The following is a 230,686-nucleotide window of genomic DNA, read 5'->3' as shown; positions in this document are numbered from 1 at the left end:
CCGGAGACCCAGGCCGCGCTGCTCGCGCTGTTCGCCGAGGGCATCCGCGACCGGCAGCTGCACCGCCGGATCCGCGAGGCCATCGTCGACCCGCAGAAGCGGCTGGTCCGCCAGGGCCGGGCGGCCGCCCAGGCGCGCGGCGAACTGGAGGCGGACACCGACGCCGAGGCCGCCCGCGAGGAGGTCGACATCATCTTCGACACCATCGCGGGCACCGTCGAGCACCGCGTCCTGGTCAGCGGCGAGCCGATCACCCCCGCGTGGACCCGCCGCTTCATCGAGCTGCTGCTGGGCCCGCTCACCACCGGCTGAGAACACGGCGCAGCCGCCCGTACGGAATCCGTACGGGCGGCTGATGTCCGGGGGCCCCGGACCCGGCTCCGGGGCCGTCAGAACATGGCGTTCTCCTGGTACGTGCCCCACTCCTGCCGCAGCGCGTTGCAGATCTCGCCCAGGGTCGCCTCGGCGCGCACCGCGTCCAGCATCGGCGGGATCATCGACTCGCCCGAGCGGGCCGCCGCCAGCATGGCGTCCAGCCCGGCCCGGACGGCCGCCTCGTCCCTGGCCGCCTTGCGCTCGGCCAGCACCCGGACCTGCTCGCGCTCGACCTCGTGGCTGACCCGCAGGATCTCCAGCTCCGGGGTGACGCTGCGCGGGTGGCAGTTGACGCCGACCACGCGCTTGTCGCCCTTCTCCACCGACTGCTGGTACTGGAAGGCCGCCTCGGCGATCTCGCCGGTGAACCAGCCCTCCTCGATGCCCCGCAGGATGCCGGAGGTGATCGGGCCGATCTCGTGGTCCTCGCGGCCCTTGTCCAGGATCCGCTGGAAGATCGCCTCGGCCTGCTCCTCGATCCGGTCGGTCAGCGCCTCGACGTACCAGGAACCGCCCAGCGGGTCGGCCACGTTGGCGACGCCGGTCTCCTCCATCAGCACCTGCTGGGTGCGCAGGGCGATCTCGGCGGCCTGCTCGGAGGGCAGCGCCAGGGTCTCGTCCAGGGCGTTGGTGTGCAGCGAGTTGGTGCCGCCGAGCACCGCGGCCAGCGCCTCGACGGCGGTGCGGACCACGTTGTTGTACGGCTGCTGCGCGGTGAGCGAGACGCCGGCGGTCTGGGTGTGGAAGCGCAGCCACTGCGCCTTGTCCGTCTTGGCGCCGAAGCGCTCGCGCATCCAGCGGGCCCAGATCCGGCGGGCGGCGCGGAACTTGGCGATCTCCTCGAAGAAGTCCAGGTGCGCGTCGAAGAAGAACGACAGGCCGGGCGCGAAGACGTCCACGTCCAGGCCGCGGGACAGGCCCAGCTCGACGTAGCCGAAGCCGTCCGCGAGGGTGTACGCCAGCTCCTGCGCGGCCGTCGCCCCGGCCTCGCGGATGTGGTAGCCGGAGACGGACAGCGGCTTGTACGCGGGGATGCCCTCGGCGCAGTAGGCCATCAGGTCGCCGATCAGGCGCAGGTGCGGCTCGGGTGCGAAGAGCCACTCCTTCTGCGCGATGTACTCCTTGAAGATGTCCGTCTGCAGGGTGCCGTTGAGCACCGCCGGGTCGACGCCCTGGCGCTCGGCGGCGACGAGGTACATGCAGAAGACCGGGACGGCCGGGCCGCTGATCGTCATCGAGGTGGTGACCCCGCCGAGCGGGATGTCCTTGAACAGGACCTCCATGTCGGCGGCCGAGTCGATGGCCACGCCGCAGTGCCCGACCTCGCCGAGCGACTTGGGGTCGTCCGAGTCGTAGCCCATCAGGGTGGGCATGTCGAAGGCGACCGAGAGGCCGCCGCCGCCCGCGTCCAGGATCATCCGGTAGCGCTCATTGGTCTGCTGCGCGTTGCCGAAGCCGGCGAACTGGCGGATGGTCCAGGTGCGGCCCCGGTAGCCGGTCGGGTGCAGGCCGCGGGTGTACGGGTACTCGCCCGGCCAGCCGATCCGCTCGAAGCCCTCGACGGCCTGCCCGGCGGGCGGGCCGTAGACCGGCTCGACCTCGTCGCCGGAGAGGGTGCTGAAGTCCGCGTCCCGCTTGCGGGCCTTGTCGTACCGCTGCTGCCAGCGCTGGCGTCCGCGCTCGATCTCCTCGGCGTCCATGACCCCGAACTCCGCTCCGTACGGCCGCCACGGCGACGGGGCGGCACAGCTATTAGGACGTCCTACTAATTTACTCGGACGTCCTAGTACTTGTCGATGGGAGTCGGCCCCGTGTCGCCCGCACCGAGGCGCGCGGCACCGGGCCGGAACGGATCGGAACGGATCGGAGCGGTCGGAACAGGCCAGAGCGGGCCGGAGCGGGCCGGCACCGGCCGGAGCGGGCCCGGGAACGCCGAGAGCGCCCCTCCCCCGCGATCGGGGAGGGGCGCTCTCGAAGGGTTCGGCTCAGACGCCGGCCGGCTGGCGGGCACCGGTGCCCGCCGTCAGCCTCTCGGCGGCCTCGCCGGCCACCTTGCGCTCGAAGACGAAGGAGAGGAACGGGATGCAGCCCGCCGCCAGGGTCAGCACCAGTCGGCCCAGCGGCCACTTCAGCTTCTGCCCGAGCAGGAAGGTCACCACGAAGTACCCGATGTACAGGTAGCCGTGCAGCATCGCGACGTAGGTGGTCACCTCCTCGGCCCGGCCGAAGCCGTACTTCGCGACCATGAAGCCGCAGAAGACCAGCAGCGCCACACCGGTCGCAATGGCCAGGCCCCGGTACCAGCCCAGCAGGGGGGTCGCCTTCATACTCTTCCTCGCCTCGCTCGGCAGTTTCCGCGGGTACGCCCGGATCCGCGCACCGCTCCCACGAGGGTAGCCGTCCTCACGGCCGCCGCTTCGCAGCCCCCTCGTCCGGCTCGGCGAAGTCGCCGGCCGCGACGCGCAGCGGCCTGAGCAGTTCGAAGACCTGGCGGCACTGGTCGGGGCCGTACTCCTCCAGCCCGAACTCCATCGCCATCAGCTCCCGGGTGGCCTCCTCGACCGCCTCCCGGCCGCGGTCGGTGATCGCGGCCAGCACGCCGCGGCCGTCCAGCGGGTTGGGGCGGCGGGCGACCAGGCCGGCCCGCTCCAGGCGGTCGACGGTGTTGGTCACGCTGGTCGGGTGGACCATCAGCCGCTCGCCGATCTTGGAGAGCGAGAGCTCGCCGGTCCGGCTGAAGGTCAGCAGGACCAGCGCCTCGTAGCGGGCGAAGGTCAGCCCGTACGGCTTGAGCACCGCGTCCACGCGGGACAGCAGGATCTGGTGGGCGCGCATGATCGAGGTGATCGCCGCCATCGAGGGGACTCCGCCCCAGCGGCGGGTCCACAGCTCGTCGGCGCGGGCGATCGGGTCGAAGTCGAGAGCGAGGGGCTTGGCCACCTCCTTACCGTACCGGCGCCCGCTACCGGCGCTACCAGCCGTCCTGATGGTGGACAAGTGCGACGCGTGGCGGGATCCCGCCATTGGGGCGGCCAGGTCCATACCAGGACATTGCACCGGTGTGAACGGGCGGCAACGGGGGTGCGGCGCACCGGGGTTGACCGCCGATCCCGCCAATGCCGTGTCGGCAGGCCTCGGTTCGGACGGTAACCCGCTGCAAGGCGGGGTGATTCGCCCGGTTCGTCCGTCCGTTCACATTGCTTCGTTCTGGCGGGACTTGGCCAATCCATGAGCAAGACCTGTCATTTGATTTGCTCGATTGTCATGCTTTCCGCCAACCCCGTTCGACAGCCACCACCCCCACCCACCGGTGGCGAAGCCCGGGGCCCTGCACGTCAGCGCCCGTCCCGCCCCGAAGGTGCCGAACCCGGCCCCCGGGACGAGGTGCGACCGCGCCCACACGCGGTTCTCCGGAAGGACTCGTCCGTGAAGCGAAAGCTCGCCGCAGTCGCCGTCATCTCCGCCACCGCCCTGCTCACGGGCGTCGTCCAGGCCAGCACCGCGGCCATCGCGGACCCGGCCCCGCACTCCCAGGCCGCCGACCTGATCGCCCTGGCCAACGGCCAGGCCGCCAAGGTGGCGCACGCCCTGGGCCTGGGCGGCCAGGAGAAGCTGGTCGCCAAGGACGCCCTGGTGGACGCCGACGGCACCCGCCACTTCCGTTACGAGCGCACCTTCGCCGGGCTCCCGGTCCTGGGCGGCGACCTCGTGGTGCACCAGAAGGCGGACGGCTCGACCACCTCCGTGGACAAGGCCACCGGCGCGACGATCGCCCTGCCGAGCCTCACCCCGCAGATCCCCGCCGACAAGGCCGCGGCCCAGGCCACCGGCGCCGTCCAGTCCACCGTCGGCGTCACCGCCGACAAGGACGAGGCCCCGCTGACGGCGGTGCACCAGACCGGCAAGGCCGAGCTCGTGGTCTGGGCCACCGACGGCAGCCCGCGCCTGGCGTACCGCACCACCGTCGAGGGCGAGCGCGCCGACGGCACCCCGAGCCGCCAGCTGCTGGTCACCGACGCGGCGAGCGGCCAGGTGCTCTCCACCCACGAGGAGGTGCAGACCGCCTCCGGCACCGGCAAGGGCGTCTTCGTCGGCACCGTCCCGCTGACCACCACCCAGAGCGGCTCCAGCTTCCAGCTGAAGGACGCCAGCCGCGGCGGCCAGGCCACCTACACCCTGAAGGGCCGCACCTCCGGCTCCGGCACCCTGGTCGCCAACTCGACCGACAGCTTCGGCAACGGCCTGTCCTCCAACGCGGAGTCCGCCGCCGTGGACGCCCAGTTCGGCGCCGCCGCCACCTGGGACTTCTACAAGAACACCTTCGGCCGCAGCGGCATCAAGAACAACGGCGTCGGCGCGGCGAGCCGGGTCCACTACGGGCGCAACTACGTCAACGCGTTCTGGGACGACAGCTGCTTCTGCATGACCTACGGCGACGGCACCAGCAACACCCACCCGCTGACCGAGCTGGACGTGGCCGGCCACGAGATGAGCCACGGCGTCACCTCGGCCACCGCCAACCTGAACTACTCGGGCGAGTCCGGCGGCCTCAACGAGGCCACCTCGGACATCTTCGGCACCATGGTCGAGTTCTACGCCAACCTGCCCGCCGACAAGCCGGACTACCTGATCGGCGAGCTGATCGACATCAACGGCGACGGCACGCCGCTGCGCTACATGGACCAGCCCTCCAAGGACGGCTCCTCGGCCGACTACTGGTCCCCCTCGGTCGGCAACCTGGACGTGCACTACTCCTCCGGCGTGGCCAACCACTTCTTCTACCTGCTCGCCGAGGGCAGCGGCGCCAAGACCATCAACGGCGTCAACTACAACAGCCCGACCTCCAACGGCTCGACCCTCGCCGGCATCGGCCGGGACAAGGCCGCGCAGGTCTGGTACAAGGCGCTGACCACCTACATGACCTCCAGCACCAACTACGCCGCCGCCCGCACGGCGACCCTGAAGGCCGCCACCGACCTGTACGGCGCGAACAGCGCCGAGTACAACGCGGTCGCCGCCACCTGGGCCGCCGTCAACGTCAACTGACGTACGGCGCAGCCTGACCGGACGCCCGGGGCCCGCGGAGGGCAGGCCCCGGGCGTCCGCCTGTCTCCGGGCGTCCGGCTGCCCGAGGGTGCCCGGGCGTTCGCCTGCCTCCGGCCCGTCAAGGCCGACCGGCTGGCGGAGTCCCGCCAGGGGGACGAACAGCCCATACCGGGCAACCGGCGGCAACCGAACCATCCGTACCGGGACTGGCGACTCCTGGCCAATCCCCGTACGCGGCCTGTCCATTGCTGCCAACAATTGTCATGCTTCTGACCAGGTCCCGTCCGACCTCCGTCACCCCCACCCATCAGGCGGAGCGTCAGGAACCGCACGGGAGCAGCACGTCCGCGCCCTACCGCCCCACGGCGTCAACCCCGACGCCCCGGTACGCGGCGCACCCGCACGCACCCGCGGGTCTCGTGGAAGGAACCCCCTGTCCATGAAACGAAAGCTGACTGTCGGAGCCGTACTCTCCGCCACCGCCCTGCTGGCCGGCGTCGTCCAGATCGCCGCCGCCCCCGCCCAGGCCGCCGCCCCCGCGCCCGGGCAGCAGCAGTCCGCGCTGCTCGCGTTCGCCGCCGGGCAGAGCACCCCGGTCGCGCAGGCCCTGGCCCTCGGCGGCCAGGAGCAGCTGGTGGCCAAGGACGTCGTGGTGGACCGGGACGGCACCCGTCACCTCCGGTACGAGCGGACCTACGCCGGCCTGCCGGTGATCGGCGGCGACCTGGTCGTCCACCAGAAGGCCGACGGCACGGTCGGCTCGGTCGACCGCGCCTTCGCCGGCCGGCTGTCCGTGCCCTCCCTCACCCCGGGCCTCGCCGCGGGCCAGGCCGCCGAGCGGGCCACCGCCGCGGTGCGCGCGACGGTCGGCATCGCCGCCGACGAGGACGAGGCGGCGCTCAGCCGGGTCGACGGCGCCGGTGCGGCCGAGCTGGTCGTCTGGGCGGCCGACGGCGCCCCGCGGCTGGCCCACCGCACGGTGGTCACCGGCGAGCGGGCGGACGGCACCCCGAGCCGCCAGGACGTCGTCACCGACGCGGCCACCGGCCAGGTGCTCTCCAGCCAGGAGCACGTGCAGACCGCGACCGGCACCGGCAAGGGCGTCAACGTCGGCACCGTCACGCTGACCACCACCCAGAGCGGTTCCAGCTACCAGCTGAAGGACGCCTCCCGGGGCAACCAGTCCACCACCGACCTCAAGGGCGGCACCTCGGGCAGCGGCACGCTGTTCACCAACACCACCAACTCCTGGGGCAACGGCCTGCCGTCCAACCGCGAGTCCGCCGGTGTGGACGCCCAGTACGGCGCCGCCGCCACCTGGGACTACTACAAGAACACCTTCGGCCGCAGCGGCATCAAGAACAACGGCGTCGGCGCCGCCAGCCGGGTCCACTACAGCACCAACTACGTGAACGCGTTCTGGGACGACTCCTGCTTCTGCATGACGTACGGCGACGGTTCCGGCAACACCCACCCGCTGACCGCCATCGACGTCTCCGGCCACGAGATGAGCCACGGCGTCACCTCCGCCACCGCCGGCCTGATCTACTCCGGCGAGTCCGGCGGCCTCAACGAGGCCACCTCGGACATCTTCGGCACCATGGTCGAGTGGTCGGCCAACCTGGCCGCCGACCCCGGTGACTACCTGATCGGCGAGAAGCTCAACATCAACGGCAACGGCACCCCGCTGCGCTACATGGACAAGCCCTCCAAGGACGGCGCCTCGGCCGACTACTGGTCCTCCACCGTCGGCAACAAGGACGTCCACTACTCCTCCGGCGTCGCCAACCACTTCTTCTACCTGCTCTCGGAGGGCAGCGGCGCCAAGGTCATCAACGGCGTCAGCTACAACAGCCCGACCTCCAACGGCTCGACGGTGACCGGCATCGGCCGGACCAAGGCGGCGGCCATCTGGTACCGCGCGCTGACCGTCTACATGACCTCCACCACCAACTACAAGGCCGCCCGCACCGCGACCCTCAAGGCTGCCGGCGACCTGTACGGCACCACCAGCACCGAGTACAAGACCGTGGCGGCGGCCTGGAGCGCCGTGAACGTCAACTAGCGACCCACCGGCGCCCCGGGCGGGAACGCGAGCCGCCCGGGGCGCACCCCGGACCATCCCCGGTAAGAAACGGCGACAGGCTGCCGCGGCCCTTTGGGAGAGGAGGCCGCGGCAGCCTGTCGACCGTCCACTTCGCGAGCCGCGGTCAGGCGGTGGCGGCCTTCAGCTCGCCGCGCTCCTCGCGGCCGAGCATCCGCTCCGCGACGAAGCCGCCGCCGGGCAGCACCGAGAGCACGAACAGCAGGACGCCGCGCTTGGCGTCCCACTTCTGCGACTGCCAGGCCTGGATCCAGAAGACCACGTACAGGATGAACAGGATCCCGTGGACCATGCCCATCACCGGGACGCCGTCGAAGGACGTGGTCCGCTTCAGCACCGAGCAGATCAGCAGCAGGACGAACGAGACCCCTTCGGGGCCGGAGACCAGGCGCAGGCGGTGGACGGCGCTGCTGTTCACGTGGGATACCTCGATACGGGGGTCGGCGGCGCGGGCACGCTTGTGAAGCGACTCACAAGCCTTTCCGGCCATTATCACCGAGCACACGTCCGACTCCCCGGCCGGGGGTGGGCTCCGTGCCCGATCTCACAGCACCCGCCTCCCTCCTCAGCCGGCCCCGCTCCCCGCCCGGAGCCTCCGTGTCACAGCTGTGTGCCGGAACACGGCCGAGCACGGCCGCCCGTCACCGGGACCCCCTATCCTGCTGCCCGCGCGCCCCACCGATCCGGGCGCCGGAAGCATCACGCCACGGGGGTAGTCAGCACATGTTCAAGCGTGACTGGGACCGCAGGACCTGCGCCAAGCGCGGCCACATCACCTACGCGCCGACCGAGCCCGAGCTGGCGTCCCGGCTGCACGCCGCCACCGCCGTCGGCGACGCCTGGCGCTGCCTGCGCTGCGGCGACTTCGCGCTCGGCGCCCCGCACGGCACCGGCCCCGCCGGGGACGCGCCGCTGGTGCCGCGCGGCAAGGCGCTGCGGGACCTCTTCATCCTGCGCTTCCTCGCCGTCGAGCGGGTGCTGCGCGGGCTGCTGATCATCGTGGTCGCCTGGGCCGTGTGGAAGTTCTCCAACAGCCAGGACGCGGTGCACCGGGTCTTCGACGAGAACCTGACGGTCTTCCGGCCGGTCACCGACCACTTCCACTGGGACCTCGAACACGCCCCGATCGTCGAGACGATCCGCAAGACCTTCGACTTCAAGAAGAGCACCCTGCTGATCGTCGCGGGCTCGCTGCTCGCCTACGCCGTGATCGAGATCGTCGAGGCGGTCGGCCTCTGGCTCAACAAGCGCTGGGCCGAGTACCTGACCGTGGTCGCCACCGCGGCCTTCCTGCCGCTGGAGGGCTACGAGCTGAGCCACCACGTCAGCGCGGTGAAGATCTGCACCCTGGTGCTGAACATCGCCGCGGTCCTGTGGATCATGCTCTCCAAGCGCCTGTTCGGGCTGCGCGGCGGCGTGGTGGCCTTCGAGGCGGAGCGCCACTCGGCCTCGCTGCTGGAGGTCGAGCAGGCGGCCGGCACGGTTCCGCACCCCGGACACGGCGCGCACGCCCGGCACTGACCGGCCTTTCGTCCCGGCACTGACCGGCGGTTTCGTCCCAGCCCGGTACCAGTCCGGCCCCGCACTCTCCCCGGGCCACGGCCGCAGCGGCTAGATTGCGGCCGTGGCACAGTTCAGACTCCAGGGATCGCGAGTGCTCGCCGTCGACTTGGGCGGGGACGCCGTCAAGGCCAGACACGGCGCCATGGTCGCCTACACCGGGCAGATGGCCTTCAAGAAGCTGACCGGCGGCGGGGACGGCCTGCGCGGCATGGTCGCCCGCCGGCTCACCGGCGAGAAGATGACCGTCATGGAGGTGAAGGGCCAGGGCACCTGCTACTTCGCCGACAAGGCCACCGAGATCAACCTCGTCCGGCTGAACGGCGAGGCGCTGTACGTCGAGGCGGACAACCTGCTCTGCACCGAGTCCGCCCTGCACACCGGCACCAGCTTCACCGGCCTCAACGGCATGTCCTCCGGCAACGGCCTGTTCACCACCAAGGTGGAGGGGCACGGCTGGGCCGCCCTCACCTCCAACGGACCCGCCATCATCCTGCGGGTCGACAAGAGCATGCCGCTGCGGGTGGACCCGGGCGCGTACGTCGCCCACACCGGCAACCTGCACCGCAGCCTCAAGTCGGGCGCCGGCTGGACGACGGTGATCGGCGAGGGCGGCGGCGAGGCCGTCCAGGTCGAGTTCACCGGCGAGGGCCTGGTGTACGTGCAGCCCTCCGAGAAGATCACCATCGGAGGTGACGTCTGATGGGCTTCACGAAGATCAACGGCAAGATGGTCGAGGCCCAGGTGGTGCCCGGTCAGCGGCTGTTCAGCCAGCGCGGCGCGATGCTCGCGTACAGCGGCGACGTCCGCTTCACGCCGAACATCACCGGCGGTCAGGGCGGCGTGATGTCGATGATCGGCCGCCGGGTGGCCAACGAGGACACCCCGCTGATGACCGTCGAGGGCCAGGGCCGGGTGATGTTCGGCCACGGCGGCCACCACGTCCACGTGATCGACCTCTTCGGCGACACCCTGTACGTCGAGGCGGACCGGCTGCTCGCCTTCGAGGGCACGCTGCGCCAGTCCACCATGTTCATGGGCTCGCAGGGCGGGGTGATGGGCATGGTCCGCGGCCAGGTCACCGGGCAGGGCCTGTTCACCACCAAGCTGGAGGGCAACGGCTCGGTCGCGGTGATGGCGCACGGCGGCGTCTTCGAGCTGCCGATCGTCCCCGGCCAGGACGTGCACGTCGACCCGCAGGCGTACGTGGCGCACCGCGGCGACGTCCGCAACAAGCTGTCCACCGCGCTCGGCTGGCGCGACATGATCGGCCGCGGCTCGGGCGAGGCGTTCCAGCTGGAGCTGTCCGGGCAGGGCGCGGTGTACGTCCAGGCGAGCGAGGAGAAGCTCTGATGTCCTACCCGCCGCAGCCCCCGTACGGGCAGTCGCCGCACGACCAGCAGACCCAGCCGGGCTTCGCCGTCCCGCAGCCGCCCCCGCCGGGCTACGGCCCGCAGCCGGGCTACCCGGCGCCGGGCGGCCCGCAGCAGGGCGGGTACCCGCAGCAGGGAGGCTACCCCCAGCAGGGCGGCTACCCGACGCCCCCGCCCCAGCAGCCCCAGCAGTCGTACGCCCAGGAGCAGTTCGGCGGCCCGGTCGCCCCGCTGCCGACCGCCCAGGGCGGCGCGGGCCCGGTGGTGCACGACGTGTACAGCCTGCCGGTCAACGACAACGTCAACCCGTACGCCTTCTCGGTTGAGCTGAACGGGTCCTACTTCCTGCAGAAGGGCAAGATGGTCGCCTACTACGGCGACATCACCTTCAAGGGCGTCGGTGCCGGGATGGTCGACCGGATGCTCGGGCAGCACTTCAACTCGCCGATGCACGCGTCGGACTGGGTGGTCGCCGAGGGCCGCGGCAAACTGCTGCTGGCCGACCGGGCGTTCGACCTCAATTCGTACGACCTGGAGGACGGCAACCTGACCGTCCGCTCCGGCAACCTGCTCGCCTTCGACCCGACGCTGCGGCTCAAGCAGTCGATCATCCCGGGCTTCCTGACCCTGATCGGCACCGGCCGGTTCGTCGCCGCCTCCAACGGGCCGGTGCACTTCGTGGAGCCGCCGATCCGGGTGGACCCGCAGGCGCTGGTCGGCTGGGCGGACTGCCCGGCGCCGTGCCACCACTACGACCACGACTACATGCACGGGCTGATCGGCGGCATCCGGCGGCTGACCGGCATCGGCGGCGCCTCCGGCGAGGAGCACCAGTTCGAGTTCATCGGCGCCGGGCAGGTGCTGCTGCAGTCCAGCGAGAAGCTGATGGCGGAGCGGTCGGTGGGCCAGGTCGGGGCCGAGGCGGGCGTCCCGGTCGGCGGCGTGCCGTCCCAGCCGGGCACGGGCGGCCACGGCGGCGGCAACCCCAACATCCCGGGGCTGGGTAACCTGGGCGACCTCGGCCGACGTTTCGGCCTGTAAAGTCGTACAAGATTGAACTAAATCGGCTATGCTAGGTCCCATGGATACGCACACGATCGACACTGCGGACAACCCTCCGTCGCAGCCCGAGGAGGAAACTCCCTGGCTGTCCGCCAGGGAGCAGCGGATGTGGCGCGCCCATCTGGAGGTCTCCAAGCTGCTGGAGTACCAGCTCAGCCGCGAACTCCAGCCCCACAGCCTGGCCATCAACGACTACGAGATCCTCGTCGTGCTCTCCGAGGCCCCGGACCGCCGGATGCGGATGACCGACCTCGCGACCGCCACGCTGCAGTCGAAGAGCCGGCTCTCCCACCAGATCACCCGGATGGAGAACGCCGGCCTCGTCCTCCGCCAGGAGTGCCCCGGCGACCGGCGCGGCCTCTACGCCCACCTCACCGAGCAGGGCTGGGAAACCATGCAGCGGGTCGCCCCGGACCACGTGCGCAGCGTCCGGGCCCACTTCATCGACCGCTTCACCCCCGAACAGCTCGACGCCATGTTCGAGGCCCTCGCCCCGATCGCCGACCACCTCCGCGGCCTCCGCGGCCGCCCGTAGGCACCACCCGCTCCCCCGGAGGGCGGGGCCGTGGACACCACCACGGCCCCGCCCTCCGCGGCACCGGCCCCACCGCCCCGAAGCGGCGACGGCGTGACAGAGCCGGGGTGGCTCAGGTCTGGGTGAGGCCGGCGACGAGTTCGTCGGCGGCGCCGTAGGGGTCGAGATCGCCGGCGGCGACGCGTTCGGCGAGCGCGGCCAGGTGGCGGTCCCCGCGGAGGTCGCCGATCCGGGCGCGCAGTTCGGCGAGGGCGATGGCCTCGATCTCCTCGGCCGCCCGGCGGCGGCGCCGCATCGCGAGTTCGCCGTGCTCCTCCAGCCAGGCACGGTGCTTCTCCAGCGCCTCGACCACCTCGTCGACGCCTTCGCCGCGGGCGGCGACGGTCTTCACGATCGGCGGGCGCCAGTCCCCCGCCTCGCGGGCCTCGCCGAGGCCCAGCATGTGGTTGAGCTCCCGCGCGGTGGCGTCGGCGCCGTCCCGGTCGGCCTTGTTGACCACGAAGAGGTCGCCGATCTCCAGGATCCCGGCCTTGGCGGCCTGGATGCCGTCGCCCATGCCGGGGGCCAGCAGCACCACGGTGGTGTCGGCCTGGGCGGCGACCTCGACCTCGGACTGCCCCACGCCGACGGTCTCGACCAGGATGACGTCGCAGCCGGCCGCGTCCAGGACCCGCAGGGCCTGCGGCGCCGCCCAGGAGAGTCCGCCGAGGTGGCCGCGGGTGGCCATCGAGCGGATGAACACCTCGGGGTCGGTGGCGTGGTCCTGCATCCGGACCCGGTCGCCCAGCAGCGCGCCGCCGGAGAACGGCGAGGACGGGTCGACGGCGAGCACCCCGACCCGCTTGCCGAGCCGCCGGTAGGCGGAGACCAGCGCCGAGGTGGAGGTGGACTTGCCGACGCCGGGCGAGCCGGTGAGGCCGACGGTGTAGGCCCGGCCGGTGTGCGGCGCGAGCGCGGCCATGACCTCCCGCAGCTGCGGGGCGGCGTTCTCGACCAGCGTGATCAGCCGGGCGACGGCCCGCGGCCTGCCCTCCCGGGCCTGTTCGACCAGTGTGGGGACATCGATCATCAGGAGCTCCTAGGGTGCGGACGCCGAAGGGGCTGCGGACCGCTTGTGGCGGTCCGCAGCCCCGAAGATCAGATCAGCTGATCAGGCCTTCGGGACGCGCACGATGAGCGCGTCACCCTGGCCACCGCCGCCGCACAGGGCGGCCGCGCCGACCCCGCCGCCACGGCGCTGCAGCTCCAGCGCCAGGGTCAGCACCACCCGGGCACCGGACATGCCGATCGGGTGGCCGAGCGCGATCGCCCCGCCGTTGACGTTGACGATGTCCGCGGAGACGCCCAGGTCCTTGGAGGACTGGTACGCGACGGCCGCGAACGCCTCGTTGATCTCGATCAGGTCGAGGTCGGCGACCTCCAGCCCCTCCTTGGCCAGCGCGTGCTTGATCGCGTTGGACGGCTGCGACTGCAGCGAGTTGTCCGGGCCGGCCACGTTGCCGTGCGCGCCGATCTCGGCGATCCAGGTCAGGCCCAGCTCCTCGGCCTTGGCCTTGCTCATCACGACCACCGCGGCGGCGCCGTCGGAGATCTGCGAGGCGGTCCCGGCGGTGATCGTGCCGTCCTTGGTGAAGGCCGGGCGCAGCTTGGCCAGGCTCTCGACGGTGGTGTCCGCGCGGATGCCCTCGTCCTGGCTGAACAGCACCGGCTCGCCCTTGCGCTGCGGGATGGCGACCGGGACGATCTCGGCCTCGAAGACGCCGTCGGCCTGCGCCTTGGCGGCCCGCTGGTGCGAGGCGGCGGCGATCTCGTCCTGGATCTCGCGCGGGATGCCGAGGCGGGCGTTGTGCTTCTCGGTGGACTCGCCCATCGGGATGTTCTCGTAGGCGTCGGTCAGGCCGTCGTGCGCCATGGCGTCGAGCATCTCGATCGCGCCGTACTTGAAGCCCGCGCGGGACTTCGGCAGCAGGTGCGGGGCGTTGGTCATCGACTCCTGGCCGCCGGCCACGACGACGTCGAACTCGCCGGCGCGGATCAGCTGGTCGGCCAGCGCGATGGCGTCCAGGCCGGAGAGGCAGACCTTGTTGATGGTCAGCGCCGGCACGTTCATCGGGATGCCGGCCTTGACGGCGGCCTGGCGGGCCGGGATCTGGCCGGCGCCGGCCTGCAGCACCTGGCCCATGATCACGTACTGGACCTGGTCCCCCGTGATGCCGGCCCGCTCCAGGGCGGCCTTGATGGCGACGCCGCCGAGCTCGGCACCGGAGAAGCCCTTGAGGGATCCGAGCAGGCGACCCATCGGGGTCCGTGCACCGGCAACGATCACAGAGGTGGTGTTGGTCATGGGACGGGCCCCTTCGCACGTCGTGGCCAGGTGAGGATGCGCTCAATGTACTGACCTGTTACCCGCCCGTCACCGGAGCGACGGTGTGATCGAGCGCACTGGCACCCTCCAGTCAACACCGTGCCGACGCGGTCCGGGTGAACCCCGCAGCGTGTGAGCAGGCTCGCACGTCCGGCACTGGCGTCCGCCGCGGGCCATGCGCTGCACTGGGTGCCACCCTTGTCCCCTACCCACCGGAGGTCCCCGTGCTGACCCGGATCGACCACATCGGCATCGCCTGCCGAGACCTCGACAAGACGGTCGAGTTCTACCGCGCCACCTACGGCTTCGAGGTCTTCCACTCCGAGGTCAACGAGGAGCAGGGCGTCCGCGAGGCCATGCTCAGGATCAACGGGACGGACGACGGCGGCGCCTCGTACCTCCAGCTGCTGGAGCCCACCCGGCCCGACTCCACCGTCGCGAAGTGGCTGGAGAAGAACGGCGAGGGCGTGCACCACATCGCCTTCGGGACCGCCGACGTGGACGGCGACGCCGAGGCGATCCGCGGCAAGGGCGTCCGGGTCCTCTACGACGAGCCGCGGATCGGCTCGATGGGATCGCGGATCACCTTCCTGCACCCGAAGGACTGCGGCGGGGTGCTGACCGAGCTGGTCACCTCCGCACAGAACGCCCACGAGGAGCACTGATCGTCCACCGGATCGCCCCCCGGGTGCCGCACGCTCCGGCGGCACCCGACGGCCCGTCGGTCATGACCCGTCAGTAACCTGGCCGGAAGAGCCGGAAAACCCCCATGCGGCCATTCCCCCGCGGTGCGGGCCCACTACAATGCCCAGGTGCGCGAAGACTCCGGGGGACGGAGGCGACGGGCACGGCCGAAGACTGGCCCGTCCGCCCTGCGGCGGTCGGCCCGTCGCAAGGGGAGTCCATTACGCGGGCACGGCTGAACAGTCGCTAGACGGATCTGTCACCATTCTCCACAAGGCAAGAGTTCGCCCAGGAGTCCACCCGGACGGGGGAACGCGGTACCCCGCGCTCCCACGCCCCGGATTCCGACGACCGCGGAGTGCGGCCCCGGCTTGGAAAGGGGCCGTCCACCTGCTGCGGATGCAAGGACCAGTCGGAGCCGACGCCCGGGACACCGGAGCCCGGAACCGGCCGGGTCGAGGACGCGACCAGGAGATGGATGGGACCGCGGAGTGCGGGGCAACGACCGCTACGAGGCTGACGATCACCTCTCCCAGTTCGAGGCCGAGATGGGTCGGACTCGGAAGGAGCGGGACAAGGCAGTCGAGCATGCCGAGGACCTCGCCTACCAGGTCGAGGTGCTCCGGGCGAAACTGCACGAGTCCCGTCGCATGCTCGCCCAGCCGCGCGCCTTCGACGCCGTGTCCGGCCAGGCGGAGCAGATGCTCCGCACCGCCGAGATGCAGGCCCAGCAGCTGCGCGCCGACGCCGAGCGCCAGCTGCGCGACTCCCAGGCCGCGACCCAGCGGATCATGGCCGAGGCCGCCGAGCGCACCGCCCGGCTGGAGGCCGAGCTCGCCGCGCGCCGCCGCCAGCTGGAGGACGAGCTCGCCGAGCTGCGCCGCAGCGCCGAGCAGCACGTCAACGGCTGGGCCGAGCAGACCAGGGCCGGCTCCGAGCAGGAGGCCCAGCGCCTCCTCCAGGAGGCCCGCGCCGAGTCCGAGCGGATGGTCGCCGCCGCCCGCGCGGAGGCCGTCGCCCTCGCCGACCAGGCCCGCGCCCAGACCGCCGCCGACGTGGACGCCGCCCGCGGCGAGGCCCACGCCGCCGCCGAGGCCGCCCTCCAGCGCGCCCAGACCGACGCCGAGCGGCTGCTGCGCGCCGCCTCCGAGCAGGCCCAGCAGGCCGGCGCCCAGCTCGCCGCCGACGTCGACGCCGCCCGCGGCGAGGCCCAGCAGCAGCTGGCCGCCGCCCACGCCGCCGCCGAGCGCCAGCTCCTCGCCGCCCGGGCCGAGATCGACCAGCTCAAGGCGCGGGCCGCCGACGAGCAGGCCCGGGCCGAGCAGCAGCTCACCGCCGCCAAGGCCGAGATAGAGCGGCTGCGCGCCGAGGTCATCGCCGAGGCGGAGCGCACCCGCGTCGAGGCCGCCGCGCTGCGCGCCCAGGCCGAGCAGGCCGCCGAACAGCTGCAGGCCGACGCCGAGGCCGCCGCCGTCCGCAAGGTCGCCGACGGCGAGGCCGCCAACGAGCAGCGCTCGCAGACCGCCCGGGCCGAGGTCGCCCGGATGGTGGCCCAGGCCACCAAGGAGGCCGACGCGATCCGCGCCGAGGCCGAGGCCGTACGGACCACCGCCGCCACCCGGCAGGCCGAGGCCGACGCCGCCAAGGCCGCCGCCGCCGAGGAGAGCGAGCGGCTGCGGGCCACCGCCGAGTCGGTCGCCGCCGAGCTGCGCGCCGACGCCGAGGCCGCGATCGCCGAGCTGCGCGCCCGGGCCGAGCGGGACGTCGCCGAACTGCGGGCGCAGGCCGACGCCGACGCCCGGCGCCTGCGCGGCGAGGCCGAGGAGGAGGGCCGGGCGGCCGCCGCCAAGGACGCCACCGTCCAGCTCGCCAAGGCCGCCAAGACCGCCGAGGAGGTGCTCGGCCGGGCCAACCAGGACGCCGAGACCGCCCGGAGCGAGGCCTCCGCCGAGGCCGAGCGGATCCGCACCGAGGCCGCCGCCGAGGCCCAGCGCCTGCGCGAGCAGGCCCAGGCCGCCGTCGAGCAGGCCCAGAACGCCGCCCTGGACGACGCCGCCGCGATCCGCGAGCGGATCGAGCAGATGCAGGACGAGGCGGCCCGGCTGCGCGCCGAGGCCGAGGAGCTGCGCGCCCAGGCCGCCGCCGAGGCCGAGCGGGTCCGCGGCGAGGCCCGCCGGCAGGCGGTGCTGCAGATCGAGGAGTCGGCGAAGAACGCCGAGGAGCTGCTCACCAAGGCGAAGGCCGACGCGGACGAGCTGCGCGCGGGTGCCGCGGGCGAGATCGAGCGGCTGCGCGAGCAGGCGCAGGAGCAGGCCGCCGAGACCCAGGGGCGGGCCGAGCAGACCCTGACCAGGGCGCGGGCCGAGGCCGGGAAGATCACCGCCGCCGCCGAGCAGCAGAGCCAGGACGCGCTCGCCGCCGCCAAGGCCGCGGCCGCCGAGAACCGCGCCGCCGCCGAGCGCGAGACCGCCGAACTCCGGCGCGAGGCAACCGAGTTCGACCAGCGGGTGCGGGCCGAGGCGGCCGCCGCCGCGGAGACCGTCAGCGCCGAGGCGCAGGCCGGGGCGAGCGCGGTGCGCGACGCCGCGGCGGCCGACGCCGAGCGGGTGCGCACCGAGGCCGACACCGAGGCCGCCCGGACCCGGGCCGAGGCCGAGGCCGCCGCGAACGCGCTGCGCGAGGAGAGCCGCCGCGAGCGCGAGGAGGCCTCGGACGGGCTGCGCCGCGAGCGCGAGGAGACCTCCGACCAGCTGGCCGCCGCCAGGACGGCGCGCCAGCAGGCCGAGCACACCGCCGCCGAGGTCCGCGAGGCCGCCGACGCCCACGCCGCGGAGGTGCGGGCCGAGGCCGAGCAGGCCGCCGGCGAGCTGCGCGCCCTCGCCCAGCGCGAGACCACCCAGCAGCGCGAGGCCGCCGACCAGTACGTCACCGAGGTCCGCACCGCCGCCGAGACGTACGCCGGCGACACCCGCGGGAACGCCGACGCCTACGCCGCCGAGGTGCGGGCCGAGGCCGAGCAGGCCGCCGGCGAACTGCGCGCCCTCGCCCAGCGCGAGACCACCCAGCAGCGCGAGAGCGCCGAGGCCTACGCCGACCGCGTCCGCGCCGAGGCCGAACAGCACGCCGCCGAGCTCACCGAGCGCACCGCCACCGAGACGACCGAGCAGCGCGAGGCCGCCGACCGGTACGCCACCGAGGTCCGCACCGCCGCCGAGACCTACGCCGCCGACGCCCGCGAGGTGGCCGACGGCTACACCGCCGAGCGCCGCGCGGCCGCCGACGAACTGCTGGAGCGGGCCGAGGCCACGGCCGAGCAGCGCCGGGCGGACGCCGCCAAGGACGCCAAGGCCACCCGCGAGAAGGCCGCCGCCGAGCTGGCCCTGGCCGACGAGCAGGCCTCGACCGTCCGGGCCGAGGCCGGCCGCGAGCTGTCCGAGGCCCGCGCCACCGCCGACGACATCCGGGCCGAGGCCGCGGCCGAGCTGGAGCAGGCCCGGGCCGACCGTGCGGAGCTGATCGCCGCCGCCAAGGCCGAGGGCGCCGAACTGGTCGCCGTCGCCGAGGAGGAGGCCGCCGACGTCCGCCAGTCGGTGGCCGGCATGTACGAGGCCGCCGCCGAGCAGATCGCCGCGCTCAAGGCCACCGCCGAGCAGGAGGCCGACGAGGTCCGGGAGGCCGCCGAGCAGGCCGCCACCGAGCTTCGCGTACTCGCCGAGCGCGAGACCGCCGAGCAGCGCGAACTCGCCGACCGGGAGACCGCCGACCTGCGGGCCGCGGCCGACGCGTACGACGCCGAGGTCCGCGAGCTCGCCGAGCGCGAGACCGCCGAGCAGCGCGAGCTCGCCGAGCGCGAGACCGCCGACCTGCGGGCCCGTACCGACGCGGAGACCGCGGCCCTGAGCGAGCAGACCGAGCTGGAGCTGGCCGCCGAGCGGGAGGCCGCCGAGGCCGAGCTGGGCCGGCAGCGCGCCGAGGCCCAGGCCTACGACAAGCAGCTGCGCGCCGACGCCGAGGCCGAGCTGCGCGCCGCCCAGGAGGCCGCCGAGCAGCTGCGCGCCGACGCCGGGGCGCAGGCCGCCCGTACGGTGGCCGAGGCCGAGGCCCAGGCCGCCCGCACGGTCGCCGACGCCGAGGAGCTGGCCGCCGGGCTGCGCGCCGAGGCCGAGGAGTACGCCCTCGCCACCCGCACCCTGGCCGACGACTACGACAGCGACACCCACGCCCGCGCCGACGCGTACGACGCGGAGACCAGGGAGGCCGCCGAGCAGTTCGACAAGGCCACCCGCGAGCACGCCAAGTCCGTGCTGGAGAAGGCCTTCGCGGACGCCGAGGCGCTCGGCGAGGACGCCCAGACCACCGCGCTGGCCACCACCGCCGCCGCCGAGGAGCAGGCGGACGCGATGGTCGCCGCCGCCCGCAAGGAGGCCGACCGGCTGGTCGCCGCCGGCGAGGCGGCCGGCCAGGGCGAGGTCGAGAAGGGCCGCTCCGACGCCGACGCGCTGCTCGCCGAGGCCCGCCGGGACGCGACCGCGATCCGCGAGCGCGCCGAGGAGCTGCGCGAGCGCACCGACGCCGAGGTGGAGGCGCTGCACGAGCGGGCCCGCAAGGAGAACGCGGCGGCCATGAAGTCGGCCGGCGAGCGGGTGGACGCGCTGGTGACGGCCGCCCAGGAGCAGCTGACCGAGGCCGAGGAGCAGGCGGTGGCGACCGTCGCCGAGGCCGAGGACCGCGCCGCCGCCCTGGTCGCGGCCGCCGAGGACCGCGCGTCCGAGCTCACCTCGGAAGCCTCCGCGGAGGCCAGCAAGGTCCGCCTGTCCGCGGTCCGCAAGGCCGAGGGCCTGCTCAAGGAGGCGGAGACCAAGCTCTCCACCTCCACCGACCGCGCCGAGGCGCTCATCGAGAAGGCGGAGGCGAAGCTGGCGTCGGCCGAGGCCGAGGCCGAGGAGCGGCTGGACGAGGCGGCGACCGAGGCGGAGAAGCGGCTGCGGGACGCCGACCGGGCCGCGGACGAGCAGGTCGAGCTGGCGAAGGCGGAGGCGGAGCGGCTGCTCGCCGAGGCGAAGGCCGAGGCCGAGCGGGTCACCGACGAGGGCCGGCGCGAGCTGGACGAGCTGGTGCGCCGCCGCAAGGACATCAACACCGAGATCTCCAGGGTCCAGGACGTGCTGTCCGCGCTGGAGGCGTTCGAGGCACCATCACCGGTCGCACAGGCCAACGGGGGAAGTAGTACCAAGAAGGACGGGGGCGCCAAGGCCGGTGCCGGAGTTGGCTCCCCCCGGTCGGGTGGCAATCGTTCCAAGAACGCACCACCCGATTGAGCGGACATTGTCCGCGGGACAACGGCATTTCGCCGTCGACACTCCGGTACCGTGTCAGGATTCCCTCAACCACCTCAGCGGTTTGACGACAGGAAGCCCAGAACCCCATGAGCGACAGTCACTCCCCTCACGGCTTCGACCTGGTGCGCCGTGGGTACGAGCGCGCCCAGGTCGACGAGCGGATCACCAAGCTGGTGGCCGACCGTGACAGTGCCTTGACCCGGATCAGCGCGCTGGAGAAGCGCATCGAGGAGCTCCACCTGGAGACGCAGACCGCCCAGGCGGCGGTCGTCGAGCAGGAGCCCTCGTACGCCGGTCTCGGAGCCCGCGTCGAGAAGATCCTGCGACTCGCCGAGGAGGAGGCCAAGGACCTGCGCGACGAGGCGCACCGCGCCGCCGAGCAGCACCGCGAGCTCGCCGAGGCCGCCGCCCAGCAGGTCCGCACCGAGGCCGAGAACTACGCCAAGGACCGCAAGGCCAAGGCGGAGGACGAGGGTCTGCGGATCGTCGACAAGGCGAAGAGCGACTCCGCCCAGCTGCGCGCCGAGGCCAACAAGGACGCCCAGAACAAGCGCGAGGAGGCGGACGCCCTCTTCGAGGAGACCCGCACCAAGGCCGCCCAGGCCGCGCTGGAGTTCGAGACCAACCTGGCCAAGCGCCGGGAGCAGTCCGAGCGCGACCTGGCCGCCCGTCAGGCCAAGGCCGAGAAGCGTCTGGCCGAGATCGAGCACCGGGCGGAGCAGCTGCGCCTGGAGGCCGAGAAGCTGCGCACCGACGCCGAGCGCCGCGCCCGCCAGACCGTCGAGACGGCCCAGCGCCAGTCCGAGGACATCGTGGCGGACGCCAACGCCAAGGCCGACCGCATCCGCAGCGAATCCGAGCGCGAGCTGGCGGCGCTCACCAACCGCCGCGACAGCATCAACGCCCAGCTGACCAACGTCCGCGAGATGCTGGCGACGCTGACCGGCGCGGCCGTGGCCGCCGCCTCGCTGCCGAACGACGACACCATGGGCGTGCCCGCCCAGCAGTCGCGCTGACGCCGCACCCCTGTCGTACCCCAGGCCCTCACCCCCACGGGTGAGGGCCTGTCGGTTGTCCCGCCGTCATCACCTCGGGCACTTCTGCCGCCGGACCGGACCTACCGGGGGTAGGCGCCGTCCGGCCGCTGGTGCCCGCTGCTGAGCTGGTTGCCGTCGTCGTCGGAGACCGTGCCGAACCAGGAGGTGCACCAGACCGACACCGAGTCGGGCCAGTACTGCACCTCGAAGGGGTGGCCGGACCCGTGGTCGCCGTAGGAGGTGACGATGAAGGTCTCCCCCGGGCGCAGCCAGTAGTCCTCGCCGAGCGGTTCCAGGGTGAGTTCGACCAGCACCTCGCTGCGGTTGGTCACGGGCATCCGGCCGGTCACCTCCAGCGCCGAGAAGTCCCAGGAGGCCGCGTCATCGCTCATCCGGCGGCCACCCGGCGCAGCAGGGAGCGGACGGCGGCGTCGAAGGCCCCGGGCGCCTCCAGGGGGCTCAGGTGGCCCACGCCGGGGAGGACGGTCAGCTCGGCGTCCGGGCGGGCCCGCAGCATCCGTTCGGCCTCCTCCGGGGCCACCAGGGCGTCCTGGGCGCCCGCCACGAGCGCGACCGGCACCCGCAGGCCGGCCAGTACGTCCAGCGTGTCCGGACGGGCCGCCATGGCCCGCTGGGCCCAGGCGACGGAGGCGGGCGGCGCGGCGGCGACCATCGCCTGCACCCGCTCCACGAGGTGCTGGGAGTCCGGCCCGAGCTGCCCGGCCGCCACCCGCTCGTCCAGCAGCAGCTGCACGCTGTCCCGCGCGGTGACGGCGGCGGCGATCCGCTCCCGGTTGGCCCGTACGGCGTCGGTGTCGGCGGTGGCGCGGGTGTTGGCCAGCAGCAGGCCGGACAGCCGTCCGGGGTGGCGGCGGGCGAGGGCCAGCGCCACGTAGCCGCCCATGGAGATCCCGCAGACCACCGCGCGCTCGATCCCGGCCGCGTCCAGCAGCAGAGCGAGGTCGTCCGCGACCGCGTCCAGCGAGGGCTCGTCAGTACCCAGCTCGGTCCCGCCGAACCCTCTCTGGTCGGGGGCGAGCACCCGGGCCCCGTCCCCGGTGAGTCCGGGCAGCGTGTCCAGCTGGGATGACCACATCGAGGCGTTCATCGGAAAGGCGTGCAGCAGCACGAGGGGTGTTCCGGTACCGCTCTCGCGGACCGCCACCGCGGATGGGAGCTCGCTCATGCGCCCACCGTATTCCGGCACGCCCACCGAGCCCACTCAGCGGGCCGCGATATCCCCTTTGTCCTAGCCTGACAAGGAGTAAGGGAGCGCGAATGATCGAGTTGCACGAGCTGACAAAACGTTACGGCAAGACGCTCGCGGTGGACCGGCTCAGCTTCACCGTCCCCCGCGGGGTGGTGACCGGCTTCCTCGGCCCGAACGGCGCCGGCAAGTCCACCACCATGCGCATGATCCTCGACCTCGACCGCCCCACCGGCGGCCGGGTCACCATCGACGGCAAGCGCTACGAGCAGCTCAGCGAGCCGCTCAAGTACATCGGTGCCCTGCTGGAGGCCAAGGCCGTCCACCCCGGCCGCACCGCCCGCGACCACCTGCTCTGGCTCGCCCAGAGCAACCGGATCCCGGAGCGCCGGGTGGACGAGGTGCTCGCCCTGGTCGGCCTCACCCCGGTGGGCCGCAAGCGGGCCCGCGGCTTCTCGCTCGGCATGGGCCAGCGCCTGGGCATCGCCTCCGCCCTGCTCGGCGACCCGGAGATCGTCATGTTCGACGAGCCGGTCAACGGCCTCGACCCGGAGGGCATCCTCTGGATCCGCAACCTGATGAAGCGGCTCGCCGGCGAGGGCCGGACCGTCTTCGTCTCCTCCCACCTGATGAGCGAGATGGCCGTCACCGCCGACCACCTGGTGGTCATCGGCCGGGGCCGGCTGCTCGCCGACATGCCGATGCCGGAGTTCATCCGGCGCAACTCCCGCTCCGCGGTACGGCTGCGCACCCCCGAGCCCGAGCGGCTGCTGGACGTGCTGGCCGGCGCCGGACTGCGGCACGAGGCGGGCCCGGACGGCTCCTACGAGGTGGTCGACGGCGACCTCGCCCGGCTCGGTGAACTGGCCGCGGCCAACGGCCTGGTGCTGCACGAACTCAGCCCGCAGCAGGCCTCGTTGGAGGAGGCGTTCATGCAGATGACGGCCGACTCGGTGGAGTACCACGCGGGCGACGGACCGGGCCGGGACGCGGCCGGAGCGCCCGGCACCTGGGGGGCCGGCTGGCAGGCGGACGGCGCCCGGCACACCGCCGCGGCCCGACAGGAGGAGAACTGAGATGGCGTCCTTCCCGGCGGTCCTGCGCTCCGAGTGGACGAAGATCCGCAGCGTCCGCTCGACGGTCTGGACGCTGGCGCTGGCCTTCGTCGTCACCGTCGGCATCGGCGCGCTGCTGTCCCTGCTCACCAACAACAACTTCACCGAGTTCCGCCGCAACGAGCAGTCCCCGTTCGACGCCACCGGCACGGCCTTCGCCGGCATCATGCTCGGCGAACTGGCCATCATCGTCTTCGGCGTGCTGGCGATCGGCAACGAGTACAGCAGCGGCATGATCCGGGTCACCCTGGCCGCCGTCCCGCAGCGCACCACCCTGCTCGGCGGCAAGGCGACGGTGCTCGGCGGGCTCGCCCTGGCCGTCTCGCTGGTGACGGCCTTCGTCACCTTCTTCGTCGGCCAGGCGCTGCTCGGCTCGCACTCCACCTCGCTCGGCGAACCGCACGTGCTGCGCGCGGTGTTCGGCGCCGCGCTCTACCTGACGATGCTCTGCCTGTTCTCGGCAGGCGTCACCACGATGCTGCACAACCAGACGCTCGCGCTCGGCGTGCTGGTGCCGTTCTTCTTCCTGCTCTCGCCGATCCTCTCGGCGGTGCCGAAGGTCAAGACCCTGGCCCACTACTTCCCCGACTACGCGGGCTCGCGGATGCTGCTGGTGTACGAGCAGCACGGCCAGCCGTACGGGCCGTGGGCCGGCTTCCTCATCTGCCTGGCCTGGACGGCCGCCGCCCTGGCCGGCGGGGCGCTGGTGCTCAAGAAGCGCGACGCCTGAGGAAGCCCCCGTGCCCGAACGCGCGCCCGGGGACCGGGCCGGGTTCAGTACCGCGGAGCGCCGCGCCCCCGCAGGATGTTGGAGGCCCGGCGCTCCCGCGCTCCCCAGCACGCGCGGTGCCAGTGCCGCCGGTCGTCCACGCCCGCGCCGTGCATCGGCCAGGCCACCACGTGGCCCACTCCCGGCGGGATCTCCTGGTCGCAGCCCGGGCAGCGGTAGAACCGGCCGGCCGTCCCGGCGACGGTCTGGACCACCCAGTCCTCGCCCTGGTAGTTCTCGGTGCGGCGCAGCGCCCCACCGAGCGGGGCGGCGGCCGGCTCGGCGCTCTCACGGGGGGCGGCGCTCTTGATCCGGTTGCGGCGCGGCGACACGGCGGACTGCCTCTCTTCCGGGGCTCTGGGCCGTTCCAGCCTACGGCCGGCGGACCCCCGCGACGGCCACTATCACGGCTCCGGCCGGCACTCCGCGGTTTTTGCCGAGATCCACCCGATCATCGGGGAAATTCGGGGTTCGACGTGCCGTTGGCACATGACATCCGATACCCACAAGGGGAAGAGGCGGGGCTCGCAGACCCTGCGCGCACCCGAGGAGGCCCCAAGGATGACCAAGACCAGCGCCCGTGCCGAGACCCGCCGACCCGTCGGGGTCCGGCCGCCCGCCCCCGGCCCGATGCTGACCACCGTCCCGCAGGTGACGGCCGTCCCGGGCGATCCGCTGCCGACGGCGCAGCGCGCGGGGGCGCTCCCGGCGGACACCGCGCCGGTGCGGGTCGGCCTGTTCCTGCTGTCCGCGCAGTTCCCCGGCCAGACCCACGGCGAGGCGCTGGAGCGCACCGTCCGGTCCACCGTCGAGGCGGAACGCGCGGGCCTGGACAGCGTCTGGCTCGCCGAGCACCACTTCGTCCCGTACGGGGTCTGCCCGGACGCCGCGACGCTCGCCGGGCTGCTGCTCGGCCGCACCCGCCGGATCGGCGTCGGCACCGCGGTCAGCGTGCTCTCCACCCGGCACCCGGTGGCGCTCGGCGAGCAGGCCGCGCTGCTGCACCTCACCTCCGGCGGACGCTTCACGCTCGGGGTCGGCCGCGGCGGGCCCTGGATCGACCTGGACGTGTTCGGCGACGGCCCGGGCGCCTTCGAGCACGGCTTCCCGGAGCGGCTGGACCTGCTGCTGCGCTGGCTGCGCGGCTCCCGGGTCGGCGCGGACGGCCCGCAGTTCGCCTTCCCCGAGGTGGCGGTGGTGCCGCGGGCCACCGAGCCCGTCCGGCGGCCCGCGCTGAGCAACTGGCTCGGCTTCGGCGAGCAGTCCGGCCCGGTGCGCTTCCCGCGCCAGCGGCAGGACGAGGAGGGCCTCGGCGAGGAACTCACCGCCGCCGGACGGCCGGTGGCCGGTCCGCCGGTGGTGGTCGCCTGCACCTCGCCGGGCGGGGTGAAGCTGGCCGCCGAGCGCGGGCTGCCGATGCTGCTCGGCATGCACTCCGGCGACGAGGACAAGCTGCGGATGCTGGAGCTCTACCGCACCGCCTGGCTGGCCGCCGGGCGCGGCGAGGAGCAGCTGCGCCGGGTGACCCGCCAACACGTGGCGGCCGGGGTGGCCCAGGTCGACGACCGCGCCGCGGCGGCCCGGTCCACCCTGCTGAACGCGATGCCCGGCTGGTTCGAGTACGGGCTCGGCGCCCACCGCACCGTGGACGGCCGCGAGCGCAAGATGCGCGACCCGCGCGAGTACACCGAACTCCTCTGCGACCTGCACGCGGTGGGCACCCCGCGACAGTGCGCCGACCGGCTGCTGGCCACCGCCGAACGGACCGGCATCCGCCGGTTCGCCCTGCTCGCCGAGGGCAGCGGCGACCACGAGGCGACCCTGCACAACATCGCCCGGCTCGGCTCCGAGGTCCTGCCGCAGCTGGGCTGACCGGGGCCCGCCGCCGACCGGACCGGGCCGCCGCCCCTCCCCCCGCACCGGGGGACGGGGGCGGCCGGCGCGGCGGCCGCACCGTACTGGTCGAGCGCCGGGCGCTCAGCAGTCCCGCAGTTCCTCGGACTGGTTGAGCAGCTGCTCCCGGACGGAGGTGAAGCGCGTGAACCGCGCGTCGTTGGCCTCCGACGGCAGGAACACCGCCACCCGGTGACAGTTCTGGAAAGCCAGCCGCACGCCGAAGTGACGCTGCAGGGCGCCCCGGATGGCATCGCTGGCGAGCGCCCGCAGCAGCTGGCCACGGGCCTGCTCGCTGGGCGGCGGTACCTGGTTGTCGGCGAAGTCGGTGCCGTCGACCTTCGCCTGGGCGACCAGCGAGCTGATCAGGTCCCAGGCGTACGGCAGGGAGACGCGGACGCAGTCGACGAATTCCCGCTCGTCGACCTCGCCCCGCTCGGCCTTTTCCAGCAGGGCCGGTGAGACGTCGAGCGACATGGATTCTCCTCTCGCGGTCCACCCGCGCGGCGCCCGGGTGGTCATGCGTAGTCCAAGCTCAGGTGAGGGTGGGCGAAATCGCGTGTGGTGTCCGGAACACCGTGGGACGGGGGTTGCCGGCACCTCGCAATCAGCGACGGCGGGCACGGGACGTGACGTCCCGAACACCGACAGCGCTCAGAACAGCGTGGCAGTCAACGGCGGAGCAGGCCGGTCATTCCTGCGGATTGCTTCGGAAATACGCCGTGGTACACCAGATTGGCCGGATCCTGTCGGATCGTTCATCTGAAGTCTCCATCCCCGTTGACAGCGATCCCGCAAGCATGCCGTCACACACCGTAGCGACCCGATGGGATGGGCGCCAGACCTCGACGGAACGGGAGCGGAAGCGCGGAACCTCCATGTTCGCGGGGTTCGCGCTTTCTTCACCCCGTCGTCGCGGAATCGCATCAACTGGCCCCGGTGGGCTAGCGTGGTCGACCGTGCGTCTCGTAATTGCCCGCTGCTCAGTCGACTATGCCGGTCGGCTCTCCGCCCATCTGCCCTCCGCCACCAGGCTCATCCTGGTCAAGGCCGACGGCAGCGTCAGCATCCACGCCGACGACCGCGCCTACAAGCCGCTCAACTGGATGTCCCCGCCGTGCGTCCTCAAGGAGGCCGACGGGGTCTGGACGGTGGAGAACAAGGCCGGCGAGAAGCTCATCATCACGCTGGAGGAGGTGCTGCACGACTCGTCCCACGAACTCGGGGTGGACCCGGGCCTGATCAAGGACGGCGTCGAGGCACACCTCCAGGAGCTGCTCGCGGACCGGATGGAGGTGCTCGGCAGCGGCTGGTCGCTGATCCGCCGCGAGTACCCGACCGCGATCGGCCCGGTCGACATCCTCTGCCGCGACGCCGACGGCGCCACGGTGGCCGTCGAGATCAAACGCCGCGGCGAGATCGACGGTGTCGAGCAGCTCACCCGCTACCTCGAACTCCTCAACCGGGACCCGCTGTTGGCCCCGGTGAAGGGCGTCTTCGCCGCGCAGGAGATCAAGCCCCAGGCCCGTGTGCTGGCCACCGACCGCGGCATCGGCTGCGTGGTGCTGGACTACGACGAGCTGCGCGGCATCGACGACGACAAGCTCAAGCTGTTCTGACTCAGGGCGTCGGCGACGCCGACTGGCTGGGCCCACCGGTGGTGGCGGTCGCCGTCGGCGACGGCGAGGTCGGTGAGCTGGTCGGAGGCGTCACCGGGGGCGTCGTGGGCTGGCTCGTCGGCGGCTTCGACGGCTGATGGGTCTGCGACGGCTGCCCCGGCGGCGGCACCGGCGGCTGCGGCTGACCCGGTGCGGTCGGCTGCGGTTGCGGCGGGGCCTGCGACTCCGTCGCCCCCGGCGAGGAGCTCGGCTTCTTCGACGGCGAGGCGCTCGGCGAGTGCGACGCGCTGCCGCTCGCCGAGGGCTCCGGGCTGCCGCTCGTCCCCGAGGGGCTGGCCGAGGCCGTCCCGGCCGGGCCGGGGGCCGGGCTGCCGGAGGGCTGCGGGAACGGCGGGTCCTGGGCGCCGCCGCCCTCGTCCAGCCGCCCGCTGTGCGAGTCCTTGGCGGGGTGCCCGTCCGGCCCGGTGAGGCTCATCGCCACCGCCGTACCGAGCGCCCCGATGGTCAGGACGGCCGTGGTGACCACGGCCACCCGGCGCCGCCGGCTGGACTTGAGCCGGGCCGGCACCCGGGCCGCGATCTTCCGGATGACCGGCGCGCGGCTCGGCGCCACGGGGCCGGCGGCCGGCAGCTGCCGCCCGTCGGCGCGCAGCAGGTCGAGCATCCGGCGGGCCGAGGCCACGCCGCGCGGCTCCCCGGCGGTCGCCCGCAGGGTGAGCGCGGTCTCCAGTTCGGCGACGGCCCGGGACGGCTGCTGCTCGCAGATCGCGTGCACGCCGGCCTCGTGGTGGAACCAGGCCTGGTCGCTCGCCGAGCCGGCCCGGCGGGCCGCCTCCTGGCCGAGCTGCAGCACCCGCTCCCAGGCTCCCCAGCGCAGCGCGAGCGCCAGGGCGGGCGCCGCCGCCCGGGCGAGCCGGATGACGGCGTCGTGGCGTCCGGCAGCCCGGTCGGCGAGCAGGACGCCGATCACCACCTCGGCCTCGGCGGCGATCTGTTCCAGCGTCACCGAGCTGTGCCCGACCCACCAGGCGAAGTGCTGGGCGGCGCCGTCCACGCAGCCCCGGGCCGGCCAGTGCGGGGCGAGCAGGTCGAACGCGCCGGCGGTCAGCCGGTGGTGCCCGCCGATGGACACCGTCAGCCCGGCGTCGGCGAGTTCGGCGAGGGCGGCCTCGCCCTGGCCGACGTCGATCAGCGCGGGCAGGTGCGGCGCGGTGGGGCACTCCCCGCCGAGGGCGACGGTGAGCCGCAGGACGGCCTGCGCGGGCTCGCTCAGCCCCTCGGCGAGCCGCACCGCGGGCGAGGCGGTCTCGGCGACCGAGGGCAGCGGGACGGTGCGGCGCAGCGCGTCCTCGCGGATCGCCGGGTCGGGGTCGTGGACGGGACCGTCGACCGCGCCGAAGACGTCCATCCGGTCGTCCTCGGCGGCGACCAGCGCGTCCACCGCGACGTCCCGCTGGCGCAGCAGGGCGGCGGCCTGGACGAAGCGCAGCGGCAGGCCCTCGGACTCGAACCAGAGGTCCACCGCCCAGGCCTTCTCGGCGACGTCCAGGGCCCGTCCGGCCAGCCGGGCGGTGAGGGCGAGGCAGGCGGCGCGGGAGAGCCCGGCGACGAGGTGGTCCCGCATCCGGGAGTCGGCCGCGAGCGGCGGGCTGTCCGGGGCGACCGAGACCAGGAAGGAGCAGCCGGGGGCGAGGGCGAGCAGCCGGTCCAGTTCGGCGCCGGAGAGCTCGGCGGCGTCGATCACCACGACCGCGCCGACCTCGGCGAGGTGGGCGGCCAGCTGTCCGGGGTCGGGCCGGTAGCCGGGGGCGTGGTGGGTGGCCGCGAAGAGGTCCTGGAGCAGGTCGGCGGCGGTACGGCGGTGGCCGCAGAGCTGGACGACGCCGCCGGGGGCGAGGTCGGCGGCGGCTTCGGCGACGGCCGACAGCAGCGCGCTGCGGCCGGAGCCGGCCTGGCCGACCAGGCGTATCGAGCGGCCCTCGGCGAGCAGGCCGAGCAGTTCGGCGATGTCGGCCTCGCGGTCGAGCAGCGGCAGGTCGGCGGGCCCGGCGCCCATGGCGAGCGGGCCGACCGCGCGCCCGACGCCGCCGACCGGGCCGCGGGCGGGCTCACTGCGTTCGATCCGGCGCGGGCGGGGCCGCCACTCCGGGGGGCAGGGCCGGGCCTCGGAACCGTCGGGGGCGCCGACGCCCACCAGCAGGCCGCCGGAGACCAGTTCGCCGCCGCGGGTGCGGACGGCCTCCTGCCTGAACTCCCCGGATGGCTGTGCCACGTTCTGCTCCGCATCGTGCTCGGCCGCCGGCGCCACGCGCCGACCGGCTGACGTCCCGGCCGCGGCCGTGGGCGGTCCCAGGGCCGGTCTTCTGACGGGCAGACTCTCGCACATCCGGGCCCGCCCGTGCAGGGCGGTCCGGGGCCGGGGGTCGTCGTGAGGCGCTGACCAGGCGTGATGCGGAAGGCGGGTGACAGCGGGCGGGCTGCGGAAGCGGACTAGAGGGCGAGTCCGTGCGCTTCGGCGCCGTCGACGGCGAGGATGCGGTGCAACTTGGTGGCCACCAGCAGTCGCTGGAGCTGGGCCGGGACGGAGCGCAGCACCAGGCGGCGGCCGATCCGGCCGGCCCGGCGGTGGGTGCCCATGATGACGCCGAGGCCGGTGGCGTCCCAGAACTCCAGCCGGGTGAGGTCGAGCACGAGGTCGCCGAGGCCGCCGTCCACGGCCTGGTGCAGCCGGGCCCGCGCGTCGGCGGCGGTGCGCACGTCGAGGCGGCCTTCGATGGCCAGCGCCGTGTGGTCGCCGGTGATGCGCATGCTCTCCTCCTTCGCCTGGACGGCCTGGTGCGGGGTGGGGCCGACCCGGCCGTACCGGGTGCGGGAGCGGGGGTGGGTGTCCGGGCGGGCCGCGGCCCCACGCCCGGACCCGGTCGGAATGCCGGGTTCCCTCATCTGACGGTGAACCCGCTCCGCAGGTTGCTGGTTCCCGCCGGATCTGAAGCAACTTCACTCGTCCGAGGGAATATACGCAGGAAGCTTCCACACCTACGCTCGATTACCGCCCAAATCACCCGTCTGCGGCATCCGGCGTGAGGAAACTCACCCGACCCGGTGGAGCGGGCCGTACGATGCTCCGATCGCACGGCCCGCCGGGCCGTTCAGCCCTGTCGGATCACTTGCCTTCGTACGGGTAGAAGCCGCGGCCGCTCTTGCGGCCCAGGTCTCCGGCGGTGACCATGCGGGCCATGATCTCGGGGGCGGCGAACTTCTCGTCCTGGGTCTCGGTGTAGATGTTCCGGGCGGCGTGCAGCAGGATGTCCACGCCGGTCAGGTCGGCGGTCTGCAGCGGGCCCATCGCGTGGCCGAAGCCCAGGCGGCAGGCGGTGTCGATGTCCTCGGCGGTGGCGACGCCCGACTCGTACAGCTTGGCGGCCTCGACGACCAGCGCGGTGATCAGGCGGGTGGTGATGAAGCCGGCCACGTCGCGGTTGACGACCACGACCTCCTTGCCGACGCCCTCGGCGTAGGCGCGGGCGGTGGCCAGTGCCTCGTCGCTGGTCTTGTAGCCGCGGACCAGCTCGACCAGCTTCATCATCGGGACGGGCGAGAAGAAGTGGACGCCGACGACCGACTCCGGGCGCTGGGTGGCGGCGGCGATCCGGGTGATCGGGATGGCGGAGGTGTTGGAGGCCAGCACGGCACCGTCCTTGGCGAGCTTGTCCAGCTCGCGGAAGACGGCCTCCTTGACCTCCAGCTGCTCGAAGACGGCCTCGACCACGATGTCGGCCTCGGCGACGGCGCCCAGGTCGGTGGTGGTGGTGATCCGGCCCAGGGCGGCCTCGGCGTCCTCGGCGCTCAGCTTGCCCTTGGAGACGAACTTCTCGTACGAGGCGCGGATGCCGGCGAGGCCGCGCTGCAGCGCTTCCTCGGTGACGTCCCGCAGCACCACCGGGTGACCGGCCTGCGCGGACACCTGGGCGATGCCGGCGCCCATCAGGCCGGCACCGATCACGGCGATCTGCTTGCTGGACGCATTGCTCATGGCTGGGTCTCCCGATGCCGTCGCCGCCTCGCGGGCGGGCCCTGAAGGCGGCTCAGGGCAGGGATCGCCGCCCTCCGAGCCGCATCGCTCAATTCGGGGACTCTAATGCCCGAATGCTCCGTGCAGTAGCAATCGGGAGTGTGATCTGCAACCGACCTGGTCAACCGCTCGAACAGCCGGTCAGACGGTCAGCGGGTTCACATGGTCCGCCGGTTCACATGGTCAGACGGTTCACATGGTCGGACGGTTCACATGGTCGGACGGTCAGATGGTCAGACCGAGGTCCTGCGCGAGGATCGCCGCCTGCACCCGGCTGCGCATCCGCAGCTTCGCCAGGATCCGGCTGACGTGCGTCTTGGTGGTGGCCTCGGCCATCTCCAGCCGGGCCGCGATCTCCCCGTTGGACAGCCCCGCCCCGACGCAGGCCAGCACCTCCCGTTCCCGGACGGTCAGCCCGGCCACCGCCTCCCTGGCCTCCGGCCCGACCGGCCGCCCCGGACGGGCGAAGCTGCCGATCAGCCGCCTGGTCACCGAGGGCGCCAGCATGCCGTCCCCGCGCGCCACCGTCCGGATGCCCTCGACCAGGGTGTCCGCCTCCAGGTCCTTGAGCAGGAACCCGGCCGCGCCGGCCCGCAGCGCGCCGTAGACGTACTCGTCCAGGTCGAAGGTGGTCAGCACGAGCACCTGGGCGGCCCCGGCGGCGACCACCTCGCGGGTCGCCGAGACGCCGTCCAGCCGGGGCATCTGCACGTCCATCAGCACCACGTCCGGCCGCAGCTCCAGCGCCAGCCGGACCGCCTCCTCGCCGTCGGCGGCCTGCCCGACCACCTCGAACTCCGGTTCGGCGCGCAGGATCATCACCAGCGCCGCCCGTACCGCCGCCTGGTCCTCCGCCACCAGCACCCGGATCGTCATGCCCGTCCCTCGCTCCCCTGCGCGCGCGGCAGCACCGCGCGCACGCTCCAGTACCCGTCCTTCGGCCCGGCCTCGAAGCTGCCGCCGAGCAGTCCGGCCCGTTCCGCCATGCCCACCAGTCCGGCCCGGGCGCCGGGCAGTCCGCGGCCCGGCTCGCCGCGGTACGGACTGTCGACCGCGATCCGCACGTCCTGCGGCCCGAACTCCAGCCGCAGCCGGACCAGTCCGGGCCCGGAGTGCTTGAGCGCGTTGGTCAGCGACTCCTGGACGATCCGGTACGCGGCCAGCCCGACCGGCACCGGTACCTCCCCGCGCTCGCCGTGCTCGGCCAGTTCGAAGTCCAGCCCGACGTCCTGGCCGGCCGCCCGGGCCTTGGCCAGCAGGGCGTCCACCGCGGCCAGGTCGGGCGCGGCGTACGACTCGTCGACCTCTCCCCCACCGCTGTCGCGGAGCAGTCCGATCATGCGACGCATTTCGGCCAATCCCTGGACGCTGTTCTCCCGGATCACCGCCAGCACCTCGACCAGCGGGTCGTCCGCCGGCATGCTCCGGCGCTTGGCCACCGACTGGGCGCCGGTGGCGTGGATCGCGATCGCCGACAGGTGGTTGGCCACCACGTCGTGCAACTCCCGTGCCATCCGGGCCCGTTCGGCGCCGACCGCCTCGCGCCGGTCCATCTCCGAGAGCAGCGCGGTCTGCTCGGCCCGCAGCCGCTCGGTCTCCGCCTCCTGCCGGTGCTTGCGCACCACGTCGCCGGTCCACACCGGCGCGAGGAAGACCAGCGCGCTGATCACCGCGATCAGCAGCCCGGCCGGGGTGCCGCCGGCGTACCAGGCCAGGCTGGAGAGCACCAGCACGGTCGACCCGCCGGTCAGGTGCAGCACCCGCGACATCCGGCGGCTGCCGTAGATCACCGCCGCGTACAGCAGATCGGTGTACATGATCAGCGTCGCCAGCAGGCTGCCGGTGAACAGGCTGGCCGCGAAGGCCAGACCGCCCACCGAGACCGCGAGCACCGGTCTGGTCCGCCGGCACAGCTCCAGCGCGGCCATCACCAGCATCGGCAGGACGACGGCCCACAGCGGGAGGCGGTCGGCGTTGTCGTACACCCGGAAGACGATCAGCACCGTCCCGCCGAGCAGCCCGCAGAGGGCGATCAGCTGGTCGAGCCGGCGCGGGGGGAGGGACGGAACGAGCACACCCCCATCTCACCATCCCCGGCGGGCCGCCCGGCTCCGGTCCGCGGAGGAGCCCGCTACATCGAAAGGTGCAGGCCCGGACGGCACCCCGCGACGACGACAGCGGCGCGCCCGCGCACGAGGCTGGAGGCACCGCCGAACGCCCTGGAGCAGAACGTGATCGTCACCCTCATCGTCGCGGCCGAGATCTCCTGGTGGATCGTGCTCGGCCTGGCCCTCTCCGCCCGCTACCTGCTGCGGTGGCGCCGCACCAGCACCGTGCTGCTGCTCGGCCTCCCGGCCGTCGACCTCGCCCTGTACGCCCTCACCGTGCTCGACCTGCGCGGCGGCGCCGAGGCGAGCTGGACGCACGCGCTGGCCGCGAGCTACGCCGGCTTCTCGGTCGGGTACGGCCCCTCGCTGGTCCGCTGGGCCGACCGGCACTTCCTGCACCGCTTCGCCGGCGGCCCCAAGCCGCTGCCCTCGCCGAAGTACGGCCCGGAGCGGACCAGGTACGAGTGGCAGGTCGCCGGCCGGACCGTCGTCTCGGCGGCGATCACGCTCACCCTGATCACCCTGCTCGTCCCGCTCTCCGCGGGCTCCGCCCACTACGGCACCTTCGCGCAGTGGTACTGGCGGCTGGGCATCGCCGCCGTGGTCAACGTGGTCGTGGCCGCCTGCTACTCGCGGTGGCCCAGGGAGGCCCCGGTGGGCGTGGTGGTGGTGGACGGCCGCGTGGTGGAGGAGGAGAAGACCCCGGCCCGGCAGGCCTAGCGCCAGTCCCCGCAGGCGCCCGAAGACGGGCCCTAGCGGTTCTCGCCCGGCACCCAGAGCACGTCACCGCGCTCCTTGTTGGCCACCCGGGCCAGGATGAACAGCAGGTCGGAGAGCCGGTTGAGGTACTTCGCGGTCAGCGGGTTGACCGTGTCGCCGTGCTCCGCGATCGCCGCCCAGGTGGAGCGCTCGGCCCGCCGCACCACGGTGCAGGCCAGGTGCAGGTGGGCGGCGCCGGCCGTGCCGCCGGGCAGGATGAAGCTGCGCAGCTTCTCCACCTGCTCCAGGTAGTGGTCGCAGTCCCCCTCCAGCCGGTCGACGTAGGACTGCAGCACCCGCAGCGGCGGGTACTTCGGGTCCTCGACCACCGGGGTGGACAGGTCGGCGCCGACGTCGAACAGGTCGTTCTGGACCCGGACCAGCACCGCCGCCACGTCCTCGGGCAGCTGCCCGACCGCGAGCGCCACCCCGATCGCCGCGTTCGCCTCGTTGGCGTCGGCGTACGCGATCAGCCGCGGGTCGGTCTTGGTGGTCCGGCTCATGTCGCCGAGCGCGGTGGTGCCGTCGTCGCCGGTACGGGTGTAGATGCGCGTCAGATTGACCATGCGGCCACCCTAGCCCGGCAGGTTAAGCCGCGTTAACCCCGCAAGCCGCTCCTACGCGACATTGACCCTCCCCCAGCCTCCGGCCGGGGGTACCCCCATCCGAGAGTCCCGTCGCTACGCGACATTGACTCTCTGCCCGGGCGGGGCCGCCTCCAGCCAGGCGAGGAAGCCGGTCAGCGCGTCCTCGCTCATCGCCAGCTCCAGCGGCGCCCCGTTGTGCAGGCAGCGCAGCACCACCGAGCCGGAGAGCAGCGCCAGCTCCTCCTGGCCCTCCGGGTAGCGCCGGCCGAGCACCTCGATCTCCCGCCTCGGCAGCACCTTGCGCGGGCGCGGGGCGTACGAGAAGACCCGGAACCACTCGATGGAGTCGCCGCTGTACCGGCCGATACCAAAAACCCACCCCTTGCCGTCGGTCGGGGGGACCGGGGCGGAGGTGGGTTTGCCGTTCTCGTCGAGGTCGGGCTGCGTCGAGGCGTCGGCGGGCATTTTGAGCCGGTAACTGCAGTCGAACGTGCCGCCGACCCGCTGGATCAAGCGGCGCCGGACGGCGAAGGCCATCAGGCCGATCACACCCAGCGCCACGACCGCCGCACACACCACAAGCGCGAGGACCATGCTCACCTACCTCCTCGCTACCCGCGTTCCCCGTAGCGGTCGTATCAAGCGACCGCGCTGACCTACCAACTACGACGACAGTCCCGGGGTCACGCTCGCGCGTCCCCGGGACCGTCGGTCGACCCCGCTAAGCCGGGGTCCGGCACACTCAGGCGTGGGCCTTGAGGCCGCGCGCCGCGAACAGACGGACCTCGGCGCGACGCTCGGCGTGCGCGTCCAGGTCCGACTTGGCCTGCTCCAGTGCGCGCTCGGCACGCGCGACGTCGATCTCGTCCGCCAGCTCGGCGATCTCCGCGAGCAGAGACAGCTTGTTGTCGGCGAAGGAGATGAAGCCGCCGTGCACCGCGGCGATGACAGTCCCGCCGTCCACCGTGCGGATGGTGACCGGACCGGTCTCCAGCACGCTCAGCACCGGGGTGTGGCCCGGCATGATGCCGGTGTCACCGGAGGCCGTACGGGCGACGACGATGGTGGCCGCACCGGACCACACCTTGCGGTCGGCTGCGACCAGCTCGACGTGCAGCTCAGCCAACGTGGGCTCCTAGGCTCATGCAACCCCCGATTACTCGGGAGTTTCGGTAAGAATAACGGCCCCGCGCCCCCGGCATGAAACCGGCGGCACGGATTTGACCGGAATCACAGCCGATGCGACGCGAGGGGTGGTCCCCAGGCTCGGGGGCCACCCCTCACGGTCATCAGCTGCTACCGGCCGCGATTACTTCTTCGCCAGCTCGGCGGCGTTCTTCTCGAGGTCCTCGATGCCACCGCACATGAAGAAGGCCTGCTCCGGGACGGAGTCGTACTTGCCGTCCGCGATCGAGTTGAAGGCCTCGATGGTCTCCGACAGCGGCACGGTCGAGCCCTCGACACCGGTGAACTGCTTCGCCACGTAGGTGTTCTGCGAGAGGAAGCGCTCGATGCGACGGGCACGGTGGACCGTGATCTTGTCCTCTTCGGACAGCTCGTCCATACCGAGGATGGCGATGATGTCCTGGAGGTCCTTGTACTTCTGCAGGATCCCCTTGATACGGACGGCCGTGTCGTAGTGGGTCTGCGCGATGTACCGCGGGTCGAGGATGCGGGACGTGGAGTCCAGCGGGTCGACGGCCGGGTAGATGCCCTTCTCCGAGATCGGGCGCGACAGAACGGTCGTCGCGTCCAGGTGGGCGAAGGTGGTGGCCGGCGCCGGGTCGGTCAGGTCGTCCGCGGGGACGTAGATCGCCTGCATCGAGGTGATCGAGTGACCGCGGGTCGAGGTGATGCGCTCCTGCAGGAGGCCCATCTCGTCGGCCAGGTTCGGCTGGTAGCCCACCGCGGAGGGCATGCGGCCGAGCAGGGTCGACACCTCGGAACCGGCCTGGGTGAACCGGAAGATGTTGTCGATGAAGAGGAGCACGTCCTGCTTCTCGACGTCACGGAAGTACTCCGCCATGGTCAGCGCGGAGAGCGCGACGCGCAGACGGGTGCCCGGCGGCTCGTCCATCTGGCCGAAGACCAGCGCGGTCTTGTCCAGAACGCCCGAGTCGACCATCTCGTCGATGAGGTCGTTGCCCTCACGGGTGCGCTCACCGACACCGGCGAACACCGACACACCACCGAAGTTCTCGGCGACGCGGTAGATCATCTCCTGGATCAGAACGGTCTTGCCGACACCGGCACCACCGAACAGACCGATCTTGCCACCCTGGACGTACGGGGTGAGCAGGTCGATGACCTTGATGCCGGTCTCGAACATCTCGGTCTTCGACTCGAGCTCGGAGAAGTTCGGGGCCTTGCGGTGGATCGGCCACTTGACCTCGACCTGGGCCTCGAACTCGGCCTTGTCGACGTTCAGCACCTCACCGAGGGCGTTGAAGACCTTGCCCTTGGTGATCTGGCCGACCGGCACGGAGATGGCCGCACCGGTGTCGGTCACCTGGGCGCCACGGACCAGACCGTCGGTCGGCTGCATCGAGATGCCGCGGATCAGGCCGTCGCCGAGGTGCTGGGCGACCTCGAGGGTCAGCACCTTCGTACCCGTGCCGTCGGGGTTGTCCACCTCGACGTGCAGGGCGTTGAACATGTTGGGGATCGCGTCGACGGGGAACTCCACGTCGACGACCGGGCCGATGACCCGCGCGACGCGGCCCGTCGCCGTGGTCGGCTCAACAGTGGTGGTCATTCTCATTCGCTCCCGCGGCTCGCGTCAGCGAGCGCGTTGGCGCCACCGACGATCTCGCTGATTTCCTGGGTGATCTCGGCCTGACGGGCCGAGTTGGCAAGCCGCGTGAGCGACTTGATGAGCTCGCCGGCGTTGTCCGTCGCGCTCTTCATCGCGCGGCGGCGGGCGGCGTGCTCGGAAGCGGCCGACTGCAGCAGCGCGTTGTAGATCCTGCTCTCGACGTACCGCGGCAGCAGCGCGTCCAGGACGCCCTCCGCCGACGGCTCGAAGTCGTACAGCGGGAAGATCTCCGACTTGGCCGGCGTCTGGTCGCTGAGCTGGACCTCGTCCAGCTTCAGCGGCAGCAGCCGGGCCGCCACCGCGTCCTGCGTCAGCATCGACACGAACTCGGTCGAGACCACGTGAAGTTCGTCCACGCCGCCGGTCTCGGCCGTGAAGGCCTCGATCAGCTCGGCCCCGACCGTCTTCGCGTCACCGTAGGTCGGCTTGTCCGAGAAGCCCGTCCACGAGTTCCCCACCGTCAGGTTGCGGAAGGTGTAGTACGACAGACCCTTCCGACCGACGATGTAGGTCACCACGTCCTTGCCCTCCTCGCGCAGCCGCTCGGTGAGCGTCAGCGAGGCCTTGATGGCGTTGGACGAGTAACCGCCGGCCAGGCCGCGGTCCGCCGTGATCAGCAGGACGGCCGCGCGCTTGGCGTTCGGGTTCTCGGTGGTGAGCGGGTGCTTGGCGTTGGACCGGGTGGCCACCGCCGTCACCGCCCGGGTGAGCTCATCGGCGTACGGAGCGGAGGCCGCCACCGCGCGCTGCGCCTTGCCGATGCGCGCCGCGGAGATCATCTCCATCGCCTTGGTGATCTTCTTCGTCGCGGTGACAGAGCGGATCCGGCGCTTGTAGACCCGAAGCTGTGCTCCCATGGGTCGTTACGTCCTTTCCCTCGCTACCGGACTCAGGCCTGCTCGGAGAGCAGCTTGCCGTCGGCGGTCTGGTACCCCTGCTTGAAGGCCTCGATCGCGCTGGTCAGCGCGTCGACGGTGCCGTCGGCCAGCAGACCGGTCTCGACGATGCCGGCGAGCAGGTCCTTGTGCTGCAGGCGGACGTAGTCGAGGAACTCGCGCTCGAAGCGGCGGATCTCGGCGACCGGGACGTCGTCCAGCTTGCCGGTGGTGCCGGCCCAGATGGAGACGACCTGCTCCTCGACCGGGAACGGCTGGTACTGGCCCTGCTTCAGCAGCTCGACCATGCGCGCACCGCGCTCCAGCTGGGCCTTGGAGGCCGCGTCCAGGTCGGAGCCGAAGCCGGCGAAGGCCTCCAGCTCACGGTACTGGGCGAGGTCCAGGCGCAGACGGCCGGCGACCGAGCGCATGGCCTTGATCTGGGCGGAGCCACCGACGCGGGAGACCGAGATACCGACGTTCACGGCCGGGCGGATGCCGGCGTTGAACAGGTCGGACTCCAGGAAGCACTGGCCGTCGGTGATGGAGATGACGTTGGTCGGGATGTACGCCGAGACGTCGTTGGCCTTGGTCTCGATGATCGGCAGACCGGTCATCGAGCCGCCGCCGAGCTCGTCGTTCAGCTTGGCGCAGCGCTCCAGCAGGCGGGAGTGCAGGTAGAAGACGTCACCCGGGTAGGCCTCGCGGCCCGGCGGGCGGCGCAGCAGCAGGGAGACGGAGCGGTAGGCCTCGGCCTGCTTCGACAGGTCGTCGAAGATGATCAGGACGTGCTTGCCGGCGTACATCCAGTGCTGGCCGATGGCCGAACCGGTGTACGGGGCGAGGTACTTGAAGCCGGCCGGGTCCGAGGCGGGAGCAGCCACGATGGTGGTGTACTCCAGCGCGCCGGCCTCCTCCAGGGCGCCGCGGACGGACGCGATGGTGGAGCCCTTCTGGCCCACGGCGACGTAGATGCAGCGGACCTGCTTCTCCGGGTCGCCCGAGCGCCAGTTGTCGCGCTGGTTGATGATCGTGTCGACGGCCACCGCGGTCTTGCCGGTCTGGCGGTCACCGATGATCAGCTGACGCTGGCCACGGCCGATCGGGGTCATGGCGTCGATCGCCTTGATGCCGGTCTGCAGCGGCTGCTTGACCGACTTGCGGGCCATGACGCCGGGGGCCTGCAGCTCCAGGGCACGACGGGACTCGGCGGTGATCTCGCCCAGGCCGTCGATCGGGTTGCCCAGCGGGTCCACGACGCGGCCGAGGTAGCCGTCGCCGACCGGAACCGAGAGGACCTCGCCGGTGCGGCGCACGGTCTGGCCCTCTTCGATGCCGCCGAACTCACCGAGGATGACGACACCGATCTCGCGGGTGTCGAGGTTCAGCGCGAGGCCGAGCGTGCCGTCCTCGAACTTCAGCAGCTCGTTCGCCATGACCGAGGGCAGGCCCTCGACATGCGCGATGCCGTCCGCCGCGTCAGTGACCGTGCCGACCTCTTCCACAGAAGCGGCGTCCGGCTGGTACGACTGGACAAAGTCGGCCAGCGCGTCCCGGATCTCCTCCGGACGGATCGTAAGCTCCGCCATCAGGCTTCCCTGCTCTCCTAGTTTGCGATCCTCGGCCCGCCATTGAGGGCCGCAAGTATTCGACTCTCGGCCGGGTCTTCCGAACCGGCCGTACGTTGTACCGGCTCCTTGGGGAACCGGTTTCCCGACCGAGGGTCGGATGTGCTGCTTCGGTGCTTGCTCAGCCTTCGAGCGACTGGCGAGCGCCCTCGAGGCGGCTCGACACGGTGCCGTTGATGATCTCGTCACCGATCTGCACCCGGACACCGCCGACGACCTCGGGGTCGACGTCGATGTTCAGGTGGACCTGGCGGCCGTACATCCGGTGCAGAGCGCCGGACAGGCGCTCCTTCTGGGTGTCCGACAGCGGCACGGCGGTGGTGACCAGGGCCACCACGCGGCCACGGCGAGCGGCGGCGAGCTTCGAGTAGGACGCGAGGCCCTGCTCCAGGCTACGGCCACGCGGCGCGTTGACGAGGGCGGTGACCAGCCGGACGGTGCCGGCGTTGGCGCGGCCGCCGAGCAGCTTCTTGATCAGCTCGGCCTTCGCGACGGCACCGGCCTTCGGCTCGGTCAGCGCGGCGCGCAGCTCGTGGGAGCCGCTCACCACCCGGCCGAAGCGGAAGACCTCGTCCTCGACGTCGTCCAGGACACCGGCCTTGTCCGCGGCGATGATCTCGGCGTAAGCGGCGAGCTCCTCGGTCGCGTCCACCAGGTCACGCGAGCCCGACCAGCGGGAGCGGACCAGACCGGAGACCAGGTCGACGGCCTCGCCGGAGACCTGGCCGGTCAGCAGCGAGGTGACCAGCTGGGCCTTGTCCTGGCCCGACCGGGACGGGTCGGTCAGGACGCGGCGCAGCGAGACCTCACGGTCCAGCACGGCGGTGACGGCGGTGAGCTCGTCGGCGAGCTTGGCCGCGTCCACCGTGGTGGAGTCGGTCAGGCTCTCGAGGTTCTGCCGACCGGCGGCGAGGGCCTCACGGCTGGCGCCGATCACTTGGCCGCGCCCTGAGCAACGGCGGCCTTGGCCTCCAGCTCGTCCAGGAAGCGGTCGATGACACCGCTCTGCCGGGTGTGGTCCTCGAGGGACTCACCCACGATGCGGGACGCCAGCTGGGTGGCCAGCGAGCCCACGTCCTGGCGCAGGGCGGCAGTCGCCTGCTTCTTGTCGGCCTCGATCTGGGCGTGACCGGCCGCGACGATGGCCTCGCGCTGACGCTGGCCCTCCTCGCGCATCTCGGCGAGCTGGGCGGCGCCCTGCTCGCGAGCCTGCTCGACAATGCGGGCGGCCTCGTGACGCGCCTCGGCAAGCTCGGCGCGGTACTGCTCAAGCACGGCCTGGGCCTCGGCCTGAGCGGCCTCAGCGCGCTCCATGCCGCCCTCGATGGCATCCCGGCGCTCCGACAGCACCTTCTCGATGCTGGGGAGGAGCTTCTTGCCGAGCAGACCGAAGACGATGAAGAAGCAGAGCAGGCCGATGATGACCTCGGGCCAAGCGGGGAGAAGAGGGTTCATCTTCTCCTCTTCCGCGAGGAAGACCACGGGGTTCATATCTGAACCTTTCGTCTGGTGGGACTACCGGTGTGCCGGAATTACTTGCCGGTGCCGAACACGAACGGCATGACGATGCCGATGAGCGCGAGCGCCTCGGTCAGCGCGAAGCCGATGAACATGTTCGAGCGGATCAGGCCGGCAGCCTCGGGCTGACGGGCCATGGCCTGAACGCCGTTGCCGAAGATGAGACCGACGCCGATGCCGGGGCCGATGGCGGCGAGGCCGTAACCGACGGAAGCGATGGAACCGACGACGCCCTCAGCGAGCATGCTCATTGCGATTGTCCTTTGCAGGGGTGGTGAACCGGTGGTGATTGGCCACCGGGCGATCACAGGGGGTGGTTCATGGGAGGCCAGGGCCTCAGGCTCAGTGCGCCTCTTCCAGGGCACCGGCGATGTAGCTGCTGGCCAGCATCACGAAGATGTAGGCCTGCAGGAACTGGACCAGCAGCTCGAAGGCGGTCAGGCCGACGGCGACGATGAACGAGGCCGAGCCGTAGAGCGCGCCCAGGGTCGGGCTGAGCAGGTACCAGGAGGCGATGGAGAACATCACGATCAGCAGGTGGCCGGCGAACATGTTCGCGAAGGCTCGGACCGCGAGCGTGAAGGGGCGCACGAAGATGTTCGAGAAGAACTCGATCGGCACCAGGATGAACATGACCCAGCCGGGGATGCCCGACGGCCAGCAGAGGTTCTTCAGACCGCCGACGAAGCCGTGCTTCTTGAAGGTCAGCGTCATGTAGGTGATCCACACGACCGCCGCGAGGCCGGCCGGGAACGCGATCGCCGCCGTCACGGGGAACTGGGCGAACGGGATGACCGACATGATGTTCAGCAGCCACACGAAGAAGAACATCGAGACCAGCATCGGGACGTACTTCTCGCCCTTTTTGCCGATCGTCTCCAGCACGATGGAGCGCTTGACGAAGTCGTAGCCGATCTCACCGACCAGCTGCAGCTTGCCGGGCACCAGGCGCGGCTTCGCGAAGGCGGCCCAGAAGAAGACGACCACCAGCAGCGCGACCACGATCGACAGCAGCATCGGCTTGTTGAACTCGACGCTGCCGATCGAGAAGATCGGCTTGAACTGGAACTCGTTCAGACCCGGAGCCGGGAAGCCACAACCAGCGTCCCCGAAGTGGCAACTGCCTGAGGCGAGGTACGACGTGAGTTCAGCACTCACCACGGACTCCTTCGTCGTGACGCATGGATACGGCACCCTCGGTGTGTCGGCGTGGCCTCGGGCCACGGAGCGGCACTGGAACTTGATGGGTTTCTCGCCGACCCCGCGCGACGGCGCGCTGCGCGACTGCGGGATCATCGAAGACTGCGCGGGTCCGGGGGGCGATCGGTCCGCTGTGCGGACAGACCTGGCCTCTTCCCGTACTCCGTTGTTGCGACGGACGATAGCAGGCCGTCAGTGCGGCATAAACACCGCCCCCCTCGAAGGGGGGACAGCCGGGCCTCGTCACTGTTGACGTCCCGAGTCGGAGGGCTTGTCGCCCTTCTTTTCCGAGGCGTCGGTGTCGACGTAGAAAGTCTTGGCCTTGAGTGCGCCGCGCACCTGGAAGCCCGTCCAGATCAGGGCGCAGCCCAGCAGGGTGAAGGCGAACGCCTGCCGGTTGAAGAGCTCGGTGTTCTTGAAGATCGCGAGCACGATGCCGACCAGCAGGATCTGCGTGGTGTACACCAGCAGCCCGGCGGCCATCAGGATGTGCGGGTTCGACCTGGTCAGCCGGTCGAGCGCGATCTGGCCGAAGCTGAAGAAGGCCATGACGAGCAGTGCGCCGAAGAGGGCGCCGAGCAGCCCCTTCCCACCGGCGACTGCGAAGGAGATCGCCATGGCGATGATCCCGGCGACCGCAGTGGGAATCGCGGCGCCTCGGAGGATCCGGGCGTCGGTGGACGGCATGTCGGCAGCTCCGGCGGCATGTCGATGTGGCGGGGGGACGGGCACAGCGGTGGCGGGTTGACACCGGACCGAGGCATCGCCGCCGGGCCGCCCGCGGGGACGGCGGGCCCGTCGAGGGAGACCGACAGGGACGGAAGTCATCCACCTGTCAGGTCTTTCGGCGTGTTCTCGGTACTCGTGAACGGTATCACAAACTATTTGATGAGAGCTTTACCATGAATGTGTGGCACCTGTCACACCATCGTCTCAACGATTCCGCCGTACGGGTGAGGGCGCCTGACGGGTCGTCAACCACCTTGTCGGCGCCGCCCGTCAGCGACGGCGGCCGGCCGGGCCGTGGTCGGCGGGCTCGGACGGGTTCCGCCCGGCTTCACCCAGGAGTTGCTTGTCCTTCGCCGACAGTTCGGCCATCGGACCTGAGGACTGACGGCGGTACCGCGGCGGGACGAAGGACTGCACCGCCCGCGGGGCGCGCGGCCGGAACCGCGGGATGAGCAGCACCACCAGGCCGAGCAGGCAGAGCCCGGCGAGCGTCAGGACCACGGCACGACCGGTGTTGGTCACCGAGAAGGCCACCGAGCCGAAGGCGATCAGCGCGGCCCAGAAGTACATGATCAGCACGGCCCGGCTGTGCGAGTGCCCGACCTGCAGCAGCCGGTGGTGCAGATGGCGCTTGTCCGCGGCGAACGGCGACTGGCCGGCCCAGGTGCGGCGCACCACGGCCAGCAGCAGGTCGGCCAGCGGCAGCGCGATGACCGTCAGCGGCAGCAGCAGCGGGATGTAGATGGGCACCAGGGTGTGCACGGTGGCGGTCTGCGAACCGGTCTCGTTGCTGATCAGGTCGGGGTCGACCCGGCCGGTGATGGAGATCGCGGCGACGGCCAGCATCAGGCCCAGCATCATCGAGCCGGAGTCCCCCATGAAGATCCGCGCCGGGTGCATGTTGTGCGCCAGGAAGCCCAGGCACATCCCGATCAGCAGCACGCTGAACAGCACGGCGGGGGCCGCGTCGGTGATCGCGTAGCCGTACCAGAGCCGGTAGCTGTACAGGAAGAAGGCGATCGCGGCGATGCAGACCATGCCGCCCGCCAGACCGTCCAGGCCGTCGATGAAGTTCACCGCGTTGACCATGACGACGACCAGGGTGACCGAGATGACCATGCCCTGGGTCGGGCTCACCGCGACCGCGCCGACACCGGGCACCGGGAGGGTGATCACCGTGACGCCCTGCCAGACCATCACACCGGCGGCGATCATCTGGCCGCCGAGTTTCACCAGCGCGTCCACGCCCCACTTGTCGTCGAGCACACCGAGCAGCCACATGATCCCGGCGCCGGACAGCAGCGCGCGGATGTCGGTGCCCTGGCTGAACACCTTGCTCAGGTTGGTGAGTTGCGAGGCGACCAGGATGCCCGCGCAGAGCCCGCCGAACATCGCGATGCCGCCGAGCCGCGGAGTGGGCTCGCGGTGCACGTCGCGGGCGCGCACCGGCGGCATGGCGCCGGCCGCGATGGCGAACTTCCGGACCGGGCCGGTCAGCAGGTAGGTGACGGCGGCGGTGCAGAACAGCACCAGCAGATACTCACGCACCACTGGCCTCCTGCATCACTGTCGAACGGGGAAGTACCGAAGGTACTCCCCTGCCTTCCCGGGGTTCGAGGTGCGTCGCCACGGCACACACCTTATTGAGTCGGACGCCCGGGACGTGCATCGCGGTTCGCCCTCCCGGGTAGGAGATCCGGATGCCCGTGGACGGACGGGTCTCAGGTCCGGTCCGCGAAGGCCCCCGCGAGCTCCCTGACCCGGGCCGCGGCCGGGGCCACGGCGCCGCCGGCGGCCACCCGCGCGACCAGCCCGGCGATCTCGGACAGCTCCGCCCCGCCCATCCCCTGGCTGGTCACGGTGCCCGTGCCGAGCCGGATCCCGGAGGCCTCGGCGGGCGGCGCCGGGTCGAAGGGCAGCGCGCACTTGCCGAGCAGCAGCCCGGCCGCCGCGCAGCGCCGTTCGGCCTCCGCGCCGGTCACCCCCAGCGGGCTCAGGTCGGCCGTCACCAGATGGGTGTCGGTACCACCCGTCAGGGGGCGCATTCCGGCCTCTGCGAGCCCCTCGGACAGTGCCCGCGCCCCGGACACGGTCTGCTCCGCGTACGCCCGGTACGCGGGCGTCGAGGCCTCCATGAGGGCCACCGCCTTGCCCGCCACCTCGTTCATCGCCGCGCCGCCCTGGGTGAACGGGAACACCGCCCGGTCGATCCGCTCCGCCAGCTCCGCCGTGCACAGCAGCAGACCGCCGCGCGGACCGCGCAGCAGCTTGTGGGTGGCCGCCACCGTGACGTCCGCGTAGGGCACCGGCGAGGGCGCCACCCCGGCCGCGACCAGGCCGGTGGTCTGCGCGACGGCGGCGATCAGATAGGCGTCCACCTCGTCGGCGATCTCCCGGAAGGCCGCCCAGTCCGGGTGCCGGGGGTAGGAGATCGAGCCCGCCACGATGGCCTTGGGGCGGTGCTGCCGGGCCAGCTCCCGCACCTGGTCGAGGTCGATCAGCCCGTCGCCCTCCCGGACGCCGTAACCGGTGAAGGTGAACCAGCGGCCGGAGAAGTTGGCGCGCGAGCCGCAGCTGAGGTGGCCGCCGTGCTCCAGCGACATCGCCAGCACCCCGTCGCCGGGCTTCAGCAGCGCCGCGTACGCCGCCAGCATCGCCGAAGTCACCGAGCGGGGCTGGACGTTGGCGTGCGGGGCGGCGAACAGCCCGCGGGCCCGGTCGACCGCCAGCAGCTCCGCGGCGTCCGCCAGCGCGCAGCCGGTGTGGTGCCGGCGGCCCGGGTAGCCCTCGGCGTACTTGTCGATCAGGGGGCCGGTCAGGGCCGCCAGCACGGCGGGGGTGGTGAGGTTCTCCCCCGCCAGCAGCTGGATCGTCTCGGCCCGCCGCTCGGCCTCCGCGGCCAGCAGGTCGGCCAGCTGCGGATCCGCCCGGAACAGGGCCTCGGACGCCCAGGGGCGCCCCTTCGTCGTGGTCGAGCCGGTCGCGGCTTCGGTGACGGTCATGGCGGGGCTCCCGGGCGCTGCGGGTGGGGGCACCTCCCAGCCGGAGGCTGGGGGCCGGTCAGTCCAGCGTAGGACCGCCACCGGCGCCCGGCCCGCCGGAACGGGGCCGTTCGGGCCCCCTTTTATTGCGCTCGGCTCGCCTCTTATTGCGCTCGGCTCGCCTCCGGGCCGCTCCGGCCCGGCGCCGACGGTCGGCGCTCCAATGCCCTCGTCCCTCGGGCCTCCTCGCTTCTCCCTTTCGGCACCGGCGCGGCCCTTCGGCTCGCTCGCGAGCGGTGCCGCTCGCCGGGTGTCGCTCGCGGGGTCAGCGGGGTGCGGAGACGCCGGTGAGCGCGGTGACCACCGGGTCGACCGCGTGGAATATCTCCTCGCCGCAGTTGCGGAACATGCCGATCGGGGCCCCGTACGGGTCGTCCAGCTCGTCCGACTCCGGGGTGGCGGCCAGCAGCCAGCCGCGCAGCGCGGCGGCGGCCCGGACCAGTGCGCGGGCCCGCTCGGTGACGTCGGCACCGCGCCGCGGGTCCGGCAGCGTGCCCGGGTCGATCGTCCGCACCAGGCGGGTGAACTCCTTCAGCGTGAAGGTGCGCAGCCCCGCCTCGTGCCCCATCGAGATCACCTGGGCGCGGTGGTCCAGGGTCGCGGTGAGCACCAGGTCCGCCTCGACCACGTGCTCGTCCAGCAGTTCCCGGCCGGTGAAGCCGCCGCTGTCGGCGCCGTACTCGTCGAGCACGGTCGCGGCGTGGTCCTCCATCGGCGCGCCCACGTGGCCCCAGGTGCCGGCGCTCTCGACCAGGATCCGCCCGGCCACCCGGGGGCTCAGCCGGGTGTCCAGCTCACGCCGGGTGAGCCGCTCGGCGATCGGCGATCGGCAGATGTTCCCGGTGCAGACGAACAGGATCCGGAAGTGGTCCAGCGGCCTGGGGCCCACGCTCAGGTACGGCGCTATGCCGGGCCCGGCATGGAGCGAGGCGATGGGCGTCAACTGCCGGCCTCCAGGTCGGGGACGACCTCCCTCAGCTGCTCGACGCTGATCGCGCCGGCCCGCAGCAGGACCGGGACCTTGCCGGTCACGTCGACGATGGACGAGGCGGCGGAGTGGTCGGCCGACCCGCCGTCCAGGTAGACCGAGACCGCGTCGCCGAGCTGCCCCTGCGCCTCGTCGCAGGTCAGCGGCGAGGCTCCGCCGATCCGGTTGGCGCTGGAGACGGCCATCGGACCGGTGGCGTTCAGCAGCTCGATGGCGACCGGGTGCAGCGGCATCCGGACCGCGACGGTGCCGCGGGTCTCGCCGAGGTCCCAGCGCAGCGAGGGCTGGTGCCGGGCGACCAGGGTCAGCCCGCCGGGCCAGAAGGCGTCGACCAGCTCCCAGGCCTGCTCGGAGAAGTCGGTGACCAGGCCGTGCAGCGTGGTCGGCGAGCCGACCAGCACCGGGGAGGGCGTGTTGCGGCCGCGGCCGCGGGCGGTCATCAGCTCGCCGACGCCCTCCGGGGAGAAGGCGTCCGCGCCGACCCCGTACAGGGTGTCGGTGGGCAGCACGACGAGTTCGCCGCGGCGGACGGCCGAGGCGGCCTCGCGCAGACCGGTGGCGCGGTCCCCGGCATCGGCACAGTCGTAGCGGCGGCTCATCGGTGCGGTCCCCTTCCGGAGTGGCTCTCGGCGGTCACTACGGCCGTCACAGCGGTCACAACGACACCCTGCGGGCTGTTGTACTGTGCTCGACGGTTCACAACGACACCCTGCGGGCGGTTGTGAAGCGCGGCCGGTTGTTCAGGTCGCGGTGGTCGGCGGTGTCCGTCCAGCCGCGTTCCTCGTTGAAGATCCACGGCACCTGGCCGCCCTGCTGGTCGGCGTGCTCGATCACCACCGCGCCGCCCGGGCGCAGCAGCCGCGCGGCCACCCGCTCGATGCCGCGGATGGTGTCCAGGCCGTCCTCGCCGGAGAACAGCGACATCTGCGGGTCGTGGTCGCGGGCCTCCGGCGCGACGTACTCCCACTCGGTGAGCGGGATGTACGGCGGGTTGGAGATGACCAGGTCGAAGCGGCCGTCCCAGGAGCGGTCGTCCTCGAAGGCCTTGGTGGCGTCCCCGGCGTGCAGGGTGACCCTGGCGCGGTCCGGGCTGGCCTCGATGTTGCGCCGGGTGTACTCGAGCGCGCCCTCGTCCAGCTCGAAGGCGTGCACGGTCGAGCGCGGCAGCTCCTGGGCGAGGGCGAGGGCGATCGCGCCGGAGCCGGAGCACAGGTCCACCACCAGCGGCTCGGCCACGTCCATGTCGCGCACCGCGTCTATGGCCCACTCGACGACCGTCTCGGTCTCCGGCCGGGGCACGAACACCCCGGGGCCGACCTCCAGTTCGAGGTAGCGGAAGAACGCGCGTCCGGTGATGTGCTGGAGCGGCTCGCGCGCCTCGCGGCGCGAGACCGCCTCCCAGTAGCGGGCGTCGAAGTCGGCGTCCTTCACGGTGTGCAGCTGGCTGCGCTTGACGTGGTGGACGTAGGCGGCGAGCTCCTCGGCGTCGAAGCGCGGCGACGGCACGCCGGCCGCGGCCAACCGCTGGGTGGCCTGGGCCACCTCGGCGAGCAGCAGGTTCATCCGTACGACCTCATGTTTCTGCGCTCCGGCTTCGGACCGCGCGTGGGCTGGGGCGCGCCGGTCTCAGTTCTCTTGGGCCGCGGCGAGCTTGGCCGCCGCGTCCTTGTCGACGCAGGACTGGATCACCGCGTTCAGGTCGCCGTCCAGGACCTGGTCCAGGTTGTACGACTTGAACCCCGTGCGGTGGTCCGAGATGCGGTTCTCGGGGTAGTTGTACGTCCGGATCCGCTCGGAGCGGTCCACCGTGCGGACCTGGCTGCGGCGCGCGTCCGAGGCCTCGCGCTCGGCCTCCTCCTGCGCGGCGGCCAGCAGCCGCGAACGCAGGATGCGCATCGCCTGCTCCTTGTTCTGCAGCTGGCTCTTCTCGTTCTGGCAGGACGCCACGATACCGGTCGGCAGGTGGGTGATCCGGACCGCGGAGTCGGTGGTGTTGACCGACTGGCCGCCGGGGCCGGAGGAGCGGTAGACGTCGATCCGCAGGTCGTTGGCGAGGATCTCGACCTCGACCTCCTCCGCCTCGGGGGTGACCAGCACGCCCGCCGCGGAGGTGTGGATGCGGCCCTGGGACTCGGTGGCGGGGACGCGCTGCACGCGGTGCACGCCGCCCTCGTACTTCAGCCGGGCCCAGACGCCCTGGCCGGGCTCGGCGTTGCCCTTGGTCTTCACGGCCACCGAGACGTCCTTGTAGCCGCCGAGGTCGGACTCGTTGGAGTCGATGAGCTCGGTCTTCCAGCCGATCCGCTCCGCGAAGCGCAGGTACATCCGGAGCAGGTCGCCGGCGAACAGCGCGGACTCCTCGCCGCCCTCGCCCGCCTTGATCTCCAGGATGACGTCCTTGTCGTCGCTCGGGTCGCGCGGCACCAGCAGCAGCCGCAGCTCCTCGGTGAGCTCGTCCCGGCGCGCCTCGGAGTCCTTCACCTCGGCGAGGAACTCCGGGTCCTCCGCGGCGAGTTCGCGCGCGGCCTCGATGTCCTCGCCGGCCTGCCGCCACTGCCGGTAGACCCGGGTGATCGGGGTCAGCTCGGCGTACCGCTTGGCCAGCTTGCGGGCGTTGTTCTGGTCGGCGTGGACGGACGGGTCGGCCAGCCTCGTCTCGAGGTCGGCGTGCTCGACGAGGAGCTCTTCGACTGCCTCGAACATGGGGTGGCCTTCTTCCCGGGGGGTTCGGATCGTGCGGGGCGCGGAACGCGGAGGTGCGGAACGCGTGGGGCTCGGAGCGTGAGGCTCGGGAGCGTGGAGCTCGGATCGCGCGGGGGGACGCGAACGGCGCCGGTCCCCGGCGCCCCCGACAACGAGTACGGGGGCACCGGGAGCCGGCGCCGAGGGAGCGCTAGGCCTTCGCGCTGTGCTGCTTGCCGAAGCGGGCCTCGAAGCGGGCCACGCGGCCACCGGTGTCGAGGATCTTCTGCTTGCCGGTGTAGAACGGGTGGCACTGCGAGCAGACCTCGGCGCGGATCTCGCCACTGGTCTCGGTCGAGCGGGTGGTGAACTCGGCACCGCAGGTGCAGGTCACGCGGGTGACCACGTACTCGGGGTGAACGTTGGGCTTCAAGGGGTTCTCCTAGGTTTCGGGAGGGCACCGGGTCGGCGGCTGGGGCGCCGCACGTGAACCGGGACCGACGTACCAGTCTGCCAGGACCGGCCGCATCTTCCCAAACCGGGGCGCGTTCCGGGATATTCCGGGCCGCTCAGCGCGCGGCGGTGGCCTTCGCGCTCGGCTTCCCTGCGGACCGCGCGGGGGCCGTCGGGGAGGCCGTGGGGGCCGCCTGGGCGGGGTTCTCGGGCTGCGCGGAGACGACGGCCCGCGGGACCTCCTGGTCCGCCTTGAGCGCCGCCCAGAGCTGGTCGGCCTGCGGCTGCTGCTCGACCACCCGGTTCGGGTCGCCGGGGGCGGCCTCCACCGGCAGGGTGACCATGTCCAGCTGGTCCGGCCCGATCCCCTTGAGCTCCTGCACCAGCCCCACCAGGGAGTTCACCGAGCCGAGCGCGGAGTCGGTGGTGATGCTCTTGGTCACGGTGTCACCGATCGACCACAGCTTGACCGGGTCGGTGAACAGCCCGGCCCCGCCGGCCTGCCGCAGCAGCGACTTCACCATCTGCTTCTGCAGCTCGATCCGGCCGAGGTCGCTGCCGTCGCCGACGCCGTGCCGGGTGCGGACGAAGGCCAGCGCCTGCTTCCCGTCCAGGTGGTGCTCCCCGGCCGCCAGGTCGAGCCCGCTGTCCTTGTCGTGGATGGCCACCGTGGTGGTCACGGTGGCCCCGCCTATCGCGTCCACGACCCGGGCGAAGCCGGCGAAGTCGATCTGCAGGTAGTGGTCCATCCGCAGCCCGGTGAGCTGCTCGGTGGTCTTGACCGCGCAGGCCGCGCCGCCGCTCTCGAAGGCGCTGTTGTACATCGCGCGCTTGGCGCCGGGCACGGTCCTGCCGCTCGCGTCGGTGCAGTCGGGGCGGGCGACCAGGGTGTCGCGCGGTATCGAGACGATCTGGGCGCGCGAGTGGTCCTGGTTGACGTGCAGCACCATCGCGGTGTCCGAGCGGGCGGTGTCGCCGGTGTTCCCGCCGGCCAGGTCGCCGTTCTCGCCGTTGCGCGAGTCGGAGCCCAGCACCAGGACGTTGAAGGAGCCGTCGGTGGCGGCGGGCGGCCTGGCGTCGCCGAGGCGGCCGTCGATGTCGACGCTCTTGATGTTGCCGTTGAGCCGCACGTACGCGTAGACGGCCGCGCCGGCGCCGAGGACGACGAGCGCGACGAACGCGCAGGCGGCCGTCCGCAGGACTTTGCGGCGGCGACTCGGGACCCTCTTGTGCTCGGCCATACGGTCCAGAGTAAATCGGACAACATGATCCAAAGCCCCCAAGTTGTCCCAACTCTGGAACAACCCGGGCACGGACGCACGGAACCCCGGACCGCTCGCGCGATCCGGGGTTCCGTGCTTCGACAGCCGTCCGGCTACGGTCAGTCGCCGGAGCCGGGGGTGGTCTTGGCGATCTGCATCAGGAACTCGGCGTTGCTCTTGGTCTGCTTCATCTTGTCCAGGAGCAGCTCGATCGCCTGCTGCGAGTCGAGCGCGTGCAGCACCCGGCGGAGCTTCCAGACGATGGCCAACTCCTCGCTGCCGAGCAGGATCTCCTCCTTGCGGGTGCTGGAGGCGTCCACGTCGACGGCCGGGAAGATGCGCTTGTCCGAGAGCTTCCGGTCGAGCTTGAGCTCCATGTTGCCGGTGCCCTTGAACTCCTCGAAGATCACCTCGTCCATGCGCGAGCCGGTCTCGACCAGCGCGGTGGCCAGGATGGTCAGCGAGCCGCCGTTCTCGATGTTGCGCGCGGCACCGAAGAACTTCTTCGGCGGGTAGAGCGCGGTCGAGTCGACACCACCGGACAGGATGCGGCCGGAGGCCGGCGCCGCCAGGTTGTAGGCACGGCCCAGGCGGGTGATCGAGTCCAGCAGGATGACCACGTCGTGGCCCAGCTCGACCAGGCGCTTGGCGCGCTCGATGGCCAGCTCGGCGACGGTGGTGTGGTCCTCGGCCGGGCGGTCGAAGGTCGAGGAGATGACCTCGCCCTTCACCGACCGCTGCATGTCGGTGACCTCTTCCGGACGCTCGTCGACCAGGACGACCATCAGGTGGCACTCGGGGTTGTTGTGGGTGATCGCGTTGGCGACCGCCTGCAGCACCATCGTCTTGCCGGTCTTCGGCGGCGCGACGATCAGACCGCGCTGGCCCTTGCCGATCGGCGACACGAGGTCGATGATCCGGGTGGTCAGCACGCCCGGGTCGGTCTCCAGGCGCAGCCGCTCCTGCGGGTACAGCGGGGTGAGCTTGTTGAACTCGGGGCGGCCGCGGCCGCTGTCCGGGTCCATGCCGTTGACGGAGTCCAGCCGCACCATGGCGTTGAACTTCTCGCGGCGCTCGCCGTCGCGCGGCTGGCGCACCGCACCGGTGATGGCGTCACCCTTGCGCAGGCCGTTCTTGCGGACCTGGGCGAGCGAGACGTAGACGTCGTTCTGGCCCGGCAGGTAGCCGGAGGTGCGCACGAACGCGTAGTTGTCGAGGATGTCGAGGATGCCCGCGACCGGGATCAGGACGTCGTCCTCGCCGATCGGCGTCTCGACGGGGCCGGCCTCGAAGCCGTCACGGCCGCGACGGCCACGGCGGTCGCGGTAGCGGCCGCGACGGCCCCGACGGCCCTCGCCGAACTCGTCGTCGTCGTAGCCGCCCTGCTGGACCTGCGGCTGCTGGGTCTGCGGGGCCTGGCGGCCCTGCTGCTCGCCCTGGCCGCCGCTCTGCTGCTGGCCGCCCTGCTGGCCCTGGCGCTCGGGCCGCTCGGTGCGCTCGCGGCGGTTGCGGCGGTCGCGACGCGACTCGCGGGACTCGGCGTCCTGGGCCTCGCCGGCCTCCGGACGCTCGGTGCGCTCGCCGGTGTCCCGGCGCTCGCGGCGCTCACGGCGGTCGCGGCGGCTCTCGCGGCCGTCCTCGCGGCCCTCGAAGCCACGGGTCTCGGCCGGGCGGGCCTCGGCCTGCTTCGGCTCGGCGACCGTGACGGTGGCGGCCTCGGCGGCGGCCTCGGCGACCGGGGCGGTGGGGGCGCCGGCGGCCGAGGTGGCACGGCGGCGGGTGCGCTCGGCGCGGGCCGGCGCGGCGGTCTCGGCGGCGGCCTGGACCGGGATCTCGATCTGGGCCTGCGGCTCGGCGGCGGCCGGGGCCTCGGCGGCGGCCTCGGCCTTGGCGGCGGCGGCCTTGGTACGGCGGGCCGGCTTCTCGGCCGGGGCCTCGGCGTCCGCCTTGGCGGCGGTGCGCTTGGCGGCCGGGGCGGAGCCGCCGGCGGCGAGCAGCGGGTCCCCGCCGCTCTTCTCCTTGATGGTCTCGATCAGCTGGCTCTTGCGCATGCGTCCGGTACCGGTGATGCCAAGATCCGCGGCGAGCTTCTGCAGCTCGGCCAGGACCATGCCGTCCAGGCCCGCGGCGGCACTGCGGCGGCGCCGCGGGGCAGCGGGGGCGGCGGCTGCGTCCGACGCGTCGGCGTCCGGGCGCGCGCCCATCAGATCGGTGGAGTCGCTCACTAAGGGTCCTTCCCTGGAGCGGACGTCGGCCTGTCTGGCTCGGCGACCGGTTGTGCTGTCCTGACCAACGCTCGACTGCGTCGGTCCGAGGCGGTGATCCCTCGAATGGCGGGAGCCTGTCGAGGGAGAGCTGCGAGGTGCGGTGCGTGAAGCACGGTGGTGCTGAGTGGCGCGTGGGCCGGTCGTGTGTCGACCTCCCCTGAGGGCGTAACCCCCACGCTCCCTGCGAATCCCGGGCCCCCGTCGCGTGACGGTGGCCCGCGCTCAGCCCGTCCTGGCCTCAGGTAGGAGGCCGCGGGTGGGAGTCAGGTGCCGTCACGGCTTCGGGATGCGGCCGCATGTCGCGCAGGCAGGCTGCGTACGCGCTGCGGTGGGCTCCCGGAGAATCGTCGCCCCGTGCATCGCCGGGGCTCCACGGCAGTGGAGCGCTGGGATCGGGACGCGGCGCACCGAGCCCCGGAGGGCACCTGGTGCAGCAATGAGGTTAACACTACCGACCCCCTCAGACATTCCCCAGCCTTGCGCTTGCCAATCGTGTCCGGCCGGCCCGGCTCGGCGCGGAGCCGGTGCCGGGCGCCGGACGGGCGGCCCGAACGGCCTGGTCAGACGTCCAGCGGGAGCACGACGGCCCCGGCGCGGTCGACGTCCAGCCGGTGCGCGGCGAACGCCGGGTCGCCGCCGTGGCCGTGGTGCCCGGCGAAGGAGAGCACCTTGTCCGCGCCCGCCTCGTCGGTGAGGGCCAGGACGGTCGGGCCGGCCCCGGAGATGACCGCGGGGACGCCCTCCGCGCGCAGCGCGCCGACCAGGGCGGCGCTGTCCGGCATGGCGGAGGAGCGGTAGTCCTGGTGCAGGCGGTCCTCGGTGGCGGCGAGGAGCAGCTCGGGACGCCTGGTCAGGGCCTCCACCAGCAGCGCGGAACGGCCGGCGTTGACGGCGGCGTCGGCCAGCGGGACGGTCTTCGGCAGCAGGCCGCGGGCGGTCTCCGTGAGCACCGCGCCGGCCGGGACGAACACCACCGGGACGACCTGCTCGGAGGGCTCCAGGGCGATCGCCTTGGCCGACTCCTCGTCGGTCCAGGCGATGGTGAAGTTGCCGCGCAGGCAGGCCGCGACGTTGTCCGGGTGGCCCTCCAGCTCGGAGGCGAGGGCCAGCAGCGCGTCGTCGTCCAGCGCGGACGGACCGCCGATGGTGACGGCGCGGGCGGCCACGATGCCGGCGCAGATGGCGGCGGAGGAGGAACCGAGGCCCCGGCCGTGCGGTATCCGGTTGGCGCAGACCACTTCGAGGCCGCGCGGCTGGCCGCCGAGCCGGTCGAAGGCGGCGCGCATCGAGCGGATCAGCAGGTGGCGCTCGTCGCGCGGCAGCGTCTCGGCGCCCTCGCCCGCGATGTCGACGGAGAGGCCGGAGTCGGCGACCCGGACGACGACGTCGTCGTACAGGCCCAGCGCGAGCCCGAAGGCGTCGAAGCCCGGGCCGAGGTTGGCACTGGTCGCGGGAACCCGGACCCGGACGGCGGCGGCACGGAACGCGGGACCGGCCATGCGGTGGACTCTCCTGGGGAAATCGGGCGGCGCGGAGCGCGTCGTCGGTGCGAGGGTGGGGAAAGGGCCGCGGCCCCACGGGGGCGGGCGGTCACAGTCGTCGGCGCGGCCCGGACGGTACCGGGCCCGGGGCATGTGCCACACGGCCGAACCCAGAGTATCGAAGAGAGGTTCCCAAGCGGTACACCCCGTGGGTCCCCGGTCTGGTGTGTTGCCGGTTCTGGCCGGAATACACACCACTCTCAGTCAAAGAGAGGGGCGAAATCGGATCGGAATGCGCAGCGGAATTGACACAAAAGTGTCAGCGGAGAACTTTGACGGGTCGACCCCCGAAAGGGTCGACCCGTCGAAGTGTCAGACCCCGTTACCGGTCGAGCAGGCCGAGGCTGCGGGCCGCGGTCTCCGGGTCGACCGGGACGATCTGCGGCTGCGGCGCGCCGGCCACCGCCCAGTCCGGGTCCTTGAGGCCGTTGCCGGTCACGGTGCAGACGATCCGCTGGCCCGGGTCGACCAGACCGGCCTCCGCCTTGGCCAGCAGACCGGCCACCGAGGCCGCCGAGGCGGGCTCCACGAAGACGCCCTCCTGCGCGGCCAACAGCCGGTAGGCGGACAGGATCTGACGGTCCGTCACCTTGTCGATGAGGCCGCCGGACTCGTCCCGCGCGGCGAGCGCGAAGTCCCAGGAGGCCGGGTTGCCGATCCGGATCGCGGTGGCGATGGTCTGCGGCTTGAGCACCGGGGCGCCGTCCACGATCGGGGCCGATCCGGCGGCCTGGAAGCCCCACATCCGCGGCGTGCGCGACGCCAGGCCGTCCGCGGCATACTCGCGGTAGCCCTTCCAGTACGCGGTGATGTTGCCCGCGTTGCCGACCGGCAGGACGTGGATGTCCGGGGCGTCGCCGAGCATGTCGACGATCTCGAAGGCCGCGGTCTTCTGGCCCTCGATCCGCACCGGGTTCACGGAGTTGACCAGGGCCACCGGATACTTCTCGGACAGTTCACGCGCAAGGGTGAGGCAGTCGTCGAAGTTCCCGTCGACCTGCAGGATCTTCGCGCCGTGCACCAGCGCCTGGCCCATCTTGCCGAGGGCGATCTTGCCCTGCGGGACGAGCACCGCGGAGACCATCCCGGCCCGCACCGCGTACGCGGCGGCGGAGGCCGAGGTGTTGCCGGTGGACGCGCAGATGACCGCCTGCGCGCCCTCCTCCTTGGCCTTGGAGATGGCCATCGTCATCCCGCGGTCCTTGAAGGAGCCGGTCGGGTTGGCGCCCTCGACCTTGAGGTAGACCTCGCAGCCCGTGCGCTCGGAGAGCACCTGGGCGGGGACCAGGGGCGTGCCGCCCTCCAGCAGGGTGACCACCGGGGTGGCCGCGGTGACCGGCAGGCGGTCCCGGTACTCCTCGATCAGGCCGCGCCACTGGTGGGTGTGCGCGCCTCGGACGACGTTCTCGGCAACGGCGTTCATGGCTGTTCCTTATTCCCCTTCGACCCGCATGATGCTGGCCACGTCCCGCACGCTGTCCAGCGCGCGGAGCTTGTCGACCGTCGCCGACAGCGCGGCGTCGGTGGCACGGTGGGTGACCACGACGAGCGAGGCGTCGCCGTCGCGGCCCTGCTGGCGCACGGTGTCGATGGAGACGCCGTGCTCGGCGAAGACGGACGCCACCTGGGCGAGCACACCCGCGCGGTCGTCCACGTCCAGGCTGACGTGGTAGCGGGTGACCACCTCGTCCATCGGCTTGGCGGGCAGCTGGGTGTACACCGAGTCACCGGGACCGGTGGCGCCGGCCAGCTTGTTGCGGCAGACCGCGACCAGGTCGCCGAGGACCGCGGAGGCGGTCGGCGAGCCGCCCGCGCCGGGACCGTAGAACATCAGCCGGCCGGCCGCCTCGGCCTCGACGAACACCGCGTTGTACGCCTCCCTGACCGAGGCCAGCGGGTGCGAGAGCGGGATCATCGCCGGGTGGACCCGGGCGGTGACGGACTCGCCGTCGGCCGCCCGCTCGCAGATCGCGAGCAGCTTGACCACGCAGCCCATCTCCTTGGCGGAGGCGATGTCGGCCGCCGTCACCTCGGTGATGCCCTCGCGGTAGACGTCCGCCGCGGTGACCTCGGTGTGGAAGGCGATGCCGGCCAGGATCGCGGCCTTGGCGGCGGCGTCGAAGCCCTCGACGTCGGCGGTCGGGTCCGCCTCGGCGTAGCCCAGCGCGGTGGCCTCCTCCAGCGCCTCCGAGTAGCCGGCGCCGGTGGTGTCCATCTTGTCGAGGATGAAGTTGGTGGTGCCGTTGACGATGCCCAGCACCCGGTTGACCTTGTCGCCCGCGAGGGACTCGCGCAGCGGGCGCAGCAGCGGGATCGCGCCCGCCACCGCGGCCTCGTAGTACAGGTCCACCCCGGCCCGGGCGGCCGCCGCGTGCAGCTCGGTGCCGTCCTGGGCGAGCAGCGCCTTGTTGGCGCTGACCACCGAGGCGCCCTTCTCGAAGGCGGCCAGGAGCAGGGATTTGGACGGCTCGATGCCGCCCACGACCTCGACCACCACGTCGATGTCGCCCCGGGTGACCAGGGCCTCGGCATCGGTGGTGATCAGGTGCTCGGGTACGCCCGGGCGCACCCGCCCGGCCCGCCGGACCGCGATCCCGGCCAGCTCCACCGGGGCACCGATGCGAGCGGCGAGGTCGTCGGCCGTCGTCGTCATGATGCGCGCCACCTCGGAGCCCACCACACCACAACCCAGCAACGCCACCTTCAGCGGGCGCGTACGCATCATCCGACTCCGCTCTGCATTCATCGTGCTTCGGTATTTCCGGCGGTTTTCCTGCACCGCCGGGAACTTCGGTCCGTACCAGTCTCCGGGACTTTCCGCACGGATCTACGGTCGTTCCATGATCTGAGACAAGGATTTCGTCATCCGATATCCAGACGCAGGAGATCCTCCTCCGTCTCGCGCCGGACGATCACCCGCGCCGCACCGTCCTTGACGGCGACCACGGGGGGCCTGAGGGCGTGGTTGTAGTTGCTCGCCATCGAGCGGCAGTAGGCGCCGGTGGCGGGCACCGCGACCAGGTCGCCGGGGGCCAGGTCGGCCGGCAGGAAGGCGTCCCGGACGACGATGTCGCCGGACTCGCAGTGCTTGCCGACCACCCTGACCAGCATCGGCTCGGCGTCGCTGGTGCGCGACACCAGGGCCACCGAGTACTCGGCGTCGTACAGCGCGGTGCGGATGTTGTCGGACATGCCGCCGTCCACGCTGACGTAGGTGCGCAGGCCCTCCAGCGGCTTGACGGTGCCGACCTCGTACAGCGTGAACGCCGTCGGGCCGACGATCGCGCGGCCCGGCTCCACGCTCAGCCGGGGCGCGTCCAGGTTCGCGGCGGCGCACTCGCGGCGGACGATGTCGGCCAGCGCGGCCGCGATCTCGGCCGGCTCGCGCGGGTCGTCCTCGCTGGTGTACGCGATGCCGAGGCCGCCGCCGAGGTCGATCTCGGGCAGCTGGACGCCGTGCTCGTCACGGATCAGCGCCAGCAGGCCGACCACCCGGCGGGCGGCCACCTCGAAGCCCGCCGTGTCGAAGATCTGCGAGCCGATGTGCGAGTGGATGCCGCGCAGTTCCAGGCTGTCCCGCGCGAGCACCCGGCGCACCGCCTCGGCGGCCGTACCCCCGGTGAGCGAGAGGCCGAACTTCTGGTCCTCGTGCGCGGTGGCGATGAACTCGTGGGTGTGCGCCTCGACGCCGACGGTGACCCGGATCAGCACCTGCTGGCGCACGCCCTGGCGGGCGGCGATCCCGGCGAGCCGCTCGATCTCCTCGAACGAGTCGACCACGATGTGCCCGACGCCGGTCTTCACCGCGTGCTCGAGCTCGTCCACCGACTTGTTGTTGCCGTGCAGCGCGATCCGCTCCGGCGGCATCCCGGCGGCCAGCGCCACCGCCAGCTCGCCCGGGCTGCACACGTCGAGGTTGAGGCCCTCCTCGTGCAGCCAGCGCACGACCGCCTTGGAGAGGAACGCCTTTCCGGCGTAGTAGACGTCCGCGTCGGCGCCGAAGGCGTCCCGCCAGGCGCGCGCCCGGCCGCGGAAGTCGTCCTCGTCCAGCACGTAGGCCGGGGTGCCGAACTCGGCGGCCAGCCGCTTGACGTCGATCCCGCCGACCGTGGCCACGCCCTCGGCGTCGCGGGTGACGGTGCACGACCAGACCTTGGGGTCGAGCGCGTTCAGGTCGGTCGGCGGGGCCTGGTAGTGGCCCTCGGGCAGGACGTCACCGTGGCGGGGGCCAGCGGGGTGTGCGGAGCGACTCATGTCTCTCTGAACTTCTTCCTTGACCTATGGCGAGGGGCGGCGACGGTCCTCGTTGACCGTCAGCCGCCCCCGCTGTGCGCTTGGGGGTGGTGCTTACATCCGCTCGGGCGCCGTCACGCCCAGGAGCGTGAGGCCGTTGGCGAGCACGGTGCGCGTCGCCTCGACCAGCCAGAGGCGGGCGTGCGTGAGGTCCGTGACCTCGTCGTCGCCCTTGGGCAGGACCGGGCAGTTGTCCCAGAAGCGGTGGTACGCGGCGGCCAGGCCCTCCAGGTACACGGCGACCCGGTGCGGCTGGCGGAACTGGCCGGCCTCGGCGAGCACGCCGGGGAACTCGGCGAGCTTGCCCAGCAGCTCGTTCTCCCACTCCGTGCTCAGCAGCTCGGGTTTGTAGTCCGCCGCGCGCGTGATGCCCATGTCCGCGGCCTTGCGCCGCAGCGAGGACATCCGGGCGTGCGCGTACTGGACGTAGAAGACCCGGTTCTCGTTGGTCTGGCTGGTGAGGACGTTGATGTCCAGCGTGATCGTCGAGTCCGTGGAGGAGCGCGCCAGGGTGTAGCGGGCCGCGTCCACGCCGATCCACTCGACGACGTCGTCGATCGTGATGATGTTGCCCGCGCGCTTGGACATGCGGACCTCTTCGCCGTCGCGAAGCATCTTCACGAACTGGCCGATCTTCACCTCGATGTTGTGGTCCATGTCGTCGCCCGCGCAGGCCGAGATGGCCTTGAGGCGGTTGACGTACCCGTGGTGGTCGGCGCCCAGCATGTAGAGCGCGACCTCGGCGCCGCGGTCCCGCTTGGACAGGTAGTACGCGGCGTCGGCGGCGAAGTAGGTCTTGTCGCCGTCGGCCTTGATCAGGACGCGGTCCTTGTCGTCGCCGAAGTCGGTGGTGCGCAGGAAGACGGCACCGTCCTGCTCGAAGACGTGGCCCTGCTCGCGCAGCCGCTCGATGGCCTTCTCGACGGCGCCCGAGTCGTGCAGCGTCTTCTCCGAGAACCACACGTCGAAGTGGGTGCCGAACTCGTCCATCGAGCGCTTGATCTCGGCCACCATGAGCTTGAGGCCCTCGGTGCGGAAGACCTCCAGCTGCTCGGCCTCGGGCAGGTCGAGCACGCCCGGGATCGCGTCGGTGAGCGCCTTGGCGATGTCGACGATGTACTCGCCGACGTAGCCGCCCTCGGGCACCTCGCGGCCGTTCGCGGCGGCCTGGAGCGAGGCGGCGAACTTGCTGATCTGCACGCCGGCGTCGTTGAGGTAGTACTCGGTGGTGACGTCGGCACCGGAGGCCCGCAGCACGCGCGCCATCGAGTCGCCGACGGCGGCCCAGCGGACGCCGCCGATGTGGATCGGGCCGGTCGGGTTGGCGGAGACGAACTCCAGGTTGATCTTCAGGCCCTTGAGGGCGTCGTTGCGGCCGTAGGCCTCGCCCGCCTCGACGACGGTGCGGGCGAGCGCACCGGCGGTGGCGGTGTCCAGGGTGATGTTCAGGAAGCCCGGACCGGCGATGTCGACCTTGGCGACGCCGGTGATCCCTCGCAGGCGCTCGGCCAGCAGTTCGGCAACGGCTCGCGGCGGCTTGCCGGCCGCCTTGGCGAGCTGGAGGGCCACGTTGGTCGCGTAGTCGCCGTGGTCCCTGTTCTTGGGCCGTTCGACCGTCACGTGCTCGGGCACGGCGACGGCCAGCTCGCCCGCCTCGACGGCGGAGCTCACTGCGGCCTGGATTGCCTGGGAAAGGTCTGCGGGGGTCACGACGCCAAGCGTAGGCGAGACGGGGTGCCCGCCCGCCACTCGGTTTACCGGTTGAGACGCCCGGGGGCGCCGACGCGCCGTCCGGCCCGGGGTCTCAGCCGCGATCCGTCCGCTCTGTTCGCTCAGGGCGAAACCCCCCGGGGCGCCCGCCGCGCTGCCCGCCGGCCCCGCCGCCGAACCCGCCGTCGCGTTCACCGCCGACCTCCCCGGCCAGTTCGCCGCCGAGCCGCATCAGGCGGCGGACCAGGGCCACCAGGTCGGCCGGGTCGAAGGGCTTGCCGAGGTAGCCGTCCACCCCAACGGTCTCCCCCAGGTCCAGGTCCGCCGGGGTGCAGGCGCTCACGATCGCGATCGGCAGCCGGCGGGTGTCCGGCGTCGCCCGCAGCCGGGCCGCCGTCCGCAGGCCGTCCAGCCGCGGCATCATCACGTCCAGCGTCACCACGTCGGGCTTCACCCGGCGGATGACCTCCAGGCACTCGGCGCCGTCGGCGGCGGTCACCACCTCGAAGCCCTCGAGCTCCAGGTTGACCCTGATCAGCTGGCGGATCACCTCGTTGTCGTCCACCACGAGGACCCGCCCGGACACTCCCGACACCTCACCGAGGTTATCCGCGGCCCCACCGCCCCGTCCGGCCTTTGGACACTTCCGCTCCGCCGCGGGCCCGCCGCCGCCCCGACGGCCTTCCACCCCAACGATCTTCCGGGCCCCGACGATCTTCCCGGAAACCTGTGCGCGGACCACGGCCCGGGCCTGGTAGTGTTCTCCACGTCGGAAGCGCGAGCCACCGACAGGCCGACAGGCCCCCGTAGCTCAGGGGATAGAGCACCGCCCTCCGGAGGCGGGTGCGTAGGTTCGAATCCTACCGGGGGCACTTCGCAGCAAGTGCAATCAGGGCCCAGATCAGTGGAGTTGATCCACGGATCTGGGCCTTCGTCATGTCCGGAGGCGGCTCGCCCGCACCCCCGGGCAGGACGCCCCCGGGGTCAGGACGCGGCGGTCTCGGCCTGGGTGTAGAGGGCCGCGATGGTGTGGTCGAAGTAGGCGCTGTAGGACACGTCGTCGGTGTCGCCGCCCTGCTGGTAGCCGCCGATGGCGCCGATCACGTCGCCGGTGGCCGCGCTGATCCAGGGGCCGCCGCTGGTGCCGGCCGGGTAGGACGGGCACTGGACGGCCCGCTGGTAGGCGCTCTGCCGGGCGGTGGTGTTGGTGCAGAGGTTCGGCTCCTCGGCGTCGGCGGGGTAGCCGTAGAGGCGGACGGTGGCGTCGAACGGCTCGTCGGTGCCCAGGTGGTTGCCGCCGACCACGTCCTCGACCTTGCGGCCGTTGCTGGGGGCGGTCTCCAGGATCGCGAAGTCCTCGTCCACGTCGCCCTTCTGGGCCCAGTTGCTCGTGGTGTGGATCGCGGTCACCTGCCAGGTGCCGTACGGGGCGGAGCCGTCGCGGTAGCCCGGGGCGAAGGTGACGCCGTCGGTGCTGCTGAGGCAGTGCGCGGCGGTCAGCAGCAGGTTGCCGGTGGCGCTGTGCAGCACGCTGGCGGTGCAGAAGTGGTTGCCGGCCGCCACCGAACCGCCGAACAGGGCGCCGACGGTGGCGGTTTCGCGCGCGTCGGCGGGGGCGGGCGCGGTGGTGCCGGGGGCGGTGGTCGCACCGGCCGTCGGGGTGGCGGCCGCCGGGGTGTCGGTGGGCGCGGGCAGGTCGGTCGGGCTCGGCGCCGGGGTCGGGCCGTCGGTCGGCGTGGGGGCGGCGACCGGGGCGGCCGCCGTGGTGGGGACCGGCGCGGGCGCGACGGCGGCCCGGGTGGAGCGGGCGGCCTTCCCGGCGGCCTTCCCGGCGGCCGTCGCGTCGGACAGGTCCAGCCCGTGCGTCCCGGCGACCACCGCGGCCACCACCACGGCCGAGAGCCCGGTGAACAGGGTCGGGGCCAGAAGTCGACGACGGCTCGGCTTCGGACGGCGGTGCTGACCCATGTTCCTGCTACTCCTGCCGTCGGTCGGTGGCGGTGCTCGGTCAACGACTATGACGGAGTTGCCTGCAAAGGTCGTTACCGGCGGCTTGGAGCTCGATGAGAAATCCGTCACTCCGGCCGGAACCGCGCGAGCGCGGCCTCCAGTTCCGCCGCCCCGAGGAAGGCCGTGTGCGTCCCGGCGGCGGTGCAGGCGAAGGCTCCGGCCACCGAGCCGGCCCGGGCGCAGTCCAGCGGCGGGCGGCCGCGGAACCAGGCGTGCAGGAAGCCGGAGACGAAGGCGTCCCCGGCGCCGTTGGTGTCCACCACCGGGCGGCCCGGGTCGACGGCGGGCAGGTGGTGCGGCGTCCGGTCGTCCCGGGTGAGCAGGTGGCAGCCCTCGGCGCCCGCGGTGGCGACGACCAGCCGCGCCCGGCCCTCGGCGAGGATCGCGCGCATCACCTCCTCGTGCCGGCCGCGGCAGCCGGCCACCGAGAGGAAGACCAGGTCGGAGCCGAGCGCGTAGTCGCGGTGGTGCGGGTCGGCGCCGTCCCAGTCGTGCAGGTCGGTGGAGGTGGTGCGGCCGAGCCGGTGCAGGTCCGCGTACATGTCCCGGTTGACGCCGGTGATGGACAGGTGGACGTGCCGGCTGCGCTCGGCGTACGGCAGGTAGAAGTCGCGCGGCAGCCGCAGGTCGGCGGGGTGGCGGCCGTCGTAGAAGGAGAACCGGCGGCCGGCCGCGTCCACCAGGTTGATCCCGCGCGGGGTGCCGTGCGGGCTCACCAGGTGGGCGAAGTGCAGGCCGTGGCGCCGGTAGGCGGCGCGGACCAGGTCGCCCTGCGGGTCCTCGCCGAGGAAGTCGAGGAAGGCGGTGCGCAGGCCGAGGTGGTGGGCGCCGAGGGCGACGCCGTTGCCGGTGTGGCCGACGTAGTCGCGCACCGGGCCGACGGACCGCGAGTCGCCGGGCGGGATCTCCAGCCGCTCGACCCGGACGATGCTGTCCACCCCGGCGCCGCCGACGACCAGCAGGTCGAACTCGGGCGCGGCGGACCCGGGCGGCGTGGCCGTGGACGGCGTGGTCTCGGGCAGCACGGCGGCGCCTCCTTGATCCCTGGACGGTGGCCAGGAGTCAAGCAGGCGCCGGAGGTTGACTGCAAGACCTTGCTGCAACTTTTCAATCGGTCGGTGGCCGCTCCGCCCCCGCCTCCGTCCGCACCTCGCCGCCGGCCCGGACGTTGGCCTTGACGTCGGCCATGGCGGCCTCGCGCGGGCTCGGCCGCCCGTCCACGGCCCGTACGGCGGTGGCTCCCCCGGCGGTTTCCGCGACCGGTTGCGCGACGGGTTCCGTGACAAGTTCCGCGCCGCCCTGGACGCCGGTCGCCTCACCGGGCGCCGGACGGTGGTTGATCATCAGGAACGCGACCAGCGCGGCGAGGATCAGCACCCCCATCGCCACCCAGGTGGCGACCGCGTAGCCGTGCACCGCGCCGTGGGCCTGCACCGCCGGATCGGAGGCGATCCGGCTGGACAGATAGGTCGCGGTGGCACTGGCCGCGATGGTGTTCAGCAGCGCCGTACCGAAGGAACCGCCCACCTGCTGGGCCGAGTTGATGGTGGCCGACGCGGCGCCCGCCTCGTTCGGGGCGACCCCCAGGGTGGCCAGGCTCATCGACGGCATGAACACCAGGCCCATGCCGAAGCCGAGCAACAGCTGGGCCGGCAGCACCATGGCGGCCCACGGGCTGTCCACCTTCATCTGGGTCAGCCAGGCCATGCCGCCCGCGGCGAGCAGCAGACCGGGGGCGATCAGGTTCCGGGACGGCACCCTGGTCATCAGCCGGGCCGCGAAGCCCGTCGAACTGATGATGATCGCGGCGGTCATCGGCAGGAACGAGACCCCGGACATCACCGGCGAGAAGTGCTTGATCACCTGGAGGTAGTAGGTCAGGAACAGGAACAGGCCGAACATGCCGACCATGGCCAGGCCGACCGAGAGCGCGGCGCCGCCGCGGTTGCGTTCACCGACGATGTGCAGCGGCAGCAGCGCGTGGTCGGTGCGCTTCTCGACCAGGACGAAGGCCGCGAGCAGCACGACGCCGAGCCCCAGTGCGCCCAGCACCAGCCAGTCGACCCAGCCCCGGGTCACGGCCTCGGAGGTGCCGAACACGATGGCGAGCAGGCCGGTGCACCCGAGCAGCGCCCCCGGCAGGTCCAGCTTGATCCGCCGCCCCTTGGCGACGTGGTCGCGGGCGAGCACCCAGCGGGCGGCGAAGGCGGTGGCGATCGCGATCGGGGTGTTGACGAACAGGCACCAGCGCCAGTCCAGGTACTCGGTCAGCACGCCGCCGGTGATGAAACCGATCGCGGCGCCGCTGCCGGCGATCGCGCCGAAGATGCCGAAGGCCGTACTGCGCTCCCTGGGGTCGGAGAAGGTCGTCGAGAGCAGCCCCAGCGCGGAGGGGGCGAGCAGCGCGCCGAACGCGCCCTGCAGGGCCCGGGCGCCGAACAGCATGGCCGGGGTGACGGCCGCACCGCCGATGGCCGAGGCGAGGGCGAAGCCCAGCAGGCCGACGGTGAAGACGCGTTTGCGTCCGAAGAGGTCGCCCAGTCGGCCGCCGAGCAGGAGCAGGCCACCGAAGGCGAGCGTGTAGGCGGTGATCATCCACTGCCGGTCGGCGTCGGAGATCCCCAGGTCCTTCTGGGCCGACGGCAGCGCGATGTTCACGATGGTGATGTCGAGGACGATCATGAGTTGGGCGACGGCGATGACGGCCAACGCCCACCAGCGTCGGCTGTCCGTGCCCTCATGACCGGTGGCAGCTTGGGCAGTCACTGATCGAACCTTCCGGAGTGTGGCGGAGAGGTCACGCAGTCGCCTTCCAGCCAATACCCGGGCCCGACGCGATGGCAAGGAAAAATATTGCCAAATCGGACTTTTGGGACAAAAGAACCAGGCCCCTGGGACTCCGGGACGAGCCCCCGGGACCTGGTTCTCCGCGCCCGGTCCTCCGTGCCTCCTACAGCGCCGAGAGCTCCTCGACCAGGTCGTCCAGCCCCAGCGAGCCCTGCGAGAGCGCCGCCATGTGCCAGGCCTTGAGGTCGAACTCCTCGCCGCGCGCCTCGTGCGCCGCCTTCGCCGCCGCCCGGCCGCGCAGCCAGGCGCGCTCGCCGAGCTTGTAGCCGATCGCCTGGCCGGGCATGCCCAGGTAGCGGACCAGCTCGCTGTCCAGGAAGTCGTCGGTCAGGCCGCAGTAGCGGCCGAAGAACTCGCGGGCGTGCTCCGGGCTGACCGGCGCGCCCGGCTCGTACGGGGAGTCCGCCGGGAAGTCCAGGCCCGCGTGCATACCGATGTCGACGATGACCCGCAGCGCCCGCATCATCTGCGCGTTGAGGTAACCGAGGCGGTGGCCCGGGTCGGTGAGGTAGCCGAGCTCGTCCATCAGGCGCTCGGCGTACAGCGCCCAGCCCTCCAGGTTGGCGCTGACCCCGCCGAGGCTCACCTGGTAGGTGGAGAGCCGGTCCGCGACGTGGTTCCACTGCGCGAGCTGCAGGTGGTGGCCCGGCACGCCCTCGTGGTACCAGATCGACACCAGGTCCCAGAGCGGGAAGCGCTCCCGGCCCAGCAGCGGCAGCCAGGTCCGCCCGGGGCGGGTGAAGTCCAGCGACGGCGGGGTGTAGTACGGCGCGGCGGCGCTGCCGGCCGGGGCGATCTTCGACTCGACCCGGGTGATCGGCTCGGCCAGGTCGAAGTGGACGCCCTGGAGGTCCCGGACCGCCTGGTCCATCAGGCCCTGCAGGTGCTCCCGGATGCCCTCGGCGCCCTCGACGGCCGGGCCCTCGGTGCCCAGCCAGGCCATCGCCGCCATCGGGTCGGCGCCCGGGAGGACCTTCTCGGCCTCGACGCGCATCTGGGCGAGCAGGTCGTGGAACTCCGTCCAGGCCCAGGCGTAGGCCTCGTCCAGGTCCAGGTCGGCGCCGGCCCAGTAGCGGACCCACCGGCGGTAGCGCTCGCGGCCCACCGCGTCCGGGGTGCCGGCGGCGGCCGGGCCGTACACGTCGCGCAGCCAGTCGCGCAGCGCGGCCAGCCCCTCGGAGGCGGCCACCGCGTGCCCGGACAGCTCGGCGCGCAGGGACTCCGGGGCGTCCTGGACGAACTGGCCGAACCATCCGCCCGTCACCTCACCCTCCAGCCACTCGGCGATCTGCCCGACCACCGTGGTCACCTGGCGCGGGCCGGACAGCAGGCCGCGCTCGATGCCCTCGGCCAGGGTCTGCCGGTACTGCTCCAGCGCGACCGGGACCTTCGCCAGCCGGCGGCCGACCACCTCCCACTCGGCCTCGGTGCCGGTGGCCATCAGGGTGAAGGACTCCCGCAGGTCGTGCACCGGGGAGGCCAGGTTGCGGACCGCGCGGAAGTCCTCCCCCGCGTCGTGGACGGCCAGTTCGGCGGTCAGCCGCTCGCGCAGCAGCCGGGCGCAGCGGCGCTCGGACTCGTCCTCGGCGAGACCGGCGCGCTCGGCCTCGTCGAGCCGCGCCAGGGTGCGGCGGCCGAGGTCGGCGATCGCGGCGCGACCGGCCGGGGAGAGGTCGGGCAGCCGGTCGTCCTCCGGGTTGAGGCCGAGGTAGACCGCGGTCAGCGGGTCGAGCTCGGCCAGGGCGCGGACGTAGTCGTCCGCGATGCGGCGCGGGGTGCCGCCGTCCGCGGTGATCAGTTCTTCAACCATCCGGACATCATTTCGTGGCGCGGCCCGTTTGCAACCCCTTTGCCACCGGCATCCACCGGCGCGTACGGGAGGCCGGAGCGGGAAAATCCGTTCGGCCGCGACAGGATCCGATCGGTCCGGCGCCCATTACGCTGACGGCCATGGAAGCCCGCCCCACACCGGCATCCGACCAGGTGCCCGCCCCGGCCCCGGCCGCCACGGCCCCGCCCGCCCCGGCCCTGCCCGGGCCGCGCCCGCGCCGCACCGGCTACCGGCGGCTGCCGGTCCAGCAGCGGCGCGAGCAGCTGATCGCGGTCGCCCTGGAGCTGTTCGCCTCCCGGCCGCCCGAGGAGGTGAGCCTGGACGACGTCGCCGAGGCCGCCGGGGCCTCCCGCCCGCTGGTCTACCGTTACTTCGCGGGCGGCAAGCAGCAGTTGTACGAGGCCGCGCTGCGCACCGCGGCCGACGAGCTGACCGGCCGCTTCGCCGTCCCGCCGGCCGGGACACCGTCCGAGCAGCTGTCCGCCGTGCTGGACGCCTACTTCGCCTTCGTGGCCGAGCACGACGCCGGCTACTCGGCGCTGCTGCGCGGCGGTTCGGTGGTGGAGACGGCCCGTACCTCGGCGATCGTGGACGACGTCCGCCGGGCCGCGCTCCGGCGCACGCTGCGCCACCTGGGCGTGCGGGAGGCCGGGCCGCGCCTGACGCTGCTGGTGCGCTCCTGGATCGCGGTGGTCGAGGGGGCGTCGCTGAGCTGGCTGGACGAGGGGCGCGCGCTGCCGGTGGCCGAGCTGCGCGACTGGCTGGTGGACCAGTTCACCGCGATGGCGGCGGCGACGGCACTGCACGACCCGCAGACGGCGCAGGTGCTGGCGGGAGTGCTCGCGCTGGAGGGCCCGGGGGCGCCGCGGGCCGCGCGGCTGCGGGAGGTCCTGGAGCCTCACTAGGACAGGGCGTGGAACCGAAATGGACCCGACGTGGAACCGACGTGGACCCGACCCCCGTGCCAAGGGTCGGGGCCCTGCGGGTCAGGCCTTGCCGAGCACCTGGCGCTGGCGGCCGAGGCCGTCGATCTCGATCTCGACGACGTCGCCCGGGGCGAGGAACGGCGTGCCGGGACGGCCCAGGGTGACACCGGCCGGGGTGCCGGTGACGATCACGTCGCCGGGCTCCAGCACCATGAACTGACTGGCGTAGCGGACCAGTTCGAGCACCGGGAAGATCATCTCCGCGGTGCTGCCGTGCTGCCGCCGCTCGCCGTTGACCCAGAGCCGCAGCCCCAGGGCCTGCGGGTCCGCCACCTCGTCGGCGGTGACCAGCCAGGGCCCGAGCGGGGTGAAGGTCTCCGCCGACTTGCCCTTGTCCCACTGGCCGCCGCGCTCGAACTGGAAGGCCCGCTCGGTGACGTCGTTGGCGATCGTGTAGCCGGCGATCACCCCGGCGGCCTCGGCGTGCGACTCCAGGTAGCGGGCGGTCCGGCCGATCACCACGGCCAGCTCGGCCTCGTAGTCGGTCTTCTCGCCGCCGCGCGGCACCAGCACCTCGTCGTACGGGCCGACCACCGTGGAGCTCGGCTTGAGGAAGATCACCGGCTCGGCCGGGATCGCGGCCCCGGCCTCGGCCGCGTGGTCGCGGTAGTTGAGCCCGATGCCGACCACCTTGCCCGGCCGGGCCACCGGCGCGCCCACGCGCTGCCCGGCCAGGTCCACCACCGGCAGGACGCCGGCGGCGACGTCCCCGGCCAGCGCGGCCGGGTCCAGCCCGGCCAGGAAGGACCCGTCGAGGTCGCGGGCCCGCCCGGAGAGGTCGTACGCGGTGCCGTCCTCACCCAGCACGACCGGGCGCTCGGCGCCAAGGGGTCCGACGCGAAGGAGCTTCATCGATCCGTCACCAGCCTTTCGTCGCAGCTCACCGGGGCGGCACGGACACCGCTCCCGAGTCTGGCAACGAGGTATACCAACGCCGCGGGGCGGCGGACCAGACCGTTCCGATCGGCGAAATCCTCCCGATTCCCGGCCCGGACCGGGGCCCGGATCGGGCGGCCGCACGGTTGACAACCGGCGGTCCGGCACCGGGCCCCGCGCCCGGGCGGTTCAGCCGCCCGCCCCGCACCCCGGGACGGTTCAGCCGCCCAGCAGCACCCCCAGGGTCAGCGCCCGCGCCCGGCCCCGGCCGAGCCGGGCGACCTGCCGCTGCCAGTGCGCGAGGTCGCGCCGCGCGTCCGCCCGGGCCTCCGGGGTGGCGCCCGGCACCTGGGTCAGCTCGTCCAGCAGGTCGACCGCGGCCCCCGGGCTGCCGTCCCGGGCCAGCCAGAGGGCCAGGTCGTGGCAGGTGCGCAGGGTCCTCGGGTCGGCCGGGCCGCAGATCCGGGCGAAGTCGGGGACGAGGCCGGTGAGGATCTCCACCGCCTCGGCCGGCTCCCCCGCCACACCGTGCTGCCAGGCCCGGTCGGCCCGCCGGCGCAGCTGCTCGGGGCTGGGGTCGTCCGGGCGCAGCATCCCCGGCCGGACCGTCCGCAGCAGCTCCAGCACCTCGGCGGCGTCGGCCGGGCGGTCCTGGGGCCGCTTGGCGAGCAGCCGGGCGACCAGCTCGGCCAGCGCCGGGTCCTTGCTGCGCACCCGGGGCGGGACCTCCTCCAGGTGCTTGTACATGTACTCGGCGGCCGAGGCGGCGCGGAACGGCCGCCCGCCGGTGCAGACCTCGTACAGCATGACGCCGAGCGCGTAGAGGTCGGCCCGGCCGTCCACCACGCCGCCGGACCAGCACTCGGGCGCGAGGTACGGGACGGTGCCGACCACGTTGCCGGTGGAGGTGAGCCGGACGGTCTGGGTGACCAGCCGCGCGATGCCGAAGTCCAGGACCTTGCCCCGCTCCCCCTCCCCGGCGATCATCACGTTCTCGGGCTTGATGTCCCGGTGGACGATGCCCGAACTGTGCGCGGCCTCCAGCGCCTTGCAGACGTGCCGCATCCAGCGCAGCCCCTTGGCGTGGTCCGGCAGGCCGCCCTTGAGCACGTCGGACAGCGCCCGGCCGCGGACCAGCTCCATCACCAGGTACGGGGTCTTCCCGGAGCCGGCCTCGGTCCACCCGTAGTCGTACACGGTCACGATGTGCGGGTTGTTGAGGCCGCCGGCCGCCTTGGCCTCGCGGACGAACCGGCTGACCGCCTCCCGGTCGGTGGCGTGCTCGGCGAGCAGCACCTTCACCGCGACCTGCCGGTCGAAGGTCGTGTCGGTCGCCCGCCAGACCACGCCGAAGCCGCCCCTGCCCAGCCGCTCCTCCAGCCGGAACCGACCGCCGAGCACCTCGCCCTTCTCCATGCCCTCCCCCAACTCGACCGCGCCCGCCCGGCGTTCGCCGTCGGAGGGGTCACCATAGCGGCGGGCGGGGACGAACGGGTGAACGAGCCCGGACCGGCCCTTCCGGATGTCGTCACGGCCGGCACCGGTCCTGCGCGCGGCCCGGACCGGAGTGCCGGTCCGGGCCGGCGCGCGGTGCCGGCCCGGACCGGACTACGGCTTGGGCTTGGGCAGGCCGGGCGGGTTGACCTCGGAGGCCTTCACCGCCTCGTTGTCCAGGCCCCAGCGCTTGAGCACCTGCCCGTACGTGCCGTTCCTGATCACCTCGTCGATCGCCGCGTTGAGGGCCTTGACCAGGCCGTTGTCCTTCCTGGTGGTCGCCGCGATCTTGCCCAGGACGTCGGCCCCGCCGCCCGAGTAGGTGCCGACGACCTCGGTCTCGCCGGTCTGCACGGCGTGGAAGGACAGGCTGGGGTTGGGGCCGGTGTAGACCTCGATCCGGCCGGAGGAGAGCGCCAGGAAGTAGTCGGTGCCCTGGAAGTACTTGATGTCGATCGGCTTGAGGCCGTTGCGCACGTCCTCCTCGCTCCAGGCGACCAGCAGCTTCTCCTGGTTGGTGCCGGTGGCGACGCCGACCGACTTGCCCGCGAGGTCCTTGGGGCCGGCGACCTTGAGGCCGCTGCCCTTCTTCGTCTCGAAGCCCAGGACGTCCAGCCGGTAGGTGGCGAAGTCGTACTTCTCCTTGCGCGCCTCGGTGACGGTGATGTTGGACAGGCCCACGTCGTACTTGCCGCTGTCCAGGCCGACGAAGATGTTCTCCCAGGAGACCGGGTTGAACTCGACCTTGAGGCCGAGCACCCCGCCGATCAGGGTGGCGATGTCGGGCTCGACGCCGATGATGGTCTTGTCGTCGTTGGCGTAGAAGTCCAGCGGCGGGGTGGAGCCGATCGAGTCGACGACGGTCAGCGTCCCCTTCTTTCTGATCTCCTCCGGGACCAGCGCGGCGATCGCGTCGACTTTGGGCGTGGTGACCCGGTTCTGGTTCGGCGAGAGGTTGACCACGGTGCCGTCCGGCGCGGTGCTGCCCTTGGCCGGGGCGAGTTCCGCCGCGGCGCCCGTGGCACCGCTGCCGCAGCCGGCCAGGACGAGGGTGGCGGCGAGCGCGGCGGCCGGGCCCACGAGGGCGCGACGGGGTAGGGACATGGCGGAACTCCTGCTCGGTGAAGGTGGAACGGGGAGAGGAAACGGGGAGAGGAAAGGAAAGGGGAAGGGAGGGGAAGGGCTCAGAGGACCTTGGCGAGGAAGGCCCGGGTGCGTTCCTGCCGCGGCCGATCCAGCACCTCGGCCGGCGGGCCCTGCTCGACCACCACGCCGCCGTCCATGAAGACCACGGTGTCGGCGACCTCGCGGGCGAATCCGATCTCGTGGGTGACCACGATCATCGTGGTGCCGCTGCGGGCCAGGTCCTTGATGACGTCCAGCACCTCGCCGACCAGCTCCGGGTCGAGCGCCGAGGTCGGCTCGTCGAACAGCAGCACCTTCGGCTCCAGCGCCAGCGCCCGGGCGATCGCCACCCGCTGCTGCTGCCCGCCGGACAGCTGCCGGGGGTAGGCGGCCGCCTTGTCGGCCAGCCCGACCCGCTCCAGCAGCGCCAGGGCCGTCGCCCTCGCCTCGGCCCGGGGCCGGCGCAGCGCGGCGACCGGCGCCTCGACCAGGTTCTCCAGCACGGTGAGGTGCGGGAACAGGTTGAAGTTCTGGAACACGAAGCCGATGCCGGTGCGCTGGCGCAGCACCTCGCGCTCCTTGAGCTCGTACAGCCGGTCCCCGGCGCGCCGGTAGCCGATCAGCTCGCCGTCGATCGCGACGTGGCCGCGGTCCAGCTTCTCCAGGTGGTTGATCGCCCGCAGCAGGGTGGACTTGCCGGAGCCGGACGGGCCGAGGACCACGGTCACCGAGCCCGCCGGAACGTCCAGGTCGACCCCGCGCAGCACCTCCAGCCGGCCGAAACTCTTGTGCAGGCCGCGGACCCGCACCATCGGGGCGGCCCCGGCCGGCCCGGTCTTCGTCAGGGTGGTCACGACTGTCCTCCGGAGGTGCGGGCGGCGGGCCGGGTGCGGTCCGGCAGGCTGTGGACGAAGGCCCGGACCCGCTGCAGCGGGGTGGGCGGCGGGGTGCGCTGCGCGCCCCGGGCGAAGTGGCGTTCCACGTAGTACTGGCCGATCGAGAGCACCGTGGTCAGCACCACGTACCAGACGGTGGCGACCATCAGCAGCGGCACCACCCGGCCGGTCCGGCCGTAGATCACCTGGGTCTGGTAGAAGAGCTCGCCGATGGCCATCACATAGACCACCGAGGTGCCCTTGAGCAGCGAGATCACCTCGTTGGCGGCGGCCGGCAGGATGCCCCGCATGGCCTGCGGCAGCACGATCCGCCGGGCCTGCCGCCACCGCGGGATGCCGAGCGCGGCGGCGGCCTCCCGCTGGCCGGCGTCCACCGCGATGATGCCGCCGCGGATGATCTCGGCGGCGAACGCGGCCTGGTGCAGCCCGAGGCCGAGCACCGCGGCCCCGAGGGCGCCGAGCACGCCGACCGTCTCGAAGTCGCCGAAGGTCGGGCCGAAGGGGATGCCGAACCCGAACCGCTTGTACAGGTACGAGAGGTTGAACCAGAAGACCAGCTGGACGATCAGCGGGATCGAGCGGAACACCCAGACGTACGCCCAGGCGATCGACCGCAGCACCGCGCTGCGGGACAGCCGCATCGCGGCCACCCCGGCGCCCAGCAGGAAGCCCAGCACCGTTCCGTAGGCGGTGAGTTCGAGGGTCCGGCCGATCGCCTGGAGGATCGTGTCGGCGGTGAAGTAGACCCGGAAGGTGGCCCAGTCCCAGCCGGGGTTGGTGGCCAGGCCGTGGGCGAACTGGGCGAGGACGACCAGCGCGGCGATCCCGGCCGCCCAGCGCCAGGGGTGCCGGGCGGGGACGGTCCGCAGACCGGCCAGCTCGTCGAGGTCGAGGTCGTGGCCGTGGTCGTGGTCGGCGGCGGCCGCGGGTCTGGGGCGGGCCGCGGCGGTGTCGGTGGTGAGGGTCATCGGAGGCTCCTTGGGCCTGGCGTCGGACCGGGGCCGGCGTTCACGCGTGCTCGGGCGGGCTGATCTGCGACTCCTTGATCGCCGAGTCGGCGACCCCCCACTTGCGCAGGATCCGCTCGTACGTCCCGTCCTTGATCAGCTGGTTGACCGCCGCCTGGAAGGCCGGGGTGAGCTTCGAGCCCTTCTTGAAGGCGAAGCCCACGTCGAGGCGGTGGAACTCGCCCAGGAAGCGGGTCCCGGAGGCCTCCTGCGCGGCCTGGTGGCGCAGGCCGTTGATGGTGGACATCTCGATGTCCACCCGGCCCTGCTGGAGGCTGGTCAGCAGGGCGCCGCTCTCGCTGAACGCCTTGACCTCGTACGGCTTCTTCCCGGCGTCGGTGCAGACGTTCTTCCGGCTGTTGAGGGTGGTCTCGAAGGTGGTGCCGGCGCCGGTGCCGACGGTCAGCCCGCACAGCTGGACCAGGTCGGTGACCGGCTGCAGCGCGGTGTTGTCCTTCTTCACCGCGAAGCCCTGGCCGTCGTCGATGTAGGTGACGAAGTCGATGGTCTTCAGCCGGGCCGCGGTGACCCCGAAGTTGCCGGTGCCGACGTCGAACTTCCCGCTGTCCAGGGCGGGCAGGATGGTCTCGAACGCGGCCTCCTGCCGCTCCACGGTCAGGCCGAGCACCTTGGCCACCGCGTCGGTGAAGTCCACGTCGATCCCGGCGGGCTTCTTGCTGACCTGGTCGACGTAGAACGCGGTGGGCGCCGCGCCGAAGGAGGAGCCGAACTTCACCGTGCCGGCCCTGCGGACCTCCTCGGGCAGCAGCGCGGCCGCGGCCTCCGACCTGGCCACCGCGGCGACGACGTCCTCTGTGGCGGAGGCGGCCGGACCGCCCGCCCCCGCCGCGCCCGCGATCTTCGGGTCCGAACCGCAGGCGGCCAGCGCCAGGACCGGCAGCAGGGCGGTGGCCGCGAGCAGGCGGCGGCGGACGGTGGTGGTTCTCACGGGGGGCCTTTCGGAACGGGGGTTCGCGGGGGTCAGCGGGTCTTCAGGGCGGGCTGGGCTCCAGGACCCAGGGCTTCAGGGGGTCCGGGCGAGGACCGGGAGGTCCTTCTCGAACGGCAGCGGGCCGATCGTCAGCGGATCGGCGGTGACGTCGAACAGCGGGGTGTACCCGGCGGCCAGGTAGAGGCCCCTGGCCTCGGGCTGGCGCGGGCCGGTGGTGAGGTAGAGCCGGGCGTAGCCGGCCGCGGCCGCCGTCCGCTCCAGTTCGGCCAGCACCCGGCGGGCCAGGCCGCGGCGGCGGTGCGCGGAGTGCGTCCACATCCGCTTCACCTCGGCGGTGCGCCCGTCGTAGCGCTTGTACGCGCCGCCGGCCACCGGCTCGCCGTCCTCCAGCAGGAGCAGCAGCACGCCGTGCGGCTCGGCGAAGGCCTCGCCCGGGTAGCGGCTCATCTCCCGGTGCGCCTCCGGGCCGTACCGGGTGACGTACTCGTGGGTGAGTTCGCGCAGCAGCGGCTCGACCAGCGGGTCGTCGACCGTGACCCGGCGGAACTCGACCGCGGGTGCCGTGCTCACGCCTGCACCGCGATCAGCTGGCGGCGGTCGCGCTCGGCCCGGGCCGCCCGCTCGGCGGCCTTCGCGGCGTCCCGCTTGGCGACCTCCTCGCGGACGATCGGGATGACGTAGCGGCCGAAGTCGATCGCGTCGTCCAGCAGGTGGTAGCCGCGGGCCGAGAGGATGTCCACGCCGAGGTCGTAGTAGTCCAGCAGCGCCTGGGCGACCGTCTCGGGGGTGCCGACCAGCGCGTTGGAGTTGCCCGCGCCGCCGGTGGCCGCGGCGGTCGGGGTCCAGAGCGCCCGGTCGTACCGCTCGCCGGCCTCGGCGATCTCGATCAGCCGCCGGGAGCCGGTGTTTTCGGGTGTCACGGCCCCAGATGCGGCTGCCCCGGGTGCCGAGGCCCGGCGCTCCCGGATCGCGGCGACCGTCCGGTGCGCCTTCTCCCAGGCCAGCTCCTCGGTCGGCGCGATGATCGGCCGGAACGCCACCTGGATCCGCGGCACGTCGGTCCGTCCGGCGGCCCGGGCCGCCTCCTTCACCCGCTCGATCTGCTCGGCGGTACGGGCCAGCGGCTCGCCCCAGAGGCAGTAGATGTCCGCCTCGGCGCCGCCGGCCGCGTAGGCCGCGTCCGAGGAGCCGCCGAAGGAGACCGCCGGACGCGGCTGCTGCACCGGGAAGACGTCCGAGACGAAGTCGGCGAAGCGGTAGTGCGGGCCCTCGTGGTCGAAGGGCTCCCGGCTGGTCCAGGCCTTCTTCACGATGCCGATGTACTCGCGGGTGCGCTCGTAGCGCTGGTCCTTGGTGAGGTAGTCGCCCTCGCGCTGCTGCTCGTGGTCGTTGCCGCCGGTGATGAAGTGCACGGTCAGCCGGCCGTCGCTGATCCGGTCCAGGGTGGCGAAGGTCTTGGCGGCGAAGGTCGGGTAGGAGACGTTCGGGCGGTGCGCCAGCAGGATCTGCAGCCGGTCGAGGTGGGAGGCGAGGAAGGCCGCCGCGGCCGCCGGCTCCGGGGCGCCGGCCGCGTAGGCGAAGAGCACCCGGTCCCAGCCGTGGTCCTCGTGCGCCCGGGCCAGCCGCAGGGTGTAGTCGCGGTCGAAGGAGGCGGTGGTGCGCGGAGTGGTCTCCGAACCGTCGCCGGTGGCGGCGATGCCGAGGAATTCGACGGGCATGGCGGAACCTTTCGGGTGAGCGGGGATCCGGTGGGCTGCGGGTGGGCATACCGGAGGCGGCCGCGGCGGGGCGGCCGTCGAGCACGTGACGGTGGCGCGGACACGGGTGCGTGGGGCGTGAACCGGGCGCGGGGGCGGGGAGAGTGCCGGAGAGCAGTGCGAAGTCGGCTTAGACAGCGTTTGCCTGATGTGCCGTCAGATACGGACGGCGGTCCCGGCCCGGGGCGGGGCGTACCGAGGGAGGACTCCCCGAGGGAGCGGGCCGAGCGGGATCAGGGCCGGACGGAGGGCCGCTGTCGGGTCAGCCGCGACACGCCGCGGACCACACCCGACCGAAGTCGATGTGGTCGCGGGTGACCAGGGGCTGCTCGGCGTACATGTCCTCAAGTTGAGCAGCCGTCCGGCGCCTGCGTCAACCACCCATCATTTCCGCACTGTTGCGATCTCCTGTCACTTCTCCGACAGCCGCCGGCGGCCCGCTTCCACCCCTCGGACCGTCCTTGACAGCCCTCGTTCGGGCATGCGTACGATCACGGAGGAGTGCAGTGCAACCGTGCCGGACGCGTTGAGGGACGCGGGCCGGCCGCCAGGCCGTCCGTACGTGACCGCAGCCGTACCCGCCCGCCCGCACTCCCGCCAGGAGCCTCCGCCATGGCCACCCCGCAGGACGTCCTGCCCCTCCCCTCCGCCCTCGACCGCCCCGAACCGCCACCCGCCCCCGAGGCCCGGATCGTCGCCCGCCGCAAACCCGGCCAGTGGGCCGCCGCGGCCGTCGCGCTGCTGCTGGCCGCGATGGCCGTCACCTCGGTGATCGACAACAAGGCCTTCCAGTGGAGCGTGGTCGCGGACTGGTTCACCGCCCGGTCCGTCCTCAACGGCCTCGCCCTGACCCTCTGGCTGACCGCCGCCACCCTCGCCCTCGGCTTCGTGCTGGGCACCGTCCTCGCCACCATGCGGCTCTCCACCAACCCGGTGCTGCGCACGCTCAGTTGGGGCTACATCTGGATCTTCCGCTCCACCCCGCCGCTGGTGCAGCTGCTGTTCTTCTTCAACATCGGCGCGCTGTACCCGACGCTCGGCCTGGGCATCCCCTTCGGCCCCGAGTTCGTCACCGTCAAGACGGTCAACCTGATCGGCCCCACCCTGACCGCCGTCATCGGCCTCACCCTGCTGGAGAGCGCGTACGCCGCCGAGGTGATCCGCGGCGGCATCCTCTCCGTCGACCGCGGCCAGCTGGAGGCCGCGGCCGCCCTCGGGCTCGGCCGGTGGCGGGTGCTGCGCCGGATCGTCGTACCGCAGGCGATGCGCGCGATCGTGCCGACCGCCGGGAACATGCTGATCGGCGCGCTCAAGGGCACCAGCATCGTCAGCGTGCTGGCCGTCTCCGACCTGCTCTACTCCGTGCAGCTGGTCTACCTGCAGTCGTACCAGGTCATCCCGATGCTGATGGTCGCCACCATCTGGTACCTGGTGATCACCACCCTGCTCTCCATCGGCCAGTACTACGTGGAACGGCACTTCGCCAGGGGCGCCGACCGCGACGGCCTGCCGCCCACCCCGCTGCAACGCGCCCGCGCGGCCTTCCGACGGGTGGTGCGGGCATGACCGCGACCCTCGTCGTCGTCGGCGCCGGCCCGCGCGGCACCGGCCTGCTGGAGCGGATCGCCGCCAACGCCGCCGAACTCCTGCCCGCCGACAGTCCGTTGGCGATCCACCTGGTCGACCCGCACCCGCCCGGCGCGGGCCGGATCTGGCGCCAGGACCAGTCCCCGCTGCTGCGGATGAACTCGATGGCCGAGGACGTCACCATGTTCACCGACGAGCGCTCCACCCTCGACGGACCGGTCCGCACCGGCCCCTCGCTCGCCGAATGGGCCGGGCGGCGACGGGAGTTCGCGCCCTACCGGGAGGTGGCCGACCCGGCCGTCCGGGCCGAACTGGACACCCTCGCGCCCACCGACTTCCCCACCCGCCGGGCCCAGAGCGCCTACCTGGACTGGGCGTTCCGCCGCGCCGTCGCCGACCTGCCGCCGCACATCACCGTCACCGTCCACCGGGACACCGTCCGGCGGATCGACGGCCCCGCCGACGGCCCGCAGACCGTCCACCTCGGCGACCGGACGATCACCGCCGACCACGTCGCCCTCACCCTCGGCCACCTCGACTCGGCCCCGCATCCGCGGCACGCCGCCGACGCCGAGTTCGCCGCCCGGCACGGCCGCTTCCACCTCCCGCCCGCCTACTCCGCCGACGTGGAAGCCGAGTTGGCGGCCGTCGCGCCCGGCGAACAGGTGGTGCTGCGCGGCCTCGGCCTGGCCTCCGTCGACCTGATCGCGCTGCTCACCGAGGGCCGCGGCGGCCGCTTCGAACCCGCCGGCCACGGGGACGCGCTGCGCTACCGCCCGTCCGGCCGCGAACCGGTGCTCCACCTCGGCTCCCGGCGCGGCGTCCCCTACCACTCCAAGACCGACTACCGCCTCCAGGGGCCGCGCGCCCCACTGCCCCGGTACTTCGACGCCGCCGCCGTCGACGCCGTGCTCGCCACCGACGGGCCGCTGCGACTGCGGCGCGACTTCTGGCCGCTGATGGCCAAGGAGGTCGCCTTCGGGCACTACCACGAGCTGTTCCACGCCCACCCCGGGCGCACCGCCCTGCCCTGGCCGGAGTTCCTCGCCCGGTACGACCGGCACGGCTGGTACACCCCCGAACTCACCGCCCTGATCGCCGAGGCCGTCCCCGACCCCGCCGACCGGATCGACTTCGAACGGCTCGACCACCCGCTGGCCGGCCTCGAACTCGGCACCGCCGAGGAGCTCCAGGCCCACCTCCGCGCGTACGTCGCCGCCGACGCCGACCGCCGCGCCGACCCCGCGCACAGCGCCGACCTCGGCGCCTTCTACGCCCTGCTCTCGCTCTTCGGCCAGCTCCAGCGGGTGCTCACCAGCGGCCGGCTCACCGCCCGCTCGGTCGCCGAGGACGTCGACGAGTGGTTCTTCGGCTACTTCAGCTTCCTCGCCTCCGGGCCGCCCGGCTTCCGGCTGCGCCAGCTGCTCGCGCTCTCCGAGGCCGGGGTGGTGCGCTTCCTCGGCGCGGACGTCCGGATCGAACGGGACGAGGCCACCGGCACCTGGCGGGCCGGCGGCGGCACCGTGCCCGGCCACACCGTCCACGCGACGGCGCTCGTCGAGGCGTACCTGCCCAAGCACGCGCTGGCCCGCACCCTCGACCCCGTCCTGCGCGAACTGCACCGCGCCGGGCGGATCGTGGAAGAGGTGGTGAGCGACCCGGACCACACCCACCGCTCCGGCCTGGTCACCATCGACCCCGCCGACAGCAGGCTGCTCGACCCGGCCCTGGGCGGCGCCCCGCATCCGCGCCGCACCGCGCTCGGCCCGCACACCAGCCTGCGCACGGCCGCCGCCTTCGCCCGGCCGCGCACCGACGCCCCCGCCTTCCGGCAGAACGACGCGGCCGCCCGGGCCCTGCTGCGGGCACTGGCCGCGCTGCCGGCGGCGGCGCTGGCGGCGTGAGCGTGGGCGCGCCGGGGGGCGGGGGCGTCAGGGGCCGAACATCTCCTCCACCAGGTCCTCGTCCGAGACGTGGTCCGGGGCGTCGAACACCACGTCCGCGACGCCCTTCAGGCCGAGCCCGCGGTCCAGCGCGTCCATGCAGGCCCGCGCCTCCTCGTCACCGGCGAAGTCCCACACCCGCAGCCGCCGCACCAGCACCAGCGCCTCCATCGGGCTCATCCTCGGCCGCCGCCGCTGCGGACCGCCCGCGCCCCTGCGGCCCGCCCGGGCGAGCCGCTGCTGGTAGCCGGCCAGGTCCTGCCAGGCCTGCGCGGTGCTCGGGTGGTGCTCGCCCAGCACCCGGGCGAGGTCCGGCAGCAGCGCGTGCAGCTGGATCACCGCGCTCTGCAGGTCGTTGCGGTTGGCGTGGTGCACCGCGAGGTCGTGCCGGGCCTTCAGCAGCCGGGTGTCCTGCGGGCCCCAGGTGGCGTGCAGATCGGGCAGCAGCTCGTTCAGCAGCCGGATCGCGGTGACCACCGCGCCGCTCTCGCCGATGCACCACACCAGGTGGTAGCGGGCGCCGAGGGTGTCCGGGTCGAGCGGGCCGAGTACCGAGCGCATGTCGTCCACCACGCTCGTCAGCAGCCGGATCGCGCCGTCCAGGTCCCCGGCCCGGCTGAGGTACCAGGTGAAGTCCCGCCAGGTGCACAGGGTGTCCCGGTCGCCCGCGCCGAGCGCGGTCACGCACTCCTGGGCGACGGCCTGCAGCAGGATCGCCGACTCCCCGGCCGTCGCCGCCCGGTAGGCGGCCGAGCGCCGCTCGCGCAGCGCGGCCCGTACGGCCTCGGAGGGCGGCGCGGCGAGCACCGGCGGCGTCGTCAGCGGCGACAGCACCGACGGAGCGACGGGCGGCGCGACCGGCGGCGCGGGTGCGGGCACGGCAGGCGGAACGGCGGGCGGAGCGGCGGGCGGCGCCGTCGGTGGAGCGGCCGGGGGCAGGACGGGCGGCGCGGGCGGCACCACCGGCCCGGCCGCGGGCGCGGCCGCCACGGGCGCGCCCCGGTCCACCACCGTCGGCACCGCCGCCGGCGCGCCCGTCCCACCGCCCGGCGCCGCGGCCAGCTCCGCCAGCCTGCGTTCGACCGCCCGGGCGTCGGCCGGCCGGTCCGCCGGGTCCTTCGCCAGCAGCTCCGCGACCAGCCCGGCCACCTGCGGCGGCAGTCCGAACTGGGCCGGGTCCAGTGCCGGGGGCGGCTCGTTGAGGTGCTGGTACATCAGCACCGGCGTCGAGTCACCGCCGAACGGCCGTGCCCCGGTGAAGAGTTCGACCAGGACGCAGCCGAGCGCGTACAGGTCGGCGCGGCCGTCCACCCGGCCGCCGGTCCACCGCTCGGGCGCCATGTACGCCGGGCTGCCGACGATCGTCCCAGTGGTGGTCAGCCCGCCCGCGCCGGTGTCCAGCTGGGCGATGCCGAAGTCCAGGACCTTGAGGTGGCCGGCGTCGGTGATCATCACGTTGTCCGGCTTGATGTCCCGGTGCACCATGCCCGCGTCGTGCGCGGTCGCCAGCGCGTCGCTGATCTGCCGTCCCCAGCGCAGGCTGAGCTCGGGCCCGGGCAGTCCGCCGCGCAGCACCTCGGTCAGGGTGCGGCCGGTGAGCAGCTCCATCACCAGGAAGGTGACCTCCCGGTCGCCGACCTCGCACTGGCCGAGGTCGTGCACGGTCACGATGTGCGGGTGCGAGAGGTTGCCGGCCGCGCAGGCCTCCCGGACGAACCGCAGGGCCGCCTTCGCCTGGTCGCCGTCGTGGTGCCCGATGACCTTGACCGCCACCGGCCGCCGCATCCGGGTGTCCCGGGCCCGCCACACCACCCCGAAACCGCCCTGGCCGAGCTTCTCCACCAGTTCGTACCGGCCGTCCAGGACGTCACCGACTCGCACGCGCCCCTCCCCATCCGCCCTGACGGACCCATCCGCCATGACGGAGAGGACTCTACCGACGCCGTCCACCGCCCCTCCCCGAGCCCTGGGCCCAGGTGGAAGGATGGACACCGAGCCCCGCGACGGAGCGGCGGCCCCGGCGGTACGGCCGGATCCAGCAGAGCCGAGGAGAGCGGTCATGGCCAAGCAGGCCCCGCAGAGCGACCCGGCGCAGGACGCCCCCGAGGTGTCGGCGCCCCAGCACGCGGCCGCCGGGCTGCCCGCCGTCGGCCACAGCCTGCGGATGGCCGCGGAGCAGATGGGCGCCCGCCGCACCCTCGCCACCCTGCTCAAGGTCAACCAGCCCGACGGTTTCGACTGCCCGGGCTGCGCCTGGCCCGAGCCGGACAAGACGCACACCGCCGAGTTCTGCGAGAACGGCGCCAAGGCCGTGGCCGAGGAGGCCACCGAGCGCCGGATCCGCGCCGAGTTCTTCGCCGCCCACCCGGTCGCCGAGCTGGCCGAGCGGTCCGGCTACTGGCTGGGCCAGCAGGGCCGGCTCACCCAGCCGATGCTGCTCGACGAGGGCGCCACCCACTACACGCCGGTCTCCTGGGACGACGCCTTCGCGCTGATCGCCGAGGAGCTGCGCGCCCTGGACACCCCGGACGGCGCCGCCTTCTACACCTCCGGCCGCACCAGCAACGAGGCCGCCTTCGCGTACCAGCTGTTCGCCCGCCGGCTCGGCACCAACAACCTGCCGGACTGCTCCAACATGTGCCACGAGTCCTCCGGCTCGGCGCTCACCGAGACGCTCGGCGTCGGCAAGGGCAGCGTCAGCCTCAAGGACCTCTACCAGGCCGACCTGATCATCGTGGCCGGTCAGAACCCGGGCACCAACCACCCCCGGATGCTCTCCGCGCTGGAGCGGGCCAAGCGGGCCGGCGCCACGATCGTCAGCGTCAACCCGCTGCCGGAGGCCGGGCTGGAGCGGTTCAAGAACCCGCAGAACGCCCGCGGCCTGGTCGGCCACGGCACCAAGCTGACCGACCTCTTCCTGCAGATCCGCCTCGGCGGGGACCTCGCGCTGTTCCGCGCGCTCAACCGGATCGTCCTGGAGCAGGACGGCGTGGACCACGCCTTCGTCACCGAACACTGCCACGGCTTCGAGGAGTTCGAGGCCCAGGCCCGGACGACGGACCGGGCGGAGGTGCTCGCCGCGACCGGCCTGCCCTGGGAGCAGATCGAGGAGCTCGGCCGGCTGGTGCTGGGCTCGAAGAAGATCATCGTCTGCTGGGCGATGGGCCTCACCCAGCACAAGCACGCCGTCCCGACCATCCGCGAGGTGGTCAACTTCCTGCTGCTGCGCGGCAACGTCGGCCGTCCCGGCGCCGGCGTCTGCCCGGTGCGCGGGCACAGCAACGTCCAGGGCGACCGGACGATGGGCATCTTCGAGCGCCCCGCCAAGGCCTTCCTCGACGCGCTGGAGAACGAGTTCGGCTTCGAGCCGCCGCGCGAGCACGGCCTCGACTCGGTCGACACCATCCGCGCGATGCGCGACGGCAAGGTCAAGGTCTTCTTCGCGATGGGCGGCAACTTCGTCGCGGCCACCCCGGACACCGAGGTCACCGAGGCGGCGATGCGCCGCTGCCGGCTCACCGTCCACGTCTCCACCAAGCTCAACCGCTCGCACGTGGTCACCGGCGCCCGCGCCCTGATCCTGCCCACCCTGGGCCGCACCGACCGGGACGTCACCGGTGCCGGCGCCCAGTTCGTCAGCGTCGAGGACTCGATGGGCCAGGTGCACGCCTCCCGCGGCGGACTGCGTCCGCCCGCGCCGGGCCTGCTCTCCGAGACCGCGATCGTCTGCCGCCTCGCCCGCGCCGTCCTCGGCCCGCGGGACACCCTGCCGTGGGAGGAATTCGCGAACGACTACGACACCCTGCGCGAGCGGATCGCCCGCGTCGTCCCGGGCTTCGCGGACTACAACGAGAAGGTCCGCCGCCCCGGCGGCTTCACCCTGCCGCACGGCCCGCGCGACTCCCGTACCTTCCCGACCGCGACGGGCCGGGCCAACTTCACCGTCAACCCGCTGACCGCCCCCGAGGTCCCGCCGGGCCGCCTGCTGCTGCAGACCCTGCGCTCGCACGACCAGTACAACACCACGATCTACGGCCTCGACGACCGCTACCGCGGCATCAAGGGCGGCCGCCGCGTCGTGCTGGTGAACCCCGACGACGCCGCCGACCTGGGCCTCACCGAGGGCGAGTACGTCGACCTGGTCGGCGAGTGGAAGGACGGCGTCGAGCGGCGCGCCCCGCACTTCCGTGTCGTCCACTACCCCGTCGCCCGCGGCGGGGCGGCGGCCTACTACCCGGAGACCAACGTCCTGGTGCCGCTGGACTCCACCGCGGACATCAGCAACACCCCCACCTCCAAGGCGGTCGTCATCCGCTTCGAGCCCGACAGCGGCGAATAGCCCCGGACGCGCGGAGGCCGCCCCCGTCCTCGGACGTGGGGCGGCCTCCGCGTGGGTGGACCCGTCAGTGGGTCGGCGTCCCCAGCGGCAGGGTGGCCGTGGCGGTGCCGGGGAGGGAGGCGGTGGCCGAGCCGGTCCCGCTCGGGGTGCCCGCCGGGGTGCCGGTCCCGGTCCCGGTCGGGGTGGGCGTGCCCGGGGTGCCGGTCGGAGTCGGGGTGCCCGGGGTCCCGGTCGGGGTCGGGGTGCCGGTCGGGGTGCCGGTCGGCGTCTGCGTCGGGGCCGGCGTGCCGGTGCCCGAGGGCGTGCCCGGGTCGGTCGGGGTGCCGCCGGGGGTGGTCGGCGTGCCGGTGGGCTGGCCCGGGGTGGCCGGCGGCGTGGTGGGCTGGGTGGCCGGCGGGGTCGGCTTGGCCGGGCTGGGCGCGATCGGGGTGACGGCGTCCCAGCCGGCCGGCAGGTCCGGGACCTTCCAGGTGCCGCCCGCGTCGTCGGCCGCGCCGGACGGGTCCGGCCGGACGGCGCCGAGGATCGGCATCGAGCCGATCGGCGACACCTTGATGAACGCGCCCGGGCGGGGCGCCTGCACGATCAGCCCGCCGCCGATGTACATCCCGATGTGCGAGGCGTCCTGGAAGTAGACCACCAGGTCGCCGGGCCGCAGCTGGTTCAGCGCGACGTGCGGCAGCTGCGCCCACTGCTCCTGGCTGGTGCGCGGGATCGCCTTGCCGGCGTGCAGCCAGGCCTGCGAGGTGAGGCCGGAGCAGTCGTAGGCGTCCGGTCCGGTGCCGCCCCACAGGTACGGCTTGCCCACCTGGGCCAGCGCGAAGGCGATCGCCCCGCGCCCCTGCAGGGAGGGGGTGCGCTCGCCCTTGCCGAGCGCCCCGGAGGCGAGGAAGGCGAGCTGGGCCTCGTCGGCCTTGGCCTTCTCCAGCTGCTCCAGCTCGGTGCGCTGCGCACCGGTCAGCGAGGCGACGGCCTGCTCGACGGCGGTGAGGTCGGCGGCCGCCTTGGCCTTGGCGGCGTCCTGCTGGGCGACCAGGCTCTGGGAGGTCTTCAGGGCCTCCTCGGTCTGCTTCTTCAGCCCGTCCAGCTCGTCCCGGTCGCTCTTCAGCCGGTTCAGGAACTCCGACTGGGAGCGGCTGGCCGTGGCGAGCAGTTCGGCGATGGTGACCGCCTCGTACGGGTCCTTGGAGAGCAGCAGTTCGGCGTAGGCGGAGGCGGCGCCGTTGCGGTACTGGGCGGCGGCGAGCTGCGAGGCGATGTCGGTGCCGGCGTCGACCTGCTTCTGCTGGCGCTCCAGCCGGCCCTGGAGGTCGGTGAGCGAGGCCTGCTGCTCGGTCACCTTGGCGACCGCGCCGTTGTACTGCTCGGTGGCGGCCTCGGCGCTCTGGTAGAGGGCGTGCAACTGGTCGAGCAGCGGGCCGAGGGTGGCCTTGGCGGCGGCGAGCGGATCGGAGCCGGCGACGACCGTCCCGGTGCCCGGGTCGGGCGCGGCCCAGGCGGCTCCGGCGGCGGCCGGCAGGGCGAGCGCGGCGGCCGCGAGGACGGCTCCGCAGCGCAGGGCCGCCCGTACCCAGGGGCGTACGCCTGCCGTCTCCGTACGCTGTGCAGCCCCGCCCATGGGTTGGTCCTCCCCGCCCGTGCCCTGTCCCGGTCTCCCGGATCCCGCAGATCCTCCCACGTGTTACTCGCCGGAAACAGGGCGCACGCGGACCGGGAGGTTAATTCTCGATTGATCTGTGAGACAGGTCTCAGCAAACCCGAACGAACCAGGGCGTTCTTCGCTAATGTCCAGTTCAGCGCGGCCTCGGCCACCCGAACGAAAGCTTACGGACACCCTGGGTCCACCATCGGAACCACGATTCCCGGCTCAGTTCACCTTCCGTTTACCCAGCCGACCTACGGTCGCGACAGTCATCAACGTCCGTGCGACAACTAAGACGATTGTTTGGGTATGGAACACATCTCGTTCCTGGTGGCCGTTGTGATCATCACGGCGCTCGCCTTCGACTTCACCAACGGGTTCCACGACACCGCCAACGCGGCCGCCACCGCGATCGCGACCGGAGCTCTTCGTCCGAAGGTCGCGGTCACCATCGCGGCCGTCCTCAACTTCGCGGGCGCGTTCCTCTCCGTGAAGGTCGCCACCACCATCTCCGGCGGCATCGTCAACGAGAAGGCCGGGGTCCATCCCGAGATCATCTTCGCCGCACTGGCCGGAGCGATCCTCTGGAACCTGCTGACCTGGCTGCGCGGCCTGCCGTCCAGCTCCTCGCACGCGCTGTACGGCGGCCTGATCGGCGCCACGATCGTCGGCGTCGGCATGAACGGCGTCAACTTCGACACCGTGGTCACCAAGATCATCATCCCCGCGGTCGCCTCCCCGTTCGTCGCCGGACTCGCCGCCTGGGGCGCGACCAAGCTGGCCTACGCGATCACCCGCAAGGGCGACGACGCGGCCACCGAGAAGGGCTTCAAGACCGGCCAGATCTTCTCGTCCTCGCTGATCTCGCTGGCGCACGGCACCAACGACGCCCAGAAGACGATGGGCATCATCACCCTGACCCTGGTCTCGGTCGGCGCCCTGCCGCACGGCGCGCTGCCGCCCACCTGGGTGATCGTCTCCGCGGGTGCCGCGATCGCGCTCGGCACCTACATGGGCGGCTGGCGGATCATCCGCTCGATGGGCAAGGGCCTGGCCGACATCCGTCCGCCGCAGGGCTTCGCCTCCGAGTCGGCCGCCGCGACCGTCATCCTGACCTCCTCGCACATGGGCTTCGGCCTCTCCACCACCCAGGTCTGCTCCGGCGGCATCATGGGCGCCGGCCTCGGCGGCCCGAAGGGCGAGCTGCGCTGGAGCCTGGTCCGCCGCATGGTCTACACCTGGGGCCTGACCCTGCCGGCCGCCGCGCTGGTCTCCGGCGGCGCGGCCCTGCTGGCCGAGCAGGGCACCTGGGGCATCGTCCTGGTCGGCGTCGCGCTGGTGTCCGGCTCGGGCGCGATGTGGCTGATCTCCCGCCGCCAGCCGGTCGGCGCGGACAACGTCAACGACGTCACCCCGGTCGAGGTGGCGCCCACCGTCACCGCGAACGTCCCCACCCCCGCCTCAACCACGGTCGCGGCCTGAGCGCCGCAGGCTGAGGAGCACTCACCATGCACATCAAGTGGAACGCCCTGGCGCAGACCGCCGGCTTCAGCTTCGGCATCACCGTCGCCGTCGTCGCCGTCTTCGCCCTCGGCATCCTGGCCCTGTCCCGCCGCGAGGCCTCGCTGAGCGCCGCCCGCGAGGGCTCGGGCGCCCCGGCCGCGGGCGGGGCCAAGCTGGCCCTGGCCGGCGCGTACGTCTGCTTCGCGGCCTGCGCCGCGACGGTCGGCTACGGACTGATGCTGATCGCCGGCAAGTAGCCGCCGCGGCACGAGCAACGGGCCGGGGAGTGTCTCGACACTCCCCGGCCCGTTCGCGTATCCCGTCGGCCCGCTCCCCGGCGGTCGGTTCTCCCGGGTGGTCAGTTCTCCTGGGTGGTCTTCAGCACCGTCTCCCGGATGAACAGCACGGTGACGAAGGCCAGCGCGGCGAACGGGGCGGCCCACAGGAAGACGGTGCCGACCCCGTGGCCGAAGGCGTCGGTCACCAGCGGGAGGATCGGGGCGGGCAGCTTGTGCAGGTCCGGGATGCCGCCGCCGGTCGCCGCGTGCCCGGCCGGGATGTGCGCGGCGGCCAGGTTCTCCGTCAGGTAGTGGCCGACCTTGTTCGTCATCAGCGCGCCGAGCGCGGAGACGCCCATCGCGCCGCCCATGGTGCGGAAGAAGGTGACCACCGAGCTGGCCGCGCCGAGCTCGTGCCGGGGCACCGTGTTCTGCACCGCGAGCACCAGGTTCTGGCTGGTCAGGCCGAGGCCGACGCCGGTGATCGCCATGTAGACGGAGAGCAGCACGTAGTCCGTGTCGGCCCGGGCGGTGCCCAGCAGGCCGAAGCCGACCGCGAGCAGCGCGGTGCCGGCGACCAGGTAGGCCTTCCACCGGCCGTACTTGGTGATCAGTCGCCCGGCCACGGCGGAGGAGACCGCCAGGCCGAGGATCATCGGCAGGGTCATCAGACCGGCCATCGTCGGGGACTTGGCGCGGGCCAGCTGGAAGTACTGGCTGAGGAAGGTGGTCGCGCCGTACATCCCGACGCCGACCAGCACGCTGGCGAGGGCGGACAGGGTAACGGTCCGGTACTTGAAGAGGTCCGGCGGGATGATCGGCTCGGCGGCGCGGCGCTCGACCACGACGGCGAGCGCGCCCAGCACCAGGCCGCCGCCGACCATGGCCGCGGTCTGCCAGGACAGCCAGGCGTAGTTCTTGCCGGCCAGCGTGATCCAGATCATCAGCAGGCTGACCGAGGCGGTGATGACCAGCGCGCCCAGGTAGTCGATCTTCGCCTTGCGCTTGACCACCGGCAGCTTGAGGGTCCGCTGCACCACCAGGATCGCGGCCACCGCGAACGGGATGCCGACGTAGAAGCACCAGCGCCAGCCCAGCCAGGAGGTGTCCACGATGACGCCGCCGATCAGCGGGCCGCCGATGGTGGCGAGGGCGAAGACGGCGCCGAAGTAGCCGCTGTACCGGCCGCGCTCGCGCGGCGGGACCATCGCGGCCAGGCAGATCTGGCCCAGCGCGACGACACCGCCGGCGCCGACGCCCTGCAGCGCGCGGCAGGCGATCAGCTCGGCCGTGTTCTGCGACAGGCCGGCCAGCGCGGAGGTCGCGATGTAGATCAGCAGGGCGATCTGCAGCAGCAGCTTCTTGCTGGCGAGGTCGGAGAGCTTGCCCCAGATCGGGGTGGAGGCGGTGAGGGTGAGCAGCGCCGCGGTGATCACCCAGGTGTACGCGGACTGGCCGCCGTGCAGGTCGGCCAGGATGTGCGGCAGGGCGTTGGAGACGACGGTCGAGGAGAGCACGGCCACGAAGAGGCCGAGCAGCAGGCCGGAGAGCGCCTCCATCACCTGTCGGTGGGTCATCTGTCGGTCGTCGACGGCGGCGGCGGTGCCGCTCGCGGCCTCGGTGGTCACGGTCATCTGGGTCCTTCGGCGCGGGCGTGCGGGATACGCGCATCATGAAAGTTCGTTGCCTTAAGCAACCATAAGATGAGATGGTTGAATTAGGCAACTTTCTTCAAGGCCAGGTAAAGAGACCGGCGCCGCCGACCGGGGCGCACCGCCGCGGACCCCGGTCAGTCGACCGGCGGCTCCGCCAGCACGTCGTTGAACCGGTGCAGCAGCTCAGCGAAGCGCACCGTGTCCTCCTGCGACCAGCCGCCCATCACCTCGTGCACCCGCCGCATCCGGGCGTCCCGGGCGGCCAGGTAGCGCCGCCGCCCGTCCTCGGTCAGCGACACCAGCGCGGCCCGGCGGTCCAGCGGGTCGGCCTCCCGGGCCACCAGCCCGAGCTCCTCCAGCGCGCGGATCTGCCGGCTCACCGTCGCCTTGCCCACCGTGAAGTGGGCGCCGACGTCGGTCACCCGGACCCTCCCGGCCTGCTCGACGTAACCGAGCAGGCTGTACGCCATCCCCTCCAGCCCGGGGTGCACCCGGCGTGAGAGTTCCGCCACTCTGGCCCGGCCCCGCCGGAACATCAGCGCGACCTCGCGCTCCACCGCCACCAGGGCTTCCTCGTCGCTCACCGCGCCAGTATCGCCCAGTGCCCCGGGCCGCCCGCGGCGCGGGAGGTGCGACAAGCCAACTACTTCATGGTATGAAGTATCGGTTCTGGAAGATCCGTTTTTCCCCGATACGCAAGGAGATGTGGATGGCAGCCCCGGGGCAGGGTTTCGTCGCCGAACTGAAGAGCGCGGTCACCCCGCGCGCGGCACTGCTCGTGATCGGGGTGCTGCTGCTCCAGCTCGGGTTCATCACCTCCTACATCGGGGCGCTGCACAAGCCGGCCCCGCAGAACCTCTCCATCGCGGTGGTCGCCCCGCCGCAGGTCGCCCCCAAGCTGGTCGGGGCGCTGGAGGCGGTCCCGAACGACGCCGTCAAGGCCGTCACCGCGCCGGACGCCGAGACCGCGACCGCGCAGATCAAGGACCAGAAGATCTACGCCGCCTGGGTCGTGAACCCGACCGGCACCGAGGACACCCTGCTGGTCGGCGGCGCCCGCGGCCCGTCCGCCGCCAAGGCCGCCGAGACCATCACCACCGCGATCGACAGGAGCCAGGGCCGTACGGTCAAGGTCGAGGACGTCCTGCCGCTCGCCAAGGGCGACACCAACGGCCTCTCCTCCTTCTACCTGGTCATCGGCTGGTGCGTCGGCGGCTACCTGGTCGCCTCGATCCTCGGCATCAGCGCCGGCTCCAAGCCGGCCAACGCCCACCGCCTGCTGATCCGGCTGGGTGTCCTGGCGCTCTACTCGGTCGCGGCCGGCCTCGGCGGCACGATCATCGCCGGGCCGGTGCTGGACGCCCTGCCGGGCTCGATCCTCTCGCTCACCGCCATCGGGGCCCTGGTGGTCTTCTCGGTCGGCGCGTTCACCATGGCGCTGCAGTGCCTGTTCGGGATCATCGGCATCGGCCTCGCGGTGCTGGTCTTCGTCGTCCTGGGCAACCCGAGCGCGGGCGGGGTCTACCCGGCGCCGATGATGCCGCCGTTCTGGCGGGCCATCGGCTCGGTGATCCCGAACGGCGCCGGCACCGCCGCCACCAAGTCGATCGCCTACTTCGGCTCCACCAACCTGGGGATGCCGATCCTGGTGCTGGTCGTCTGGGCGCTGATCGGCATCGGCGTCGCCTTCCTGGGCGTCGTCCGCGGGACCCGCACCGAGGAGCGCGAGCCCGTGGCCGTCGCGGCCTGATCCCGCTCCCCCTCTGCCCCCGAGCCCCCGGCCCCACCGGCCGGGGGCTCGGCGCGTCCCGGGGCGGCACGCACGGGTGGGGCGGCCCGTACGGGCGGTACGGCACGCACGGGCCGGTCAGCCGCCCGCGAGCGGGGCCGGGTCGGCGACGATGGCCCGCACCACGCTCACCGCGGCTCCCAGCAGCGGGCCGCGACGGCCCAGCCGGGAGACGGTCAGCCGGTCCTCCGACCACGGCCGGACGGTCACCCGGGCGGTCAGTTCGGCGCGCATCGCGGGGAGCAGCCAGGGCGCCAGCCGGGCGTAGCCGCCACCCAGGACCACCTCGGCCGGGTCCAGCAGGTTGACGGCTCCGGCGGCCGCGATGCCGAGCGCCGAGCCGGCCCCGGCCAGGGCGGCGCGGGCCGACTCCTGGCCGGCCGCGGCGCGCTCGGCGAGCAGCGGCACCCAGTCGCCCCGGGCGCCGGCCAGCCCGGCCGCCCGCAGCACCGCCGCGTCGCCCGCGTACCGCTCCAGGCAGCCGTGGGCGCCGCAGGCGCAGCGGGGTCCGCCCGGGTGGACCGGCACGTGGCCGAACTCGCCCGCGTAGCCGCGCGCGCCGCGCAGCAGGCGTCCGCCGACCACGATCGCCGCGCCGACCCCGGCCTCGGCCGAGACGTAGAGGAAGTCCTCCGGCCCGTCGCCCAGCCAGCGCTCGGCCAGTCCGCCGAGGTTGGCCTCGTTGTCGGCCTCGACGGGCAGTTCGGCCAGGCCGTCCGCGGCCGGGCGCAGCGCGGCGCGCAGTTCGGCGGCCAGCGGGACGTCCTGCCAGTCCAGGTTGGCGGCCCGCCGCAGCAGGGCGCCGGAGGTGTCGACCAGCCCGGGCACGGCCAGGGTGAGCCCGGCCGGGCGCAGGCCGGCCTCGGCGACGGCCGCGCGCAGCAGCGCGGCGAGGTCGGCCATGACGGCGGCGGGCTCCCGGCCGTGGTTGGCGACCTCGCGGCGCCGTACCGCCCGGACCTCCCCGCGCAGGTCGACCACGCAGGCGCCCAGGTGCCGGACGCCGATCTCGGCGCCGAGGCCGCCGGGGCCGAGCGGGTTGAGTCCGAGCGCGGTGCCGGGGCGGCCGACCTTGCCGCTGGGCGTGGCGGGGCCCGCCTCGACCACCAGGCCGCCGGCGATCAGCTGTTCGGTGAGGGAGGAGACCGCGGCCCTGGTCAGTCCGGTCTCGGCGGCCACCTCGGCGCGCGAGCGCGGTCCGCTCGCGATCACCCCGAGCACCAGGGCCAGGTTGGCCCGGCGCATGCCCTGCTGGCTGGCGGGCCCGGTCCGGACGCCGTCCGGCTCGCGCATCAGGCTCACCTCGCCCCTTTGCTACGGCTGCTACGGCACATCCCGCCGCATTTCGGGTGCAGCGTAACCGGGTTCCGGGGCCGTCGTGCGGACCAGGGCGGGCTCGGCGCCGGGGCGGTCGGCGAGCCGGGTGAAGACCCACCGCTGCATCGCCCAGAAGCGGAACAGCATCGCGACGAAGGTGCCGACGACCATGCCGCTGAGGAAGTCCGCGGCCTCCTGGGCGAAGGGGCTGACGAACGGCTCGCGCAGGTCCAGGACGTACCGGGAGATCACCAGCGGTACGTCGTTGACGCCGATCGCCACCGCGCTGACCAGGAAGAACAGCAGGACCTCACGCTGCCGGCCGCCGGACCGGAAGGCCCAGCGGCGGTTCAGCACGTACGAGACGACGGTGGCGATCACGGTCGCGACGGTGAGGGCGACCACCGGCTTGTGCTGCAGCACGGTGAACTTGAGTTCGAGGTTGATCACCGTGGTGAGCACGAAGCAGCCGCTCCCGACCAGCAGGAACTTCACCAGCCGGCGGTGCCGCACCAGGAAGGGGCGCAGCCGGTCCGGCACCCGGGCCAGCGCGCGCTGCGTGGGGGACGGCATCTCCGCAGTCTCGCACGCGGGGATGCCGTCGGCCCCCCGGACCGGAGAACCGGGGGGCCGACGGCCGGGCGGCGCCGGTCAGGCCGCGACGGCCAGCACCTCGGCCGGCTCCAGCGCCAGCTCCAGCACCTCGCGGACGTCCGCGACCGGGTGGACGGTGAGCCGCTCCAGCACCGCGGCCGGGACGTCGTCCAGGTCGGCCTCGTTGCGCTTGGGGATGATCACCGTGGTGACCCCGGCCCGGTCGGCGGCGAGCAGCTTCTGCTTCACCCCGCCGATCGGCAGCACCCGCCCGGTGAGCGACACCTCGCCGGTCATCGCCACGTCGGTGCGCACCTTGCGGCCGGAGAGCAGCGAGGCCAGCGCCGTGGTCATGGTGATGCCGGCGCTCGGCCCGTCCTTGGGGACGGCCCCGGCCGGGACGTGCAGGTGCACGCCGCGGTCGCGCAGCGAGGTGACCGGCAGCTCCAGCTCGGCGCCGCGCGAGCGCAGGTAGGAGAGCGCGATGTGCGCGGACTCCTTCATCACGTCGCCCAGCTGCCCGGTGAGGGTCAGCCCGGTGCCGCCGGTCTCGGCGTCGGCGAGCGAGGCCTCGATGTAGAGGACGTCGCCGCCGGCGCCGGTCACCGCGAGGCCGGTGGCCACGCCGGGGACGGCGGTGCGGCGCTCGGCCGGCTCCTGGGCGGCCTCCGGCACGTGGTGCGGCCGGCCGATCAGCGCGCGCAGGTCCTGGGCGCCGACCGCGGCGGGCAGCTCGCGCTCGCCCAGCTCGGCCTGCGCGGCGATCTTGCGCAGCACCCGGGCGATCGAGCGCTCCAGGTTCCGGACGCCCGCCTCCCGGGTGTACTCCCCGGCGAGCCGGCGCAGCGCCGACTCGTCCACGCTGACCTGCTCACCGCCGAGGCCGGCCTTCTCCAGCTGGCGCGGGAGCAGGTGGTCGCGGGCGATGACGACCTTCTCGTCCTCGGTGTAGCCGTCCAGCCGGACCAGCTCCATCCGGTCGAGCAGCGGCTCGGGGATGGACTCCAGCACGTTGGCGGTGGCGAGGAAGACGACGTCGGAGAGGTCGAGCTCGACCTCCAGGTAGTGGTCCCGGAAGGTGTGGTTCTGCGCCGGGTCCAGCACCTCCAGCAGGGCGGCGGCCGGGTCCCCCCGGTAGTCGGAGCCGACCTTGTCGATCTCGTCGAGCAGGACGACCGGGTTCATCGAGCCGGCCTCCTTGATCGCCCGCACCAGACGGCCGGGCAGCGCGCCGACGTAGGTGCGCCGGTGGCCGCGGATCTCGGCCTCGTCCCGGATGCCGCCGAGCGCGACCCGGACGAACTTGCGGCCCATGGCGTGGGCCACGCTCTCACCGAGCGAGGTCTTGCCGACCCCGGGCGGCCCGACCAGGGCCAGCACCGCGCCCCCTCGGCGCCCGCCGATCAGGCCGAGCCCCTGGTCGGACCGCCGCTTGCGGACGGCCAGGTACTCGACGATGCGCTCCTTCACGTCGGTCAGGCCGGCGTGGTCGGCGTCCAGCACCGCGCGGGCACCGGCGATGTCGTACGCGTCCTCGGTGCGCTCGTTCCAGGGCAGCTCCAGGACGGTGTCCAGCCAGGTGCGGATCCAGGAGCCCTCGGGCGACTGGTCGGAGGAGCGCTCCAGCTTGTCGACCTCCTTGAGCGCCGCCTCGCGGACCTTCTCGGGGAGGTCGGCGGCCTCGACCCGGGCGCGGTAGTCGCCCTCCTCGTCGGCCGCCTCGCCGTTCAGCTCGGCCAGCTCCTTGCGGACGGCCTCCAGCTGGCGGCGGAGCAGGAACTCCTTCTGCTGCTTGGCCACGCCCTCCTCGACGTCCTTGCGGATGGTGTCGTTGACCTCCTCCTCGGCGAGGTGGTCGCGCAGCAGGGTCAGCGCGTACTCCAGCCGGGCGACCTGGTCGGCCTCCAGCAGCACCTTGAGCTTCTGCTCGGCGGTGACGAAGGGCGCGTAGCCGATGTTGTCGGCGAGCTCGCCGACGCCCTCGATCTGCGCGACCCGGTCGACGATCTGCCAGGCGCCGCGCCGGCGCAGCCACTGGGTGGAGAGCGCCTTGTACTCCTTGACCAGCTCGGCGGCCCGGCCGGCCACCGGGGTGCCCACCGAGGACTCCCGGAAGGGCGTGGTCTCCACCCAGAGGGCGGCGCCGGGGCCGGTGGTGCCGACGCCGATCCGGAGCCGGCGGACGGCGCGCACCAGCGCGACCGGCTGCCCGTCGGCGTTCGGGCCGTCGGCCAGCCGGCCGACCTGCTCCACGACGGCCAGCGTGCCGGCCGCCGCGTACGAGCCGTCCACCCGCGGGACCAGCAGGACCTGCGGCTTGCCGCCGGTGTCCGCGGCCCGGGCGGCCTCGACGGCGGCGCGTACCTCGGTGTCCTTCAGGTCCAGCGGGACGACCATGCCCGGCAGGACGACCTCGTCGTCGAGCGGCAGCACGGGCAGGGTGAGCGGTGTGGACGTCGATGCCATGATCTCTCCCCAGTCAGTGAAGTTGAGTCGACCTGACTAAGGCTCGGCGGGCGCCGGTTGTTCCCGGCACCTGGTTCGCCGTGAGCGAACACGATCCGGCCGGGAAGGCCCCGCGGGCGGGCCGCGGGGCGGCCGTCAAAAGGGCACGGAGAACAGACCGGACGGCACCGGGACAGCACCCGGCGCACCCCCGGAATTCCTCAGCGCGCGGTCCGCACGTGCGCCCCGCCGCGCGCGGGCGCGGCACCGCCGGCCGGCGCCGCGGCCGGACGCGGCCGGGGCGGGCGCCGCTCGGCCCGGCGCAGCCAGCGCCACAGCGCCACCCCGGTGAGCACCGCCGCCGGGTGCCCCACGGCGGTGACCACGTCCCGGTCGGAGGCGATCTGTTCGGCGATCATCAGCCCGGCGCCGCCCAGGGCGACCAGCCGCCCGCGCCAGGAGAGCAGCCCGGCCACCGCGCCCAGACAGGCGAGCACGCCGTAGCTGACCCCGATGTCCAGGTGGTCCATGACCTCGGGCGCCATCCGCCCGGTCTCCACCGCGACGACCACCACGCCCTGGGAGAGCAGGGTGGCCGTGACGTGGCCGATCGCGAAGACCGCCGCCGCCCGGGCCGGCCCGACCCTGCGCTCCAGCGGTGCGAGGGTGAAGGCGAATCCCCACAGGTAGGGCATCCAGACTTCACCGGCCACCCAGAAACCACTCAGGACCAGGGCCCGCACGGGGTGCTGCAGCAGGTTGTGCCCGTCGGAGCTGGAGGCCTCCTGCAACCGCTGCACGAGTTCCGGGTCGGCGAGCCGGGCGAAGGTCGTGGTGGCGCCCACGACGGCGAGGTACCCGAGCGTGAAGGGGTTGCGCCGGGGCGTCGGCACCCGGTCCAGCAGCCACCGCACGGCGCCGGTGCGCAGCCCGAGCCGGAGCATTCCGTACGGCGCTCCCGCGGGCACGCGGCCCCCGGCGTCCTGCCGCAGTCCCGCCATGCCGCCTCCGCTCGACGCCGCGGCCAACCGGCCCGCCCGGCGCCCGGGGCACCGGCGCGCGCCGCGGATCGCGCCCGGTCGGATGTTGTCGTGGCCACGGTACGTCGAGGTTCTGAGAGGCACCTGGGAAAAGCCCGTGAAGACCGTCGACGTAGCGGACCGCCGGATTCCTGAAATTGGTCCAGACCTTGTTCCCATTAACGCGTCAGTAGGGCCTCTGACCGGCGACTTGGCGTCAACTGGACTGCATACGTACCGTTACGCGGTGAAAATTCGCCGGGTAAGGTATCGGCCCGTGCCCACTCGTGCAGTGGGTCCGCGGGCGGCTCGAACAGCCGGCCCACGGGCCGGAAACGTCCGGTCCACCTGCCGGAAAGCATCCGCTGTCCGTACGCTGCGAAGTGCGCGGGAGAAGTGGGCGGCCGACCAGTCCGTCCTCGCCTCCCGATCGCGCGACGGGACGGCGGACCCGGCACAGTCCACGACGGAACAAGACTACGAGCGGAGCCCCGCCATCCCCACAGGTGGCCGGCCCGCAGCCCTGGGGGCGGTGGCGTGACCGTGACAGAAATTCAGCAGGACAACCACAACGCCGGCGGCGCGGTGAGCAGCCAGCGCAGAGTGCTGGTGGTTGAGGACGAACCCACGATCGCCGAGTCGATCGCGGCCCGACTGGGCGCGGAGGGGTTCAAGGTCGCCGTGGCCCACGACGGCCCCGGCGCGGTCGACGGCTTCCACACCTGGCAGCCGGACCTCGTCGTCCTCGACATCATGCTGCCCGGCTTCGACGGCCTGGAGGTGTGCCGCCGGATCCAGGCCCAGCGCCCGGTGCCGGTACTGATGCTGACCGCGCGCGACGACGAGACGGACCTGCTGGTCGGCCTCGGCGTCGGTGCCGACGACTACATGACCAAGCCGTTCTCGATGCGCGAACTGGCCGCCCGGGTCAACGTGCTGCTGCGCCGCGTCGAGCGCGCCCAGCAGGCGGCCCGCACGCCCGCGCTCGGCAGCCTGCGCTTCGGCGAGCTGGAGATCGACCACGTGCAGCGCCGGGTCCGGCTGGCCTCGGGCGACGTCCACCTGACGCCGACCGAGTTCGACCTGCTCGCCTGCCTGGCCGCCCAGCCGCGCGCGGTGCTCACCCGCGAGCAGCTGCTGGCCGAGGTCTGGGACTGGACCGACGCGTCCGGCACCCGCACCGTGGACAGCCACGTCAAGGCGCTGCGCCGGAAGATCGGCGCCAGCTGGATCCGCACCGTGCACGGCGTCGGGTACGCACTGGAGGCCCCGCTCTCCTAGGACGGCGAGCACCGGGCGACGGGCCACCGGGGGGCCCGTGTCCGGACGACGCCGTGCCACCACGCGGGGGAAGACACGCGGGGACACAGAGACCAATGACCTTTCCACAGCAACGCAACGGGGATTCCGCCGGCACGCGGCCGCGGACCCTCGCCGCCCGTGCCGCCAGCCGGGTCTGGGCCGACATCCGGCCGCTCGACCCGGTCCGCTCGATCAAGGGCAAACTCGCCCTGCTCGTGATCGTCTCCGTGTTCCTGGCCACCGGAATGGTGGTCGTGGCGATCCGGTCCGAGACCCAGATCCGGATCATCATGGTCTTCTCCATGATCGCCTCACTGCTGTTCATGCAGTTCCTCGCGCACGGGCTGACCGCCCCGCTGCGCGAGATGACGGAGGCCGCCCGCACCATGGCCTCCGGCGACTACAGCCGCCGGGTCGAGGTGAGTTCGCGCGACGAGATCGGCGAACTGGCGGCCGCCTTCAACGCGATGGCCGCCGACCTGGAGGCCGCCGACCAGCACCGGCGCGAGCTGGTCGCCAACGTCTCGCACGAGCTGCGCACGCCGATCGCCGCGCTGCGCGCCGTCCTGGAGAACGTGGTCGACGGCGTCGTCCAGCCCAATCCGGCGACGCTCGGGGCGGCGCTGGAGCAGACCGAGCGGCTCGGCCGCCTGGTCACCCACCTGCTCGACCTCTCCAAGATCGACGACGGCGTGGTCGACCTGGACGCCCGCCCCTTCGAGGTGCGCGAGTTCCTGGACGGCGTGCTGCGCGGGGTCACCGTGGACGGCGCGACGGCCGGCGGGGCCTTCTCCCGGCGCGGGGACGTCCGGCTGGCCCTGGAGGTCAGCCCGGCCGGCCTGACCGGCGTGGCGGACCCGGAGCGGCTCCACCAGGTGGTCGCCAACCTGGTCGACAACGCCTGCAAGCACTCCCCGCCCGGCGGCACCGTGACGGTGCGCGCCAGGCCCGACTGCGAGGACGGCGCACTGGTGCTGGAGGTCCAGGACGAGGGCCCCGGCATCCCGCCGGCCGACCGCACCCGGGTCTTCGAGCGGTTCAGCCGCAGCGGCACCGCGACGGCCTCCGGCCCGGGCTCGGACGGCGGCACCGGCCTCGGCCTGGCCATCGCCCGCTGGGCCGTGGACCTGCACGGCGGACGGATCGCGGTGGCCGAGTCGCCGAGCGGCTGCCGGATCGAGGTCCGGCTGCCCGGGCGGCGCCAGGTCGAGGGCCAGGACATTTGTCACAGATCCGACACAGACGCATACGAAGATCGTTAGAGGATTTCCGTGGGGGTTTGTCCGTTTTCCTGCGGATATAGCCCCTCGCCGAGGTCGATCGGTTCCCCTCAGATGCGGCTTTCTAACGTACTTTTTCGGCCAAAGTGCAGGTCAGGACTGTGATCTGGGTGACGCCTGGCCCCCGGGGACTGCGCGATCACTGGTCAGGGGCGTAGCCTTAATCCCCGCTGTCCAAACATCCCAAAAGGAAGCGGAAGAGGGCGGTTGCCGCCGTGTCGCCACAGTCCCCTGAAACCCCCAACAGCTCGGCAAGCTCCACTGGCTTCGGCCCCAATGAGTGGCTCGTCGACGAGATCTACCAGCAGTACCTCCAGGACCCGAACTCGGTCGACCGAGCCTGGTGGGACTTTTTCGCCGACTACAAGCCCGGTACCGAGGTGACCCCAGTGACCCAGGCCGCGACCCAGGCCGGCCCCACGCCGACCCCTGCCGCTGCCCCCGCGCCCGCCGCCGCTGCTGCTCCGGCCGCGACCGCCCCCGCCGCACCGGCCGCTCCGGCCGCTCCGGCTCCGGCTGCCGCCCCGCTCGCCGCCGCGCCCGCCGCGCCCCCGGCCCCGAAGGCCGCCGCCCCGGCCGTGGCCGCGCCGGCCCCGGCCGCCGGCCCCGAGCTGATCCAGCTGCGCGGCCCGGCCAAGGCCGTCGCCACCAACATGGACGCCTCGCTGGAGGTGCCGACCGCGACCTCGGTCCGCGCCGTGCCGGCGAAGCTGTTGATCGACAACCGCATCGTCATCAACAACCACCTGCAGCGCGCCCGTGGCGGCAAGGTCTCCTTCACCCACCTGATCGGCTACGCCCTGGTCCAGGCCATCAAGGCCTCCCCGGGGATGAACTACAGCTACAAGGTGGAGGACGGCAAGGCCTTCCTGGTCAAGCCGGAGCACGTCAACCTCGGCCTGGCGATCGACCTGGTCAAGCCGAACGGCGACCGCCAGCTGGTCGTCGCGGCGATCAAGAAGGCCGAGACGCTCGACTTCTTCGGCTTCTGGCAGGCCTACGAGGACATCGTCCGCCGGGCCCGCGCCAACAAGCTGACCATGGACGACTTCACCGGCGTCACGGTCTCGCTGACCAACCCCGGCGGCATCGGCACCGTGCACTCCGTGCCGCGCCTGATGCAGAACCAGGGCACCATCGTCGGCGTCGGCGCCATGGAGTACCCGGCCGAGTTCCAGGGCTCCGCCCCGGAGACCCTGGCCCGCCTGGGCGTCTCCAAGATCATGACGCTGACCTCGACCTACGACCACCGCGTCATCCAGGGCGCGGCGTCGGGCGAGTTCCTGCGCACGATCCACCAGCTGCTGCTCGGGCAGAACGGCTTCTACGACGAGATCTTCGAGTCGCTGCGGATCCCGTACGAGCCGGTCCGCTGGGCCACGGACGTCGCCACCACCCACGACGACGAGGTCAACAAGACCGCCCGCGTCATGGAGCTCATCCACGCGTACCGCGTGCGCGGCCACCTGATGGCCGACACCGACCCGCTGGAGTACAAGCAGCGCAAGCACCCCGACCTGGACGTCGTCCAGCACGGCCTCACCCTGTGGGACCTGGAGCGCGAGTTCGCGGTCGGCGGCTTCGGCAGCCAGAAGATGATGAAGCTCCGCGACATCCTCGGCCTGCTGCGCAACACGTACTGCCGCACCGTCGGCATCGAGTACATGCACATCCAGGACCCGAAGCAGCGCAAGTGGCTGCAGGAGCGCCTGGAGAAGCCGTACACCAAGCCGGAGCGCGAGGAGCAGCTGCGGATCCTCCGCCGCCTGAACTCGGCCGAGGCCTTCGAGACCTTCCTGCAGACCAAGTACGTCGGGCAGAAGCGGTTCTCGCTGGAGGGCGGCGAGTCGCTCATCCCGCTGCTGGACGCCACCATCGACGCCGCCGCCGAGCACCGCCTCGACGAGGCCGTCATCGGCATGGCCCACCGCGGCCGCCTGAACGTGCTGGCCAACATCGTCGGCAAGCCGTACGCCCGGATCTTCGGCGAGTTCGAGGGCAACCTCGACCCGAAGTCGATGCACGGCTCGGGCGACGTCAAGTACCACCTGGGCGCCGAGGGCACCTTCACCGGCCTGGACGGCGAGACCATCAAGGTCTCGCTGGCCGCCAACCCGTCCCACCTGGAGACGGTCGACCCGGTCGTCGAGGGCATCGTCCGCGCCAAGCAGGACATCCTGGACCAGGGCGGCACCACCTTCCCGGTGCTGCCGATCCAGGTCCACGGCGACGCGGCCTTCGCCGGCCAGGGCGTGGTCGCGGAGACCCTGAACATGTCGCAGCTGCGCGGCTACCGCACCGGCGGCACGATCCACCTGGTGGTCAACAACCAGGTCGGCTTCACCGCCGCCCCGGCGTCCTCGCGCTCCTCGATGTACTGCACCGACGTGGCCCGGATGATCGAGGCCCCGATCTTCCACGTGAACGGCGACGACCCGGAGGCCGTGGTCCGCGTCGCGCGGCTCGCCTTCGAGTTCCGCCAGGAGTTCCACAAGGACGTGGTGATCGACCTCATCTGCTACCGCCGCCGCGGTCACAACGAGGCCGACAACCCGTCGTTCACCCAGCCGCTGATGTACGACCTGATCGACAAGAAGCGCTCGGTGCGCAAGCTGTACACCGAGGGCCTGATCGGTCGCGGCGACATCACCATGGAAGAGGCGGAGCAGGCGCTCCAGGACTTCCAGGGCCAGCTGGAGAAGGTCTTCGCCGAGGTCCGCGACGCGGCCCAGGCGCCGGCCGACGCCACCGCCGGCAAGCCGGTCGCCGACTTCCCGGTCTCCATCCAGACCGGCATCTCCCAGGAGATGGTCAAGCGGATCGCCGCCTCGCAGGTCAACCTGCCGGACTGGCTGACCGTCCACCCGCGCCTGCTGCCGCAGCTGCAGCGCCGCGCCGCCTCGGTCGAGGACAACACCATCGACTGGGCGATGGGCGAGACCCTCGCCATCGGCTCGCTGCTCATGGAGGGCCACCCGGTCCGCCTAGCCGGCCAGGACAGTCGCCGCGGCACCTTCGGCCAGCGGCACGCCGTCCTGATCGACCGCAAGACCGGCGAGGACTACACCCCGCTGCAGTACCTCACCGAGGACCAGGCCCGCTACACCGTCTACGACAGCCTGCTGTCGGAGTACGCGGCCATGGGCTTCGAGTACGGCTACTCGCTGACCCGCCCGAACGCGCTGGTCATGTGGGAGGCGCAGTTCGGCGACTTCGTCAACGGCGCGCAGACCGTGGTGGACGAGTACATCGCCTCCGCCGAGCAGAAGTGGGGCCAGCACTCCGGCGTCACCCTGCTGCTGCCGCACGGCTACGAGGGCCAGGGCCCGGACCACTCGTCCGCCCGCCCGGAGCGCTTCCTCCAGCTGTGCGCGCAGAACAACATGACGGTCGCCATGCCGACCCTGCCGTCGAACTACTTCCACCTGCTGCGCTGGCAGGCGCACAACCCGCACCACAAGCCGCTGGTCGTCTTCACCCCGAAGTCGATGCTGCGTCTGAAGGCCGCGGCGAGTGCGACCGAGGAGTTCCTGTCCGGCTCGTTCCGCCCGGTCATCGGCGACACCACCGTCGACCCGGCGCAGGTCCGCAAGGTGGTCATCACCGCCGGCAAGTTCTACTACGACCTGGAGGCGGCCCGCACCGAGCGCGGCGTCACCGACACCGCGATCGTCCGGGTCGAGCGGCTCTACCCGCTGCCGGTGGCCGAGCTCCAGGAGGAGCTGGCCCGCTACGGCGAGAACGTCCAGTTCGTCTGGGCGCAGGAGGAGCCGGACAACCAGGGTGCCTGGCCGTTCATCGCGATGAACCTGGTCGACCACCTGCAGGTCGTCATCGGCCGCAGCGCCGGCGGCTCCCGCCTGCGCCGCGTCGCCCGCACGACGGCTTCGTCGCCCGCGGTCGGCTCGGCCAAGCGGCACGCCGCCGAGCAGCGCGCGCTGATCGAAGAGGTCTTCTCGCTCTGACGCGCTGACGCGCTGAAGCTCCGAGGGCTCACCGGCCCCCGCCCTCCCACCCGGGAGGGCGGGGGCCGCGTCGTTTCCCGGCAGAACCGTTTCACCGTCACGCCATGTCAAGGTCCCAGCTCTGCAACCAAACCGGAACCGCCGTGCACGAGCTCCTGACGGGTCGATAGGTTATGCCTCGCCGGTCGGACACCGGGCGCCCGTCATCGCGCCCCGCCACCGCCCCGGCCGTACGACCTCACCGCTCTCCCAGGGGGATCACCACATGACCGCCGACACGCCTCGGGACGCCGCGAAGCTCCCGCCGGTCTTCCAGCCCCTCCTCCCGGAGGATCCCAAGGAGGTGGGCGGCTACCGGCTGTTCGCCCGCCTCGGCGCCGGCGGCATGGGCCGGGTCTACCTCTCCTACACCCCGGGCGGGCGCCCGGTCGCGCTCAAGGTGGTGCGCCCCGAGTTCGCCGAGGACGGCGAGTTCCGGCGCCGCTTCGCCCAGGAGGTCAGCAACGCCCAGCGGATCCACGGGCTCTACACCGCGCAGGTGATCGACTCCGGCGGCCTGGACAGCGACGCCCCCTGGCTGGTCACCGCCTACGTCCCGGGCCCGTCCCTGCAGCAGGTGGTCCGCGAGCACGGCGCGCTGCCGGTGCGCACCGTCCTGCTCCTGATGGGCGGCATCGCCGAGGCCCTGCAGGCGATCCACAGCGTCGAGGTGGTCCACCGCGACCTCAAGCCCGCCAACGTGCTGGTCGCCGGGGACGGCCCTCGGGTGATCGACTTCGGCATCGCCCGGGCCGCCGACGCCACCGCGCTGACCGGCACCGGCTACCGGATCGGCTCCCCCGCCTTCATGTCCCCCGAGCAGGCCCAGGGCCGCCCGGTCACCCCGGCCACCGACGTCTTCGCGCTCGGCGCCCTGGCCGCGTACGTGGCCGGCGGCACCGCGCCCTTCGGCGACGGCCCGGACACCGCGGTGCTCTACCGGGTGGTGCACGAGGACGCCGACCTGTCGGCCGTCCCGGCGGACCTGCGCGAGCTGATCCAGCGCTGCCTGGCGAAGAACCCGGAGGACCGGCCGAAGCCCGCCGAGATCATCCAGGTCGCCCGCAACCACCCCGAGGTCGGCGGCCAGCTGCGGTTCGCCGACGACTGGCTGCCGCGCCAGGTCAACACCGAGATCACCCGCCGCTCCGACCTCCCCAAGACCCCGCCCACCCCGCTGCCGGCCGCGCCGGCCACCCCGCCCACGCCGGTGCCCGCGATGCCCGCCGCCCCGGCCACTCCCCCGCCGCCGGCCGTCGCGCCGACCCACCCGGCCACCGCCGTGCAGCCGCAGCAGCCCGTGGCACCCCCGCCGGGCTTCACGCCGCCGCCGCTCGGCTCGTACGGCGCCCCGCAGCCGCCCACCGAGTCGCCGACCGCCCCGGTGCTGCCCTCGCCGCCGACCGTCCAGCTCCGGCAGGAGCCGCCGACCTTCGACACCCCGCCGCCCGGCCCGGTGGTGACCTCCGACCCGGCGCCCGAGCCGGAGCCCAAGCGCAAGGGCGGGGTGTCCTGGAAGGTGCTGCTCACCGTCGCCCTGGTGATGGCGGTCGGCGGCACCGCGGGCGGCGTGGTCCTGATGAAGAAGCTGAACGACGACAAGAAGAAGGACTCCTCCAACGCCGCCCCCGCCACCGGCGGACCGGCCGCCTCCAAGCCGGCGGCGGCCCCGACCGAGACCTCCTCCCCCAGCCCGAGCAGCACGTTCACCAACTCGCCGGTGACGGCCGGCCCTTCACAGTCCGCCTCGGGCGCCGTCTCGGCCCCGGCCCGGCCGACCGGTTACACCCTGCTGCTGGACAAGAAGGCGCTCTCGATCCCGGCCGCCGACTACTCCTCCGACGCGTACCGGATCGACCTGGTCAACGGCACCGTGGTGCCGCGCAGCAGCAGCGGCCTGAAGTGGGGCCTCGGCGTCACCAACAACGGCGCCGGCTTGAAGGCCAACGCGTTCGAGAGCTCCGGGGACGAGCGGTCGGACTTCGCCGTGATCACGGACTCCACGGTGACGGCCGAGCAGTGCGCCGCCGCGATCGACTCCCGTCCGGACACCGACCTGTCCTACAACCGGGTCGCGCCCGGGCGCCTGCTCTGCATCCGCGACCGGGTCTCCCGGAACATCGCCATCGCCGCGATCAGCACGGCGGACGCGACCACCGGCGCCGCCTCGCTCACCGTCAGCACCTGGCGGGCCAGCTGACCGGTCTATCCTGACCAGGTCAATCCCCATCGGACCGGAGCGAACCGTGTACTTCACCGACCGAGGCATCGAGGAGCTGGCGAACCGCCGCGGCGAGGAGGAGGTCAGCTTCGACTGGCTGGCCGAGCGCCTGCGCGAGTTCGTCGACCTCAACCCGGACTTCGAGATCCCGGTCGAGCGGCTGGCCACCTGGCTGGCCCGGCTCGACGACGAGGACGACGAGTGACCCGGTGACGGCCGTCGAGAGGCCCGGGAGGCGGTTGCCTCCCGGGCCTCTCGCATGTCCCGGTGCCCTCTCCGCCCGGTCTCGCCCGGGTGTCCCGTAGGGGAAGGCTCGGGGGCGGATCGGGGTCGGGTCCGGGGTCGGGCACGCTTGATTTTCCCGTCACGCGATATATCGTCTTTAAAAGAGAACGCGATACATCGCGATCCGCGACGGGAGGCGGCAGAGATGAGCCAGTGGACGATCGAGGAGCCCGGCAGGACCACCGTGGACGAGCCGGTCCGCGCCCTGCACGTGCGGGTCATCGAGGGCACCGTGAACGTGGTGGCCGCCGAGGGCCCGGCCCGCCTGGAGGTCACCGAGCTCCAGGGCGACCCGCTGCACGTGACGCTGGTGGACGGCGTGCTGACGGTCACCTACAAGGACCTCAACAGCTGGGGCGAGTTCGGCGACTGGCTCAAGTCGGTCGGCTCGGTCAAGAGCTTCTTCGGCTCCCTCAAGCGCAAGCGGGTCGTCGGCATCACCCTCACCGTCCCGGCCGACGCCGAGGTCAAGGTCGGCACCGTCTCCGCCGACGCCACCGTCTCCGGCGTGGCCGGGCACGTCTCGGTGCAGAGCGCCAACGGCGACGCCACCCTGGTCGGACTGACCGGGCGCACCGACGCCAACACCGTCACCGGCGACGTGGACGCCCAGTCGATCGGCGGCCAGCTCCGGGTCAACACCGTCTCCGGGCAGCTCACGGTGGTCGCCGGCACCGCCGACCGGGTCCAGGCGAACGCCGTCACCGGCGCCGTCACCCTGGACCTCGACGTCGACGGCGCGGCCGACGTCAAGGTCAGCACCGTCAGCGGCCCGGTCGTGGTCCGGATCCCCTCCCGCACCGACGCCAAGGTCGAGGCCGGCTCCACCAGCGGCGACATCTCCAGCAGCTTCGAGCAGCTCAAGCTGAGCAGCACCTGGGGCGCCAAGAAGCTCTCCGGCCAGCTCGGCGAGGGCCGCGGCAGCCTCGGCGTCACCACCGTCTCCGGCTCGGTGACCGTGCTGAGCCGTCCCGAGCCCGAGGACGAGGGCCCGGCCAAGGAGCTCCCCGCCGCCGGCAAGCCCGACTTCACCAAGGAGGTCTGAGATGACCCCCGTCTTCGGCCACGGCCGGCTCCGCCTCTACCTGCTGAAGCTGCTCGACGAGGCACCGCGGCACGGCTACGAGGTGATCCGCCTGCTGGAGGAGCGGTTCCAGGGCCTGTACGCCCCCTCGGCCGGGACGGTCTACCCGCGGCTGGCCAAGCTGGAGCAGGAGGGCCTGGTCGCCCACAGCACCGAGGGCGGCCGCAAGGTCTACCGGCTGACCGACGCCGGTCGCGCCGAACTCGAAGCCCGGCAGGGCGAGTTGGACGAGCTGGAGCTGGAGATCCTGGACTCCGTGGCGCAGCTCGCCGGGGCGATCCGGGAGGACGTCCGGGACAGCGCCAAGGACCTGCGCGAGGAGCTGTGGAAGGCCGCCAAGCAGACCCCCCGGCCCGACCGCGCCCCGGGCGACGGCGCCGGCGACGCCTGGTCGGGCCCGTGGGGCGACAACGACGCCTGGCAGCGCACCAAGGAGGAGTTCGCGCAGTTCAAGCGGCAGGCCAAGGAGCAGGCCAAGCGGGCCCGGGAGCAGGAGAAGGCCGCCAAGGCCAAGGCGAAGGCCGCCGAGGACGAGGCCCGGCGGCTGCGCGCCCAGGCCAAGGCCTCGCGCAACGCCGCGCAGCAGGAGGCCCTGCGGATCAAGCGCCGGGTCGAGCAGCAGGTGCGCGAGCACGCGGCCAAGGGCGACTGGCCGACCGGGCTGGCCGAGGGCCTGGCCGAGCTGACCAAGGGCCTGTCCGGCCTGGCCGACGCGGCCCGCTGGGGCAACCCGGTGGACGAGCCCGCCGGGCAGGGCGAGCGGATCGACGTGACCCGGATCGACCTGGACAAGGACGGCCCGGACAAGGACGGGACCGCCACCCCCGCCGACCTGCCCGGATGGACGCACACCGACCCGGCCGGGGACCCGTCCCGCGAGCTGGAGCGGCTGCTCGACCGCTTCCGCGACCAGGTCCGCGACGCGGCCCGGGACGGCGGGGTGAGCGCGGACAAGCTGGCCGAGGCCCGCGCGGTGCTGGGCGCCGCGGGCGAGCGGCTGAGGCGGCTGCTCGGCTGAGCGGCTGAGGCGGCTGCTCGGCTGAGCGGCTGAGGCGGCTGAGCGGCCGACTGCCGAGCGGCCGGCCGACCGCCGGCCCGGCCGAAGGACCCCGGGCCCGGTGCTCCCCCGAGGAGCACCGGGCCCCGACGGGCCCTGGCGTCAGGGGTTGAGGACGATCTTGCCGAAGACCTCGCCCTTGGCCAGCCGGGCGAAGCCCTCCCGGGCCTCGCTCAGCGGCAGCACCGAGTCGATCACCGGGCGGACGCCGGTGTTGGCGCACAGCGCGAGCAGCCCGGCCAGCTCCTCCTTGGTGCCCATGGTCGAGCCGACCACCTTGAGCTCCAGGAAGAAGATCCGGTTCAGCTCGGCGGCGCGCGGGCTGGGTCCAGAGGTGGCACCCGAGATGACGATGGTGCCGCCCGGACGCAGCGACTTCACCGAGTGCGACCAGGTCGCGGCGCCGACCGTCTCCATCACCGCGTCGACCCGCGCGGGCAGCCGGGCGCCGCTCTCGAAGGCCGCGTCGGCGCCCAGCTCCACCGCCCGGCGGCGCTTGGCCTCGTCCCGGCCGGTGACCCAGACCCGCAGGCCGGCCGCCTTGCCGAGGACGACCAGCGCGGTCGCCACGCCGCCGCCGGCGCCCTGCACCAGGACGGTGTCACCGGGCTTGACCCCGGCGTTGGTGAACAGCATCCGGTAGGCCGTCAGCCACGCGGTGGGCAGACAGGCGGCCTCCTCGAAGCTGAGCTCCGCGGGCTTGGGCAGCAGGTTCCAGGTGGGCACCGCGACCTGCTGGGCGAAGGTGCCCTGGTAGCGCTCGGTCAGGATGGACCGCGGTTCGTCCGGGCCCACCCCGTGGCCGCTCTGCCCGATCACCGAGTGGATGACCACCTCGTTGCCGTCCTCGTCGACACCGGCGGCGTCGCAACCGAGGATCATCGGCAGCTTCTCGGCGGGCAGGCCCACGCCCCGCAGCGACCACAGGTCGTGGTGGTTGAGGCTGGCGGCCTTGACCGTGACCACGCTCCACCCGGGCCGGGCCTGCGGCTCGGGGAGCTCGCCCAACTCCAGTCCGCTGAGCGGGTCGTCGGCATCGATACGTGCGGCGTAGGCAGCAAACATGAACCGGACGATAGCGGCGACGGCCGGGGCCGGGAACCACGCGTGAGTGTGACGCGTGTCCCTGCCCCGGCCGTCCGCGGTCCGTCCGTCAGCCGTTCCTCAGGCCGTCGGCCCGGTTCGTGTCCCGGTTCAGATCCGGGCCACGCCCTCGGCCCGGGCGGCCTCGGCGACGGCCTTGGTGACCGCCGGGGCGACCCGCTCGTCGAACGGCGAGGGGATGACCTTCTGCGGCGTGAGCTCGTCGGCGACGACACCGGCCAGCGCCTTGGCGGCGGCCAGCTTCATGCCTTCGGTGATCCGGCTGGCCCGCACCTGCAGGGCGCCGGCGAAGATGCCGGGGAAGGCCAGCACGTTGTTGATCTGGTTCGGGAAGTCGCTGCGGCCGGTGGCCACGACCGCCGCGTACTTGTGCGCGACCTCGGGGTGGATCTCCGGGTTGGGGTTGGCCATCGCGAAGACGAACGCGCCCTCGGCCATCGTCGCGACGACCTCCTCCGGCACGGTGCCGCCGGAGACGCCGATGAACACGTCGGCGCCGGCCATCGCGTCGGCCAGCGAGCCCTTGAGGCCGGAGCGGTTGGTCCGCGCGGCGATCTCGGCCTTGACGTCGGTGAGGTCGCCGCGGCCCTCGTACACCACGCCCTTGCGGTCGCAGACGGCCACGTCGCCGATGCCGGCGGCCACCAGCATCTTGGCGATGGCGATGCCGGCCGCGCCGGCGCCGGAGATGACGGCCCGCAGCGAGCCGATCTCGCGGCCGGTGACCTCGGCCGCGTTCCAGAGGGCGGCGGTGGTGACGATCGCGGTGCCGTGCTGGTCGTCGTGGAAGACCGGGATGTCCAGGGCGTCCTGGAGGCGGCGCTCGATCTCGAAGCAGCGGGGGGCGGAGATGTCCTCCAGGTTGACCCCGCCGAAGGAGGGCGCCAGCCGGACCACGGTCTCGACGATCTCGTCGACGCCGGTGCAGGCGAGCGCGATCGGCACCGCGTCCACGCCGCCGAACTGCTTGAACAGGATGGCCTTGCCCTCCATCACGGGCAGCGAGGCCTCCGGGCCGATGTCGCCGAGGCCCAGCACCGCGGTGCCGTCGGTGACCACCGCGACGGTGTTGGACTTCCAGGTGTAGTCGTTGACCAGCTCGGGCTGCTCGGCGATGGCCGTGCAGACCCGGGCGACACCGGGGGTGTAGGCGAGGGACAGGTCGTCCGCGTCACGCACCGGGACGGTCGCCCGGATCTCCATCTTGCCGCCGCGGTGCAGCGCGAAAACCGCGTCGACCGGATCGTCGGTGTCCTGGGTGCTGCTGATGATCTCCGCTGCCACGATGACCTCTTCGTCATTGATCTGGCGAGGGCACACGGCCGACGGCGGGACGACCCGTCCGGAAACCGGAAACCGGGTACGCCGAAGCGGACCCGGGGTCGGGGTCGGGGCGCTGTGTCGGGAGGCGCCCTCGGGTGAGGGTTTTATGGGGTCTTGTGTTTGTCCGCGTTAGTGCTACCGGGGCCGAGCCTAGGTCGGACGAAGGCATCGCACCTATGCCTTTTCGTCCTCGTCACGTGCGGTTCATCGCCGCGCTGTCGCGTCCCAGGGGCCCGGCGTCGGAAGCGCCGGGCTCCGGCGGCGGCAACGGCAGTGAGCACACGCGCACCCGCAGGAGTGAACGCAGACGCGAGGGGATTCGGTGCCCCGGATACGGAGTCACGTGAGGACTTCCGTTCCCGGGCACCCCGGGCCTGTCAGGACTCGGCGGTCTGGTTCGAGCGTCCGGGGGTCACCCGGTACGGCATTCTGACACACCCGCCGCCGGGCCCGGCAGGGCGGGATGGCAGGATCGCTTGTCCGCCATTTCGCGTACACCACCGCGACACCGTGGCGACCGCACGTCCCTCCCACAGGAGCCTCCCTCATGCCTCACCCCCTCCCCTTCCGCCGTCCGGCCCTGGCCGGCGCCGTCCTGGCCACCGCCGGTGCCCTCCTGCTGACCGGTTGCGGAGGCGGCGGGCAGGCCGCCGCGGACGACCCGGTCAAGGATGTCCGCAGCAAGCTGCCGAAGGCGCAGCGCTCGGCCGGGGTGCTCCGCATCGGCATGGACGTCAACTACGCCCCGGTGGAGTTCCGCGGCCCGGACGGCAAGCCGACCGGCCTCGACCCGGAGCTGGCCGCCGCCCTCGGCAAGATCCTCGACGTGCGGATCGAGTTCGTCGACACCACGTTCGACAAGCTGATACCGAACCTCCAGGGCAAGCAGTACGACGTGGCGATGTCCGCGCTCAGCGACATCCGCCAGCGCCGCGAGGGCCTGGACGAGAACGGCAAGCCGACCGCCGCCGCCGTGGACTTCGTGGACTACTTCATCGCCGGTACCTCGATCGTCGTCCCGAAGGGCAACCCCAAGGGGATCAAGACCCTGGACGACCTGTGCGGCAAGACCGTCGCGCTCCAGCAGGGCACCACCCAGGACGAGATCATCACCCGCCAGGTGGCGGTCTGCGCCCGGACCGGCCGCCAGCTGACCACGCACAAGCTGGACAGCGACGCCAAGGCGCTGGCCGAGGTCGCCTCCGGCGCGGCCGCGGCCGGGGTGAACGACTTCCCGGTGGCCGCCTACGCGGCCAAGACCACCGACGGCGGCAACCGCTTCGAGGTGACCGGCGCGCAGTCCACCTCCAACCCGTACGGGATCGCGGTGCGCAAGAGCGACACCGAGCTGCGCGACGCGCTGGCCAAGGCGGTCGACCAGCTGATCCGCGGCGGCGAGTACGACAAGATCCTCGCCAAGTGGAACGTCAGCGCCGGCGCGGCGCAGAACGCCGTGGTCAACGGGGGCATCTGAGCGGGCGGGCGGCGGGCCTCCGGGCTGAGCACAGAGGGATCTGCATACTTATGCGCAGGGTGACAGGGGCCCGGGATAGGTCCGAATAGCGGACGGTGTGACCCCTCGTTATCCGATTTTGATCTGGATCAGGGCCACCTGACCGTCATCAGATGGCAGGATTCCCCCCATCTCGGATCGACGGCCACTGGTCGAGGCGGTTCGGTCAACGTCCACCTCGGCGGAGGGTGGCGGAAGCAGTACTCGTAGAACCCTGGGCGGTCCCAGCGCCCAGGCACTGCAGAACCCGGCCTTGCACGTACGACGACGTACGACGCACACCGTACGACGCCGTACGGCTCGCACCCCCGGTGCGCCGCTCCCGCGGCGCGCTCCGCCCGACCTTCTCTCCCAGGAGGAGATCCCCCTCATGACCGCCCGTACCAAGCGCACCCGCCTCTACGCGGCCGGTGTGGTCGCCGCCTCCGTCTCCCTCGTGCTGACCGGCTGCAGCAGCAGCAAGAGCGAGGGCAGCGGCGCTCCCAACGCCTCCGCGACCGTCAACGAGGTCAAGGCCGACCCCAAGCTGGCCGCGCTCGTCCCGGACGACGTCAAGTCCGCCGGCAAGCTCGTCGTGGGCGCGGACGCCTCGTACGCCCCGGACGAGTTCAAGGACGACAGCGGCAAGGTCATCGGCATGGACGTCGACCTGGCCACCGCCATCGCCACCAAGCTCGGTCTGAAGGCCGAGGTCCAGGACTCCGGCTTCACCGCGATCATCCCCGGCATCCAGTCGAACAAGTTCCAGCTCGGCATGTCGTCCTTCACGGACAACAAGGAGCGCGAGCAGATCGTCGACATGGTCACCTACTTCAACTCCGGCAGCGCCATCGCCGTGAAGAAGGGCAACCCGGAGAAGATCGACCCCAAGGACCTCTGCGGCAAGAAGGTCGCCGTCCAGACCGGCACCACCCAGGCCGACGAGATCAAGGACACCCGCAACCCGGACTGCGCCAAGGCGGGCAAGCCGGGCGTCCAGAACGACGGCGACAAGTTCGACCTCCAGACGGACGTCACCAACGCCGTGGTCTCCGGCCGCGACCAGGCGATGATGGCCGACTCCCAGGTCGTCGACTACGCGATCAAGCAGTCCGACGGCCAGCTGGAGAAGGTCGGCGAGACCTACGGCGTGGCCCCCTACGGTGTCGCCCTGGCCAAGGGCTCCAAGCTCACCCCGGCCATCCAGGGCGCCATCCAGTCGCTGATCGACGACGGCACCTACAAGCAGATCCTCACCAAGTGGGGCGTCGAGGCCGGTGCCATCGACAAGTCGACCGTCAACGGCGCCGTCAGCTGACCCCTCGTACGCTTCATCTCTCCCCCGAGGCCACACCGTGAACTCTTTGGACAAGGGGACGGCGGGACAGGGACGGCCTGAGACCATCAAGGCCGTCCCGGTCCGCCACCCCGGACGCTGGGCGGGCGCCGTCGTCATCGCCCTGCTCGCGGCGATGCTGCTGAGCGCCCTCTTCACCAACCCCGCTTTCAAGTGGGACATCGTCGGCAAGTACCTGTTCCACGACAGCATCGTGCACGGCATGGTCGTGACGCTGGAACTGACCGCGCTCTCCATGCTCATGGGGGTGGTCGGCGGCATCGTCCTCGCGGTGATGCGGCTGTCCCCGAACCCGCTGCTCTCCGGCACCGCCTGGGTCTACATCTGGGTCTTCCGCGGCACCCCGGTGCTGGTACAGCTGGTGATGTGGAACTTCCTCGGCCTGATCTGGGCCAAGCTGTCGATCGGCGTGCCGTGGGGACCGGAGTTCTGGTCCGAGTCGACCAACGTCCTGATCCCGACCTTCGTCGCCGCCCTGCTGGGCCTCGGCCTGAACGAGGCCGCCTACATGGCGGAGATCGTCCGCGGCGGCATCCAGTCGGTGGACGAGGGGCAGACCGAGGCCGCGCACGCGCTCGGCATGAGCCAGTTCCAGACCATGCGGCGGATCATCCTGCCGCAGGCCATGCGGGTGATCATCCCGCCGACCGGCAACGAGACCATCTCGATGCTCAAGACCACCTCGCTGGTCTCGGTGATCTCCCTGGAGGAGATCTTCCGGGCCGGCCAGGTGATCTACTCTCGGAACTACCAGAACATCCCGCTGCTGATCGTGGTCAGCCTCTGGTACCTCTTCTTCACCTCCGTGCTGACCATCGGGCAGTACTACATCGAGCGCCACTACGCCCGGGGCTCCAACCGCACCCTCCCGCCCACCCCGCTGCAACGGCTGCGGGGCCTGTTCGCCGGGAAGCCCGCCCCGAAGACGACGGCCGACGTCGTCCCGGGGCTCGAGGGAGGTGGTCACGTATGACCGATCTGACCAAGACCCCCGCCGACGCCGTCGCGGCCGCCGAGCCCATGGTCCGCGCCGAGAACGTGCACAAGTCCTACGGCCCGGTCGAGGTGCTCAAGGGCATCGACCTGGAGGTCAAGCAGGGCGAGGTGTTCTGCCTGATCGGCCCGTCCGGCTCCGGCAAGTCGACCTTCCTGCGGTGCATCAACCACCTGGAGAAGATCAACGGCGGCCGCCTCTGGGTGGACGGCGAGCTGGTCGGCTACCAGCAGCGGGGCGACAAGCTCCACGAGCTCAGGGACCGCGAGGTCGCCGTCAAGCGGCGCGACATCGGCATGGTCTTCCAGCGCTTCAACCTGTTCCCGCACATGACGGCCATAGAGAACGTCATCGAGGCTCCGGTCCAGGTCAAGGGCGAGAACAAGGCCGCCGCCCGCGAGCGCGGGATGGCCCTGCTGGAGCGGGTCGGCCTCGCCGACAAGGCGAAGAACTACCCCTCCCAGCTCTCCGGCGGCCAGCAGCAGCGCGTCGCGATCGCCCGCGCGCTGGCCATGAAGCCCAAGCTGATGCTCTTCGACGAGCCCACCTCGGCGCTCGACCCGGAGCTGGTCGGCGACGTCCTCGACGTCATGCGCGGCCTCGCCGAGGAGGGCATGACGATGGTGGTCGTCACCCACGAGATGGGCTTCGCCCGCGAGGTCGGTGACGCGCTGGTGTTCATGGACGGCGGCGTGGTCGTCGAGGCCGGCAACCCCCGCGAGGTCCTCACCAACCCGCAGCACGAGCGCACCAGGGCCTTCCTCTCCAAGGTGCTCTGAGCCCGTACCGTCGGCGCCCGGCAGGCAGCTCCTGCCGGGCGCCGACGTTTTCCTCGCCCTGGTAATAGGCTGGAAGCAGTCAGCCCGTTACCGATCTTCTGGAAGGACCTCCGTGGAGCTCGCCTCGTACGCCGATCTCGCCGTTCGGCTGGTGAACACCGAGGAGCCCGAGCGCGGCACCGACGCGCTGACCTCCGTGGACGCGGTCCGCGCCCTCTTCTCCGACTCCTCGCGGGCCGCCGCGCTCGCCGACGAGTCCGACCTGCCCCGGCTCCGGGCCGTACGGACCCGGCTGCGCGGCGTCTTCGAGGCCGCCGCCGACGGGGACGAGATCCGGGGCGTCGACCTGCTGAACAGCCTGCTGATGGAGTACCCCGTCAGCCCGCTGGTCTCCGGGCACGACTACCTGGACGACGCCGGACGGCCGCGCTGGCACCTGCACCTGGCCGACAACTCGCCGACCGCCACCGCGCACTTCAGCGCGGTCGCCTGCATGGGCCTGGCCGTCCACCTGACCGAGCTGGGCGCCGACCGGCTGGGCATCTGCCAGGCCGCGCCCTGCCGCAACGCCTACCTGGACACCTCGACCAACCGGTCCCGCCGCTACTGCTCGGACCGCTGCGCGACCCGGGCCAACGTGGCCGCCTACCGGGCCCGCAAGCGCCAGGAGGCGGAGGCCGCGCTGGGCGGCAAGCCGTAGGACTTTCTCGGCCGCCCTCCGCCGTCCTCAGTCGTCCTCAGCCGCCCCCGCCGTCCTCACAGGCGTCCTCAGACGTCTTCCGCCCAGACGCCCAGGCGGCGGGCCAGGCCCGGCACCCGGGCCAGCGGCGGGGCGAGCAGCAGCCGCTCCAGCCGGCGGCCCGGCGCCAGCCAGGCCGGGTGGGGGCGCAGCCGCAGCAGCACCCGGCCGAGCACCAGCTCGTCCGGGACGGCACCGTAGCTGCGGCTGTCGCTGTCCACCGGACGGTTGTCGGAGAGCAGCCACCAGCCCCCGGCCCGGCGCCCGGCGGCCCGCTTCACCACCAGCAGGTCCTGCTGGAAGGGGTGCCGGAAGAGCACCACGGCCCCCGGCCGGATCGGCGCGCCGTAGCGGACCAGCAGCTGGTCGCCCTCGCGCAGGGTCGGGACCATCGACGGGCCCGCCACGTCGACCAGCCCGAACGGCAGGGCACCGCCCCGCTCCCGGCCCACCGGTTCCGTGCTCCGTGCCACGACTCCTCCTCCCGCCCCGCCCGGCCCCAGTCTGCCGTACGGACCGTCACCTGTTCGATGTCCGGATTGGCCTGGTTCCGGGTCCGTCTTTTGCCCTAGGCCCACCGCCCGATCGCGAAACCACGAGGGCGGAAGGGTAATCTCGGGCGCGGGAAGACGATCTAAGGAAGGACTCCCATGTTCTCTCGTCTGTTTGCACCGCGTGCCACCGCCCACGCCCACTGTGACCTGCCCTGCGGCGTGTACGACCCGGCGCAGGCCCGGATCGAGGCCGAGTCGGTCAAGGCCACCCAGGAGAAGTACCAGGCCAACGAGGACGCGCACTTCCGCGCCCGCGCCGTCATCATCAAGGAGCAGCGCGCCGAGGCCGTCAAGCACCACATCTCGGTGCTGTGGAGCGACTACTTCAAGGCCCCGCACTTCGAGAAGTACCCGCAGCTGCACCAGCTGATCAACGACACCCTGAAGGCCGCCTCGGCCGCCAAGGCGTCGACCGACCCGGCCACCGGCCAGGCCCTGCTGGACCTGATCGCCGAGGTCGACAAGATCTTCTGGGAGACCAAGCAGGCCTGAGCCTGACGCGTCGCCACCCGACCGCCCCCGTCCGCACCGCCGGACGGGGGCGGTCGTGCGTTCCCGTCCGGCCCAAAGCTGGTAAGGGTCACAGGTGCTGAGCGGCTGTTATGCTGCCAGGGCGTCCGAGGGGGAAGTCCGGTGCGAATCCGGCGCTGACCCGCAACGGTGAGCGCGGTCCCAGAGACCGTGCCAGCCCGATCGCCCCCGGCCGCTGACCTCCCGACAACTCGCCGCGGACTGCGAGGGGAACGGCGCCCCGGCACGCCCGCGGACCGCGCCCGCCCCGGCGCGCCCCCGGCCCGAGGCAAGGCGCACCCGTGAACCGCGCACCCGCGAACCGAGCGGCCGGCCCGCCCGTCAGCCGCATACCCGCGCTCCCGCTCGCCGCCGGCCTCGCCGCGGCCCTGCTGCTCTCCCTGGTCTGCGGGGTCGCGTTCGGCTCCTCCGAGCTCGGACTCCCCCGCGTGCTGCGGCTGCTGGGCGCCGGGCTGACGGGCGGTCGGCTGGAGGCCGGCGAGGCGGCCGGGTACGCCATCGTCTGGGAGATCCGGCTGCCGCGCACCGTCCTGGCCGCCGTGGTCGGCGCCGGGCTGGCGGCCACCGGGGTCGCCGTCCAGGCGCTGGTGCGCAACGCGCTCGCCGACCCCTTCGTCCTCGGCATCTCCTCCGGCGCGGCCGTCGGCGCCAACGCCGTACTGCTGTTCGGCGCCTTCGCCTCGCTCGGGGTGTGGGCGGTCTCCGTCTCCGCCTTCGGCTCCGCGCTGGTCGCGATGGCGCTGGTCTACCTCGCCGCCCGCACCGCGTACGGGCTCACCCCGCTGCGGCTGGTGCTCACCGGCACCGCCCTCTCCTACGGCTTCTCGGCCGGCACCACCCTGATGGTCTTCGCCGCCGACCGCGGCGAGGCCGCCCGGGACGCCATGATGTGGCTGCTCGGCAGCCTCGGCGGCGCCACCTGGGGCTCGGTGCCGATCGCCGCCGCCACCGTCCTGGCCGGGCTCGCGTACCTGGCCTGCGCCGCCGGACGGCTGGACGCGCTGGCCATGGGCGACGAGACCTCCGCCTCGCTCGGGGTGGACCCGGACCGGCTGCGCCGCGAACTGTTCGTGGTGACCGCCGCCGTCACCGGCACGGTGGTCGCGGTCAGCGGGGCGATCGGCTTCGTCGGGCTGCTGGTGCCGCACCTGGTGCGGATGCTGGTCGGCGCCGGGCACCGCCGGGTGCTGCTGGTCGCCCCGCTCGCCGGCGCCCTGCTGCTGGTCTGGGTGGACATCGCCTCCCGCACCCTGCTCGCGCCCGCCGAACTGCCCGTCGGGGTGTTCACCGCCGTGCTCGGCGTCCCCGTCTTCCTGCTGATGATGCGCCGCCGCGGCCACGCCTTCGGAGGCAACCGGTGACCGACCCGGCCCTGGTGACCGGCCCAACCCTGGTGACCGGCCCGACCGGCCGGACCGGTCCGGCGGGGGCGCAGGACCTCGACGTCGACGCCGTCTCGGTGGAGCTGGCCGGCACCCGGCTGGTCCACGAGGTGAGCCTGGCGGCCGCCGCCGGGCAGGTGATCGGACTGGTCGGGCCGAACGGCAGCGGCAAGTCGACCCTGCTGCGCTGCGTCTACCGGGTGCTGAAGCCGGCCGGCGGGGCGGTCCGGCTGGACGGCGCCGACCTGCACGCGCTCACCGCCCGCGAGTCGGCCCGTCGGGTGGCCGCGCTGACCCAGGAGCACTCCGCCGAGTTCGACTTCACGGTGGCCGAGGTCGTCGCCATGGGCCGGCTGCCGCACCGGCGCGGCTTCGGCGCCCCGGCCGAGGGGGACCGGGAGCGCTGCGCCGAGGCCCTGCGCAAGGTCCGGGCCGGGCACCTCGCCGAACGGGGCTTCCTGAGCCTGTCCGGGGGCGAGAAGCAGCGGGTGCTGTTCGCCCGGGCGCTCGTCCAGGAGCCGCGCCTGCTGGTCCTCGACGAACCCACCAACCACCTCGACATCGCCCACCAGTTGGAGGTCCTGGCGCTGGCCCGCGAGGCCGGGCCGACGGTGCTCACGGCACTGCACGACCTCAACCTGGCGGCTGGCCACTGCGACCTGCTGTACGTGCTCCGGGAGGGCCGGATCGTGGCCTCCGGGCCACCCGGCGAGGTGCTCCGCCCCGCCCTGCTGGCCGAGGTGTTCGGCGTCCGGGCCACCCCGGTCCGGCACCCGGGGACGGGCGCCGTCCAGCTGCTGTTCGACCGCCTCGACCGTCCCGACCGCCTCGACCGCTCCGCCGACGCCTGAGCCCTGCGCCCGGGCCCGACGCCTGAGCCCGACGCCTCCCCCGCCGTCCGACCCCGAAGGAACCACCGTGCGCACCAAGGCCGTTGCCGCCGCCACCCTGCTCGTCCTCGGACTCACCGCCTGCGGCGCCGAGATCGCCCCGGGCGAAGCCGCCACCGCCTCCGCCCATTACCCGGTGACCGTGGAGAACTGCGGCGAGAAGCTCACCTTCGCGCAGAAGCCCGCCCGGGTGGTCACCAACGACGTCAACATCACCGAGCTGATGCTCGCCCTCGGCCTCGCCGACCGGATGGCCGGCTACGTCATGCCGGACGACAAGGGCAAGGTCGACCAGGTGCCCTGGAAGGACGGCTACCAGCAGACCACCTGGCTCTCCAAGAAGACCCTCACCAAGGAGATCGCGCTGGACGCCGGGGCCGACCTGGTCCTGGCCGGCTGGCACTACGGCTTCGACGAGGGCAGCGGCGTCACCCCGCAGGCGTTCAAGGCCCTCGGCATCGGCTCGTACGTGCTCAGCGAGTCCTGCCGCAGCGGCAAGGGCACCGAGCGCGGCGTGATGGACCCGCTGGAGGCGCTCTACACCGACCTGGCCAACCTCGGCGAGGTCTTCGACGTCAAGGACCGCGCCGACCGGCTGATCGCCGACGCCAGGGCGCGGATCGCCGCCGTCCCGCAGCCCGAGCGCCGCCCGTCCGTCTTCCTGTACGACAGCGGGCAGGACAAGCCGTACACCGCCGGGAAGTTCGCCGCCGCGAACGAGATCATCGCCAAGGCCGGCGGGACCAACATCATGGCCGACCTCGCCGACACCTGGGTCACCGCCGGCTGGGAGAGCGTGGTGCGGCGCGACCCCGAGGTGATCGTGATCAACGACTACGCGACCCCGAACGCCGAGGAGAAGCGGAGGTTCCTCACGTCCTTCCCGCCGCTGGCGAACGTCTCCGCGATCAAGAACGACCGGATCTTCGTCCTGGACTACGTCGACCTGGTGGAGAGCCCGCGCAACCCCGCCGCGATCGGCGCCCTGGCCGACTACCTGCGCACCGTGACACCCCGCTGACCGGCCGGGACCGGCGCTCCTCCGGTGCGCGGGCCCCGGGCGTACGCTCTAGGTACGAGCCGACGGACCCCGACCGGAGGAGCGAGATCATGACCACCACGGCGACCCCCGCCGCCTTCGACACCCGCGCACTGCGCGAGGGGATCGAGCGCCGCGACGCCGAGGCCCTCCTGGCGCTCTACGCGGAGGACGCCGAACTGCGCATGGTCGACCGGAAGACCCAGCCCAGCCACCCCCTGGTGATGCACGGGCTGGAGGAGATCGGCGCGATGCTGGGCGACATCTACGGCCGCGAGATGACCCACAAGCTGGAGCAGGTGGTCGTCCAGGGCGACCACGTCGCCTTCATGGAGTCCTGCCGCTACCCGGACGGCGTCCGGGTGCTGATGGCCTCGATGGCGGACCTCAGGGACGGCCGGATCGTCGATCAGACGTCCATCCAGGCCTGGGACGAGACGGGGCCCGAGCAGTAGGCTCGCAGGCATGATCCGCACCGCCGTCGCCACCGACGTTCCCGTCATCCACGCCATGATCCGCGAGCTCGCGGAGTACGAGAAGGCCGCGCACGAGGCGGTGGCCACCGAGGAGCAGCTGCACGACGCGCTGTTCGGCGCCGACCCGGCGGTGTTCGGCCTGATCGCGGAGGACGTCGCGGCGGACGGGACGGCCGGCGAGCCGGTCGGCTTCGCCCTCTGGTTCCGCAACTTCTCGACCTGGCGCGGCACCCACGGGATCTACCTGGAGGACCTGTACGTCCGCCCGGAGGCGCGCGGCGGCGGCCACGGCAAGGCGCTGCTGCTGGAGCTCGCCCGGATCGCCGTGGAGCGCGGCTACTCCCGGGTCGAGTGGTCGGTGCTGGACTGGAACCGGCCCTCGATCGACTTCTACAAGTCGCTCGGCGCGGTGCCGATGGACGAGTGGACCGTCTACCGTCTCACCGACGAGGCGCTGGCGGCGGCCGGCCGCCGCTGAGCGGACCGGAGCAGTCCGGGAAAGGGTCTGCCACCCTGCGTCGCAATGCCTTACCATCAGTAACTCCCGAACCGGGGTGCGGTAGGGCACGGCGATGGCGGACCCGCAGAACCGGTACCCCTGGAAAGGGGTGGCGCGGTGTTCCTTTGCGGAGCGACGAGCCTGGGTAACAAGCGGGGTACCAAGCAAGCACAGCGCGTCACCCAGGAGGCAAGGGTGTCCCAGATCGACGGCGATCTCGGCGTTCAGGATTTCGTGGAAGTCCGGCTCCCCGCGGCGGGGGCCTACCTCTCCGTGCTGCGAACGGCGACGGCCGGGCTGGCGGCCCGGCTGGACTTCACCCTCGACGAGATCGAGGACCTGCGGATCGCGGTCGACGAGGCCTGCGCCATCCTGCTCCAGCAGGCGGTGCCCGGCTCCGTCCTGTCCTGCGAGTTCCGGCTGGTCGGCGACTCGCTCAAGGTGACCGTGTCCGCCCCGACCACCGACGGCAAGGCCCCCGAGCGGGACACCTTCGCCTGGACCGTGCTCTCCGCGCTGGCCGGCGAGGTCGACTCGTCGGTCGGCGAGGACAAGACCGTTTCGATCAGCCTGCACAAGAAGCGCGGCGGGTCCACCGCCCACTAGCGGGCGCCGGACCCCACCGCGCGGACCGCGCAGCACCGAGCAGCACCCGCTCAAGGGCCGTCCGCCGCCACCCCTCCCGGGGCCCGGCGGACGGCTCCCGGTACCGCCCAGGGCGGTACGACCAACGAGACGATTCCGGGGCCGCCGGCCCCGGTGCTCCCGGAACGGAACGGGGGAATGGCCGTGAGTGATCTGGACCGTACCGGCCTCGCGACGGCGGGACCCGCCGTACCGACCCAGGCGAGCGTTCCCGGCCTCGCCGCCAACGACGAAGCGCACCCGAAGGACGCCCACCGGATGAGCCACCCGACCGAGCCGACGTCCGAGCCGACGCCCGACTCCGTACCCCCGCCGGATCCGGCGGACCGGGCGGACGGGACGGCCGGGCCGGCCGAGACGTCCGAAACGGCCGAGCCCGCCGGGACGACCGAGACGGAGCCGCACGGCGCCGTGCCCGCCCAGGGCACGCACCGCTCCGGCGCCCCGGACCGGGAGGCCGCCCGCGCGCTGTTCGTCCGCCTGTCGGCGCTGCCCGAGGGCTCGCCGGAGCGGGTCGAGCTGCGCAACCAGCTGGTGCGGATGCACATCCCGCTGGTCGAGCACCTGGCCCGGCGCTTCCGCAACCGCGGCGAGCCGCTGGACGACCTCACCCAGGTCGCCACCATCGGCCTGATCAAGTCGGTGGACCGCTTCGACCACGAGCGCGGGGTCGAGTTCTCCACCTACGCGACGCCGACCATCGTCGGGGAGATCAAGCGGCACTTCCGCGACAAGGGCTGGGCGGTGCGCGTCCCGCGCCGGCTGCAGGAGCTGCGGCTGTCGCTCACCACGGCGACCAGCGAGCTCTCCCAGCGGCACGGCCGCTCCCCCACGGTGCACGAGCTGGCCGAGCACCTGGGGATCTCCGAGGAGGACGTCCTGGAGGGCCTGGAGTCCGCCAACGCGTACTCCACCCTGTCCCTGGACGTGCCGGACAGCGACGACGAGTCGCCGGCCGTCGCGGACACCCTGGGCGCCACCGACGAGGCGCTGGAGGGCGTCGAGTACCGCGAGTCGCTCAAGCCGCTGCTGGCCCAACTGCCGCCCCGGGAACAGAAGATCCTGGTGCTGCGGTTCTTCCGGAACATGACCCAGTCGCAGATCGCCGCCGAGGTGGGGATCTCCCAGATGCACGTGTCCCGGCTGCTCGCCCGGACGCTGGCCCAGCTGCGGGAGAAGCTCCTGGTCGAGGAGTAGGACCGGGCCGGCCCGGCCCGCGCCCGACGGCCGTCCGGCTCCGGCCGGGCGGCCGTCCGGCTCCGGCGGTCCCGCGCGCTCAGTCCTCGGACGGGGCGTACAGGGCCGCCGTCGACCTCGGGTTCAGCAGCGAGCCGATGCCCACCAGCCCGAGCAGGCCGACCAGCACGCCGACCGCGACCATCGCGCCGCCGCTCCGGACCATGTAGTAGGCGACCGGCAGGCAGATCGAGTTGGTCAGCACCGCCGGGCTGCGGCCCCAGCGGCGCTCCTTCAGCAGCGCGCGGGCGGCCAGCACCGGCAGCACGCCGAGCACCACGATGACCAGGCCGCCGAACTCGTTCAGGGCCAGCTGCTTGGACTGGCCGGACAGCGCGGCCACCATGTCCCAGACGCCGACGACGGCCAGCGCGGCGCCCTCCAGGGCCGTGATGGCGGCGCCCAGGGTCAGGGACGCGGGACGGCCGGAGCCGGCCACAGGTGCGGGTGCGGAGGTTTCTGCGGTCACTCCAGCAGGGTAGCCGCCGGTTGGTCCGTACCGACCCGTAGGCTTTCCCCATGCGCGCTCTCCTGGTCGTGAACCACAAGGCCACCACCACCAGTGGCCGGACCAGGGACGTCCTGATCCACGCGCTGCGCAGCGACCTCAAGCTGGAGGTGGCCGAGACCCAGTACCGGGGCCACGCGCGCGACCTGGCCCGCCAGGCGACGGAGGACGGCACGGTCGACCTGGTGGTGGCGCTGGGCGGCGACGGCACCGTCAACGAGGTGGTGAACGGGCTGCTGGCGCACGGCCCGGGCGAGAAGGTCCCGCGACTGGCCGTGGTGCCGGGCGGTTCGACCAATGTGTTCGCCCGCGCGCTGGGTCTGCCCAACGACCCGGTGGAGGCCACCGGAGCCCTGCTGCACGCGCTGGAGCGCAAGCGGGAGCGCCCGATCGGGCTGGGGAAGGCGATGACCGCCGGCCTCCCGGACCGCTGGTTCACCTTCACCGCCGGCCTCGGCTTCGACGCCGGGGTGGTGGGCCGGGTCGAGGAGCAGCGCCGGGCCGGGCGCAAGTCCACCCACGCCCTCTACGTCCAGCAGGCGATCCGGCACTACTTCACCCAGCGTGAGCAGCGCCGTTCGGGCCCCGTTTCCCTAGAGCTGCCTGGCCACGGGGCCGTGCCGGGGCTCGTGCTGTCGATAGTCAGCAACACCTCGCCGTGGACGTTCCTCGGCAACCGTCCGGTCTACCCCTCGCCGCTCGCCTCCTTCGACACGGATCTGGACGTCTTCGGGATCACCCGGATGACGGCGTTCGGTACGGCTCGAACGATCCGTCAGATCCTGCGGTCGTACGCGCCTTCGAGCGACGGCGCACCGCCGGCCGGCCCGTCCGGGAAGCACGTCGTCTCCTATCACGACGTCAGACACTTCACCTTGGTTTCAGAGGAACCCACCCCGTTCCAGGTGGACGGCGACCATCTTGGAGACAGGAGTCGCGTCAGTTTCACAGGCGTTCGGCGGGCACTGCGTGTGATTGTGTGACTGGAAGTGGGGTTCGCCCTTCTTCTCGAACGCACAAGCCCCCTTCACTCCATAGAAGTACTGGCTGTGAGCTAGGCGACACCGAAGAATCAAAAATTCCTCCCCGAAGGGGGTTGTATCCGAGCCCGAGGTTTGCGAACCTCTACATGGCGATCGGGACACATCGCAGCGACGGCAACTCCGGAACCACGGAGCGCCGACCGCGGGGTGTCCCTCGAATCGCCGAATCCCCCCTAGCACAGACCACCCGGGCCCGGTAGGCCTTTGGTCTCTTTTGCTGTTGCGGGATTCGTGAAAGCGTTCACATTCACAAAGCCATCGATTATGCCGCCGGGTGACCCCCGTCGGCAGGAGGAGTTGGACGACCATGGACTGGCGCCACCGCGCTGTCTGCCGCGAAGAGGACCCGGAGCTGTTCTTCCCGATCGGGAACACCGGTCCTGCTCTGCTGCAGATCGAGGAAGCCAAGGCCGTGTGCCGCCGCTGTCCCGTCATGGAGCAGTGCCTCCAGTGGGCGCTCGAGACCGGCCAGGACGCCGGCGTCTGGGGCGGCATGAGCGAGGACGAGCGTCGTGCGATGAAGCGCCGCGCCGCCCGCAACCGCGCCCGCACCGCCTGATCGCTCCGATCACACGCCGTAGCACCCGCAGTGACCGTAAGACCGATCAACACATGATCAAAGGCTTCCCTGCACTTCCTGGTGAAGCCTTCCGCACAAAGGACCTTGCTCGACTCGGTCCCGCGACACCGGACCCGTCCAGCCACTTGATACTGTTCACTTAGAGCAATATCGTGGAGCTGAGGCGCTCACCGTGTGCAATGCACCGGCGAGGTGTCGCACCACCCAGAGCCCCCGCTCCGGCCGACTCCCCCCGACGGCCGGAACGGGTTGAGAGGCCCTGTCGACCCACCCCCCCCCCGGTCGACAGGGCCTCGTTTCTGTTTCCGGGCCCGGCCGTCCGGGCCCACCCCTCCCCGTTCGGCCGCAGCGGGCCGGGGCGGGCGGAGTGCGCACCCGGCGCTTCCGCCGAGCGCGCGCCCCCGCCGCGCACCGACGCACCTGTCAGCGGTCCGCCACCTCGGTGAGATTCTGCTGAGAATCCGTGGTGCGAGGTGCGCGACGTGGTGCCTCAGCGGACCGGGATCTCCAGGATCACCTTCGTACCGCCGTTCGGGCCGGCCACCATGTCGAAGGTGCCGCCGAGCTCACCGGTGGCCAGCGTCCGGACGATCTGGAGTCCGAGGTTGCCCGCCGTCTGCGGGTCGAAGTCCTCCGGCATGCCGCGGCCGTCGTCCTGCACCGTGATCAGCAGGTACTCCTCCGGGCGGGCACCGCCGTTCCAGCTGTCCGACCAGCCCATCCCGGTCGCCGGGGCCCGGCCGCGCAGCGCACTGATCTCCAGGTTGCCGGAGGCCGTCGGACCGAAGGCGTGCTCCAGGGCGTTCTGCAGCAGCTCGGTCAGCACCATCGACAGCGGGGTGGCCACCTCCGCGGACAGGATGCCGAAGCTGCCGGAGCGGCGGGTCGCCACCCGGCCGTCCTGGGACAGCTCCATCGCCATCGCCAGCACCCGGTCGGCGATCTCGTCGAAGGCCACCTGCTCGTCCAGCGCCTGGGAGAGCGTCTCGTGCACGATCGCGATCGAACCGACCCGGCGCACCGCCTCGTCCAGCGCGGCCCGGCCGGACTCCGACTCCATCCGGCGGGACTGCAGCCGCAGCAGGGCCGCGACGGTCTGCAGGTTGTTCTTCACCCGGTGGTGGATCTCCCGGATGGTCGCGTCCTTGGTCATCAGCTCGCGGTCGCGGCGGCGCAGCTCGGTGACGTCGCGGCAGAGCACCAGCGAACCGGTCAGGGTGCCCTTGGGCTTGAGCGGGATCGCCCGCAGGGTCACCACTCCCCCCTGCGCCTCCACCTCGGTCTGCCGGGGCGCCCAGCCGCTGGCCACCTTCACCAGCGCCTCGTGGACCGCCCCCCGGGACGGCGGGGCGAGGTCGGCGGTGGCGCGGCCGAGGTGGCTGCCGACCAGGTCGGAGGTCAGGCCGAGGCGGTGGTAGGCGGAGAGCGCGTTGGGGCTGGCGTAGGTGACGATGCCGTCCGCGTCCAGGCGGATCAGGCCGTCGCCGACCCGGGGGGCGGCGTCCATGTCCATCTGCTCGTGACCGGGGAAGGGGAAACTGCCGGCCGCGATCATCTGGGCCAGGTCGGAGGCGCTCTGCAGGTAGGTGAGCTCCAGCCGGCTGGGGGTGCGGACGGTCAGCAGGTTGGTGTTGCGGGCGATCACCCCGAGCACCTTGCCCTCCCGCCGGACCGGGATCGACTCGACCCGGACCGGGACCTCCTCGCGCCACTCCGGATCGCCCTCGCGCACGATCCGGCCCTCGTCGAAGGCGGCGTCCAGCAGCGGACGGCGGCCGCGGGGGACGAGGTGGCCGACCATGTCGTCCTGGTAGGAGGTCGGCCCGGTGTTGGGCCGCATCTGCGCCACCGAGACGTAGCGGATGCCGTCCCAGGTGGGGATCCACAGCACCAGGTCGGCGAAGGAGAGGTCGGAGAGCAGCTGCCACTCCGAGACCAGCATGTGGAGCCATTCCACGTCGGCCCCGGTGAGGGTGGTGTGGCGGCGGACGAGTTCGTTCAGCGAGGGCACATGGCGAGGGTAGCGCCGCCGGTCCGGACGGGGCGCGGCGGACCGGTGGACGGACCGGGCGTGAAGGCCTCGCGACGGGGAGGAGTTGTTTAGACCAATGTGCCGACGGGCCTGGACAACCAAGATTGGTCTAGTCCACAATGGAAGGGCACCAAGGAGAGGCCCCCGCGCAACTGCCCTGACCGCGCGCGGCCTTTCCTCGGTCGGACGCCGCCGATCGAGGACCCCGCACAGTCCTCGATCGTCCCCGGTGACCGACGACAGCTCCGGGCTGCGGTGCCGCATGGGTTGAGGGTCCCGTGTCGGCGCCGTGGCCCGTAGTGCTTTCCGGCCACCGGCCCTCCCCCGAACCACGTCCCGCCGCTCAGCGGACCGGCCCCCGTCCACAGCCTGTGGACGGGGGCCGGTCTGTGTGGGGAGTTGTCCCGCCCGCCCCGAGCCGAAGGGGCGCGCCGGTGCCGAAAGGGAGAAGCGAGGAGGCCCTGAGGAACGAGGGGTCTTGGAGCGCCGACCGTCGGCACCGGGTCCGAGCGCCCCGGAGGCGAGCGGGCGAGTTACCGCGTCTCGGTGACCTTGGCCAGGGCGCGCGGGGCGTCCGGGTCCTGGCCGCGGGCGATGGTGACCTCGTACGCCAGCAGCTGCAGCGGGAGAATCTCCAGGATCGGCTGCACCTCCTCGGGCACCCCGGCCGGCAGGGCGAAGCCCGCCGAGGCGGCGTCCACCTGCGCCTGCTGGCCGATCACGACCAGGTCCGCGCCGCGGCCGCGCAGCCGGTCCAGGACGGGCTGCAGCGCCTCGCCGCCCTTGCCGTCCGGGACGATCGCGATGACCGGCGAGACGTTGTCCACCATGGCCAGCGGGCCGTGCAGCAGGTCCGCGCCGGAGAACGGGCTGGCCGGGATGTAGGTGGTCTCCATCAGCTTCAGCGCCGCCTCGCGGGCGGTCGGGTAGCCGTAGCCGCGCGAGGTGATGACCAGGCGCTGGGCGAAGCGGTAGCGCTCGGCCAGCGCCTTCACCTCGGCCTGCCGGACCAGCACGCCGGCGGCCAGGGCCGGCAGTTCCTTGGCAGCCGAAGCGTCGCCGCCGCGCAGGCCCTCGATCAGCAGGTAGAGCGCCAGCAGCTCGGCGGTGTAGGTCTTGGTGGCGGGCAGCGCCTTCTCCGGGCCGGCCAGCACGTCGATGTGGAACTCGGAGACCTCGGCCAGCGGCGAGGAGGAGTTGTTGGTGACCGCGAGGGTAACGGCACCGGCCTCGCGGGCCGCCTTCGTGGAGGCGACCAGGTCCGGCGAGCCGCCGGACTGGCTGACGGTGATCACCAGGACGTCGGTGAGGTCGGGCTTGGCGCCGTACGCGGTGGTGGTGGACATCGAGGTCAGCCCGGCCGGCTTGCCGAGCAGGATCTCGACCAGGTACTTGGCGTAGAGCGCGGCGTTGTCGGACGTGCCGCGCGCGGTGAGCAGGACGAAGCGCGGGTTGCGGGTGGCGATCTCGGCCGCGATCTCGCGGATCTTCGGGGCACCCTCGTCGAGGATGCGCTGGAGGACGGCCGGCTGCTCGGCCATCTCCGCCGCCATGATCCGGCCGGGCACGGAAACGGTCTGCGGGTCGGACATGTGGGTCTGCCTCCGATGAGATGGTTCGACCCCGCGCGGGCGGCTGCCCGACGGGGGACCTCTACGGCGGCGAGTCCGCACACTCGCTGCGGTTCTTCGTGCCCCGCAATCCTACGGGCGCGCCCGTCCCGGAGCACCTCCGAACGCCCTGCCACGCGCCCCGTCGCACGCCCCCGTCCGCCCCACCCGCCCCCGTCCCGTCTCCGGGAGCGGGCGGGGCGGACGGCGGCGGCGCGGGTCAGGACGCCTTGTTGATCAGCTGGTCGATCGCGGCGTCGGCCTCCTTGGTGGCCTGGTCCACCGACTTGCCCTTGAGGATCGCGGTGAGCATGTCCGGGATGATCTTCTGCTTCTCGACCGCGCCCCAGCCCGGGGCCAGCGGGGTGAACCAGGCGTCCGGGACGGCGTTGGCCGCGGCGGCGGTGGACGGCTTGTTCTTCAGCGGGTTCAGCTGGGTGAGGTTGTTCGGCAGGATGTCCTTGTCGGCCAGCGCCTGCTCGGACTTGGTGCTGGTGAACATCCGGACCCAGTCGGTGGCCAGCACCGTGGACTGGGACTTGGCGGTGACGGCGAGGTCGGAGCCGCCGATGAAGGTCGGCAGCGGCTTGCCGTCCGGGCCGGGCATGGTGGCCACCTTGACGGAGTCCTTGAGGCCCGGGTCGCCGGTGACCGGCGCGGTGACGCTGGCCGCCTCGTAGCCGTTGCCGTAGAAGGACGCGGCGTGCCCGCGGGCCATCGCCTCGTACTGGTTCTGCTCGTTCAGCGACTGGTCGCCCTTGTTGTACTTGCGCACCAGGTCGGCGAAGTGGCCGATGCCCTCCTGGGACTTGGGGTCGTGCAGGGTGCCGTGCCAGTTGCCGGCGCTGTCGAACTTGGCGATGCTGCCGCCGGACGCCGCCACGTAGCTCATCGCCGCGTACCAGTACGGGCCCGGCAGGTAGAGCGGGGAGAAGGTCCTGTCGGCCTTGTTCTTGTCCGCGATCTTGTCCAGGGCGGCCGTCAGCTCGGCCTCCGTCTTCGGGAACTCGGCGCTGCCGGTGGCCTGTTGGAAGGCCGCGGAGTTGTAGATGGCGACCCGGGAGCCGGCGTAGTAGGGCACGCACCAGAGCTTGTCCTGGTAGGTGCAGGTGTTGGCGAGCGCCTTGATCCAGCTGTCGGAGTTGTCGAAGGTACTGCGGTCCACCGGGGCCAGCGCGCCGGACAGCACGTACTTCATGGTCTCGGTGTTGCCCAGCTCGACCACGTCGGGGGCGTTGCCCTCGGCGATGGCCTTGTCCAGCTTGCCGACCTTGTCCGCCCAGCCCTGGTAGGCGAGTTTGAGGGTGACCTTCGGGTACTTCGCCGCGAACTCGTCGTTGACCCGCTGCACCAGGTCGGGCCAGTTCTTCTGGGCGTCGTCCATCAGCCAGACGGTGACGGTGCCGATGGCGGCCTTCGGGTCGGCGGCGGAGCTCCTGCCGTCGCCCGACGGTGAGCCGGACGAGGAACAGGCCGTCAGCCCCGCCGCCAGTGCCATGGTCCCGAGCGCCGAGACGAGTTGACGCTTCTTCACGCCGTCCTCCGAGGGTGTTAGAGCCGTGATGCCCGCCGGCAGCGTGATTGGCGCCCGCAGCGGAGAGTCCGGACAGGGGGCGGCGAAGAGCTTCGGGGTGGGCTGATACCACATCCGGCGAGGTTCGATCTCGAACCGGATGACTGGACTCTGGCCTAGACCAATGGTGGTGTCAACGGCCAAATGCCCTTGTGGCCAAGGCCGTTGCAGAGCCGTTGTACCGCGTGGCGATCAGTCGCCACCCCGTCACCATCAGTAGGACTTAAGCCGGATTTAAGGCTCTCTTGAGGGAACACGGTCATCCGGCGGACCCGCCAGGCGAAGTCAGGGAAAACAAAACGGGCCCGCCATGCGACATGCGCATGACGAGCCCGTCGGCCGACGCCCCCGGACACCGCCGGTGACGATCCGCCGGTCGTTCAGCCGACCGCTCCCGGCTGCCCGGTGAGCACCTCCACGGCCGCCAGCCCGCAGACCCGGGCGGCGCCGTGGGTGGCGATGTAGAGCGCGCCGACCGGCTCGGACTGGGGCAGCCCCATCTCGACCACGGCGGCGTCCGGACGGGCCGCCACCAGGCGCCCCAGCACGGCGGACATCCACGGGTAGCGGTGCGCGTCCCGGACCACCAGCACCAGGCGGCGGCCCCCGGCGCCGGCCACCAGCTCGCCGACCAGGCCGTCCAGCAGCTCCGGGGTCGCCTCGGCCGCCGACACCTCGCGGGTGCGGGTGCCGGGGAAGCGGTCGGCCAGCATGCCCGCCACGCCCCACGGGGTGACGTCGCCGACCGCGATGTTCGGCTCGTCCGAGAACGAGGCCACGTACGGGCGCTCGCTCACCGGCGGCGACACCAGGCCCGGCGCCCGGACCACCTTCAGCGCCCGGCGCGCGGCCCGCAGGCCGACCGCCAGGTCCGGCTCCGGCCGCTCGCCCTGGGCCGAGATCCGGCCCCAGCTGCCCAGCGCCCGGACCCGCGCGGCGGCGTCCGCCAGCCGGTCCTCGCCGAGCCGGCCGGCCCGCACGCCCGCCACGATGGCGTCGCGCAGCATCAGCACGGTCTCCTCGTCGGCCAGCCCGCCGCCGACGCAGATCGCGTCCGCGCCGGCCGCCAGGGCCAGCACGGTGCCCTCGCCCATCCCGAAGGTGTCGGCGATGGCGCCCATCTCGATCGCGTCGCTGACGATCAGGCCCTGGTAGCCGAGGCCGCCGTCGGCCGGGGCGGCGCGCAGCAGGTCGCGCAGCACGGTCGGGCTCAGGGTGGCCGGCAGCTTCGGGTCCAGTGCCGGGATCATGATGTGGGCGGTCATCACCGCCTTGGTGCCGGCCGCGATCGCCGCCTGGAACGGGATCAGGTCGCGGGCCCGCAGCACGTCCAGGTCGACGTCGATGACCGGCAGCCCGTGGTGCGAGTCCACCGCGGTGTCGCCGTGGCCGGGGAAGTGCTTGGAGCAGGCGGCCACACCGGCCGACTGCAGGCCCTCGACCCAGGCGGCGGTGTGCCGGGCGCACAGCTCGGGGTCGGCGCCGAAGGAACGGACCCCGATGACCGGGTTGCGCGGGTTGGAGTTGACGTCCGCGGTGGGCGCCCAGTTGTAGTTGACGCCGGCCGCGGCCAGCGCCCGGCCGAGCTCGCGGGCGACGTCCCGGGTCAGCGCCGGGTCGTCGATCGCGCCGAGCGCGAGGTTGCCGGGCCAGGAGGAGCCGGAGCCCGCCTCCAGCCGGGTGACGTCGCCGCTCTCCTCGTCGATGGCGATCAGGAGGTCGGGGTTCTCGGCGCGCAGCGACCGGGTGAGCGCGGCGAGCTGGTCGAGGTCGACCACGTTGCGGTCGAACAGCGCGACCGAGCCGAGCCCGGCGGCGAGGTGGCGCAGCAGCCACTGCGGCGGCTCGGTGCCGACGAAGCCGGGCTGCAGGACGGTCAGGGCGTCGCGGTGCAGCTGGTCGCTGTCCGGCACGGTGGGTACGAGGATGCTCACGGTGACTCAGCCCTTCACGGCGCCGTCGGTCAGACCGCCGACCGCCTTGCGCTGCAGGAAGATGAACAGGATCAGCACGGGGATGGCGAACATCGTGGACGCGGCCATCGTGGCGCCCCAGTCGTTGCCGAAGGCCGTCTTGAAGGAGGACAGCCACAGCGGGAGGGTCTTGCCCTCCTCCTTGTTCAGGATCAGGACGAGCGGGAACTCGTTCCACGCCGTGATGAAGCCGAACAGCGAGGTCGACATCAGACCGGGGGCCAGCAGCGGGAAGATCACCTTCACGAACGCCTGGGTGCGGGTGCAGCCGTCCACCATGGCCGACTCCTCCAGCTCCTTCGGGACGGCGGCGATGAAGCCGCGCAGCGTCCAGATGGTGAAGGGCAGGACCATCATCATGTAGAAGAGCGTCAGCGGCAGCAGGCTGTTCAGCATGTCGTTGTCGCGGGAGATCATGTAGACCGCGATGGTCATGACCTCCCAGGGCGCCATCTGCGCCACCATGATGATCAGCACGAAGGTCTTGCGGCCGCGGAACTTCATCCGGGCGATGGCGAAGGACGCCAGGGTCGCGATCGCCAGCGAGAGCAGCACCGCGCCGACGGTGACGGTGACGCTGTTGAGGACGTACGTCCAGAAGTTCGGCGCGTCGACGGCGGTGGTGAAGTGGTCGAGCGTGCCGTCGAGCGGCAGGAAGACCGGCGTCTTGCTGATGATGTCGCGGTCCTGCTTGAAGGAGGTCGCGACCATCCAGTAGACGGGGAAGATGAAGAAGACGAAGAGGACGACCGCGATCACGTTCGGCCAGGTACGTCCGAAGAGAGAGCGCCTCACAGCTCGTCCTCCTGCTTGATCATGATGCGGAAGTAGTACGCCATCAGGGCGCCCAGCATCAGGATGGTGAGCACCGCGATCGCGGAGCCGATGCCGTAGTGCTGGCCGGACGAGCCCTCCAGGAAGGCGTGCACGGGCAGGGTCCGGGTCAGGTTCTCGGGGCCGCCGCCGTTGATCGCGTAGACCTGGGTGAAGGACTTGAACACCCAGATGACCTCCAGGAAGGTCGTGGCGAGGAAGAACGGCTTCAGGTTGGGGAAGATCACCAGGCTGAAGATCTTGCCGGCGCCGGCGCCGTCCATCCGGGCGGCCTCGTAGAGCTCCTTGGGGATGGTGGTCAGGCCGGCGTACATGTTGAACGCCACGAAGGGGATCGACTGCCAGACGATCAGCAGGATGACGACGAAGAAGGTCGAGTACTGCGAGCTGAGCCAGTTGTAGTCGGCCATCGAGTGCCAACCCAGCTGGTCCAGGAACCAGTTGACGACGCCCCACTGCTGGTCGAACAGCCAGGTGTAGACGGTGGTCGCGGCGACCACCGGCATGGCCCAGGCCATCAGCAGCCCGATCGACAGCACCAGCCGCATCTTCTTGCCGAGGTGGTTGAGCAGCAGGCCGACGAGCGTACCGCCGACCATGATCAGCACCACGTTGACCAGTGTGAAGACGACGGTGCGACCGGTGACCGCCCAGAAGTCCGGGTCGGTCAGCTGCTCCTTGTAGTTGTCGAAGCCGGTCCACTCGGTCAAGTGCATGACCAGCTGGCGCCGGTTGAGGTTCTGGAACGACAGCAGCACCGTCTTGACCAGCGGCCAGCCCAGCAGGCCGATGGTCGCCAGGACGGCCGGCAGCAGCAGCAGGTACGGGGCGAAGCGGGCGCCCGCACCCGGGCCGCCCGCCGGTCTGGTGCGCTTCGGCGCGGCGCCCTTGGAGCCGCCGCCCGCGGCGCTCGTCCCACTGCCGGCCACCACGGCCTGCCCCGCGTCCGGGGACGGTGCCTGCACCCGCTCTGAATGCACAGCCATCGTTCTCACTTCCTCACAACCCGACCACGACGGACAGGCGCCGCCCACCGACCCCCCGCCGGGGGCCGGTGAGCGACGCCGCTCGGTTCCTACTGCTTCTGGTTGAGGCGCTTCGCGATCTCGTCGTCGTACTTCTTGGCCGTGGCGGCGTAGTCGCCACCCTGCAGGGCGGCGGTAAGGAAGTCCTTGATCGGGTTCGGCTTGTCCTCGACGCTGGCCCAGTTCGGGGTGTTCGGGGTGATGCCGCCGACCGCCGCGGCCGTCTGGGCGGCCTTCGCGAAGTCACCGGTGATCTGGCTGTTCAGCGCGGCCTTGTTCGGGATGTTGCCCGCGGCGGCGACCAGGCCCTCGTTCTTGTCGTTGAGGGCGACCTTCAGGAAGTCCTTCGCCATGTCGGTGTTCTTGCTCTGCGCGGCGACCGCCAGGTTCGAGCCACCGAGGAAGACGCCGGAGGGCTTGTCGGCGGTCTTGCCGGGGAGCGGGAAGAAGCCGATCTTGTCCTTGGCCATGTCCTTCTCGGCCGGCAGCTCCCAGCCGAGGCCGATCATCGCGCCGACGTTGCCCTTGGCGAAGACGTCCTTCTGCTGCGGGGTGGCCTCGTCCTTGTCCTTCGGACCGGTGGCCGAGTAGCCCTGGAGCTTCTTGTAGGTCTCGAAGGCCTTCTGCGCCTCGGGCGAGGACAGGCCGCCGACCCACTTGTCGCCGTCCTTCTTGGCGATCTTGCCGCCCTCACCGGTGAGCAGACCGAAGTAGGTGTACCACTCCTGGCCCGGGAGGTAGATCGGGTCGACGACGCCCTCGGTGGTCTTGAGCTTGTCGAGGTCGGCGTAGAGCTCGTCCAGGGTCTTCGGGGCGGCGGTCAGGCCCGCCTTGGCCCACAGGTCCTTGTTGTAGGCGACGACGCGGTTGGAGACCCACCACGGGGCGGCGTACTGCTTGCCCTCCAGGACGGCGGCCTCGTTCTGGTTGGCGGCCCAGCCGTCGCCGCCCAGGGCGGCCTTGTCCTTGGTGATGTCGAGCAGGCCGCCCGAGGCCGCGTAGCCGGCGGTCTGGGTGTTGCCGATCTCCAGGACGTCGACCGAGCCCTCGGAGAGCGCGGCGGTGACCTTCGGGCCGATGCCGTCCCACTCCTGGATCTGGAAGTCGACCTTGGAGCCCGGGTAGGCGGTCTCGAAGTCGCCCTTGACCGCGTCCGTCCAGCCCTTCGGGGCCGAGCCGGTCATCAGCCACACCTTCAGCGTCTTGCCCTTGTACTTGTCGGCGGCCGAGGCGGACGTCGACTTCGAGTCGCCGTCGCTCTTCTTTCCGTCCGAGCCGCAAGCCGCCAGGCCGACGACCATTGCTGCGACGCCGACCGCCGCGATGAGCTGACGCTTCACGCCATCCTCCTGAGGGATGCCTGGGTTACCCCCGTCGGGCGGCAGCGGCAGACCCACGCGAAGCGGGAGAATTGGTGCCGCGGACCCCTTCGAACGGGTGGGGGGATTCGTAGTAACCGGTCTAGTGGTGTAGACCAGATGCCTGGAGCTTGGCCTAGACCAATGAGCCTGTCAACGGCTGTTCGACCGATCTCGACCACCCGTTATCAAGCCGACACCGCACATCGTTCATCGCGTGATGAGGTATTCGTTCCGTAGCCATACATGCAACGATGTGACCCGTTAACGATGTGGCGGGGCTTGTGAAGGCCCCGCGAGAAGCGGGAGAACAGGTCCGATGAGCAGCGACGGGGGAACCACCGCCCAGGCCGACGACCCCGAGGTGAAGAACCTCCCGACGCAGGCCGGCACCGACCCGACCGCGCGCGTCCCCAAGTACTACGGCCTCAAGCGCCACTTGCTGCAGCTCACCGAGACCCAGCCGGCCGGCACCCCGGTCCCGCCCGAGCGCGCGCTGGCCGCCCAGTTCGACACCTCGCGCACCACCGTCCGCCAGGCCCTGCAGGAGCTGGTCGTCGAGGGCCGGCTGGAGCGCATCCAGGGCAAGGGCACCTTCGTGGCCAAGCCCAAGGTCGCCCAGGCCCTGCAGCTCACCTCCTACACCGAGGACATGCGGGCCCAGGGCCTGGAGCCCACCTCCCGGCTGATCGAGATCGGCTACATCACCGCCGACGACCGGCTCGCCCCGCTGCTCGACATCAAGCCCGGCGGCCGGGTGCTGCGGATCGAGCGGCTGCGCCTGGCCAACGGCGACCCGATGGCCATCGAGGTCGCCCACCTGTCCGCCAAGCGCTTCCCGGCCCTGCGGCGCAACCTGGCCAAGCACAACTCGCTGTACGCGGCGCTGCGCGAGGTCTACGGGGTCACCGTGGCCGAGGCCGAGGAGACCATCGAGACCACCCTGGCCAACCCGCGCGAGGCCGGGCTGCTCGGCTCCGACCTCGGCCTGCCGATGCTGCAGCTGTCCCGGCACTCCTTCGACGCCGAGGGCGACCCGGTCGAGTGGGTCCGCTCCATCTACCGGGGCGACCGCTACAAGTTCATCACCCGGCTGAAGCGCCCGGAGTAACCGAAGCGTCCACGGCTGGCGCACGCCCTCATCGCGCCACGGGCACCGGCGCGCGCGACCCGCGCGCCGGTGCCTTTCGCGTTCCCGGAGCTTCGCGCGCGTCCGGATGGCGGGAAGTTGCGTCAATACCGGTGACATGGATCACCCCATGCCCTAGATTGCGCAGCCGTACTGACTGCCGATCACCGATGGTGCTGCTCGGCGGGTCCGGGGGCGTACCGCGCCTCCCGGGCTGCGGCGCCGACGGGGATAACCCTCCGGAGCGGAGCCGAAGATGCCGTCTGATCCCGATGCTTTCGAAGATGTCATGCCCGAGCCAGCCGGGGCCCCGGTCCCGGCGGTGACGCCCGAGCGGGTGCTGGCGGGCCTCGCCCTGCTCGTGCCGATCGTCGCGATGCTGTGGGTGTCCTCGTACGACAAGACCGAGCCGGCGGCGGGCGGGATGCCGTTCTTCTACTGGTACCAGCTGCTCTGGGTGCCGGCGTCGGCGATCTTCACCGTCGCCGCCTACCTGCTGATCAACCGGGACGAGAAGGCCCGCAAGGCGGCCCGGAAGGGCGGTGCGCGATGAAGGACGTCAACGTGCCGGCCCTCGTGGTCTTCGTGCTGTTCTTCGCCCTGGTCACCGTGATGGGCTTCCTCGCCTCGCGCTGGCGCCGCGCGGACGACGCCGCGCACCTGGACGAGTGGGGTCTGGGCGGACGCAGCTTCGGGACCTGGGTGACCTGGTTCCTGCTCGGCGGCGACCTCTACACCGCGTACACCTTCGTCGCCGTCCCGGCCGCGGTCTACGCGACCGGCGCGGCGGGCTTCTTCGCGGTGCCGTACACGATCATCGCCTACCCGCTGGTCTTCCTCTTCCTGCCCCGGCTCTGGTCGGTCTCCCGGGTGCACGGCTACGTGACCCCGGCCGACTTCGTGCGCGGCCGGTACGGCTCGCGGCCGCTGTCCCTGGTGATCGCGCTGACCGGGATCCTGGCCACCATGCCGTACATCGCCCTGCAGCTCGTCGGCATCCAGGCGGTGCTGGACGTGCTGGGCGTCGGCGGCGGGGAGAACGCCAACTGGTTCGTCAAGGACCTGCCGCTGTTCATCGCCTTCGGCGTGCTGGCCGCCTACACCTACTCCTCCGGCCTGCGCGCCCCGGCGCTGATCGCCTTCGTCAAGGACGCCCTGGTCTACATCGTGATCATCGTCGCGGTGATCTACATCCCGATCCGGCTGGGCGGCTACGGGCACATCTTCGACTCGGTCGCGGAGCACTTCAAGCAGACCAAGGCCGGCTCGCTGACCGTCCCGGACAACAAGCAGTGGACGTACGCCACGCTCGGGCTCGGCTCGGCGATGGCGCTGTTCATGTACCCGCACTCGGTGACCGGCGTGCTCGCCTCCAAGTCCCGCAACACCGTGCGCCGCAACATGGCGATCATGCCCGCCTACTCGCTGATGCTGGGCCTGCTGGCGCTGCTCGGCTTCATGGCGATCGCGGCCGGCGTGGGCAAGGGCGACAAGGGCTTCAACGCCCAGCTCTCGGTGCCGCAGCTGTTCGCGAACATGTTCCCGGACTGGTTCACCGGCGTGGCCTTCGCCGCGATCGGGATCGGCGCGCTGGTGCCGGCCGCCATCATGTCCATCGCGGCCGCCAACCTGTTCACCCGCAACGTCTACAAGGACTGGCTCAAGCCCGCCGCCACCCCCGCCGACGAGACCCGGGTCGCCAAGGCGGTCTCGCTGCTGGTGAAGGTCGGCGCGCTGGTCTTCGTGCTCGGCATGGACAAGCAGGCCGCGATCAACCTCCAGCTGCTGGGCGGCCTGTGGATCCTGCAGACCTTCGTCGCCATCGTCGGCGGCCTGTTCACCCGCTGGTTCCACCACTGGGCGCTGTTCGCCGGCTGGGCGGCCGGCATGGTCTACGGCACCTGGGAGGCGTACGGGATCGCCAGCCCGAAGACCAAGCACTTCGGCGGCAACGCGGCCGAGATCCCCGGCATCGGCGAGATCGGCTACATCGGCCTGACCGCCTTCGTGCTGAACCTGGTCGTCGCGGTGGTGCTCACCCTGGTGCTGAGGGCGTTCAACGCGCCGGACGGCCCGGACGAGACCAAGCCGTCCGACTACAGCGCCGACGCCGGCGACGACGAGCTGGAGAACGCGCCGGAGCCCGTAGCGGCGCACTGATTCGCGCGGTACGCGCCCTGTGATCGCGCCGCCTTCTCCGTCAACACTGGAGAAGGCGGCGCGATCATATGTATGAACAGGCGTGCACGCCGGGCACCACCAGACCGGACCGGCAACCGGCCGGAACCTGATCGACCACGGGGAGCTCGCGGCCATGGCAGAACTCGGCACCACCCTCAACGGCCAACACCAGTCCACCCAGCACCAGCCCGCCCAACACCAGCCCACCCAGAGCCAGCACCACCACGTCACCGGCCACCGCCCGGCGGCGGCCACCCGGCTGCCGTCCGTGCTGATCGCGACCCGGCACGGCGAGTCCACCGCCAACGTCGAGTTCCAGCTGGCCGAGGCCTCCGGCGCGCTCAGCGTCCCGATCAGCTGCCGCGACGCCGACATCCCGCTGTCGATGCACGGCCGGCAGCAGGCCCAGGCGCTCGGCCACTGGTGGGCCGCCCTGCCCAGCGCCGACCGCCCGCGCAGCGTCTGGTGCTCGCCGTACGAGCGCACCGCCGAGACCGCCCGGATCGCGCTCGCCCAGGCCGCCGGACTCGGCGCCGTCCCGGTCTCGCTGGCCGTCCGCTACGACGAGCGGCTGCGCGACCGCGAGCTCGGCGTCCTGGAGATGCTGCCCAAGGCCGCCATCGAGGCCGAGCACCCGGAGGAGGCGGCCCGGCGGCGCAAGATGGGCGAGCTGTACTACCGGCCGCCCGGCGGCGAGTCCTGGGCCGACGTCGCGCTGCGGGTGCGCAGCCTGCTGCGGGACCTCTGCGAGGAGGAGGCCGGCCGGCCCGTCCTGCTGGTCGCGCACGACTGCACGGTGCTCATGCTCCGCTACGTGCTGGACCGGCTCACCGAGGAGCGGCTCATCGCGCTCGGGCCGGTGCACAACTGCTCCACCAGCCTCTGGCGGGCCCACGAGGGGCGGCTGCGCCCGGACCGCTGGAACACCGTCGACCACCTGACGGCCGGGGCGAACTGACCTCCGCCCCAGGGGTGCCGCCGCCGTTCCGGAAGCCCGGGGCGGCCCCGGCCACCGGACCGGGTCCGGCCCGGTCCGGTCCGTTCGACCCCGGAGCGTCGCCCGCCGGCCCCCTCCGGCACACTGGCCGCATGGACTACCTCATCCGCCAGGCCCTTCCGGAGGACCTCGAAGACGCCGGCCGCATCACCGTCGAGGCCTTCGTCGGCGGTGGCTTCACCTCGCCCGGGAGCAACTACGTCGAGCTCCTGCGCGACGCCGGCCGACGGGCCAGGGAGGCCGAGCTGCTGGTCGCGGTCGACCCGGCCGAACAGCGGGTCCTCGGCTGCGTGACCTTCGCGGTCGGCGGCACCGAGTGGGCGGACATCGCCACCGAACGCGAGGGCGAGATCCGGATGCTCGCCACCGACACCGCCGCCCGCGGCCGCGGCGTCGGCGAGGCCCTGGTGCGCGCCTCCCTCGCCCGCAGCCGCGAGCTCGGCCTGGCCGGCATGGCGTTCTCCACCCGCCCGGAGATGACCGCCGCCCACCGGGTCTACGAGCGGGTCGGCTTCCTGCGCACCCCCGGGCGCGACTGGTCGCCGTACCCGGGGATGGACCTGATGGTCTACACCCTGGCGTTCTGACCGCCCGTCACTCCCCCGGGCGCCGGCCCGCCGCCGCCCATCACGGCTTCTTGTCGTACCCGGGCGCCACGTAGACGGTGTACCGGCCGTGCTCGCCGCTCTTCACGACGGTGACCACCCGGTACCCGGCGGCCTTCAGCGTCGGCTGGATCGCCTTGTCGGTGGCCCCGGTCTGGGTGAAGTCCAGGACCACGACCTTCCACTCGTGCGCCTGGATCCCGGCCTGGATCGCGGGCACGCCGTTCTGCATCTGGCCGGTGCCCGGGTCACGGCGGAAGACCGCCACCAGGTCGTGCCACTGCTGCCAGTTGCTCTGCTTGCGCAGGTAGTACGCGGGGACGTTGTAGTTCTCGACCAGGTACTTGTCCTCGCCCTTGACGACGTACGGCTCCAGCGCGGCGACGAACTCCTTCGAGTTCGACCACTCGCCGTACATCTCCCGGCCCTGGGCCGCGCCGACCCAGGCCAGCGGGCCGACCACCAGCACGGCGGCGGCCACCCCGGCCGCCAGGTGCAGGCGCCCCCGCAGCCACAGCACCGCGCGGGCCAGCACCAGGCCCACCACGACGCAGGAGAACCAGCCGCCGAAGTCGACGTGCTTCTGCAGCGACAGCCAGGTGTGGATGCGGATCTGGTTCACCGGCGCCATCAGCCCGGCCAGGAGCAGCAGCAGCGCCAGCCAGAACTCCGGCCACGCGGCGCCGCCGCGCCGGCGCGCCCGCACCAGCTGGACCACCACCCCGATCAGCGCCACCACCAGCAGCGGGCCGACCCAGCGGGCCGCCTCCGAGGCCACGTACCCGTACGAGTCGTGGCCGGGGGCGCGCTTGAGCGTGGTGTGGTTGAAGCCGTTGACGTAGCGCTCGCCGGCCGCCAGGGCCGCCGCGCCGACCGCCACCGCGAAGGTGAGCAGCACCAGCAGCCCGCGCCGCCAGGCCTCCCAGGAGCGCAGCGACCCGCGCGGCCCGGCCAGCACCGCGAGGCCCGCCACCACCGGCACCCAGAGCAGCGCGGCGTACTTGGTGGCGCCGGCCAGGGCCAGCAGCAGGCCGGCGGCGACCAGGCTCGGGTACCCGCCGCCGGTGGTCAGCCGCACCGCGAAGTACCCGGCCCAGGCGAGGACCGCCAGCGCCATCGCGTCGTAGGTGGCCAGGCCGCCCAGGAACTGGGTGGGCCCGAGCGCGACGAAGGCGGCCGCCGCGCAGAACGCCGCGAGCGAGCCGTGCAGCCGCCTGGTCGTCAGGTGGACGGCCACGGTGGCGGAGAGCATGAACACCAGGCTCAGCAGCCGGGCGCCGTTCAGTCCGCCGAGGAAGTCCGCGACGGCCACCACGACCGGGTAGATCAGCGGGGAGCCGGAGAAGAAGGTCTCGTACGTCGACACCGGGGCGCCGTGCCGCAGGTGGGCGATCTCCTGGTAGCCGGCGTAGATGTAGGTGCCCTCGTCGATGAAGGCGGTGTTGCTGAGGATCAGGTGGAACGAGAGCGCGCCCTGGACCAGCAGCACGGCCAGCAGCGGCAGCCAGTCGGCCCGCAGGGCCGGCCGGGCCGGGTGCGGCACCCGGGGCGGCCCGGGCTTGCGACGGCGCCGGTCGCCCGGGGACGGCTGGGCCGGTACGGCCGCGGCCCGGTCGCGCTCACGCTCGCCGAGGCCCACCCCGCCCCGCCTGGCCCCGCCCAGGACGGGCTTGCGGGTGGACTCGGGCCGGATCCAGCGGCCGTCCGCACTCATCAGTGCTGCTCCTCATCTGGGACTTCACGCCCGGACGCGCCCCGAGCGGGCGCACGCCCCGGGGCGCGTTTCGGCCGCCGCCCCACGGTTCCTGGGCGGCGGCCGGACGTTCACGAAGACCTGCGGCGGGCTCAGCCGCCGCTGAGCCAGGCACCCACCGGCGGGACGGACGGCGGCGAGCTCGGGCCGGCCACGATCTTGACGATGTCGGCCTCGGGCAGCACCTGGCTCCAGAGCTGGATGTCGGCCACCGCGCCGTGCCAGGGGTCGGCCCACTGCGAGTTGGAGCTCAGCCGCCCCACCTGCAGGGAGTTGGTGCCGCTCGGCTGCACCCCGGCCGACTTGGCCGAGGACTGCGGGGCGCCGTTGACGTACAGGGTGAGCTGGCCCGACGGGTCGTCGTACACCCCGGTGAGCAGCACCCACTGGTTGACCGTCGCGTCGCCCTTGGACCAGGCGATCGCCGAACCGCCGCCCGGCACCTGGACCTTGAAGTACCACTGGTCGTGCCCGTTGTTGTTCGCCCGGCCGAGCGCGTACGAGTAGTACTGGCCGTCGCCCTGGCTGACCGCGCTGCGGTTGCCGTTGGGGAGGTCGACCAGCACCCGGGCGGAGACCGTGAAGCTCTTGTTCACGTCGACCACCGCGGCGGCGGTCGAGGCGAAGGAGTCCTGGCCGCTGGGCAGCTTGAGGACCTGGCCGGAGAACCCGGCCATGGTGCCCGGCTTGGCGTCGGCGCCCAGGTTCAGCGGCGCCGCGCCGGCCTTGGCCGGCAGGCTGCCGACGGTCGGCGGGCTGTCGATGCCCTTGGCCGGCGGCGCGCTCGACGTGGTCGAGGGGCCGGTCGAGGGGCCCGTCGGGGTCACCGAGGCGGTGTTCTGCGTGGTCTTGGTGTCGTTCCCGGACTTGTGCTTGTAGAACCAGTAGCCGCCACCGGCCGCGGCCACGACGACGACCACGGCCGTCACCGCGCCGATCAGCTTGAGCCGGCGCCCGCGCTTGGCGGCATGCGCGTTCCGCTCGGCCAGCGCCTCCCAGTCCGGCGTGCCGGACGGGGCGGCCGGCGGCGGGAAGCCGCCCTGCTGCTGCCACGGCGCCGCGGGCTGGGCCGGCTGCGCCGCGGCCGGGAAGGCCTGCGGGCCGGGCCCGGGCACGGGCGGCTGCGGGACGGGCTGCGGCTGACCGGGGTGGACCGGCTGCGGCGGCTGCGGGACGGGCTGCTGCTGGACAGGCTGCGGCTGGACGGGCTGCGGCTGCGGCTGCGCCATCGGACCGGGCTGCACCGGCCCCGGCACCACCGGGGCGGGCCCGCCCGGGTGCGGCACCGGCGGCACCGGCTGCGCGGCCGGGTGCGGCGTCAACTGCTGGGGCTGCTGTGCAGGCGCACCGGGCGGCGGCCCGTAGCCGGACGCGGGGCCGAAGGCGCCGCTGGGGGACTGCGGTGGCACACCGGTGGCCGGAGCGGCCCCCCCGGCCGGTGCCTGCTGCGGTGGCGTGGGCGGCTGGCCCGGCTCGCCACTCGGTACCGGTCGATCGCTCATGGCCGGAATGCTAGGGCATCCGCCCCGACACGCCCATGGGGGGTGCGCGGACGGAACGTCACGGCCGCCCCGGTCCCGGTGGTTCGGCCGACCTGTCCCGCGGTCACCTCACGCGACCCCGTTGTAGGGCAGCTTCCAGCGCTGCGAGACCGCGTCCGCGCACGGCCGCAGGAGCACCGCCGTGCCGTCCGCGAGCGCCCCGCCCGCGGTGCCCAGGCACAGGCCCGAGTCCGGGTGCCGCAGCCGCTGCCCGGAGGCCACCCAGCGCTGCCCGGAGCCGCCGGTGCACTCGGCCAGCGTCACCGAGGAGCGGTCGGCGGCCGGTGCCAGGCAGGCCGCGCCGCCGCGCAGCGAGCCGTCGTTGCCCACCGTCCAGCCGGTCGAGACGCCCTGGTCGCCGCAGGCCCCGACGGTCACCGGGGTGCCCGCGAGCCCGCCGCCGCCGTGCCGCAGGCAGATCCCGGGCGCCCCCGCCGGGACCTCGCCGGCCGGCAGGCCGACCCGGTTGTGGAAGGCGAAGGACTCGCTGCGCAGGCCGGATCCGCCGCTCCACACCTCGAAGCCCGCCTGCACCCGGCACAGGTAGGAACTCTTGGGGACGTACCCGCGCGCCATCGCGTCGGCGGTGAGCAGCCGCAGGTTCAGGCCGCGGGTGGTGTGGGTCGGCGCCGTGCGCACGTAGCTGATCACGCTGTGCGGGCCGCTGATCGGGGCCTGGTAGACGTGGTAGCTGGCGTCCCCGAACTGCTGGGAGTCGGCGACCTTGTCACCGGCCGGACGCACGTTGTCGGTGGCGTCCAGCCAGACCATCAGCTCGGCGCTCTCGCCCGGCAGGCAGTTGTCCGGGCTGGAGCCGTACCAGAGGTCGAAGGAGAGGTTGAAGGAGCCGCTCACCCGCCCGTTGGCGTCCCAGTCGGCGGTCGCGTCGCCGAGCGCGCTGACCGGTACGGGCAGTCCGCTCGCGCCCGGGGCGGTGGAGACGTTGGGGTAGGCGCCCGGGGCGAGCGGGTTCTTCGGGACGAAGTCGCGGATCAGGCCGACCGTGAAGCCGCTCTCCCCGACCGGCTCGACGCAGACCGTGCCCGCGGTGTTCCACGGGTTCGGTTCGAGGACCTTCGCCCCGCCGTCCATCGCCAGCTTGGGGAAGGGCTCCTGCACGGTCGAGCAGAGGCCCGGCCCGACCGCGGCCGTCGCCGTGGCGGCCGGCGGCTGCTCCGCCGCCCCGACCTCGCCGCTGCACCCGGCCAGCAGCGCCGCGACCGCGCCGAACGCGGCCACCGCCCGCAGGCCCCGCGCCAGGCGCCCGGCCGCGCCGTCCTCGATGATCATCACTCTTCCCCGAACCGTCCTCACCCGCTGGGCGGACACCGTACACAAGTGCTCCACCCGCACTTCCGTTCACATCACGATCAGGGCTCGATATCGGTTCCGGGTGGCCGACGGAACAAGGGGGGAGCGAACGCTCGGCGACCGGTCCCGTACGATCCTGGCGTCCCCCCGCTGACCGACCGACAACGGCCGCCACGCGGGGACGGTTCAGACCCAATACGGCTTCGGGGGAGTAGAGCACGTGACTGTCACCGAGGGCACGCGACTCGCGGGCAGCGGTCAGGCGCCCGTCTCACGACGCCGCAACCGGCGGGACCCGGCCGCCCGGAACCAGTGGGGCCTGCTCCCCCAGCCGCCGGACAACACCGAGAAGTACCTGTACGCGCGCACCAACCTCTGGGTGCTGACCTGCTTCTCCCTCGTCAGCTTCGCCTGCATGGTCGCCAGCGAGATCGGCCTGCTGAGCGCGACGCCGTGGTTCCTGGTGTTCGTCCCGGCGCTCGCCTTCACCATCGTCTACTACCTGATCTCCCGGTGGGTGCACGGCTTCAACCAGACCTTCGACCTGGCCGCGCACCGCGCCCTGGTCAAGGGCTGGCAGCCCGAGCACTACCCGACCGTCGACATCTTCCTGCCCGTCGCCGGCGAGCCGATCGAGGTGCTGCACAACACCTGGACGCACGTCGCCCGGCTGCGCGACCAGTACCCCGGCGAGGTCACCCCGTACGTCCTCGACGACAGCAACAGCCCGCAGCTCGCGCAGATGGCCGTCGACTTCGAGTTCGTCTACGGCACCCGCGACAAGCTCGGCTGGTTCAAGAAGGCCGGCAACCTGCAGTTCGGCTTCCGCAACTCCGACAGCGACTACATCCTCATCCTGGACGCCGACTTCGCGCCCCGGCCGGACCTGCTGAACGAGATGGTCCCCTACCTGGAGGCCGACCCCCGGCTCGGCATCGTCCAGTCCCCGCAGTTCTTCCGCATCCTGGACTCGCAGAACTGGATCGAGCGCGGCGCCGGCGCCGTCCAGGAGCTGTTCTACCGGACCGTCCAGGTCTCCCGGCAGCGCAACGACGGCGCCATCTGCGTCGGGAGCTGCGCGATATACCGGCGGGCCGCGCTGGAGGAGAACGGCGGCACCACGCTGATCGGCCACTCCGAGGACGTGCACACCGGCTTCGACCTGCGCCGCCTGGGCTGGGACCTCCAGTACATACCCGTCGCGCTGGCCACCGGGGTCTGCCCCGACAACGTCGGCGGCTTCTTCAACCAGCAGTACCGCTGGTGCACCGGCTCGATGAGCCTGCTCGGCAGCAAGAAGTTCTGGACCACCAAGCTGCGGCCGGTCACCCGCGCCTGCTACCTCTCCGGGTTCTTCTACTACATCCACACGGCGCTGTTCACCCTCGTCTCGCCGCTCATCCCGATCGTCCTGCTGCTCGCCCGGCCCGACCTGATCCGCTGGCAGAACACCGCGCTGGTGCTGCCCGGACTGCTCTACGCGACGGTCGTCTTCCCCCTCTGGCACCGCAACCCCTACCGGCTGGAGGCCTGGGCGGCCCGGATGATGTACGGCTGGGCGCACGTCTTCGCCATCTGGGACATCCTGCGCCGCAACCGGATGGCCTGGCAGCCGACCGGCTCCAGCGGCGCCAAGAAGAACAAGACCCGCCGGTTCTGGATCGGCGTCATCGCCTGGGGCGGCGGGACGGCCCTGCTCTGGGTGCTGCTGAGCATCTGGCGGATGCTCACCATGGGCCCGCTGAACTTCGCCCTCGTGCTCGCCTCCGGCCTCTTCTACGCCACCATCGTGGGCCGGGTCCTCGTCCAGCCCCACCCCACGGAAGCAGTGTGATCGCCATGACCGCCCACCCCCGACGGGCCGCCCGGCTCCGTCGCCGGCTGGCGCTCCCGCTGCTGACCGCCGGTCTGCTGCTCACCACCGCCTGCGGCCCCGAGGACCCGGGCTTCGCGATGCAGGAGGGCCTCGGCCGGCCCGCCCAGGCCACCGCCACCCCGGGCGCCGCGGCCGCTTCCGCCGGTACCGGTGCCCCCGCCGCTGCCGCCAAGCCCCAGGCCCTGCCGACCGGCGTCCCGTACGACGTCACACCGCTGCTCAAGCCGAAGAACAAGTACCTCGGCGCCGCCCTGCCCGGCGTGCCCGCCACCATGGACGCGCTGCCCGCCTACAGCGGCACGGTCGGCAAGCAGCCCAACGTCCTGGAGTTCTACGCCCACTGGAAGGGCGGCTTCGACACCGCCGGCGTGCGCCGGATCCACGAGGCCGGCGCGCTGCCCTTCATGGCCTGGGAGCCGCACGACCCCTCGCTCGCCGCGATCGCGGCCGGCGACACCGACGACTACGTACGCGGCGTCGCCAAGGCCGTCGCCAAGCTCAACCTGCCGATCGCCATCAGCATCGCGCACGAGATGAACGGCGACTGGTACCCGTGGGGCCGCCAGGCCGCCAGCCCGGAGGACTTCGTCGCCGCCTGGCGCCACGTCCACGACCTCTTCGACCAGGCCGGCGCGACCAACGTGATCTGGGTCTGGAGCCCCAACATCACCGTCCCCGCCCCCAACACCCGCCTGGCGCCGTACTACCCGGGCGACACCTACGTCGACTGGGCCGGCATGACCGGCTACTTCACCAACGACGGCCCCAAGACCTTCGAGGCCCTGTACGGGCCGACCATGGCCGAGATCCGCACCTTCTGCAAGAAGCCCTTCTTCATCAGCGAGACCGCCGCCGAGCAGGGCAGACACCAACAGGCCTTCGTCGACCAGCTGTTCTCCGGGCTGGAGGCGCACGACGACATCGTCGGCTTCATCTGGTTCAACATGATCAAGCGGGCGGACTGGCGGGTCGAGACCGTTCCGGACACCCTCACCGCCTTCAAGCGGCGGGTGTCCGCCCCCCGTTACGGCTTCGACCTCCGGAACCCATGATGAACAGCGACTCCTCCCCCAGCCCGAAGAACGCCGCCCCGGAGAACGCCGCGCAGGAGCACCCCGCCCGGGAGCACCCCGCCCGGGAGACCCCCGCGCCGGAGAACACCGCCGGCCCGGGGAACGCCTCCGCCCCGGGGAGCACCGCCGGCCCGGCCCGGGAACCCGGCGTCCCGGCGCCCCGCGCGGACCGCGCAGCCCGCGCGGCCGTCGCCGTGGCCGTGGACAACCCCGGCGGCATCGACCTGGCCCCGTACAGCATCCCGCCGGTCCCCGCGATCGGCTGGGACCCGGGCACCAGCCCCCGCCGCCGCTGGATCGCCCGCGGCCTGCTCGGCGCCGTCCTGGCCGTCCAGGCCGCGCTCTCGCTGCGCCTGCTCGCCGCCGCGCACCCCGACGAGGCCGCCGCCATGGTCGCCGGGCGCCAGCAGCTCGCCCACCTGACGCACGGCACCCCGGTCACCACCGACCTGGTCGAGCGGATCCACGGCTCGCCCTGGCTCTACCCGCCGCTGGCCGGGGCCGCCGCCGACGCCGACGGCATCTGGGGAGCCCGGCTGCTCAGCCTCGGCTTCGCGCTGGTCACCACGGTGCTGCTGTACTCGCTGACCCGGCGGCTGTTCAACGAGCGGGTCGCGATCTGCGCGATAGGCGTCTACGCCGTCCTGCAGTCCACCGTCGTGGTCGGCTTCTACGCCGCCCCCGAGTCCCTCGCCGTCCTGCTGGTCGCCCTCGCGGCCTGGGCCACGGTGTTCACCGCCCGGCGCCATCCGGCGCTGGTCCTGACCGCCGCCCCGGCCGCCGCGCTCGCCTGCGCCGTCGCGTACTCCGCGGCCTTCGCGGTCCCCGCCCTGGTCGCCCTCGCGGCGGCCACCTCCCGGCCGCCGGGCCGGCCCGGCCGGGCCGCCCTGCGCGCGCTGCTGCTGGCCGCCGGCACCGCCGTCCTGCTGCTCCCGTACGGCACGCTCGGCAAGGTCGCCGGGTGGTCTCCCTCGCAGGGCAACGCCCCCGGCTCGGCCGGCTCCGTCCTGTTCTCCACCCTCCAGTGGAGCGGCCTGTTCACCGTCCTCGCGGTGGCCGGGACGATCGCCTACGTCCGCCGCGAGCAGATGAACGAGCACGACGCGCCCGAGCGGGACACCGTCCCCGTCACCCGCGGCCGGCGCGCCCTGCTGGGCACCGCGCTGACCGCCACCGCCCTGCTCGTACCGGCCGCCCACCTGTGGACCGGCACCTCCGGCGCGCTGTTCCGCCACCTCGGCTACGGCATGCTGCTCGCCGCCCCGCTCGCTGGGGTCGGCCTGACCCGGCTGGTCGGCGCCCACTTCCGCCACCCCCAGCTCGGCATCCTGGTCTGGGTCGCGCTGCTCGCCCTCGGTCTGGAGCAGTCCGCCCTGCGCTACCAGAACGGGCCCGACTCCGGCCGCCTGCTGGCCGTCCTGCGGATGCACGCGGTGCCGCAGGGCCGCTACCTCACCGAGGTCGACGGGCTCGCCGAGTACTACCTCGGGGCCGTCAGCGCACCCGAGCAGTGGGTCTCCGCCCGCACCGGTACGGACTACCGAGACGCGGCCGGCGTACAGCACCACGGGGACGACGGGAGCACCGCCGCGATCCGCGACGGCTGGTTCACCGTGGTCGTCCTCGACAGCACCGCGCCGCGGGCCACCGACCGGGCGCTGGGCGCCGCCCTGGCGGCCTCCGGGCAGTACCGGCTGGTCGCCCAATTCACCTCGCCGACCGGCGATTCGAGTACGTACAAGGTCTATCTCAAGCACTGACGGCCGACCCCGCCGGTCCGCACGGGCGACACGACAGGCACAACATATGGTGCCGCCACAGTCAGGCGCCACTACATGTATGCTCAATCCTGCTGTCGACGCAGGGGAACCCGGTGCGAATCCGGGACTGCCCCGCAGCGGTGAGCGGGCGGCCGGAACGGCCCTCCCCGCGAGTCCGAGTACCTGCCGACGGCCTGCGCCACGGCCCTCCCGCAGAGGCCGCGCCAGCACCAGCAGTACACCTCCGGGCCTCGCGGGCGGGCCGGGGAGACACCTCGCGCGACGCCGTCTGCGTTCGTGCCGTGCTCCCCTGCCCCGACCGGCCCGGTACCCCCGATCACCGCCGCCGATCGCCGCCAGGAGAGAGCGCCTTGACCACCGCTGCCTCAGCCACCCTGCCCGCCCAGGGCTCCGGTACCGCCTTCACCGACCCGAAGGTCTCCGACCCCGGCGGCGCCCTGCTGCGGCTGCTCACCGACCGCAGCGCCGACCTCACCGAGGTCGACCCCGGCCATGTCGCCGCCGCCGCGCTGCGCGGCCGCCACGCCGGCTCGGACTTCGCCGAGCTGCGCGGGCTGGCCGTGGACGCCGCCGCGTCGATGATCGCCGAGGACCCGCAGTACTCGAAGCTCGCCGCCCGACTGCTCGCGCTGGAGATCGTCGACGAGGCGAACAGCCAGGGCTCCACGTCCTTCTCCGCCTCGATCGCCGTCGGCCACGCCGAGGGCCTGATCGGCGACACCACCGCGGCCTTCGTCGCCAAGCACGCCGCCGCCCTGGACGCCCTGATCGACGCCGCCGGCGACGACCGCTTCGAGTACTTCGGCCTGCGCACCGTGCAGTCCCGCTACCTGCTGCGCCACCCGATCACCCGCAAGGTGGTCGAGACCCCGCAGCACTTCCTGCTCCGCGTCGCCTGTGGTCTGGCGGTCGGGGACAGCGAGCAGTCGGTGCGCGAGGTGTCCGAGCTGTACGGCCTGATGAGCCGCCTGGAGTACCTGACCTCCTCGCCGACGCTCTTCAACTCCGGCACCCGGCACCCGCAGATGTCGAGCTGCTACCTGCTCGACTCCCCGCTGGACAACCTGGACTCGATCTACAACCGCTACGCGCAGATCGCCCGGCTGTCCAAGCACGCCGGCGGCATCGGCCTGTCCTACTCGCGCATCCGCTCGCGCGGCAGCCTGATCCGCGGCACCAACGGCAAGTCCAACGGCATCGTGCCGTTCCTGCGCACCCTCGACTCCTCGGTCGCCGCCGTCAACCAGGGCGGCCGCCGCAAGGGCGCCGCCTGCGTCTACCTGGAGACCTGGCACGCCGACATCGAGGAGTTCCTCGAGCTGCGCGACAACACCGGCGAGGAGGCGCGCCGGACCCACAACCTCAACCTGGCGCACTGGATCCCGGACGAGTTCATGCGCCGGGTCAACGCCAACGCGGACTGGTCGCTGTTCTCCCCCGCCGACGTGCCCGAGCTGGTCGACCTGTGGGGCGCCGACTTCGACGAGGCCTACCGCAAGGCCGAGCTGGCCGGCAAGGCCGTCCGGACCATCCCCGCGCAGACCCTGTACGCCCGGATGATGCGCACCCTGGCGCAGACCGGCAACGGCTGGATGACCTTCAAGGACGCCTCCAACCGCGCCGCCAACCAGACCGCGCTGCCGGGCCGCACGGTGCACTCCTCCAACCTGTGCACCGAGATCCTGGAGGTCACGGACGACTCCGAGACCGCCGTCTGCAACCTCGGCTCGGTCAACCTCGGCGCCCACGTGGCCGCCGGCGCCACCGCCGCCGACCTGCTGGGCGCGATGGACTGGGATCGGCTGGACGCCACCGTGCGCACCGCCGTCACCTTCCTCGACCGCGTGGTGGACATCAACTTCTACCCGACCACCGAGGCCGGTACGTCCAACTCCCGCTGGCGCCCGGTGGGCCTCGGCGTGATGGGCCTGCAGGACGTCTTCTTCAAGCTGCGGATCGACTTCGACTCGGCCGAGGCGAAGCAGCTGTCGACGATGATCGCCGAGCGCATCATGCTCACCGCCTACGAGCGCTCCGCCGACCTGGCCGAGCAGCTCGGCCGGCACGAGGCGTACGGCGAGACCCGCGCCGCCCGCGGCGAGCTGCACATCGACCACTTCCCGACGGCCGCCCCGCAGTGGGCCGACCGCTGGACCGCGCTGCGCGCCCGCATCGCCGAGACCGGCCTGCGCAACTCGCTGCTGCTGGCCATCGCGCCGACCGCGACCATCGCGTCCATCGCCGGCGTGTACGAGTGCATCGAGCCGCAGGTGTCCAACCTGTTCAAGCGCGAGACGCTGAGCGGCGAGTTCCTCCAGGTCAACCCGTACCTGGTGCGCGAGCTCAAGGACCTGGGCGTCTGGGACCAGCAGACCCGCGACTCGCTGCGCGACGCCAACGGCTCCGTCCAGGAGCTCAACTGGCTGCCGGCCGAGGTCCGTTCGCTCTACCGCACCGCGTGGGAGCTGCCGCAGCGCGCGCTGATCGACCTGGCCGCGGCCCGCATGCCGTACCTGGACCAGAGCCAGTCGCTGAACCTCTTCATGGCGGCGCCGACCATCGGCAAGCTCAGCTCGATGTACGCCTACGCGTGGAAGGTCGGTCTGAAGACCACCTACTACCTGCGTTCGCGCCCGGCGACCCGCATCGCCCAGGCCGCGTCGGGTGCCGCCCGCACCGCCGTACCGGTGCCCGCCCCCACCATGACCCAGGCCGAGCAGGACGCCATCGCCTGCTCCCTGGAGAACCCCGAGTCCTGCGAGGCCTGCCAGTGATGTCCGACGACCGCGAGAAGATGCTGCTCGACCCCGGGTTCGAGCTGACCCTGCGCCCGATGCGCTACCCGTCGTTCTACGACCGGTACCGGGACGCGATCAAGAACACCTGGACGGTCGAGGAGGTGGACCTGCACTCCGACGTCGCCGACCTCGCCAAGCTCAGCGAGGGCGAGCGGCACATGATCGGCCGCCTGGTCGCCTTCTTCGCGACCGGTGACTCGATCGTCGCGAACAACGTCGTGCTGAGCCTCTACAAGCACATCAACTCCCCGGAGGCGCGGCTCTACCTGAGCCGTCAGCTGTTCGAGGAGGCCGTGCACGTCCAGTTCTACCTGACGCTGCTGGACACCTACCTTCCTGACCCGGAGGACCGCAACGCGGCCTTCGCCGCGGTGGAGAACATCCCCTCCATCCACCAGAAGGCCCAGTTCTGCTTCAAGTACATGAACGCGGTCGACCACATCGACTCGCTGCAGACCAAGGAGGACCGCCGCGCGTTCCTCCTGAACCTGATCTGCTTCGCGGCGTGCGTCGAGGGCCTGTTCTTCTACGGCGCGTTCGCCTACGTGTACTGGTTCCGGTCGCGCGGCCTGCTGCACGGTCTCGCCACCGGCACCAACTGGGTGTTCCGCGACGAGTCCATGCACATGGACTTCGCGTTCTCGGTGGTCGACACCGTCCGCGAGGAGGAGCCCGACCTCTTCGACGACGAGATGGCCAAGCAGGTCACCGAGATGCTGGAGGAGGCCGTCGAGGCCGAGCTCCAGTTCGCCCAGGACCTGTGCGGTGACGGCCTGCCCGGCATGAACACCGCCTCGATGCGCGAGTACCTCCAGGCCGTCGCCGACCAGCGCCTCGCGCGCCTCGGCCTGCCGATCCGCTACGGGTCGAGCAACCCGTTCGGCTTCATGGAGCTGCAGAACGTCCAGGAGCTGACCAACTTCTTCGAGCGCCGCGTGTCGGCGTACCAGGTCGCGGTCGAGGGCTCGGTCTCCTTCGACGACGACTTCTAGGCGACTTCCAGCCGACTTCCAGCCGAAGAGTCGTACCGCGGAAGTGCCACCCCCGCCCCGTCCGGCGTCCACGCCGGGCGGGGCGGCGGCATGTCAGCGCGAAGGCCGGTACGGAACAGGTCCGTACCGGCCTTCGTCGGGAGCGCTACCGCTCCACCGTCACGCGTTCGGCACGGTCGCGTACTTCGGCGTGCCCTCGGCCATCTGCTTCAGGGCGTCCTTGCGGTCGCGCTTCGACAGCTTGTCGATGTAGAGGAACCCGTACAGGTGGTCGGTCTCGTGCTGCAGGCAGCGGGCGAAGAAGCCGGTGCCCTCGACGCGGATCGGCTTGCCGTCCTTGTCGACGCCGGTCACCGCGGCGTAGTCCGGGCGCGGCAGCTCGGCGTACGCGGTCGGGACGGACAGGCAGCCCTCGTTGCCGTCGTCGAGGACGCGGCGCCGGTCGGCCGGGTACTCCTCGAGCTTCGGGTTGATCACGTGGCCGATGTGGCGCACGCCCTCGTCGTCCGGGCAGTCGTAGACGAAGACCTTGAGGTCCACGCCGATCTGGTTGGCGGCGAGGCCGACGCCCTCGGCGGCGTACATCGACTGGAACATGTCGTCGATCAGCGCGGAGAGCTCACCGTCGAAGGCGGTGACGTCCTTGACCTCACGGTGCAGGACCGGGTTGCCGACGACGGTGATCGGACGGGCGGTGCCCTTGCTGAGGTCGGGCTCCTCGCCGACCACCTTCACGGGGGTCTCGGGCGCCGCCCCCTCCACGTCGTGCTCGTGCTCGTGCGAGTGGCCGTGCTGCTCGGACTGATCCGCCATGTCTTCCGCTTCCATAGGTCTACGCGTACCTCACCAGGGTACTCAGCGGTCTCAGCAGACCTCTTCGAGATCCCGGTAGGCGCGGGTCCCCGGGGCCGCCGTGACCCAGCGGTCCAGCAGGGTGCGCACCAGGTGGGCGGGGGCGGCGATCCCGCACTCGCGCTCGACCAGCCAGGACATCCCGGCCGCGCCGCCCTGGCTGAGGTGGCTGAGGTGGCCGGGGTGGGCGGCGTCGCCGTCGTCGTGCGGGTCGTGGTGGGCGGCGACTCCGTCGTCGGAGGCCATCCGGCTCTCCGAGCAGGCGCGGCAGAGCAGCCGCACCGAGGAGGTCCAGTCTTCGGCCGCGTAGCCGGCGTCGGCGACCAGCCGCTCCAGCGCGTCCCGGTCCCCGGCGGTGTTGGCCTGGAGCAGCACCACGTAGGTCGGCACCGGGGAGGGCGCCCACAGCTCGATCTCGTCGAACACGGGGTAGGCGACGCCGTCGGTGACCCGCTCGCCGTGCGGGGCGCCGTCGTGCAGCACGACCTCGCCCCAGCGGCGGCCGGAGGAGGGCAGCGGGATGGAGAGCACCTCGATCCGGGCCGGGTCCAGGCGCCGGCCCCAGACCACCTCGGACTCGCCGTCCGGGGAGAGCCGCACCGGGGTGGTGCCGAGGTCCAGGCTGACCGGGCCGTCGGGCTGCCCGCCGGGGCCGCCGGGCAGCTTCAGCCCGTACGCCTGCCAGGCGCGGCGGGCCAGCGGCCAGTCCTGCAGGGCGGTGGCGGTGATGCCGAGGTTCCACCAGTCGGGGGCGCCGTGCTCGCGGTCCAGCAGGGCGACGGCGCGCAGGCCGGCCGAGCGGGCCTGTTCCCAGTCCCGGCGGAACTTGTGCAGCAGGGCGAGGTTGAACCAGGAGTCGGAGAGCCACGGCTCCAGGTCGGCGGCCATCACCAGCAGCGCGCCGGCGTCCTCGTAGCGGCCGTCGCCGATCAGCGTGAAGGCCCGGTCGGTCGTCTGCCGCCAGGTGGCGGACGGCCGGTGCCGTGCCCGGTGGAAGATCCTCACGTTCGTCCCTGCCGTCGTCGTCCGCTCAAGTCCCGTGCCACCGTGCCCTACCGCCTCGAACGACGGACCGGGCCCGGTGCCCCGGATCGGTGTTCCACGCTACGACCGCATCCAACCACGCCCGCCCCCGCCCGCGCTCCCCACCGCCGAGGTTGGGGTCCGCCCCTCCCCAGCCTGCCCGTCCGATCGCGGCCTCTCAACCCCTGGCGGCTCGGAGCCCCGCCGCCGGGCCCCGCCAGGGGCCGCGTCGCCCCGGTGCTCAGGCCCTGGCCTGGCCGCCGACCCGGGCCAGGGCGTCCACCACACGGGCGTCGTAGACCCGGCCGCGGCCCAGCCGGATCACCTCCAGCGCCTCCAGCCGGCCGACCGCCTCGCCCACGCCCCGGCCGCGGGCCGCGGTGAGCAGGTCGTCGTGGGCGTTGGCCACCCGGATAATCCGGGCCGCGAGCGGCACCGGGCCCTCACCGCCGGCCGGCCCGGAGCAGGGGTCGGCCAGCCGGGCGACCTGTTCGGCGACCTGCCGGGGCACCCCGGTGCGGCTGATCACCTCGCTGCCGAGCCGGGCGATCCGCTGCTGCTCGGCGCAGGGCAGCACCGCGGTGGCGCCGTCCGGCACCGGTTCGACCAGGGACAGCTGGCCGACGTCGTGCATCAGCGCGGCGTACTCCAGCAGGGCGAGCTCACGGGTGCCCAGACCCAGCTCGCGGCCGAGCGCGCACGCCGTGTCCGCGACCCGGCGCGCGTGCCCGTGCGGGGTGTAACCGGCCACCTCGGTGGCCCGGGCGAGGCTGGCGATGGTCTGCCCGGTGGTGGCCCGCACCGCGGCGGCCCGCCGGAAGGACACCTGGGCGAGCAGCAGCGGGGTGCAGAACAGCGGCAGCGCCCAGAGCCCCACCTCGCCGGCCGCGAGGCTGACCAGCATCCCGGTGGCGACGATCGCCGAGCCGATGCCGAACAGCGAGCGCAGCTCGTCCTCCAGCGCGGCGGGGAACCGCAGCCCGCCCGCCGAGCGGCGCAGCAGGGCCGCCAGGGTCGCGTCGCACAGCGCGGCCAGCGCGGCGACGGCGGTCAGGAACGCGCCGTACGCGGGGCCCTCGGGCGAGAAGCGGTCGACCAGGCCGCCGTTGTACAGCGGCTGGAAGACGGCGGCGGCGAAGCCGACGGCGAGCAGCCGACGGGCGGCGCTGTCGCGGCGGGCCGGGTCGGCCCAGGGCGGGCGGCGGTGCGGCAGGGCGAGCGGGGGCAGCCAGGCTAGCGCCAGGCCGACCCCGGTCACCGCGACCACCTGCAGCGTCCCGTGCGCGGTCGGCACTCCGCGCAGCGGCCCGAGCAGGGCGTACGCGAGGGCGCCGGCCGCGCCGATGGGCGCCTGCTCGCGATCCCCCGGAAGGGTGATCCGGACGCACTCGCCGAGCGCGATCAGCAGGCTGAACGCCAGCGCGATCCCGGGCTCGGCGACCCCGCGCACCGCGGCCGCGCCGAACGCGAGCGCCAGCAGCGCGGCGGCGGCCGCGTGCACCGCGCGGGCGGTGGGCCCGCACCGGGGCCCGCCGGGGGCCGCGCCGGCGCCGGCCGTACGGCCGGGGGCCGCCTGCCCGGGCGGCGTCACGACTGGCCGGCCGCGGGGATGCTCTCGCCCTGGGCGGGCACCCGGCCGGGCGCCGCCCGGACCGGTTCCGGCACCCCGAGCGGGATGTCCGGGACGGCCCGGACGCAGTCCTCGGAGTGCACCACCGGCTGCCAGTCGTGCACGGCCAGCGCGTCGATCAGCGCCCGCACCATGACCGGGTCGAACTGGCTGCCCGAGCAGCGCTCCAGCTCGGCCACCGCCTCGGTGACCGGGCGGCCGCGCCGGTAGGAGCGGGTGGAGGTCATCGAGTCGAAGGCGTCGGCGACCGAGATGATCCGGGCGAACTCGGGGATCTCCCCGCCGGCCAGTCCGCTCGGGTAGCCGCGGCCGTCCATCCGCTCGTGGTGGTGCAGGATCCCGGCGTGCGCCTCGCCGAGGAAGTCGATCCCGCGCACCAGCTCGAAGCCGTACACCGGGTGGATCTCCACGGCCCGGCGCTCCGCCTCGGTGAGGGGACCGTTTCTGCGCAGCAGCTCGGTGGCCACCCCGAGCTTGCCCACGTCGTGCAGGATCCCGGCGAAGCGCAGGGTGCGCAGCCGCTCCTCCTCCATGCCGAGCTGACCGGCGATCAGCACCGAGGCCCGGCCGACCCGTTCGCTGTGCCCGCGGGTGTAGGAGTCCTTGATCTCCACGGCCTGCACCAGCGACTGCACGGTGGCCTGGTGGGCGTCCTGTTCGCGCTGCCCCTGGGCGAACACCCAGGCCGAGATGGACAGCGGCAGCAGCGCCAGCAGGGCCGCGAACGCGCCGTACGGGCCCTGCCAGAGCACCGCGACCATCAGCCCGCCGGCCGCGTGCACCAGCACCGGCAGACCGCAGACCGAGCAGGCCCCGCGCAGCAGCACACCGGCCCCGCGGCTCTCGCTGAGCATCACCATCACGCCCACCACGACCCCGTTGACCAGGCAGAACGCGGCGACGGCGGCGAAGCCGGGCAGCAGCGCGGCCGGGAAGCGGGAGCCCAGCAGCAGCTGCGGCCCGCACAGCAGGTGGAAGACGACCGAGGAGGCGAAGGCGCACAGGGCGAGCTGGGAGCCGTTGAACAGCTGGCGCCGGCGGCAGCCGAGTCCGTTCGGCCCGCCGAGCAGCGCGGCCGGGGCGGCGACCAGGGCGGCGGCGGCCGGAGGGAGCATCAGGACCCCGGCGAACAGCACCGGGAAGAAGGCGTTGACCCCGGGCCGGGCGGGCACCCGCTCGGGCAGCGCCGGGCGGCGCAGCAGCCGGCGCACCAGCACCAGGCAGGGTGTCGGCAGGCCCTGGGCCATCGACTCCCAGCAGCCGTGCAGGAAGGCCAGCAGTCCGACCTTGGGCCAGTCGACCGGCTCGCCGAGCCAGCGCGGCACCCCGGGGGTGACGCCGGCGGGGAGCAGCGGCACCAGGCAGCACAGCGCCGCGACCGGGACGGCCACCAGGTAGCGCGCCGCTCCCGGCGGCAGGGTCGCGCCTCCACTGTCGGTAGCGATATCGACCTCCCCGCCGTCCGGGCCCGCGTTGCCTCAGCGCGTCGGGCGAACCGACGGTGAGCGTCCGTCAGGAGGATAGGCCGCTACCCGGGCGCGGGGACGCATGATCGCGCAATGGCGCAGTTGGCGCACCGCCAACTCACCCGAACGAGTGACGGCGCATGCGAGCAGAACGGGAGCGGCCCCGGGAGCGCGTGCTCCCGGGGCCGTTCGGCTCCTTGATGCGGCCGGCCGACAGGCGACCGGCCGACAGGTCACTCCGCCGGTGCGCCGGCCTCGACCGGTGCGCCGGGGCGCCCGGCGGACTCCTCGTCCGCCCCGCCCCCGGCCGGCCTCGGCGCGGGCCGGGCGGACTCGGCGTGCACCTCGACCGAGGTCTCCACCGAGACCACCAGCTCCTCGCCCGAGCGCTGCCCGGCCCGGATCGAGTCGATCCTGGCGAGCACCTTGCTGCGCAGATCGGCCGGGGTGTCGTCGCACCCGCAGGACCGCTTGATCAAGGCCTTGATCGCCTGCTCCAGCCCGTACTGCTTGAGGCAGGGCGAGCACTCCTCGAAGTGCACGCGCAGCTTGGCGCAGTCGCCCTCGGCCATCTCGTTGTCGAGGAATTCATAGAGGTGGTCGAGGACCTCGCCACACTCGGTGTCGTGCGGATCGCCGCAGCTCATGAGCCCGAGCCCTTCGCTTCCTGCCCTGCCCCGCTGCCGGCCGGGACCAGCCCGCGCTCACGGGCGTAGTCCTCCAGCATGCCGCGCAGCTGACGGCGGCCGCGGTGCAGCCGGGACATCACCGTACCGATGGGAGTACCCATGATGTCCGCGATCTCCTTGTACGCAAAGCCTTCTACGTCCGCGAGATAGACGGCGATCCGGAATTCCTCCGGGATGGCCTGGAGCGCGTCCTTCACATCGCTGTCGGGGAGGTGGTCGAGCGCCTGGGTCTCCGCCGAGCGCAGGCCGGTCGACATGTGCGACTCGGCCCTGGCCAGCTGCCAGTCCTCGATCTCCTCCGCCGCGGTGCGCTGGGGCTCCCGCTGCTTCTTGCGGTACGAGTTGATGAACGTGTTGGTGAGGATGCGGTACAGCCAGGCCTTGAGGTTCGTGCCCTCGCGGAACTGGTGGAAGGACGCGTACGCCTTGGCGAACGCCTCCTGGAGCAGGTCCTCCGCGTCCGCCGGGTTGCGCGTCATGCGCAGCGCCGCCGAGTACATCGGATCCAGGAAGCCCAGGGCGTCGCGCTCGAAGCGCTCCCGCCTGGTCTCCTCGCTCTCCTCCGCCGACACCCGATAGGTGTCCTCACCGATCGCCTCGGCCAGTTCCTCACCGGTGAGCGCCTCGCCCGCAGGCCGGACCTCGTCCGGGCCACGGCCCGGCTCGGCCTCGTGCTCGGTCCCGACGACCGGACCCACCTCCTCGGCATGACGGGCACGGCCCACGGCGGGCCGCCCAGAAATGGAGGATATCGGGCTGACGGGCTTCTCGCCCGCGTCAATCCACTCCGACCAGGAGGGGACGAGCGCCGTAGCGGCCTCGCGCTCCTCAGGCCGTTCGGGGCACGCGATCGAACCCATCTGCCCTGCCTCTCACCGGTGACTCGTGCTGACGAGGGTGTCAACCACGGCGACCCCGCCCGCATTCCCGCCCACCGACACCGTTCACTCGCACGAGTGAGCGACCGGAGACTCCCCGCTCACGGCGGCCTCCACGGCATCCACGGCCACGGCCTCACACCAGCCCCAGCACCCAGTCCCCCACCGCGGCGCAGATCAGGTCCAGCACCTCGTCCTGCCCCACCGGCGCCCGCTTGGGCACCACGAACCCGTGGCTGCCGTACGGCACCGCCAGCAGCTCGTGCCCCGCCGGCAGCTCCGGGAACTCCTCCGGCCCGCCGAACGGGTCCTGCGCGCTCTGCACCACCAGCGTCGGCAGCCCCGACTCCAGCAACTCCTCCGCCCGGCTCTTCTCCGGCTTGCCCGGAGGGTGCAGCGGGAACGCCAGCGCCACCACCCCGACCGCCCCGGTCTCCGCCCCCGTCCGGCAGGCCACCCGCGCCCCGGCGCTGCGCCCGCCCACCACCAGCGGCAGGCCCTGTCCGGCCAGGTGCTCGGCGACCGGCCGCCAGCCGACGTCCAGCGTCTTCGGCGCCGGGGCCAGCTTCCTGCCCGCCACCCGCCAGGGCTGCTCGACCAGCGCCACCGAGATCCCGCGCTCCGGCAGCGCGGCGGCCAGCGCCACCAGGTCCCGGGCCTCGATCCCGCCGCCCGCGCCGTGCCCGAGCGCCAGGACGGCCTTCGGCGCGGCCGCCCGGTGGTGGGTGATCCGGGCCTCGCCGGCCTCGGTGGGGACGGGTTCGGTGGTCATCTCTGCTTCTTCTCCCGCGCGTCTTCGGAACAGCGTGCTCACCACAGGGTGGTCAGAACAGCAGGGTGGTCGGAACAGGTGGTCAGAACAGCGTGGTCTCGTACTCGACCTCGGTCCACGGCTCCTTGAGCTCCGGGCCGTTGTTGCGGATGCTGCCGACCGCCGGCGACACCGGGGTGGCCAGCAGCGCGCCGGGCGGCGGGGGTATCAGCAGCCGGCGCAGCGCGTCCGGGTCGGTCCGCCGCGGGTCCAGCCACTCGTCCCAGGCCTCCGGGTCGAGGAACAGCGGCATCCGCTCGTGGATCGGTGCCAGCGACTCCTCGGCGTCCGTGGTGACGATCGTGAAGGTCACCAGCCAGGCCTCCGGGTGCCCGGCCGGAACCGCCCGGTTGCGCCAGAACTCGTACAGCCCGGCCAGCGCCAGCGGGGTGCCGTCCGCCCGGGAGACGAAGTAGGGCTTCTTGCGGGCCTTGCCCCGCTCGCCCGGCACCGTCTGCCACTCGTAGTAGCCGTCCACCGGGAGCACGCACCGGCGCGCGGCGAAGGCCTGCCGGTACGAGGGCTTCTCGTGCACCGTGTCCGACCGGGCGTTGATCATCTTCACCGCCGTCTCCGCGGTGTTCGACCACTGCGGCACCAGCCCCCAGCGCAGCACCCGCAGCTGCCGCACCGGCCGCGGCCGGTCCTCGGCCATCCGCTCCAGCACCACGAAGGCACTGTTGGTCGGCGCGACGTTCCAGTTCGGGTCCAGGGTCTCCTCGGGATCCCACTGCTCGACGTCGAACAGCTCGACGACGTCCTCGGGCTTGCTGCTGGCTGCGAACCGACCGCACATGCGGGCCAGCTTGCCATGCCGCCCGCCCCCGCCACTTCCTCATCGCTTCCTCACGCCCGGACCAGAACCGACCGCTCCCGCCCCGCCGTCCCCGCATGGGAGGCTGCCCCGAACGGCCCACCGCAGCGAACGGAAGACGGGGAGGACCGCACGATGACCGACGACCGGACCCTGAGCGCCCTGTGGGAGCAGGTCACCGGCTCCCAGACCGCCCCGCCCGGCTGGCTGGTGCTGGCCACCGGCGCCGTCGCCCTGCTCACCGTCCTCGCCCGGCCGCTCTGGCACGTCGCCCGCAACGCCGTCACCATCGCCCACGAGGGCGGCCACGGCCTGGTCGCACGCCTCACCGGCCGCAAGCTCGCCGGCATCCGGCTGCACTCCGACACCTCCGGCCTCACCGTGTCCTACGGCCGCCCCACCGGCGCCGGCATGGTCCTCACCGCCGCCGCCGGCTACACCGCCCCGGCCCTGCTCGGGCTCGGCTGCGCCGCCCTGCTCGCCGCCGACCGGATCACCCTGCTGCTGTGGCTGGCGATCGTCCTGCTGCTCGCCCTGCTCCTGCGCATCCGCAACGCCTTCGGCCTGTTCATCGTGCTGGTGGCCGGCGGCGCGTTCTTCCTGGTCTCCTGGTTCGGCAGCGCCGAGGTCCAGGCCGGCTTCGCCTACCTCGGCTGCTGGTTCCTGCTGTTCGGCGCCGTCCGCCCGGTCCTCGAACTCCAGCAGCAGCGCCGGATGGGCTGGGCCCGCGACTCCGACGCCGACCAGCTCGCCCGGCTCACCCACGTCCCCGCGCTCGCCTGGGTCGCCGTCTTCCTGCTCGTCGCCCTCGCCTGCCTCGCCCTCGGCGCGACCTGGCTGCTGCAGCCCCTGCAGTAGCCCGCCGCGCGGGGCCGTCCGCGTCCACGATCCGGGCGGTTTCGGTACGGCCCTAGACTTGCCCACATGACCGAGACCCCGTGGCCCGCCCCCGTCGCCACCAGCCCCGTCGACGCCACCGTCACCATCCCCGGCTCCAAGTCGGTCACCAACCGGGCCCTGGTGCTGGCCGCGCTCGCCGAGAAGCCCGGCTGGGTGCGCCGCCCGCTGCGCAGCCGTGACTCCCAGCTGATGGCCGACGGCCTGCGCGCCCTCGGGGTCACCATCGAGGAGACGGTCAACAACGACGCGGGCGGCACCGGCGGCGGCGAGGCCTGGCGGGTCATCCCGGCCCCCGCGCTGCTCGGCCCGGCCTCCGTCGACGTCGGCAACGCCGGCACGGTCATGCGCTTCCTGCCCCCGCTCGCCGTCCTCGCCGACGGCCCGGTGCACTTCGACGGCGACCCGCGCTGCTACGAGCGCCCCCAGCACGGCGTGATCAACGCCCTGCGCGCGCTGGGTGCCCGGATCGAGGACGGCGGCCGCGGCGCCTTCCCGCTCACCGTCCACGGCACCGGCTCGCTGGACGGCGGCCCGGTCGAGCTGGACGCCTCCTCCTCGTCCCAGTTCGTCTCCGCGCTGCTGCTCTCGGGCGCCCGCTACAACCAGGGCATCGAGGTCCGGCACGTCGGCGGCCCGGTGCCGTCGCTGCCGCACATCCGGATGACCGTCGAGATGCTGCGTCTGGCCGGCGCCCAGGTCGACGCGCCCGAGGACGGCGGCGAGAAGGACGTCTGGCGGGTCACCCCCGGCGCCCTGATCGGCCGCGACCTGGTGGTCGAGCCCGACCTCTCCAACGCCGCGCCGTTCTTCGCCGCCGCGCTGGTCACCGGTGGCCGCGTCACCGTGCGGGACTGGCCGAAGCACACCACCCAGCCCGGCGACCAGCTGCGCGAGATCTACACCCGGATGGGCGGCGCCTGCGAGTTCACCGACGAGGGCCTGCAGTTCACCGGCACCGGCCGGATCCACGGCATCGAGGCGGACCTGCACGACGTCGGCGAGCTCACCCCGGTCATCGCCGCGGTGGCCGCGCTCGCCGACTCCGAGTCCCACCTGTACGGCATCGCCCACCTGCGCCTGCACGAGACGGACCGGCTCGCCGCGCTCGCCAAGGAGATCAACGACCTCGGCGGCGACGTCACCGAGACCGAGGACGGCCTGCGGATCCGCCCGCGCCCGCTGCGCGGAGGCGTCTTCCACACCTACGAGGACCACCGTCTGGCCACGGCCGCCGCGGTGCTCGGCCTCGCCGTGCCCGGTGTCGGGGTGGAGAACGTCGCCACCACCGCCAAGACCCTGCCCGACTTCCCCGGGATGTGGTCCGAGCTGCTCGGCGAAGCGGCGGCGGACCACTGAGCGGAGACTGAGCACATGCGCCGCTACGGCAAGGACGCCGACGAGGACGACATCCGCAACCGCCCGGCCCGCCGGGGCTCCCGGCCGCGGACCCGGATCCGGCCCAAGCACGAGGACGCCGCCGAGGCGATGGTGCTGACCGTCGACCGCGGTCGGCTCACCTGTCTGGTCGACCAGGGCACCAAGCAGGAGCGCCAGATCGTCGCCATGAAGGCCCGCGAGCTGGGCCGCAAGGGCGTCGTCGTCGGCGACATCGTCAACCTGGTCGGCGACCTCTCCGGGGACGCCGACACCCTCGCCCGGATCGTCCGGGTCGAGGAGCGCACCTCGGTGCTGCGGCGCACCGCGGACGACGACGACCCGTACGAGCGGATCGTCGTCGCCAACGCCGAGCAGCTGGCCATCGTCACCGCCCTGGCCGACCCGGAGCCGCGCCCGCGGCTGATCGACCGCTGCCTGGTGGCCGCCTACGACGCGGGCATGGAGCCGCTGCTGGTGCTCACCAAGGCGGACCTGGCGCCGGCCGAGCCGGTGCTGGACTCCTACGCCCCGCTCGGCATCCGGTACGTGGTGACCCGCCGCGACGAGCTGGAGACCGCCGGCGCCGAGGCCGTCCGCGAGCACCTGCGCGGGCGCTCCACGGTGTTCATCGGCCACTCCGGCGTCGGCAAGACCACCCTGGTCAACGCCCTCGTCCCGGACCGCCGGCGGCAGACCGGCCACGTCAACGCGGTGACCGGCCGCGGCCGGCACACCACGGTGTCCGCCCTCGCGCTGCGGCTGCCCCCGCCGCCCGGCGCCAAGCCGGGCTCCAAGAAGGCGCTGGACACCGGATGGGTGATCGACACCCCGGGCTTCCGCTCCTTCGGCCTCTCGCACATCGACCCGTCCCGGGTCATCCTCGCCTTCCCCGACCTGGAGCCCGGCACCGTCGACTGCCCGCGCGCGTGCAGCCACGACGAGCCGGACTGCGCGCTGGACGCCTGGGTCGCCGACGGCCACGCCGAGGCCGCCCGGCTCTACTCGCTGCGCCGTCTGCTGGCCAGCAAGGAGGGCGAGGCCGACTGAGCCCGGGGCTCCGTGCCCCGGGGTTGGTGGCCCGTCCGAGGTGTCGGACCGGGCCCACCTGGTGATCATAGGAAGGTCAGGCCGGGCACGGTCCGACCGTCGATCGACTGGGAGGGCACGCGATGGCATGGGCCCTGGTGGTCCTGGCCGGCCTGCTGGAGACCGGCTTCGCGATCAACCTCAAGCTCAGCGAGGGCTTCACCAAGCTCTGGCCCACCATCAGCTTCTGCGTGTTCGCCCTCGGCAGCTTCGGCCTGCTCACCCTCTCCCTCAAGACCCTGCCGGTCGGCCCCGCCTACGCCGTGTGGACGGGCATCGGCGCGGCCGGCACCGCCATCTACGGCATGGTCTTCCTGGACGAGACCAGCTCGGTGCTCAAGCTGGTCTCGATCTCCCTGGTGATCGCCGGCGTCATCGGCCTGCAGCTGAGCGGCACCGCGCACTAGGGCGTGTCTGACAATTCGCGTCGGATCAGCGCGCGGCGTTGGGGTGCGTGCATCGCAAGGCGGAGGAGGGAGTCCATGCGGAGCATCGGCGACCGACGACAACGCGGCGAGGTGCGTGCCCCGGCGTCGCGCGCCCGGCGGGAATTGTCAGACACGCCCTAGGACGGCGCCCCGGCTCCACGACCCGGACGGCTCCACGGCTCCGTCCCGCTCCGCGAGCCCGGCTGTGCCGATCGGGACGGGCTCGCTAGGGTCTTGGACATGGCCGACTACCACGACGACCTCCGACTCGCCCACGTCCTCGCCGACTCGGCCGACTCGGTCACCCTGGAACGCTTCCGCGCCCTCGACCTGAAGATCGAGACCAAGCCCGACCTCACCCCGGTGAGCGACGCCGACAAGGCCGCCGAGGAACTCGTCCGCAGCGTGCTGCAGCGCGCCCGCCCGCGCGACGCGGTGCTGGGCGAGGAGTTCGGCCTGCAGGGCTCCGGCCCGCGCCGCTGGGTGATCGACCCGATCGACGGCACCAAGAACTACATCCGCGGCGTCCCGGTCTGGGCGACCCTGATCGCCCTGCTGGAGGACGGCCCGGACGGCGTCGAACGCCCGGTGGTCGGCATCGTCTCCGCGCCCGCGCTGCAGCGCCGCTGGTGGGCGGCCAAGGGCCTGGGCGCCTTCGCCGGCCGCAGCCTGGCCAAGGCCTCCCGGATCCACGTCTCCGGCGTCTCCCGGATCGAGGACGCGTCCTTCTCCTACTCCTCGCTCACCGGCTGGGAGGAGCGCGGCCGCCTCGACCCGTTCCTGGACCTCACCCGCGCCTGCTGGCGCACCCGCGCGTACGGCGACTTCTGGTCCTACATGATGGTCGCCGAGGGCGCCGTCGACATCGCCGCCGAGCCCGAGCTGTCGCTCTGGGACATGGCGGCCAACGCCGTCATCGTCGAGGAGGCCGGCGGCCGCTTCACCGGCCTGGACGGCGTCCCCGGCCCCGGCGGCGCCGACGCCGTCGCCTCCAACGGCCTGCTGCATGACGAAGCCCTCCGCCGCCTGAGCGTCTGAGCCACCCGGGCCGGAGCGCCCCGGAAGCGAGCGGGCGAGCCCCCGCCCCGAGCCAGCACCTCGCGAGCGGGCGAGCCCCCGCCCCGAGCCAGCACCTCGCGAGCGGGCGAGCCCCCGCCCCGAGCCGAAGGGGCGCGCCGGTGCCGAAAGGGAGAAGCGAGGAGGCCCTGAGGAACGAGGGGTCTTGGAGCGCCGACCGTCGGCACCGGATCCGAGCGCCCCGGAGGCGAGCGGGCGAGTAACAGCGCGGGCCCCGAGTGCCGGTTCTCCATCGGCACTCGGGGCCCGCGTTTCGTCGGGGCCCCTCACCGGGCCCCGCTCCGGGGTGCGTCAGCGCTGCTTGCGCAGTTCCCGGACCGCCGCGTCCAGCCGCTGCCCGTAGTCGGCGTCGGCCTTGCGGAAGTTGTCGATCGCCCGCTCCACGATGTCCTCGCGGTCGGCGGAGACCTTGGCGATGAAGCCGGCCAGGTTGGCGATCAGCCGCTGCTTCTCGTCCTCCGAGAACAGCCGGTACAGGGTGCCGGCCTGCACGAAGTCGTCGTCCTCGGCGTGCGAGGGCGCCACGTGGGTGCCGGTGCTCCCGTCGACGGCGGTGGCGGCCCACAGCGGGCGGCCGGTCTGCACGGGGCCGCCGAAGCTGTTCGGCTCGTAGTTCTTCTGCCGCCCGTGGCGACCGTCGTACAGGTGGCCGTCGCGGCCGTTGGTGCGGGCCTCGGTGGCGTGCGGGCGGTTCACCGGCAGGTGGTCGGCGTTGATGCCGACCCGGTAGCGGTGGGCGTCGGCGTAGGCGAACAGCCGGCCCTGGAGCATCTTGTCCGGGGACGGGCCGATGCCGGGCACGAAGTGCGACGGGGAGAAGACCGACTGCTCGACCTCGGCGAAGACGTTGTCGGGGTTGCGGTTGAGCTCCAGCCGGCCGATCTCGACCGGCGGGTAGTCGGCGTGCGGCCAGACCTTGGTGAGGTCGAAGGGGTTGAAGCGGTAGTTCGCCGCGTCGGCCGCCGGCATGATCTGGACCTGCACCGTCCAGCTGGGGTACTCGCCGCGCTCGATCGACTCGCGCAGGTCGCGCTGGTGGCTGTCCGGGTCCTCGCCGGCGAGGGCGTTGGCCTCGGCCTGGGTGAGGTTGCGGATGCCCTGGTCGGTCTTGAAGTGGTACTTGACCCAGAAGTGCTCGCCGGCCTCGTTCTGCCACTGGAAGGTGTGCGAGCCGTAGCCGTTGAGGTGCCGGTACGAGGCGGGGATGCCGCGGTCGCCGAACAGCCAGGTGACCTGGTGGGTGGCCTCGGGGGACAGGCCCCAGAAGTCCCAGACGTTGTCGGCCTCCTGCGAGCCGGTGTACGGGTCGCGCTTCTGGGTGTGGATGAAGTCGGGGAACTTGATGGCGTCCTTGATGAAGAACACCGGGGTGTTGTTGCCGACGAGGTCGTAGTTGCCCTCCTCGGTGTAGAACTTCAGCGCGAAGCCGCGCGGGTCGCGCACCGCGTCGGCCGCGCCGAGGTTGCCCGCGACGGTGGAGAAGCGCAGGAAGACCTCGGTCTCCTTGCCGATCTCGGAGAGGAAGGCCGCCCGGGTCCAGGGCGTCACGTCGGCGGTGACCGTGAAGGTGCCGTAGGCCCCGGCGCCGCGGGCGTGCACCACGCGCTCCGGGATCCGCTCGCGGTTGAAGTGCGCGAGCTTCTCGAACAGCAGCTGGTCCTGGATCAGGGCGGGGCCGCCGATGCCCGCGGTCTCGGTGTTCTGGTTGTCGGCGACGGGGGCACCCGCCTCCGTGGTCAGGGTCGGGCGCAGCTCGTCCTGCGTGGTCATAACGGGTGCCTCCACGGATGTCCGGTCGTGATGACACGATCCTAACTTGGACTTTGTCTAAGTCAACACTGGAATCAATCCCGGACTCTGACTTAATCTGGTGGACATGAACGACCTGCTGGAGAGACTGCGCGGGCGCGGCTGGCGGCTCACCTCGCAGCGCCGCGTCGTGGCCGAGGTCCTCGACGGCGAGCACGTCCACCTCACCGCCGACCAGGTGCACGCCCGGGCGGTGGCCCGGCTGCCCGAGATCAGCCGGGCCACCGTCTACAACACGCTGGGCGAGCTGGTCGCCCTCGGCGAGGTCCTGGAGGTCGCCACCGACGGCCGCGCCCGGCGGTACGACCCCAACGCGCACCGCGCCCACCAGCACCTGGTCTGCTCCGGCTGCGGGGCGATCCGCGACGTCCACCCGCAGGGCGACCCGCTCGCCGCGCTGCCCGCCGCCGAGCGGTTCGGCTTCGCCGTCACCACCGCCGAGGTCACCTACCGCGGCCTGTGCCCCGACTGCCGCGCGTAGGGCACTCCCCGGCGAGCCGCTACGCGCTCAGCTCGGCGTGCAGCGCGCCCAGCAGCCGCCCGGCGCGCTCGGCGACCTCGGCCGGCCCGTAGTCGATCGCCCGCCGGCACCAGTTCTCCGCCTGCACCGGCTCGCCCCGGCGCAGCGCGAGCAGCGCCAGGCGCAGCGCGGCCCGTCCGTGCCCGGCGTCGGCGGCCCGGGTGTACCAGAGCATCGCCTCGGCCTCGCTGTCCTGCCGGGCCAGCAGCAGGCCCAGGTTGAACGCGGCGCTTCGGCTGCCCGCCCCGGCGGCCCGCCGGTACCAGCTCTCGGCGATCTCCAGCGCCCCCCGCTCGGCCGCCCGGACACCCATCCGCACCTGGGCCCGCCGGTGCCCGGCGTCGGCCGCCAGCGCGTACCAGTGCTCGGCCTCGGCGTCCGCGTCACCGCGCCGGTCCAGCAGCGAGGCGAGCCGGAAGGCCCCCTCGGCGGAGCCGCCCGCGGCCGACTGCCGGTAGCGCTCCAGCGCCCCGGCCAGGTTGCCGCGCTGCTCCTGGGCGACCGCGAGCTGCAGCGCGGCCTCGCCGTGGCCCTCGGCGGCGGCCCGCGCGTACCACTCCTGGGCCTGGCGCTGCTCGCCGCGCCCGGCGTGCAGCACGCCGAGGTTGAAGGCGCCGTCGACGCTGCCGGCCTCGGCGGCCTTGGAGAACCACGGCTCGGCGCCGGACTCGTCGCCGCGCTGCAGCAGCACCACGGCCAGCGCGTTGCAGGCCTCCCGGTGCCCGGCGTACGCGGCCCGGCGGTACCACTGCTCGGCCTGCTGCTCGCGGCCGGTGCCGGCGCAGAGCAGGCCGAGGTTGAAGGCGCCGTTCTGGTCGCCCGCGTCCAGGGCGACGCGGTACCAGCGCTCGGCCTCCTTGGCCTCGCCGCGGCTCGCGTGCAGGGCGCCGAGCGCGTTGGCGGCGTTGCCGTCGCCGGCCTCGGCGGCCTCCTGCCACCATTCGGCGGCGGCCGCGATCTCGCCGGAGTCACGCAGCAGGAAGCCGAGCGCGCAGGCCGCGCGCGGCTCGCCGTTCTGCGCGGCCTGGCGGTACCAGCGGGCGGCCTCGTCCAGCAGCGACTGCTCGGTACGGGCGCGCTCCTCCAGCAGGACGCCCAGGCGCAGCGCGGCGCGGGCGTGGCTGCGGGCGGCAGCGGTGCGGTACCAGGCCTCGGCGGTCTCCTTGTCCCCGGCGGCCTCGCGCATCCGGGCCAGCCGGTAGGCGGCCTCCCGGTGCCCGGCGTCGGCGGAGACCTTGAACCAGCGTTCGGCCCGTACGTCCCGGCGGTGCTCCATCAGATCGCCGAGCGCGTAGGCGCCGAGCGGGTGTCCGTGGTCGGCGGCGAAGTGCAGCCAGTACTCGGCGGCCTCCTCCTCGCCCTGGTCGCGCAGCTGCAGCCCGAGCGCGTGCGCGGCCGGGGCGCTGCCCGCGACGGCGGCCTGGCGCCACCACTGGCCGGCCTCGGCCCGGTGGCCCTGCTGGTGCAGCAGCACGCCGAGGTTGTTGGCGGCGGCGCGCAGCCCGGCGGCCGCGGCGGCGCGCAGGTACGGTTCGGCGTCCTCCAGGTCGCCGCGGCGCAGCAGCAGGGTGCCCAGCCGGCCGGCGGCGTCCGCGTCGCCGCCGTCGGCGGCCTGCCGGTGCCGGGCTTCGAGGGCGGCGGACTCGCGGGCGGCCAGCGCGGTCTCGAAGCTGGTCGGGTCGAGGGCGGCCGGGTCGAGCGCGGCGGCGGGGCCCGGCTCCCCGTCGGGCCGGTCCCCGTACGGGCCGACGGCGGCGGCGAACTGACGGGCGGACACGTGGACCAGGCTGTCCGGGCCGCTGCCCGGGGCGGGGCGCTCGGAGAGTCCGCTGGTGCGCTGGGCGGGCAGGGCTCCGGGGCGGCCCTCGGGGGTCTCGGCACTCTCCGCCCAGGCGTCGGTGTCAGCCTCGGCTGCCGCCGCGGACTTGGCGCCTGACTTGCCGATCAGCCTCATGCCGACTCCCGCTCCCCCAGAGTGTCGCGGCATCGTGCCCCGGCGTGCGGCCGGGGGGACTCCCAGGAGAGGTGCCGGACCCGACGGCCGATCAGCAGCCGTACACCGTCCCCCATGTGTCCCATCGTCGCATCACCTGCTACCCGCGTACACCTGCCCCGGCCGAATTCGAGCGGGGCCGACCCGAAGCCGACGAAATTGCTTCGGCGCTTTGTCGATTTCCCGACACATCCACCCCACAAACCCCGCTGTCGTCCTCCTTGGCGACGGTCGATAGTACCGGAGCGGTTCCCACCGCTTCGGTACGGAACCGCCCGCTTCGGTACGGAAGCGTCCGCGGAAACACCAGAGGCCCGGAGGAAGGATCCTCCGGGCCTCTGGCCTTTGTAGCGGGGACAGGATTTGAACCTGCGACCTCTGGGTTATGAGCCCAGCGAGCTACCGAGCTGCTCCACCCCGCGTCGGTAACTAAACAGTAGCACGAATGCGGGGTGGACCCGAAACCACCGAACGGCGGACGCCCGGAGGGAGCCGGAGGAGGCCGGAAGACGCCCGGAGCCGCGGAAACACCAGAGGCCCGGAGGAAGGATCCTCCGGGCCTCTGGCCTTTGTAGCGGGGACAGGATTTGAACCTGCGACCTCTGGGTTATGAGCCCAGCGAGCTACCGAGCTGCTCCACCCCGCGTCGGTGACTGAACAGTAGCACGAACGCGGGGTGGAACGGAAAACGGTTGCCGCAGCTCAGCGGGCTACGGCTGCGGAGCGGGCGATCCGGTGCCGGTGGCGCCCGGGCTCGGGGTGCCGGCCGGGGCGGGCGCCGGGCTGCCGCCGCGGGCCGCCTCGGCCGCCTTCAGCGCGTCGCCGAGCGCCTTCTGGGCGTTGCCGTAGGCCACCCAGTCGCCGTTCTTGAACGCGGTCTGGCTGTCGTTGTAGGCCTTCCCCGCGTCCGTGAGCGCCTTCTGCAGCTCCGGCGAGATCGTCCCGCCCGGCGCCGGAGTGGCCGGCGAGGTGGGCGCGGGCGTGACCGGCGAGGTCGGCGAGGTCGGCGTGGTCGGGGCCGTCGGGGCGGTGCCGCTGCCCGGGTTGGACGGCGCCACCGGCGTGGCCGGCGGGGCCTGCCCGGCGAACAGCTTCTTCAGCGCGGCCTCCAGGGTGTCCTCGAACGCCACGTTGTCGTCCCCGTACACCGCCAGGACCTTCTGCAGCGTCGGGTACTTGGCGCCGCGTCCGCGCACGTACACCGGCTCGACGTTGAGCAGGCCGCCGCCGACCGGCAGGGTCAGCAGGTTGCCGTACTCCAGCTCGGTGTCGCCGCCGCTCTTCAGCGCGAAGATCTGGTTGGCCACCTCCTGGCGGGAGTTGAACTTCGACTGCACCAGGCCGGGGCCGGGGGCGCCGGACTCGCCGGTCATCTTCAGCAGGCGGATCTTCCCGTAGTCGTCGCCCGGGTCCGCGTTGACGGCCAGGAACGCCGCCAGGTTGGGACGGCCGTTGGGCACGAAGGTGCTGGTGAGCGAGAAGCTCGCGCCGGCGGCGTCGGGCATCCGGACCGTCACGTAGTACGGCGGCTGGACCTGCTTGGTGTCGCTGGTCGGGTCCACCGGGACCTGCCAGATGTCACTGCCGTTGAAGAAGGAGTTGGAGTCGGTCACGTGGTACTGGCCGAGCAGGTCGCGCTGCACCTTGAACATGTCCTGCGGGTAGCGCAGGTGCGGCAGCAGCGACTGCGGGATGTCCGCCTTCGGCTCGACGGTGCCGGGGAAGGCCTTCATCCAGGTCTTCAGCACCGGGTCCTTCTCGTCCCACTGGTAGAGCTTCACCTCGCCGGTGTAGGCGTCCACCGTGGCCTTGACCGAGTTGCGGATGTAGTTGACCTGGTTGGCGACGGTCAGCAGCTCACCGCGCTGGTTGGTCAGCGAGTCCTTGGTGGCGGTGCCCAGGGTGGTCTTCGAGGAGAACGGGAAGCCGTCCGAGGTGGTGTAGCCGTCCACCACCCACACCACGTGGCCGTTCTGCACGACCGGGTACGGGTCGGCGTCGATCGACAGCCACGGCGCGACCTTCTCCACCCGCTCCTTGGGCGTCCGGTTGTAGATCACCTTGGCGCCGTCGGTGATCGCCCCCGCGTAGAGGATCTGCGGCTCGGCGAAGCGCACCGCGTACGCGGCCCGGGTGATCGGGTTGTCCAGCGAGACACCGCCGTCACCGGTGTACGTGTACTCCACGTTCTGACCGGTCTTGGTGTCGGTGTAGTCGATCTCCTTGTTCGAGCCGCCGACGATCGAGTACGTCGTCGTCTTCTCGCCGTAGTAGACCCGCTGCTGGTAGTCGCCGAGCCCGCCGGTGGCCGGCAGGCCGGACTCAGTGAACACCGGCCCGCCCTTGTCGTCGACCTGGTTGCCCTTGGCGACGGCCGCGCCGTAGCCGTGGGTGTACTTGAAGTGGTCGTTGATCCAGTTGCGCTGCACGCCGTTGAGGTCCAGCTCGCGCAGGCCGATCACGGTGTCCTGCTTGGTCGCGCCACTGCCGTAGCGGTCCACGTCCAGCGTGCTGGGGAAGGCGTAGTAGTTGCGCTGCTGCTCCAGCGACTGGAACGTCTGCGACACGATGTTCGGGTCCAGCAGCCGGACGTCAGCGATGGTCTGCGCGTCGGGCTTGAGCGCGTCGGCGGTGGTCGACCCCTGCGGGCTGTACGGCGTGGTCTGCGCGTCGGCGATCCCGTACGCCTGCCGCGTCGCGTCGATGTTCTTCTGGATGTACGGCGTCTCCTTGGCCTGCTCGTTCGGCTTGACCTGGAACTGCTGCACGATGGCCGGGTACAGGCCGCCGATCAGCACCGCCGAGAGCACCATCAGGCCCAGCCCGATCAGGGCCGGCGCCCAGGTGCGGCGGATCGGGGTCAGGAAGAACAGCACCGCGCAGATGATCGCGACGAAGAACAGGATGGTCTTGGCCGGCAGGAACGCGTTGGCGTCCACGTAGCGCAGGCCCGTCCAGCCCGAGACGCCCTTGTACGAACCGGTCTTGACCGCCAGCGCGTACCGGTCCAGCCAGTAGGCGACGGCCTTCAGCAGCACGAAGACGCCCAGCAGCACCGCCAGGTGCCCCTGCGCCCCCGCGCTCGCCCGCCGGCCCGGCCCCTGCAGCCGCAGGCCCCCGTACAGGTAGTGCACCAGCGCCGAGGTCAGCAGCGAGACGATCACCGCGCTGAACGCGAAGCCGAGCACGAACTCGTAGAACGGCAGGTCGAAGGCGTAGAAGGAGACGTCCATGCCGAACTGGGCGTCCTTCTCCCCGAAGGACGTCGAGTTGGTCCACATCAGCCAGGTCCGCCACTGGCCGGACGCCGCGGCGCCCGCCACCAGCCCGATCACCAGCGAGACGCCGATCAGCGCCCAGCGCTTGAACGGCGCCAGGCCCGCGCGGTAGCGGTCCAGGCTCTGCTGCTCCACCGACATCGCGGACAGCGGCGGCCGCAGCCGGTGCGCCAGCCAGATGTTGAAGCCGACGATCGCCGCCATCAGCAGGCCGAACACCGCGAACAGCCCGATCTTCGTCCACAGCTGGGTGGTGAACACCGAGGAGTAGTGGACCGACCTGAACCACAGCCAGTCCGTCCAGAAGCCCGCGAACATGACGAACAGCAGGAACAGCACCGCGAGTACGCCCAGGGTCAGCAGGGCCACCCGCGCCCGCCGCGAGGGCGGACCCACCCTTCGCCGGAAACCCGGCCCTGAGCGTTCCGGCATCTGGAATACCACGGTGGCACCTCAGCTGTGTCGTCTGGATATCGGTCGGTCGTCAGAGCAACTTAACCAGGCTTTGGCCGAGTTCCCACCGTTAGCAGACGGTTACGACGCAGCCCCTCCCCCGGCCGTCTCCCCCGGGCCGTACCCCAGCCGTACCCCGGTGCGGCCCGCGCCACCCCCCCTCCGGCCGGGCCGCCCGGCGAGCGCGCCCCGCCCGGCGTGTGAGGATTGAGGCATGTCCGACGCGCCTGATCTGAACAACTCCCCCGACGACGTCTCCAAACTCCCGGCCGCCTCCCCGCTCACCCGGGCCGCGCTGGAGATCGACGAGTACGCCGCCACCCTCGGCTGGGACCTCCCGGCCCGGCTGTTCGCCCTGGTGGACAGCGCCGCCCTGCGCAAGGCCGACCCGCGGATCGCCAAGCAGCTCGGCCTCGCCGACAGCGACGAGCCCGGCCTCACCCCGGTCGAGCAGGACGAGCTGCCGGCCGGCATGGAGCTCGACAAGTTCCTCGGCACCATCGCCTGGCCCGCCGCGGTGGCCGGCTGCGCGCTGGTCGTCGAGCGTCTGATGCTGCCCCCGGGCGCCGAGCAGTCCCGTCCGCGCGGTGCCAGCGACGCCCAGCTCGCCGAGTGGGTGGCCAACCACCCCAAGCGCGAGGAGGTGCGGATCACCGCCGCCGTGCTGCGCGACGGCCGGAAGGAGATCGCCCTGCGGCTGCGCTCCAAGGACGTCGCCCGCGAGGTGCTGACCGGCCCGGACCTGGTGCCCGGCCTGACCGAAGCGCTGCTGGCGACCTTCTCGTAACGCCTCTCGGGGGCCTCCGCGCGCCCTTGCGCCGAGGGCTACTTGGCGCAGGAGGGCAGCGCGGAGGCCTGCCCGGAGCGGATCTGCTCCAGCGACTTCAGCGCGCCGTCCAGGGTGTCCGTCTTGACCAGGGTCAGCCCGGACGGGATGTTCTTGGTGGCCTCGGCGCAGTTCGAGGACGGGGTGAGGAAGTACTCGGCCCCGGCGTCCCGGGCGGCGATCAGCTTCATCGATATGCCGCCGATCGGGCCGACCTTGCCGTCGTCGTCGATGGTGCCGGTGCCCGCGACGAACCGGCCGCCGGTCAGGTCGCCGCCCGGGGTCAGCTTGTCGATGATGCCGAGCGAGAACATCAGGCCGGCGCTCGGGCCGCCGACGTCCTGCAGGCCGATGTCGATCTGGAACGGGTAGGTGTGCCGGATCCCGGTGCCGATGCCGACCACCGCGAGCTCGGCCCGCTCGGCCGGGGCCTTCGGGTCGAGGTCCTTGGCCCGGACGGTCGGGACGGCCACGTCCGTCCTGGTGCCCGGCGTCGCGGCGACGTTTCCGGCCGCGTCCTTGACCCGCGGCACGACGGTGAAGACCACCGACTCGCCCGGCTTGTGCTTGACGACCGCCGCGACCACCTGGTCCACCGAGGCGACCGGGGCGCCGTCCACGGCGACGATCTGGTCGCCCGCGTGCAGCTTGCCCTCGGCCGGGGCTCCGGCGGTGACCGACTTGACGATCAGATCGCTGCCGACCGGGACGCCGAGCTGCTTCAGGGCCGCGGTGCGGGCGCTGTCCTCGGAGGAGGCGAACTCCTCGGCGTTCTGCTTCTTGGCCTCGGCGTCCGACTGCCCCTTCGGGTAGACGTTGTCGTGCGGCACCACCAGCACGTCGTCGCGCAGCCAGCCGACCACCGCGTTGACCAGGCTGGGCTCGTACTTGGCCCCGGTGACCTGGACGGTCGTCATGTTGAGGTGCCCGGTGGTCGGGTAGGACTCGTGCCCCGAGACGCTGATCACCGGCTTGCCGCCCTGGTTGCCGAGCGTGTTGTACGTCGGCCCCGGGCTCATCTCCGTGTACGGCACCTTCATCAGCACCGAGACGCAGAGCAGCGCTATGAGCAGCAGGGTGGCAGCGAGCATCGTCGCGGAGCGGCGTGGCATGCCTCGACAGTACGGGACGCGGGTGACGGGGCGCCCGGCGGGCTACCGGCCGGAAGGCTCGCCCGGGCCCGCGGCCCCGGCGGTGGTGCGTTCCATCGCGGCCATGAAGCGCCGGTGTTCGGCGAGTGAGGCCGGGTCCCCGGTGGCCCGCGGGGCCCGTTGGGCCCACCCCGCCCAGAGGGCCGCGGCCAGGACGGCGACAACCGGAATGATCAGCCAGGCGAGCGCACCCATGTCAGTACTCCCAGCTCGTCGTGTCTATGAGCAGATTAACCACCCCGGCGGACAACGCGGACGGCGCCGTCCGGGTTACGGGACGGCCGATCGGCTCACTTCCAGGGAGTATTCGGGGCGTCGCCGCGAACCCGTTCGAGTGAGGCACCGGCGAGCCTGCCCCGACGGACGCGCGGGATGTGCGGACGGTTCCGCGGTGCGCGGGACGTGCGGACGGTTCCGCGGTGCGCGGGCCGGTCTCAGCAGCCGCCGGCGCCGACCCACTCCTCCTCGCCGTCGGCGAAGACCTGGTGCTTCCAGATCGGCACCTCGTGCTTGAGGTCGTCGATCAGCCGGCGGGCGGCCGCGAAGGCCTCGCCGCGGTGGGCGCAGGAGACCGCGACGATCACGGCCTTGTCGGTGATCTCCAGCCGGCCGACCCGGTGGACCGCGGCGAGCGCCCGGACCGGGAAGTCGGCGACCACCTTCTCGGCGATCCGCCGCATCTCCTGCTCGGCGGTGGGGTGGCAGCTGTACTCCAGCGCGGACACCGACTTGCCGCCGTCGTGGTCACGGACCGTCCCGACGAAGACGGTGGTGCCGCCGGCCGCGTCGTCGCCGACCGCCTCGTACACCTCGTCCAGCGAGAGCGGGGTGTCGCGGATGGCGAGCAGACGGATGGGGTCGTGGTTCTCGGACATGACCCCATGATTCCTCATCGGGGACGGTCGGAGGCAAGTGTCTTCCGCATCACGATGTGGAAATTTCGCATCGTGAGAAAAGGCGCCCGATCGGCCGATCGATCGACGCCGTGCTCCGCCGACCCGGGGCAGGACCGGAACCCTCCCCCGGCCCGGGTCAGAACCGGCGCCGCTTGCGGGCCCGGCGCACCAGCGCCGCCGTACCGACCAGCGCCACCGTCGCCCCGGCCGCCCCCAGGCTGGTCGCGGCCTCCTTGCCGCCCAGCCGGCGCCCGGCCACCGCGTGCTTGCCGGACACCTGGGCCAGCAACTCGGCCAGCACCTGCTCGTTGGTGTGCGCCGGACGCCAGCCCGCCTCGTGCAGCCGGCTGCCGGACACCACCCACGGGTACATCGTGTACGCCAGGTCCCCGGCCGGTGCCGGGGTCAGGCCCAGCCGGTGCAGCCGGGCCGCGGTACCGAGCGCCAGCGCGGCCGGCAGCTCCATCCGCCGGATCCCCGACAGCCGCTCCACGTCCTCCTGCTCCAGCCAGCCGTCGCAGCCGACCGTCACCTCGCCCTCGACCAGGCCCAGCGCCGCGTACTCCAGCGCCGCCGCCAGGTCGTCCACGTGGCAGAACTGCCAGCACGGGCGGGAGCCGGCCACCACCAGCAGCCGGGGCGCCTCGAAGTGCCGGGTCAGCACGGTGTCCACACCGGGGCCCACCACCACGGCCGGGCGCAGCACCGTCACCTGCAGCCCGGGGTGGGCGCGTGGCGCGCGGCGGGCCAGCCGCTCGATCTCCAGCAGGTCCCCGACCAGCGAGGCCTCCTCGGTCGCCCGCAGCTCGGAGTCCTCGGCCAGCGGCACCTCGTTGTCGGCCAGCGCGCCGTAGACCATGGCGGAGGTGCACAGCACGACCCGGTGCACCCCGGCGGCCGCGGCCGCGGTCAGCACCGTCTGGGCGCCGCGCACGTTGTAGGCGCTGCGGGCCCGCGGATCGGACTCCATGCCGAAGTCCATCGCGAGGTGCACCACCACGTCGACCCCGGCCAGCCGCTCGGCCACCGCCGGGTCGCGCACGTCGAGCACCCGCCACTGCACGCCGGGGACCTCGCCGCGGCGGTCGTCCACCGCCAGGACCTTCTTCACGTGCGGGGAGGCGACCAGTCGCGCCGCGACCCGCTCCCCCAGCACTCCCGCGGCGCCGGTCACCGCCACGGTCAGCGGCCGTCCGCCGTAGGCTGGAGGCGGCGACGCCGTGGTGTCCGACGCCTCCTCTCCTCCGGTCAGCCCAGAGCGAACGTCCGAGGGCGGGGAACTCACCGGCCATCCTCCACGGTTAGCTTATGTGCGTACGGACGTGTGTCACGTACGTCCATCCTGCCCGAGGCGAAGGCCCGGCGGTGCACCCGGCGCGGGCCAGCCGCGCGGGAGCCGCCCCCGAGTCCCCGACTCCGCCACCGCCCCGGGCGCTGATTTCCCCGCCACACCGCATGACGGCCGACCGGATCGAGGACCCCGTGAGCGACCTTCCCTTCGGATTCGGCGTTCCGCCCGAGGAGCCCGAGGACGGCAAGGCCAAGCCCGACGACGCGCAGAAGAAGAAGGACCAGGAGCAGTCCGGCTCCGGCCCGCAGCCGTTCGGCTTCGGCGGGGGCAACCCCTTCGGCGCGATGTTCGGCCTGCCCGGCGCCCCGGGCGGCGCCGGCGGCGACAACCCCTTCGCCGCGATGTTCGGCGGCATGAACCCGGGCGACCTCGGCGCCGCCTTCCAGCAGCTCGGGCAGATGCTCTCGTTCGAGGGCGGCCCGGTGAACTGGGACCTCGCCCAGAACATCGCCCGCCAGACCGTGGTCGCCGAGCCCGCCGAGGGCAAGAGCAAGGACCGCTCGGTCAGCGCCTCCGAGCGCTCCGCCGTCGCCGAGGCCGTCCGCCTGGCCGACCTGTGGCTCGACGGCGCCACCGAGTTCCCCTCCGGCGCCGGCACCGCCGTCGCCTGGAGCCGGGCCGAGTGGATCGAGGCCACCCTCCCGGTCTGGAAGGACCTGGTCGACCCGGTCGCCGAGCGGGTCGGCAACGCCATGGGCGGCGTGCTGCCCGAGGAGATGCAGGCCATGGCCGGCCCGCTGATGGGCATGATGCGCTCCATGGGCGGCGCCATGTTCGGCACCCAGATCGGCCAGGCGCTCGGCGCCCTCGCCGCCGAGGTGGTCGGCTCCGCCGACGTCGGCCTGCCGCTCGCCCCGGCCGGCAAGGCCGCGCTGCTGCCGCAGAACGTCGCCGAGTTCGGCGAGGGCCTGAGCGTGCCCGCCGACGAGGTCCGCCTCTACCTCGCCCTGCGCGAGGCCGCCCACCAGCGGCTCTTCGCCCATGTGCCGTGGCTGCGCGCCCACCTGCTGGGCGCCGTGGAGGCCTACGCCCGCGGCATCAAGGTCGACACCTCCCGGATGGAGGAGCTGGTCGGCCAGCTCGACCCGAGCAACCCCGAGGCCCTGCAGGAGGCACTGGCCGGCGGCCTGCTCCAGCCCGAGGACACCCCCGAGCAGAAGGCCGCGCTCGCCCGCCTGGAGACGGCGCTCGCGCTGGTCGAGGGCTGGGTGGACGCCGTCGTGCACGCCGCCGCCGAGCCGCACCTGCCGCAGGCCGGGGCGCTGCGCGAGACCGTCCGCCGCCGCCGCGCGGCCGGCGGGCCCGCCGAGCAGACCTTCGCCACCCTGGTCGGCCTGGAGCTGCGCCCGCGCCGCCTGCGCGACGCCTCCCGGCTCTGGGCGCTGCTCGCCGACGCCCGCGGCGTCGAGGGCCGCGACGCGCTCTGGGAGCACCCGGACATGCTGCCCACCGCCGCCGACCTGGACGACCCGGACGCCTTCGTGCACCGGGGCGCCGCGGGCGACCTGGAGGGCGGGTTCGACTTCGACGCGCTCGACAAGCTGCTCGGCGAGGCCGCGGCCGGCAAGCCCGACCTCACCAAGGGTCCCGACCGCACCGAGGGCGGCGACCGGCCGGAGCACGACGGCACCGACACCGACGGGAAGGGCGAGCCCACCGCATGACCGACACCGGGACGTCCGCGTCCACCCTGCACGCGGACGCCGTCCGCACCCTGTCCGGGTGGCGGCCGGCCGACGAGGACCAGGAGCTGCTGCGGCTCGACTACCTGGACCACCTGACCGCGCAGCCCGAGGGCCTCTACCGCTCCTGCCTGCCCGCGCACATCACCGCGAGCGCGGCGGTCGTCGACCCGGCGGCCGGGCGGGTACTGCTCACCCTGCACCCCAAGGTCGGCATGTGGCTGCAGATGGGCGGGCACTGCGAACCGGAGGACCGCGACCTCGCCTCGGCCGCGCTGCGCGAGGCCGTCGAGGAGTCCGGCATCCCCGACCTGGTCCTGCTGACGGAGGACGGCGCCCCGGTGCCGGTCAAGCTGGACCGCCACCAGGTCCGCTGCACCGGCAAGGACCGGCCGGAGAACACCCACCTGGACGTCCAGTACATCGCGCTGGCCCCGGCCGGCGCCCAGGCGCTGATCAGCGAGGAGTCGCTGGACCTGCGCTGGTTCGACTACGACCGGCTGCCGGAGCTCACCGACCACTCGGTGCGCGACCTGGTGGCCCGGGCCCGGCGGCTGACCGGCTGAGGTGTGACGTCGAAAGGGGGCGCGGGCCGCATCGGCCCGCGCCCCCTTCGCGTCGTCCTCCGGTCGGTCCCGCCGGTCCTCAGCCGCAGGAGGCGCCCGGGTCCGGCCCGGGGTCGGCGTGCCGGGCGCCCGGGATGTGCGGCAGCCGGGCCGCCGAGACCACGCCCTCCAGGTAGCCCCGGGCCCGCTCGGTGCGGGGGTAGGCCTCCAGCAGCGCCCAGAACGCCGGCCCGTGGTCCGGCACCAGCAGGTGCGCCAGCTCGTGCAGCAGCACGTAGTCCAGCACGTACTCGGGCATGCCCTGGAGGCGGTGGGAGAGGCGGATCGTGCCCTCGCTCGGGGTGCAGGAGCCCCAGCGGGAGTTCTGGTTGGTGACCCAGCGGACCTGGCTGGGGTGGGCGCGGTCGTCCAGGTAGGCGGCCGACAGCTCGCGGGCCCGGGCCATCAGGGCCTCGTCCCCGGGGATCCGCCGGGACTCCTGGGCGGCGAGCTTCTCCAGCATCTGCGCGACCCAGCGCTGCTCCTCGGCGTGCGACATCCGGGCCGGGATCAGCACGACGGTGCGGTCGCCCTCGCGGTAGGCGGAGACCGTACGGCTGCGGCGGGCGCTGCGCCGCACCTCGACCCGGCCGCGGTCGTGCGGTTCCGGGGAGACCGCCCCGACGGGCGGGTGCTGCGGCGGCTGCTGCTCGGCGTACCGCTGGTCCGGACGCCCGCGCGTGTTCGGCGCCGCGATCTGTGACCCGGACGCGGCACGGGCACGCCGACGCGACGCCGGTGGATGGGAGTCCCGCTCGGCTGCCATGGCACACGACGTTACCCGGTGGCACGGACAGAAGTCCGCTGCCATGGCCGGAATCTTTCATGGAGTGATCGCGAACGAAAAGTCGACGGCGGGTGTCCGGAATCCGACGCCGGGGAGGATCCCCAGTTATCCACAGGGTGTGCGAACCGATGTTCTGATCATGTGTACGGGCCTGTGGACAACTTTCGGCACACCGTCCGGGCGATGGGGCATGCTGCGGTCAGCCGTCCGGAAACGATCGGAAGGGAGATCGCCGTGCGCCTCGCTCTGAAGCCCGCCCTGTCCCGCAGCTGGCGGGACTCCGAGACCCTGCAGTTCGGCACCGTCACGAGCCACGCCGGGGTGCTCGGCAACGCCGACCCGGCCCTGTGCGAGTTCCTCGGGCTGCTCGACGGAACGCGCGACCGGCCCGCGCTCGTCGAGGCCGGTGAGCGGATCGGGCTCGGCCGCGAGCCGGCCGACACCCTGCTGACCGAGCTCGCGGAGACCGGCCTGCTGGACGACGCGGAGGCCGCCGACCGGGCGCTGGCCCGCTTCCCCCAGCCGCACCGGGAGCTGCTCGGGCCCGACCTCGCCTCGCTCTCCCTGGTCCACTCCGGCCCGGGCGCCGCACCGGCTGTGCTGGCCCGCCGGGCCGACGCCCGGATCGAGGTGCGCGGCGCGGGCCGGGTCGGCGCCGCCGTGGCCGCCGTCCTGGCCGCCGGGGGCACCGGCACGGTCACCGTCACGGACGGCGGCCGGGTGGCACCGGGCGACTGCTCGCCTGCGGGCCTGCCGCCCGGGGACGTCGGGCGGCTGCGCGCGACGGCCGCCCGGGAGGCGGTGCACCGGGCCGCGGGCCGTCCCCCGGGGCCCGCCCCGCGCCGCCGGCCGGGCGACCCACCGCCGGACTTCGTCGTCCTCGCGCCCCGGGACGGCAGCGCCGCCTTCGCCGGCGGGACGTACGAGGCCCGGCTGCTGCTCCGGGCCGGGGTGCCGCACCTGTACGTGGGCGTGGTCGAGGAGTTCGGCGTCGTCGGGCCGCTGGTGGTCCCGGGGAGGTCCGCCTGCGGGCACTGCCTGGTGCTGCGGCGGGAGGACGAGGACGCGGCCTGGCCGCGGGTGCTGGCCCAGCTGGCCCACGAGGGCCCGGGGCGGGCCCCGACGCCGGCCTGCGACACCGCCCTGGCGACGGCGGTCGCCGGGCTGGCCGCGTTGCACGTCCAGCTGCACCTGGACGGCGGCCGCCCGCCGAGCGTGGACGGCTGGTGCGAGGTGTCGGCGAGCGACGGGATGGCCCGGCGGCTGCGGCTGCGGGGGCATCCGGACTGCGGGTGCCTGTGGCAGCCGGCCCCGCCGGGGTGAGCCGCCCGGCCGCGGTGGGGCCGCGCTACCGAGGTGGGGCCGCGCCGCCGGGGTGGGCCTCGCCGCCGGGGAACGCCGAAGGCCGGCGCCCCCACGGGCACCGGCCTTCCAGGTCGTCCTCACCGCCGGCCTCACCGCCGGCCTCACCCGGCGGCCACCGCCTGCTCGGCCGGCTCCTCGGCCCGCGCTACCTTGCGGTCCCGCATCACCAGGGTGGCCAGCAGGGCCGCCGCCAGCACACCGATCGCGCTGACCGTGAACGTCGTGGTCATCGCCCCGGTGAACGCCTCCCGGGCGGTGCGGACCAACCCGGCGTCCCCGCCGGCGATCGCCAGCGCCCCGGCGATGGAGTGCTTGGCCTGCTCCGGCGTCCCGGCCGGCATCCCGCCCGCGAAGCCGCTCGACAGCAGCGAGCCCAGGATCGCGATGCCGAGCGCGGTGCCCGCCTGCTGGATGGTGTCGTTCAGCGCCGAGCCGACGCCCGCCTGCTCCGGCGGGATCGTCCCCATCAGCGCGCCCACCGCGGCCGGCATCGCCAGGCCCGCGCCGAGGCCGAGCAGCCCGAGCGCGACCGCCGGGACGGTGAAGCCGGTGTCGGCCGAGACGGTGGTCAGCAGCGCGAACGAGGAGGCCATGACGAGCATCCCGGCGAGGATCAGCAGCCGGTTGCCGAGCGTCGCCGCCAGCTTGGCGCCGACCCCGTTGCCGAGCAGCGCCGCGACGGCCAGCGGCAGGAACGCCAGGCCCGCCTTGACCGGCGAGTACCCGAGCACGAACTGCAGGTACTGGGTGAGCACCAGCAGCAGCCCGCCGTTGCCGATCTGCACCAGGGTCAGCGAGAGCGACCCCCCGCTGAAGTTGCGGGCCTTGAAGAGCGCCAGCGGCACCATCGGCGCGGCTGTCACGTTCTCCCAGACCACGAACCCGACGATCGAGGCCACCGCGACGACCAGGGTGACCAGCGAGCGGCCGGCGAAGGCGCCGTGCTGCGGGATCTCGATGATCCACCAGACCAGGGCGGTCATGCCGACGGCCGACAGCACCGCGCCGAGCGGGTCGGGCTTCTGCCACGGGCCCTTGGACTCCGGCATCAGCAGCAGGCCCGCCAGCACCGCCAGCGCCACCACCGGGACGTTGATGAAGAAGATCGAGTGCCAGGAGAAGTGGTCGATCAGCACACCGCCGAGCACCGGGCTGCCGACCAGCCCCAGCATCGCCACCGAGCTCCAGGCGGCCATCGCCTTGTTGCGCTCGTCCTCGTCGAAGACGGTGATGAGGATCGACAGCGTCGAGGGCATGATCAGTGCCCCGCCGACCCCCATCGCGACCCGGGCGGCGATGACCTCGCCGGGGTTGGTGCAGAAGCTCGCCGCGAACGACGCCGCCCCGAAGAGCAGCAGGCCGATGATCATGATCTTCCGGCGCCCGAAGCGGTCACCGAGGCTGCCGGAGGTCAGCAGCAGGCCGGCGAAGACCAGGACGTAGGAGTCGAGGATCCACTGGGTGTCCTGGGCGGTCGCGCCGAGGTCGGCGGTCATCGCGGGCACCGCCACGGTCAGGGCCATGCTGTCGACCACCAGCACCAGCGAGCTCAGGCAGAGCACGATCAGGATCCACCAGCGGTGCGGGTTCCGGACCCCGGACCCGGTCACATCGTCGACTGACATCAGTCACCCCTCCCATCGGCGCACACCGTTCCTTTGGTGCGCACTGCGTTCCGTCGATGCGAACACTGTACGCACATCGGAACGGTGTGCGCAACCATTGACTCCTGTACGCTCGATGCGAACGGTGTACGCACCACAGAGGAGGAGTCGCCCATGGCCACCCGAAGCACCCCGGTCCCGTCCGTCTGGGCCCGTCAGCAGCGCGAGCCCGACCAGCCCGCGCTCAGCCGGGACGGAATCGTCCGCCAGGCGGTCGTGATGCTGGACGCCGAGGGCGTCGAGGCCCTGAGCATGCGCAAGCTCGCCGCCCGGCTGAACGCGGGCGCCACCTCGCTCTACCGGCACGTGGCCACCAAGGACGAGCTGATGGAGCTCGCCGTGGACGAGGTCTTCGGCGAGATGGCCCTGCCGCCCGCCGACAGCCCCGACTGGCGCGCCGCCGCCACCGAGGCCGCCGAGGCGTTCCGGGCGACGGCCCTGCGCCACCCCTGGCTCTCCTCCGTACTGGGCCAGGCCGGCCTCGCCTACCTCGGCCCCAACCTGGCGTCCTACGGCGAGCGGCTGACCGCCTTCTTCGACGCCGTCGGATTCCCCGATCCGATCCGGGCGATCGACACGCTCATCTCCTACGTCGTCGGGGTGAGCACCACCGAGGCGGCCTGGCTCACCACCGTCGCGCGCTCCGGCGAGACCGAGGCCGAGTTCATCGCCCGCCTGATGCCCGCCGCCCAGCAGGCCAGCGCCGACTACGCCCACCTCGCCGACGCCTACGCGGCCGCCGCCGCGATCCCCGATCCGGTCGAGGTACGCGACGCCAAGTTCACCTACGGCCTGGAGGTCGTCCTGGACGGCCTCGCCCTGCGCCTGCCCCGCTGATCCCGGCCGACCGGACCTGGGGCGCGTCTCGCGGATCCATGCCGGGTCCACGGCGTTGGGGCACGCACCTCGCCGCGGCCTGATCCGACAAGATCCACAAGACACGCCCAAGCCGCCCAAGTCCTCGCAAAAGGGACCCCGCTCCCCGCCCCGCCTCGCGGAATTCCGGCGGGCCCGGGGCGGGGAACGGGCACAATGGCCTAGTGATGGTCGGCCGTCCGGTGTCGGGGGGCCATGAATTGGAGGCCCGGGTGAGCGATCTTCCGCGCAAGGCAGTGACCCGCACGGCACGGCTCGCCGCCCTGCCGCTGGGGATAGCCGGTCGCGCCACGCTCGGCCTCGGCAGGCGCATCGGCGGCCGCTCCGCCGAGGTGGTCACGGCCGAGCTCCAACAGGCCACCGCCGACCAGCTGTTCAAGGTGCTCGGCGAGCTCAAGGGCGGGGCGATGAAGTTCGGGCAGGTGCTGTCCGTCTTCGAGGCCGCGCTGCCCGAGGAGGTCGCCGGTCCGTACCGGGCGGCGCTCACCAAGCTGCAGGACGCCGCGCCCCCGATGCCCGCCGCCAAGGTGCACACCGCGCTCGCCCAGCGGCTCGGGAACGACTGGCGCGAGCTGTTCCTGGAGTTCGACGACCGGCCCGCGGCCGCGGCCTCGATCGGCCAGGTGCACCGGGCGGTCTGGCACGACGGCCGGCAGGTCGCGGTCAAGGTGCAGTACCCGGGCGCGGGCGACGCGCTGCTCGCGGACCTCTCACAGCTGAGCCGGGTGGCCTGGCTGCTGGGCCCGCTGATCCCCGGGCTGGACATCAAGCCGCTGATCACCGAGCTGCGCGAGCGCGTCTCGGAGGAGCTGGACTACGAACTGGAGGCGCAGGCCCAGCGCCGGCACGCCGAGGAGTTCGCGGGCGACCCGGACATCCTGGTGCCGGTCGTGGTGGCCCAGGCCGACCAGGTGCTGGTCACCGAGTGGATGGGCGGCACCCCGCTGGCCGAGGTGATCGCGCGCGGCACCCAGGAGGAGCGCGACCGCGCCGGGCAGCTGCTGGCCCGGTTCCTGTTCGCCGGCCCGTCCCGGACCGGTCTGCTGCACGCCGACCCGCACCCGGGCAACTTCCGGCTGCTGAAGGACGACGGCCCGGTGTCCGGCTGGCGCCTGGGCGTGCTGGACTTCGGCACGGTGGACCGGCTGCCCGGCGGGCTGCCCGCGCCGATCGGGGCCTCGCTGCGGATGGCGCTGGCCGGGGACGCGGCGGGCGTGCTGAAGATGCTGCGCGAGGAGGGCTTCGTGAAGCCCGCGATCCAGCTGGACCCGGACGCGGTGCTGGACTACCTGCTGCCGATCATCGAGCCGGCCGCGGTGGAGAACTTCCACTTCACCCGGGCCTGGATGCGCGCCCAGGCGGCCCGGATCGCCGATCCGCGCTCGCCCGCCTACAACCTGGGCAAGCAGCTGAACCTGCCGCCCGCGTACCTGCTGATCCACCGGGTGACGCTGAGCACCATCGGCGTGCTCTGCCAGCTGGGCGCCCAGGCGCCGTTCCGCGCGGAGATGCTGGAGTGGCTCCCCGAGTTCTCCGACCGGCCGCAGCGGCCCCGCGGCGCCCGGAAGGCCCCGCAGGCCCGGAAGACCGAGGAGGCCCGACAGCCGCAGCAGGCCGGGCAGCCGCCGCGGCAGCCGAGGGCCCGCAAGGGCACCGGCGGCGCCGAGAGCTGACGGACCTCCCGCGCCAACGGCCGCAGGCCGCTCCCCGATGACGGGGGGCGGCCTGCGGCACGACGGGGGTGAAGCGGGAGGGCCCGGAGGCCCGCGGGCGTTACATCAACGCCACGGCGAGGGCCTTGCGGGCCCGCATCGAGGCCCGCTCGGCCCGCTGCTTGAGCCTGCGGGCCCGGACGACCCGGCTGACGAGCCGTTGGTTCTCGGCCTCGTGGAGCCTGTCTTGCATATGGGCCCGGGCCAGGGATTCATGGATGAGTTGCATTTCGAGGATCCTGTTCTGGGTCTGACGTTCGGTGGCCTGCGTTGCGCGGGCGGTGGGATCGGCGGCGGCGGGGATCATGTCGTGGTCCTGCTCGTGGTGCGTGCTCGGGAACGGGGTACGGGCTGCGGCGTCGGCCTTGGCGGCGGCGATCCGCACGGAACGGCGGAGGGCGCTGTCCAGCGGGGGCTGCTCTCCCCGGCGGACGACCCTGGCCTGCTCGGCGGGGTTCACGCCATGACCTCGGTCTTGCGCGGGCGGCCACGCGGCCGCTTGCGGGCCACGACGACACCCTGGACGAACAGCTCGCCGCCCCAGACGCCCCACGGCTCACGCCGCTCCAGCGCGCCGGTCAGGCAGGAGTCCTTCACCGGGCAGGTGCCACAGAGGGACTTCGCGTACTCGACGTCGGCGGGCGTCTCGGCGAAGAAGACCTCGGGGTCGAAGGCGCGGCACGGGATGGGGAGACCGAGAGCCTCGGCCTGCTCGATGGAGCTGATCTGCATGGAAGGAACCTCCGGGGGGTCGGCCTGGTCGGCCTTGGTGATCTGGCTTGTCGGCGGTACGGACGGGGTGGGCGGTGTGATGACCGTGGACACTGTGGGCGTCTTCCTCGTCTTCTCAGTGGTTCCGGCCCAGTGGACTGGTGGTGCTGGGCCGGAGGCCCCGGAGGGCCTGGGTTGGTCTTGCGTACCGGACAAAACAGAAGGGCCGCAGATCCCGGTGGTGACGGGTTCCGCGGCCCTGGAGGGTCCGACCTGAGGTTGGCTCAGGTTCGTTCTCTCCAGGGTTCAGGCCCGCGGAAGGCCCGCATCCGGATGGCCTCGGCGCCGGCGAAGGCGGCCATGGCCTGGTTGATCAGCTGCTCGTTCTGCTTCTGGGGGTTTCCGGCACCGATGACCCGCGCATAGCCGCCATGAATGGCAGCGGCTACGGCCGCCTTCGGTGCCTGGGTCGGTCGCTCGTCGCGCGGGGAGCGCGGCGTGCCGAACGACGCCCAGTCGCCGGACAGACCGGTCTCGACAACGGTGGCTTCGACGCTTCCGCTGCCCGTGAGGCACAGATCAGTGTGTCCAAGACCACTGACAACGGGGGCGACGGAGACACCGGTGGTGTCGAGACCCAGACCGGTTCCACCGAGCTCGGCGAGCGCCCGCAGACGGGCGGCACGCAGGGAGGCAGCGACAACGGTCTGGCCAGTCATTTTGGTGATCATGATGTTTCCCACTGTCTTCGCCTCCTCTCGGCGTCTCGCGGAGCCAGGTTTCCCCGGCCCCGAATGTTCGGATGTCTGTCTCGGTGAAGCTGTTGGGCGCAGGGGATTCGGCACAGGTGTGACCCCGTGCGATCGCGTCCCCTTGACCGCCCCGGCAGGCTATTGCGCTCCCGGTACGCCGCGCAAACTATTTTTCGCGGCGAGTTCCACGGCGTGCTCCACAGCCGGATTCGAAGTCCCCGAGCAGTCCCCTGGACCGCGCCCGTGCCGGCTCACGCCGGATCGACCGGACCGTCGTCCTCGACGCCGTCCGGATCCTCCTCGGGCTCCTCCCCCGCACACAACGAGAGCACGGCTGCCCCGTACTTGTCCAGCTTCATCGCACCGACCCCCGAGATCGAGGCCAGTTCGCCGCGGCTGGCCGGCACGTCCTCGGCGATCGCCATGAGCGTCGCGTCGGTGAACACCACGTAGGCCGGGGCGCCCTGCTTCCTGGCCTGGCCGGCGCGCCACTCGCGCAGCCGCTCGTAGAGCCCCTCGTCCATCGTGGACGGGCAGCCCTCGCAGCGGCGCAGCTTGCGCTCGACGGCGTCGGTGAGCGCCTTGTCGCAGACCCGGCACTTGACCGGGCCGCGGACCCGCCGGGCGGCGGAGCGCTCGCCGGGCTCGACGCCCCCGCGCCCGCCCCGCGCGCCGCCCCGCGCGCCGGGGGCGGCGGAGCCGGGGCGCAGCCCGTCGAGGAAGCGGGTGGGCTTGCGGCTCGCGCGCCCGCCCGGGGAGCGGGAGAGGGCCCAGGAGAGGCTGAGGTGCTTGCGGGCCCGGGTGACGCCGACGTAGAGCAGCCGGCGCTCCTCCTCGACCTGCTCGTCGGTCTTGGCGTAGATGATCGGCAGGGTGCCCTCGGTGAGGCCGACCAGGAAGACGGCGTCCCACTCCAGGCCCTTGGCGGCGTGCAGGGAGGCGAGGGTGACGCCCTCGACGGCGGGGGCGTGCTGGGCGGCTGCGCGGGCGTCGAGCTCGGCGACGTAAGCGGCGAGGTCGGTGTCCCGCCCCTCGGCGGCCCGGGTGCGCTCGAACTCCTCGGCGAGCCGGACGAGGGCCGCCAGGGACTCCCAGCGGTCGCGGACGGCGCCGGAGCCGGCCGGGGGCTCGGCGGTGAAGCCGCGGGTGGCGAGCACCGCGCGGACCTGTCCGGCGAGGTCGGGGGCGCCGTCGGTGAGCGGGTCGGAGGCCGCGCGGGCGGCGCCGCGCAGCAGCACCCCGGCGTCGCGGACCTCGGGGCGCTCGAAGAACCGCTCGGCGCCCTTGAGCTGGTACGGGAGGCCGAGGTCGGCGAGCGCCTGCTCGTAGACCTCGGACTGGCCGTTGGTGCGGAACAGGACGGCGATCTCGCTGGCCCGCACGCCGGTGGCGAGGAGGTCCTTGATCCGGCGGGCGGTGGTCTCGGCCTCGGTCGGCTCGTCCTCGTACTCGGTGTAGACCGGCTCGGGGCCGGCCTCCCGCTGGGAGACGAGTTCGAGGCGGTGGCGGGCGGCCTCGCCGCGGGCCTGGGCGAGCAGTCCGTTGGCGAGGTGGACGACCTGCGGCGTCGAGCGGTAGTCGCGGACGAGCTTGACCACCGTCGCGTCGGGGTGGCGGCCGCGGAAGTTCAGCAGGTAGTCCGGGGTGGCGCCGGTGAAGGAGTAGATGGTCTGGCTGGCGTCGCCGACCACGCACAGGCTGGCGCCGCCGTCGGGGCCGGTCCACCGGTCGAGCAGGCGCTGCTGGAGCGGGGAGACGTCCTGGTACTCGTCGACGGTGAAGTGCCGGTACTGGGAGCGGACCTGGTCGGCGATGTCCGGGCGGTCCTCCAGGATGGCGGCGGTGAGCAGCAGCACGTCCTCGAAGTCCATGCTGCCGCGGCGGCTCTTGGCCTCCTCGTAGACCCGGTAGACCTGGGCCGTCTCGGCCGGGTCCCGGGGGGCCTCGCGGCCGGACTTGGCGACGGCGGCCGGGTAGTCCTCGGGCGCGATCTGGGTGACCTTGGCCCACTCGATCTCGGCGGTGAGGTCGCGCAGTTCGGTGCGCTGGACGCGCAGGCCGCAGCGGCCGGCGGCCTCGGCGACGAGCTGGACCTTGCGTTCGAGGAGCTGGGGGACGGGGCCGCCGACGGCGCGGGGCCAGAAGTACTGGAGCTGGCGCAGGGCGGCGGCGTGGAAGGTGCGGGCCTGGACGCCGTCGGCGCCGAGCTGGCGCAGGCGGCCGCGCATCTCGCCGGCGGCGCGGGCGGTGAAGGTGACGGCGAGGACCTGCTGGGGGGTGTAGACGCCGCTGCGCACCCCGTAGGCGATCCGGTGGGTGATGGCCCGGGTCTTGCCGGTGCCGGCGCCGGCGAGGACGCAGACCGGGCCGTGCAGGGCGGTGGCGACGGCGCGCTGTTCGGGGTCGAGCCCGGCGAGCACGGCGTCCGGGCCCGTGGCGGCGCCGGGGTCGGCCCACTGGGAGGCGTGGGGGCCGTCGTAGGGGCTGCCGCTCAAGAGGTCTTCCTGCATGCGTTCCATCTTCTCAGCCCGGTGGGACAACGCGGGCGGGGTTGTCCACAGGCCCGGTGTGATCGCAGGATGATCGCTCCGCAGCGCGGTCCGGCGGGCCGGAATGCCCGCCGTCCGGTGGACGTTCCCTCCGGAGACCGTTCGCACCTCTCTTTCGAAGGAGTCCCCTCGATGTCGGGCACCGTGACGATGTACAGCACGACCTGGTGTGGCTACTGCAACCGGCTCAAGAGCCAGCTGGACCGTGAAGGCATCGGCTACACCGAGATCAACATCGAGGAGGACCCGGCGTCGGCGTCCTTCGTCGAGTCCGTGAACAACGGCAACCAGACGGTGCCGACCGTGCTGGTGACGCCGGTGGGCGGCGGCGAGCGGGTCGTCATGACCAACCCGAGCCTGCTGCAGGTCAAGAAGGCCCTGGCGGCCTGAGCCGGCCGGTCCGTCCCGGCCGGCGCGTCACGGCGCGTCGGCCCGGGCGGGGTCGACGGGCGCGGCGGGCGCGGGCAGGGTGGTGCGCGCGCCGAGGTCGCCGACGCCGTACACCAGCCGGCTGCGGTCGGCCGAGTAGCGGGTCTCGATGACCCGCACCGGCCCGCGCCGGTCGTAGGTGACGCGGGTCTGCACCATCAGCGGCACGCCGGGGCCGCCCTGGAACCACTGGGCCTCCTCCGGGCCGGGCATCCGGGCCACCAGGTGGTCCACGGCGCCGATCTCGACCCGGCCGAGGGCGGCGAGCACGGCCTCGTCCCCGCCCTCGACGGGGTCGGGTTCCATCAGCGGGGTGCCGGCGGCGAGGCCGGCCCGGTAGTGGCTCTCCTCGATGGAGTACGGCTCCCGGTCGAGCAGCCGCAGCTGGCGGCGGACCACGATGGCCTCGCCGGGGCGCAGTCCGAGCCGTTCGGCGATGTCGACCCGGGCCCGGACGATCATCATCTCGAAGTCGGTGCCGAGTTCCCGCCCGGCTTCGGCCGCCTCGCCGAGGTAGACGGCGGAGGGCCCGGCCAGGCAGTCGCGCGGCGCGGGGGCCGGCGCGGGCCCGAAGGCCCGGTGGTCCAGCACGGGGTGTTCGCGCAGGTAGGTGCCCTTGCCCTGGAGGCGGACCAGCCGGCCCTCGTTGACCAGGACGTCGACGGCGAGGCGGACGGTGTTGCGGGCGACGCCGTACTGGCGCTCCAGTTCGCTCTCGACCGGCAGGGCGGCTGCGGCGGTGAACTCGCCCTCGGCGATCCGACGGCGGAGGTCGGCGGCGAGGCGCTGGTATTTGGGGGATTGGGCGGTGCCCCGGGGGATTGTCACCCGAGTGAATCTAGCGAGCGCGGTGACACGGTTTCAGCCGTTTCCGGCAATGTCGTCCGTGTGGGTTGACGACGGGGCCGACCGAGTGCCTCCCGGTAGCAGAACTGGCCCGTCCGGATACGAACATCCGGTGGTGAGGAATTCGGAAAGGGATTGGAAAGGAACAAGGGGGCGCACGTCATAGGCCGCACGCCCCCTTTCCCGCCGAATTACCAGCGCGCCGCCGACGGCAGCGGCTCGCCGTACCAGAGCTCCACCAGGTGCCGCGCGATCGAGATGCCGGACGGCGGCAGGATCTCGCCCGCCTCCATCCCGGCCCGCAGCTCCTCCCGGGAGAACCAGCGCGCCTCGGCCAGCTCCTCGCCGTCCACGGTGATCTCGGTGCCGCCGGGCAGCGCCTTGCCCGAGAAGCCCAGCATCAGGCTGGACGGGAACGGCCACGGCTGGCTGGCGACGTACCGCACCTCGCCCACCCGCACGCCCGCCTCCTCGTGCACCTCGCGGGCCACCGCCTGCTCGATGGACTCCCCCGGCTCGACGAAGCCCGCCAGGGTCGACCAGCGGCCCTCCGGCCACAGCGCCTGACGGCCCAGCAGGCAGCGGTCCTGCTCGTCCGTGATCACCATGATCACCGCCGGGTCGGTGCGGGGGTAGTGCTCGGCCGCGCAGGAGGTGCAGCGCCGCACGTGCCCGGCACCGGCCTTCTCGGTCGGGTGGCCGCAGCGGGAGCAGAAGCTGTGCAGCCGGTGCCAGTGCTCCAGCGCGACGGCGTGCACCAGCAGCCCGGCGTCGCGGTCGGACAGCATCGCGCCGACCTCGCGCAGCCCGGCCGGACGGGCGTCGCCGTCCAGCCGCCCGGGCAGGCTCTCGCCGGCCAGCGCGAAGTACGAGACGCCGTCCTCGTCGGTGCCGAGGAAGTAGCGGTCCCCGGTCTGCGGCGCCTCGAAGGAGGGCAGCAGCACCAGCTCGGTGCCCTGCGCGGTGTCGACCACGAACGCCTCACCGCCGGCGATCGGCAGCACCCGGGTGGCCGGGTGGCTCCAGGCGGCCGCCAGCCAGGGCTCGTCGAACCGGTGCTCGGCGGCCCGGTCCACCCCGGCCCGGGCCAGTGCCAGGTGCGTCGGGCGCTCGGTCTCAGGCACGGTGCTCACGTCGTTCCATCCCCACGTGGTGAATCATCCGGATGAGTGATCTGACCGCCTCGCGGCGGGCCCCGTTCACGCGCCCGGCCGGAAGTTCTCGGCCAGGTCGCCCCACAGGTACGCGGCGGTCTCCACACCCTTGGCGAGCAGGTCCAGCTCGACCTTCTCGTTGACGGAGTGCCACCCGTCCGAGGGCACCGAGATGCCGAGGAACAGCACCGGCGCGCCCAGCACGTCCTGCAGGTCGGCGGCGGGGCCGGAGCCGCCCTCGCGGGTGAAGAGGATCTTCTGCCCGAAGGCCAGGCCCATCGCCCGGACGGTGGACTGCAGCGCCGGGTGGTCCAGCGGGGTCAGGCAGGGCCGGGTCGCGCCGGGGAAGACCAGCTCGTACCGGACGCCCTCGGGCACCTGCTCGGCCACCCAGGCCCGGACCGCGTCGCGGACCTTCTCCACCTCCTGTCCGGCGACCAGCCGGAAGGACAGCTTGAGGTGCGCCGACGCCGGGACGATGGTCTTGCCGCCGGGGCCGGTGTAGCCGCCCCAGATGCCGTTGACCTCGGCGGTCGGGCGGGCCCAGATCCGCTCCAGGGTGGAGTAGCCGGCCTCGCCGCGGGTGCCGTACGACTTGGCCACCCGCAGCCACTGCTCCTCGTCGAAGGGCAGCTCGGCGAACAGCTCGCGCTCGCGGTCGGTCAGCTCGATCACGCCGTCGTAGAAGCCCGGGACCGCCACCTTGCGGTCGGCGTCGTGCAGGGCGGCGGCCAGCTCGGCCGCGACCTGGGCCGGGTTGGGGACGGCGCCGCCGAAGGAGCCGGAGTGGATGTCGGTGTCCGGCCCGTACAGGTCGATCTGGGCGTCGGCGAGGCCGCGCATGCCGGTGCAGACGGTCGGCGTGGACGCCGACCACATGCCGGTGTCGGAGATGACGACCACGTCGGCGGCCAGCCGGTCGGCCTCGCGGCGGACCAGGTCGGCGAAGTTCGGCGAGCCGGACTCCTCCTCGCCCTCGATCAGCAGCTTGAGGTTGACGGCCGGCGCGGTGCGGCCGGTCGCGGCCAGGTGGGCGCGCACGCCCAGGGTGTGGAAGAACACCTGGCCCTTGTCGTCGGCGGCGCCGCGCGCGTACAGCCGGTCGCCGACCACGGTCGGGGTGAACGGCTCGGTGTCCCAGCCGTCCTCCTTCGCGGCGGGCTGCACGTCATGGTGGCCGTAGACCAGGACGGTCGGCGCGGACGGATCCCCGGAGGACCACTCGGCGAACACCGCCGGCAGGCCGTCGGTCTCCCACACCTCGGCCACCGGGAAGCCGGTGTCGAGCAGCTTGGCCGCCAGCCACTCGGCCGAGCGCCGCACATCGCCGGCGCGGTCCGGGTCGGCGGAGACCGAGGGGATGGCCAGCCACTCGGCGAGGTCGGCGAGGAAGGCGGCCTGGTGCGAGTCGATGTAGGAACGGACGGCGCTGTCCGGGGTTCTCGTCATACCGACGACTGTAGTTCGCCCGTGCGGGTGCCCGCCCCGGCCGTCCGGCTGCCGGGCCCTCCCGGGGCTGTAACCTCCGTCACCCCCGCCGCGCACGGGCGCGGACGGGGGTGCCGGAGGCCGGTGCCGGGCGCTCAGCCGGAGCGGCGCAGCATCGTGATCCGGGAGCGGGTCAGCCCCGCCGCGAGGGCGGCCGCGAGCACCGGGAGCACCACGACGGCGGCGGCGATGGTCGGCCACGGGAGGACCACGATCGCGTTGTTGGCGAGCTCCTCCGGACTCATGCCGGGGTAGTTGCTCCCCGCGCTCTCCACCTTGCGCAGCGCCACGCCCGGCACGATGCCGCAGACCACGCCCAGCACGGCGCCCATGGCGGCGATCACACCGCACTGGAAGCCGGACAGCGAGCGCCGGATGCGGGGCTCGGCGCCGACCGCCGCGAGGGTGGTCAGGTCGCGCTGGGAGTCGGCGGCCGCCAGGCCGGTGGCGATGCCCGCCGCGCCGAGGGCGACCAGGCCGGCGAACACGGTCAGGCCGAGGGTGACGAGAGAGGCCTGGGAGCTGTAGCCGCGCTCGACGGTGAGCAGGTCGCGGTCGGTGATCCTGGCGAGCGCGCCGTCGGCCTTCTGCTGGGAGCTGTCCGAGGGCGCCTCGCCGGGCAGCCAGACCGAGCCGACCGAGGTGGTGGTGAACCCCAGCCCGGCCGCGGTGGCCGGGCTGATCACGGCCTGCCCGGGCGAGGGCACCGCGGTGTCCGCGAGGACCGCGTCGACGGCGATCTCGTGGGTGACCTGCTTCCGGCCGGCGGGGCCGCCGCCGTTGAGGTCGGCCGGCTCGCTGAACCGCACGGCGACCTTGCCGTCCTTGAGGTACCGGGGGTCGAAGACCACGGCCTTGCCGGCCGCCAGGGCCTGCCCCGGGGCGGGGTCGGTGACGCCGTAGAGGTTGTGCAGCAGGGTGGCGTCCCCGGCCGTCAGCGCGCCGTACGGGTTGCCCCGGCGGTTGTTGCTCTGGCAGCGCTTGTCGGTCGACAGGATCCGCTCGGCCTCGCCGGGCGCGAACTCGCGGTCCGAGTCGAGGACGGGGCAGCGGATCTCCTTGGGCAGGTCCACGCTGATGTACCCGCACGAGGAGTTCTCGGAGCAGTCCCCCTTGTAGTGCACGTTCTGCACGTCGGCGCGCGGGCCGAGGTCGGGGATGCTGCGCTCGACGGCCTCCCGCATCTGCGGCAGCAGCTTGCCGTCGGCGCCGGCCAGCCAGCCCCGGCCGAGCAGGACGGAACCGGAGGGGCCGTGCGCGACGTACTCGCGCCGGCCCTGCTCCTCGAAGCTGGCGGTGTAGACGCCGACCGCGACGGCGCCGGCCACGGCGGCCATGACGGCGGCGACGGCGGGCGCGGTGCGGCCGCGGTGGCGCACCGAGTCGCGCAGGGCGAGCCGGGGGCCGAGCGAGAGCCAGCGGCCGAGCCGGCCGAACAGGCCGACCAGGAAGGGCGTGAGGGCGACCATGCCGAGTTCGGCGAGGGCCGAGCCGCCCAGCACGGCGAGGCTGCGGTTGCCGACGCCGCTGGTGGCGCCGTACAGGGCCAGGGCGGCGCCGCCGCCCAGCATCAGCAGGCCGAGCACGGCGAGCTTGCGGTTCGGCGGCTTGAGCGAGTCACGGCCGGTGAGCGCGGAGACGACGTCCTGGCGGGAGGCCTGGACAGCGGGGACGACCGCGGCGAGCAGACCGGTGACCAGGCCCACCAGGAGCACGCCGAGCAGGTCGAACGGCTGGAGGGCGAAGTGGCCGAAGCGCCGGCCGGAGTACTCCTCGGCCTGGGTGCGCAGCAGCGCGACCAGTCCGACGCCGAGGCCGAGGCCGACGACGGCACCGGTGACGCCGAGGACGATGCCCCCGCCGAGCACGACGCCGCGGACGTTGGCGCGGTCACCGCCGGCGGCGGCGAGCAGACCCAGCTGCCGCCGGGAGCGCCGGGCCCCGACGGCGAAGGCGGGGCCCGCGAGGAGGACGATCTCCAGCAGCGCCATGCCGACCACGGTCGCGAGGATGACCACGCTGGTCTTGTCGAAGTAGGAGGTCTGGAACTCCGAGCGCCCCTCCGACTTGGCGTAGAAGGGGACGTCGGAGCGGGCCGGGGGGTCGATCAGGACGGCGCGCGAGGTGGCGTCGAAGCCGTACCGGTTGAGTTCGACGACCTTGTGCCAGTCGAGCCCGGCCCCGGCCGGGAGCTTGACCAGCCAGCGGACCGGCTCGTCGGTGCCGGCCGCCTTGCCGCGGGAGCCGCCGGAGGCCGCGGCGAGCCGGTCGATCAGGGTGCCGGGCGGCGCGAAGAGTTCGGTGGCGCCGAGGTCGCCGGGGTACTCGTAGACGCCGGTGATGGTGAACGGGTCGGCCTCCAGGCCTCGGACGGCGGTCCGGTCGCCGATCTTGAGGCCGGACCGCCTGAGGAAGTCCGGGGTGACGGCGGTCTCGTGGCCGTTCGCGGGGGCCCGGCCCTTGACCAGATCGAGGCGGCCCCGCCAGACCGGGTCGTTCAGGTCGATCTCGTTGGCGCGGGTGGCCAGCAGACCGTCCACGCTGCTCGCCGCGGTGTACGGGCCCTGGCGTTCGGGCACCAGGACGGCGCCGGCCGGGAGCAGCTGCTTCGCCAGATCCGCGGGCGCGGTGTCCAGGGAGCGCTGCTGCTCGGCGGTGTACTGGGGGACGGCGCCGGCCTTGGGGTCGTCCTTGGGGTTCTCGACGCTCAGCCCGTCGGCCGGGTCGGGCGCCTGCAGGACGGCGGAGCCGCGCTCGACCATCTCCAGTTCGGCGGCCGCCTGGCCCATGATCCGCACGGCCTTCTCGGCGGGCGAGAGGTCGGCGCTGCGGAAGACCACGTCGGCCCCGGTGACGCCGAGTACGGGCAGGGCGACCATCGCGATGACCAGGGCGCTGCGGCCCTTGGCCCGCAGGGCGTCACGGCGGGCGATGCGCAGGGCGACCCGCCAGGCGCTGAGCTTCACTCGTCCACCTTCATGCTGTTGGTGGCGGCGCTGACGAGCAGGCTGGCGGCGTCCTGGCTGACGGACTCGTCGACCATCCGGCCGTCGCGCAGGAAGACCACGCGGTCGGCCCAGGCGGCGTGCCGGGCCTCGTGGGTGACCATCATGGCGGCGGCGCCGGCGTCGCAGCGGGCGCGCAGGACGGCGAGGACGGCCTCACCGGTGGTGGAGTCCAGGGCGCCGGTGGGCTCGTCGGCGAGGACCAGCCGGCGGTCGCCGATCAGCGCGCGGGCGATGGCGACGCGCTGCTGCTGACCGCCCGACATGTCGTCGGGGAAGCGGTCGGCGAGCTCGGGGATGCCGAGCTCCTCCAGGGCGACGAGGGCCTCGCGGCGGGCCGATCGGGCGGACAGCCCGTCGAGCTCCCGCGGCAGCGAGATGTTCTCGGCGGCGGTGAGCGCCGGTATCAGGTTGTAGTCCTGGAAGACGTAGCCGACGGAGCGGCGGCGCACCTGGGCGAGCTGCTTGCGGTTGAGGTCGCCCAGGGCGACGCCCTCGACCAGGACCCGGCCGCCGCTCGGGGTGTCCAGGCCGCCGGCCAGGGTGAGCAGGGTCGACTTGCCGGAGCCGGAGGGGCCCATGACGGCGACGAACTCGCCGGGGTGGACCTTGAGGTCGACGCCGCGCAGGGCCTGGACCTCGGCCGCGCCGTGGCCGTGGACGCGGGTGACGTTCTCCAGGTGCAGCACCGGCGTCTGCCGGGACTCTTGGGTGTGGGACACGATTCCCCCCTTGTGCTGGGTGTGGGCCCGGGGTCGGGGACCGGGCCGGTGGTTCGGGTGCCGGGCTCTCAGGCGCGCAGGCGCCGGCCGCGCTTGGCCGGCGCGGGGCCGCCGTCGCGGGTGGCCTCGGCGGTACGGGCCTGCAGGAGTTCGGCCTGCTGGGCGAGCCGGGTCTCGCAGTGGTCGAGCCAGCGGATCTCGGCTTCGGTCTGGAAGATCAGCTGGTCGAGGACGAGCAGCCAGGCGAGGTCGTTGCTCGCGGACGGCACCACTCCGGGCCGGGCCTCGCCGGCCAGGGCGCGGCCCTTGAGCCGGGTGTAGTCCTGGAGCGCCTTGATGCTGTGCCGGCGCTGGCCCTGGACGACCGCGGAGACGTCCACCCCGGGCACGGTGACCGCCATGGCGAGCTTGATCGCCAGCTCGTCGCGCGGGGGGTTGGTCCGGGGCACCGGGGTGCCGAACCAGGCCCGCAGCTCGGCGCGGCCGGCGTCGGTGGCGGCGTAGAACTGGTGCCCCTCGTCGTCCTCCCCCGCGGCCTCGACCAGGCCGTCGCGCTCCAGCCGGGACAGCGTGGTGTAGACCTGCCCGACGTTGAGGGGCCAGGTGGCGCCGGTGCGCGCCTCGAATTCGGTGCGCAGCTGGTAGCCGTAGCGCGGGCCCTGGTCGAGCAGGGCGAGCAGACCGTGACGGATGGACATACCGAGTATGTATACCCGGTATGCCCTATCGCCTCAAGCCGACCCTTCCCCCGCCGGAGGGCCCCCGCCCCCGGCGACCGGGTACCGTCGTGCGGTGTGAGCCAGTTGCGCATCGCCACCTTCAACCTGTTGCACGGTCAGCCGCTCGCCCCCGACGGCGCGCCCCTGCCCTACCCCTCCGACGCCGGGGAACCGCTCGCCGAGGCGGTGGCCGCACTGGACGCCGACGTCCTGGCACTGCAGGAGGTCGACCGGCACCAGGCGCGCTCCGGCGGCACCGACCAGGCCGCGGTCGCGGCCGCGGCGATGGGCGCCAAGGACTGGCGCTTCGCCGCCGCGCTGCACGGCCGCCCGGCGCCGGTGGCCGGCTGGCTGCCGGACCCGGCCGGGCCGAACGGCCTACGGGTGTACGGCCCGGGCGAGGTCGGCGACGGCGCGGTGCCCTCGTACGGGACGGCGCTGCTGACCCGGCTCCCGGTACGGCACTGGCGGGCCCGGCGCTTCGCCCCCGCACCGTTCGGGCTGCCGCTGCGGGTAGCCGGGCGGCGCGGGCTGACACCGGTGCCGGACGAGCCGCGGGCCGCGCTGGCCGCGGTGCTGGAGGGCGACCGCGGGCCGTTCACCGTGGTGGCGGCGCACCTGTCCTTCGTCCCGGGCTGGAACATGGCGCAACTGGCGGGCATCCGGCGGTGGATCGCCGACCTGCCGCAGCCGTACCTGGTGCTGGGCGACTTCAACCTGATCGGCGCGGTGCCGCGCACGGTGCTCGGCGGGGCCACCGCACTGGAGCGCACCGCCCCGCGGGCGCGGGTCCGGGAGCTGCGGGCGGCCCGGCGGGCCCGGCCGCAGCTGGCCGAGCCGCGCCGGCGCCGGGTGCGCGAGCCCCGCGCCCGGCTGCAGGGCTGGTACGACCTGGCGCGCACGCCGACGTACCCCTCGCACCGCCCGGCGGTGCAGTTCGACCACGTGCTGGCCGTCGGGGTGCCGCGCACCGCGGTGGGCCCGGCGGCGGCGCCCCGCGCGGCGGTGTCGGACCACCGGCCGCTGCTGGTCGAGGTGTCGCTCTAGTTCCGGGCCAGGACCCCGGCCTGCTGGGGGACGTGGACGCCGGCCGCCGGCGCGGGGTCGTACTGCAGGAGCAGCATGGCCGCATCGTCGCCGAGCTGGCGCCCGACGTGCCGCACCACGTCCTCGTGCAGCCGCTGCAGGACGTCGGCGGGGCGGCCGTCGGCGCAGCGCGGGAACCGTTCGGCGAGCGGGTAGAAGGCGCCCGCGCGGTCGCGGGCCTCGATCACCCCGTCGGTGAACAGCAGCACCCGGTCCTGGCCCTGGAGCAGCACCCGGTGGACCGGCGGACGGACGTCGGCCGGGTCCAGGACGCCCAGCGGCGGTACGGTCTCGGCGAGTTCGAGCGGTCTGACCTCGTCGCCGCGCAGCAGCAGCGGCGAGGGGTGGCCGCAGTTGACGATCTCCGCGGCGCCGTCGGGCCCGACGCCGATCAGCACCAGGGTGACGAACTCCTCCTCCACGCCCGGGTGGTCGTTCTCGTGCAGGGCACGGTCGAGGCTGACGGCCAGCCAGCCCGCCACCCGGTCCAGCGCCGGCTCCTGGTGGGCGGCCTCGCGGAAGGCGCCGAGCACCGCGGCGGCCGTCTCGACCGCCCCGAGGCCCTTGCCGCGCACGTCCCCGACCACGGCCCGCACGCCGTGCCGGGTGTTGACCACCTCGTAGAGGTCGCCGCCGATCCGGGCGTGCGCGGCGGCGGCCTCGTAGTGGACGGCGGCCCGGACGGTGCCGACCCGCTCGGGGACGGGCCGCAGCAGGACCCGGCGGGCGATCGAGGCGACCAGCTGGGCGTCGGCCAGCGCCCGCTCCTGACGCAGCCGCAGGGTCGCGCTGACCCAGCCGATCGCGGCGACGAGCAGGACGGCGATGACGCTGGCGGCGTGCACGGACGAGCCGAGCGTGTCACTGCGGAAGGCCATCAGGAAGGCCGCCGCCTCGGTGCACAGGCCGATGACGAACGGGTACCAGGTGCGTCGGCTGACCACGGCGGCCAGCGCGGGCACCGCGGTGAGGGCCGGTTCGACCGTCACGCCGGTGCCACTGAGGTAGTCGAGGACGACGATCAGCGCCATGACGATGAACGGCAGCGCGAGCGCCGTCCTCGGCCAGGTGCCGGTCGTGCCCGGAGCGGGCCCCGGGGTCGGCCCGGTGAACCGCTCTCTGATCCATCCGGTCGCGCTCAACGTCGGTTTCTCCAGCAGAAGACGCCGATGCCCGGGGGCACCTGCGGTGATGACTGAGGGTTAGGGAATGCGGGCCTCGCTGGCGGCCGGAGCACGGGGGTTGACCGGTTACCGACCCCACAATAGGCGCGAAACGTGCACGACGCACAGGTTTCGGGCACTGGCGTGATGACTTGGATGCTCTGCGTGACTCATTAGTCACTGTTCCCGATCAGGAGCCGTTCCAACTCTTTTCGGCCGGGAAGTCCTGCCGGACGGACGATCCGACCGCTGCGGACGTACAGGAACGAAGCCGTGACCAGCTCGGGGTCGAGGCCCATCTGCTCGGCCCAGGCCAGTCGGTAGACCGCGAGCTGCAGCGGGTCGGCGGTCTCCTCGCGGTGGGTCTTCCAGTCCACCACTTCGTAGCGTGACACACCACCGGATCCTGACAACACGTCACCGTCCCGGTAGACCGCGTCGATCCGGCCGCGCACCACCCGCCCCGCCAGCACCAGGTGGAACGGCGCCTCGACCCGGAAGGGCTTGCGCTGCGCGTACGGGGTGCGCAGGAACGCCTCCTTGAGCCGCTCCAGGTCCTGCTCGTCCTCGATGCCGTCGTCGTCGGCGCCGGGCAGCGCGCCGGGCTCGACCAGCAGCAGCGGCTCGATCCGGGACTGCACCCAGGCGTGGAAGCGGGTGCCGCGCCGGGCCGCGGGCTGCGGCGGACGCGGCATCGGGCGGGCCAGGTCGTGCGCGAAGCCGTCCGGGTCGGCGGCCAGCCGCATCAGCTGGGTGGCGGACAGCGCGGCGGGCAGCGGCACCTCCCGCGAGGTGCGCCGGGACCGCTCCAACTCGCCCAGCAGCGCGGTCAGATCGCGGTCCCAGGAGGCCACCTGCCGCTGGTCCTCGGGGGTCATCGGCTCCGGCTCGGGCCCGCCCTGAGCCAAAGGGCCCGCCGGTGCCGAAAGCGAGAGGTGACCAGCGACCGACGAAGGAGGGAGCGCCGGAGCGACGACCGTCGGCACCGGATCCGAGGGCCCGGAGGCGAACGGGCGAGTCACAGCCCCGGCGATCCGGCCGCGCACCACCTCGGCGACCCGCCGGCGGGCGTGCTGCGCGGCCGGATCCAGCGGGAGCGGCCAGGGGTGCTCGACCGGGGAGGCCAGCGCCGGGTTCTCGGCGCCCTTCTCCGGCTGCTCCGCCCAGCGCTCGACCTCGCCCGCGCCGGGCCGCTCGCAGTGCTCGCGCAGCCCCTCCAGGAACGCGGACGGCCCGCGGACGGTCTTCTGGCTCGGCCCCCACCAGTGCCCGGAGGCCAGCAGCAGCTCCCGCGGGCGGGTGAACGCGACGTAGCCGAGGCGCAGTTCCTCGATACCGGAGTGCTCGGCCAGCTCCTTCTTGAAGGCCGTCATCGACTTGCCGTTCCACCCGCCGCGCACATCGGGCAGGGTGGCCGCGTCGCCGCGCAGGGCGTGCGGAAGCACGCGCTTGGCGCTGGTCCAGCGTTCGCGCGGGGTCGAGGAGGGGAACGCGCCCCGCACCAGGCCCGGCACGGCCACCACGTCCCACTCCAGGCCCTTGGACTTGTGCGCGGTGAGCACCTTCACCGTGTCCTCGCCGCCGGGCAGGCCGCTGTCCAGGCCGCGGTCGTACTCCTGGGCGGCGCGCAGGAAGCCGAGGAAGGCGGCCAGGCCCGGGTCGCCGTCCAGGTCGGCGAAGGAGGCGGCGACGTCCAGGAAGGCGTGCAGGGTCTCCCGCCGCCGGGCGGCCAGCGCCTGCGGGGAGGCGGCGAGTTCGACCTCCAGGCCGGTGACCGTGAGCACCCGGTGCAGCACGTCCATCAGCGGGTCGGCCAGCGAGCGGCGCAGCTCGCGCAGCTCCTGGGCGAGGCGGGCGAAGCGCACCCGGGCCTCGGCGGAGAACGGCAGCTCGTCGGGCTGGTCCGGGTCGACGAAGGTCTCCACCGCGTCGGCCAGCGACACCACCTCGGTCGGATCGGCCTCGGCCACGGCGGCGGCCAGCGCCTCGACGCCCTCGGGCCGGGCGGTACGGACCAGCTCGGTGGCCCGGCGGCCCAGCAGCGCGAGGTCGCGCGGGCCGATCCGCCAGCGCGGGCCGATCAGCAGCCGCACCAGCGCGGCGTTGGCGGTCGGGTCCTGCAGCACCTCGCAGACCGCCACCAGGTCCGCCACCTCGGGCAGTTGCAGCAGCCCGCCGAGGCCCACCACCTCGACCGGCACCTCCCGGGCGACCAGCGCCGCGTGGATGTCCGGGAAGGCGGCGCCGCCCCGGCACAGCACGGCGATCCGGCCGGGCGCGGTACCGGTGCGCACCAGGTGGGCGATCGAGTCGGCGAGCCAGTCCACCTCCTCGGCGTGGGTGGGCAGCAGCGCCGTCCGTACGAAGCCCTCCTGCTCGGCGCCGGGCGCCGGGCGCAGCGCCTCGACGCCCTCGTGCATCTCCCGCAGCGGCGCGGCGAGCTCGTTGGCGAAGGCGAGCAGGCGCCCGCCGCTGCGGCGGTTCTCGCTCAGCGCGTAGCGGTCGGCGGGGCGGCCGCCGGCCTTGGGGAAGTGCCGGGGGAACTCGTCGAGGTTGGCGACCGAGGCGCCGCGCCAGCCGTAGATCGCCTGGCACGGGTCGCCGACGGCCGTCACCGGGTGGCCGCTGCCCGTACCGTCCGGGCCGGCGCCGAACAGCCCGGCGAGCATCAGCCGCTGGGCGACCGAGGTGTCCTGGTACTCGTCCAGCAGCACCACCCGGAACTGGTCGCGCAGCAGCTCGCCGACCTCGGGGCGCTGCTGGGCCAGGCGGGCGGCGGCGGCGATCTGGTCGCCGAAGTCCATCAGCCCGGCGGAGCGCTTGCGGCGCCGGTAGTCCTCGACCAGGCTCAGCAGCTCCTGCCGGGCCCGGGCGGCGGCCGGGACGGCCCGCAGGTCGTCGTTGGTCAGCTTGACGGTGGCGAGGGTGTCCAGCAGCTCCTCGTCGAAGTCGCGCAGGGCCTGCGGCTCGACCAGGTGCTCGGCGAGTTCGCCGTCCAGCGCGGTGAGGTCGGCGACCAGGTTGGCGAAGGTGCCGGTGAGCGCGGGGAACGGGCCGCGGGCGGAGCGCAGCACCTTGGCGGCGAGCTGGAAGCGGGTGGCGTCGGCGAGCAGCCGGACGTCCGGCTCTATGCCGATCCGCAGGCCGTGCTCCTTGAGCAGGCGGCCGGCGAAGGCGTGGTAGGTGGAGATCTCCGGGTCCCCGAGCGGCTCGGCGGCGTCCCGGTCCGTCACCCCGGCCCGCAGCAGCGCGGTGCGGACGCGTTCGGCGAGCTCGCCGGCGGCCTTGTTGGTGAAGGTGAGGCCGAGCACCTCCTCGGGCCGTACGGCGCCGGAGCCGACCAGCCAGACGACCCGGGCGGCCATCACCGTGGTCTTGCCGGAGCCGGCGCCGGCCACGATCACGGCCGGCTCCAAGGGCGCGCCGATGGCCGCCATCTGCTCCCGGTTGAACGGGATCCCCAGCAGCTCCTTGAGCTGGTCGGGATGGCTGAGCACGGCGGTCACCCCGCAACGTTAACGGGCCGGACCGACAACCCGGACGCCCGGCCGGGGTGACCCTGGCTACGCACCGGCTGCGCCCCGAGCCGAAGGGCCGCGCCGGTGCCGAAAGGGAGAGCGCGAGGGAGCGACGCAGGAGCGAGGGAGCGCCGACCGTCGGCACCGGGCCGGAAGCGGCCCGGAGGCGAGCGGGCGCACGTTCAGAGCAGCCCCTACTCCACCAGCTGCGCGCCGTCCCGCTGGGCCGAGCAGCTGCGGCGGAAGGTGCAGCGGTCGCAGCCGCCGCCGGTCTGCGGGACGAAGCGTTCGGCGAGGACCTTCCCGGCGGCCTCGGCGAGCAGGTTCTCGATCCACGGCTCGCCGCCCTCGGGCGGCTCCTGGTGCTGCACCTTGGGGGTGTCCTGGGCGGCCTTGGCGGCGGGCTCGCGCAGGTGGACCAGCTCGGCGCCGCCGGTGGCCGGCGGGTGCTCGGCGAAGCCGGGCAGCTCGTTGAGCGCGCCGGCCCGGACGGCGAGCTGGTAGACGGCCAGCTGCTTGTGGTCGGGCAGGGACTTGTCGGTGGGGATCTGCTTGCCGGTCTTGAAGTCGACCACGTAGGCGCGCCCGGCCGCGTCCTTCTCCACCCGGTCCATCGAGCCGCGGATGCGCACCGAGACGCCGCCGACGTCGAGGGTGACGTCGAAGCCGTGCTCGGTGGCCACGAGGTCCCGGCCGCGTTCCAGGACGTGCCAGTTGAGGAAGCGTTCCAGGGCGGACCGGGCCTCGGTCTTCTCCTGCTGGGACTTCCAGGGCGCGTCGAAGGCCAGCGCGTCCCAGACGGTGTCCAGGCGCTCCATGAGCACGGCGAGGTCGGCGGGGGTGCGGCCGGAGCCCACCTCGTCGGCGAGCGCGTGCACCACGTTGCCGAAGCCCTGGGCGGCCGAGCCGACGCCGCGCGCCTTGACCTCCTTGTCCAGGAACCACTGCAGCGAGCAGCTCTCCAGCTGTTCCAGGCCGCTGCCGGACAGCCGCACCGGCAGGTCGGCGCCGCGCAGCGGCTCGGGGGCGGCGGTCGGGTCGTCCAGGCCCCACCAGCGCTCCGGGTGGGCGGCGGGCACCAGCGGCAGCCCGTCCTCGTCGGTGGCGGCGGCGAGGGTGGCGAGCCGTTCGGCGGCGGCGCGGCGCAGCTCGGGCGAGCGGGCCGGGTCGACGGTGACCGCGCGCAGCTCGGCGACCAGCGCGGCGACGGACAGCGGGCGGCGCGGCCGGTGGGTGACGTCCTCGACGACGACCGGCGGGGTGCGGCGCACCACCTTGCCGGTGGCGGGGACGACGTCCTCGCGGTAGAGCTCGCGCAGGAAGCGGGAGGGCTCGTCGCCGTCGTCGGCGGGCGCCTTGACGGCGGTGACGATCAGCCGTTCCTTGGCGCGGGTCACGGCGACGTAGAAGAGGCGGCGCTCCTCGCCGAGCAGGGCGGCCGGGGAGAGCGGTTCGGCGAGGCCGTCGCGCCCGATCCGGTCGGCCTCCAGCAGGGAGCCGCGGCGGCGCAGGTCGGGCCAGAGGCCGTCCTGGACCCCGGCGACGACGACCAGGCGCCACTCCAGGCCCTTGGAGCGGTGGGCGGTCATCAGCCGGACGGCCTCGGGGCGGACGGCCCGGACGGTGAGGGTATCGGCGGCGATGTCCTGGGCTTCGAGCTCGGCGAGCAGGTCGAGGGCGCTGCGGTGGCCGGTGACCTGCTCCTCGGCGCGGGCGGCGGTCTCGAACAGGGCGCAGAGCGCGTCCAGGTCGCGGTCGGCGTTGCGGCCGGCGGCGCCGCCGCGCAGGGCGGCCCGCTCCAGGCGCTCGCGCCAGCGGCGGCTGCCGTCCCACAGCTCCCAGAGCGCCTCCTCGGCCGTGCAGCCGCCGGCCAGCAGCTCCCGGACCTTGCGCAGCAGGGTCCCGAGGTCGCGGGCGCGGCGGGCGTACGCGGGGTCGAGGGCGACCAGCCGCTCGGGTTCGGCGAGGGCTTCGCGGATCAGCTCGCCGGCCGGGCGCGGGGTGGTGGTGGGAGGGCCCGTCGGCAAACTCCCGTCGTTCGCCCGGAGGGTGGGCGGGGCGGCGTCAGGGTGCGTGCATCGCAAGGCGGAGGAGGGCGCCACTGCGGAGCATTGGCAACCGACGACAACGCCGCGAGGTGCGTGCCCTGGCGTCGCCCCGCAGGCGGGAGTTTGCCGACGGGCCCTGAGACCTTCGGCACGCAGCGCGGCCCGCTCCTCCTCGCGCAGGGCGCGGCCGAGGCGCCGCAGGTCGGAGCCGTCGAGGCCGCCGAGCGGGCCGGTGAGCAGGGCGTGTGCCAGTTCGGTGGTCAGCGGGTCGGGGGTACCGGCGCTGTCGGCGTCGTCGTCCTCGCCCTGCCGGTCGCGGGCGGCATGCCAGGCCGCCTGCTCGGCGCAGGCCCGCAGGGCGAGCAGCAGCTGGGCGACGGCGGGCTCCTCGCGCAGCGGCAGGTCGTCGCCGTCGATCTCCAGCGGGACGCCGGCGGCGCCGAGCGCCCGCCGCACGCCCGGTATCGAGCGGGCGCCGGCCCGGACGAGCACGGCCATCTCGCCCCAGGGCACGCCGTCCTCCAGGTGGGCGCGGCGCAGCAGGTCGGCGATCGAGTCGAGCTCGGCGCCGGGGGTCGGGTAGGTGTAGACCTCGGCCCGGCCGCCCTCGCGGGAGGGCAGCAGGGCGCGGTGCTGGGCGAGCTTGTCGGCGGGCAGCCGGCCCATCGGCATCCGCCGGGCGAGCTCCCGGGTGGCGGCGAGCAGCAGGGCGCCGGAGCGGCGGGAGACCCGCAGCACCTTGACCTCGGCGGGTTCGCCGTCGGTGCGCCGGAAGGTCTGCGGGAAGTCGAGGATGCCGTTGATGTCGGCGCCGCGGAAGGCGTAGATCGACTGGTCGGGGTCGCCGACCGCGACCAGGTCGCGCCCGTCGCCCGCGAGCCGGCGCAGCAGCCGGACCTGGGAGGGGTCGGTGTCCTGGTACTCGTCGACGAAGACCACGTCGTAGCGCTGCCTCAGCTCCTCCTCGACCTCGGGCCGCTCGGCGAGCAGCACCGCGCGGTGGACGAGTTCGGCGTAGTCGAGGACGCCGCGCAGGTCGAGCACGTCGAGGTAGTCGGCCAGGAAGTGCGCGGCGGCCGCCCAGTCGGGGCGCTGGACGCCCTCGGCGAAGCGCTCCAGCTCGGCCTCGCCGAGGCCGAGCTCGCGGCTGCGGGCGAGGACGGCGCGGACCTCGTCGGCGAAGCCGCGGGTGGTCAGGCAGGCCCGCAGGTCCAGCGGCCAGGCGATCCGGGAGCTGCCGAGCCGGGCGTCCTCGGCGCCGCCGGCCAGCAGCTCGCGGACCATGACGTCCTGCTCGGGGCCGGAGAGCAGCCGCAGCGGCTCGGCGTAGTCGTGCGGGTCCTGGTGGGCGCGCAGCAGGGCGTAGCAGAAGGAGTGGAAGGTGGTGGCCTGCGGGGCGGCCGCGGCGCCGCCGAGCCGGCCCGACATCCGGTCGCGCAGCTCCATCGCGGCCTTGCGGCTGAAGGTGAGGACCAGGATCCGCTCGGGGTCGGTGCCGTCCGTGATCCGCCGGGCGACCGCCTCGACCAGGGTGGTGGTCTTGCCCGTCCCGGGCCCGGCCAGCACCAGCAGCGGCCCGTCGGCGTGCTCGACCACGGCACGCTGGTAGGCGTCCAGCACGGGCGGGTCGGGCTGGACGAGCGGGTTGCGCACGAGCCGGTAGGGGGAAGTCAACAGCTGATCCTGGGGGTCGGACAGGGCATGGCGGGGCGGGCCCGCCGGGGCCCGCCCTCATCGAGCCTACGATCCTCCCCCGTCATTCCCGTCCGCGCGGAGGGTTCGGGGAAATCTCCCGCCCGTCCCAGCGGGCCCGCCGGAGGTCGACCCGGGGCGGGTCGGCGAGCTCGCGCAGCGGGGTGCCCTCCTCGCCGTAGTGGGCGAGGGCGCGGTGCTCGTGCCCGGGCAGGAAGCGGCCGTCGGCGCGGATCACCCGCCACCAGGGCACCGAGCCGCCGTACAGGGCCATCACCCGGCCGACCTGCCGGGGCCCGCCCTGGCCGAGGTACTCGGCGACGTCGCCGTACGTCATCACCCTGCCGGGTGGAATCCGCTCGGTCAGGTCGAGCACGAGTTCGGCGAAGGGCGGCAGGGCGTCCGGGAGGCCGTCGTCTGTTGCGTCCGTCACCTGCGGCATTCTTCCTCACGGGGGCCCGCCCGCGGTCCGGTGCGAACGCAACGCCGCGCCCGATCCGCCCCCTGTCCAGCACGGGGGGCCGGGGCATGCCACCATCTTCGGGGCGGTGAGTGGTGATACGAGGACAAGACCAGATGACCGGGACGGCTGACGTGGGCGTGGACAAGGACTCCGACGAGTCCGCTGCCGCCGTGCCCCCGCCGCCCGACGGCGGGGCCGAGGACCGGCCCGAGCAGGGCCCGGTACCGGAAGTCTCCCTGGTCAAGGACCGGACGATCAAGCCCCCCGTACCCGCGCCGGCCGCCGAACCGCCGGAGGCCGCCGCCCCGCCGCCGGCCGTCCCGGCACCGTCCGCCCCGCGGCCGCTGCCCGAGGCCCAGGACCACGACCAGGACCCGCTGGACGACGCCCCGCACCTGGACGTCGACGAGCCGCTGCTCGCCGCCCGCGCGCACCGCCCGTCCGACCTGATCCGCTTCCTGGCCGGCGTCTTCGGGATAGTCGCCGTCTTCGTGCTGGCCGGCATCGCCACCTCGACCACCACCGGCATCGAACAGGACATCGCCACCAACGCGCCGCACTTCTCCGCGGTGCTCTCCACCATCACCGGCCTGGTCTCCAGCGTCGCGGTGCTCGCCGTGCCGCTGGCCTTCGCCGTCGAACGGCTGATCAAACGCGACGGCCTGCGGGTCGCCGACGGCGTGCTCGCCTCGGTGCTCGCGTACGGCGTCTCGCTCGGCATCGACTGGTGGGTGGCCGAGGGCGCCTCCGAGCACATCCGCGACGCGCTGACCCGGCTGCCGCTGGACAGCAACGGCACCCTCACCGACCCGGTGCACGGCTACCTGGCGCCGGTGATCGCCTACATGACCGCCGTCGGCATGTCGAGCAGACCGCGCTGGCGGGTCGCCCTGTGGGTGGTGGTCGTCTTCAGCGGCGTCACCGAGCTCCTCGGCGGCTACACCACCCCGCTGTCGCTGATGCTCACCGTGCTGATCGGCTGGTCCGTCGCCTACGGCACGCTGTACGCGATCGGCTCCCCCAACATCCGGCCCACCGGCCAGCACCTGATGATCGGCCTGCGCAAGGTCGGCTTCACCCCGGACGGCGCCCACCGGGCCCCCGACGCCCCCGGCGGCACCCGCCGCTACTTCGTCACCCAGCAGGGCGGCCCGCCCCTGGACGTCCACATCATCGACCGCGAGCAGCAGGCCTCCGGCTTCTTCTACCGGGCCTGGCGGCGGCTGCGGCTGCGCTCGGTCGCGGTCCGGCGCAGCCCGCAGTCGCTGCGCCAGGCGCTGGAGCAGGAGGCCCTGATCGCGTACGCGGCGGCCGCCTCGGGCGCCCACGCGCCGCAGCTGGTCGCCACCTCCGAGCTCGGCCCGGACGCGGCGATCCTGGTGTACGAGAACGTCGAGGGCCGCACCCTGGACGAGCTGGCCGACGAGGAGGTCACCGACCCGGTGATGGCCTCGATCTGGCGCTCGGTGGCGGCCCTGCACGAGCGCCGGATCGCCCACCGCCGGCTGACCGGCGAGTCGCTGCTGGTGGTGGACGACCGGACCGGCTGCCTGGTCAACCTCTCCGGCGGGGACATCGCCGCCACCGACCTGACCCTGCGCATCGACGTCGCCCAGCTGCTCACCACCTTCGCCCTGCGGATCGGCCCGGAGCGGGCCGTCGCCACCGCCAACGCGGTGCTCGGCGCCGAGCGGGTCGCCCAGGCGCTGCCGCTGCTCCAGCCGGTCGGGATGAGCCGCTCCACCAGGGTCGACCTGGCGAAGCTCGGCAAGGAGCGCAAGGCCACCGCCCGGGCCAGGGCGCTGGAGCAGGTCGCGGCCGGCGAGCGCACCCAGCAGCAGGCCGAGGAGGACATCGCGGTAGCGGGCGAGGACCTGCTGAGCCGCATCCGCGGCCAGATCCTGCAGATCGCCCCCGAGGCGCCGATGGAGCCGGCCAAGCTGGAGCGGCTGAAGCCGAAGAGCCTGATCATGGTGATCGCGCTCACCTTCGCCGCCTACCTGGCCCTGACCACCATCAAGCCGGCCCAGCTCAAGCTCTCCCAGATGAACTGGGCCTGGGCGGCGGCCGCCCTGCTCGCGGCGGCCTTCAGCTACGTCGCCGCCGCGATGAGCCTGACCGGCTTCGTCCCGGAGCGGCTGCCGTTCCGGCGCACCGTCGCCGCCCAGCTGGCCGGTTCCTTCGTCAAGCTGGTCGCGCCCGCGGCGATCGGCGGCATCGCGCTCAACACCCGCTACCTGCAGAAGGCGGGCATCCGCTCCGGGCAGGCGGTCGCCTCGGTCGGCGCCTCCCAGCTGGCGGGCCTGGCCGGCCACCTGCTGCTGCTGTTCAGCTTCGGCCTGATCACCGGCAGCCAGACCAACGGCGACCTCTCGGCCTCCCGCGCGGTGATCATCGGCGTGCTGACCGCCGCGGTGCTCGCCCTGGTGGTGGCCGCCGTCGCCCCGCTGCGCCGGTTCGTGCTGGGCCGGCTGCGCTCGCTGTTCTTCGGCGTGGTGCCGCGGATGCTCGACCTGATGCAGACGCCCAGCAAGCTGTTCACCGGCTTCGGCGGCATCCTGCTGCTGACCCTGTCGTTCACCGCCTGCCTGGACTTCTCGGTGCAGGCCTTCGGCGGCAACATCAGCTTCTCGGCGGTGGCGGTGGTCTTCCTGACCGCCAACGCGGCCGGCTCGGCGATCCCCACCCCGGGCGGCATCGGCCCGGTCGAGGTCGCCCTGATCGGCGCCCTGACCGTCGCGGACGTGTCCCCCGCGGTCGCCACCCCGGCGGTCTTCCTCTACCGGGCGCTCACCTTCTGGCTGCCCGTCCTGCCGGGCTGGATCGCCTACAACGTGCTGCAGCGCCGGCAGGCGCTCTGAGCCGCCCCGGCCCCGGCGCCGGACATGACGGAGGGCCCCGCCGGTCGGCGGGGCCCTCCGTCGTGTCACACGGGGTCTAGTAGACCGGCTTGTGCGGCTCGATCTGGTTCACCCAGCCGAGCACGCCACCGCCCAGGTGGACGGCGTTGGCGAAGCCCGCGGCCTTCACCACGGCCAGCACCTCGGCCGAGCGCACGCCCGACTTGCAGTGCAGCACGATCTTCCGGTCCTGCGGCAGCTTCTCCAGCGCGTCGCCCATCAGGAACTCGTTCTTGGGGATCAGCACCGCACCGGGGATGTTGACGATCTCGTACTCGCCGGGCTCGCGGACGTCGATGAGGTAGATGTCCTCCTTGTCGTCCTGCCACTGCTTGAGCTGCGCCGAGGTGACGGTCGAGCCGGCGGCGGCGGCCTGCGCCTCCTCCGACACGACGCCGCAGAAGGCCTCGTAGTCGATCAGCTCGGTGACCGTCGGGTTCTCACCGCAGACGGCGCAGTTCGGGTCCTTGCGGACCTTCACCTGGCGGTAGTTCATCTCCAGGGCGTCGTAGATCATCAGCCGGCCGACCAGCGGCTCGCCGATGCCGGCCAGCAGCTTGATCGCCTCGTTGACCTGGATCGAGCCGATGGACGCGCACAGCACGCCCAGCACGCCGCCCTCGGCGCAGGAGGGGACCATGCCCGGCGGCGGGGCCTCCGGGTACAGGCAGCGGTAGCAGGGGCCGTGCTCGGCCCAGAACACGCTGGCCTGGCCGTCGAAGCGGTAGATCGAGCCCCACACGTACGGCTTGCCGAGCAGCACCGCGGCGTCGTTCACCAGGTAGCGGGTGGCGAAGTTGTCGGTGCCGTCCACGATCAGGTCGTAGCCGGAGAAGATCTCCATGACGTTGGAGTTGTCGAGGCGCTCCTCGTGCAGCACCACGTCGACGTAGGGGTTGATCTCCTTGACCGAGTCCCGCGCCGACTCCGCCTTGGAACGGCCGACGTCCGACTGCCCGTGGATGATCTGGCGCTGCAGGTTGGACTCGTCGACCACGTCGAACTCGACGATGCCCAGCGTGCCGACACCGGCCGCGGCCAGGTACAGCAGGGCGGGCGAGCCGAGACCGCCGGCGCCGACGCACAGCACCTTGGCGTTCTTCAGCCGCTTCTGCCCGGCCATGCCCACGTCGGGGATGATCAGGTGGCGGGAGTACCGGCGGACCTCATCGACGCTGAGCTCGTCGGCCGGCTCGACCAGGGGTGGCAACGACACGGGGACTCCGATGGGTGTCTTGTTCGGATGGCCATGGCCAGCCGCGATGTGGGGTTGGTGCACCGCCACTCGGGTGGCTGTCTAGGCCAACAGTGTCACGCCCCACCACTATTCCGAGACAGCCCGTCCGGTGGGCGAGACGGGCCGCGCCGGATCGTGGAACCGGCCCGCGGCCGCCCACAGGTGCCCCGAGCCCCGGTTTCCCGGGCCCCGGGGCACCCCCGGAGCGGACTCAGACCCGGCAGGCCGTCTCCAGCCAGACGTCCCCCAGCGACTCCTCCAGCGGCACCTGCGTCCGCCATCCGAGACGGTCCCTGGCGGTGCGCACGTCCGCCTGCCGCCACGGCACCGGCTCGCCCGGCACCGCCCGGCCCTCCGGCCGCTGGCCCTCCGCGCGGTGCCCGGGCAGGTGGCCCGGCAGGTACTGGCCGGGCGGGTGGTGGTGGCCGGGAAGATGGTCGCCGACCGGCCCGCCGACCTGCGCGGGCAGCAGGACCTGCCGGTTCTCCTCGACGATCGACCCCTCGAAGCCCGAGGCCCGCACCAGCAGCTGGGCCGCGTCCCGGGCCCGGACGGCGTGCCCGCTGCCGATGTTGACCACCCCGGTGGCGGCCGACACCGCCGCCGCCTGGATGGCCCGCGCGACGTCCCGGACGTCGACGAAATCCCGGTATCCGGACAGGTCCGGCATCCGCACCTGGTGCTCGTCCCGCTCCAGCGCCCGCCGCAGGCCCTCCGCCAGCCGCCCGAACAGCGAGGCCGTCGGCGCCCCCGGCCCCACCACGTCGAAGACCCGCAGCACCGCCGCGTCCAGCCCGGAGGCCAGCACCAGCTCCGTCCCGGCCAGCTTGGACACCCCGTACGGGCCGACCGGCCGCGGCTCGGCCTGCTCCGAGACCGGCACCCCGCCGGGCACCGGCCCGTACTCGGCGGCCGAGCCGACGTGCACCAGCCGGGCCGGCTCCCGGCTGCGCCGGATCGCCTCGCAGACCGTGGCGACGGCCAGCGTGTTCGACCGGATCAGGGTGCGCGAGCTGCCGTAGGTGGCGCCCGCGCAGTTGATCACCACCTGCGGCGCGACCGCGTCCAGGAAGCGGGCCAGCGCGCCCGGGCTCCCGGTGGTCAGGTCGAAGCGGATGTCGGCCGAGTCGCGCCGGCCGAGCACCGTCACCTGCAACTCCTGGTCCATCAGCAGACGGTCGGTGACCCGGCGGCCGATGAAGCCGTCGGCGCCCAGCAGCAGCACCCTCATCGGGGGCGTCCTTCCACGAAGCTAGGTCGGGGACGACCTGGCGGACTGAAATCAACGAACGGACGAAACGGGGCCGGCGGCGGCCCGCACCGGGGCGGACCGCACGGGAGCGCGGACCGCACGGGACGGATCGCGCGCGGCGGATCAGCGGTGCGAGCCGGCCCGGCCCAGCACCGCCCCGGCGTACGCCAGCAGCGCCGCCGCGACGGCACCGCCGCCGAGCAGGAGGGCCGACGGCAGCGGCCGGCCCAGGACGAGCAGCCCGAGCGTCGCGGCGGCCCCGGCCGGCGCGCCCAGCGCCGCGGCCCCGGGCCGGCCGCAGCGCGCCAGCAGCGCGGGCAGCACCAGCAGCAGGCCCAGCACGCCCTGCGCCGCCCACGGCACCGGGCCGGCCCGCTCGGCCGCCAGGTGCAGCAGCCCGCCGCCGTGGCCCGGCCCGGGGCGCGGCGCGACCACGGCCGACACCGCCAGCGCGGCGAAGCTCAGCGCCCCGAGCACCGCCAGGTGCAGGGCGACCGCGACCGGCAGCACCGGCCGCATCCGGGAGCGGAACTCGGCCAGGGTCGCCGCCGCGCCCAGGTGCCCGTGGCCGACCTGCCGGTACCAGCGGGCGGCGCGCTCGGCGGACCCGGCCGACACCGCCGCCGCCAGCGCCAGCGCGACGGCCGTCGACCGGTCCCCGCCCGGCGCGGCCAGCGGGAGCAGCAGCAGCGCGGCCAGCCCCAGCCCGTACCCCAACGCGGCCGGGCGCCACCGGGAGCCGGCGGGCCACCGCGGCGGCGGCACCGGCCCGAGCGGGTCCGCCGGGCGGCGCGGCAGGACGAACGGCGGGACGAACGGCGGGAAGGACCCGGCCGGCGGCGCGGTCAGCACCGGCAGCAGCACCAGCGGCACCGCGGCGGGCAGCAGCACCGGCCAGCGGGCACCGAGCGCGGCCACCCCCGCGCAGGGCAGCACGGCCAGCGCGGCGGCGGTCAGCGCGGCCCGGGCGGCGGCCCCGCGCCGCCGCGGCCCGACCGGCCCGGGCGGCGGCGGACGGCGGGGCACCCGGGCGTACAGCTCCTCGGCGAGCGAGAACAGGTCGGCGTGCCGGCAGCGGGCGGCGGCGTCCGGGCCGAGCCCGGCCTCCTCCAGCCCGGCGGCGATCTCCAGCGGGTCGACGGCGCGCTCGCACAGCTCCCGGTGCTCGGCCATCACCTCGCGCACCGGGTCCGCGCTGCCGCCGAGCGAGGCGGTGCCGGACATCAGACCGCCTCCGCGAGTTCGGCGGGGCCCCGGGCGCCGGCGGTGTCGCCGCCGCCGTCCTCCGGGGCGCCGGCCCGGCCGTCCGCCAGCCAGTACTCGGCGGGCCGGGCGAACGGGCGCGGCGCCGGGCCGCCCTCGCCGCCGCCCCCGCCGTCCGGGAAGGCCGGGTACTGCGAGACCAGCTCCAGGTAGATCTCCCGGAAGGCACCGGTCACCCGCTCGACGCCGAAGCGTTCCTGCGCCCGCAGCCGCCCGGCCAGCCCGAGCCGGGCCCGCCGCTCCTCGTCGCGCAGCAGCGCCAGGCAGGCACCGGCGAGGGCGCCCGGGTCACGGGCGGGCACCAGCAGCCCGGTCGGCCCGACCACCTCGCGGGCCACCCCGACGTCGGTGGACACCACCGCCCGGCCGCTGAGCATCGCGTCCGCGAGCAGCCGCGGGCGGCGCTGGGAGAGCGCCGAGAAGACCGCCACCGTGCCGGCCTCCCAGACCTCGGCGAGCGCGGCGGGACGCCCGGCGAAATCCACCGCCGGGGCCACCCCCAGCCGCTCCGCCACCGCCGCGCAGTGCGCCCGGTAGCCGGGCGCCGTCTCCTCGCCGTACAGCACCAGCCGGGCGCCCGGAAGTTCGGCGCGGACCCGGGCGAAGGCGTGCAGCACCAGCTCCGGGTCCCGGCCGGGCTCCAGCGCGCCCGCCCACACCAGGGTCGGCACGGCCGGCTCCGGGCCGGCGGCCGGGCGCTCCACCGCCGTCGTCCCCTCGTACACCACCCGGGTGCGCGCCGGGTCGGCCCCGCAGCGGCGCTGCCACTGCTGGTCGTGGACGCTGCCGGGGGTCAGCACGGCGGCCTGCCGGTAGGTCTCCCCGGTGAGCGCCCGGAAGAAGGACAGCAGCAGCGCCCGCACCGGCCACCGGTACGGCGCCTCGTGGCCCGCCCACTGCCGCCGGTCGTCGCCCGTCGGCCGCTCCTTGCTCCCGGCACCGGCGCGCCCGTCGGCTCGGGGCGGGTGGCCGAGGTACTGCTCGCGCAGGTGCAGGCCGTGCTCGGTGACCACGAACGGCACCCCGTGCAGTTGCCTGGCCACCAGGGCGGGCAGCGCGGCGGGCCCGCCGCCGACCACGTGGCACAGGTCCGCCGCGCCGAGGCCGCCCGGGCCGGTGCCGTACCAGGGCGCGGACAGCGGCCGCAGGCACTGCTCCAGCAGGTCGGCCGCGACCAGCACGTCGCGCACCAGCGGCTGCCCGGCCGAGGTGTCCGCGCCGGGCAGCCGCCAGGTCCGCTCCAGGATCCGGCGGGCGTGCGCGGAGGCCAGGAAGGCGGGCAGGGCGCCGTCCTCCCGGGCCGACGCCGCCAGCCGGTACAGCCCCGGCCCGAACCCGGCCCGCTCCCCCGGCAGCACCAGCGCCCGCACCAGCTCCTCGTACGCCCCGGCGTACCGGCGTCTGCGCAGCGCGCCCGGCGCCCGGCCGCCCGGCCGGCGCCCCCAGAGCGCCGTCTCCCGCACCGCGCGCCAGACCGGCGACGGCCGCGCCCCGGCCGTCGGTCCCTGCGGTCCGGTCAGCAGGTACAGCTCGAAGTCGTGCTCCGGGAGGCCCTCGGCCAGCCGGTCGCACCAGCCTCCGGCGCCACGCGGGGGATGCGGACGGGCACCCTCGGTGAGCAGGGCAACGCGCACGGGAGACCTCCAGGACAGAGCGGATCCACGGGCGGATCACGGACGGGATCGACGGACGGCCGAGCGGCCCGGACGGTGGCCGGGGCCCGCCCGGCGGGGACGGCCGGGGAGTGCGTCGGCCGGGCCCGCGCCGCGGCACCCCGTGCGGCGGTCCGACGGCCCGGGCGCGGCCGCGCCGCGTTCCGTACCCCCGGGCGACCGCCCGCTCCGGCGGCCGGGCCCGGCCCGCCGGGGCCTCCGGCGGCACGGCTCCCCCACACCTGTTCGGTCCGACAGCAGAAAGGTAGGACCGGCCCCGGGCAATCCATCGGTCACATGCCTGGCTGCCACCTGAACGAGTGAACCGCCGTGACCTCGGCCCCGACCGGGCCGTTACCGGGCGCTACCCGCGGCCGCCCGTGCCGTCCGCGCTCCGCCGACCCCGACGACCCCGCCCGCTCAGCCCGCGGTGTGCGCGATCAGCTCCCGTACGGCGCGGGCGACCTCGTCGGGGTGCTCCATCATCGCCACGTGCCCGGAGTCCGGCAGCACCAGCAGCCGGGCGTCCGCGAAGGCCGCGCAGGCCCGGCGGGCCGAGCGGTAGGCGACCAGCTTGTCGCGCAGCCCGTACACCAGCAGCACCGGCGCCGCCACCTGCTCGGCCTGCCGCCACAGCGCCTGGTCGCCGCGCTCGGTGTACGCCGAGACGATGCCGCGGGCCGAGCCGACCAGCGCCGGCATCGCGTGCGGCACCTCCAGCCGGCGCCGGTACTCGGCGACCGCCTCGGCCCGGGCCACCGGACTCAGCCCGCTCGGGTCGCCGTAGACCAGCCGCAGCAGGTCCTCGGTGGCCGCCTCGACGTCCCGCCCGTTCGCGGCCAGCCGGCGCAGCACCGCCGGCACCCCGGGCACCGCGAGCAGGCCGGTCGGCCAGGCGGAGCGCTGCGGGGGCAGCTCGGGCAGGGCGGGCGAGACCAGCGTGAGGCTGCGCACCAGGTCCGGGCGGAGCGCGGCGAGCCGGACGGCGACGGCGCCGCCCAGGGAGTTGCCGAACAGGTGCACCGGGCCGCGGCCGGCCGCCTCCAGGTAGCCGATCACCGCGCGGACGTGTCCGGAGACGGTGAGGTTGCCGTCGGTGGGCGGGGCGGAACGGCCGAAGCCGGGCAGGTCCACGGCCTCGCCGTCGACCAGGCCGGAGAGCCGGTCCATCAGCGCCGTCCAGTTGGCGGCCGAGCCGCCGAGACCGTGCACGAAGAGGCCGGGCTCGCGCCCGTCGGCGACGCCGTCGGGAGCGGGGCGGTGCACCGCGAGCACCGCGCCGGGGACCTCGACCGTACGTACCTGCTGCTCAGCGCTGCTCATGGAGGACGATGGTAGTGAGCCCCGGCCCGCGGACCCCCGGCGGTCCGGCCGTTCCTTCCCCCGTCACACCACTGCCGATGCCGAGGTCAGCGCCGTATTGTGGGCTCCTGACAACCAGGCCGCCGTCTTTTCTCGCCCACGCCGAACGCGGGCGCGGTTACCGAAAAGTAGAATCGGCCACCTTGCCAGCCCCGAACAGACCCGAAGTGAGGAGCGCCGTGACGGCCATCCAGGAGGCGCAGGAGCGCCCGCGCGGTGCCCGCCTGCCGCGAAGCGCCCGCCGTGAACAACTGCTCGGTGCCGCCCAGGAGGTGTTCGTCGCGCAGGGCTACCACGCGGCCGCCATGGACGACATCGCCGACCGTGCCGGGGTCAGCAAGCCGGTGCTGTACCAGCACTTCCCCGGGAAGCTGGAGCTCTACCTGGCGCTGCTGGACAAGCACTGCGACGCCCTGGTCGAGTCGACCCGCGACGCCCTGTCGACCACCACCGACAACAAGCAGCGCGTGGCCAACACCATGGAGGCGTACTTCAACTACGTCTCCAGCGAGTCCGGCGCCTTCCGCCTGGTCTTCGAGTCGGACCTGACCAACGAGCCGGCCGTGCGCGAGCGGGTCGAGCGGGCCTCCGAGGCGAGCGCGACGCTGGTCAGCAAGGTGATCCAGGAGGACACCGACCTGCCCGAGGCCGAGTCCAAGCTGCTCGCCGCGGGCGTCTGCGGCCTGGCCCAGATCACCGCCCGCTACTGGCTCTCGCAGGGCCTGGAGATCCCCCGCGACGAGGCGGTCCGGCTGGTCGCCAGCCTGTCCTGGCGCGGCCTGAAGGGCTTCCCGATGCACCCCACCGACCAGCCCGGCGAGGGTGCCCACCAGGGGTGATCCGCCGACCTTCGTCTGCTCAGTGATCCGGTGCTCTATGGTGAAGCCGTACGGCGCGGTCGCCACGAACGCTTGTCCCAGGCGGTCCGGTGTCCGCGCGTAGAGGCTGCAACCCGGAGGGACGGAAGCCGTGGAGGTCAAGATCGGTGTGCAGAACGCACCGCGCGAGATCGTGATCGAGAGCTCGCAGACTGCCGATGAGGTCCAGGACGCGGTCGCGAAGGCCCTGGACGGCACGGAGAAGCTCTTCGCGCTGACCGACGAGCACGGCCGCCGCGTCATCGTCCCGGCCGAGCGCCTGGCATACGTGGAGATCGGCGAGCAGGCCGTCCGCAAGGTCGGCTTCGGCACCCTCTGAGGCGCCGCCCGCACAGTCACGACCGGTGCCCCGCCCCCTCACCGGGGAGCGGGGCACCGCTGCGTGTACGGCCGGGTGCGACTGGGTACGGCGACGAGTGCGGCGACGGAGCCGCAGCCCCGTCCCCCCGGGAGGCAGTCTTGCTGGTCGAGTCGATCGCCTTCGCCCTCGTCGGCCTGGTCACGGGCGCCACCGCGCTGCTCGCCCTGCCCTCGTACTTCCGGGCCGCCCGCGGCCTGACCCTCGGCACCGCGCTCGCGGCGGCCCTGGCCGGCGGCGCGGTGGCCCACTTCTGCCTGGACGGGCACTACCCCGCGGCCTCGGTCGCGGCCGCCGCGCTGGCCTCGGGCGTGCTCACCTCGCTGCTGGCCCGGCCCGACCTGGCCGCCGGGCGGGCCCCGGCGCACCGGCACCACCCGCACCGGGCCGGCGCCCACCGCGCACCGCGGCGGCACCGGCCCGCGTGACGCGGTCGATCAGCTCGATCAGCTGGCCAGGCCCAGGGCGGCCATCCGCCTGGTGTGCGCCTCGGTGATCCGGTTGAACATCTTGCCGACCTCGACCAGGTCGAAGCCCTGCACCCGGACCCCGCCGACCAGCAGGTTGGACAGCGCGTCACGCTCCGCGACCACGCGCTGCGCCTGGCTGAGCGCCTCGCCCATCAGCCGCCGGCCCCACAGCGCCAGCCGGCCGCCCGACCGCGGGTCGGCCTCGATCGCCTCACGGACCTTGTCCACCGCGAACTGCGCGTGCCCGGTGTCGGACATGACGCCCAGCACCAGGTCACGGGTGTCGTCGTCCAGCCGGACCGCCACCTCGCGGTAGAAGTCGGTCGCGATGGCGTCGCCGACGTACGCCTTGACCAGGCCCTCCAGCCAGTCCGAGGGCGCCGTCATCCGGTGGAACAGCTCCAGCGGCTCGACGAACGGCCGCATCGCCTCCTGCGGATCGGCACCGACCTCGGCCAGCCGGTCGTGCAGGCGCTGGTAGTGCTGGAACTCGGCGGAGGCCATCCGGGCCAGCGCCGCCTTGTCGGCGAGGTCCGGCGCCAGTTTGGCGTCCTCGGCGAGCCGCTCGAAGGCGCTCAGCTCGCCGTACGCGAGCGCACCGAGCAGATCCAGCACCGCCGCCCGGTAGCCGGGGTCGGCCGAGCACGCGGCCCAGTCGCCGATCGAGCCGGGCTCGGCGTCGTCCTGCGTCTCACCTTGGGTCTCCATGACCTGCCAGCTTAGTCCCGTACGGCCCGCTCCCCCACCACCGGCCGTACCCCGGTGACCGGCCGGACCGGCCCGTCTCGCGGTGCTTGCCCGGGGCAATGTCAGACGCGTCACGTGTTCGAGTCGTCGCCTGACTGTATGGTGGTACGGAGCCCCGTCGTGCTCGCACGGAGTCACCGCCGTCTCGGTACCCCGCGCAAGCCCGCTCCCAAGCGGCACCGTCCAGCCGGACGTGTCCGCACCGGAGGCACGGGGACTCACGTACGCGGATGCCCGGTCGGAGAGCCGATCGGCTCCGACCATGGCTTGGACCTCAAGCCTTGGCACCGCATCAGTGGCCGAGCGAGGGCCGCCGAGACCACGCCCCCTGGCGAAGGTCCCGCGCAGGTCCCTCAAGGGAATCCTCCCCGACGCCGCCGGCGACGCGCCCCGCATCAGGGCAGCGCGCACCGGCCGGCCGCAGGGACCGGCGCGGTTGTGCGTCCGCGCAGCTGTCATCAGGGCCGCCCAGGCCCGTACGCAGCCGCGCGGCTGCCCGCCCGCCGCTCGCTCTCGGCCCCTCCACACGGAAGAGGCAGCACCCTGTCCACCACCGCTGAACCCATCAAGACGACCTTCCGGGACCTCGGGATCCTCCCGGAGACCGCCGAGGCGCTCGAGTCCGTCGGCATCGTCCATCCCTTCCCCATCCAGGAGATGACCCTCCCGGTCGCGCTGACCGGCCACGACGTCATCGGCCAGGCCAAGACCGGCACCGGCAAGACCCTCGGCTTCGGCCTCCCGCTGATCGAGCGGGCCATCGTGCGCGCCGACGTGGACGCCGGCCGCGCCACCGAGGAGCAGCTCTCCGACTTCCCGCAGGCGCTGATCGTCGTCCCGACCCGCGAGCTCTGCACCCAGGTCACCAACGACCTGCAGACCGCCGGCAAGGTGCGCAACGTGCGCGTCCTCGCCGTCTACGGCGGCCGGGCGTACGAGCCGCAGGTCGAGGCGCTCACGAAGGGCGTCGACATCGTGGTCGGCACCCCGGGCCGACTGCTCGACCTCGCCGGGCAGAAGAAGCTGAACCTGTCCAAGGTCCGCGCGCTGGTCCTCGACGAGGCCGACGAGATGCTCGACCTCGGCTTCCTGCCGGACGTCGAGAAGATCATCACCATGCTGCCGGCCAAGCGGCAGACCCTGCTGTTCTCGGCCACCATGCCGGGCCAGGTCATCAGCCTCGCCCGCCGGTACATGAGCCAGCCGACCCACATCCGGGCCACCGCCCCGGACGACACCGGCGCCACCGTCGCCAACACCGAGCAGCACATCTTCCGCGCCCACTCGCTGGACAAGGTCGAGATGGTCTCGCGCATCCTGCAGGCCGACGGCCGCGGACTCGCGATGATCTTCTGCCGCACCAAGCGCACCGCCGCCGACGTCTCCGACCAGCTGACCCAGCGCGGCTTCGCGGCCGGCGCGGTCCACGGCGACCTCGGCCAGGGCGCCCGCGAGCAGGCCCTGCGGGCCTTCCGCAACGGCAAGGTCGACGTGCTGGTCTGCACCGACGTGGCCGCCCGCGGCATCGACGTCGAGGGCGTCACGCACGTCATCAACTACCAGTGCCCCGAGGACGAGAAGACCTACCTCCACCGGATCGGCCGCACCGGCCGGGCCGGCGCCTCCGGCACCGCCGTCACCCTGGTCGACTGGGACGACATCCCGCGCTGGCAGCTGATCAACAAGGCGCTGGAGCTGTCGTTCAACGACCCGGAGGAGACCTACTCCACCTCGCCGCACCTGTACGAGCTGCTGAAGATCGCGCCGGGCACCAAGGGTGTCCTGCCGCGCTCGGAGCGCACCCGTGCCGGACTCAACGCCGAAGAGGTCGAGGACCTCGGCGAGACCGGCGGACGCGGCAGCCGTTCCGGCCGCTCCGACCGCGGCCGCGCCGGGCAGGGCAAGCCGGGCGGCCCGGGCCGTCCGGCCGCCGCCGCACCGGTCGAGACCGAGGAGAAGCCGCGCCGCACCCGTGAGCGCCGCCGCACCCGGCGGGGCTCGACGCTCGCCGAGGGCGAGGCCGCCGGCACCGTGGCCGAGACCGCCGTGGCGGCTCCGGCCCCGGCCGTCGAGGGCGCCGAGGGCGAGGCCGCGCCGCGTCGCCGCCGCCGCCGTTCGCGCGGCGCCGCGGGCGAGGCGGCCCCGGCCGTCGAGACCGCGACGGCCGACGTGACCGCCCCGATCGTCGAGGCCGCCCCGGTGGTCGAGGCCGCTCCGGCCGTCGTCGCCGAGGCGCCCGCGGAGGAGAAGCCCGCCGCCCGGACCCGTACCCGGACGCGCAAGCCGAAGGCGGAGGCCGTCGAGGCCGTCGCCGAGGCCGCGGTCACCGAGGCCGCGGTCACCGAGGCCGCGGTCGCGGCTCCGGTCGAGGCCCCGGCTGCGGCCGAGGCCCCGGTCGAGGAGAAGCCCGCCACCCGCACCCGGACCCGCAAGCCGAAGGCCGAGGTCGTCGAGGCCCCCGCCGAGGCGGCCGCCGAGAAGCCCGCCACCCGGACGCGGGCCCGGAAGCCGAAGGCGGAGGCCGCGGAGGCCGTCGCCGAGGCCGCGGTCACCGAGGCTCCGGCCGAGGCCGCCGCCGAGGAGAAGCCGGCCCCGCGCAAGCGGACCCGCACCCGCAAGGCCGCCGAGGCCGCCCCGGAGGCGCCGGAGGCCCCGGCCGCCGACGCCGCCGCCGAGGTCCCGGCCCCGCGCAAGCGCACCCGCGCCCGCAAGGCCGCCGCGACCGTCGAGGCGACCCCGGAGAGCTGACACCGGCGCACCACCACCCCCGAGGGGGCGAGCCAGGCCACCGGCCCGGCCCGCCCCCTCGGGCGTTCCCGCCCCGGGAACACCCGGCCCTCCCCGACCACCTGCCACAACCGGCAGGCACCACACCCCGGGCCGGACCGCGCGCCACCCGCCCCGAGCACAACCGAGCACCGACCGCACCCCGCCGGGTCCCCACCCCGCCGCACCGTCGGCAGACGCCACATGCCACACCGCCGGCGAGGCAGTGCCGCGCGGCCCTGACAGGCAACGGCGGGCGGCCGACCGCCTGGACCCGCCTGCCGTTCCCCCGCAGGGCCAGGGCCCGGGCGGCTGCCACGGGACGGCCTAAGCTCGGGGGCGTCGGGGAGTCGTAGGTAGGAGAGCAGGGAGAACAGGCCATGAGCACGCCGCCGTTTCTGAGGTTGCCCGGGTGTGCGCGGGCCGAGCGGGTGGTGACCGGGCGCGGGGAGTTCGCGGCGCTGCGGGCGGAGCCGGTGGGGGCCGTGCGGGGGTCGGCGCTGCTGGTGCCGGGGTTCACGGGCAGCAAGGAGGACTTCATCGGGCTGCTGGAGCCGTTGGCCGCGGCCGGGTACCGGGTGACCGCCGTGGACCAGCGGGGGCAGTACGAGACCGGCGGGCCGGACGACCCGGCCGCGTACGCGGTCGGCGAGCTGGGCGCGGACGTACGGGCGCTGACCGCGGCACTGGCGGCGGACGGCGGGCCGCTGCACCTGCTGGGGCACTCCTTCGGCGGCCAGGTGGTGCGGGAGGCGGTGCTCGCCGCCGCCGCGGACGGCCCGCTGCCGTGGCGCTCGCTGACCCTGATGTCGACCGGGCCGGGCGCGATCGACCCGGCCGAGGCAGCCCGCACCAAGCTGCTGGTGGACGCGCTGGGGATGATGGGCCTGGAGGAGATCTGGCAGGTCATGCGGCAGCTGGAGGCGGACAGCGGGCAGCCGCGGCCGAGCCTGGAGCCGGCCGTCGCCGAGTTCCTGCACCGCCGCTGGCTGGCCAATGTGCCGCGGGCGCTGTCCGTCACCGGTGCCCACCTGGTGGCCGCGCCGGACCGGGTGGACGAGCTGGCCGCGGTCACCGCCGGGCTGCCGGTGCTGGTGCTGTCGGGGGTGCGGGACTACGCCTGGCCGGTCCCGGAGCAGAGCGTGATGGCCGAGCGCCTGGGTGCCCGCCGGGTGGTGGTCGCGGACGCGGGGCACTCCCCCAACGCCGAGCAGCCGGCCGTGACCGCCGACGCTCTGGCCGCGTTCTGGGCCTGACCGGCACCCGACCCCGGGCCCGACCGGCCCTCGTCAAGCCCCCCACCTGGGCGTGGTCTGTACCACTCTTGGAACTTCGACCACCTTCAACACAGGACAAAAGTCGTTAGTTACGGTAATCTTTGATTCTGTCCGGGAATCATCGTCGGCCTCGACGCCGACGCGCATCACCCGAAACCTGGACTTCACGGATGGGCAACGGTCCGGTAGCACCACCGCGACACCGTGGTTCATGAGGCACTGGACGCACCAGGCAAGCAGGGGGAGCCCTTGCCGCAGCAGGCCGCCGAACGTACGACCCGGCCGGTCCGGCCGTTCCGCCGGACCCGCAAGACCCCGAAAGGGCTGATACCCACTCAGCCGCTATCGCCCCGCCCCGCGGGGCCAGGAAAGGAGACGCCCATGACGAAGACCATGCGCTTCGAGATCGTCCGACTGGACGACGCCAACGGCTCCGCCACCGACCGTCTGATCGCCGACGCCGCGACCGTCCGCGAGCACGTCCAGGCCGCCGCCCGTACCGGCGAACGCCTGCTCATCCGGCCGTGCCCGACCGTCTGACCCCGCGCGGCGGCTCCGACCGGGAGCCCCCACCCGCCGCAGACGAGCCGGGAGCGTCCGATCCGGACGTTCCGATACCCGACTGACGCCCCGTCACCGCGATCGCCGATGACGGGGCGTCAGTGCGTCCGGGGTCGGCGTCCGGACGTTTGCCGCCGCCCGTCACGGGACATTCCCCCAACGGGAACCGTCCGCGCCGCGCCCACCCGGCACCGGCCGGGCGTCCGCCACCGACAGGTTCCGCCGAGCCCTCCGTACGGGTGATCGTCCTTGACGCGGCGGTCCGGAGGGAGGAGCGTTGTCGGCTATGAGGGGCGAGCCAAGCTGCCCGAGGTGCGCCGGTCGGGTCCGCGCCCCCGGTCTGTTCTCCGACACCTGGCAGTGTGACCGGCACGGAGCGGTGCACCCGATGCAGCCCGTGCTGCCCCCGAGTGTCGAGGCCCTCGGCGTCGCCGTCGTCCGTTCGCAGGTCCCCGTCTGGCTGCCCTGGCCGCTCCCGGTCGGCTGGCTGTACACCGGGATCGCCCACGTCGGGGACGACGTCTCAGGGGCCAGGGCCACCGCCGTCGCCTGCTCCGGTCCGGCGCCGCTCGGCGGCTTCGGCGAGCTGGTACTGGTGGCCGAGGAGCTGGGGGTCGGGCTCGGCGCCCGCTACGCCGGGCTCCCCGGGCCGGACCCGGGGGACTCCGTCGGCCTCTACAAGCCCGCCGACGCCAAGCTGATGGCCGCCGGGCGCCCCACCCCGATGTTCCACGTGCCGGACGCCCCGGCCGACCGCGCGGTGTTCGTCGGCGAGGCCCGCGGACTGTGGCTCTGGGCGATCGCCTGGCCCGAGCAGTCCGCGCTGGTGATGTACGACGAGCTGGTGCTGACCGATCTGCGGGAGGCCGGTGCCGAACTGGACCTGCTGCCCTGCGGGGCGCTCTCCCCCCGGCTGCTCGGCTGACCCCCTGCGGCTGCCCGGCGGCTCGGCCGACCCCGGCCGGGCTCGCCCGGACGGCCTATCCTGGCGGCACCCACGAGCCCCCAGGAGCCGCCCCGTGCGCATCGACCTGCACGCCCACAGCAACGCCTCCGACGGCACCGACAGCCCGGCCGAGCTGGTCGCGGCGGCGGTCGCCGCGGGCCTCGACGTCGTGGCGCTCACCGACCACGACACCGTGGCCGGCCACGCCGAGGCCGCCGGGGCGGTGCACGCGCTGCCCGGGGGCACCCGGCTGACCGTCGTCCCGGGCGCCGAGCTGTCCTGCGTGGTGGACGGCGTCAGCATGCACCTGCTGGCGTACCTGTTCGACCCCGAGGAGCCGGAGTTCGCGGCCGAGCGGGAGCTGGTGCGCACCGACCGGTTCCGGCGCGGGCGGGCGATCGTCGAGCGCTGCCGGGAGCTCGGCGCGGACATCGACTGGGACCAGGTGCAACGGATCGCGGGCGCCGGCTCGGTCGGCCGGCCGCACATCGCCAGCGCGCTGGTCGAGGCGGGCGTGGTGGCCACCGTCTCGGACGCCTTCACCCCGCAGTGGCTGGCCAACGGCGGCCGGGCGGACGTCCGCAAGCACGAGACGGACCCGATCGAGGCGATCCGGCTGGTCCGGGCGGCCGGCGGGGTGCCGGTGTTCGCGCACCCCGGCGCGGTGAAGCGCGGCCGGACGGTCCCGGACGCGGTGATCGCCGAGCTCGCGGCGGCCGGGCTGGCCGCGCTGGAGGTCGACCACACCGACCACGACGAGGAGACCAGGGTGCGGCTGCGCGGTCTGGCCGGCGAGCTGGGCCTGCTGGTCACCGGCTCCAGCGACTACCACGGCACCCGCAAGACCGTCCGGCTCGGCGAGCACACCACCGACCCGGCGGTGTACGAGGCGCTGCTGGCGCAGGCCACCGGCGCGAAGCCGATCGAGCGCTGAGCGTACGGACCGCCGCGCTCCGGTGCGCGGGGCGCAGCGGGGGCGTGTGGGCGCACCCCGCACGCCCTGGCCGGTCCCGCTGAACGGGACCCGCCCACGACCTGCCTGAGCGGTCGTCAGCAAGGAACGCCGCCGGCCCCCGTCAGTCCAGCCGGACGCCCCGGCGCTCCGGATCGCGCAGGTCGGTGCCCTGGTTCAGCCAGCGCTCCTGGAGCGCGGCCGCGCCGTGCACCCGCTTCCAGCCCGCCTCGTTGGGCGTCATCGGCAGCAGCGGCAGGAAGCGGACCGGCTCGGCCGGCTCGGCCAGTTCCAGGTCCTCGACCAGACCGCCCGGTTCGGCGGCCAGCACCGAGGTGAAGGGCGCGCCGTCCCAGAGCGGGGCGCCGAGGT

191 protein-coding genes, 3 tRNA genes and 2 riboswitches (2 of these 196 running past the window's edge) are annotated in these 230,686 nt (G+C 73.1%); of the genes, 79 read left to right on the top strand and 115 right to left on the bottom strand.

Features of this window, described 5'->3' with window-relative positions:
* On the top strand, positions 1 to 312 hold the 3' portion of the coding sequence (locus IE332_RS11990; protein WP_189915765.1) for a TetR/AcrR family transcriptional regulator. 411 nt of this gene lie to the left of the window's left edge; 312 of the gene's 723 nt are visible here — the last part of the coding sequence; its start codon lies off the left edge, out of view; it ends in the stop codon at positions 310 to 312.
* 77 nt (positions 313 to 389) lie between these two features.
* On the opposite strand, the gene icmA is transcribed toward IE332_RS11990, so the two are convergent.
* The 3 genes from icmA to IE332_RS11975 all read right to left on the bottom strand — a co-directional run bounded on the left by icmA (position 390) and on the right by IE332_RS11975 (position 3,315).
* Positions 390 to 2,075, bottom strand: coding sequence for a coenzyme B12-dependent isobutyryl-CoA mutase large subunit (icmA, locus tag IE332_RS11985; RefSeq protein WP_189915764.1), 1,686 nt, complete (start codon positions 2,073 to 2,075; stop codon positions 390 to 392).
* Positions 2,076 to 2,360: 285 nt separating this feature from the next.
* Complete coding sequence (locus IE332_RS11980; RefSeq protein WP_189915763.1) at positions 2,361 to 2,702, bottom strand: DUF3817 domain-containing protein; 342 nt, start codon at positions 2,700 to 2,702, stop codon at positions 2,361 to 2,363.
* Between the two features lie 76 nt (positions 2,703 to 2,778).
* A complete protein-coding gene (locus tag IE332_RS11975; RefSeq protein WP_189915762.1) occupies positions 2,779 to 3,315 on the bottom strand; it encodes a MarR family winged helix-turn-helix transcriptional regulator in 537 nt (178 codons plus the stop codon).
* Positions 3,316 to 3,801: 486 nt separating this feature from the next.
* Here IE332_RS11975 and IE332_RS11970 point away from each other — a divergent pair, with 486 nt between their 5' ends.
* Entirely contained in the window at positions 3,802 to 5,421 is a 1,620-nt protein-coding gene (locus IE332_RS11970; RefSeq protein WP_229928527.1) for a M4 family metallopeptidase, read from the top strand.
* A gap of 439 nt (positions 5,422 to 5,860) precedes the next feature.
* A complete protein-coding gene (locus IE332_RS11965; protein ID WP_189915760.1) occupies positions 5,861 to 7,486 on the top strand; it encodes a M4 family metallopeptidase in 1,626 nt (541 codons plus the stop codon).
* A 145-nt stretch (positions 7,487 to 7,631) separates the two neighbouring features.
* On the opposite strand, the gene IE332_RS11960 is transcribed toward IE332_RS11965, so the two are convergent.
* Complete coding sequence (locus IE332_RS11960; protein WP_229928526.1) at positions 7,632 to 7,943, bottom strand: DUF3817 domain-containing protein; 312 nt, start codon at positions 7,941 to 7,943, stop codon at positions 7,632 to 7,634.
* A gap of 305 nt (positions 7,944 to 8,248) precedes the next feature.
* On the opposite strand from IE332_RS11960, the gene IE332_RS11955 reads away from it, so the two are divergent.
* The 5 genes from IE332_RS11955 to IE332_RS11935 all read left to right on the top strand — a co-directional run bounded on the left by IE332_RS11955 (position 8,249) and on the right by IE332_RS11935 (position 12,055).
* Positions 8,249 to 9,046, top strand: coding sequence for a DUF2127 domain-containing protein (locus IE332_RS11955; RefSeq protein ID WP_189915759.1), 798 nt, complete (start codon positions 8,249 to 8,251; stop codon positions 9,044 to 9,046).
* A 103-nt stretch (positions 9,047 to 9,149) separates the two neighbouring features.
* Positions 9,150 to 9,788, top strand: a complete 639-nt coding sequence (locus IE332_RS11950) for an AIM24 family protein (RefSeq protein WP_189915758.1) — start codon at positions 9,150 to 9,152, stop codon at positions 9,786 to 9,788.
* Positions 9,788 to 10,438 (top strand): AIM24 family protein, encoded by a 651-nt coding sequence (locus tag IE332_RS11945; RefSeq protein ID WP_189915757.1) that lies wholly within the window; start codon positions 9,788 to 9,790, stop codon positions 10,436 to 10,438. Before IE332_RS11950 ends, IE332_RS11945 begins: the two co-directional genes overlap by 1 nt.
* Positions 10,439 to 10,689: 251 nt before the next feature.
* On the top strand, positions 10,690 to 11,499 hold the full coding sequence (locus IE332_RS11940; protein ID WP_229928554.1) for an AIM24 family protein: 810 nt from the start codon (positions 10,690 to 10,692) through the stop codon (positions 11,497 to 11,499).
* 40 nt (positions 11,500 to 11,539) lie between these two features.
* Positions 11,540 to 12,055 carry a MarR family winged helix-turn-helix transcriptional regulator gene (locus IE332_RS11935; RefSeq protein ID WP_189915755.1) on the top strand — a complete coding sequence of 172 codons (516 nt, stop codon included), beginning with the start codon at positions 11,540 to 11,542 and terminating at the stop codon, positions 12,053 to 12,055.
* A 112-nt stretch (positions 12,056 to 12,167) separates the two neighbouring features.
* On the opposite strand, the gene meaB is transcribed toward IE332_RS11935, so the two are convergent.
* Together meaB and IE332_RS11925 are read right to left on the bottom strand one after the other, a co-directional pair.
* Complete coding sequence (gene meaB, locus IE332_RS11930; RefSeq protein WP_189915754.1) at positions 12,168 to 13,124, bottom strand: methylmalonyl Co-A mutase-associated GTPase MeaB; 957 nt, start codon at positions 13,122 to 13,124, stop codon at positions 12,168 to 12,170.
* 81 nt (positions 13,125 to 13,205) lie between these two features.
* Entirely contained in the window at positions 13,206 to 14,399 is a 1,194-nt protein-coding gene (locus tag IE332_RS11925) for an acetyl-CoA C-acetyltransferase (protein ID WP_189915753.1), read from the bottom strand.
* A 245-nt stretch (positions 14,400 to 14,644) separates the two neighbouring features.
* On the opposite strand from IE332_RS11925, the gene mce reads away from it, so the two are divergent.
* From mce to IE332_RS11910, 3 genes are all read left to right on the top strand, one after another.
* Complete coding sequence (mce, locus tag IE332_RS11920; RefSeq protein ID WP_189915752.1) at positions 14,645 to 15,085, top strand: methylmalonyl-CoA epimerase; 441 nt, start codon at positions 14,645 to 14,647, stop codon at positions 15,083 to 15,085.
* A gap of 510 nt (positions 15,086 to 15,595) precedes the next feature.
* A complete protein-coding gene (locus IE332_RS11915) occupies positions 15,596 to 20,422 on the top strand; it encodes a polarized growth protein Scy-related protein (RefSeq protein WP_189915751.1) in 4,827 nt (1,608 codons plus the stop codon).
* Positions 20,423 to 20,529: 107 nt separating this feature from the next.
* Complete coding sequence (locus tag IE332_RS11910) at positions 20,530 to 21,459, top strand: coiled-coil domain-containing protein (RefSeq protein WP_189915750.1); 930 nt, start codon at positions 20,530 to 20,532, stop codon at positions 21,457 to 21,459.
* A gap of 101 nt (positions 21,460 to 21,560) precedes the next feature.
* On the opposite strand, the gene IE332_RS11905 is transcribed toward IE332_RS11910, so the two are convergent.
* Positions 21,561 to 21,872 carry a hypothetical protein gene (locus IE332_RS11905; RefSeq protein WP_189915749.1) on the bottom strand — a complete coding sequence of 104 codons (312 nt, stop codon included), beginning with the start codon at positions 21,870 to 21,872 and terminating at the stop codon, positions 21,561 to 21,563.
* On the bottom strand, positions 21,869 to 22,666 hold the full coding sequence (locus IE332_RS11900) for an alpha/beta fold hydrolase (RefSeq protein WP_189915748.1): 798 nt from the start codon (positions 22,664 to 22,666) through the stop codon (positions 21,869 to 21,871). The genes IE332_RS11905 and IE332_RS11900 overlap by 4 nt, the downstream gene beginning before the upstream one ends.
* Before the next feature lie 92 nt (positions 22,667 to 22,758).
* On the opposite strand from IE332_RS11900, the gene IE332_RS11895 reads away from it, so the two are divergent.
* Together IE332_RS11895 and IE332_RS11890 are read left to right on the top strand one after the other, a co-directional pair.
* A complete protein-coding gene (locus IE332_RS11895; protein WP_189915747.1) occupies positions 22,759 to 23,763 on the top strand; it encodes an ABC transporter ATP-binding protein in 1,005 nt (334 codons plus the stop codon).
* A gap of 1 nt (position 23,764) precedes the next feature.
* Positions 23,765 to 24,532: an ABC transporter permease gene (locus tag IE332_RS11890; RefSeq protein WP_189915746.1), complete on the top strand. Its 768-nt coding sequence runs from the start codon at positions 23,765 to 23,767 to the stop codon at positions 24,530 to 24,532.
* 44 nt (positions 24,533 to 24,576) lie between these two features.
* Here IE332_RS11890 and IE332_RS11885 read toward each other — a convergent pair whose 3' ends face one another.
* Entirely contained in the window at positions 24,577 to 24,903 is a 327-nt protein-coding gene (locus tag IE332_RS11885; protein WP_189915745.1) for an Rv1322 family protein, read from the bottom strand.
* 391 nt (positions 24,904 to 25,294) lie between these two features.
* Between IE332_RS11885 and IE332_RS11880 the strand changes: the two genes are divergently transcribed.
* Positions 25,295 to 26,443 carry an LLM class flavin-dependent oxidoreductase gene (locus IE332_RS11880; RefSeq protein ID WP_189915860.1) on the top strand — a complete coding sequence of 383 codons (1,149 nt, stop codon included), beginning with the start codon at positions 25,295 to 25,297 and terminating at the stop codon, positions 26,441 to 26,443.
* Between the two features lie 105 nt (positions 26,444 to 26,548).
* Here IE332_RS11880 and IE332_RS11875 read toward each other — a convergent pair whose 3' ends face one another.
* Positions 26,549 to 26,941: an SCO5389 family protein gene (locus tag IE332_RS11875; RefSeq protein ID WP_189915744.1), complete on the bottom strand. Its 393-nt coding sequence runs from the start codon at positions 26,939 to 26,941 to the stop codon at positions 26,549 to 26,551.
* 482 nt (positions 26,942 to 27,423) lie between these two features.
* Between IE332_RS11875 and nucS the strand changes: the two genes are divergently transcribed.
* Positions 27,424 to 28,083, top strand: coding sequence for an endonuclease NucS (gene nucS / locus IE332_RS11870; RefSeq protein ID WP_189915743.1), 660 nt, complete (start codon positions 27,424 to 27,426; stop codon positions 28,081 to 28,083).
* Between the two features lies 1 nt (position 28,084).
* On the opposite strand, the gene IE332_RS11865 is transcribed toward nucS, so the two are convergent.
* The 5 genes from IE332_RS11865 to IE332_RS11845 form a co-directional block, all read right to left on the bottom strand.
* A complete protein-coding gene (locus IE332_RS11865) occupies positions 28,085 to 30,355 on the bottom strand; it encodes an ATP-binding protein (protein WP_189915742.1) in 2,271 nt (756 codons plus the stop codon).
* A gap of 218 nt (positions 30,356 to 30,573) precedes the next feature.
* On the bottom strand, positions 30,574 to 30,891 hold the full coding sequence (locus IE332_RS11860; protein WP_189915741.1) for an STAS domain-containing protein: 318 nt from the start codon (positions 30,889 to 30,891) through the stop codon (positions 30,574 to 30,576).
* Positions 30,892 to 31,246: 355 nt separating this feature from the next.
* Positions 31,247 to 32,116 carry a 3-hydroxyacyl-CoA dehydrogenase family protein gene (locus IE332_RS11855; protein ID WP_189915740.1) on the bottom strand — a complete coding sequence of 290 codons (870 nt, stop codon included), beginning with the start codon at positions 32,114 to 32,116 and terminating at the stop codon, positions 31,247 to 31,249.
* A 264-nt stretch (positions 32,117 to 32,380) separates the two neighbouring features.
* On the bottom strand, positions 32,381 to 33,031 hold the full coding sequence (locus IE332_RS11850) for a response regulator (protein ID WP_189915739.1): 651 nt from the start codon (positions 33,029 to 33,031) through the stop codon (positions 32,381 to 32,383).
* Entirely contained in the window at positions 33,028 to 34,230 is a 1,203-nt protein-coding gene (locus IE332_RS11845; RefSeq protein ID WP_189915738.1) for a sensor histidine kinase, read from the bottom strand. Before IE332_RS11845 ends, IE332_RS11850 begins: the two co-directional genes overlap by 4 nt.
* Positions 34,231 to 34,386: 156 nt before the next feature.
* Between IE332_RS11845 and IE332_RS11840 the strand changes: the two genes are divergently transcribed.
* Positions 34,387 to 34,983: a hypothetical protein gene (locus IE332_RS11840; RefSeq protein ID WP_189915737.1), complete on the top strand. Its 597-nt coding sequence runs from the start codon at positions 34,387 to 34,389 to the stop codon at positions 34,981 to 34,983.
* Positions 34,984 to 35,015: 32 nt separating this feature from the next.
* Here IE332_RS11840 and IE332_RS11835 read toward each other — a convergent pair whose 3' ends face one another.
* From IE332_RS11835 to IE332_RS11710, 26 genes are all read right to left on the bottom strand, one after another.
* On the bottom strand, positions 35,016 to 35,588 hold the full coding sequence (locus IE332_RS11835) for a cob(I)yrinic acid a,c-diamide adenosyltransferase (RefSeq protein WP_189915736.1): 573 nt from the start codon (positions 35,586 to 35,588) through the stop codon (positions 35,016 to 35,018).
* Between the two features lie 114 nt (positions 35,589 to 35,702).
* On the bottom strand, positions 35,703 to 36,203 hold the full coding sequence (locus IE332_RS11830; RefSeq protein ID WP_030057523.1) for a DUF2550 domain-containing protein: 501 nt from the start codon (positions 36,201 to 36,203) through the stop codon (positions 35,703 to 35,705).
* Positions 36,204 to 36,351: 148 nt separating this feature from the next.
* Entirely contained in the window at positions 36,352 to 36,735 is a 384-nt protein-coding gene (locus IE332_RS11825) for a F0F1 ATP synthase subunit epsilon (RefSeq protein ID WP_030282045.1), read from the bottom strand.
* Positions 36,736 to 36,918: 183 nt separating this feature from the next.
* Positions 36,919 to 38,364: a F0F1 ATP synthase subunit beta gene (gene atpD, locus IE332_RS11820; protein WP_189915735.1), complete on the bottom strand. Its 1,446-nt coding sequence runs from the start codon at positions 38,362 to 38,364 to the stop codon at positions 36,919 to 36,921.
* A gap of 2 nt (positions 38,365 to 38,366) precedes the next feature.
* Complete coding sequence (locus IE332_RS11815) at positions 38,367 to 39,281, bottom strand: F0F1 ATP synthase subunit gamma (protein ID WP_189915734.1); 915 nt, start codon at positions 39,279 to 39,281, stop codon at positions 38,367 to 38,369.
* A gap of 32 nt (positions 39,282 to 39,313) precedes the next feature.
* The gene (atpA, locus tag IE332_RS11810; RefSeq protein WP_189915733.1) at positions 39,314 to 40,888 is read right to left on the bottom strand and encodes a F0F1 ATP synthase subunit alpha; all 1,575 of its coding nucleotides are present in this window, start codon (positions 40,886 to 40,888) and stop codon (positions 39,314 to 39,316) included.
* A gap of 160 nt (positions 40,889 to 41,048) precedes the next feature.
* Positions 41,049 to 41,864, bottom strand: coding sequence for a F0F1 ATP synthase subunit delta (locus IE332_RS11805; protein WP_189915732.1), 816 nt, complete (start codon positions 41,862 to 41,864; stop codon positions 41,049 to 41,051).
* Positions 41,861 to 42,418: a F0F1 ATP synthase subunit B gene (locus tag IE332_RS11800; RefSeq protein ID WP_189915731.1), complete on the bottom strand. Its 558-nt coding sequence runs from the start codon at positions 42,416 to 42,418 to the stop codon at positions 41,861 to 41,863. Before IE332_RS11800 ends, IE332_RS11805 begins: the two co-directional genes overlap by 4 nt.
* Positions 42,419 to 42,459: 41 nt before the next feature.
* Positions 42,460 to 42,696, bottom strand: coding sequence for an ATP synthase F0 subunit C (atpE, locus tag IE332_RS11795; protein ID WP_030235786.1), 237 nt, complete (start codon positions 42,694 to 42,696; stop codon positions 42,460 to 42,462).
* 91 nt (positions 42,697 to 42,787) lie between these two features.
* Positions 42,788 to 43,603 (bottom strand): F0F1 ATP synthase subunit A, encoded by an 816-nt coding sequence (gene atpB / locus IE332_RS11790; protein WP_229928525.1) that lies wholly within the window; start codon positions 43,601 to 43,603, stop codon positions 42,788 to 42,790.
* A gap of 285 nt (positions 43,604 to 43,888) precedes the next feature.
* Entirely contained in the window at positions 43,889 to 44,332 is a 444-nt protein-coding gene (locus IE332_RS11785) for a Cg1360 family ATP-synthase-associated protein (RefSeq protein ID WP_189915729.1), read from the bottom strand.
* 312 nt (positions 44,333 to 44,644) lie between these two features.
* Positions 44,645 to 45,922 (bottom strand): MraY family glycosyltransferase, encoded by a 1,278-nt coding sequence (locus tag IE332_RS11780; RefSeq protein WP_189915728.1) that lies wholly within the window; start codon positions 45,920 to 45,922, stop codon positions 44,645 to 44,647.
* A 173-nt stretch (positions 45,923 to 46,095) separates the two neighbouring features.
* A complete protein-coding gene (gene glyA / locus IE332_RS11775; RefSeq protein WP_189915727.1) occupies positions 46,096 to 47,376 on the bottom strand; it encodes a serine hydroxymethyltransferase in 1,281 nt (426 codons plus the stop codon).
* A gap of 304 nt (positions 47,377 to 47,680) precedes the next feature.
* A complete protein-coding gene (locus tag IE332_RS11770; RefSeq protein WP_373313702.1) occupies positions 47,681 to 48,358 on the bottom strand; it encodes an arsenate reductase/protein-tyrosine-phosphatase family protein in 678 nt (225 codons plus the stop codon).
* Positions 48,355 to 49,002: an L-threonylcarbamoyladenylate synthase gene (locus IE332_RS11765; protein WP_189915726.1), complete on the bottom strand. Its 648-nt coding sequence runs from the start codon at positions 49,000 to 49,002 to the stop codon at positions 48,355 to 48,357. Before IE332_RS11765 ends, IE332_RS11770 begins: the two co-directional genes overlap by 4 nt.
* 97 nt (positions 49,003 to 49,099) lie before the next feature.
* Complete coding sequence (prmC, locus tag IE332_RS11760; RefSeq protein WP_189915725.1) at positions 49,100 to 49,966, bottom strand: peptide chain release factor N(5)-glutamine methyltransferase; 867 nt, start codon at positions 49,964 to 49,966, stop codon at positions 49,100 to 49,102.
* Between the two features lie 63 nt (positions 49,967 to 50,029).
* Complete coding sequence (gene prfA / locus IE332_RS11755) at positions 50,030 to 51,106, bottom strand: peptide chain release factor 1 (protein ID WP_189915724.1); 1,077 nt, start codon at positions 51,104 to 51,106, stop codon at positions 50,030 to 50,032.
* A 190-nt stretch (positions 51,107 to 51,296) separates the two neighbouring features.
* Positions 51,297 to 51,518 (bottom strand): 50S ribosomal protein L31, encoded by a 222-nt coding sequence (rpmE, locus tag IE332_RS11750; RefSeq protein WP_030057539.1) that lies wholly within the window; start codon positions 51,516 to 51,518, stop codon positions 51,297 to 51,299.
* 136 nt (positions 51,519 to 51,654) lie between these two features.
* Entirely contained in the window at positions 51,655 to 52,779 is a 1,125-nt protein-coding gene (locus IE332_RS11745; RefSeq protein ID WP_189915723.1) for an LCP family protein, read from the bottom strand.
* 140 nt (positions 52,780 to 52,919) lie between these two features.
* Complete coding sequence (gene rho / locus IE332_RS11740; protein WP_189915722.1) at positions 52,920 to 55,025, bottom strand: transcription termination factor Rho; 2,106 nt, start codon at positions 55,023 to 55,025, stop codon at positions 52,920 to 52,922.
* A gap of 602 nt (positions 55,026 to 55,627) precedes the next feature.
* Positions 55,628 to 56,566 carry a homoserine kinase gene (gene thrB, locus IE332_RS11735; RefSeq protein WP_189915721.1) on the bottom strand — a complete coding sequence of 313 codons (939 nt, stop codon included), beginning with the start codon at positions 56,564 to 56,566 and terminating at the stop codon, positions 55,628 to 55,630.
* Between the two features lie 364 nt (positions 56,567 to 56,930).
* Positions 56,931 to 58,031, bottom strand: coding sequence for a threonine synthase (gene thrC, locus IE332_RS11730; RefSeq protein WP_189915720.1), 1,101 nt, complete (start codon positions 58,029 to 58,031; stop codon positions 56,931 to 56,933).
* Between the two features lie 9 nt (positions 58,032 to 58,040).
* Entirely contained in the window at positions 58,041 to 59,333 is a 1,293-nt protein-coding gene (locus IE332_RS11725) for a homoserine dehydrogenase (RefSeq protein ID WP_189915719.1), read from the bottom strand.
* 137 nt (positions 59,334 to 59,470) lie between these two features.
* Positions 59,471 to 60,862 carry a diaminopimelate decarboxylase gene (gene lysA / locus IE332_RS11720; protein ID WP_189915718.1) on the bottom strand — a complete coding sequence of 464 codons (1,392 nt, stop codon included), beginning with the start codon at positions 60,860 to 60,862 and terminating at the stop codon, positions 59,471 to 59,473.
* A 93-nt stretch (positions 60,863 to 60,955) separates the two neighbouring features.
* Complete coding sequence (gene argS, locus IE332_RS11715) at positions 60,956 to 62,611, bottom strand: arginine--tRNA ligase (protein WP_189915717.1); 1,656 nt, start codon at positions 62,609 to 62,611, stop codon at positions 60,956 to 60,958.
* 94 nt (positions 62,612 to 62,705) lie between these two features.
* Positions 62,706 to 63,206, bottom strand: coding sequence for a response regulator (locus IE332_RS11710; protein WP_189915716.1), 501 nt, complete (start codon positions 63,204 to 63,206; stop codon positions 62,706 to 62,708).
* Between the two features lie 205 nt (positions 63,207 to 63,411).
* Here IE332_RS11710 and IE332_RS11705 point away from each other — a divergent pair.
* Positions 63,412 to 63,483 (top strand) — tRNA-Arg (locus tag IE332_RS11705).
* 112 nt (positions 63,484 to 63,595) lie between these two features.
* Here the strand turns inward: IE332_RS11705 and IE332_RS11700 are convergent.
* From IE332_RS11700 to IE332_RS11685, 4 genes are all read right to left on the bottom strand, one after another.
* A complete protein-coding gene (locus IE332_RS11700) occupies positions 63,596 to 64,579 on the bottom strand; it encodes a trypsin-like serine peptidase (protein WP_189915715.1) in 984 nt (327 codons plus the stop codon).
* 107 nt (positions 64,580 to 64,686) lie between these two features.
* Complete coding sequence (locus IE332_RS11695) at positions 64,687 to 65,646, bottom strand: carbohydrate kinase family protein (protein ID WP_229928524.1); 960 nt, start codon at positions 65,644 to 65,646, stop codon at positions 64,687 to 64,689.
* An 82-nt stretch (positions 65,647 to 65,728) separates the two neighbouring features.
* Positions 65,729 to 67,387: an MFS transporter gene (locus IE332_RS11690; RefSeq protein WP_268256558.1), complete on the bottom strand. Its 1,659-nt coding sequence runs from the start codon at positions 67,385 to 67,387 to the stop codon at positions 65,729 to 65,731.
* A 184-nt stretch (positions 67,388 to 67,571) separates the two neighbouring features.
* Positions 67,572 to 69,278, bottom strand: a complete 1,707-nt coding sequence (locus IE332_RS11685) for a DUF885 domain-containing protein (protein ID WP_189915714.1) — start codon at positions 69,276 to 69,278, stop codon at positions 67,572 to 67,574.
* A 140-nt stretch (positions 69,279 to 69,418) separates the two neighbouring features.
* On the opposite strand from IE332_RS11685, the gene IE332_RS11680 reads away from it, so the two are divergent.
* Positions 69,419 to 70,204 (top strand): TetR/AcrR family transcriptional regulator, encoded by a 786-nt coding sequence (locus IE332_RS11680; protein ID WP_189915713.1) that lies wholly within the window; start codon positions 69,419 to 69,421, stop codon positions 70,202 to 70,204.
* An 81-nt stretch (positions 70,205 to 70,285) separates the two neighbouring features.
* Here the strand turns inward: IE332_RS11680 and IE332_RS11675 are convergent, their stop codons facing one another.
* From IE332_RS11675 to IE332_RS11640, 8 genes are all read right to left on the bottom strand, one after another.
* Positions 70,286 to 71,137: a fumarylacetoacetate hydrolase family protein gene (locus tag IE332_RS11675; protein ID WP_189915712.1), complete on the bottom strand. Its 852-nt coding sequence runs from the start codon at positions 71,135 to 71,137 to the stop codon at positions 70,286 to 70,288.
* Positions 71,138 to 71,380: 243 nt separating this feature from the next.
* Positions 71,381 to 72,577, bottom strand: coding sequence for a serine/threonine-protein kinase (locus IE332_RS11670; protein ID WP_189915711.1), 1,197 nt, complete (start codon positions 72,575 to 72,577; stop codon positions 71,381 to 71,383).
* Positions 72,578 to 72,769: 192 nt separating this feature from the next.
* The gene (locus IE332_RS11665) at positions 72,770 to 73,759 is read right to left on the bottom strand and encodes an ABC transporter substrate-binding protein (protein ID WP_189915710.1); all 990 of its coding nucleotides are present in this window, start codon (positions 73,757 to 73,759) and stop codon (positions 72,770 to 72,772) included.
* 80 nt (positions 73,760 to 73,839) lie between these two features.
* Positions 73,840 to 74,592: an amino acid ABC transporter ATP-binding protein gene (locus tag IE332_RS11660; protein WP_189915856.1), complete on the bottom strand. Its 753-nt coding sequence runs from the start codon at positions 74,590 to 74,592 to the stop codon at positions 73,840 to 73,842.
* A 38-nt stretch (positions 74,593 to 74,630) separates the two neighbouring features.
* Entirely contained in the window at positions 74,631 to 75,644 is a 1,014-nt protein-coding gene (locus tag IE332_RS11655; protein ID WP_189915709.1) for an amino acid ABC transporter permease, read from the bottom strand.
* Between the two features lie 40 nt (positions 75,645 to 75,684).
* Positions 75,685 to 76,632 carry an ABC transporter substrate-binding protein gene (locus IE332_RS11650; protein ID WP_189915708.1) on the bottom strand — a complete coding sequence of 316 codons (948 nt, stop codon included), beginning with the start codon at positions 76,630 to 76,632 and terminating at the stop codon, positions 75,685 to 75,687.
* A 75-nt stretch (positions 76,633 to 76,707) separates the two neighbouring features.
* Positions 76,708 to 77,205 (bottom strand): GNAT family N-acetyltransferase, encoded by a 498-nt coding sequence (locus tag IE332_RS11645; protein ID WP_189915707.1) that lies wholly within the window; start codon positions 77,203 to 77,205, stop codon positions 76,708 to 76,710.
* On the bottom strand, positions 77,202 to 78,353 hold the full coding sequence (locus tag IE332_RS11640) for an LLM class flavin-dependent oxidoreductase (protein WP_189915706.1): 1,152 nt from the start codon (positions 78,351 to 78,353) through the stop codon (positions 77,202 to 77,204). The genes IE332_RS11645 and IE332_RS11640 overlap by 4 nt, the downstream gene beginning before the upstream one ends.
* 651 nt (positions 78,354 to 79,004) lie before the next feature.
* Between IE332_RS11640 and IE332_RS11635 the strand changes: the two genes are divergently transcribed.
* Positions 79,005 to 79,958, top strand: coding sequence for an amino acid ABC transporter permease (locus IE332_RS11635; protein ID WP_189915705.1), 954 nt, complete (start codon positions 79,005 to 79,007; stop codon positions 79,956 to 79,958).
* A complete protein-coding gene (locus IE332_RS11630) occupies positions 79,955 to 81,883 on the top strand; it encodes an FAD/NAD(P)-binding protein (RefSeq protein ID WP_189915704.1) in 1,929 nt (642 codons plus the stop codon). Before IE332_RS11635 ends, IE332_RS11630 begins: the two co-directional genes overlap by 4 nt.
* Before the next feature lie 27 nt (positions 81,884 to 81,910).
* On the opposite strand, the gene IE332_RS11625 is transcribed toward IE332_RS11630, so the two are convergent.
* Positions 81,911 to 83,803 (bottom strand): serine/threonine-protein kinase, encoded by a 1,893-nt coding sequence (locus IE332_RS11625; protein ID WP_189915703.1) that lies wholly within the window; start codon positions 83,801 to 83,803, stop codon positions 81,911 to 81,913.
* Between the two features lie 178 nt (positions 83,804 to 83,981).
* On the opposite strand from IE332_RS11625, the gene IE332_RS11620 reads away from it, so the two are divergent.
* Entirely contained in the window at positions 83,982 to 86,261 is a 2,280-nt protein-coding gene (locus IE332_RS11620; RefSeq protein ID WP_189915702.1) for an FdhF/YdeP family oxidoreductase, read from the top strand.
* Positions 86,262 to 86,325: 64 nt separating this feature from the next.
* Here IE332_RS11620 and IE332_RS11615 read toward each other — a convergent pair whose 3' ends face one another.
* Positions 86,326 to 87,879: a C40 family peptidase gene (locus IE332_RS11615; protein WP_229928523.1), complete on the bottom strand. Its 1,554-nt coding sequence runs from the start codon at positions 87,877 to 87,879 to the stop codon at positions 86,326 to 86,328.
* 333 nt (positions 87,880 to 88,212) lie between these two features.
* Here IE332_RS11615 and IE332_RS11610 point away from each other — a divergent pair, with 333 nt between their 5' ends.
* Together IE332_RS11610 and IE332_RS11605 are read left to right on the top strand one after the other, a co-directional pair.
* Positions 88,213 to 89,385 (top strand): inorganic phosphate transporter, encoded by a 1,173-nt coding sequence (locus tag IE332_RS11610; RefSeq protein WP_189915872.1) that lies wholly within the window; start codon positions 88,213 to 88,215, stop codon positions 89,383 to 89,385.
* Between the two features lie 26 nt (positions 89,386 to 89,411).
* Positions 89,412 to 89,663, top strand: a complete 252-nt coding sequence (locus IE332_RS11605) for a hypothetical protein (RefSeq protein WP_189915701.1) — start codon at positions 89,412 to 89,414, stop codon at positions 89,661 to 89,663.
* Between the two features lie 101 nt (positions 89,664 to 89,764).
* On the opposite strand, the gene IE332_RS11600 is transcribed toward IE332_RS11605, so the two are convergent.
* Positions 89,765 to 91,261 carry an MDR family MFS transporter gene (locus IE332_RS11600; protein WP_189915855.1) on the bottom strand — a complete coding sequence of 499 codons (1,497 nt, stop codon included), beginning with the start codon at positions 91,259 to 91,261 and terminating at the stop codon, positions 89,765 to 89,767.
* A gap of 212 nt (positions 91,262 to 91,473) precedes the next feature.
* Entirely contained in the window at positions 91,474 to 91,923 is a 450-nt protein-coding gene (locus IE332_RS11595; RefSeq protein ID WP_229928521.1) for a MarR family winged helix-turn-helix transcriptional regulator, read from the bottom strand.
* 125 nt (positions 91,924 to 92,048) lie between these two features.
* On the opposite strand from IE332_RS11595, the gene IE332_RS11590 reads away from it, so the two are divergent.
* On the top strand, positions 92,049 to 93,089 hold the full coding sequence (locus tag IE332_RS11590) for an ABC transporter permease (RefSeq protein ID WP_229928520.1): 1,041 nt from the start codon (positions 92,049 to 92,051) through the stop codon (positions 93,087 to 93,089).
* A gap of 117 nt (positions 93,090 to 93,206) precedes the next feature.
* On the opposite strand, the gene IE332_RS11585 is transcribed toward IE332_RS11590, so the two are convergent.
* From IE332_RS11585 to IE332_RS11570, 4 genes are all read right to left on the bottom strand, one after another.
* The gene (locus tag IE332_RS11585) at positions 93,207 to 94,421 is read right to left on the bottom strand and encodes an ROK family protein (protein WP_189915699.1); all 1,215 of its coding nucleotides are present in this window, start codon (positions 94,419 to 94,421) and stop codon (positions 93,207 to 93,209) included.
* Between the two features lie 30 nt (positions 94,422 to 94,451).
* A complete protein-coding gene (locus tag IE332_RS11580) occupies positions 94,452 to 95,018 on the bottom strand; it encodes a GtrA family protein (RefSeq protein ID WP_189915698.1) in 567 nt (188 codons plus the stop codon).
* 78 nt (positions 95,019 to 95,096) lie between these two features.
* Positions 95,097 to 97,505, bottom strand: coding sequence for an endopeptidase La (gene lon, locus IE332_RS11575; RefSeq protein ID WP_189915697.1), 2,409 nt, complete (start codon positions 97,503 to 97,505; stop codon positions 95,097 to 95,099).
* 200 nt (positions 97,506 to 97,705) lie between these two features.
* On the bottom strand, positions 97,706 to 98,485 hold the full coding sequence (locus IE332_RS11570) for a rhomboid-like protein (protein WP_189915696.1): 780 nt from the start codon (positions 98,483 to 98,485) through the stop codon (positions 97,706 to 97,708).
* Between the two features lie 561 nt (positions 98,486 to 99,046).
* Between IE332_RS11570 and IE332_RS11565 the strand changes: the two genes are divergently transcribed.
* The 7 genes from IE332_RS11565 to IE332_RS11535 all read left to right on the top strand — a co-directional run bounded on the left by IE332_RS11565 (position 99,047) and on the right by IE332_RS11535 (position 109,697).
* On the top strand, positions 99,047 to 99,784 hold the full coding sequence (locus tag IE332_RS11565; RefSeq protein ID WP_189915695.1) for a response regulator transcription factor: 738 nt from the start codon (positions 99,047 to 99,049) through the stop codon (positions 99,782 to 99,784).
* 95 nt (positions 99,785 to 99,879) lie between these two features.
* Positions 99,880 to 101,067 (top strand): sensor histidine kinase, encoded by a 1,188-nt coding sequence (locus IE332_RS11560; protein WP_189915694.1) that lies wholly within the window; start codon positions 99,880 to 99,882, stop codon positions 101,065 to 101,067.
* Positions 101,068 to 101,300: 233 nt separating this feature from the next.
* Positions 101,301 to 105,050, top strand: a complete 3,750-nt coding sequence (locus IE332_RS11555; protein WP_189915693.1) for a multifunctional oxoglutarate decarboxylase/oxoglutarate dehydrogenase thiamine pyrophosphate-binding subunit/dihydrolipoyllysine-residue succinyltransferase subunit — start codon at positions 101,301 to 101,303, stop codon at positions 105,048 to 105,050.
* 265 nt (positions 105,051 to 105,315) lie between these two features.
* The gene (locus tag IE332_RS11550; RefSeq protein WP_189915692.1) at positions 105,316 to 107,289 is read left to right on the top strand and encodes a serine/threonine-protein kinase; all 1,974 of its coding nucleotides are present in this window, start codon (positions 105,316 to 105,318) and stop codon (positions 107,287 to 107,289) included.
* Positions 107,290 to 107,335: 46 nt separating this feature from the next.
* A complete protein-coding gene (locus tag IE332_RS11545) occupies positions 107,336 to 107,515 on the top strand; it encodes a DUF6104 family protein (RefSeq protein ID WP_189915691.1) in 180 nt (59 codons plus the stop codon).
* Between the two features lie 225 nt (positions 107,516 to 107,740).
* Positions 107,741 to 108,640, top strand: coding sequence for a DUF4097 family beta strand repeat-containing protein (locus IE332_RS11540; protein ID WP_189915690.1), 900 nt, complete (start codon positions 107,741 to 107,743; stop codon positions 108,638 to 108,640).
* Between the two features lies 1 nt (position 108,641).
* Complete coding sequence (locus IE332_RS11535; protein WP_189915689.1) at positions 108,642 to 109,697, top strand: PadR family transcriptional regulator; 1,056 nt, start codon at positions 108,642 to 108,644, stop codon at positions 109,695 to 109,697.
* A 141-nt stretch (positions 109,698 to 109,838) separates the two neighbouring features.
* On the opposite strand, the gene IE332_RS11530 is transcribed toward IE332_RS11535, so the two are convergent.
* Positions 109,839 to 110,801, bottom strand: coding sequence for a zinc-binding dehydrogenase (locus tag IE332_RS11530; RefSeq protein WP_189915688.1), 963 nt, complete (start codon positions 110,799 to 110,801; stop codon positions 109,839 to 109,841).
* A 129-nt stretch (positions 110,802 to 110,930) separates the two neighbouring features.
* A complete protein-coding gene (locus IE332_RS11525) occupies positions 110,931 to 112,124 on the bottom strand; it encodes an NAD(P)-dependent malic enzyme (protein WP_189915687.1) in 1,194 nt (397 codons plus the stop codon).
* 586 nt (positions 112,125 to 112,710) lie between these two features.
* Between IE332_RS11525 and IE332_RS11520 the strand changes: the two genes are divergently transcribed.
* From IE332_RS11520 to IE332_RS11500, 5 genes are all read left to right on the top strand, one after another.
* Positions 112,711 to 113,637 (top strand): ABC transporter substrate-binding protein, encoded by a 927-nt coding sequence (locus tag IE332_RS11520; protein ID WP_189915686.1) that lies wholly within the window; start codon positions 112,711 to 112,713, stop codon positions 113,635 to 113,637.
* A gap of 409 nt (positions 113,638 to 114,046) precedes the next feature.
* Positions 114,047 to 114,973: an ABC transporter substrate-binding protein gene (locus IE332_RS11515; protein WP_189915685.1), complete on the top strand. Its 927-nt coding sequence runs from the start codon at positions 114,047 to 114,049 to the stop codon at positions 114,971 to 114,973.
* Positions 114,974 to 115,010: 37 nt separating this feature from the next.
* A complete protein-coding gene (locus tag IE332_RS11510) occupies positions 115,011 to 115,985 on the top strand; it encodes an amino acid ABC transporter permease (RefSeq protein WP_229928519.1) in 975 nt (324 codons plus the stop codon).
* Positions 115,982 to 116,785 (top strand): amino acid ABC transporter ATP-binding protein, encoded by an 804-nt coding sequence (locus IE332_RS11505; RefSeq protein WP_308437555.1) that lies wholly within the window; start codon positions 115,982 to 115,984, stop codon positions 116,783 to 116,785. Before IE332_RS11510 ends, IE332_RS11505 begins: the two co-directional genes overlap by 4 nt.
* A 112-nt stretch (positions 116,786 to 116,897) precedes the next feature.
* Positions 116,898 to 117,485, top strand: coding sequence for a CGNR zinc finger domain-containing protein (locus IE332_RS11500; protein WP_189915684.1), 588 nt, complete (start codon positions 116,898 to 116,900; stop codon positions 117,483 to 117,485).
* A 68-nt stretch (positions 117,486 to 117,553) separates the two neighbouring features.
* Here IE332_RS11500 and sodX read toward each other — a convergent pair whose 3' ends face one another.
* Positions 117,554 to 117,916, bottom strand: coding sequence for a nickel-type superoxide dismutase maturation protease (sodX, locus tag IE332_RS11495; RefSeq protein ID WP_189915851.1), 363 nt, complete (start codon positions 117,914 to 117,916; stop codon positions 117,554 to 117,556).
* Between the two features lie 258 nt (positions 117,917 to 118,174).
* Between sodX and sodN the strand changes: the two genes are divergently transcribed.
* The 8 genes from sodN to IE332_RS11455 all read left to right on the top strand — a co-directional run bounded on the left by sodN (position 118,175) and on the right by IE332_RS11455 (position 124,737).
* Positions 118,175 to 118,570 carry a superoxide dismutase, Ni gene (gene sodN, locus IE332_RS11490; RefSeq protein WP_189915683.1) on the top strand — a complete coding sequence of 132 codons (396 nt, stop codon included), beginning with the start codon at positions 118,175 to 118,177 and terminating at the stop codon, positions 118,568 to 118,570.
* An 88-nt stretch (positions 118,571 to 118,658) separates the two neighbouring features.
* A riboswitch (cobalamin riboswitch) is annotated at positions 118,659 to 118,797 on the top strand.
* Positions 118,798 to 118,890: 93 nt separating this feature from the next.
* Positions 118,891 to 119,970 (top strand): FecCD family ABC transporter permease, encoded by a 1,080-nt coding sequence (locus tag IE332_RS11485; protein ID WP_189915682.1) that lies wholly within the window; start codon positions 118,891 to 118,893, stop codon positions 119,968 to 119,970.
* Between the two features lie 32 nt (positions 119,971 to 120,002).
* On the top strand, positions 120,003 to 120,842 hold the full coding sequence (locus IE332_RS11480) for an ABC transporter ATP-binding protein (protein WP_189915850.1): 840 nt from the start codon (positions 120,003 to 120,005) through the stop codon (positions 120,840 to 120,842).
* 67 nt (positions 120,843 to 120,909) lie between these two features.
* Positions 120,910 to 121,902 carry an ABC transporter substrate-binding protein gene (locus tag IE332_RS11475; RefSeq protein ID WP_189915681.1) on the top strand — a complete coding sequence of 331 codons (993 nt, stop codon included), beginning with the start codon at positions 120,910 to 120,912 and terminating at the stop codon, positions 121,900 to 121,902.
* 89 nt (positions 121,903 to 121,991) lie between these two features.
* Complete coding sequence (locus tag IE332_RS11470) at positions 121,992 to 122,375, top strand: nuclear transport factor 2 family protein (RefSeq protein ID WP_189915680.1); 384 nt, start codon at positions 121,992 to 121,994, stop codon at positions 122,373 to 122,375.
* Between the two features lie 10 nt (positions 122,376 to 122,385).
* On the top strand, positions 122,386 to 122,874 hold the full coding sequence (locus tag IE332_RS11465) for a GNAT family N-acetyltransferase (protein WP_189915679.1): 489 nt from the start codon (positions 122,386 to 122,388) through the stop codon (positions 122,872 to 122,874).
* A 216-nt stretch (positions 122,875 to 123,090) separates the two neighbouring features.
* Complete coding sequence (locus tag IE332_RS11460) at positions 123,091 to 123,501, top strand: ATP-binding protein (RefSeq protein ID WP_189915678.1); 411 nt, start codon at positions 123,091 to 123,093, stop codon at positions 123,499 to 123,501.
* 297 nt (positions 123,502 to 123,798) lie between these two features.
* Entirely contained in the window at positions 123,799 to 124,737 is a 939-nt protein-coding gene (locus IE332_RS11455) for an RNA polymerase sigma factor SigF (RefSeq protein ID WP_373313707.1), read from the top strand.
* Between the two features lie 79 nt (positions 124,738 to 124,816).
* Here IE332_RS11455 and IE332_RS11450 read toward each other — a convergent pair whose 3' ends face one another.
* Complete coding sequence (locus IE332_RS11450; RefSeq protein ID WP_189915676.1) at positions 124,817 to 125,245, bottom strand: hypothetical protein; 429 nt, start codon at positions 125,243 to 125,245, stop codon at positions 124,817 to 124,819.
* Between the two features lie 50 nt (positions 125,246 to 125,295).
* On the opposite strand from IE332_RS11450, the gene IE332_RS11445 reads away from it, so the two are divergent.
* Positions 125,296 to 126,267, top strand: a complete 972-nt coding sequence (locus IE332_RS11445) for a diacylglycerol/lipid kinase family protein (protein WP_189915675.1) — start codon at positions 125,296 to 125,298, stop codon at positions 126,265 to 126,267.
* Positions 126,268 to 126,634: 367 nt separating this feature from the next.
* Positions 126,635 to 126,886: a WhiB family transcriptional regulator gene (locus IE332_RS11440; RefSeq protein WP_014138019.1), complete on the top strand. Its 252-nt coding sequence runs from the start codon at positions 126,635 to 126,637 to the stop codon at positions 126,884 to 126,886.
* Between the two features lie 511 nt (positions 126,887 to 127,397).
* On the opposite strand, the gene IE332_RS11435 is transcribed toward IE332_RS11440, so the two are convergent.
* The 7 genes from IE332_RS11435 to IE332_RS11405 form a co-directional block, all read right to left on the bottom strand.
* Positions 127,398 to 128,918, bottom strand: a complete 1,521-nt coding sequence (locus tag IE332_RS11435) for a sensor histidine kinase (protein ID WP_229928517.1) — start codon at positions 128,916 to 128,918, stop codon at positions 127,398 to 127,400.
* A gap of 554 nt (positions 128,919 to 129,472) precedes the next feature.
* A complete protein-coding gene (locus IE332_RS11430) occupies positions 129,473 to 130,531 on the bottom strand; it encodes an SIS domain-containing protein (protein ID WP_189915674.1) in 1,059 nt (352 codons plus the stop codon).
* Positions 130,532 to 130,769: 238 nt separating this feature from the next.
* The gene (locus IE332_RS11425) at positions 130,770 to 132,047 is read right to left on the bottom strand and encodes an extracellular solute-binding protein (RefSeq protein WP_229928552.1); all 1,278 of its coding nucleotides are present in this window, start codon (positions 132,045 to 132,047) and stop codon (positions 130,770 to 130,772) included.
* Between the two features lie 455 nt (positions 132,048 to 132,502).
* On the bottom strand, positions 132,503 to 134,056 hold the full coding sequence (locus IE332_RS11420) for a glycoside hydrolase family 3 protein (RefSeq protein WP_189915672.1): 1,554 nt from the start codon (positions 134,054 to 134,056) through the stop codon (positions 132,503 to 132,505).
* A 6-nt stretch (positions 134,057 to 134,062) separates the two neighbouring features.
* A complete protein-coding gene (locus IE332_RS11415) occupies positions 134,063 to 134,890 on the bottom strand; it encodes a carbohydrate ABC transporter permease (RefSeq protein WP_189915671.1) in 828 nt (275 codons plus the stop codon).
* Complete coding sequence (locus tag IE332_RS11410; protein ID WP_189915670.1) at positions 134,887 to 135,915, bottom strand: carbohydrate ABC transporter permease; 1,029 nt, start codon at positions 135,913 to 135,915, stop codon at positions 134,887 to 134,889. The genes IE332_RS11415 and IE332_RS11410 overlap by 4 nt, the downstream gene beginning before the upstream one ends.
* 89 nt (positions 135,916 to 136,004) lie before the next feature.
* Complete coding sequence (locus IE332_RS11405; RefSeq protein WP_189915669.1) at positions 136,005 to 137,294, bottom strand: extracellular solute-binding protein; 1,290 nt, start codon at positions 137,292 to 137,294, stop codon at positions 136,005 to 136,007.
* 337 nt (positions 137,295 to 137,631) lie between these two features.
* Here IE332_RS11405 and IE332_RS11400 point away from each other — a divergent pair, with 337 nt between their 5' ends.
* The 5 genes from IE332_RS11400 to IE332_RS11380 all read left to right on the top strand — a co-directional run bounded on the left by IE332_RS11400 (position 137,632) and on the right by IE332_RS11380 (position 142,206).
* The gene (locus tag IE332_RS11400; RefSeq protein WP_189915668.1) at positions 137,632 to 138,423 is read left to right on the top strand and encodes a GntR family transcriptional regulator; all 792 of its coding nucleotides are present in this window, start codon (positions 137,632 to 137,634) and stop codon (positions 138,421 to 138,423) included.
* A gap of 307 nt (positions 138,424 to 138,730) precedes the next feature.
* Positions 138,731 to 138,994 (top strand): DUF3311 domain-containing protein, encoded by a 264-nt coding sequence (locus IE332_RS11395; protein WP_189915667.1) that lies wholly within the window; start codon positions 138,731 to 138,733, stop codon positions 138,992 to 138,994.
* Positions 138,991 to 140,601 carry a monocarboxylate uptake permease MctP gene (mctP, locus tag IE332_RS11390; protein WP_189915666.1) on the top strand — a complete coding sequence of 537 codons (1,611 nt, stop codon included), beginning with the start codon at positions 138,991 to 138,993 and terminating at the stop codon, positions 140,599 to 140,601. Before IE332_RS11395 ends, mctP begins: the two co-directional genes overlap by 4 nt.
* Before the next feature lie 154 nt (positions 140,602 to 140,755).
* Entirely contained in the window at positions 140,756 to 141,580 is an 825-nt protein-coding gene (locus IE332_RS11385; RefSeq protein ID WP_189915665.1) for a histidine phosphatase family protein, read from the top strand.
* A gap of 131 nt (positions 141,581 to 141,711) precedes the next feature.
* A complete protein-coding gene (locus tag IE332_RS11380; protein WP_189915664.1) occupies positions 141,712 to 142,206 on the top strand; it encodes a GNAT family N-acetyltransferase in 495 nt (164 codons plus the stop codon).
* 40 nt (positions 142,207 to 142,246) lie between these two features.
* Here IE332_RS11380 and IE332_RS11375 read toward each other — a convergent pair whose 3' ends face one another.
* The 3 genes from IE332_RS11375 to IE332_RS11365 all read right to left on the bottom strand — a co-directional run bounded on the left by IE332_RS11375 (position 142,247) and on the right by IE332_RS11365 (position 146,808).
* Positions 142,247 to 143,938: a glycosyltransferase family 39 protein gene (locus tag IE332_RS11375; RefSeq protein ID WP_189915663.1), complete on the bottom strand. Its 1,692-nt coding sequence runs from the start codon at positions 143,936 to 143,938 to the stop codon at positions 142,247 to 142,249.
* A 131-nt stretch (positions 143,939 to 144,069) separates the two neighbouring features.
* Entirely contained in the window at positions 144,070 to 145,479 is a 1,410-nt protein-coding gene (locus tag IE332_RS11370) for a LamG domain-containing protein (RefSeq protein ID WP_189915662.1), read from the bottom strand.
* 108 nt (positions 145,480 to 145,587) lie between these two features.
* The gene (locus IE332_RS11365; RefSeq protein WP_189915661.1) at positions 145,588 to 146,808 is read right to left on the bottom strand and encodes a ricin-type beta-trefoil lectin domain protein; all 1,221 of its coding nucleotides are present in this window, start codon (positions 146,806 to 146,808) and stop codon (positions 145,588 to 145,590) included.
* Between the two features lie 436 nt (positions 146,809 to 147,244).
* On the opposite strand from IE332_RS11365, the gene IE332_RS11360 reads away from it, so the two are divergent.
* From IE332_RS11360 to IE332_RS11340, 5 genes are all read left to right on the top strand, one after another.
* On the top strand, positions 147,245 to 148,663 hold the full coding sequence (locus tag IE332_RS11360) for a glycosyltransferase family 2 protein (protein ID WP_229928551.1): 1,419 nt from the start codon (positions 147,245 to 147,247) through the stop codon (positions 148,661 to 148,663).
* A gap of 5 nt (positions 148,664 to 148,668) precedes the next feature.
* Entirely contained in the window at positions 148,669 to 149,757 is a 1,089-nt protein-coding gene (locus tag IE332_RS11355; RefSeq protein WP_189915660.1) for a glycoside hydrolase family 26 protein, read from the top strand.
* Positions 149,754 to 151,538, top strand: a complete 1,785-nt coding sequence (locus tag IE332_RS11350) for a glycosyltransferase family 39 protein (RefSeq protein ID WP_189915659.1) — start codon at positions 149,754 to 149,756, stop codon at positions 151,536 to 151,538. Before IE332_RS11355 ends, IE332_RS11350 begins: the two co-directional genes overlap by 4 nt.
* Positions 151,539 to 151,613: 75 nt before the next feature.
* Positions 151,614 to 151,743: riboswitch (cobalamin riboswitch) on the top strand.
* A 190-nt stretch (positions 151,744 to 151,933) separates the two neighbouring features.
* A complete protein-coding gene (locus tag IE332_RS11345) occupies positions 151,934 to 154,333 on the top strand; it encodes a ribonucleoside-diphosphate reductase subunit alpha (protein WP_189915847.1) in 2,400 nt (799 codons plus the stop codon).
* Positions 154,333 to 155,349, top strand: a complete 1,017-nt coding sequence (locus tag IE332_RS11340; protein ID WP_189915658.1) for a ribonucleotide-diphosphate reductase subunit beta — start codon at positions 154,333 to 154,335, stop codon at positions 155,347 to 155,349. Before IE332_RS11345 ends, IE332_RS11340 begins: the two co-directional genes overlap by 1 nt.
* A 159-nt stretch (positions 155,350 to 155,508) precedes the next feature.
* Here the strand turns inward: IE332_RS11340 and def are convergent, their stop codons facing one another.
* The 8 genes from def to IE332_RS11300 all read right to left on the bottom strand — a co-directional run bounded on the left by def (position 155,509) and on the right by IE332_RS11300 (position 163,494).
* Positions 155,509 to 156,162 carry a peptide deformylase gene (def, locus tag IE332_RS11335; protein ID WP_189915657.1) on the bottom strand — a complete coding sequence of 218 codons (654 nt, stop codon included), beginning with the start codon at positions 156,160 to 156,162 and terminating at the stop codon, positions 155,509 to 155,511.
* Between the two features lie 51 nt (positions 156,163 to 156,213).
* A complete protein-coding gene (locus tag IE332_RS11330) occupies positions 156,214 to 157,206 on the bottom strand; it encodes a tetratricopeptide repeat protein (protein WP_189915656.1) in 993 nt (330 codons plus the stop codon).
* Between the two features lie 259 nt (positions 157,207 to 157,465).
* Positions 157,466 to 158,725 (bottom strand): HD domain-containing protein, encoded by a 1,260-nt coding sequence (locus tag IE332_RS11325; protein ID WP_189915655.1) that lies wholly within the window; start codon positions 158,723 to 158,725, stop codon positions 157,466 to 157,468.
* A gap of 86 nt (positions 158,726 to 158,811) precedes the next feature.
* Positions 158,812 to 160,245 carry an HD-GYP domain-containing protein gene (locus IE332_RS11320; protein ID WP_229928516.1) on the bottom strand — a complete coding sequence of 478 codons (1,434 nt, stop codon included), beginning with the start codon at positions 160,243 to 160,245 and terminating at the stop codon, positions 158,812 to 158,814.
* Positions 160,246 to 160,553: 308 nt separating this feature from the next.
* Positions 160,554 to 160,967: a mycothiol system anti-sigma-R factor gene (rsrA, locus tag IE332_RS11315; RefSeq protein WP_189915654.1), complete on the bottom strand. Its 414-nt coding sequence runs from the start codon at positions 160,965 to 160,967 to the stop codon at positions 160,554 to 160,556.
* A complete protein-coding gene (locus tag IE332_RS11310; protein ID WP_308437554.1) occupies positions 160,964 to 161,707 on the bottom strand; it encodes a sigma-70 family RNA polymerase sigma factor in 744 nt (247 codons plus the stop codon). Before IE332_RS11310 ends, rsrA begins: the two co-directional genes overlap by 4 nt.
* Before the next feature lie 316 nt (positions 161,708 to 162,023).
* Complete coding sequence (locus IE332_RS11305; protein ID WP_189915653.1) at positions 162,024 to 162,659, bottom strand: alpha/beta hydrolase family protein; 636 nt, start codon at positions 162,657 to 162,659, stop codon at positions 162,024 to 162,026.
* Between the two features lie 82 nt (positions 162,660 to 162,741).
* Positions 162,742 to 163,494 carry an SOS response-associated peptidase gene (locus IE332_RS11300; protein ID WP_189915652.1) on the bottom strand — a complete coding sequence of 251 codons (753 nt, stop codon included), beginning with the start codon at positions 163,492 to 163,494 and terminating at the stop codon, positions 162,742 to 162,744.
* Between the two features lie 153 nt (positions 163,495 to 163,647).
* On the opposite strand from IE332_RS11300, the gene IE332_RS11295 reads away from it, so the two are divergent.
* The 5 genes from IE332_RS11295 (at position 163,648) to hisN (ending at position 168,341) form a co-directional block, all read left to right on the top strand.
* The gene (locus tag IE332_RS11295) at positions 163,648 to 164,370 is read left to right on the top strand and encodes a M50 family metallopeptidase (protein ID WP_189915651.1); all 723 of its coding nucleotides are present in this window, start codon (positions 163,648 to 163,650) and stop codon (positions 164,368 to 164,370) included.
* Positions 164,371 to 164,436: 66 nt separating this feature from the next.
* Complete coding sequence (gene aroA / locus IE332_RS11290; protein ID WP_189915650.1) at positions 164,437 to 165,768, top strand: 3-phosphoshikimate 1-carboxyvinyltransferase; 1,332 nt, start codon at positions 164,437 to 164,439, stop codon at positions 165,766 to 165,768.
* A gap of 15 nt (positions 165,769 to 165,783) precedes the next feature.
* A complete protein-coding gene (rsgA, locus tag IE332_RS11285; protein ID WP_189915649.1) occupies positions 165,784 to 166,836 on the top strand; it encodes a ribosome small subunit-dependent GTPase A in 1,053 nt (350 codons plus the stop codon).
* A 122-nt stretch (positions 166,837 to 166,958) separates the two neighbouring features.
* A complete protein-coding gene (locus tag IE332_RS11280; RefSeq protein WP_189915648.1) occupies positions 166,959 to 167,282 on the top strand; it encodes a DMT family transporter in 324 nt (107 codons plus the stop codon).
* 261 nt (positions 167,283 to 167,543) lie between these two features.
* Positions 167,544 to 168,341, top strand: a complete 798-nt coding sequence (hisN, locus tag IE332_RS11275; RefSeq protein WP_189915647.1) for a histidinol-phosphatase — start codon at positions 167,544 to 167,546, stop codon at positions 168,339 to 168,341.
* A gap of 330 nt (positions 168,342 to 168,671) precedes the next feature.
* Here the strand turns inward: hisN and IE332_RS11270 are convergent, their stop codons facing one another.
* The gene (locus IE332_RS11270; protein WP_189915646.1) at positions 168,672 to 170,150 is read right to left on the bottom strand and encodes a catalase; all 1,479 of its coding nucleotides are present in this window, start codon (positions 170,148 to 170,150) and stop codon (positions 168,672 to 168,674) included.
* Between the two features lie 106 nt (positions 170,151 to 170,256).
* Between IE332_RS11270 and IE332_RS11265 the strand changes: the two genes are divergently transcribed.
* Positions 170,257 to 170,670 (top strand): Fur family transcriptional regulator, encoded by a 414-nt coding sequence (locus tag IE332_RS11265; RefSeq protein WP_189915645.1) that lies wholly within the window; start codon positions 170,257 to 170,259, stop codon positions 170,668 to 170,670.
* Positions 170,671 to 170,689: 19 nt separating this feature from the next.
* Here IE332_RS11265 and IE332_RS11260 read toward each other — a convergent pair whose 3' ends face one another.
* The 4 genes from IE332_RS11260 to IE332_RS11245 form a co-directional block, all read right to left on the bottom strand.
* A complete protein-coding gene (locus tag IE332_RS11260) occupies positions 170,690 to 172,663 on the bottom strand; it encodes a tetratricopeptide repeat protein (RefSeq protein ID WP_229928515.1) in 1,974 nt (657 codons plus the stop codon).
* A gap of 387 nt (positions 172,664 to 173,050) precedes the next feature.
* Positions 173,051 to 173,124: transfer RNA gene (locus IE332_RS11255), tRNA-Met, on the bottom strand.
* Between the two features lie 150 nt (positions 173,125 to 173,274).
* A tRNA-Met gene (locus tag IE332_RS11250) sits at positions 173,275 to 173,348 on the bottom strand.
* Between the two features lie 64 nt (positions 173,349 to 173,412).
* Positions 173,413 to 176,412, bottom strand: coding sequence for a UPF0182 family membrane protein (locus tag IE332_RS11245; protein WP_189915644.1), 3,000 nt, complete (start codon positions 176,410 to 176,412; stop codon positions 173,413 to 173,415).
* 235 nt (positions 176,413 to 176,647) lie between these two features.
* Between IE332_RS11245 and IE332_RS11240 the strand changes: the two genes are divergently transcribed.
* Complete coding sequence (locus tag IE332_RS11240; RefSeq protein WP_189915643.1) at positions 176,648 to 177,220, top strand: PPA1309 family protein; 573 nt, start codon at positions 176,648 to 176,650, stop codon at positions 177,218 to 177,220.
* 38 nt (positions 177,221 to 177,258) lie between these two features.
* On the opposite strand, the gene IE332_RS11235 is transcribed toward IE332_RS11240, so the two are convergent.
* From IE332_RS11235 to IE332_RS11220, 4 genes are all read right to left on the bottom strand, one after another.
* On the bottom strand, positions 177,259 to 178,371 hold the full coding sequence (locus IE332_RS11235; RefSeq protein ID WP_189915642.1) for a YlbL family protein: 1,113 nt from the start codon (positions 178,369 to 178,371) through the stop codon (positions 177,259 to 177,261).
* Positions 178,372 to 178,413: 42 nt separating this feature from the next.
* On the bottom strand, positions 178,414 to 178,605 hold the full coding sequence (locus IE332_RS11230; protein ID WP_189915641.1) for a hypothetical protein: 192 nt from the start codon (positions 178,603 to 178,605) through the stop codon (positions 178,414 to 178,416).
* Positions 178,606 to 178,844: 239 nt separating this feature from the next.
* Positions 178,845 to 179,285, bottom strand: coding sequence for a molybdenum cofactor biosynthesis protein MoaE (locus IE332_RS11225; protein WP_229928514.1), 441 nt, complete (start codon positions 179,283 to 179,285; stop codon positions 178,845 to 178,847).
* 157 nt (positions 179,286 to 179,442) lie between these two features.
* Positions 179,443 to 180,591, bottom strand: coding sequence for an NAD-dependent epimerase/dehydratase family protein (locus IE332_RS11220; protein ID WP_373313701.1), 1,149 nt, complete (start codon positions 180,589 to 180,591; stop codon positions 179,443 to 179,445).
* Between the two features lie 197 nt (positions 180,592 to 180,788).
* Between IE332_RS11220 and IE332_RS11215 the strand changes: the two genes are divergently transcribed.
* Both IE332_RS11215 and IE332_RS11210 read left to right on the top strand, forming a co-directional pair.
* A complete protein-coding gene (locus IE332_RS11215; protein ID WP_189915639.1) occupies positions 180,789 to 182,321 on the top strand; it encodes a zinc-dependent metalloprotease in 1,533 nt (510 codons plus the stop codon).
* Positions 182,318 to 182,905 carry an NUDIX hydrolase gene (locus IE332_RS11210; RefSeq protein WP_189915638.1) on the top strand — a complete coding sequence of 196 codons (588 nt, stop codon included), beginning with the start codon at positions 182,318 to 182,320 and terminating at the stop codon, positions 182,903 to 182,905. Before IE332_RS11215 ends, IE332_RS11210 begins: the two co-directional genes overlap by 4 nt.
* A 79-nt stretch (positions 182,906 to 182,984) precedes the next feature.
* Here the strand turns inward: IE332_RS11210 and IE332_RS11205 are convergent, their stop codons facing one another.
* The gene (locus IE332_RS11205; RefSeq protein WP_189915637.1) at positions 182,985 to 183,710 is read right to left on the bottom strand and encodes a M48 metallopeptidase family protein; all 726 of its coding nucleotides are present in this window, start codon (positions 183,708 to 183,710) and stop codon (positions 182,985 to 182,987) included.
* 255 nt (positions 183,711 to 183,965) lie between these two features.
* Between IE332_RS11205 and IE332_RS11200 the strand changes: the two genes are divergently transcribed.
* A complete protein-coding gene (locus tag IE332_RS11200; protein ID WP_189915636.1) occupies positions 183,966 to 185,054 on the top strand; it encodes a TOMM precursor leader peptide-binding protein in 1,089 nt (362 codons plus the stop codon).
* Positions 185,055 to 185,197: 143 nt separating this feature from the next.
* On the opposite strand, the gene IE332_RS11195 is transcribed toward IE332_RS11200, so the two are convergent.
* Positions 185,198 to 186,721, bottom strand: a complete 1,524-nt coding sequence (locus IE332_RS11195) for an MFS transporter (protein ID WP_189915635.1) — start codon at positions 186,719 to 186,721, stop codon at positions 185,198 to 185,200.
* A 153-nt stretch (positions 186,722 to 186,874) separates the two neighbouring features.
* Between IE332_RS11195 and IE332_RS11190 the strand changes: the two genes are divergently transcribed.
* Entirely contained in the window at positions 186,875 to 187,597 is a 723-nt protein-coding gene (locus IE332_RS11190) for a TetR/AcrR family transcriptional regulator (RefSeq protein ID WP_189915634.1), read from the top strand.
* A 251-nt stretch (positions 187,598 to 187,848) separates the two neighbouring features.
* Entirely contained in the window at positions 187,849 to 189,309 is a 1,461-nt protein-coding gene (locus tag IE332_RS11185) for an ABC1 kinase family protein (protein WP_189915633.1), read from the top strand.
* A gap of 100 nt (positions 189,310 to 189,409) precedes the next feature.
* On the opposite strand, the gene IE332_RS11180 is transcribed toward IE332_RS11185, so the two are convergent.
* The 4 genes from IE332_RS11180 to IE332_RS11165 all read right to left on the bottom strand — a co-directional run bounded on the left by IE332_RS11180 (position 189,410) and on the right by IE332_RS11165 (position 193,330).
* Complete coding sequence (locus IE332_RS11180; RefSeq protein ID WP_189915632.1) at positions 189,410 to 189,808, bottom strand: putative WhiB-interacting protein; 399 nt, start codon at positions 189,806 to 189,808, stop codon at positions 189,410 to 189,412.
* On the bottom strand, positions 189,805 to 190,173 hold the full coding sequence (locus tag IE332_RS11175; protein WP_373313700.1) for a WhiB family transcriptional regulator: 369 nt from the start codon (positions 190,171 to 190,173) through the stop codon (positions 189,805 to 189,807). Before IE332_RS11175 ends, IE332_RS11180 begins: the two co-directional genes overlap by 4 nt.
* A gap of 170 nt (positions 190,174 to 190,343) precedes the next feature.
* Complete coding sequence (locus IE332_RS11170) at positions 190,344 to 190,802, bottom strand: hypothetical protein (protein WP_189915630.1); 459 nt, start codon at positions 190,800 to 190,802, stop codon at positions 190,344 to 190,346.
* A gap of 260 nt (positions 190,803 to 191,062) precedes the next feature.
* On the bottom strand, positions 191,063 to 193,330 hold the full coding sequence (locus IE332_RS11165; protein ID WP_189915629.1) for an ATP-dependent DNA helicase UvrD2: 2,268 nt from the start codon (positions 193,328 to 193,330) through the stop codon (positions 191,063 to 191,065).
* 162 nt (positions 193,331 to 193,492) lie between these two features.
* Here IE332_RS11165 and IE332_RS11160 point away from each other — a divergent pair, with 162 nt between their 5' ends.
* Entirely contained in the window at positions 193,493 to 193,750 is a 258-nt protein-coding gene (locus tag IE332_RS11160) for a mycoredoxin (RefSeq protein WP_030236313.1), read from the top strand.
* Between the two features lie 27 nt (positions 193,751 to 193,777).
* Here the strand turns inward: IE332_RS11160 and IE332_RS11155 are convergent, their stop codons facing one another.
* From IE332_RS11155 to IE332_RS11130, 6 genes are all read right to left on the bottom strand, one after another.
* A complete protein-coding gene (locus tag IE332_RS11155) occupies positions 193,778 to 194,617 on the bottom strand; it encodes a GntR family transcriptional regulator (protein WP_189915628.1) in 840 nt (279 codons plus the stop codon).
* Between the two features lie 209 nt (positions 194,618 to 194,826).
* Positions 194,827 to 195,768: an NAD(+) diphosphatase gene (nudC, locus tag IE332_RS11150; RefSeq protein WP_189915627.1), complete on the bottom strand. Its 942-nt coding sequence runs from the start codon at positions 195,766 to 195,768 to the stop codon at positions 194,827 to 194,829.
* Positions 195,769 to 195,834: 66 nt separating this feature from the next.
* Positions 195,835 to 197,238, bottom strand: a complete 1,404-nt coding sequence (locus tag IE332_RS11145; RefSeq protein ID WP_189915626.1) for a dipeptidase — start codon at positions 197,236 to 197,238, stop codon at positions 195,835 to 195,837.
* 134 nt (positions 197,239 to 197,372) lie between these two features.
* Entirely contained in the window at positions 197,373 to 200,243 is a 2,871-nt protein-coding gene (locus IE332_RS11140; RefSeq protein ID WP_189915625.1) for an FtsX-like permease family protein, read from the bottom strand.
* Positions 200,240 to 201,004 carry an ABC transporter ATP-binding protein gene (locus tag IE332_RS11135; protein WP_189915624.1) on the bottom strand — a complete coding sequence of 255 codons (765 nt, stop codon included), beginning with the start codon at positions 201,002 to 201,004 and terminating at the stop codon, positions 200,240 to 200,242. Before IE332_RS11135 ends, IE332_RS11140 begins: the two co-directional genes overlap by 4 nt.
* Before the next feature lie 68 nt (positions 201,005 to 201,072).
* Positions 201,073 to 201,702 (bottom strand): PadR family transcriptional regulator, encoded by a 630-nt coding sequence (locus IE332_RS11130; RefSeq protein ID WP_189915623.1) that lies wholly within the window; start codon positions 201,700 to 201,702, stop codon positions 201,073 to 201,075.
* A 96-nt stretch (positions 201,703 to 201,798) separates the two neighbouring features.
* On the opposite strand from IE332_RS11130, the gene IE332_RS11125 reads away from it, so the two are divergent.
* Positions 201,799 to 202,770 carry an endonuclease/exonuclease/phosphatase family protein gene (locus IE332_RS11125; RefSeq protein ID WP_189915622.1) on the top strand — a complete coding sequence of 324 codons (972 nt, stop codon included), beginning with the start codon at positions 201,799 to 201,801 and terminating at the stop codon, positions 202,768 to 202,770.
* Here IE332_RS11125 and IE332_RS11120 read toward each other — a convergent pair.
* The 4 genes from IE332_RS11120 to IE332_RS11105 form a co-directional block, all read right to left on the bottom strand.
* Positions 202,767 to 203,951 (bottom strand): PP2C family protein-serine/threonine phosphatase, encoded by a 1,185-nt coding sequence (locus IE332_RS11120; RefSeq protein ID WP_189915621.1) that lies wholly within the window; start codon positions 203,949 to 203,951, stop codon positions 202,767 to 202,769. The genes IE332_RS11125 and IE332_RS11120 overlap by 4 nt on opposite strands.
* Positions 203,952 to 204,145: 194 nt before the next feature.
* On the bottom strand, positions 204,146 to 207,478 hold the full coding sequence (locus tag IE332_RS11115; protein WP_189915620.1) for an ATP-dependent helicase: 3,333 nt from the start codon (positions 207,476 to 207,478) through the stop codon (positions 204,146 to 204,148).
* A gap of 206 nt (positions 207,479 to 207,684) precedes the next feature.
* Positions 207,685 to 211,212 (bottom strand): ATP-dependent helicase, encoded by a 3,528-nt coding sequence (locus IE332_RS11110; protein WP_189915619.1) that lies wholly within the window; start codon positions 211,210 to 211,212, stop codon positions 207,685 to 207,687.
* Between the two features lie 82 nt (positions 211,213 to 211,294).
* The gene (locus IE332_RS11105) at positions 211,295 to 211,672 is read right to left on the bottom strand and encodes an MGMT family protein (RefSeq protein ID WP_189915618.1); all 378 of its coding nucleotides are present in this window, start codon (positions 211,670 to 211,672) and stop codon (positions 211,295 to 211,297) included.
* A gap of 134 nt (positions 211,673 to 211,806) precedes the next feature.
* Here IE332_RS11105 and IE332_RS11100 point away from each other — a divergent pair, with 134 nt between their 5' ends.
* A complete protein-coding gene (locus IE332_RS11100) occupies positions 211,807 to 214,554 on the top strand; it encodes a lysylphosphatidylglycerol synthase transmembrane domain-containing protein (RefSeq protein ID WP_229928512.1) in 2,748 nt (915 codons plus the stop codon).
* A gap of 76 nt (positions 214,555 to 214,630) precedes the next feature.
* Here IE332_RS11100 and moeZ read toward each other — a convergent pair whose 3' ends face one another.
* The 5 genes from moeZ to IE332_RS11075 form a co-directional block, all read right to left on the bottom strand.
* Positions 214,631 to 215,809: an adenylyltransferase/sulfurtransferase MoeZ gene (gene moeZ / locus IE332_RS11095; protein ID WP_189915617.1), complete on the bottom strand. Its 1,179-nt coding sequence runs from the start codon at positions 215,807 to 215,809 to the stop codon at positions 214,631 to 214,633.
* A gap of 232 nt (positions 215,810 to 216,041) precedes the next feature.
* On the bottom strand, positions 216,042 to 217,061 hold the full coding sequence (locus IE332_RS11090; protein ID WP_189915616.1) for an NAD-dependent epimerase/dehydratase family protein: 1,020 nt from the start codon (positions 217,059 to 217,061) through the stop codon (positions 216,042 to 216,044).
* A 144-nt stretch (positions 217,062 to 217,205) separates the two neighbouring features.
* Positions 217,206 to 218,306: a hypothetical protein gene (locus tag IE332_RS11085; RefSeq protein WP_189915615.1), complete on the bottom strand. Its 1,101-nt coding sequence runs from the start codon at positions 218,304 to 218,306 to the stop codon at positions 217,206 to 217,208.
* Positions 218,306 to 219,979 carry a DUF3492 domain-containing protein gene (locus IE332_RS11080; RefSeq protein ID WP_189915614.1) on the bottom strand — a complete coding sequence of 558 codons (1,674 nt, stop codon included), beginning with the start codon at positions 219,977 to 219,979 and terminating at the stop codon, positions 218,306 to 218,308. Before IE332_RS11080 ends, IE332_RS11085 begins: the two co-directional genes overlap by 1 nt.
* Positions 219,980 to 220,417: 438 nt before the next feature.
* Positions 220,418 to 221,320, bottom strand: coding sequence for an alpha/beta fold hydrolase (locus IE332_RS11075; protein ID WP_189915613.1), 903 nt, complete (start codon positions 221,318 to 221,320; stop codon positions 220,418 to 220,420).
* A gap of 218 nt (positions 221,321 to 221,538) precedes the next feature.
* Here IE332_RS11075 and IE332_RS11070 point away from each other — a divergent pair, with 218 nt between their 5' ends.
* The 3 genes from IE332_RS11070 to IE332_RS11060 all read left to right on the top strand — a co-directional run bounded on the left by IE332_RS11070 (position 221,539) and on the right by IE332_RS11060 (position 223,023).
* Positions 221,539 to 222,198 carry a TetR/AcrR family transcriptional regulator gene (locus IE332_RS11070; RefSeq protein ID WP_189915612.1) on the top strand — a complete coding sequence of 220 codons (660 nt, stop codon included), beginning with the start codon at positions 221,539 to 221,541 and terminating at the stop codon, positions 222,196 to 222,198.
* A gap of 130 nt (positions 222,199 to 222,328) precedes the next feature.
* On the top strand, positions 222,329 to 222,556 hold the full coding sequence (locus IE332_RS11065; protein WP_189915611.1) for a DUF3107 domain-containing protein: 228 nt from the start codon (positions 222,329 to 222,331) through the stop codon (positions 222,554 to 222,556).
* A 140-nt stretch (positions 222,557 to 222,696) separates the two neighbouring features.
* Complete coding sequence (locus IE332_RS11060) at positions 222,697 to 223,023, top strand: hypothetical protein (RefSeq protein ID WP_189915610.1); 327 nt, start codon at positions 222,697 to 222,699, stop codon at positions 223,021 to 223,023.
* Between the two features lie 18 nt (positions 223,024 to 223,041).
* Here IE332_RS11060 and IE332_RS11055 read toward each other — a convergent pair whose 3' ends face one another.
* Positions 223,042 to 223,773, bottom strand: a complete 732-nt coding sequence (locus IE332_RS11055) for a ferritin-like fold-containing protein (RefSeq protein ID WP_189915609.1) — start codon at positions 223,771 to 223,773, stop codon at positions 223,042 to 223,044.
* A 696-nt stretch (positions 223,774 to 224,469) separates the two neighbouring features.
* Between IE332_RS11055 and IE332_RS11050 the strand changes: the two genes are divergently transcribed.
* From IE332_RS11050 to IE332_RS11030, 5 genes are all read left to right on the top strand, one after another.
* Complete coding sequence (locus IE332_RS11050; RefSeq protein ID WP_189915608.1) at positions 224,470 to 226,560, top strand: DEAD/DEAH box helicase; 2,091 nt, start codon at positions 224,470 to 224,472, stop codon at positions 226,558 to 226,560.
* 398 nt (positions 226,561 to 226,958) lie between these two features.
* Positions 226,959 to 227,834 carry an alpha/beta fold hydrolase gene (locus IE332_RS11045; RefSeq protein ID WP_189915607.1) on the top strand — a complete coding sequence of 292 codons (876 nt, stop codon included), beginning with the start codon at positions 226,959 to 226,961 and terminating at the stop codon, positions 227,832 to 227,834.
* A 414-nt stretch (positions 227,835 to 228,248) separates the two neighbouring features.
* Entirely contained in the window at positions 228,249 to 228,395 is a 147-nt protein-coding gene (locus IE332_RS11040) for a DUF8834 family protein (protein ID WP_502893081.1), read from the top strand.
* Between the two features lie 307 nt (positions 228,396 to 228,702).
* Entirely contained in the window at positions 228,703 to 229,341 is a 639-nt protein-coding gene (locus tag IE332_RS11035) for a DUF6758 family protein (RefSeq protein ID WP_189915606.1), read from the top strand.
* Between the two features lie 94 nt (positions 229,342 to 229,435).
* A complete protein-coding gene (locus tag IE332_RS11030; RefSeq protein WP_189915605.1) occupies positions 229,436 to 230,296 on the top strand; it encodes a PHP domain-containing protein in 861 nt (286 codons plus the stop codon).
* 142 nt (positions 230,297 to 230,438) lie between these two features.
* Here IE332_RS11030 and IE332_RS11025 read toward each other — a convergent pair whose 3' ends face one another.
* Positions 230,439 to 230,686: the 3' portion of a suppressor of fused domain protein gene (locus IE332_RS11025; RefSeq protein ID WP_189915604.1), read on the bottom strand. It continues 394 nt past the right edge of the window; only the last 248 of its 642 coding nucleotides appear in the window; its start codon lies beyond the right edge, outside the window; its stop codon occupies positions 230,439 to 230,441.

Origin of the sequence: Kitasatospora xanthocidica, assembly GCF_014656195.1 — a bacterium.
In the GTDB taxonomy this organism is placed as follows: domain Bacteria; phylum Actinomycetota; class Actinomycetes; order Streptomycetales; family Streptomycetaceae; genus Kitasatospora; species Kitasatospora xanthocidica.
Note: the sequence above shows the minus strand (reverse complement) of the source record. Positions and strands in the feature narration are given on the sequence as shown.

Coding starts and splice junctions, on each gene's coding strand:
- icmA (WP_189915764.1), bottom strand. CDS start 2,075: ATGGACGCCGAGGAGATCGAGCGCGGACGCCAGCGCTGGCAGCAGCGG.
- IE332_RS11980 (WP_189915763.1), bottom strand. CDS start 2,702: ATGAAGGCGACCCCCCTGCTGGGCTGGTACCGGGGCCTGGCCATTGCG.
- IE332_RS11965 (WP_189915760.1), top strand. CDS start 5,861: ATGAAACGAAAGCTGACTGTCGGAGCCGTACTCTCCGCCACCGCCCTG.
- IE332_RS11955 (WP_189915759.1), top strand. CDS start 8,249: ATGTTCAAGCGTGACTGGGACCGCAGGACCTGCGCCAAGCGCGGCCAC.
- IE332_RS11945 (WP_189915757.1), top strand. CDS start 9,788: ATGGGCTTCACGAAGATCAACGGCAAGATGGTCGAGGCCCAGGTGGTG.
- IE332_RS11935 (WP_189915755.1), top strand. CDS start 11,540: ATGGATACGCACACGATCGACACTGCGGACAACCCTCCGTCGCAGCCC.
- meaB (WP_189915754.1), bottom strand. CDS start 13,124: ATGATCGATGTCCCCACACTGGTCGAACAGGCCCGGGAGGGCAGGCCG.
- IE332_RS11925 (WP_189915753.1), bottom strand. CDS start 14,399: ATGACCAACACCACCTCTGTGATCGTTGCCGGTGCACGGACCCCGATG.
- IE332_RS11910 (WP_189915750.1), top strand. CDS start 20,530: ATGAGCGACAGTCACTCCCCTCACGGCTTCGACCTGGTGCGCCGTGGG.
- IE332_RS11905 (WP_189915749.1), bottom strand. CDS start 21,872: ATGAGCGATGACGCGGCCTCCTGGGACTTCTCGGCGCTGGAGGTGACC.
- IE332_RS11900 (WP_189915748.1), bottom strand. CDS start 22,666: ATGAGCGAGCTCCCATCCGCGGTGGCGGTCCGCGAGAGCGGTACCGGA.
- IE332_RS11895 (WP_189915747.1), top strand. CDS start 22,759: ATGATCGAGTTGCACGAGCTGACAAAACGTTACGGCAAGACGCTCGCG.
- IE332_RS11890 (WP_189915746.1), top strand. CDS start 23,765: ATGGCGTCCTTCCCGGCGGTCCTGCGCTCCGAGTGGACGAAGATCCGC.
- IE332_RS11875 (WP_189915744.1), bottom strand. CDS start 26,941: ATGTCGCTCGACGTCTCACCGGCCCTGCTGGAAAAGGCCGAGCGGGGC.
- IE332_RS11860 (WP_189915741.1), bottom strand. CDS start 30,891: ATGCGCATCACCGGCGACCACACGGCGCTGGCCATCGAAGGCCGCCTC.
- IE332_RS11855 (WP_189915740.1), bottom strand. CDS start 32,116: ATGAGCAATGCGTCCAGCAAGCAGATCGCCGTGATCGGTGCCGGCCTG.
- IE332_RS11850 (WP_189915739.1), bottom strand. CDS start 33,031: ATGACGATCCGGGTGCTGGTGGCGGAGGACCAGGCGGCGGTACGGGCG.
- IE332_RS11835 (WP_189915736.1), bottom strand. CDS start 35,588: ATGGTCAATCTGACGCGCATCTACACCCGTACCGGCGACGACGGCACC.
- IE332_RS11830 (WP_030057523.1), bottom strand. CDS start 36,203: ATGGTCCTCGCGCTTGTGGTGTGTGCGGCGGTCGTGGCGCTGGGTGTG.
- atpD (WP_189915735.1), bottom strand. CDS start 38,364: ATGACCACCACTGTTGAGCCGACCACGGCGACGGGCCGCGTCGCGCGG.
- IE332_RS11815 (WP_189915734.1), bottom strand. CDS start 39,281: ATGGGAGCACAGCTTCGGGTCTACAAGCGCCGGATCCGCTCTGTCACC.
- atpA (WP_189915733.1), bottom strand. CDS start 40,888: ATGGCGGAGCTTACGATCCGTCCGGAGGAGATCCGGGACGCGCTGGCC.
- IE332_RS11800 (WP_189915731.1), bottom strand. CDS start 42,418: ATGAACCCCGTGGTCTTCCTCGCGGAAGAGGAGAAGATGAACCCTCTT.
- atpE (WP_030235786.1), bottom strand. CDS start 42,696: ATGAGCATGCTCGCTGAGGGCGTCGTCGGTTCCATCGCTTCCGTCGGT.
- IE332_RS11785 (WP_189915729.1), bottom strand. CDS start 44,332: ATGCCGTCCACCGACGCCCGGATCCTCCGAGGCGCCGCGATTCCCACT.
- glyA (WP_189915727.1), bottom strand. CDS start 47,376: ATGACCGTCACCGAAGCCGCGACCGGCTCGACCACGACGAAGGGGCGC.
- IE332_RS11765 (WP_189915726.1), bottom strand. CDS start 49,002: ATGAGCCGCCGCTACGACTGTGCCGATGCCGGGGACCGCGCCACCGGT.
- prmC (WP_189915725.1), bottom strand. CDS start 49,966: ATGAACCTGCTGCTCGCCGAGGTGGCCCAGGCCACCCAGCGGTTGGCC.
- prfA (WP_189915724.1), bottom strand. CDS start 51,106: ATGTTCGAGGCAGTCGAAGAGCTCCTCGTCGAGCACGCCGACCTCGAG.
- IE332_RS11745 (WP_189915723.1), bottom strand. CDS start 52,779: ATGGCCGAGCACAAGAGGGTCCCGAGTCGCCGCCGCAAAGTCCTGCGG.
- thrB (WP_189915721.1), bottom strand. CDS start 56,566: ATGGCCGGTCCCGCGTTCCGTGCCGCCGCCGTCCGGGTCCGGGTTCCC.
- thrC (WP_189915720.1), bottom strand. CDS start 58,031: ATGAACGCCGTTGCCGAGAACGTCGTCCGAGGCGCGCACACCCACCAG.
- IE332_RS11725 (WP_189915719.1), bottom strand. CDS start 59,333: ATGATGCGTACGCGCCCGCTGAAGGTGGCGTTGCTGGGTTGTGGTGTG.
- lysA (WP_189915718.1), bottom strand. CDS start 60,862: ATGAGTCGCTCCGCACACCCCGCTGGCCCCCGCCACGGTGACGTCCTG.
- IE332_RS11700 (WP_189915715.1), bottom strand. CDS start 64,579: ATGGGTCAGCACCGCCGTCCGAAGCCGAGCCGTCGTCGACTTCTGGCC.
- IE332_RS11685 (WP_189915714.1), bottom strand. CDS start 69,278: ATGGTTGAAGAACTGATCACCGCGGACGGCGGCACCCCGCGCCGCATC.
- IE332_RS11680 (WP_189915713.1), top strand. CDS start 69,419: ATGGAAGCCCGCCCCACACCGGCATCCGACCAGGTGCCCGCCCCGGCC.
- IE332_RS11675 (WP_189915712.1), bottom strand. CDS start 71,137: ATGAAGCTCCTTCGCGTCGGACCCCTTGGCGCCGAGCGCCCGGTCGTG.
- IE332_RS11670 (WP_189915711.1), bottom strand. CDS start 72,577: ATGGAGAAGGGCGAGGTGCTCGGCGGTCGGTTCCGGCTGGAGGAGCGG.
- IE332_RS11665 (WP_189915710.1), bottom strand. CDS start 73,759: ATGTCCCTACCCCGTCGCGCCCTCGTGGGCCCGGCCGCCGCGCTCGCC.
- IE332_RS11660 (WP_189915856.1), bottom strand. CDS start 74,592: ATGGTGCGGGTCCGCGGCCTGCACAAGAGTTTCGGCCGGCTGGAGGTG.
- IE332_RS11655 (WP_189915709.1), bottom strand. CDS start 75,644: ATGACCCTCACCACCGACACCGCCGCGGCCCGCCCCAGACCCGCGGCC.
- IE332_RS11640 (WP_189915706.1), bottom strand. CDS start 78,353: ATGCCCGTCGAATTCCTCGGCATCGCCGCCACCGGCGACGGTTCGGAG.
- IE332_RS11635 (WP_189915705.1), top strand. CDS start 79,005: ATGGCCACCCCGCAGGACGTCCTGCCCCTCCCCTCCGCCCTCGACCGC.
- IE332_RS11630 (WP_189915704.1), top strand. CDS start 79,955: ATGACCGCGACCCTCGTCGTCGTCGGCGCCGGCCCGCGCGGCACCGGC.
- IE332_RS11620 (WP_189915702.1), top strand. CDS start 83,982: ATGGCCAAGCAGGCCCCGCAGAGCGACCCGGCGCAGGACGCCCCCGAG.
- IE332_RS11615 (WP_229928523.1), bottom strand. CDS start 87,879: ATGGGCGGGGCTGCACAGCGTACGGAGACGGCAGGCGTACGCCCCTGG.
- IE332_RS11610 (WP_189915872.1), top strand. CDS start 88,213: ATGGAACACATCTCGTTCCTGGTGGCCGTTGTGATCATCACGGCGCTC.
- IE332_RS11605 (WP_189915701.1), top strand. CDS start 89,412: ATGCACATCAAGTGGAACGCCCTGGCGCAGACCGCCGGCTTCAGCTTC.
- IE332_RS11600 (WP_189915855.1), bottom strand. CDS start 91,261: ATGACCCACCGACAGGTGATGGAGGCGCTCTCCGGCCTGCTGCTCGGC.
- IE332_RS11590 (WP_229928520.1), top strand. CDS start 92,049: ATGGCAGCCCCGGGGCAGGGTTTCGTCGCCGAACTGAAGAGCGCGGTC.
- IE332_RS11585 (WP_189915699.1), bottom strand. CDS start 94,421: ATGCGCGAGCCGGACGGCGTCCGGACCGGGCCCGCCAGCCAGCAGGGC.
- IE332_RS11580 (WP_189915698.1), bottom strand. CDS start 95,018: ATGCCGTCCCCCACGCAGCGCGCGCTGGCCCGGGTGCCGGACCGGCTG.
- lon (WP_189915697.1), bottom strand. CDS start 97,505: ATGGCATCGACGTCCACACCGCTCACCCTGCCCGTGCTGCCGCTCGAC.
- IE332_RS11570 (WP_189915696.1), bottom strand. CDS start 98,485: ATGGCGGGACTGCGGCAGGACGCCGGGGGCCGCGTGCCCGCGGGAGCG.
- IE332_RS11560 (WP_189915694.1), top strand. CDS start 99,880: ATGACCTTTCCACAGCAACGCAACGGGGATTCCGCCGGCACGCGGCCG.
- IE332_RS11550 (WP_189915692.1), top strand. CDS start 105,316: ATGACCGCCGACACGCCTCGGGACGCCGCGAAGCTCCCGCCGGTCTTC.
- IE332_RS11540 (WP_189915690.1), top strand. CDS start 107,741: ATGAGCCAGTGGACGATCGAGGAGCCCGGCAGGACCACCGTGGACGAG.
- IE332_RS11535 (WP_189915689.1), top strand. CDS start 108,642: ATGACCCCCGTCTTCGGCCACGGCCGGCTCCGCCTCTACCTGCTGAAG.
- IE332_RS11530 (WP_189915688.1), bottom strand. CDS start 110,801: ATGTTTGCTGCCTACGCCGCACGTATCGATGCCGACGACCCGCTCAGC.
- IE332_RS11520 (WP_189915686.1), top strand. CDS start 112,711: ATGCCTCACCCCCTCCCCTTCCGCCGTCCGGCCCTGGCCGGCGCCGTC.
- IE332_RS11515 (WP_189915685.1), top strand. CDS start 114,047: ATGACCGCCCGTACCAAGCGCACCCGCCTCTACGCGGCCGGTGTGGTC.
- IE332_RS11505 (WP_308437555.1), top strand. CDS start 115,982: ATGACCGATCTGACCAAGACCCCCGCCGACGCCGTCGCGGCCGCCGAG.
- sodX (WP_189915851.1), bottom strand. CDS start 117,916: ATGGTCCCGACCCTGCGCGAGGGCGACCAGCTGCTGGTCCGCTACGGC.
- sodN (WP_189915683.1), top strand. CDS start 118,175: ATGTTCTCTCGTCTGTTTGCACCGCGTGCCACCGCCCACGCCCACTGT.
- IE332_RS11470 (WP_189915680.1), top strand. CDS start 121,992: ATGACCACCACGGCGACCCCCGCCGCCTTCGACACCCGCGCACTGCGC.
- IE332_RS11465 (WP_189915679.1), top strand. CDS start 122,386: ATGATCCGCACCGCCGTCGCCACCGACGTTCCCGTCATCCACGCCATG.
- IE332_RS11455 (WP_373313707.1), top strand. CDS start 123,799: ATGAGCCACCCGACCGAGCCGACGTCCGAGCCGACGCCCGACTCCGTA.
- IE332_RS11445 (WP_189915675.1), top strand. CDS start 125,296: ATGCGCGCTCTCCTGGTCGTGAACCACAAGGCCACCACCACCAGTGGC.
- IE332_RS11440 (WP_014138019.1), top strand. CDS start 126,635: ATGGACTGGCGCCACCGCGCTGTCTGCCGCGAAGAGGACCCGGAGCTG.
- IE332_RS11430 (WP_189915674.1), bottom strand. CDS start 130,531: ATGTCCGACCCGCAGACCGTTTCCGTGCCCGGCCGGATCATGGCGGCG.
- IE332_RS11425 (WP_229928552.1), bottom strand. CDS start 132,047: ATGGCACTGGCGGCGGGGCTGACGGCCTGTTCCTCGTCCGGCTCACCG.
- IE332_RS11410 (WP_189915670.1), bottom strand. CDS start 135,915: ATGGCTGTGCATTCAGAGCGGGTGCAGGCACCGTCCCCGGACGCGGGG.
- IE332_RS11400 (WP_189915668.1), top strand. CDS start 137,632: ATGAGCAGCGACGGGGGAACCACCGCCCAGGCCGACGACCCCGAGGTG.
- IE332_RS11395 (WP_189915667.1), top strand. CDS start 138,731: ATGCCCGAGCCAGCCGGGGCCCCGGTCCCGGCGGTGACGCCCGAGCGG.
- mctP (WP_189915666.1), top strand. CDS start 138,991: ATGAAGGACGTCAACGTGCCGGCCCTCGTGGTCTTCGTGCTGTTCTTC.
- IE332_RS11385 (WP_189915665.1), top strand. CDS start 140,756: ATGGCAGAACTCGGCACCACCCTCAACGGCCAACACCAGTCCACCCAG.
- IE332_RS11380 (WP_189915664.1), top strand. CDS start 141,712: ATGGACTACCTCATCCGCCAGGCCCTTCCGGAGGACCTCGAAGACGCC.
- IE332_RS11375 (WP_189915663.1), bottom strand. CDS start 143,938: ATGAGTGCGGACGGCCGCTGGATCCGGCCCGAGTCCACCCGCAAGCCC.
- IE332_RS11370 (WP_189915662.1), bottom strand. CDS start 145,479: ATGAGCGATCGACCGGTACCGAGTGGCGAGCCGGGCCAGCCGCCCACG.
- IE332_RS11365 (WP_189915661.1), bottom strand. CDS start 146,808: ATGATCATCGAGGACGGCGCGGCCGGGCGCCTGGCGCGGGGCCTGCGG.
- IE332_RS11360 (WP_229928551.1), top strand. CDS start 147,245: ATGGTCGCCAGCGAGATCGGCCTGCTGAGCGCGACGCCGTGGTTCCTG.
- IE332_RS11355 (WP_189915660.1), top strand. CDS start 148,669: ATGACCGCCCACCCCCGACGGGCCGCCCGGCTCCGTCGCCGGCTGGCG.
- IE332_RS11350 (WP_189915659.1), top strand. CDS start 149,754: ATGATGAACAGCGACTCCTCCCCCAGCCCGAAGAACGCCGCCCCGGAG.
- IE332_RS11340 (WP_189915658.1), top strand. CDS start 154,333: ATGTCCGACGACCGCGAGAAGATGCTGCTCGACCCCGGGTTCGAGCTG.
- def (WP_189915657.1), bottom strand. CDS start 156,162: ATGGCGGATCAGTCCGAGCAGCACGGCCACTCGCACGAGCACGAGCAC.
- rsrA (WP_189915654.1), bottom strand. CDS start 160,967: ATGAGCTGCGGCGATCCGCACGACACCGAGTGTGGCGAGGTCCTCGAC.
- IE332_RS11305 (WP_189915653.1), bottom strand. CDS start 162,659: ATGACCACCGAACCCGTCCCCACCGAGGCCGGCGAGGCCCGGATCACC.
- IE332_RS11300 (WP_189915652.1), bottom strand. CDS start 163,494: ATGTGCGGTCGGTTCGCAGCCAGCAGCAAGCCCGAGGACGTCGTCGAG.
- IE332_RS11295 (WP_189915651.1), top strand. CDS start 163,648: ATGACCGACGACCGGACCCTGAGCGCCCTGTGGGAGCAGGTCACCGGC.
- aroA (WP_189915650.1), top strand. CDS start 164,437: ATGACCGAGACCCCGTGGCCCGCCCCCGTCGCCACCAGCCCCGTCGAC.
- rsgA (WP_189915649.1), top strand. CDS start 165,784: ATGCGCCGCTACGGCAAGGACGCCGACGAGGACGACATCCGCAACCGC.
- IE332_RS11280 (WP_189915648.1), top strand. CDS start 166,959: ATGGCATGGGCCCTGGTGGTCCTGGCCGGCCTGCTGGAGACCGGCTTC.
- hisN (WP_189915647.1), top strand. CDS start 167,544: ATGGCCGACTACCACGACGACCTCCGACTCGCCCACGTCCTCGCCGAC.
- IE332_RS11270 (WP_189915646.1), bottom strand. CDS start 170,150: ATGACCACGCAGGACGAGCTGCGCCCGACCCTGACCACGGAGGCGGGT.
- IE332_RS11265 (WP_189915645.1), top strand. CDS start 170,257: ATGAACGACCTGCTGGAGAGACTGCGCGGGCGCGGCTGGCGGCTCACC.
- IE332_RS11260 (WP_229928515.1), bottom strand. CDS start 172,663: ATGAGGCTGATCGGCAAGTCAGGCGCCAAGTCCGCGGCGGCAGCCGAG.
- IE332_RS11245 (WP_189915644.1), bottom strand. CDS start 176,412: ATGCCGGAACGCTCAGGGCCGGGTTTCCGGCGAAGGGTGGGTCCGCCC.
- IE332_RS11240 (WP_189915643.1), top strand. CDS start 176,648: ATGTCCGACGCGCCTGATCTGAACAACTCCCCCGACGACGTCTCCAAA.
- IE332_RS11235 (WP_189915642.1), bottom strand. CDS start 178,371: ATGCCACGCCGCTCCGCGACGATGCTCGCTGCCACCCTGCTGCTCATA.
- IE332_RS11230 (WP_189915641.1), bottom strand. CDS start 178,605: ATGGGTGCGCTCGCCTGGCTGATCATTCCGGTTGTCGCCGTCCTGGCC.
- IE332_RS11225 (WP_229928514.1), bottom strand. CDS start 179,285: ATGTCCGAGAACCACGACCCCATCCGTCTGCTCGCCATCCGCGACACC.
- IE332_RS11210 (WP_189915638.1), top strand. CDS start 182,318: ATGACCGACACCGGGACGTCCGCGTCCACCCTGCACGCGGACGCCGTC.
- IE332_RS11205 (WP_189915637.1), bottom strand. CDS start 183,710: ATGGCAGCCGAGCGGGACTCCCATCCACCGGCGTCGCGTCGGCGTGCC.
- IE332_RS11195 (WP_189915635.1), bottom strand. CDS start 186,721: ATGTCAGTCGACGATGTGACCGGGTCCGGGGTCCGGAACCCGCACCGC.
- IE332_RS11190 (WP_189915634.1), top strand. CDS start 186,875: ATGGCCACCCGAAGCACCCCGGTCCCGTCCGTCTGGGCCCGTCAGCAG.
- IE332_RS11165 (WP_189915629.1), bottom strand. CDS start 193,330: ATGGAACGCATGCAGGAAGACCTCTTGAGCGGCAGCCCCTACGACGGC.
- IE332_RS11160 (WP_030236313.1), top strand. CDS start 193,493: ATGTCGGGCACCGTGACGATGTACAGCACGACCTGGTGTGGCTACTGC.
- IE332_RS11145 (WP_189915626.1), bottom strand. CDS start 197,238: ATGACGAGAACCCCGGACAGCGCCGTCCGTTCCTACATCGACTCGCAC.
- IE332_RS11130 (WP_189915623.1), bottom strand. CDS start 201,702: ATGTCCATCCGTCACGGTCTGCTCGCCCTGCTCGACCAGGGCCCGCGC.
- IE332_RS11105 (WP_189915618.1), bottom strand. CDS start 211,672: ATGCCGCAGGTGACGGACGCAACAGACGACGGCCTCCCGGACGCCCTG.
- IE332_RS11100 (WP_229928512.1), top strand. CDS start 211,807: ATGACCGGGACGGCTGACGTGGGCGTGGACAAGGACTCCGACGAGTCC.
- IE332_RS11090 (WP_189915616.1), bottom strand. CDS start 217,061: ATGAGGGTGCTGCTGCTGGGCGCCGACGGCTTCATCGGCCGCCGGGTC.
- IE332_RS11085 (WP_189915615.1), bottom strand. CDS start 218,306: ATGTCCGGCACCGCCTCGCTCGGCGGCAGCGCGGACCCGGTGCGCGAG.
- IE332_RS11075 (WP_189915613.1), bottom strand. CDS start 221,320: ATGAGCAGCGCTGAGCAGCAGGTACGTACGGTCGAGGTCCCCGGCGCG.
- IE332_RS11055 (WP_189915609.1), bottom strand. CDS start 223,773: ATGGAGACCCAAGGTGAGACGCAGGACGACGCCGAGCCCGGCTCGATC.
- IE332_RS11050 (WP_189915608.1), top strand. CDS start 224,470: ATGACCCTCCCGGTCGCGCTGACCGGCCACGACGTCATCGGCCAGGCC.
- IE332_RS11045 (WP_189915607.1), top strand. CDS start 226,959: ATGAGCACGCCGCCGTTTCTGAGGTTGCCCGGGTGTGCGCGGGCCGAG.
- IE332_RS11040 (WP_502893081.1), top strand. CDS start 228,249: ATGCGCTTCGAGATCGTCCGACTGGACGACGCCAACGGCTCCGCCACC.
- IE332_RS11035 (WP_189915606.1), top strand. CDS start 228,703: ATGAGGGGCGAGCCAAGCTGCCCGAGGTGCGCCGGTCGGGTCCGCGCC.